Origin of the sequence: Burkholderia sp. WSM2232 (assembly GCF_000472545.1) — a bacterium.
Taxonomy (GTDB): domain Bacteria; phylum Pseudomonadota; class Gammaproteobacteria; order Burkholderiales; family Burkholderiaceae; genus Paraburkholderia.
In genome coordinates this window covers 1-230,686 of sequence record NZ_AWZV01000005.1, presented here as the reverse complement: position 1 = coordinate 230,686, position 230,686 = coordinate 1, and the positions used below count along the sequence as shown (strand labels likewise).

At 62.0% G+C, this 230,686-nt stretch carries 194 protein-coding genes, 1 rRNA gene and 2 pseudogenes (1 of these 197 cut by a window edge); 112 read left to right on the top strand and 85 right to left on the bottom strand.

Annotated elements, in window-relative coordinates; genetic code table 11:
- The 5 genes from F757_RS0105155 to F757_RS0105135 all read right to left on the bottom strand — a co-directional run.
- Positions 1-71, bottom strand: the beginning of a protein-coding gene (locus F757_RS0105155; protein WP_027210485.1) for a substrate-binding protein. Its footprint begins 1,099 nt before the window's first position; the window shows 71 of its 1,170 coding nt (coding positions 1-71); it begins with the start codon at positions 69-71; the stop codon falls past the left edge of the window.
- A gap of 55 nt (positions 72-126) precedes the next feature.
- Entirely contained in the window at positions 127-1,017 is an 891-nt protein-coding gene (locus F757_RS0105150) for a nitrilase family protein (RefSeq protein ID WP_027210484.1), read from the bottom strand.
- A 218-nt stretch (positions 1,018-1,235) separates the two neighbouring features.
- Complete coding sequence (locus tag F757_RS0105145; RefSeq protein ID WP_027210483.1) at positions 1,236-3,665, bottom strand: flavin monoamine oxidase family protein; 2,430 nt, start codon at positions 3,663-3,665, stop codon at positions 1,236-1,238.
- A gap of 380 nt (positions 3,666-4,045) precedes the next feature.
- Complete coding sequence (locus F757_RS0105140) at positions 4,046-4,450, bottom strand: hypothetical protein (protein ID WP_232221357.1); 405 nt, start codon at positions 4,448-4,450, stop codon at positions 4,046-4,048.
- Positions 4,451-4,639: 189 nt separating this feature from the next.
- Positions 4,640-5,632 (bottom strand): GlxA family transcriptional regulator, encoded by a 993-nt coding sequence (locus tag F757_RS0105135; protein WP_027210481.1) that lies wholly within the window; start codon positions 5,630-5,632, stop codon positions 4,640-4,642.
- 552 nt (positions 5,633-6,184) lie between these two features.
- Between F757_RS0105135 and F757_RS0105125 the strand changes: the two genes are divergently transcribed.
- Entirely contained in the window at positions 6,185-6,403 is a 219-nt protein-coding gene (locus F757_RS0105125; protein ID WP_027210480.1) for a hypothetical protein, read from the top strand.
- Between the two features lie 225 nt (positions 6,404-6,628).
- On the opposite strand, the gene F757_RS0105120 is transcribed toward F757_RS0105125, so the two are convergent.
- Positions 6,629-7,624, bottom strand: coding sequence for a helix-turn-helix domain-containing protein (locus F757_RS0105120; RefSeq protein ID WP_027210479.1), 996 nt, complete (start codon positions 7,622-7,624; stop codon positions 6,629-6,631).
- A gap of 311 nt (positions 7,625-7,935) precedes the next feature.
- Between F757_RS0105120 and F757_RS0105115 the strand changes: the two genes are divergently transcribed.
- The 12 genes from F757_RS0105115 to F757_RS0105060 all read left to right on the top strand — a co-directional run bounded on the left by F757_RS0105115 (position 7,936) and on the right by F757_RS0105060 (position 22,765).
- Positions 7,936-9,003 (top strand): acyltransferase family protein, encoded by a 1,068-nt coding sequence (locus tag F757_RS0105115; RefSeq protein ID WP_027210478.1) that lies wholly within the window; start codon positions 7,936-7,938, stop codon positions 9,001-9,003.
- The gene (locus F757_RS0105110; RefSeq protein ID WP_027210477.1) at positions 9,000-10,484 is read left to right on the top strand and encodes a hypothetical protein; all 1,485 of its coding nucleotides are present in this window, start codon (positions 9,000-9,002) and stop codon (positions 10,482-10,484) included. Before F757_RS0105115 ends, F757_RS0105110 begins: the two co-directional genes overlap by 4 nt.
- Positions 10,485-11,047: 563 nt before the next feature.
- Entirely contained in the window at positions 11,048-12,430 is a 1,383-nt protein-coding gene (locus F757_RS0105105; RefSeq protein WP_027210476.1) for an undecaprenyl-phosphate glucose phosphotransferase, read from the top strand.
- A 62-nt stretch (positions 12,431-12,492) separates the two neighbouring features.
- Complete coding sequence (locus F757_RS0105100; protein WP_027210475.1) at positions 12,493-13,665, top strand: polysaccharide biosynthesis/export family protein; 1,173 nt, start codon at positions 12,493-12,495, stop codon at positions 13,663-13,665.
- Complete coding sequence (locus F757_RS0105095) at positions 13,662-14,099, top strand: low molecular weight protein-tyrosine-phosphatase (protein WP_027210474.1); 438 nt, start codon at positions 13,662-13,664, stop codon at positions 14,097-14,099. The genes F757_RS0105100 and F757_RS0105095 overlap by 4 nt, the downstream gene beginning before the upstream one ends.
- 15 nt (positions 14,100-14,114) lie before the next feature.
- Positions 14,115-16,343, top strand: coding sequence for a polysaccharide biosynthesis tyrosine autokinase (locus F757_RS0105090; protein WP_027210473.1), 2,229 nt, complete (start codon positions 14,115-14,117; stop codon positions 16,341-16,343).
- A gap of 144 nt (positions 16,344-16,487) precedes the next feature.
- The gene (locus F757_RS0105085) at positions 16,488-17,564 is read left to right on the top strand and encodes a glycosyltransferase (protein ID WP_027210472.1); all 1,077 of its coding nucleotides are present in this window, start codon (positions 16,488-16,490) and stop codon (positions 17,562-17,564) included.
- The gene (locus F757_RS0105080) at positions 17,551-18,666 is read left to right on the top strand and encodes a polysaccharide pyruvyl transferase family protein (RefSeq protein ID WP_027210471.1); all 1,116 of its coding nucleotides are present in this window, start codon (positions 17,551-17,553) and stop codon (positions 18,664-18,666) included. Before F757_RS0105085 ends, F757_RS0105080 begins: the two co-directional genes overlap by 14 nt.
- On the top strand, positions 18,605-19,783 hold the full coding sequence (locus F757_RS0105075) for a glycosyltransferase (RefSeq protein WP_027210470.1): 1,179 nt from the start codon (positions 18,605-18,607) through the stop codon (positions 19,781-19,783). The genes F757_RS0105080 and F757_RS0105075 overlap by 62 nt, the downstream gene beginning before the upstream one ends.
- Positions 19,780-21,033, top strand: a complete 1,254-nt coding sequence (locus F757_RS0105070; RefSeq protein WP_027210469.1) for a hypothetical protein — start codon at positions 19,780-19,782, stop codon at positions 21,031-21,033. Before F757_RS0105075 ends, F757_RS0105070 begins: the two co-directional genes overlap by 4 nt.
- A 29-nt stretch (positions 21,034-21,062) precedes the next feature.
- Entirely contained in the window at positions 21,063-22,397 is a 1,335-nt protein-coding gene (locus tag F757_RS0105065; protein ID WP_027210468.1) for a glycoside hydrolase family 71 protein, read from the top strand.
- A gap of 44 nt (positions 22,398-22,441) precedes the next feature.
- Complete coding sequence (locus F757_RS0105060; protein ID WP_027210467.1) at positions 22,442-22,765, top strand: H-NS histone family protein; 324 nt, start codon at positions 22,442-22,444, stop codon at positions 22,763-22,765.
- A 51-nt stretch (positions 22,766-22,816) separates the two neighbouring features.
- On the opposite strand, the pseudogene F757_RS34880 reads toward F757_RS0105060, so the two are convergent.
- Positions 22,817-22,903, bottom strand: a pseudogene (locus F757_RS34880) (AsnC family transcriptional regulator); the annotation flags it as partial.
- Positions 22,904-22,951: 48 nt separating this feature from the next.
- Complete coding sequence (locus F757_RS0105055) at positions 22,952-24,127, bottom strand: MFS transporter (protein ID WP_198021346.1); 1,176 nt, start codon at positions 24,125-24,127, stop codon at positions 22,952-22,954.
- Between the two features lie 156 nt (positions 24,128-24,283).
- Here F757_RS0105055 and F757_RS0105050 point away from each other — a divergent pair, with 156 nt between their 5' ends.
- On the top strand, positions 24,284-24,748 hold the full coding sequence (locus tag F757_RS0105050) for a winged helix-turn-helix transcriptional regulator (RefSeq protein ID WP_027210465.1): 465 nt from the start codon (positions 24,284-24,286) through the stop codon (positions 24,746-24,748).
- Between the two features lie 83 nt (positions 24,749-24,831).
- Here F757_RS0105050 and F757_RS0105045 read toward each other — a convergent pair whose 3' ends face one another.
- The 6 genes from F757_RS0105045 to F757_RS0105020 form a co-directional block, all read right to left on the bottom strand.
- Positions 24,832-25,992: a D-mannonate oxidoreductase gene (locus F757_RS0105045; protein WP_027210464.1), complete on the bottom strand. Its 1,161-nt coding sequence runs from the start codon at positions 25,990-25,992 to the stop codon at positions 24,832-24,834.
- A gap of 25 nt (positions 25,993-26,017) precedes the next feature.
- Complete coding sequence (locus F757_RS0105040; RefSeq protein ID WP_027210463.1) at positions 26,018-27,025, bottom strand: zinc-binding alcohol dehydrogenase family protein; 1,008 nt, start codon at positions 27,023-27,025, stop codon at positions 26,018-26,020.
- A gap of 186 nt (positions 27,026-27,211) precedes the next feature.
- Positions 27,212-28,228, bottom strand: a complete 1,017-nt coding sequence (locus F757_RS0105035) for an aldo/keto reductase (protein WP_027210462.1) — start codon at positions 28,226-28,228, stop codon at positions 27,212-27,214.
- A 77-nt stretch (positions 28,229-28,305) separates the two neighbouring features.
- Complete coding sequence (locus tag F757_RS0105030; RefSeq protein WP_027210461.1) at positions 28,306-29,253, bottom strand: ABC transporter substrate-binding protein; 948 nt, start codon at positions 29,251-29,253, stop codon at positions 28,306-28,308.
- 94 nt (positions 29,254-29,347) lie between these two features.
- Positions 29,348-30,379 (bottom strand): ABC transporter permease, encoded by a 1,032-nt coding sequence (locus F757_RS0105025; RefSeq protein WP_027210460.1) that lies wholly within the window; start codon positions 30,377-30,379, stop codon positions 29,348-29,350.
- Positions 30,372-31,892, bottom strand: coding sequence for a sugar ABC transporter ATP-binding protein (locus F757_RS0105020; protein WP_027210459.1), 1,521 nt, complete (start codon positions 31,890-31,892; stop codon positions 30,372-30,374). Before F757_RS0105020 ends, F757_RS0105025 begins: the two co-directional genes overlap by 8 nt.
- 269 nt (positions 31,893-32,161) lie before the next feature.
- Here F757_RS0105020 and F757_RS0105015 point away from each other — a divergent pair, with 269 nt between their 5' ends.
- The 10 genes from F757_RS0105015 (at position 32,162) to F757_RS0104970 (ending at position 42,208) form a co-directional block, all read left to right on the top strand.
- On the top strand, positions 32,162-32,863 hold the full coding sequence (locus tag F757_RS0105015; protein WP_027210458.1) for a FadR/GntR family transcriptional regulator: 702 nt from the start codon (positions 32,162-32,164) through the stop codon (positions 32,861-32,863).
- Between the two features lie 338 nt (positions 32,864-33,201).
- Entirely contained in the window at positions 33,202-34,584 is a 1,383-nt protein-coding gene (locus tag F757_RS0105010; RefSeq protein ID WP_232221354.1) for an amidase family protein, read from the top strand.
- A gap of 23 nt (positions 34,585-34,607) precedes the next feature.
- Positions 34,608-35,489 (top strand): polysaccharide deacetylase family protein, encoded by an 882-nt coding sequence (locus F757_RS0105005; protein ID WP_027210456.1) that lies wholly within the window; start codon positions 34,608-34,610, stop codon positions 35,487-35,489.
- 66 nt (positions 35,490-35,555) lie between these two features.
- Positions 35,556-36,893 carry an MFS transporter gene (locus F757_RS0105000; protein ID WP_027210455.1) on the top strand — a complete coding sequence of 446 codons (1,338 nt, stop codon included), beginning with the start codon at positions 35,556-35,558 and terminating at the stop codon, positions 36,891-36,893.
- Between the two features lie 19 nt (positions 36,894-36,912).
- Positions 36,913-37,668, top strand: coding sequence for an SDR family NAD(P)-dependent oxidoreductase (locus tag F757_RS0104995; RefSeq protein ID WP_035466318.1), 756 nt, complete (start codon positions 36,913-36,915; stop codon positions 37,666-37,668).
- A gap of 34 nt (positions 37,669-37,702) precedes the next feature.
- Positions 37,703-38,461, top strand: coding sequence for an SDR family NAD(P)-dependent oxidoreductase (locus F757_RS0104990; RefSeq protein ID WP_035466291.1), 759 nt, complete (start codon positions 37,703-37,705; stop codon positions 38,459-38,461).
- 17 nt (positions 38,462-38,478) lie between these two features.
- The gene (locus F757_RS0104985; protein WP_027210452.1) at positions 38,479-38,778 is read left to right on the top strand and encodes a hypothetical protein; all 300 of its coding nucleotides are present in this window, start codon (positions 38,479-38,481) and stop codon (positions 38,776-38,778) included.
- Positions 38,775-39,845, top strand: coding sequence for a CobW family GTP-binding protein (locus F757_RS0104980; RefSeq protein ID WP_027210451.1), 1,071 nt, complete (start codon positions 38,775-38,777; stop codon positions 39,843-39,845). Before F757_RS0104985 ends, F757_RS0104980 begins: the two co-directional genes overlap by 4 nt.
- A gap of 32 nt (positions 39,846-39,877) precedes the next feature.
- Positions 39,878-41,077 carry an ABC transporter substrate-binding protein gene (locus tag F757_RS0104975; RefSeq protein WP_027210450.1) on the top strand — a complete coding sequence of 400 codons (1,200 nt, stop codon included), beginning with the start codon at positions 39,878-39,880 and terminating at the stop codon, positions 41,075-41,077.
- Positions 41,078-41,173: 96 nt separating this feature from the next.
- A complete protein-coding gene (locus F757_RS0104970; RefSeq protein WP_232221353.1) occupies positions 41,174-42,208 on the top strand; it encodes a GntR family transcriptional regulator in 1,035 nt (344 codons plus the stop codon).
- Positions 42,209-42,358: 150 nt separating this feature from the next.
- On the opposite strand, the gene F757_RS0104965 is transcribed toward F757_RS0104970, so the two are convergent.
- Entirely contained in the window at positions 42,359-43,258 is a 900-nt protein-coding gene (locus F757_RS0104965; protein ID WP_027210448.1) for an NAD-dependent epimerase/dehydratase family protein, read from the bottom strand.
- 244 nt (positions 43,259-43,502) lie between these two features.
- On the opposite strand from F757_RS0104965, the gene F757_RS0104960 reads away from it, so the two are divergent.
- From F757_RS0104960 to F757_RS0104945, 4 genes are read left to right on the top strand one after another with little or no spacing between them, the layout of a single operon-like run.
- The gene (locus F757_RS0104960; protein WP_027210447.1) at positions 43,503-44,498 is read left to right on the top strand and encodes an ABC transporter permease; all 996 of its coding nucleotides are present in this window, start codon (positions 43,503-43,505) and stop codon (positions 44,496-44,498) included.
- A gap of 39 nt (positions 44,499-44,537) precedes the next feature.
- Positions 44,538-45,479 carry a sugar-binding protein gene (locus tag F757_RS0104955; protein ID WP_027210446.1) on the top strand — a complete coding sequence of 314 codons (942 nt, stop codon included), beginning with the start codon at positions 44,538-44,540 and terminating at the stop codon, positions 45,477-45,479.
- Complete coding sequence (locus F757_RS0104950) at positions 45,479-46,996, top strand: sugar ABC transporter ATP-binding protein (RefSeq protein WP_027210445.1); 1,518 nt, start codon at positions 45,479-45,481, stop codon at positions 46,994-46,996. The genes F757_RS0104955 and F757_RS0104950 overlap by 1 nt, the downstream gene beginning before the upstream one ends.
- Before the next feature lie 31 nt (positions 46,997-47,027).
- Positions 47,028-47,684, top strand: coding sequence for an aspartate/glutamate racemase family protein (locus tag F757_RS0104945; RefSeq protein WP_027210444.1), 657 nt, complete (start codon positions 47,028-47,030; stop codon positions 47,682-47,684).
- Here the strand turns inward: F757_RS0104945 and F757_RS0104940 are convergent.
- Positions 47,659-48,417 (bottom strand): Crp/Fnr family transcriptional regulator, encoded by a 759-nt coding sequence (locus F757_RS0104940; protein ID WP_027210443.1) that lies wholly within the window; start codon positions 48,415-48,417, stop codon positions 47,659-47,661. The two genes, F757_RS0104945 and F757_RS0104940, sit on opposite strands and share 26 nt — an antisense overlap.
- A gap of 363 nt (positions 48,418-48,780) precedes the next feature.
- Between F757_RS0104940 and F757_RS0104935 the strand changes: the two genes are divergently transcribed.
- The 13 genes from F757_RS0104935 (at position 48,781) to F757_RS33000 (ending at position 61,831) form a co-directional block, all read left to right on the top strand.
- Positions 48,781-49,476: a GntR family transcriptional regulator gene (locus tag F757_RS0104935; protein WP_227471287.1), complete on the top strand. Its 696-nt coding sequence runs from the start codon at positions 48,781-48,783 to the stop codon at positions 49,474-49,476.
- A gap of 50 nt (positions 49,477-49,526) precedes the next feature.
- Positions 49,527-50,795 (top strand): S-methyl-5-thioribose kinase, encoded by a 1,269-nt coding sequence (mtnK, locus tag F757_RS0104930; RefSeq protein WP_027210441.1) that lies wholly within the window; start codon positions 49,527-49,529, stop codon positions 50,793-50,795.
- 16 nt (positions 50,796-50,811) lie between these two features.
- Positions 50,812-51,891: an S-methyl-5-thioribose-1-phosphate isomerase gene (mtnA, locus tag F757_RS0104925; protein WP_027210440.1), complete on the top strand. Its 1,080-nt coding sequence runs from the start codon at positions 50,812-50,814 to the stop codon at positions 51,889-51,891.
- Positions 51,888-52,559, top strand: a complete 672-nt coding sequence (locus F757_RS0104920; protein WP_027210439.1) for a class II aldolase/adducin family protein — start codon at positions 51,888-51,890, stop codon at positions 52,557-52,559. Before mtnA ends, F757_RS0104920 begins: the two co-directional genes overlap by 4 nt.
- Before the next feature lie 64 nt (positions 52,560-52,623).
- Entirely contained in the window at positions 52,624-53,721 is a 1,098-nt protein-coding gene (locus F757_RS0104915) for a substrate-binding domain-containing protein (protein WP_027210438.1), read from the top strand.
- Between the two features lie 60 nt (positions 53,722-53,781).
- The gene (locus tag F757_RS0104910; RefSeq protein WP_027210437.1) at positions 53,782-55,317 is read left to right on the top strand and encodes a sugar ABC transporter ATP-binding protein; all 1,536 of its coding nucleotides are present in this window, start codon (positions 53,782-53,784) and stop codon (positions 55,315-55,317) included.
- Positions 55,314-56,315, top strand: coding sequence for an ABC transporter permease (locus F757_RS0104905; protein ID WP_027210436.1), 1,002 nt, complete (start codon positions 55,314-55,316; stop codon positions 56,313-56,315). The genes F757_RS0104910 and F757_RS0104905 overlap by 4 nt, the downstream gene beginning before the upstream one ends.
- Before the next feature lie 48 nt (positions 56,316-56,363).
- The gene (locus F757_RS0104900) at positions 56,364-57,374 is read left to right on the top strand and encodes a dihydroxyacetone kinase subunit DhaK (protein ID WP_027210435.1); all 1,011 of its coding nucleotides are present in this window, start codon (positions 56,364-56,366) and stop codon (positions 57,372-57,374) included.
- A 10-nt stretch (positions 57,375-57,384) separates the two neighbouring features.
- Positions 57,385-58,011, top strand: coding sequence for a DAK2 domain-containing protein (locus F757_RS0104895; protein WP_027210434.1), 627 nt, complete (start codon positions 57,385-57,387; stop codon positions 58,009-58,011).
- Positions 58,012-58,406: 395 nt separating this feature from the next.
- Positions 58,407-59,189, top strand: coding sequence for a hypothetical protein (locus F757_RS0104890; protein WP_027210433.1), 783 nt, complete (start codon positions 58,407-58,409; stop codon positions 59,187-59,189).
- Positions 59,186-60,481 (top strand): peptidase, encoded by a 1,296-nt coding sequence (locus F757_RS0104885; RefSeq protein WP_027210432.1) that lies wholly within the window; start codon positions 59,186-59,188, stop codon positions 60,479-60,481. Before F757_RS0104890 ends, F757_RS0104885 begins: the two co-directional genes overlap by 4 nt.
- Before the next feature lie 7 nt (positions 60,482-60,488).
- Entirely contained in the window at positions 60,489-61,058 is a 570-nt protein-coding gene (locus F757_RS0104880; RefSeq protein WP_027210431.1) for a hypothetical protein, read from the top strand.
- Positions 61,055-61,831, top strand: a complete 777-nt coding sequence (locus tag F757_RS33000; protein WP_035466286.1) for an Lnb N-terminal periplasmic domain-containing protein — start codon at positions 61,055-61,057, stop codon at positions 61,829-61,831. Before F757_RS0104880 ends, F757_RS33000 begins: the two co-directional genes overlap by 4 nt.
- Positions 61,832-61,974: 143 nt before the next feature.
- Here the strand turns inward: F757_RS33000 and F757_RS34540 are convergent, their stop codons facing one another.
- Positions 61,975-63,756, bottom strand: coding sequence for an alpha/beta hydrolase (locus F757_RS34540; protein ID WP_084530725.1), 1,782 nt, complete (start codon positions 63,754-63,756; stop codon positions 61,975-61,977).
- Positions 63,757-63,821: 65 nt separating this feature from the next.
- Positions 63,822-65,642 carry a clostripain-related cysteine peptidase gene (locus tag F757_RS34535; RefSeq protein WP_027210429.1) on the bottom strand — a complete coding sequence of 607 codons (1,821 nt, stop codon included), beginning with the start codon at positions 65,640-65,642 and terminating at the stop codon, positions 63,822-63,824.
- 676 nt (positions 65,643-66,318) lie between these two features.
- Here F757_RS34535 and F757_RS32985 point away from each other — a divergent pair.
- The 13 genes and pseudogenes from F757_RS32985 to F757_RS0104780 form a co-directional block, all read left to right on the top strand.
- A pseudogene (locus tag F757_RS32985) lies at positions 66,319-67,092 on the top strand (PDDEXK nuclease domain-containing protein); the annotation flags it as partial.
- Between the two features lie 331 nt (positions 67,093-67,423).
- Complete coding sequence (locus F757_RS36060; RefSeq protein WP_027210424.1) at positions 67,424-67,795, top strand: hypothetical protein; 372 nt, start codon at positions 67,424-67,426, stop codon at positions 67,793-67,795.
- 355 nt (positions 67,796-68,150) lie between these two features.
- A complete protein-coding gene (locus F757_RS0104830) occupies positions 68,151-68,492 on the top strand; it encodes a hypothetical protein (protein WP_232221351.1) in 342 nt (113 codons plus the stop codon).
- Positions 68,493-68,776: 284 nt separating this feature from the next.
- Positions 68,777-69,757 carry a TauD/TfdA family dioxygenase gene (locus F757_RS0104825; RefSeq protein ID WP_027210422.1) on the top strand — a complete coding sequence of 327 codons (981 nt, stop codon included), beginning with the start codon at positions 68,777-68,779 and terminating at the stop codon, positions 69,755-69,757.
- Positions 69,758-69,770: 13 nt separating this feature from the next.
- On the top strand, positions 69,771-70,112 hold the full coding sequence (locus F757_RS0104820) for a cupin domain-containing protein (protein ID WP_051376671.1): 342 nt from the start codon (positions 69,771-69,773) through the stop codon (positions 70,110-70,112).
- A 95-nt stretch (positions 70,113-70,207) separates the two neighbouring features.
- A complete protein-coding gene (locus F757_RS32975; RefSeq protein ID WP_084530719.1) occupies positions 70,208-71,788 on the top strand; it encodes a class I tRNA ligase family protein in 1,581 nt (526 codons plus the stop codon).
- A 21-nt stretch (positions 71,789-71,809) separates the two neighbouring features.
- The gene (locus F757_RS0104810; protein WP_027210420.1) at positions 71,810-73,123 is read left to right on the top strand and encodes a lysine N(6)-hydroxylase/L-ornithine N(5)-oxygenase family protein; all 1,314 of its coding nucleotides are present in this window, start codon (positions 71,810-71,812) and stop codon (positions 73,121-73,123) included.
- Positions 73,113-74,438, top strand: a complete 1,326-nt coding sequence (locus F757_RS0104805; RefSeq protein ID WP_084530717.1) for an NAD(P)/FAD-dependent oxidoreductase — start codon at positions 73,113-73,115, stop codon at positions 74,436-74,438. The genes F757_RS0104810 and F757_RS0104805 overlap by 11 nt, the downstream gene beginning before the upstream one ends.
- 18 nt (positions 74,439-74,456) lie before the next feature.
- Positions 74,457-75,773, top strand: coding sequence for a diaminobutyrate--2-oxoglutarate transaminase (ectB, locus tag F757_RS0104800; protein WP_232221350.1), 1,317 nt, complete (start codon positions 74,457-74,459; stop codon positions 75,771-75,773).
- Between the two features lie 81 nt (positions 75,774-75,854).
- The gene (locus F757_RS0104795) at positions 75,855-77,087 is read left to right on the top strand and encodes an MDR family MFS transporter (protein ID WP_027210417.1); all 1,233 of its coding nucleotides are present in this window, start codon (positions 75,855-75,857) and stop codon (positions 77,085-77,087) included.
- Between the two features lie 61 nt (positions 77,088-77,148).
- On the top strand, positions 77,149-78,093 hold the full coding sequence (locus F757_RS0104790; RefSeq protein ID WP_198021345.1) for a succinylglutamate desuccinylase/aspartoacylase family protein: 945 nt from the start codon (positions 77,149-77,151) through the stop codon (positions 78,091-78,093).
- 6 nt (positions 78,094-78,099) lie between these two features.
- Entirely contained in the window at positions 78,100-78,792 is a 693-nt protein-coding gene (locus F757_RS0104785; RefSeq protein WP_027210415.1) for a glutathione S-transferase family protein, read from the top strand.
- Between the two features lie 12 nt (positions 78,793-78,804).
- Positions 78,805-80,046 carry an ATP-grasp domain-containing protein gene (locus F757_RS0104780; protein ID WP_198021344.1) on the top strand — a complete coding sequence of 414 codons (1,242 nt, stop codon included), beginning with the start codon at positions 78,805-78,807 and terminating at the stop codon, positions 80,044-80,046.
- A 254-nt stretch (positions 80,047-80,300) separates the two neighbouring features.
- Here the strand turns inward: F757_RS0104780 and F757_RS32970 are convergent, their stop codons facing one another.
- Positions 80,301-80,594 carry a hypothetical protein gene (locus F757_RS32970; RefSeq protein ID WP_035466283.1) on the bottom strand — a complete coding sequence of 98 codons (294 nt, stop codon included), beginning with the start codon at positions 80,592-80,594 and terminating at the stop codon, positions 80,301-80,303.
- A 133-nt stretch (positions 80,595-80,727) separates the two neighbouring features.
- Between F757_RS32970 and F757_RS0104765 the strand changes: the two genes are divergently transcribed.
- Complete coding sequence (locus F757_RS0104765) at positions 80,728-81,024, top strand: helix-turn-helix domain-containing protein (RefSeq protein ID WP_332258128.1); 297 nt, start codon at positions 80,728-80,730, stop codon at positions 81,022-81,024.
- An 18-nt stretch (positions 81,025-81,042) separates the two neighbouring features.
- Here F757_RS0104765 and F757_RS0104760 read toward each other — a convergent pair whose 3' ends face one another.
- Positions 81,043-82,437: a dihydrolipoyl dehydrogenase gene (locus F757_RS0104760; protein ID WP_027210412.1), complete on the bottom strand. Its 1,395-nt coding sequence runs from the start codon at positions 82,435-82,437 to the stop codon at positions 81,043-81,045.
- 41 nt (positions 82,438-82,478) lie between these two features.
- Positions 82,479-83,015: a carboxymuconolactone decarboxylase family protein gene (locus F757_RS0104755; RefSeq protein WP_027210411.1), complete on the bottom strand. Its 537-nt coding sequence runs from the start codon at positions 83,013-83,015 to the stop codon at positions 82,479-82,481.
- A 131-nt stretch (positions 83,016-83,146) separates the two neighbouring features.
- Between F757_RS0104755 and F757_RS0104750 the strand changes: the two genes are divergently transcribed.
- Positions 83,147-84,130, top strand: coding sequence for a cupin domain-containing protein (locus tag F757_RS0104750; protein WP_035466278.1), 984 nt, complete (start codon positions 83,147-83,149; stop codon positions 84,128-84,130).
- A 209-nt stretch (positions 84,131-84,339) separates the two neighbouring features.
- Here the strand turns inward: F757_RS0104750 and F757_RS0104745 are convergent, their stop codons facing one another.
- Positions 84,340-84,768: a DUF1810 domain-containing protein gene (locus F757_RS0104745; protein ID WP_027210409.1), complete on the bottom strand. Its 429-nt coding sequence runs from the start codon at positions 84,766-84,768 to the stop codon at positions 84,340-84,342.
- 868 nt (positions 84,769-85,636) lie between these two features.
- On the opposite strand from F757_RS0104745, the gene F757_RS0104740 reads away from it, so the two are divergent.
- The 5 genes from F757_RS0104740 to F757_RS0104720 all read left to right on the top strand — a co-directional run bounded on the left by F757_RS0104740 (position 85,637) and on the right by F757_RS0104720 (position 93,163).
- Positions 85,637-86,419 (top strand): DUF3050 domain-containing protein, encoded by a 783-nt coding sequence (locus F757_RS0104740; protein ID WP_027210408.1) that lies wholly within the window; start codon positions 85,637-85,639, stop codon positions 86,417-86,419.
- A gap of 94 nt (positions 86,420-86,513) precedes the next feature.
- On the top strand, positions 86,514-87,440 hold the full coding sequence (locus tag F757_RS0104735) for a diiron oxygenase (RefSeq protein ID WP_084530729.1): 927 nt from the start codon (positions 86,514-86,516) through the stop codon (positions 87,438-87,440).
- 9 nt (positions 87,441-87,449) lie between these two features.
- Positions 87,450-91,163 (top strand): amino acid adenylation domain-containing protein, encoded by a 3,714-nt coding sequence (locus F757_RS0104730; protein WP_027210406.1) that lies wholly within the window; start codon positions 87,450-87,452, stop codon positions 91,161-91,163.
- A 79-nt stretch (positions 91,164-91,242) separates the two neighbouring features.
- Complete coding sequence (locus F757_RS0104725) at positions 91,243-91,743, top strand: SRPBCC family protein (protein ID WP_027210405.1); 501 nt, start codon at positions 91,243-91,245, stop codon at positions 91,741-91,743.
- A gap of 163 nt (positions 91,744-91,906) precedes the next feature.
- Complete coding sequence (locus F757_RS0104720) at positions 91,907-93,163, top strand: aminotransferase-like domain-containing protein (protein ID WP_027210404.1); 1,257 nt, start codon at positions 91,907-91,909, stop codon at positions 93,161-93,163.
- Between the two features lie 20 nt (positions 93,164-93,183).
- Here the strand turns inward: F757_RS0104720 and F757_RS36055 are convergent, their stop codons facing one another.
- From F757_RS36055 to F757_RS0104705, 4 genes are all read right to left on the bottom strand, one after another.
- Positions 93,184-93,351, bottom strand: coding sequence for a hypothetical protein (locus F757_RS36055; RefSeq protein ID WP_198021343.1), 168 nt, complete (start codon positions 93,349-93,351; stop codon positions 93,184-93,186).
- Between the two features lie 35 nt (positions 93,352-93,386).
- A complete protein-coding gene (locus F757_RS0104715) occupies positions 93,387-93,833 on the bottom strand; it encodes a PPC domain-containing DNA-binding protein (protein WP_332258127.1) in 447 nt (148 codons plus the stop codon).
- Between the two features lie 32 nt (positions 93,834-93,865).
- A complete protein-coding gene (locus tag F757_RS32965) occupies positions 93,866-94,399 on the bottom strand; it encodes a PCC domain-containing protein (RefSeq protein ID WP_051376668.1) in 534 nt (177 codons plus the stop codon).
- Between the two features lie 147 nt (positions 94,400-94,546).
- Positions 94,547-95,452 (bottom strand): LysR family transcriptional regulator, encoded by a 906-nt coding sequence (locus F757_RS0104705; RefSeq protein WP_027210402.1) that lies wholly within the window; start codon positions 95,450-95,452, stop codon positions 94,547-94,549.
- A gap of 253 nt (positions 95,453-95,705) precedes the next feature.
- On the opposite strand from F757_RS0104705, the gene F757_RS0104700 reads away from it, so the two are divergent.
- Positions 95,706-96,878 (top strand): sigma-54-dependent Fis family transcriptional regulator, encoded by a 1,173-nt coding sequence (locus tag F757_RS0104700; protein ID WP_027210401.1) that lies wholly within the window; start codon positions 95,706-95,708, stop codon positions 96,876-96,878.
- 190 nt (positions 96,879-97,068) lie between these two features.
- On the opposite strand, the gene F757_RS32960 is transcribed toward F757_RS0104700, so the two are convergent.
- Positions 97,069-98,040 carry an ATP-binding protein gene (locus F757_RS32960; RefSeq protein ID WP_051376681.1) on the bottom strand — a complete coding sequence of 324 codons (972 nt, stop codon included), beginning with the start codon at positions 98,038-98,040 and terminating at the stop codon, positions 97,069-97,071.
- 26 nt (positions 98,041-98,066) lie between these two features.
- Positions 98,067-98,972, bottom strand: coding sequence for a DMT family transporter (locus F757_RS32955; protein ID WP_035466273.1), 906 nt, complete (start codon positions 98,970-98,972; stop codon positions 98,067-98,069).
- Between the two features lie 158 nt (positions 98,973-99,130).
- Between F757_RS32955 and F757_RS0104685 the strand changes: the two genes are divergently transcribed.
- Entirely contained in the window at positions 99,131-99,943 is an 813-nt protein-coding gene (locus tag F757_RS0104685) for an AraC family transcriptional regulator (RefSeq protein WP_198021342.1), read from the top strand.
- Between the two features lie 75 nt (positions 99,944-100,018).
- On the opposite strand, the gene F757_RS0104680 is transcribed toward F757_RS0104685, so the two are convergent.
- The 3 genes from F757_RS0104680 to F757_RS0104670 all read right to left on the bottom strand — a co-directional run bounded on the left by F757_RS0104680 (position 100,019) and on the right by F757_RS0104670 (position 103,960).
- Positions 100,019-101,008 (bottom strand): aldo/keto reductase, encoded by a 990-nt coding sequence (locus F757_RS0104680; protein ID WP_027210399.1) that lies wholly within the window; start codon positions 101,006-101,008, stop codon positions 100,019-100,021.
- A gap of 141 nt (positions 101,009-101,149) precedes the next feature.
- Positions 101,150-102,727 (bottom strand): acyl-CoA synthetase, encoded by a 1,578-nt coding sequence (locus F757_RS0104675; RefSeq protein WP_027210398.1) that lies wholly within the window; start codon positions 102,725-102,727, stop codon positions 101,150-101,152.
- 66 nt (positions 102,728-102,793) lie between these two features.
- Positions 102,794-103,960: an acetyl-CoA acetyltransferase gene (locus F757_RS0104670; protein ID WP_027210397.1), complete on the bottom strand. Its 1,167-nt coding sequence runs from the start codon at positions 103,958-103,960 to the stop codon at positions 102,794-102,796.
- Positions 103,961-104,363: 403 nt separating this feature from the next.
- Between F757_RS0104670 and F757_RS0104665 the strand changes: the two genes are divergently transcribed.
- The 6 genes from F757_RS0104665 (at position 104,364) to dld (ending at position 112,634) form a co-directional block, all read left to right on the top strand.
- A complete protein-coding gene (locus F757_RS0104665) occupies positions 104,364-105,383 on the top strand; it encodes a TRAP transporter substrate-binding protein (RefSeq protein WP_027210396.1) in 1,020 nt (339 codons plus the stop codon).
- A 5-nt stretch (positions 105,384-105,388) separates the two neighbouring features.
- On the top strand, positions 105,389-107,269 hold the full coding sequence (locus F757_RS0104660; RefSeq protein WP_027210395.1) for a TRAP transporter large permease: 1,881 nt from the start codon (positions 105,389-105,391) through the stop codon (positions 107,267-107,269).
- A 123-nt stretch (positions 107,270-107,392) separates the two neighbouring features.
- On the top strand, positions 107,393-108,193 hold the full coding sequence (locus F757_RS0104655; protein ID WP_027210394.1) for an SDR family NAD(P)-dependent oxidoreductase: 801 nt from the start codon (positions 107,393-107,395) through the stop codon (positions 108,191-108,193).
- A 329-nt stretch (positions 108,194-108,522) separates the two neighbouring features.
- Positions 108,523-109,293, top strand: coding sequence for a transcriptional regulator GlcC (gene glcC, locus F757_RS0104650; protein WP_027210393.1), 771 nt, complete (start codon positions 108,523-108,525; stop codon positions 109,291-109,293).
- Positions 109,294-109,442: 149 nt separating this feature from the next.
- Positions 109,443-110,771, top strand: coding sequence for an MFS transporter (locus tag F757_RS0104645; RefSeq protein WP_027210392.1), 1,329 nt, complete (start codon positions 109,443-109,445; stop codon positions 110,769-110,771).
- A gap of 111 nt (positions 110,772-110,882) precedes the next feature.
- Complete coding sequence (gene dld / locus F757_RS0104640) at positions 110,883-112,634, top strand: D-lactate dehydrogenase (protein WP_027210391.1); 1,752 nt, start codon at positions 110,883-110,885, stop codon at positions 112,632-112,634.
- Positions 112,635-112,827: 193 nt separating this feature from the next.
- On the opposite strand, the gene F757_RS0104635 is transcribed toward dld, so the two are convergent.
- From F757_RS0104635 to F757_RS0104595, 9 genes are all read right to left on the bottom strand, one after another.
- Entirely contained in the window at positions 112,828-113,847 is a 1,020-nt protein-coding gene (locus F757_RS0104635; protein ID WP_027210390.1) for an ABC transporter substrate-binding protein, read from the bottom strand.
- A gap of 40 nt (positions 113,848-113,887) precedes the next feature.
- A complete protein-coding gene (locus F757_RS0104630) occupies positions 113,888-114,796 on the bottom strand; it encodes an SMP-30/gluconolactonase/LRE family protein (protein ID WP_027210389.1) in 909 nt (302 codons plus the stop codon).
- A 47-nt stretch (positions 114,797-114,843) separates the two neighbouring features.
- Complete coding sequence (locus F757_RS0104625) at positions 114,844-115,830, bottom strand: ABC transporter permease (RefSeq protein WP_027210388.1); 987 nt, start codon at positions 115,828-115,830, stop codon at positions 114,844-114,846.
- Complete coding sequence (locus F757_RS0104620) at positions 115,827-116,777, bottom strand: ABC transporter permease (protein ID WP_027210387.1); 951 nt, start codon at positions 116,775-116,777, stop codon at positions 115,827-115,829. Before F757_RS0104620 ends, F757_RS0104625 begins: the two co-directional genes overlap by 4 nt.
- Entirely contained in the window at positions 116,774-118,255 is a 1,482-nt protein-coding gene (locus F757_RS0104615; RefSeq protein WP_027210386.1) for a sugar ABC transporter ATP-binding protein, read from the bottom strand. Before F757_RS0104615 ends, F757_RS0104620 begins: the two co-directional genes overlap by 4 nt.
- 84 nt (positions 118,256-118,339) lie before the next feature.
- The gene (locus tag F757_RS0104610; protein ID WP_027210385.1) at positions 118,340-119,374 is read right to left on the bottom strand and encodes an ABC transporter substrate-binding protein; all 1,035 of its coding nucleotides are present in this window, start codon (positions 119,372-119,374) and stop codon (positions 118,340-118,342) included.
- Positions 119,375-119,623: 249 nt separating this feature from the next.
- Entirely contained in the window at positions 119,624-120,859 is a 1,236-nt protein-coding gene (locus tag F757_RS0104605; protein ID WP_027210384.1) for an alpha-hydroxy acid oxidase, read from the bottom strand.
- 58 nt (positions 120,860-120,917) lie between these two features.
- Entirely contained in the window at positions 120,918-122,465 is a 1,548-nt protein-coding gene (locus F757_RS0104600; RefSeq protein WP_027210383.1) for a UxaA family hydrolase, read from the bottom strand.
- A gap of 44 nt (positions 122,466-122,509) precedes the next feature.
- Positions 122,510-123,796 (bottom strand): MFS transporter, encoded by a 1,287-nt coding sequence (locus tag F757_RS0104595; protein WP_027210382.1) that lies wholly within the window; start codon positions 123,794-123,796, stop codon positions 122,510-122,512.
- A gap of 447 nt (positions 123,797-124,243) precedes the next feature.
- Here F757_RS0104595 and F757_RS0104590 point away from each other — a divergent pair, with 447 nt between their 5' ends.
- Entirely contained in the window at positions 124,244-124,960 is a 717-nt protein-coding gene (locus F757_RS0104590; RefSeq protein ID WP_027210381.1) for a FadR/GntR family transcriptional regulator, read from the top strand.
- Positions 124,961-125,055: 95 nt separating this feature from the next.
- Here F757_RS0104590 and F757_RS0104585 read toward each other — a convergent pair whose 3' ends face one another.
- From F757_RS0104585 to F757_RS0104575, 3 genes are all read right to left on the bottom strand, one after another.
- The gene (locus tag F757_RS0104585) at positions 125,056-126,246 is read right to left on the bottom strand and encodes a fumarylacetoacetate hydrolase family protein (protein WP_027210380.1); all 1,191 of its coding nucleotides are present in this window, start codon (positions 126,244-126,246) and stop codon (positions 125,056-125,058) included.
- 22 nt (positions 126,247-126,268) lie between these two features.
- Positions 126,269-128,053, bottom strand: coding sequence for an IlvD/Edd family dehydratase (locus F757_RS0104580; protein ID WP_027210379.1), 1,785 nt, complete (start codon positions 128,051-128,053; stop codon positions 126,269-126,271).
- Positions 128,054-128,258: 205 nt separating this feature from the next.
- The gene (locus F757_RS0104575; RefSeq protein ID WP_027210378.1) at positions 128,259-129,251 is read right to left on the bottom strand and encodes a LacI family DNA-binding transcriptional regulator; all 993 of its coding nucleotides are present in this window, start codon (positions 129,249-129,251) and stop codon (positions 128,259-128,261) included.
- A gap of 437 nt (positions 129,252-129,688) precedes the next feature.
- Between F757_RS0104575 and F757_RS0104570 the strand changes: the two genes are divergently transcribed.
- From F757_RS0104570 to F757_RS0104550, 5 genes are all read left to right on the top strand, one after another.
- Positions 129,689-131,032 carry an MFS transporter gene (locus tag F757_RS0104570; RefSeq protein ID WP_027210377.1) on the top strand — a complete coding sequence of 448 codons (1,344 nt, stop codon included), beginning with the start codon at positions 129,689-129,691 and terminating at the stop codon, positions 131,030-131,032.
- 773 nt (positions 131,033-131,805) lie between these two features.
- A complete protein-coding gene (locus tag F757_RS0104565; RefSeq protein WP_027210376.1) occupies positions 131,806-132,393 on the top strand; it encodes an RNA polymerase sigma factor in 588 nt (195 codons plus the stop codon).
- A 12-nt stretch (positions 132,394-132,405) separates the two neighbouring features.
- Entirely contained in the window at positions 132,406-132,714 is a 309-nt protein-coding gene (locus tag F757_RS0104560) for a hypothetical protein (RefSeq protein WP_027210375.1), read from the top strand.
- Positions 132,715-132,716: 2 nt separating this feature from the next.
- Positions 132,717-133,013, top strand: a complete 297-nt coding sequence (locus tag F757_RS0104555) for a 4Fe-4S dicluster domain-containing protein (protein ID WP_027210374.1) — start codon at positions 132,717-132,719, stop codon at positions 133,011-133,013.
- A gap of 104 nt (positions 133,014-133,117) precedes the next feature.
- Positions 133,118-133,834 carry an O-methyltransferase gene (locus F757_RS0104550; RefSeq protein ID WP_027210373.1) on the top strand — a complete coding sequence of 239 codons (717 nt, stop codon included), beginning with the start codon at positions 133,118-133,120 and terminating at the stop codon, positions 133,832-133,834.
- A 161-nt stretch (positions 133,835-133,995) separates the two neighbouring features.
- On the opposite strand, the gene F757_RS0104545 is transcribed toward F757_RS0104550, so the two are convergent.
- The 4 genes from F757_RS0104545 to F757_RS0104530 all read right to left on the bottom strand — a co-directional run bounded on the left by F757_RS0104545 (position 133,996) and on the right by F757_RS0104530 (position 139,959).
- The gene (locus F757_RS0104545) at positions 133,996-135,342 is read right to left on the bottom strand and encodes an MFS transporter (protein ID WP_035466266.1); all 1,347 of its coding nucleotides are present in this window, start codon (positions 135,340-135,342) and stop codon (positions 133,996-133,998) included.
- A gap of 109 nt (positions 135,343-135,451) precedes the next feature.
- A complete protein-coding gene (locus F757_RS0104540; protein ID WP_027210371.1) occupies positions 135,452-137,080 on the bottom strand; it encodes a methyl-accepting chemotaxis protein in 1,629 nt (542 codons plus the stop codon).
- Positions 137,081-137,238: 158 nt separating this feature from the next.
- On the bottom strand, positions 137,239-138,636 hold the full coding sequence (locus F757_RS0104535) for an MFS transporter (protein ID WP_027210370.1): 1,398 nt from the start codon (positions 138,634-138,636) through the stop codon (positions 137,239-137,241).
- Positions 138,637-138,867: 231 nt separating this feature from the next.
- Entirely contained in the window at positions 138,868-139,959 is a 1,092-nt protein-coding gene (locus F757_RS0104530) for a porin (protein WP_156923516.1), read from the bottom strand.
- A 294-nt stretch (positions 139,960-140,253) separates the two neighbouring features.
- On the opposite strand from F757_RS0104530, the gene F757_RS0104525 reads away from it, so the two are divergent.
- The 12 genes from F757_RS0104525 (at position 140,254) to F757_RS0104470 (ending at position 152,589) form a co-directional block, all read left to right on the top strand.
- Entirely contained in the window at positions 140,254-140,832 is a 579-nt protein-coding gene (locus F757_RS0104525; RefSeq protein WP_027210368.1) for a UbiX family flavin prenyltransferase, read from the top strand.
- A 183-nt stretch (positions 140,833-141,015) separates the two neighbouring features.
- Positions 141,016-142,203: an FAD-dependent monooxygenase gene (locus F757_RS0104520; protein ID WP_027210367.1), complete on the top strand. Its 1,188-nt coding sequence runs from the start codon at positions 141,016-141,018 to the stop codon at positions 142,201-142,203.
- Positions 142,204-142,244: 41 nt separating this feature from the next.
- A complete protein-coding gene (locus tag F757_RS0104515; RefSeq protein WP_027210366.1) occupies positions 142,245-142,778 on the top strand; it encodes a VOC family protein in 534 nt (177 codons plus the stop codon).
- Positions 142,775-144,133: a fumarylacetoacetase gene (fahA, locus tag F757_RS0104510; RefSeq protein WP_027210365.1), complete on the top strand. Its 1,359-nt coding sequence runs from the start codon at positions 142,775-142,777 to the stop codon at positions 144,131-144,133. Before F757_RS0104515 ends, fahA begins: the two co-directional genes overlap by 4 nt.
- Positions 144,130-144,897, top strand: coding sequence for an alpha/beta fold hydrolase (locus F757_RS0104505; protein ID WP_027210364.1), 768 nt, complete (start codon positions 144,130-144,132; stop codon positions 144,895-144,897). Before fahA ends, F757_RS0104505 begins: the two co-directional genes overlap by 4 nt.
- Positions 144,898-144,910: 13 nt before the next feature.
- On the top strand, positions 144,911-145,729 hold the full coding sequence (locus tag F757_RS0104500; protein ID WP_027210363.1) for an FAD binding domain-containing protein: 819 nt from the start codon (positions 144,911-144,913) through the stop codon (positions 145,727-145,729).
- 29 nt (positions 145,730-145,758) lie between these two features.
- Positions 145,759-146,226: an SRPBCC family protein gene (locus F757_RS0104495; protein WP_027210362.1), complete on the top strand. Its 468-nt coding sequence runs from the start codon at positions 145,759-145,761 to the stop codon at positions 146,224-146,226.
- 49 nt (positions 146,227-146,275) lie between these two features.
- A complete protein-coding gene (locus F757_RS0104490; protein WP_027210361.1) occupies positions 146,276-146,797 on the top strand; it encodes a (2Fe-2S)-binding protein in 522 nt (173 codons plus the stop codon).
- A complete protein-coding gene (locus F757_RS0104485) occupies positions 146,794-149,130 on the top strand; it encodes a xanthine dehydrogenase family protein molybdopterin-binding subunit (RefSeq protein WP_027210360.1) in 2,337 nt (778 codons plus the stop codon). Before F757_RS0104490 ends, F757_RS0104485 begins: the two co-directional genes overlap by 4 nt.
- A 40-nt stretch (positions 149,131-149,170) precedes the next feature.
- Positions 149,171-149,896 carry an enoyl-CoA hydratase/isomerase family protein gene (locus tag F757_RS0104480; protein WP_027210359.1) on the top strand — a complete coding sequence of 242 codons (726 nt, stop codon included), beginning with the start codon at positions 149,171-149,173 and terminating at the stop codon, positions 149,894-149,896.
- Positions 149,897-149,963: 67 nt separating this feature from the next.
- Positions 149,964-151,529 (top strand): UbiD family decarboxylase, encoded by a 1,566-nt coding sequence (locus F757_RS0104475; RefSeq protein WP_027210358.1) that lies wholly within the window; start codon positions 149,964-149,966, stop codon positions 151,527-151,529.
- A 136-nt stretch (positions 151,530-151,665) separates the two neighbouring features.
- Complete coding sequence (locus F757_RS0104470) at positions 151,666-152,589, top strand: LysR family transcriptional regulator (protein ID WP_027210357.1); 924 nt, start codon at positions 151,666-151,668, stop codon at positions 152,587-152,589.
- Positions 152,590-152,705: 116 nt separating this feature from the next.
- Here the strand turns inward: F757_RS0104470 and F757_RS0104465 are convergent, their stop codons facing one another.
- The 4 genes from F757_RS0104465 to F757_RS0104450 all read right to left on the bottom strand — a co-directional run bounded on the left by F757_RS0104465 (position 152,706) and on the right by F757_RS0104450 (position 158,252).
- Positions 152,706-153,806: an HAD family hydrolase gene (locus F757_RS0104465; RefSeq protein WP_051376667.1), complete on the bottom strand. Its 1,101-nt coding sequence runs from the start codon at positions 153,804-153,806 to the stop codon at positions 152,706-152,708.
- Positions 153,807-153,913: 107 nt separating this feature from the next.
- Positions 153,914-155,521 (bottom strand): arylsulfatase, encoded by a 1,608-nt coding sequence (locus F757_RS0104460; protein WP_232221349.1) that lies wholly within the window; start codon positions 155,519-155,521, stop codon positions 153,914-153,916.
- A 219-nt stretch (positions 155,522-155,740) separates the two neighbouring features.
- Positions 155,741-156,289 (bottom strand): hypothetical protein, encoded by a 549-nt coding sequence (locus F757_RS0104455; protein WP_027210354.1) that lies wholly within the window; start codon positions 156,287-156,289, stop codon positions 155,741-155,743.
- A gap of 7 nt (positions 156,290-156,296) precedes the next feature.
- Positions 156,297-158,252, bottom strand: coding sequence for an alkyl/aryl-sulfatase (locus F757_RS0104450; protein ID WP_051376678.1), 1,956 nt, complete (start codon positions 158,250-158,252; stop codon positions 156,297-156,299).
- A 363-nt stretch (positions 158,253-158,615) separates the two neighbouring features.
- Between F757_RS0104450 and F757_RS0104445 the strand changes: the two genes are divergently transcribed.
- The 5 genes from F757_RS0104445 (at position 158,616) to F757_RS0104425 (ending at position 165,420) form a co-directional block, all read left to right on the top strand.
- Positions 158,616-159,128, top strand: a complete 513-nt coding sequence (locus F757_RS0104445; RefSeq protein ID WP_027210352.1) for a hypothetical protein — start codon at positions 158,616-158,618, stop codon at positions 159,126-159,128.
- Positions 159,129-159,845: 717 nt separating this feature from the next.
- A complete protein-coding gene (locus F757_RS32950; RefSeq protein ID WP_198021341.1) occupies positions 159,846-161,510 on the top strand; it encodes a sensor histidine kinase in 1,665 nt (554 codons plus the stop codon).
- A complete protein-coding gene (locus tag F757_RS0104435) occupies positions 161,510-162,133 on the top strand; it encodes a response regulator transcription factor (RefSeq protein ID WP_027210351.1) in 624 nt (207 codons plus the stop codon). Before F757_RS32950 ends, F757_RS0104435 begins: the two co-directional genes overlap by 1 nt.
- A 98-nt stretch (positions 162,134-162,231) precedes the next feature.
- Entirely contained in the window at positions 162,232-162,606 is a 375-nt protein-coding gene (locus tag F757_RS32945; RefSeq protein WP_035466262.1) for a response regulator transcription factor, read from the top strand.
- Between the two features lie 303 nt (positions 162,607-162,909).
- Positions 162,910-165,420 (top strand): cation-translocating P-type ATPase, encoded by a 2,511-nt coding sequence (locus F757_RS0104425; RefSeq protein WP_027210350.1) that lies wholly within the window; start codon positions 162,910-162,912, stop codon positions 165,418-165,420.
- Between the two features lie 148 nt (positions 165,421-165,568).
- On the opposite strand, the gene F757_RS0104420 is transcribed toward F757_RS0104425, so the two are convergent.
- Entirely contained in the window at positions 165,569-166,000 is a 432-nt protein-coding gene (locus tag F757_RS0104420; RefSeq protein WP_232221348.1) for a hypothetical protein, read from the bottom strand.
- A 301-nt stretch (positions 166,001-166,301) separates the two neighbouring features.
- Between F757_RS0104420 and F757_RS0104415 the strand changes: the two genes are divergently transcribed.
- Together F757_RS0104415 and F757_RS32940 are read left to right on the top strand one after the other, a co-directional pair.
- On the top strand, positions 166,302-166,529 hold the full coding sequence (locus F757_RS0104415) for a hypothetical protein (RefSeq protein WP_027210348.1): 228 nt from the start codon (positions 166,302-166,304) through the stop codon (positions 166,527-166,529).
- 49 nt (positions 166,530-166,578) lie between these two features.
- Entirely contained in the window at positions 166,579-167,967 is a 1,389-nt protein-coding gene (locus tag F757_RS32940) for an MBL fold/beta-CASP domain-containing RNA metallo-hydrolase (protein WP_051376664.1), read from the top strand.
- An 88-nt stretch (positions 167,968-168,055) separates the two neighbouring features.
- On the opposite strand, the gene F757_RS0104405 is transcribed toward F757_RS32940, so the two are convergent.
- Complete coding sequence (locus F757_RS0104405) at positions 168,056-169,117, bottom strand: DMT family transporter (RefSeq protein WP_027210347.1); 1,062 nt, start codon at positions 169,115-169,117, stop codon at positions 168,056-168,058.
- Positions 169,118-169,226: 109 nt separating this feature from the next.
- Here F757_RS0104405 and F757_RS0104400 point away from each other — a divergent pair, with 109 nt between their 5' ends.
- From F757_RS0104400 to F757_RS0104390, 3 genes are all read left to right on the top strand, one after another.
- Positions 169,227-169,505, top strand: coding sequence for a metal/formaldehyde-sensitive transcriptional repressor (locus F757_RS0104400; RefSeq protein WP_027210346.1), 279 nt, complete (start codon positions 169,227-169,229; stop codon positions 169,503-169,505).
- A gap of 27 nt (positions 169,506-169,532) precedes the next feature.
- Positions 169,533-170,453 carry a LysR family transcriptional regulator gene (locus F757_RS0104395; protein ID WP_027210345.1) on the top strand — a complete coding sequence of 307 codons (921 nt, stop codon included), beginning with the start codon at positions 169,533-169,535 and terminating at the stop codon, positions 170,451-170,453.
- Between the two features lie 144 nt (positions 170,454-170,597).
- The gene (locus F757_RS0104390; protein ID WP_027210344.1) at positions 170,598-171,728 is read left to right on the top strand and encodes a DSD1 family PLP-dependent enzyme; all 1,131 of its coding nucleotides are present in this window, start codon (positions 170,598-170,600) and stop codon (positions 171,726-171,728) included.
- A 103-nt stretch (positions 171,729-171,831) separates the two neighbouring features.
- Here the strand turns inward: F757_RS0104390 and F757_RS0104385 are convergent, their stop codons facing one another.
- From F757_RS0104385 to betC, 5 genes are all read right to left on the bottom strand, one after another.
- Positions 171,832-172,686: a PA4780 family RIO1-like protein kinase gene (locus F757_RS0104385; RefSeq protein ID WP_027210343.1), complete on the bottom strand. Its 855-nt coding sequence runs from the start codon at positions 172,684-172,686 to the stop codon at positions 171,832-171,834.
- A gap of 273 nt (positions 172,687-172,959) precedes the next feature.
- Positions 172,960-173,904: a LysR family transcriptional regulator gene (locus F757_RS0104380; protein ID WP_027210342.1), complete on the bottom strand. Its 945-nt coding sequence runs from the start codon at positions 173,902-173,904 to the stop codon at positions 172,960-172,962.
- A 256-nt stretch (positions 173,905-174,160) separates the two neighbouring features.
- Positions 174,161-175,309: a porin gene (locus tag F757_RS0104375; RefSeq protein WP_027210341.1), complete on the bottom strand. Its 1,149-nt coding sequence runs from the start codon at positions 175,307-175,309 to the stop codon at positions 174,161-174,163.
- A gap of 268 nt (positions 175,310-175,577) precedes the next feature.
- The gene (locus F757_RS0104370; protein ID WP_084530711.1) at positions 175,578-176,531 is read right to left on the bottom strand and encodes a choline ABC transporter substrate-binding protein; all 954 of its coding nucleotides are present in this window, start codon (positions 176,529-176,531) and stop codon (positions 175,578-175,580) included.
- Between the two features lie 62 nt (positions 176,532-176,593).
- Positions 176,594-178,132: a choline-sulfatase gene (gene betC / locus F757_RS0104365; RefSeq protein ID WP_027210339.1), complete on the bottom strand. Its 1,539-nt coding sequence runs from the start codon at positions 178,130-178,132 to the stop codon at positions 176,594-176,596.
- 189 nt (positions 178,133-178,321) lie between these two features.
- On the opposite strand from betC, the gene F757_RS0104355 reads away from it, so the two are divergent.
- Both F757_RS0104355 and purU read left to right on the top strand, forming a co-directional pair.
- Positions 178,322-179,236 carry a choline sulfate utilization transcriptional regulator gene (locus tag F757_RS0104355; protein WP_027210338.1) on the top strand — a complete coding sequence of 305 codons (915 nt, stop codon included), beginning with the start codon at positions 178,322-178,324 and terminating at the stop codon, positions 179,234-179,236.
- A gap of 126 nt (positions 179,237-179,362) precedes the next feature.
- A complete protein-coding gene (gene purU, locus F757_RS0104350) occupies positions 179,363-180,238 on the top strand; it encodes a formyltetrahydrofolate deformylase (protein WP_027210337.1) in 876 nt (291 codons plus the stop codon).
- 110 nt (positions 180,239-180,348) lie between these two features.
- On the opposite strand, the gene F757_RS0104345 is transcribed toward purU, so the two are convergent.
- The 10 genes from F757_RS0104345 to F757_RS0104300 form a co-directional block, all read right to left on the bottom strand.
- A complete protein-coding gene (locus F757_RS0104345; RefSeq protein WP_027210336.1) occupies positions 180,349-181,206 on the bottom strand; it encodes a glycine betaine ABC transporter substrate-binding protein in 858 nt (285 codons plus the stop codon).
- Between the two features lie 165 nt (positions 181,207-181,371).
- A complete protein-coding gene (locus F757_RS0104340) occupies positions 181,372-182,619 on the bottom strand; it encodes a hybrid-cluster NAD(P)-dependent oxidoreductase (RefSeq protein WP_027210335.1) in 1,248 nt (415 codons plus the stop codon).
- Between the two features lie 33 nt (positions 182,620-182,652).
- Complete coding sequence (locus F757_RS0104335) at positions 182,653-183,957, bottom strand: aromatic ring-hydroxylating oxygenase subunit alpha (protein WP_027210334.1); 1,305 nt, start codon at positions 183,955-183,957, stop codon at positions 182,653-182,655.
- 73 nt (positions 183,958-184,030) lie between these two features.
- Positions 184,031-184,816, bottom strand: a complete 786-nt coding sequence (locus tag F757_RS0104330) for a drug:proton antiporter (RefSeq protein WP_027210333.1) — start codon at positions 184,814-184,816, stop codon at positions 184,031-184,033.
- Entirely contained in the window at positions 184,813-185,982 is a 1,170-nt protein-coding gene (locus tag F757_RS0104325) for an electron transfer flavoprotein subunit alpha/FixB family protein (RefSeq protein WP_027210332.1), read from the bottom strand. Before F757_RS0104325 ends, F757_RS0104330 begins: the two co-directional genes overlap by 4 nt.
- A 4-nt stretch (positions 185,983-185,986) precedes the next feature.
- Positions 185,987-187,900, bottom strand: a complete 1,914-nt coding sequence (locus tag F757_RS0104320) for a (Fe-S)-binding protein (RefSeq protein ID WP_027210331.1) — start codon at positions 187,898-187,900, stop codon at positions 185,987-185,989.
- A 2-nt stretch (positions 187,901-187,902) separates the two neighbouring features.
- The gene (locus F757_RS0104315; protein ID WP_027210330.1) at positions 187,903-189,966 is read right to left on the bottom strand and encodes an NADH:flavin oxidoreductase; all 2,064 of its coding nucleotides are present in this window, start codon (positions 189,964-189,966) and stop codon (positions 187,903-187,905) included.
- 71 nt (positions 189,967-190,037) lie between these two features.
- Entirely contained in the window at positions 190,038-190,574 is a 537-nt protein-coding gene (locus F757_RS0104310) for a DUF5943 domain-containing protein (protein ID WP_027210329.1), read from the bottom strand.
- Positions 190,575-190,627: 53 nt separating this feature from the next.
- A complete protein-coding gene (locus tag F757_RS0104305) occupies positions 190,628-191,599 on the bottom strand; it encodes a dipeptidase (protein WP_013343311.1) in 972 nt (323 codons plus the stop codon).
- Positions 191,600-191,617: 18 nt separating this feature from the next.
- A complete protein-coding gene (locus F757_RS0104300) occupies positions 191,618-192,892 on the bottom strand; it encodes a serine hydroxymethyltransferase (RefSeq protein WP_027210328.1) in 1,275 nt (424 codons plus the stop codon).
- A gap of 536 nt (positions 192,893-193,428) precedes the next feature.
- On the opposite strand from F757_RS0104300, the gene F757_RS0104295 reads away from it, so the two are divergent.
- The gene (locus tag F757_RS0104295; RefSeq protein ID WP_027210327.1) at positions 193,429-194,424 is read left to right on the top strand and encodes a GlxA family transcriptional regulator; all 996 of its coding nucleotides are present in this window, start codon (positions 193,429-193,431) and stop codon (positions 194,422-194,424) included.
- 112 nt (positions 194,425-194,536) lie between these two features.
- On the opposite strand, the gene fdhA is transcribed toward F757_RS0104295, so the two are convergent.
- The gene (fdhA, locus tag F757_RS0104290) at positions 194,537-195,736 is read right to left on the bottom strand and encodes a formaldehyde dehydrogenase, glutathione-independent (protein WP_027210326.1); all 1,200 of its coding nucleotides are present in this window, start codon (positions 195,734-195,736) and stop codon (positions 194,537-194,539) included.
- A gap of 254 nt (positions 195,737-195,990) precedes the next feature.
- Between fdhA and betI the strand changes: the two genes are divergently transcribed.
- The 4 genes from betI to ampC all read left to right on the top strand — a co-directional run bounded on the left by betI (position 195,991) and on the right by ampC (position 201,154).
- Positions 195,991-196,578 (top strand): transcriptional regulator BetI, encoded by a 588-nt coding sequence (gene betI / locus F757_RS0104285; protein WP_013343307.1) that lies wholly within the window; start codon positions 195,991-195,993, stop codon positions 196,576-196,578.
- A gap of 63 nt (positions 196,579-196,641) precedes the next feature.
- Entirely contained in the window at positions 196,642-198,111 is a 1,470-nt protein-coding gene (gene betB, locus F757_RS0104280; protein ID WP_027210325.1) for a betaine-aldehyde dehydrogenase, read from the top strand.
- Positions 198,112-198,121: 10 nt separating this feature from the next.
- A complete protein-coding gene (betA, locus tag F757_RS0104275) occupies positions 198,122-199,807 on the top strand; it encodes a choline dehydrogenase (RefSeq protein ID WP_027210324.1) in 1,686 nt (561 codons plus the stop codon).
- 174 nt (positions 199,808-199,981) lie between these two features.
- Positions 199,982-201,154, top strand: a complete 1,173-nt coding sequence (gene ampC, locus F757_RS0104270; RefSeq protein ID WP_027210323.1) for a class C beta-lactamase — start codon at positions 199,982-199,984, stop codon at positions 201,152-201,154.
- Between the two features lie 64 nt (positions 201,155-201,218).
- On the opposite strand, the gene F757_RS0104265 is transcribed toward ampC, so the two are convergent.
- From F757_RS0104265 to F757_RS0104235, 7 genes are all read right to left on the bottom strand, one after another.
- A complete protein-coding gene (locus F757_RS0104265; RefSeq protein ID WP_027210322.1) occupies positions 201,219-202,637 on the bottom strand; it encodes an MFS transporter in 1,419 nt (472 codons plus the stop codon).
- A 164-nt stretch (positions 202,638-202,801) separates the two neighbouring features.
- Complete coding sequence (locus tag F757_RS0104260) at positions 202,802-203,065, bottom strand: hypothetical protein (RefSeq protein ID WP_027210321.1); 264 nt, start codon at positions 203,063-203,065, stop codon at positions 202,802-202,804.
- Positions 203,066-203,120: 55 nt separating this feature from the next.
- Positions 203,121-203,777, bottom strand: coding sequence for a sarcosine oxidase subunit gamma (locus F757_RS0104255; RefSeq protein ID WP_027210320.1), 657 nt, complete (start codon positions 203,775-203,777; stop codon positions 203,121-203,123).
- Positions 203,767-206,769: a sarcosine oxidase subunit alpha family protein gene (locus tag F757_RS0104250; protein WP_027210319.1), complete on the bottom strand. Its 3,003-nt coding sequence runs from the start codon at positions 206,767-206,769 to the stop codon at positions 203,767-203,769. The genes F757_RS0104255 and F757_RS0104250 overlap by 11 nt, the downstream gene beginning before the upstream one ends.
- Positions 206,766-207,080, bottom strand: a complete 315-nt coding sequence (locus F757_RS0104245) for a sarcosine oxidase subunit delta (RefSeq protein WP_027210318.1) — start codon at positions 207,078-207,080, stop codon at positions 206,766-206,768. Before F757_RS0104245 ends, F757_RS0104250 begins: the two co-directional genes overlap by 4 nt.
- Before the next feature lie 28 nt (positions 207,081-207,108).
- A complete protein-coding gene (locus F757_RS0104240; protein WP_025602158.1) occupies positions 207,109-208,353 on the bottom strand; it encodes a sarcosine oxidase subunit beta family protein in 1,245 nt (414 codons plus the stop codon).
- A gap of 66 nt (positions 208,354-208,419) precedes the next feature.
- A complete protein-coding gene (locus F757_RS0104235) occupies positions 208,420-209,814 on the bottom strand; it encodes an L-serine ammonia-lyase (RefSeq protein ID WP_027210317.1) in 1,395 nt (464 codons plus the stop codon).
- 371 nt (positions 209,815-210,185) lie between these two features.
- Here F757_RS0104235 and F757_RS0104225 point away from each other — a divergent pair, with 371 nt between their 5' ends.
- Positions 210,186-211,268: a GlxA family transcriptional regulator gene (locus tag F757_RS0104225; RefSeq protein ID WP_027210315.1), complete on the top strand. Its 1,083-nt coding sequence runs from the start codon at positions 210,186-210,188 to the stop codon at positions 211,266-211,268.
- Positions 211,269-211,390: 122 nt separating this feature from the next.
- On the opposite strand, the gene F757_RS0104220 is transcribed toward F757_RS0104225, so the two are convergent.
- From F757_RS0104220 to F757_RS0104200, 5 genes are all read right to left on the bottom strand, one after another.
- On the bottom strand, positions 211,391-212,353 hold the full coding sequence (locus tag F757_RS0104220; protein WP_027210314.1) for a choline ABC transporter substrate-binding protein: 963 nt from the start codon (positions 212,351-212,353) through the stop codon (positions 211,391-211,393).
- Positions 212,354-212,400: 47 nt separating this feature from the next.
- Complete coding sequence (locus F757_RS0104215) at positions 212,401-213,399, bottom strand: GlxA family transcriptional regulator (protein WP_027210313.1); 999 nt, start codon at positions 213,397-213,399, stop codon at positions 212,401-212,403.
- A gap of 7 nt (positions 213,400-213,406) precedes the next feature.
- Entirely contained in the window at positions 213,407-214,309 is a 903-nt protein-coding gene (gene choW / locus F757_RS0104210; protein ID WP_027210312.1) for a choline ABC transporter permease subunit, read from the bottom strand.
- Positions 214,302-215,483 carry a quaternary amine ABC transporter ATP-binding protein gene (locus tag F757_RS0104205; protein ID WP_027210311.1) on the bottom strand — a complete coding sequence of 394 codons (1,182 nt, stop codon included), beginning with the start codon at positions 215,481-215,483 and terminating at the stop codon, positions 214,302-214,304. The genes choW and F757_RS0104205 overlap by 8 nt, the downstream gene beginning before the upstream one ends.
- Before the next feature lie 546 nt (positions 215,484-216,029).
- The gene (locus F757_RS0104200; protein WP_027210310.1) at positions 216,030-216,347 is read right to left on the bottom strand and encodes a DUF4148 domain-containing protein; all 318 of its coding nucleotides are present in this window, start codon (positions 216,345-216,347) and stop codon (positions 216,030-216,032) included.
- 411 nt (positions 216,348-216,758) lie between these two features.
- On the opposite strand from F757_RS0104200, the gene F757_RS0104195 reads away from it, so the two are divergent.
- Entirely contained in the window at positions 216,759-217,127 is a 369-nt protein-coding gene (locus tag F757_RS0104195; protein WP_027210309.1) for a BON domain-containing protein, read from the top strand.
- Positions 217,128-217,311: 184 nt separating this feature from the next.
- Here the strand turns inward: F757_RS0104195 and F757_RS0104190 are convergent, their stop codons facing one another.
- On the bottom strand, positions 217,312-218,328 hold the full coding sequence (locus F757_RS0104190; protein WP_027210308.1) for an SDR family oxidoreductase: 1,017 nt from the start codon (positions 218,326-218,328) through the stop codon (positions 217,312-217,314).
- Between the two features lie 373 nt (positions 218,329-218,701).
- Between F757_RS0104190 and F757_RS0104185 the strand changes: the two genes are divergently transcribed.
- The 3 genes from F757_RS0104185 (at position 218,702) to F757_RS0104175 (ending at position 222,972) form a co-directional block, all read left to right on the top strand.
- Positions 218,702-220,495 carry a phospholipase C gene (locus tag F757_RS0104185; RefSeq protein ID WP_027210307.1) on the top strand — a complete coding sequence of 598 codons (1,794 nt, stop codon included), beginning with the start codon at positions 218,702-218,704 and terminating at the stop codon, positions 220,493-220,495.
- 220 nt (positions 220,496-220,715) lie between these two features.
- The gene (locus tag F757_RS0104180) at positions 220,716-222,167 is read left to right on the top strand and encodes a cytochrome-c peroxidase (protein WP_027210306.1); all 1,452 of its coding nucleotides are present in this window, start codon (positions 220,716-220,718) and stop codon (positions 222,165-222,167) included.
- Positions 222,168-222,282: 115 nt separating this feature from the next.
- On the top strand, positions 222,283-222,972 hold the full coding sequence (locus tag F757_RS0104175; RefSeq protein ID WP_027210305.1) for an HAD family hydrolase: 690 nt from the start codon (positions 222,283-222,285) through the stop codon (positions 222,970-222,972).
- Between the two features lie 6 nt (positions 222,973-222,978).
- On the opposite strand, the gene F757_RS0104170 is transcribed toward F757_RS0104175, so the two are convergent.
- Both F757_RS0104170 and F757_RS0104165 read right to left on the bottom strand, forming a co-directional pair.
- Positions 222,979-223,371: a carboxymuconolactone decarboxylase family protein gene (locus F757_RS0104170; RefSeq protein WP_027210304.1), complete on the bottom strand. Its 393-nt coding sequence runs from the start codon at positions 223,369-223,371 to the stop codon at positions 222,979-222,981.
- A gap of 228 nt (positions 223,372-223,599) precedes the next feature.
- Positions 223,600-225,150 (bottom strand): complex I subunit 4 family protein, encoded by a 1,551-nt coding sequence (locus F757_RS0104165; RefSeq protein ID WP_027210303.1) that lies wholly within the window; start codon positions 225,148-225,150, stop codon positions 223,600-223,602.
- Between the two features lie 652 nt (positions 225,151-225,802).
- Here F757_RS0104165 and F757_RS0104160 point away from each other — a divergent pair.
- From F757_RS0104160 to F757_RS0104150, 3 genes are all read left to right on the top strand, one after another.
- Positions 225,803-226,558, top strand: coding sequence for an ABC transporter ATP-binding protein (locus F757_RS0104160; RefSeq protein ID WP_027210302.1), 756 nt, complete (start codon positions 225,803-225,805; stop codon positions 226,556-226,558).
- Positions 226,545-229,118 (top strand): FtsX-like permease family protein, encoded by a 2,574-nt coding sequence (locus F757_RS0104155; protein ID WP_027210301.1) that lies wholly within the window; start codon positions 226,545-226,547, stop codon positions 229,116-229,118. The genes F757_RS0104160 and F757_RS0104155 overlap by 14 nt, the downstream gene beginning before the upstream one ends.
- A gap of 137 nt (positions 229,119-229,255) precedes the next feature.
- Entirely contained in the window at positions 229,256-230,326 is a 1,071-nt protein-coding gene (locus tag F757_RS0104150) for a lipocalin-like domain-containing protein (protein WP_232221347.1), read from the top strand.
- Between the two features lie 121 nt (positions 230,327-230,447).
- Here the strand turns inward: F757_RS0104150 and rrf are convergent.
- Positions 230,448-230,561, bottom strand: a 5S ribosomal RNA gene (gene rrf, locus F757_RS0104145).
- Positions 230,562-230,686: the final 125 nt, after the last annotated feature.

Here is a 230,686-nt window from a genome sequence, read left to right as displayed (position 1 = left end):
CCTGCACAGGTCCCGGCGCCGGCGATTGCCGCGACGGCGGCAGCCAGAAAGAGTTTGATGACTGGTCTCATGATGTCCTTCGCAATGGTTGTGAGTAAGGTGAAGTTGCCACGAACACGGTAGCGCTCAGGTCTGGAAAGCAGGCCAGCGCGCGCCAAGCATGGGGTCGTACACATCCGCGCGGCGATCGCGCAGCACGTGATTGAAAGCGTTGAGCGTGCGTGCGGCGCGAGTACGCTTGACGTCGATGCTTGCGTACAGCACTTCTTCGCGGTCGATGCTCGCGGGACCGGCGAGCGGCCAGCCGTCCCCGCCCACGATCAGGCTTTGACCGATGAACAGTTGCCCGCGCTCGGTGCCGATGCGGTTCGCGCAGGCGATCGCCATGCCGTTGCTGTGCGCGGCCGCCATCGTGAGAGTGGCGGCCATTGCAGAGCGGTCTTCGGGCTGCGAGGGCATCGGCACCCAGTTGGTCGGCACGCACACGATGTCCGCGCCCTGCATGGCCGCGAGCCGGTAGGTCTCGGGAAACCAGCCGTCGTAGCAGATTGCAATTGCAATGCGGCCGAGCGGGGTGCCGAACACCGGCACGCCGCGATCACCCGGTTCGAAAAAACGGTTTTCGTTATTCCACAGATGCAGCTTGCGATAGATGCCAATGTGACCGGAAGGGCCGGTGAAGAGTGCCGAGTTATACAGGCGTTTGCCCGCACGTTCGGCAATGCCCGTGACGATATGAACACCGAGGCGCTGCGCGGTATCGGCGAAGAGCCCGGCGGTTTCGCCATCGGGCAGGCCTTCGGCCAGCGAGAATGCCTCGTCGCGGTCCGAGAACACGTAGCCGGTCGTCGCCAGCTCGGGCAGCACGACAAGCGACGCGCCGTGGCTCGCAGCGGTTTCCACATGCCGGATGAGGCGCGCCACGTTGGCGCGTTTGGCGCCGATGTGCGGCTCCATCTGCACGCACGCGATGACGAGTTCCTCCAGGCCGGGCTTTGCCAGGTCGTAGTGCGACATTGCTGTTTTCGTCTCCCAAAACAAAAAGCCCCCTGACCAGCGTTGAAAACGCAAGTTAGGGGGCTGCATAGCCTTCCATGTAGCACGGCAACGTTGCCGTGTGCCGCCACGACATACATGACGACAGACTGGGAACGAATTTATGAAATCAAATTTCCCATGTCAAGCAATAAGGCCGCTTATAGGGAAAGCACTTGTTTGCGGCACGCCGTGCTTCTTTACAGCAACTCCTGATAGTACGGCGAATTCGGCGGCAACTTGCCGCCCTGGCGGCGCACGAACTGCTGCACGCCGTGCGTTGCCGACGCCAGCGCACCGCTCGCGAAGCCGCCCTCGAAGGTGAGCTCCTCGCCAATGGCGATTGCGCCGTCGCTCATTCTCAGCAGCGCCGCATACAACGTGCGCGTGTTGTCGAGCTGGTCCGGTCCGTCCATCTTGAACGCGCCCCACTGATGACGCTCGAGTCCCCAGTGCGTATATGCAATGCCGTCACGGCTTTGCTCGACGACGTCGGCGAGATTGGCGAGCTTCTGGTGAGCCGGATTGTCCGGATCGCGCGAGGCCACGTCGCGAAGCGTCCGGACGTACAGGTCCATCTGTTCGCGGCCCGTCATGCCGGCGACCTTCGTCGAGTTGTCGCCGAGGGTGTAGCTCGGATAGACCACCGCGCCGCCGTCGCTCGCCGGCACCACGTACGACTGCTGGAATAGTTCGTCTGCCTGAACGTTGCCGGGCAGATCGCGATCCTCCATCAGGTCCGCGGCGATCTTGACAGCCATCTTGGTGGCGCCCACCACGCGAGCGTCCTTGATGGCAGCGGCGAAATCTTCCGGCAACAGTGGCTCCGAGCCCGCCTGCGGACCGGTGAGGCCCAGACGTACCGCCTCGCGCGGACCACCGGCGAAGAATAGTTCGTCGTACTGTTCGGTTTTCGTTTCGTTACTGGTCTTGTCGAGCCAGGTCACGTGATACTTGCCGTCGACTTTCTTGATGCTCGTGACTTCGGCGTTCAGCTGAATGGCGTTTTGTTCGGCAAGCGATACCGTGCCTTCCGGCAGACCTTCGCTGTCCTCGATCATCTTGTGCAGCGGCGCGTCCGCACCGTCGACGAGCGCGACGTGATCTTCCAGACGCTCGTCGACGAGGAAGCGGAATTCCTCCAGAAAGCCCGTGCTGAAATAGCCCGAATAGCCGCCCACGCCAATGCCCGTCGCGCCGAACGTGCGCCATTCGTCCCTGTTCCAGGTAATGCCTTTTTCCTGCAGCAGCGCCTTCAGGCCGGACTGGAACGTGTGGCTGTCGAACTTCTGCTTGGCATCGTCGCAGAGCTCGCGAAAACGTGCGGTGTCGCCCGCGTCGCGCGCCTCGCGGATCGGCGCGAGAAGCGGTTCGGTCATCGAGCGCATGACGTCTTCGGCAACCTTGCGCATCGTCGCGTTTTCCGGCGGCTCGCCGGGCTGTGCTTCGTAAACCTTGCCGCCGATAATGTACGAAGTCGGCACCGAGCTCGAATTCGGAAACGGCACGTGTTCGAGCCCATAGTGCTCGGCAATGCTCCAGTAGAAGTTGCCGCGCGTCGTGTGAAAGCGCATGCCGCCTGGGTGGTAGGGCGTCGGGTCGCCTTCCCAGCGGCCAGAGGCAATCCGTCCGCCGATGTGGTCCGCCTGTTCCAGCACGTTCGGCTTCACGCCGATGCGGTTCAGCGCATCCGCCGCCATGATGCCGGCCGGGCCCGCGCCGACCACGCAGACCTTGAGATTCTCGGCCACACCCTCCGGCAAGGTGCCGACCTGACGATTGTTGTCCCACCAGAAACCGGTGTAGTCGTACATATGATCGAGCGGCATGGTCATGCGCAGATCGGTGAAGCGGTCCTTCAGGAGCGCTTTCAGGTCTGCGTCGTCGCCCGCGGCCTTCATCGGCATCGCGAGCTTCTCGCGGGCCTCCGGCGTACACGAATTGAGCAGTTTTGCAGCGAGCTCGGGCTTCATGAAAACCGCGGTGTGTTCGAGCCAGTCGCGCACCGGCGTGCGGGGCACATCGGGCGCGGCCTGGCGTGCCGTGTCGCCGAGAAGGTCGGACTGCTGTGCACCGAGCGTGTTGAGCACATCGCCCTGTTCGGCTTCGCAGAGCGCATGCCATTGCAGCGTCGTTTCAAGGTGCAATTGCTCGCGCTGCGGCCCCGCTTCCATGCCGGCGAGCCGCGTCAGATTCTTGTTCACCGCGGGGCCGAGCTTGTTGCGATCGCGCGGCCAGTCGCCCACCGGCTCCCTGAAATAGCGGCCAACCGATTGCGGAGTGAGCGGCGGCAATGCGCGGCCAACCGTCGACAGCGTGTTGTCGCGAGCGAGCGCGCCCGAACCGTTTGTCCGAAGATACTCGCCCATGAACGCCTTGCCGGATGGCCATTGGTTGCGCGAAGCCGGCGTCGTTGTCTCGGTCTTCGGTGCCGGCAGCGCCTGACGCGAGCGCGCCGTGGGCGCGGGCTCGCCCGATCCTTGCGCGCCGCGTGCCCGGGCGGCCGGCAGCCCCGGCACGTGCGGCTGCGGTGTCGCCGCCGGTTTGGCGGGTTCAGAGGGAATGCCGCCAGGCGGCGGCAGATGCGGGTTGCTACCTGATGCGGAGGAGCCTGGTTCGATAGTAGGCATGTTGTGTTCCCTGTTGAGTTGTCTCGGCGTCACGACGGCGTGAATCGACTGGCTCCACAGCATGTGTGAGCGCAGGCCGCCGGAGGCGCATAACGGATGAAAAGCGCGCGGCAAGCAAAGCATGAAGTGCCCGGGGCGAACATCGCCGGCCAGCCGGATGCGGCGGCCGATAAGCGGCCAACTCACTCGAATGGTGAGTCCGACCGCATGCGGCGGCGACGGCAGCGTTGCTGCGCGAACGTTGATACCGCTAGGAACGTTACTATCGTGGGCGCGGTCCGCGAGCAGGGAAGCGAATCGCGTGACGGAGAAACGAACAGGGAGGGCTGAGTTGTCAGGGTTTGGCCATCTGCACGGACGAACGCATCACCGTGCACGCATCACCGTGCGTTCGCCAAACGCGGAACCACGAGCGTGCGGACGACTTCGTGGACGATATCTTCTTGCGGGCGTTGCCCCGCCATTACCCATAGTCCGTTGAGCTGCGCCGGCAAGCGGCGCGCATCGCCCGAAAAAATCGCCACGTTGAGAACGCGGCCATGTCGAGCGTCGTGCATGGCTCGGTTCGCACCCACGCAGTTCCAGCAAAACGAACCGAGTGCCGTTGCGGACGACCGTACAAGATGGATCACGACATCTACTGCATCGTCATCGGGATCGTGCATGATTTCCCACGCGAGGCGGCCGCCGAGCGTGGGCAGATTCTCGCCCCAGCGTCGCACCTTGGGTCTGTCGAAACCCCATAGACGCAGGCCGACAAGGAGCGGCGACGCGTTGGTGTACATCCGATTGCGACGATCGGGAACCTCGGCGTCCGAGACATCAAAAGAAGAGCGGCGCGTCGTTGCGTAAATCATGGTCGGAATGGCCAAATCGATGACAGCCGGTGCTGCCGCTCAACATGCAAAAGCATGATGCAGAAGCGGCGCATCCGGTAATGGGCGAAAAGAGGGAAGCGGAGGTGCGGCGCACGCTCAGGAAAGATTGCTCAGCGGGGCGGCTTTACTTGTCCGATAGTCCGATGGCGTGGTCGCCAGATACTTTCTGAACAGTTTGGCTAACTGGCCGCCGCTGCCGATCCCACAGCGCCGGGCAATCTTGTCGACGGGTAAGCGCGATTCCACCAGCATTCTGCAGCTCATGTTCAGGCGCGCGCGCAGCAGATAGTCCGAAGGCGTCATGCCCATTTCGCTTTTGAAGCGCCGCAGAAAGTTGCGCTCACTCATTGCGGCGACCTGCGCGGCCGCGTCGATCGAAATAGGGCGATCGACGTTCGCTTCGAGCCAGCGCACCGACGCCATGATCTTCTCGCTGACCTGGTGCGATGCACGCGTCATGTCGTTGCTGAACGGCGTTCTGCGTTCGGGGGCAATAGACTGCGCGATCTGCCTTGCGAGGTCGGGGCCAAGATGTTCTTCCACCAGACGCAGTGCCGTGCTTACGGCTGTCGGCGCTTCAGTCAGCGGGGGCCTCGCATAGGGCTCATGTGCGTCCTGCTCGCCGTACACGAGCGGGCAGTAGCGGCTGGGCAGCCCGGTTGCCTCGAGAAGCTGCCGTCCCTCCGCAATGGGGTGAACGATTTCGCTGAAAGGATGGCGGCGCCGCAGCCAACTGCTCAGACGTTCGTCGCGGCACGCCTGCTGCACGCCCGCACCGCCTGCAATGAACAGCAGATGGCGATCGTTCGTGCCTCTATGCGTTTCGACACTGTCCGTCCAGACGAATACCGACGACGAACTGGCAATCCGGCCGCCCGCGGCCGATAGCAATGAGATGTCGTAATACACGCGGCCGTCACGCTGCGACGCGGTTAGCGCATTGGCTTTGTGAAAGACTTCGATGATGGCTGCTACTTTCGGCAACGCAAAACCATTGAACAGTGCGATGTCGACATGTGCAACCTCTGTCTTGTGCGCTGACTCAGAATTTTGCGGCGTGCAGCGCGGTAGAGTTTCTATCAGCTCCATCTTTTTCCCCGGAATATATCGGCCTGCAAAGCCTTCTGGCTCTGTCTTTAGTTGTTGTGAGTCAATCCTATACGATTGGCTTCCAGTTAATTATTACATGGCTGAATCAGCCAACAAATTGGCCGTTGGCGACATCAGACTGATATGAAGCATGCATGCTGACGGTGCATTTATCCAATTCACATTCGTTACGGGACCAAATGAGAAGGTCGATTGATTTTTTTCAAGATTTTTGCGAAAGCGCGGCCTGTCTATATAGCACTGTTTGCGTCGATGCGCAGAAAATTCAGATATGCCGTGAGAAAACTGCGAGAAATTACAACGTATTCAGGTCCGGTTGTATGAGTCTTCAGTCTCACGAGAAAGACCTGGAGCCGTTTTTGTGCGCGCTCGAGGGGCTTTGCACCTGAATAATGCGCGTGGCGGTCAGTCTGGACGCCACGCGCCGTCCGGCGGCGGCCGGCACAAGCCGTCGCCACGAGGCGCGCATTTTTTTCGCAAACGATTGCGGGACAGGCTAAATAAGTTGAAACGGCGGTCGTTAACGCAGCTATGCACAAACAATACATTCAGGCGATCGTCGATGCTGCCTGCGAGACCGCCGACGCCATCGTCGGCGCACGTGAGTGGAATACAATTGAAGACGCCACCGCTATGCACGAACTTATTTTCTGGGATATGATCGCCCGGAAGTTGCCGGATTTGAGCGCGCCGGATCTGTTGGCAGCGCTCGAAATAAGCAACGGCATGCGCGTTTCGCGCACGGGTTAGGGCCTTATTCCGATTGGATGGATTGCCAACACGTGAGAATTTGGCCTGATTGAAACAATGGAGTCAAGCCGCTGCTCTGTTATTCGCCAATTCCATGCGATTGCAGAGGCTTGTTTCCATTTCTATATATATTCTTATATTCCTCGCAGGCGTGACTGACAGCCACTGAGACTGGCGCCAATCACATAGCCAATTGGCATTGACGCGAAAAATGCCAACTCGCCGTCACGACGGTTTTCGCAACCCTTGCCGCATCATCCGGTATTCGGTCGGCGTAGTGGAAAGATGCTTGCGGAACAATTTGGCAAGCCGTCCGCCGCTGCCGATTCCGCAGCGGCGCGCGATCTTGTCGACGGGCAGACTCGTGCTCTCAAGCAGCTTGCAGCTCATTTCCAGTCGTACGTGAAGAAGATAGTCTGAAGGCGTGACGCCCATCTCGTTCTTGAAGCGCCGCAGAAAATTTCTCTCGCTCATGGCGGCGATCTGCGCTGCGGCTTCAATGGAAACGGGACGCGTGCCGTTGGCTTCCATCCATCTCGCCGAAGCCTGAATCTGTTCGCTGACATGCGGCGCCGGCGTTGCACGAATGTTCGCATCCGTCTTCAGCCTCTGCCGCGGCGCGGCCCACTCGGCCACCTGGCGTGCGATATCAGCGCCGATGTCCTCTTCTACGATGCGTAAAGCGATTTGCAGCGGACTCATCGAATGATCTATCGCGCGCGAGGGACCTTTCACCTTCGCTCCATGTTGTACGTCGGTACGACCGCTTCCGCTAGGCGTGAGGCCTGCCGCGTGGAGCAGCAAGCGTCCTTCAGCGATAGCGTGAACGAGCGCGCTGGCCGGAAACACGCGTCGCAACCACACAATCAGACGATCGTCGCGAAACGCTGTTGTCGCACCAATACCGCCAGCAATAAAGAGCGCATGGAAGTTGTCGGTACGCCGTAGGGAGTCGACGCCGTCGGTCCAGATAAAGACGGACGACGAACTGGCTATGCGTCCACCCGATGCCGACAGAAGAGAGACTTCGTAATGCACGCGCCCGGATTGATCCGGGTCGCTCAATGCATTGGCCGATTGAAATACTTCGATGATGGACGCAACGTCCGGAAGCGCGAACCCGTTGAAAAGTGCAACGCCAATGTGCCTCGCGCTGCCTTTGTGTGTTGAGGACTGTGTTTCAAGTGCGTTCTCGTGAGCTTCACCGCTGCGAGGCCCCATCGTCGTACGTTCCCGGAGATATATGACTTTGTTGTTCTTTCGAAGTTGTCTTCAATCGCTCGAACGCATGCTACCGAGTCTTTTTATTACCAATTGACCCGTGGCGGATTTCGCCAACATGTTGGCATCCGATGGTAAGCGAAAGCCTGCCAATCTGATTGCAGCCCGAACAGCAGAAATGTGGCGGATTTCACCAAACGTTATGACGGAATTGATTCGAGGCCGGTGCTAACATCGACCGCTTGAATCGCTGACCGTGCCGCGAGAAGCAGCGGTAATCGATCAACGTCATCTGACAGTCGGGAGCTCACATGTTGTATTCGGTGCAGGTATTGCGCGCCTTGGCGGCTGTCCTTGTCGTTGTCTGCCACGCTATTCACAAGCAGGGGCAGATCTCGGGCACGGGTGCAACGTGGGAGTTCGGCGGATCGGGAGTGGATCTTTTCTTCATTATTTCCGGTTTCATCATGTGCTACGTAACGATGAACCGGCAGGTTACCGCTCGCGGTTTTGTCAAGGCACGAGTACTTAGAATCGTCCCGCTGTACTGGACGTTGTCGCTTGTTGCGCTGGCTGTCTATCTTGTGAATCCCGCAGTCGTGAACAGCAGCGGCGGTACGACGACCATCGTCAATTCGTTCACCCTGATTCCGACCGGCGACAAGTTCCTGATCCAGACTGGCTGGACGTTGAGCTATGAGTTTCTGTTCTATCTTGTCTTCGCCGCGTCGTTGAGCCTTCCAATGGGCCGGCGTCTCGCGTTCACGTGTGCGGCGTTGCTTGCTCTGGTTGCAGGCGGCGTGCTGCTGAGTCCCGCGAATCCCACATTGAAATTCGTGACTTCGCCTTTGCTGCTCGAGTTTGTCATGGGGATTGCCGCGTATCTTTACGTGCGCGAAGAATCCCGACCACTGCCATTGAGCGTCGCGCTGGTGGCGGGCGGGATACTCGCGCTTTGTGTCATGCCGCCTGCCAACACGGCCGATGCGCGAGTGATCAGTTACGGCTTGCCCTTCATGATGATCTTTGCCGGCCTGGTGAGGATGGAACTGCTGGTTCGCCGAGCGTGCGAGACGATTCCCGGCAGACTTGCTACGGCCATTGGCGCAGCATCTTATTCGCTCTATCTCGCCCATCCTTTCGCACTCGCCGCTGCCGCCATGATTGTGAAAAGGAGCGGCATCCAGAACTATCCGGTGCTTAGCGTCGTCGTTCTCGTTGCGAGTGCATTGGTAGCCGGCTACGCCTGCTTCTCGCTCGTGGAAGTCAATCTGAACCGATGGATCAAAAGCGCTTCGCGCAAACGTACTGCACGACTGTCCGAAACGGTACATGAAGCGGTAAAGCAGACCAAGACAACCCGGACGTGGCCACAATGATCACGATTAAATCCAGCGGGCGCATGCCCGCGCCGCCGAGCAGTCTGAAAGCACTATGGCTTGCTCTAGTTGCCGGAACCGTGAGTGCCATAGCATTGGTGGTGCTTTATACGGCACGCGCGCACACGCTGACTATCATTCTGAGCGGCGTCCTGATCGCCCTCATTATGTCGATCAAACCGCGCAATCCGACAGTCCGCTGGTTCCGCGTCTTTCTCCTGTTCTTTTTTGGCGTCTTTCCGCTTTGGCAATTGCTGGTTGGGGACGAAATCTATCTGAAGCTGTTTCCTCAGGACAGCGCACCTGTGGTCGCGTGGTACCTGTTGAGTATCGCGGGAATTGCCCTGACAAAGATTGCTCTGGACATCAACGGGAGAGCATTGACCCAATGGACAGCACCCACCGATACAACGGCGAGGGCAGGCGGGCTTGCCTATCTGTTCGCAGCACTTTCGCTGTGTGCGCTCGCATTCATGTACGTGAAGCTCGGTGGCTATTCGCATGTGGTCCAGCTCTACAACACGCGCGTGGAGAGCAACGGCACCGACTACGATCCGTTTCGCGGGCTGGGTGTGATCCAGGCTTTCGCCAATACCTCGCCGCTTTGGGTGTTCGTTTGTCTCACCATGCGCAGGCGCCGAAATGTTCTCTTTACGACGATTGCATTCGCGCAACTGGGCGCCTTGGGGTGGCTCTCTGCAGGCGTTGCAGGCAGCCGTCAGGGAATTGTATTCGTACTCGTGTTTGCGCTCTTCATCTACCACGGCTTCGTCAAACCTATCAGTGCGAGAAAGGCGCGCACCTTCGGCATGGGCGTGGCGCTGACAGGCATTCTGCTCATTCCGTTGAAGCTCGGTCTCGGCTATTCGGATCTCGCCAGGTTGCCACAACGTTTTGCAGAACAGCGCGACCTGGAAGTGAGTATGGGACCGCTGAGTGCGTTTCTGTTTCGCGATCTGTCGCGCTTCGACGTGCAGGCCGTTGCGATTAACGAAGTAGAAAAACCAGCCTACGAACTCGCAATGGGCCGCAGTTTTGTGGGCGCGCTCGCGTCGATTGTTCCGAGCGCACTGTGGCACGACAAGCCCGACACGTTCGCACAGGAAAAGAGCGAGATCGTGCGGGCTCTTGAGCGCGGCACGATGGACAAGACCACCTTGCTCTTCGGCATGCCGGGCGAGTTCCTGATCAACTTCGGCTTGCCGGGATTCGTGCTCTCGTTTGCGATACCCGTCTGGCTTCTCGTCACGCTCAACCGCGTGGGACGGCATTCGTCGAGATGGACTGCACTTCGAACAGTACTATGGCCTTTGCCGTTCCTGTTCTTTCTGTTCGATTCTAATGTGCTTGTCTACTACGTGGTTCGCTGGGTGGTACTGTTTGGTGTGCCAATGGGTTTTGCATTGAACTGGCCTCGTGGCAAACGGCCGCCTTCTATTTCGCGCGGAATGCATGGTATTGCTATTAGCGCAAAGCCGTGACTAACGCCCATTCGTCACATCGAAACAGGCTGACGACAGCAAAACAATTCATAAAAATGGCGCGATGTGGCGGGCAATGAAGCAGTAATAAGCCTATCACGCTGATTTCTCATCTGCGATCGTCGCCAAACTGTCATCGTCGCGCTGTGCGTGTGCACGTGGTCAGGCGCTGTACTGCTACGCTCTTCTCATGCGGGTGCCGCTCTCGCGTCGATCAGTGCACGCGGAGCGCTATGTAGCACGATGACGCGGCATTCTTCGAGTTGCTCGTTTCCGCCAACACTGTGTTCGTATCGGACGCGGATTAATTGGCGTTCATTGCTGCGAATATGATCCGTTTCATCAAACGCAATTGCATTTCATTTGGCGATCCGGCATTAACGAAGTGCAAATGAATTCCAGCGGTAATTCATGCACGCGCAACGATAAAGCGAGTTGCGCATGATTGCCGCGATCTGGAGAAGATCACTTCACGCCTTGCCTTCTCGTTGCACTCACGGACGACAAGCAGTGCTGCATCAATTTAGTCGCCGACATGGTTACAGCCCACCTGGAGAGGCCCGATGAAGATCGTTCTTGCTCGACTCTGCGATATCGCGATGACACTGCTGGGAGCTGCAATTGCAGCGCGAATCTGCTTCGGCGAGGCCGTGCCGCATCCTCTGCTGCATTGCTTCAGCGCTGTGATGGTGGCGGCACTCGTTGCAATGGCATTTCCGGGCTATTCCATTTATCTGTCGTGGCGCGGGCGGCCGCTTCGGCCGCTGTTTGTGCGCGTCGTGGCTGCGTGGTTTTCGGTTCAGGCGCTGGCGTTTGCACTCGTGTTTCTGCTCGGCGGTATCCACACCTTGTCCGGCCGCTGGCTGCTCGTGTGGACACTGGTTACCGCAGCACTGCTGGTAGTCACCCGAGTGGCCGTGTATTCGATGTTGCGCCGATACCGTCACGCCGGTCATGACTTGCGGCACGTTTCGATTATTGGCTATGGACGCTATTTCGACCGCGTATCGCGCGACACAGAAGCAAATGCTGCAGCAGGCTTCAAGGTTGTCGGCGTCGTGGAGCTGGCTGCGGTCAGTGCAGATGCAGACCAGGCGGCCGTCGACCATGATATCGACGCGTTGAGGCGGGTTCACGATTCTATCGAGGCGAACGCAATTCGGGAAGTCTGGCTGGCATTGCCCATGACAGCTGAAGCATCGCTGCAGCGCTGCGTGGACGGGCTGCGCGGCACGCTGGCCGACCTGCGCCTGCTGCCGGACGTGGACGCGCTCGGTGTCCAGGAACATGGAGGCGCACTCGCGTTCATCGGCCGGCCCGCAATCAGCCTGTCACCCGTGGCGCTGCCGCGCGAGGCGATCACCAGCAAGGAAGTATTCGATCGCGTGTTCGCAGCGCTCGCGCTGCTCGCGCTCTCGCCATTGATGCTGGGCATTGCGCTATGCGTGAAATGTTCGTCGCCGGGTCCGGTCTTTTTCCGGCAACGCCGCAAAGGGCTGAACGGCAGGACGTTCTCTATCTACAAGTTCAGGTCGATGCGAGTTCACGCGCCCGAACATGGCGTGGTCAAGCAGGCTACGCGGGACGATCCACGCATCACGCGGGTTGGACGCTTCCTGCGTCGTACCAGTCTCGACGAATTGCCGCAGTTCATCAATGTGCTGCGCGGCGAAATGTCGGTGGTTGGGCCGCGTCCTCATGCGATCGAACATGACGAACTCTACCGAACGCTGATTAGCGGTTACATGGACCGCTACCGCATCAAGCCGGGAATTACCGGATGGGCGCAAGTAAACGGCCACCGCGGTGAGACCGAACGCGTCGAGAAAATGGCCGCCCGGGTCGAACACGATCTGTATTACCTGCGTCATTGGTCGTTCGCATTGGACCTGCGAATTGTCGTTGCCACTATTCTGCGCGGTTTCGCCGGGCATCAGGCGTACTAAAGAGCGGCGTGAAGCGCGAGCGGCTGCGTGAATTGCTATCAAACGTGTTGCAAAGGGGATGTATGCCGAAGCGGGATAAACAGATTGCGGGTGCAGTGGGCAATCGTCAGTCGAGAGGCGCGCTGTTCAACGCCGTAGCGGTAGCGCTTCCGATTGCGTTGGCTGGATGCGCGGCCGCGCCCGGAATGAAGATGGCCAAGCCCGCCACCATCGCGGTCTCTCATGATGCACAGGCCCGCGCTGAAGCGGCACCCGTGCCGATCGTCAACATCGACGCCACGCTGATTCATCAGTTGCGGGTGACTCGCAGCAAGGTTATCGATCAGGCAGTGCGCGAACTGTCCAGCAAACCGTCGCCCTATGTAGTTGGAGCGGGGGATGTACTGCAGATCACGGTTTGGGATCATCCGGAAATCGCCGTTGCCCAAGGTGCACCTGGACAGGCCGCGACGCGCACGTCCGACCCGGTTCCAGGATTTGTGGTGGACCAGCGCGGCAATCTGCAATTTCCTTATGCCGGAACGCTGCACGCAGCGGGAATGACGACGGACCAGATTCAGCAGGAACTCGCGCTGCGTTTGACGAAGGCATTTCTCAATCCGCAAGTGACGGTGCGCATGGCTTCGTTTCGGGCGAGACAGGTATTTGTCGACGGTGAAGTGCATGCGCCCGGTGCGCAGCCGCTGAACGACATCCCCATGACGCTTTATGACGCAGTGAGCCGCGCGGGGGGCTTCTCGTCGACAGCGGATCAAAGCCGGCTCGTTCTCGTTCGCGACGGCCGCTCCTATCCGCTCGACATGACCTCCATGTTCGAGGGCGGCTTCAATCCGGCGAAGATCATTTTGCGCGACGGCGATCTGCTACGCGTGCGTGCGCGCGACGACAGCGGCGTGTACGTGATGGGCGAAGTGTCGAAGCCTTCGACGGCGCTTCCCATGCGTGACGGAACGCTATCGCTTAGCGAGGCCATTTCGCAGGCCGGCAGCATCAACAGCAATTCCGCCGATCCATCGGAAGTCTATGTAATACGCGACTCATTGAGTGCAAGCCCACAGGTCTATCACCTCGACGCGAAGTCGCCAGTGTCGATGGTGCTCGCCAATCAGTTCGCGCTGCAACCGCACGACATCGTCTACGTGGACGGTAACGGTTTGGTGCGCTTTAGCCGCGTGCTGAATCTCTTGCTGCCAGCGGTCAATGCGGCACTGTACGGAGCGATCGCCGGGAAATGATCAGAAGCATGCTGGTGGTTTGCGTCGGCAATATTTGTCGAAGCCCGATGGCCGAGTACCTGCTGCGCCGTGAACTCGAGGGAATCGCGGTTGCATCGGCAGGACTGGACGCATTGGCCGGATATGCCGCGGACCCTGCTGCTGTTCAGGTCTGCGCTGAAAACGGACTGGACATCACGCAGCATCGTGCGCGCCAGTTGAATGCTGCACTGGTCAGCGGGAGCGACCTGATACTGACGATGGAGGAAGCACACAGGCAGGAAATCATGCGCAGGCATCCGTCGGCCCGAGGGAAGGTATTCCGGCTCGGTGACGCGCAAGACTTCGATGTTCCCGATCCTTACCGAAAACCGCTCTCGCATTTCTACGGGGTCTACGAGTTGATCGCTCGTGGTGCCGCATCCTGGACATCGCGAATTAAGGCACTCGCTTAAAGAGACGTTGAGACGATGAATAATAGAATTGACATGACCGTGGGCGATCCAGTTGATGAGGATGCCGATCTGATCCGTTACGTGGATGTGCTGGTCGGCAGCCGGTGGTTGATTGCCGGTATTTGCGCAGTGATTCTCGCGATCGGAGTCGCGTACGCGTTTCTGGCTCGCCCGAATTACGAAGCCAACATCATGATTCAGGTGGAGGAAGACAATCCGACCAGCGCTACGTCGCTCCTTGGCGATGTGTCCTCGCTCTTCGACACCAAGACGCAGGCAGAGGGAGAAGTCGAGATTCTGCAGTCGCGCGCAGTGGTCGATCAGGCCGTGAACGGTCTTCGTCTTTATATCGACGCGGCGCCGCGCCGTTTTCCGCTGATCGGCTGGCTGATCGCCGATCACGATAAATCACTTTCCAATCCGGGCCTGTTTGGGATGGGCGGTTTCTGTTGGGGAGGCGAATCGATCTCAGTAGAACAGTTCGAGGTGCCGTCCGATCTGGTGGGAAAACGCTTCAAGCTCACACTGCTGGACAACAACCGGTTCCGCGTGACGCAGTCGGATCTCGACTCGCCGATAGAAGGCGTGGTAGGGGAGCCGGTCGTTTCCAACCAGAGCGTTGGCCAATTCCGCCTGCTGGTCTCGCACATCAGCGGCAAGCCCGGCGCCGCATTTTCGCTCACCCGATACTCGAAGCTGCTGACACTGGAAGCCCTGCAAAAAAAGCTGACCGTGGAGCAGAAGGGTAAGCAGAGCGACATCATTACCGCATCGCTGCGTGGCAGGGACCCGCAACAGATTGCAGCGATCCTCAATTCGCTAGGCAGCGCGTATGTCGCGCAGAACATCAAGCGTAAAGCAGCCGAGGCCGACAAGTCGGCGGCGTTTCTGGAGGGTCTGCTGCCTGGCTTGAAACACGACGTCGAGCAGGCCGAGCAACGCTACAACGCTTTTCGCAACTCGAAGGGCACGTACGATCTCGGGCTTGAAGCGCAAACGCTTCTGCAGGAAACGGTCGCGTGGCAGACCAATCTGTTGACGTTGCAGCAAAAGCGCGCTGAACTGTCCGGCGGCTACTCGCCGGATCATCCTTCGGTGCGCGCGCTCGAACAGCAGATTGCTGCAATGAAAGCGCGACTTCAGGCGGTGGACGGGCGTATGAAGTCACTGCCTAATCTGGAGCAGGGCACGGTGGCGTTGATGCGTGACGTCCAGGTGAACACCGACGTTTACCTGGGCGCGCTGAACAATCTGCAGCAATTGAAACTGGTGTCCGCCGGCAAGGTGGGCAATGTTCGCCAGGTCGATTCCGCACGCGTTCCGGAAGAACCCATACAACCAAAAAAGCCTCTGGTAATCGGGCTGGCGTTGATCGCAGGCCTGATGATCGGTGTCGCAACGGCCTTTGGACGTGAGCATTTTTACGGCGGCATCACGGACGTACAGGATATCGAGCGCTATGCGGGCCTCAATGTCTACGGTGCGATTCCTTACTCGGCCGAGCAACGCACGCTGGACGAAGCGATCCGTACTCGCCGTTCGGGCCTCGCGTTGCTCGCTGCCGCCCGACCCGATGAACCCTCCATTGAAAGTTTGCGCAGTCTGCGTACCGCATTGCGTTTCGCCATGCTTGACGCGCCCAATAATCGCCTCCTGCTCACAGGTCCGGGTCCCGGGGTCGGCAAATCGTTCGTCGCGTCGAATCTGGCCGCCATCATGGCCAGCAGCGACAAGCGTGTGATTCTCGTTGACGCCGACATGAGGCGCGGCTACCTCAACCAGTACTTCGGCGTTTCGCGGGGGAAGGGGCTGTCGAACGTACTGTCGGCAGAGGCGACGCTCGACGAGGTGATCCGGCGCGATGTGGCGGAAGGACTCGATCTGATCACCACCGGCAGCATCCCGCCGAACGCGGCAGAACTGTTGATGAGCGAAAACATGAGCCGGCTGATGGAGCGCCTGAGCGAGCGCTACGACCTGGTGGTGATCGACGCGCCACCGGTACTCGCCGTTGCCGACGCCGGCATTGTCGCCAGCAATGCCGGCACCACGTTCCTTATCGCACGTTTTCAGCGCACGGTGATCGGCGAGCTTACCGAAAGCGCACGGCATTTGCAGCGCGCGAACGCAACGCTGAAAGGCGTGATCTTCAATGCGGTCGACGCACGCGCGTTCGGTTATCGCTCGAAGTACGGCTCGTATCGCTATGTCGCGTATCGCTATGACCGCAAATTGACGAAATGACCCCGACGCAGCCTCATTTTCTCGCGCTTGAGCGAGGGCTGCACTGCATTCCGGTCAGTTGGCTTTTACCCGTTTCTGTTGGCTGCGGTCGCCCCGAAAAGGCGAAAGCGTTCGTACTATCCCTTCTGCTTCGGTGAGTTCGACATGAAGATCGTACATGTGGTTGAGACATGGATCGGCGGTGTGGCGAATTACGTTCGTGCGCTGATGATCGAGCAGCGAAACATGGGGCACGAGATCGTGCTGTTGTGCGATCCAAGAAACCTGAAGCTAGCCGATATTGGGGTCGACGGAATAATGGTGGTTCACTATCGGTCGAGCCGTAACCCGATTCTGATTCCCGCTATTGCCTACAAGCTGAAGAACGTGCTCGCCGACATGAATGCGGACGTCATTCATTGTCACAGCACTTTTCCTGGCTTGTACGTGCGATTGAATCGCTTCCGTAATGAAAGAGTTCTCTACACGCCCCACGCGTGGTCGTTCATGAAGCGGGACATTCCTCCGGCCATGCGTCACGCGTTTGCGTTTGTGGAACGCGCGTTGTCGAATCGCTGCACGCGCATTCTTTGTATGTCGTTTGACGAGGTTCGAGCTGCAAAGCGCCATCGCATCGGCCTGGATAACATCGATCTCGTCTATACGGGCATCGCGTCGGACGCGTTGAGCGAGCGTTCCATCGAAGCCGCTGCAGTGGCGGTGAGCCCGGCGACGACCATCCATATCGGCTATTTCGGCAGACTGGATTATCAGAAGGGCTTCGACATTCTGCTCAATGCAATCCCGCTACTGAGAGAAGGGCTGCACGTCCACGTGTTCGGCACGGCGGTTCGAGGCGGCGTGAATGTCCGCTCCAACGACCCGCGCGTGACCTATCACGGCTGGGTGGGCCCCGACGAGACGCGCCGTGCCATGCTGGATATGGATGTGATCGTCGTGCCCTCGCGGTGGGAAGGTCTTGCGCTGGTTCCTATCGAGGCCATGCGGGCCGGAAAGGTGCTGGTTGTATCCAGCGAGGGTTCGTTGCCGGAGCAGGTCATTCACGGCTACAACGGGCTGATGTTGCGGGAGTTGAGCGGAGCGTGTCTCGCCGATCAACTCAACGCGTTGTCTCTCGACGAATGTCGCCGCATGGGCGCCAACGCACGGCATGTGTTTGACCACGCTTTCCGAGCCGACCGTTTCTTCAAATCACTAATGAGCTGCTATGAGAACGCCTGAGGTCTTCCTGTTGCATGCGTACAGTCCGCGCAATAGCGGAGATGGCTTGCTGGTGAAGCTGAGTCTGCGCGCGATTCGCGCTGCTGGCATACGGGCTCCCATTACCGTCGTCTGTCTGGACAAGGCAGCGTTCGCAGGCTATCTCGACGACAACAACGTGGAGCTCGTCTCACTTCCCCAATTCGTGTCGCGAATCGTGCGACGTATCGGCTCAGTGCGCCCAGCGATATTCTTTGGCGTGGGCGGCGGCTATCTCAGGTCTGGCACGTTGAGCGAAGGGTGGAAGGCGCTGATCGCACACGGTACGCAAATTGCCGGTACCGCATTCGGCGGCCGCAGCAGCACAACGGTCTATTTGCCGCAAAGCGTCGGTCCATTCCGGGGGCTCTCCGGTTTCGTGCTCAGGGCGCTGATTCGCCGGCACGTCGACACTATTTTTCTTCGCGATGACAAGAGCGGCGAGGAACTGCAACACCGCAAAGGTGTGCGAACCGGCGATCTCGTCGTGCTGGAAATCGGCAAGAATCTGCAGATTCCCGTCACTGCGCTGACCGCGCAGGCGCGCCGCAAGGTGTTCTTCGTGTTTCGCGACCTGAGTGGCAAGCCGTATTCCGATGTCTATCTAAAGAACATCAAACGCCTTGTCGAACTGATTCCAGACGCTGAATTTGCACTGCAAAGTTCCGGCCGCGGCAATAGCGACGACGTATTTTATCGGCGCACCTTCGGAGTGGAATGCAGCACCTTGCTGCGCGATATTGTGCGCCGGCGCGACGCCATCATCGTATCGGTACGGCTGCACGGCAGTCTGGAAAGCGTGCTGGCGGGCGTGCCGAGCGTGCATCTCTCGTATGAGCGCAAGGGGCACGCTGCCTATAGCGATCTCGGGATAGACGATTACGTGTTTCATGCGGGAGACTTCGACCCGCAAAAGGTGGCGGACGTGGTGGATAGTCTGCGAAACGATCCGTCGCCCTTCTGGAACAGCCTCGACAAGGCCTCGGCAAACCGTTACGACGAACTGGTGGAGTACATCAAACATGAAGTGCAACGCTTCGATCACTTTGCTGATGGACGGAAACTTCTCGCGCGTCGGAACTGAGATCTATAGCCCGCATATGGGCTACGAGCAATTTGCCGTGAGGTTCACGCAGAGCTTTGACGAAGTCAACATTGCCGCGCGTTCTTTCCCCACTTCGAAAGCGCTGGGAAAAAGGGTGACCGGCGCGCAGGCCGCGTTCGTCGATCTGGGTGCCAATCGCGGTGCGGGCGCGCTCGTTCTCGGCATTCCACGCTTGCTGCAACGCCTCTATCGCGTCGTCAGACACGCGGATGTGTTGCTGATCCGTTTTCCAGGGAATATCGCCATGCTTGCCATGATGATTTGCAAGCTGACGGGAAAGCCTTTTTCCGCGGAAGTGGTCGCGGATCCGGCGGACTATTTCAGCGACGCGGCGTCGCGCCATCCATTAAGACGTATCGCTCGCAGCGTACATTGCTGGGCCACCCAACACGCGGTTCGCCGGGCGCAAACCGTGCGGTATGTAACGGCGCGCTCATTGCAGCAGCACTATCCACCGCTGAGGCTGGACCGCACGTTCGGGTTCAGCGATGTGTATCTGCCGGATGCGATGTTCGAGCGGGCGCCCTCAGCCACAGTCGGCGAGCAGACTGGCTTTCGCATCGTCAATGTCGCGATGATGCACAACGAAAGCAAAGGGCATGACCCGTTGATACGCGCCATTGCCCGGTTGCGAGCAGGCAAGCTCGACGTGCGTCTCACCCTGATCGGCGACGGCGCGCTGCGCGAGCGCTTCGAGCGCCTCGCGCAGGAAGAAGGCGTGGCGGACGCGGTCCATTTCGCCGGTGCAATGGACGGGGATGAAGTGCGCGAACGCGTAGCGCAACACGCGCTCTTCGTGTTGCCCTCATTTCAGGAGGGCATGCCGCGCGCGATGCTTGAGTCAATGGCACTCGGTGTTCCTGTCATTGCAACGCGAGTAGGCGGAATCGGCGAGGTTCTGGACGAGCAGAGCCTTATCGAACCGGGCGATGTCCGCACATTGTGTGAACGAATTGAACGCCTGGCTACAGATTCGGCATTGAGGCGAAGCGAGGCGGACAGACAGCGGGCAATCGCGCGAAAGTTTCAGTTCTCGACACTGCAGGAGCAATATCAGATCTATTGCGATGAACTCAAGGCGGTCTCGCAGCGATGAAAAAGGACTTTCTCTATGTGGTGCTTGCGTCCGCGTTGCCCGCGCTCGGCAACTTCATTGCGGTTGCGGTGGCGTTGCGTCATCTGGATCCCGACTGGCTCGGCAAATCGTACGCGCTACTCGCATTCTTTTATGTGACTATCGACTTGTTCAATTTCGGGTCGCCGCGCATCTTCACGGTGGACCGGATTCGCTCGCGCGTGTCGACGCTGATCTTCCTCGATTTCGCGAGCGCAACCGGTTCTACTATCGTTTTCGCTTCGCTTGCCGGATGGCTCGCGCGAACCGGCCTGTTCGCAGAGCCGCATTATGTCTGGACGCTGATTGCCGCGCCCGCATGCTATGGTCTTTCGCACTTTTCGCTCGGCGTGCTCCGGCTCTATGGACGCAGCGGATTGGTATGCGCGATCTCGACAATCTCCGCATTGAGCCGCGTCGGCGTCGTGCTGTTGGTGATCGCTATGCAGGATCTCAGGCCTATGCTGCCCGACTTCCTGCTGCTTGTCGAAGCCGCGTATGGCGCGATGCTGCTGCTGGCCTATCTGGCGACGGCGCGCGGCGGCAATGCGCGCCCTGCGGACTTCGCCTCCTATCCGAACGCCGAGCGCTTTAATCCATGGACCTTTCGCTATCGCGAGTTCCTCAGCGAGAATCGCAAGGAAATTCTGGGCAGTTGGTATTCGAATGCAATCTTCTCAGGCGCGAAACACGCGGACATCATGATTGTCACGTTCATTCTGGGGCCGTCTGCCGCTGCGCTCTACCGCGGCGTCAAGAGTGTGCACAATCTCGCGTTCAACAGCGGTCAGGCATTTGCGCTCGTCGTGAGCGGCAAGCTGGCCCGCGCGATTGCGCCGTTGCTTCGCATGCGCGCTGCTGCTGCGCTCGCGGGATCGGCCATCGCCATAGCGTTGTTGACGTTGAGCAGTTGGGTTGCGCTGCGCATCCATCTCTTTCCAACTGGTTTGCTCGGCGGATCCGCCTCGCAGTTTGGCTTCCTGTTTGCGGCATTTCTTGGAGCCGGAGTCATTTTCGTTTGCAGGATTTTCTCCTTACATGTGTTCGCGATCGACAGGCGCTCGTTTGTGAGAATTTCGTCGTTGGAAGTGGGAGCGTCGCTTCTTTTCGTGTCGGCACTGTCGTATGTGTTTGGGCTCATTGGCGCGACGTCGGGCATTGCACTCGCCGGCGCCATCGTGCTTGCGTTGTCGAGCAGAATTCGCGCCAAACCCGCGGCGGCTTGCGCATAAATGAAAACGTCTGCATAACGGTGAAGCGCATGAATCGTCGAAACTTGCTCAAGGGGTTGGCGCTCACGGCGATGCTGCCGGGCCGGATGGCGTCCGTGCACGCCCAGCCCTCAGCGATGCGCTATGTGTTCGCGCACTACATGGTGGCGTGGCCCAAGGGCGGCCCGAACGCGAGTGTAGAGGACTATGCCGCGGAATTCCGTGAGGCGATGGCTCGCGGCATTGACGGCTTCGCGCTGAATTGCGGGGGCTGGAGCGTCAGTGAGCCGCTGTACAAAGCGCGCGTGCTGCAAATGTACCGGGCGGCCGAGCGTTTTGGCGGCGCGTTCAAACTATTCGTGTCAGCGGATGGCAAAGCGCAGGACGAGTTTGCCGATATCGTCCGCACGACCAGCGCACAGAAAGCCCAGTTGAAACAGGACGGCAAAACCGTTGTGTCGGCTTACGGACTGGGCGGCAGGGACTCCGGGCGTTGCGAGACGTTGATGCGCCAGGTGAACGGCCTCGGCGCGTGGTTTATCCCGCACTTCTCGCCAAGTAGCGGAGAAGCAACGATAGGCGAAGAACAGGCCGCCGAGATTGCCGCCAGGTCCACTTCCGCGGACGGCTATTTCTACTTCGGCGCGGCTGCACCGCCCGACGCTGTGGCGCGCTCCACCACGCTTCTCTCGTCGACGTTCAAGCGTATCGGCAAGACGTTCATGACGAGCGTGACTCCGTACTACCGGGGCCTTTCCAGCGGCACCAACTATCGTGCGTTCGAGACGGGCGGTTTCAGCGGCATGGCAAAGGAGTGGCGAGCGGCCATCGACTCCGGTGCTAACTGGGTGCAGATCGTGACATGGAACGATTGGGCCGAGTCGACCTATGTTGCGCCGATTGGGTCGGCAGTGAAAGCGCACGTGTATGACCCGAGATTCGGAGAACTTCTGAATCACACTGCGTATCTCGATGCGAGCCGGTATTACATCCAGTGGTTCAAGACAGGGACGCGTCCGGCGATTGAAAACGACGCGCTTTATTACTTCTATCGTTTGCATCCGGTCGATCTGGCGACAGACCTGGCGAGAGCAATGACGGATCCGTCTGCGGTGCCGCCCCGAGCGGCCACTGCGTTGACCGCGCAAATCCATGTCACCGCATTCATGACACGACGCGCGACGCTGACGGTGACATGTGGTGCAAGTAGGTCTGTTTTCGACCTTGTCGAGGGAGTGAACGAGGTCAGCTTGCCGTCGGCGCCGGGGCGGCCCGTTTTCGAGCTCGTCAGAAACAATGCGGTCGTGCTGCAAAAGACCGGCGAAGCCGCGATCACGAAAACGGACTTTAGCAGTGCGTTCAACTATTTCAGTGGAAGTCTGTGACGGCCGGGCAGGCAGTGAACAACAAATCAGAAGGGGCACCCACCATGCAAGACCTCGAAACGCTCAAAACGCAGCGGGAAATTCTGCAGGCGCAACTCGCGGATATCGAGAACACCATCCGCGTTCATAAGGTGGCCGAGAAAGTGCAGGTAATTGCAGCAATCAAATCGAAGATGGCGGCTTATAACATCACGCTCGAGGAACTGCGGGGCGGACTGAGGAAGCCTCGCCGGGCTGCGCCGAAAGCGAATCGGCCTATACGGTACAGGAATCCGGAAACAGGCGATACATGGAGCGGCCGCGGCCGACGTCCGAAATGGATTTCGGGCAACAAGGACATCGACAGGTTCCGGGTCCGCTCCTCGTGAGGAGGAGCGCGGCCGGGTGGCGTTGGGAAGAGGGCGGGCTTCGCGGGCGACTTCGGCGTTCGTTATGCGAGCGTTCTGCTGCAGTTCATTGAGAACGGCGATGTCGATCCGGTCCAGCTTCCGAGTCACGGCGTTCATGCTCCAAGTGTTCCCGGAATGGGAGATTGACAGTAAAAGGGGGGAGTTTCAACCTTGCTGCGGCACCAAATGTAGTGTCGCCACCCAGAATAGACAGGCGGCGAAGCTCACCCCCGCTCCGAGCAGACACACGCCTTGCCATCCTGCATGGGCGTAGACGAATGTCGTGCTCATCGCTCCGAGCCCGCTGCCGATTGCATAGAAAAGCATATACAACCCGATCAGGCGGCTACTTGCGGATTTTCCGCGCAGGATCAAACTCTGATTTGTCACGTGCAGCGCCTGGCCGCCAAGATCCAGCAGCACGATCCCGGCGATCAATGCCGCGAGACCGTAGCCGGTAGGATGAAGTTGCGCCGCGGGCAGCCAGGCCAGAAGTAATAGCCCCAGCGCGCCAGCACTGGTGCGTTTTTCATAACCCTTGTCGGCCCAACGACCGGCGCGTGCTGCGGCGAATGCACCGCACGCGCCAACCACGCCGAACGCACCGATTTGCGTATGAGAAAAATTGAACGGAGGGGCGCTCAAAGGCAACACCAGCGCGCTCCAGAAAATGTTCAGCGCCGCGAACATCAGAAGCGCCAGCACTCCGCGAATGTGCAGCACCCGTTCGGAGCGCAACAGACCCAGCATTGACACGAGAAGGCTTACATAGCTGCGCTCGTCGCGTGTTGCCGGTAACCGGGGCAGCCGCGCCCATAACGCGATTCCGAGGACAAGCATCATCGCTGCGGACGCTCCATAGACTCCACGCCAACCGGTTACGTCGCTTACCGCACCGGCGAATACGCGGGCGAGCAAGAGGCCCACGAAGACACCGCTGCCTGCTGCGCCGACCACCCGACCCCGCTCGTGACTGGGCGCAGCGCTCGCTGCGTACGCGATCAAGCCTTGCGTCATGGCGGTTCCCAGCATCCCGACGCAGAGCATCGCCGCGAGCAGGGCCGCGGGCGTGCGGGCGACTGCCACCGCGAGGAGCGCACCCACGAGCACCAGGAGTTGTGCAAGCATAAGCCGCCTGCGTTCGAGGCTGTCGCCGAGTGGCACGATCAACAACAGCGCAAGCGCACACCCAGCCTGTGTGGCAGTGACCACACCGCCGATTGCAGCGCGAGCAATGCCGAAGTCATGCGACATGGCGTCGAGCAGGGGTTGCGCGTAATAGACGTTGGCGACACTGAGCCCGCTCGCTGTAGCAAAGAGCCCGAGAAGTGAACGAGGCATACACCGAGACGGGCTGTCTGAGTTGGTGTTGCCGGCCGTGCAGGCAGAAGGCACTGCGTGAGAGCAGGTATCCATAACGTAGTTTCAAATTAAAACTAGTTGAATGCTAGAACACGTAGTTTTAAAATGCAACCAGTTGATTGAAGTGAGCAAGCCATGCCCCATGACAAACCGATGCTCCCACGAACCTGCCCTGTGGCAAGGTCTGTTGACGTGATCGGCGACAAATGGTCGTTGATGATTCTTCGTGATGTATTTGACGGCGTGCATCGCTTCGGGGACTTTCAGCGCAATCTGGGCGTGGCGCGCAATATCCTCTCAGGTCGGCTCGCTCGACTGGTCGAGGAGGAGATCCTAGCGACGCGTCCTGCATCGGACGGCTCCAACTACCAGGAATATGTGCTGACCCCCAAGGGCGAGAGTCTGTTCGCGGTAATCGTCGCGCTTCAGCAGTGGGGCGAGCGATACTTGTTTTCTCGGGGCGAGCGGCGTTCCAGGCGGGTGGACATCGTCACAAACAGGCGACTGCCGCTCATGTCTCCGCGGTCAAGCGACGGAAGAGTGGTTTCACGCATCGATACGGTGGTGAAGGCGGACAGCCAGCAGGAAAGGGTGAAGTAACCAGCTCGAACTGTCTTGACTGCTTGCGCGCCGGCTCCGAATGCGATGCCGGCGCTGCAGCTGGACGATCTGTAGCACTGATCTCACCGCGCATTCACTGTCCGTTGCGGCATTGCCACTCCGTGCCGCGCAACCAGGTCGCGCAAAAGATTGGGTGTGGACGCAACGGCCATCGAATCGGCCAACTCGATAAGCGGGACGATGCGCCGCCGAACCTTCTCCACATGATTGCCGGCAATGTCCGACAGGCGGTGATCGAGATACGGATTGAGGAACCGCTCACGCACGCTCGCGACGTAAGCCTCGGCGCGCTCGCGCAAACCCATTGCGTCGAACACAGGCAACACTTCTTGCGTCCAGACGGCCTCCAGGCTCTCTCGCAGCGCCGCATCGTTCATCGCATCGGCGACCGTTTCGGTGGCGCTTCGGCCTTGAGCGAGCCATTGATCGGCAAGCCACGTATGCCCCAGATTGAGGAAGAACAGCTTCTGCTGCTCGTAGCTGCGCAAGTCGTCGGTAACCACAATGTCTTCGTGCAGGCAGGGCAACTCCATGCCCTTGCGTCGCTCGATGGCCCACAACGCGTACGGTTCGGCCACGGCGCCCACAGGCTGCAACGGTTCGGATACGATCCGGTCGACGAGCGAGTTCACCCATATACATTGCTGTGACAGATAGTCGAGCAACGGCGCGGGCTGCTGCCAGTCCTTCGCGAGGCCGATCACCAGATCGCGCAGCGTGTCGGCGTTGCGCGTGACGAGTTCACACGGGAGCAGAGTGACGCCGCTGTCCGGACGTGCGCTCCATCGCGCGTGCAGCAAGGCCAGCAGCTTGGCGGGAAAGCTGCGCGGCACCTGTTCCGGCTGAGCGAGCAGGGTGGCCGAGTCGCGCTCGTCGAGCCGGTAGCCTGCATCGCCGGTATTCGACACGATCACCCGTACGTCGTGTATCGCGGCATCGCGGATTGTCGCCCAGTCGCGCTCGGCAATCCATGCTGCTTGTACGGCGCGACATTGAATGACCTTGTCGACGATCTCGCCGTCCTGTCTGCCACGAATCATGACCGGATAACTGCCCTGGCGGTTCAGCGCCGCAATGCGCGCTTCGCTCGCGGGGTTGCTGGTCGTCTGCACGACGCTGATGCCGCCGAGCGCGTCGCCGCGCTCCAAGGCTTGCGAGACAAACAGCGCGACATGGGCCTGAAGGAAGCGGCTGGTGCCGAATTGAAGGATCGGTTGAGTCATCTCGAACTGCTCCGGCGGTTGCGTCTTAGCATTCGACCAGCGCTTTGACGACGGTCTGTCCCGGCTCCATCAGCTTTGGAAATTCGGTAGGCACGTCGGCAAGACTCATCCGGTGAGTGTTCAACGCCTTGTCGGGAATGCGGCCCGCGCGCATCGCCTCCAGCACGGTTTCGAAGTCTTGCGCGGTGGCGTTGCGACTGCCGAGCAGCGTCGCTTCGCGCTTATGGAACTCGGGATCGGAGAACGTGACTTCGCCCGGCACAATGGAGATCAGTACGTACTTGCCGCCGTGCGCAATGAACTCGAAGCCGCGATTCATCGCCTTGATGTTGCCGGTCGCGTCGAAGACCACGTCGAAGAACTCGCCGTCCGTCAGCGCCGACAGCTCGGCGGAGTCGGCCGGTCCGATTGTCACCGTCGACACGCCGATGTGCTCCGCGCAGAACGCGAGACGGTCGGCGCGCGTATCGAGGCAGGTGACGACCGCGCCGCGCAGCTTGGCGAACAACATCGCCGCCATACCGATGGGGCCCGCACCTACGACGAGAACGCGCTGGCCGGCCGACACATCGGCGCGTCGAACGGCGTGTGCGCCGATCGCGAGGAATTCGAGCATCGCCGCCTGGTCCAGCGTCACGCCTTCGGCCTTGTGCACGAACTGCGCGGGCACGGATAGATACTCGGTCAACGCTCCGTCGCGATGCACGCCGAGCACCTTGATGTTGACGCAACAGTTCGTCTTGCCCTGCCTGCACGCTATGCACGTTCCGCACGACAGATACGGCATCACGTAGACAGCGTCGCCGGGTGTGACGTGTGCGCCGGGTTCGGCTTCGGCGACGATGGCGGACAACTCGTGCCCCATCACGCGCGGATACTGCAGGTACGGCTGATTCCCAGTGTAAATATGCATGTCGGTTCCGCAGATTCCCACGCGGCTGACGCGCAGCAGCACTTCGCCGGGTGCGCGGCGAGGCGGTGTGCTGTCCTGGTGGCGCAATACGCCGGGCGATTCGCAGATAACGCTGAGCATGGTGACGTCCTCAAGATAGGGCTGGTCGATCGCCGGACGGCCGATCGATGGAGTAGAAACTGCGAGTAGGGCTCGACGGCAGCCACGTCATGCACGGCACCGGCTTGCGTGCACAAACGCGGCAGCAAGCGACCTTCGGCAAAGCGGCGAACTCGCGTGTCGCGGCATGCCGCGTTTCCCTCGACGTCACGCGTAGCCCTCCGGCACAGGTGACGCTTCGTCGAGCAGGCCGTCGCGTTGCAACGCGTGCCAAAGCTGCCGCGGAATAGGCGCTTCGAGCCACGTCATGTTTCTCTGCAACTGGTCGATGCTGCGCGCGCCCACCACGCACGAAACAACGGCGGGATGCGCGAGCGGAAACTGAAGCGCCGCTGCGGGGAGCTGGACATCGAAGCGCGCGCAGGCATCGGCGAGGCGGGCGACTTTGCGCGCCACGTCGGGAGGCGCGTCGCCATAGTTGAATTTGCCGTTGCCCGCCAGCACGCCGGAATTGAAGACGCCCGCGGCGACGATGCGCGTGCGCGTGCCAATGCATCGATCAAGCAACGGCGCGAGGGCTTGCTGTTCGAGCAACGTATAGCGGCCTGCCAGCATCACGAGGTCAAGATCCGCTTCCTGCATCGAGTCCGCGGCGACTTGCCATTCGTTGACGCCCAGTCCGATCGCCGAGACGGCTCCCGCATCGCGCAGTTGCGCAAGCGCGCGAAATCCGCCGCCGCGCGTCAATTGTTCCCAGTAACGTGCGTGCGCATCGCCATGCGTGGCAGTGCCGATGTCGTGCACGTACAGCACGTCGATCGTGTGCATGCCAAGACGCTGCTGGCTGTCCTCGTACGAGCGCATGATGCCGTCGAAGCTATAGTCGTAATGAGGTCGGAAGGGCAGGGGCTGCGCCCATCCGTCGTCGCCTGGCCGAACCGTGTCGTCGGTCCGCATCAAACGCCCGACCTTGGTGCTGAGAACATAAGCATGGCGCTCGCGTGCCTGGAGCGACTGCCCGAGGCGTCGCTCCGACAGCGTATAGCCGTAGAACGGCGCCGTGTCGAAGTAACGGATGCCGGCGTCCCACGCCCCGTCGACCAGCGCATTGGCATCCGCCGTCGCCATCGGCCGGTAGAGCCCGCCCAGTTGCGAACAGCCGAGCCCTAGCGTGGTGAGCGTCAGTCCGCTGCCTGGCAGTGCGTGCGTTTCAGTTGCTTTCATCGAAGATCCGGTGCTGAGAAAAGATTGGGGCAAACGGCCGTTGCTGTGCTGACTGGCGGCCGTCGCGCGCCCGTTCTTCAATAGAGGACGTTCTTTGCTTCGGACGAATCGAGGTTCTGCTTCTCGACCAGCAACACACCGGTGTCCACCTGTTTGGCTACGGGCTTACGCTCGATGACGTTGACCAGCGTCTGAATACCCTTGTAGCCCATCTGATACGAGCTTTGCACCGCGATTGCCTGGATCGTGCCGTCGCGCACGAAGCCTTGCAGGTCCTGGTTGCCGTCGAAGCCGATTGCGATCACCTTGCCGCCCTTGCCAGACTGTTGCAAAGCGCGCCCCATGCCGACGGCAGTCGGTTCGTTCGCGCCGAAAATGCCTTTGAGGTCAGGGTTCGCGGAGAGCACGTCGGTGGTCTGGTTCAACGCGTTCGCCATCTGCGACTGCGAATAGAACGGGCCTACGATCTGAAGCTTCGAATGCGCGGCGATGTATTTGCGAAACCCGCCGACGCGGCCGATCTCGGAGCCCGCGCCCGGCACGTACGACATGACGGCAATCTTTCCCGTCTGTCCCACGCGGTCGATCATCGCCTTTGCGCAGAGTTCGCCCGCTTTTGCGTTGTCGGTCGACAGGAACGACTGGTAGTACTGCTTGCCCGCGTCGGAGACGGTCGAATCGATCAGCACCACGGGAATGTGCGCCTCCCATGCTTTCTTCATTGCCGGGACGAGGGCGTCCGGATCGGACGGCGCGAGCACAATGCCAGCAACGTGCCGGTTCACTGCGTTCTCGACCATGTTGACTTCATCGGCGATGGCGGATTCGGCCGCCGGACCCTGGAACGTCATCGTGTAGCCCTTGGCATCGGCCATCGCGGCGGTGGCGCCTTTCTGCACGTTCTGCCAGTAGTTGGAGTTCGCCGTCTTGACGATCACGGCAATTTCGCCGCCGGCAGCCTCTGCATACGCGCTGAACATCGCGCACATCGCGACGGCTGCGCTCAGGATGGTTAGCTTTTTCATGTCTCACTCCTTTGATTGTGGTTTGCGGTTTTTTGCCACGCAGTTCCACGCGTGGCGTGTGCGCGTTTTGCGCGCCTTCTGCGCGCGTTTCTGGTTACGACTTGCGGTTGCGAAGCTGATCGATCCACACGGTGCCGAGAATCACGACTCCAATGATGATCTGCTGGATGAAGCTGGATACGCCGTTCATATTCAGGCCGTTGCGCAGCACACCGATCACGAACGCGCCAATGGCCGTGCCGGAAATGGTGCCGACGCCGCCCATCAGCGAAGTGCCGCCGATCACCGCGCTGGCGATGGCGTCGAGCTCGTACATCACGCCTTCGTTGGGCTGCGCGGTCACGAGTCGCGACATCAGCACGCAGCCTGTGGCGCCCGCGAGCAGTCCCGACAGCACGTAGGTGAAGAGCTTGACGCCCTGCACGTTGACGCCGGACAGCCGTGCGGCTTCCGCGTTCGATCCGACCGCGTAGATGTGCCGGCCGAGCGACGTGCGCGACAGCAGCACGGAAACCGCGACGAACAGCACCACCATGATCACGACGGGATACGGAATGCCCGGAAAAACGGTATCAGGAAAGCCGTCCGGCCCGATATGCGAGATCTTGAAGAGCGCGCCGTTGCCGAGTTCGCCGAAGGCGTCGCCGAGTCCGGAGACGGGGCGTGCGCCGGTGATCTGCAACGCGACGCCGCGAGCGACCAGCATCATCCCGAGTGTCGCGATGAAGGGCGGCAGTCCCATTCGCGTGACGCAAATGCCGTTGACCCAGCCGCAAGCAGCGCCCACCAGCATGCCGCCCAGCATTGCCACCGGCACAGGCACGCCGGCCTTGACGAGCAGCGCCGCCGCGACGCCGGAGAGCGCGAGCACCGAGCCCACGGAGAGATCGATGCCGCCGGTGATGATCACGCAAGTGGCCGCGACGCCGAGGTACGCGATCGACGTTACCTGCAGCGCGACCGTCATCAGATTGCCGACGGAAAAGAATGCGTTGCTCGCCAGTGAGAACGCGACGATCAGCACCACGAGGCTGCCGAGTGCGGCGAACTTCTGGATCAGGTCACGACGACGCTGCCGCGCCTGCCGCTCGATGGCCTGCGTCTGGTCGGAGGTCATTTCAAGCATGGCTTCTCCCTGATGCATAGTGCAAGATCTCCTGCTGACTGGTCTGTTTCGTGTCGAGGACGGCGGTGATGCGGCCTTCATGGAATACGGCGATGCGATCGGTCATGCCGAGCAGCTCCGGCAACTCGGAGCTAATGAGCACGACGCCGACGCCATCCGCGGCGAGCCGGTCCATCAGTCCGTAGATGGCGTATTTCGCGCCGACGTCGATGCCTCGCGTCGGTTCGTCGAAAAAGAGAATGCGCGAGCCGCGATACAGCCATTTGCCGATCACGATCTTTTGCTGATTGCCGCCGGACAGATTCCTCGCGATCTGTCTGACTGTCGGCGTACGGATGCCGAGATCGCGCACGTAGCGCTCGGCGACCGACGCCTCGTCTGCAAAGCGCAGAAAGCCGCGCGAAGAAACACCGCCGACGTTGGCGAGCGTGATGTTGGCGGAAACGGTCATGGACAGCGCGAGGCCGTCTTTCTTGCGATCTTCCGACAGATACGCAACGCCGTGGCGGATCGCCTCGCGGGGCGATCCGATCGATACCGGCGTATCGCCGAGCATGATGGACCCCGAGTCGGGCCGCTCCGCCCCGAAGATCGCGCGAGCCACTTCGGTGCGGCCCGCGCCCATCAGGCCCGCGAAGCCGAGAATCTCGCCCTTGCGCAGATCGAACGAAAGAGGGCCGAACGTGCCGGTGCGCTGAAGGTCCTGCACGCGCAGCAGGATGTCGTTGGTGGGCACGGATTCGCGCGGCGGATACGCGTCGTCGAGCGCGCGCCCGACCATGCGCGCCACGATTTCGTTGATGGTGGTCGCGGCAAAATCGCTCGTTGCAATGTGACGGCCGTCGCGCAACACGGTCACGCGATCCACGATACCGGCCATCTCGTCGAGGCGGTGCGAGATATACACGATCGCGACGCCACCGGCACGCAGCTCCTTGATGATGCGAAAGAGCTGGGCCGTCTCGGTCTCGGTCAGGGACGACGTGGGCTCGTCCATGATGAGCACGCGCGCGTTCAGCGACAGCGCTTTCGCGATCTCCACCATCTGCTGCTGCGCAATCGAGAGCGCGCCCACCAGCGTCGTGGGCGACACGTTGAGCCCGATGCGTTGCAGGCATTGCCGTGCGTCGGCGTTCAGCTTGCGGTAGTCGACGAACGGTCCGCGCCTGGGCTCGCGCGCCAGGTAGATGTTCTCGGCAACCGACAGGTGAGGCACCAGGTTCAGTTCCTGGTGAATGATCGCGATGCCTGCCGCCTGTGCCTCGAGAGCGGACGCGAATTGCACCGGCTTGCCCTGGTAGGTCACGACGCCGTCGTCCGCGCGGTACTGACCGCTGATGATTTTCATGAGCGTCGATTTGCCGGCGCCATTCTCTCCGCAGACCGCGTGAACCTCGCCCGAGCGTAAATCCAGATTGATCCCGTCGAGAGCGACGACGCCGGGAAAGCGCTTGCAAACACCCTTGAGTTGCAGGATGTCCTCGCATTCCGGGGGCTCGGGCTCGCGCTGCATGTTGTGCTGTGCCAATTGCGTCTCCAGTCTTTCGCGGCTCTGACGTTCAGGTTGCCGGGGGCGCTCACCGGCTGGTCTGTCCAATCTGGAAAGCATTAGAGCGGATGCGCGTGTTATTGGTCAAGCCAATTTGTCGAATTGACAGGTGGTCAACCGATAAGGAAAACCCTGGTTGGTCTGGAAGACCCGCAGCCAAAGGCTTTGAAGCGCTGTGCTAGTATTCGTGACCGGTCCGCTTTCGCGGGCCATCGATCAGATCCGTTCGTCCGATGAAGCAAACCGAGCCAAAGCGGCTTTACCAATCTGTCGCTGCCCAGATTCTTTCGCTGATCCGTCAGCGCGAACTGACGGCGGGCACGCGCCTGCCGCCCGAGCGGGAGCTGGCCAACACGCTGGGCGTGTCGCGCCCGTCGCTGCGCGAAGCGTTGATCGCGCTGGAAATCGGCGGGCAGATCGAAATACGTATGGGGTCGGGCGTCTACGTGCGGGATCCCGAAGAGGGTGGCGACAGCGCCGTACCCGCGTTGGGGGAAAGTCCGACGGAGCTGATGCAGGCAAGGATGGCGGTGGAAGGTTCGGTGATTGTTCTGGCCGCGGGCAAGGTGTCGGCAGCCACGCTCGACAAGCTACGCCGCACCGTCGAGCGGATGAAGCGTCTCGCGGCCGCCGGCAAGTCGCCCGTGGATGCGGACCGGCAGTTTCATATGCTGATCGCGGAGGCGGCAGGCAACTCGGTGTTGAGCCGTTTCGTCGCCGAAATGTTCGACAGCCGGCATGACCCGATCGCCGCTGCGATTCGTGACCACTCGGAGAGCCCGCAAACCTGGTCGGCCGCAGTCCATGAGCATGAGGAGATTCTCAAAGCCCTGCAGGCGGGCGATCCCATTGCCGCTCAAACGGCGATGCGCAGTCACCTGAAAGCGTCAGGTGAGCGGTGGATTACGGGTGAACTGCTCCAGCAGGTTGGCTGAGCGAGCCGTGTGGCGGCAGCAGGTTTGGTGTTTGGACTCCTTTCCGCATGTGCTGCCCGGATAGGCCGGCTCAGAAGATCTCATCGCGGCATGATTCGCACGCACATTTAACGCCTCGATCACCGCAATGCCATAGTGCGCGTCTTCTGCTTCGGAGCGCTTCCGCGTCCAGCTTTCACGCCACAAGACGCCGCATCGCCAGTACCTGACCTGGCCGCGCGGTCGCAACTGCGCGCTTCACCTGAATGACAGCGACCAGGGGTTTTCCCTGTGTTGCTGTTTTTTTTTGTCCTGCCCAATGTAAACGTATGTTGTCAACGATATACATTTAATTGGGTGTGAAAGTGACTTTTCATCCGTCGGGCAAACCCAGCGCAAGCGACCTCGTTGCCGCGTTCAAGGACGGCTCAGCCGATGCCGAAACCGTCGCGCGCCAGTCGGTGGCGCAGGCCCGCACGTGTAATGCGGCCTTCATCTCGATCGACGAACAACGAGCGATCAAGGAGGCGCGCGCTGCCGCGGCCCGCTGGCGCGAAGGGCGCCCGGCCAGTGCGCTCGACGGCGTACCGATCGCGTGGAAGGACCTGTTCGACGTCGCAGGCAGCATCACCACGGCCGGCTCGGCGTTGTATCGCGAGCGCCCGCCAGCCACCGCCGACGCAATGCTCGTCGCCACAGCGGCGCGCGCCGGGCTCGTCTGCATCGGCAAGACCAACCTGAGTGAATTTGCGTATTCGGGGCTCGGGCTTAATCCGCATTTCGGCACGCCGTTCAATCCGGCATTCGATGCAAGCGTCGCTGACGGCGGTCATCGCGTGCCGGGCGGCTCGTCGTCCGGCGCGGCCGTTGCCGTCGCAACGGGGGTCGTGCCGATCGCCGTCGGCACCGATACGGCGGGCTCGATCCGCGTGCCGGCCGCGTTCAACGGCCTCGTCGGCTATCGCGCGAGCAGGGCACGCTATGCGCAGCAAGGCATGCTCGGGCTGTCTCAATCGGCCGATACCTGTGGCCCGCTTGCCCGCAGCGTTGCCGATTGCGCGGCGTTCGACGCGGTTGTAGGCGGGCGTGACCTGCACCGTGCACTCGACGATCTGCGCGGGCAGCGCTTCGTGGTGCCGACGGAATGGCAAGCGCGTTTTGCGGTGACTGAGGAGGTCGGCGCCGACTTCATGCGATTCGTGGCGCGTCTGTCGAATGCCGGCGCGCGCGTCGACGAAGTCAGAGTGGGCGCTTTCGACGCTGCCTGCGATCTCATAGCCACGCGAGGATGGTTCGGCTCGCTGGAGGCGTTCGAACTGTATCGCCGCGTACTCGACTCAGACGCCGCCGCGTGCATTGACCCGCGGGTTCGCACGCGCCTCGAAATGAGTCGCGCCGTGCCGGCGTCGCGCCTTGCCGAGCTGCTCGAGGAACGCGCGCGTCTCATCGGCCAGTTCGGCGCCGAGCTGGGCGATGCCACTCTGCTTCTGCCAACTGTCCCGCATGTCGCGCCCGAATGCGCGCCTCTGGAAGCCGACGCCGAACGTTTCGCCCGCGTCAATCTCGCCACGCTTTCCATGACGATGCCCGGCAGCTTTCTCGATACCCCCGCGTTCGCGATGCCCGCAGGTGTCGACGCGGCGGGCTTGCCCACCAGCGTGCAACTGATGCGCGCTCAGCACGACGACGATGCGCTGATCGCGCTTGCCCTGACCGTGGAACGGACGGTCGCCCCGAACTGATTCCCTCAAAGGAGAAACTCAAGATGGCAAAGGAAATTCTGATCGCATTCGGTATCGACGTGGATGCCGTTGCGGGATGGCTTGGTTCATACGGCGGCGAAGATTCGCCCGACGACATTTCACGCGGCCTTTTCGCCGGCGAAGTCGGGTCGATGCGCCTGCTCAAACTGTTCGAGCGGGAGAAGCTCAAGACGACCTGGTTCATTCCCGGTCACTCGATCGAGACGTTTCCGGAGCAGATGAAGGCGGTGGCCGACGCAGGACACGAGATCGGCATTCACGGTTACAGCCACGAAAATCCGATCGCGATGACGTCCGAGCAGGAAGAAGCCGTGCTCGACCGCAGCATCGAACTGGTGACGAAGCTGAGCGGCAAGCGGCCGACCGGTTACGTCGCGCCATGGTGGGAGTTCAGCAACGTGACCAACGAGTTGCTCGTCAAAAAGGGCATCAAGTATGACCACAGCCTGATGCACAACGACTACCACCCGTACTACGTACGAGTGGGGGATTCGTGGACGAAGATCGACTACAGCAAGCATCCCGACACCTGGATGAAGCCGCTGCAGCGCGGTCATGAAACCGATCTCGTCGAAATTCCGGCGAACTGGTACCTCGACGACCTGCCGCCGATGATGTTCATCAAGAAGGCGCCCAACAGTCACGGCTTCGTCAATCCGCGCGACATCGAGCAGATGTGGCGCGACCAGTTCGACTGGGTGTATCGCGAGCACGACTATGCGGTGTTCCCCATCACGATCCATCCGGATGTGTCCGGCCGGCCGCAAGTCCTGCTGATGCTGGAGCGCCTCATTGCGCATTTCCGCAAGCATGAAGGCGTGCGCTTTTGCACCTGTGACGAGATCGCCGACGACTTCCTGCGGCGTCAGCCCCGTCAACCCTGAGCTCAACGCAGCCAACCGACAAGAGTTCCGACCATGTCCACTCCGCAGCTCCAAAGGAGCGCTACGATGAAAGAGAATCCGCTGTCTGCCTCCGGTTTCAAGCTGGAGCAGATCCTGCCGTCCGATGTGAAGCGGGCGACGGTCGTCGCCTTCTTCGCGTGGGTGTTCGCTGTGTATGACTTCATCCTGTTCGGCACGCTGCTCCCTGAGATCGGCAAGCACTACAACTGGGACGCGGCAGCACAGGCGGAAATCGCCACGCTGGTCGCCATCGGCACGGCGGTCATCGCCTTCGCGATAGGGCCTTTACTCGACAGACTCGGACGCAAGGCGGGCCTGCTGTGGACGGTCGCGGGCGCGGCATTGTGTTCGGGGCTTACCGTGGTGGGCGGCGCAATGGGACAGGTGCCGCTGGTTCTGATCCGCTCGCTGTCGGGCCTCGGTTATGCCGAGGAGACCGTGAACGCGACCTACCTCAACGAACTGTATTCGGCCGCCAACGATGCGAAACTCAATCGCAACAAGGGCTTCATCTACAGCCTCGTGCAGGGCGGCTGGCCGATCGGCGCCCTGATCGCTTCAGGACTGACTGCTTTGCTGCTGCCGCGCATCGGCTGGCAGGGTTGCTTCATCTTCGCGACGTTTCCCGCCATCGTCATCTTCTTCATGACGCGGCGGCTGAAGGAAAGCCCCCAATTCCTGCTGCATCAGCGTATCAAGCACTTGCGTGAGGGAGGGCAGGACAGCGAAGCGCGCACCTTGGCGAGCGCTCATTCCGTCGATTACGAGGAGCACAGCCGCGCGGGTCTTGCCGAAGCATTTCGTGGCAGTGCACTGCGCGCGACGCTCGTGCTGGGCGGCGGCATCCTGCTCAACTGGTCGGCGATTCAGGTGTTCAGCGTGCTCGGAACGACGGTGCTGACGCGCGTGCATAACGTGTCGTTCGAGAACTCGCTGCTCATTCTCGTGTTGTCCAATGTGATCGGCTATTGCGGCTACCTGTGCCACGGTTTTATCGGCGACAAGATCGGCCGGCGCAATACGCTTGCGATCGGCTGGATGCTCGGCGGTCTCTCGTTCGCGGCAATGCTGTTCGGTCCGAGCAGCGCGGGCGTCGTGGTCGCGCTGTATAGCCTGGGTCTCTTTTTCCTGATCGGACCGTATTCGGCGGCGCTGTTCTTTATCGGCGAAAGCTATCCGACGGCCATTCGCGGCACCGGCAGTTCGATCGTCCACGCGATGGGTCCGATCGGCGCGATTCTGGCCGGCGTGGGCGTCACGTGGATGCTGAACCACGGCGGCGACTGGCTGCACGCGGCGCTCTGGTTCGGCGCGGTGCCGTGCTTCCTGTCTGGCGTTCTGATCTTCTTCGCGCGGCATGTCGATCCCGCCCGAACCAAATAACCTGACTGGAGACTTTTTCGTGAAAGTAGCTTTGGTAACGGGCGCGGCGAGCGGCATTGGGCAGGCGCTCGCAGTGGCCTACGCGCAAGCGGGCGTGGCGGTGGTGGGCGGGTACTTCTCTGGCGACGCGCACGATCCGCGCAGCACCGTGCAGGCCGTCGAGCATGCGGGCGGCCAGTGTCTGATGCAGGCAGTCGACGTCACGTCGGCCGAGCAGGTGGAGGCCTTCGCTTTGGCGGCGGTGGAACGCTTCGGCCGTATCGATTACGCGGTCGCCAACGCGGGCCTCTTGCGCGCAGCGCCGCTCACGGAGATGAGCGACGAGCAGTGGCACCAGATGCTGGACGTCGATCTCTCCGGCGTGATGCGAACCTTTCGGGCGGCGGCGCGCCACATGCAAAACGGCGGTGCGATGGTCGCCGTCTCGTCCATCGCGGGCGGCGTGTACGGATGGGAAAACCACACACACTACTCGGCCGCCAAGTCGGGCGTGCCCGGCTTGTGCCGCGCGGTGGCGATGGAACTCGCGCCGCGCGGTATCCGCTGCAATGCCGTGATTCCGGGCCTGATTGAAACACCCCAATCGCTCGATGCGGTCAATTCGCTCGGTCCGGATGGCCTGCGCGAGGCGGCAAAGGGCATTCCGCTTGGACGCGTCGGCAGGCCGCAGGAAATCGCTTCGCTGATCCGCTACCTGACGAGCGACGACGCTTCTTACATCACCGGGCAGTCGATCATCGCGGACGGCGGCCTGACCGTGCGGTGGCCAGGCTGAATTTCGCCCACACCTACACAGGGAAATTTTCGAAATGGCATCAATGTTCTCACTCGACGGCCGCCGCGCGGTCGTCACGGGTGCTGCGAGCGGAATCGGCGCCGCCATCGCGCTGGCCTACGCGCAAGCCGGCGCACGCCTCGTGCTGGCTGATCTCGACGAGAAACGCCTCGCCGCTCACGCCGACGCTTGCCGCGCAAGCGGCGTACAGGTCGAGACGATCGTCGCGGATGTCGGTGACGAGTCGGGCGCACACGGTATTGTCGATCGCTGCATCGCGGCTTACGGCGGCATCGACATCCTCGTCAATAACGCGGGCATGCTGACCCAGGCGCGCTGTACCGACCTGACCACGCAGATGTGGGATGACATGCTGCGCGTCGATCTGCGCAGCGTGTTCTTGTGTTCGCAGCGCGCGCTGCCGTTCATGACCGCGCAGCGCTTTGGCCGCATCATCAACGTGGCGTCGCAACTCGGCATCAAGGGCGGTGCCGAACTCGCGCACTATGCCGCGGCGAAAGCCGGTGTCATCGGCTTCACCAAGTCTCTTGCGCTCGAAGCCGCGCCGGATAACGTGCTCGTCAACGCCATCGCGCCGGGTCCCATCGAGACACCCCTCGTGGACGGAATCAGCGCATCATGGAAGGAAACCAAGGCGAAGGAGTTGCCGTTGCGGCGCTTCGGCCGCGCCGACGAGGTCGCGCCGACGGCCGTGCTGCTTGCCTCCGATCCAGGCGGCAATCTGTTCGTCGGGCAGACGCTAGGCCCGAACTCCGGCGACGTCATGCCCTGAGCGGCAAGGAGCGGACAATGTGCGGCATGTGCGGATTGCTCGGCGGCGGACGTCACTGGTCCAATTCAGTCGCGCCCGGTGAAAATGCCGGTGCGCGACGGCAGCGCTATGTGCAGGTGGCGCATGCGAATCGGGTTCTCGCAGCTTTCCGGCTCAAACTGACGGACTTCCACGGGCAGTCCTTTGTGCTGTCTTCGCCGACGGGCGCGCAGATCATTGTCGAGGACTTCATGCAGATCTGGAAAGCGGCCGAAACGATGCTTGGCCGTCCTCTCGATCCGCTGACGCTGTTCGCTGACGAAGGGGAACAGACATGAGCCTCGCTTATGACGTGATTCCGGTGACGATCGTCACGGGCTTTCTCGGCAGCGGAAAATCCACTTTGCTCGCCGATGTCCTCAAGGGCGATGCCGCGCGCGACACCGCCGTGCTCGTCAACGAGTTCGGCGAGGTCGGGCTGGACCACCTGCTGATCGGCGAGCTTGACGCGCAGACCGTGCTGCTCGATAACGGCTGCGTGTGTTGCGCAATACGCGGTGAACTGAAAGATGCGCTTACCGCACTGTTTTCACGGCGCGCACGGGGCGAACTGCCCGCGTTTTCGCGCGTCGTGCTGGAGACGACGGGCCTCGCAACGCCGGCGCCGATCGTAGCGACCCTTCTCGGCGATCCCGTGGTGTCGAGCCATTATTCGGTCGGTGCGATCGTCACGGTCGTTGACGCCGTCAACGCGGGACAGCAGCGCGCACGGCATGAACAATGGCTCGCGCAGGTGACGGCTGCCGATCGCATCGTCGTCAGCAAGGTGGACCTCGTTAGTCATGCCGCGCTCGCCGGGCTGGAACGATCGCTCGCTGAACTGAACCCGGCCGCGAGCATCGCACGCCGCACATGCACGGACGACGCCGCCCTTGTACTTGATTCCGCGTCGAACTCGCACGATTTCGCAGAATTCGTGCGGCGCACGGGTAGTGCGCGCACAGATGCGACGCACGCGGCCAATCCCCTCGCGCGGCTGAACGCAACGTCTGCGCACCGCGCTGAACTTGCTGCGCTGAAAGCCTTCTGCATCGAGTTCGACGAGCCTCTGGACTGGCCGGTCTTCACACTGTGGCTGACTATGCTGCTCAACCGGCACGGTGATAACATCCTGCGCGTCAAGGGCATTCTGGCGCTCGCCGGTGCGACGCAACCAGTCGTGATACATGCTGTGCATCATCTCGTGTATCCCATCCTGCATCTCGATGCCTGGCCCGGCAACGGCAAGCATGAAGCGCATCGTTCGCGTCTGGTCTTCATCGCGCAAGGTTTCGAGGGCGACGCGCTTGCCGATTCTTACCGGCGTTTATGCCGGCATCTTCAAACAGCGGAAGCGATAGCTTGAAATCTGCCAGTTCCAGTCGGTCTGCGCCTGCCGTGCAATCCTCCAAGGTCGAATTGCGTGTGCTCGGCACGACCGTCACGCTCCAGGAGCACATTCGCAAGCGCGCGGAGCAGGACCTGGGTATCCGCCTGCGCTTCATCGTTCAGGACGGCGGTGCCGTGCAGCGCGACGGCGCGATGCACCCGGACCGCTACGAGCTCTATGACCAGTGGTTCCACAGCCTCGACTGCCTGTGGCCGACGCATGCGCTGCAGCCCATCGAACTGGCGAGCATTCGCCGTTGGGACGAAGTGAATGCGTTGCCGCGCACGGGACGCATCGGCCACGCACCCGAGCGGGGTACGGCAGGTAGAACCGGCGCGGCGGGTTGCACGCCCGCCGACCGGCTCTACGTGCAGGAGGATGGTTCGCTCGGCCACAAGCCGGGCGGGCGCATCAGCATGCTGCCGCTCACGCACAATGCGGACAGCTTCGTCTATCTGGAAGATGCGTTGCCTGCTTCGCTTGCGCAAGGAGAGGAGAGCTGGGCCTGGCTGCTCGCGCCCGAACTGGCGGGACGCGTCGCATTGCAGGCGGATGCCGCTATTGGCGCAATCGACGCGGCGCTCGCGGTTCAGGCGAGCGGGCTCATGTGCTTTGACGACATTGGTAATCTCAGCATCGAAGAAATCGACGGACTGATTGCAATCCTGATCGACTTCAAGCGGCGCGGGCACTTTGCGGGGTTCTGGTCGAGCTTTGCCGAGGCCGCGCAATTGATGATCGCGAATAAGGTAGCGATACAGAGCATCTGGTCGCCTGCCACCGTGGAGCTGGAGCGTGCGGGCCTCAAATTCAGGCTGGCGCGGCCGCGTGAGGGCTACCGCGCGTGGTTCGGCGGAATCGGCATTTCCCGGCTCGCGCATGGCCGCGTGCTGGATGCCGCGTACGAGTATCTGAACTGGTGGCTGGAGGGCTGGGCCGGCGCGACGGTTGCCCGGCAAGGTTTCTACATTTCCAATCCCGAGCGCTCCCGCGAGCATATGAAGCCCGACGAGTGGGCTTACTGGTACGATGGAGCTCGCGCTTCGACGGATCTTCCGGGTCCTACCAGCAAGCATCTCGTGCCTGCGGGCCAGGTGCGGGACGGAGGCAGTTACGTTGCGCGCATGAGCCGGATTGCGGTGTGGGATTCGGTTATGGATGAGCATAACTACCTAGTGCGCCGCTGGACCGAGTTCATGAGGTCCTGAAGGCGATTTCGTACAACGATGACAAGACGTGCTGGCGTTCTCCAACCTTCCCATTCAGCAAAGGCCGAACATCGGCCGGCCGCACCGCGCGACGCCGTGCCGACCGATGCAACCGGTCCCGACAATCGACTCGATGCATCGACCGAGGCCGATAGCCGGTTGCGCTATCGTGTGATTCACGATCAGCTGAAATCGGCCATTGCGCTCGGCAAAATTCCGCCGGGGCTCGTGCTGCTCGAAGGGCCGGTCGCGCGCATCTTCGGCACGAGCCGCGTGCCGGTGAGAAAGGCGTTCGAGATGCTGCACGCAGGCGGCCTTCTGGTCACCTTCGAAGGGCGCGGCTTTCTCGCTGCGAACGCCGACGGCAGCGTGCCCGAGCCGCTGCGCACGCCGATTTCCGAAGACATGCTGGGCTTTGACCGCCCGCCCGAGCCGCTCGATATCCCCTCGAACAGTGAACGCATTTACGACTCGCTGGAGTCTGCGATTTCGCTCGGCATCGTGTTCGGACATTTTCGTATCGACGAAAGCATTGCGGCCGAATCATTTGGTGTCAGTCGCGGAACGGTGCGCGAAGTGCTCAGCAGACTGCGTGATCGCGGTCTGGTCGAGAAGTCTGCCTACTCCCACTGGCTTTGCGGACCGCTTACAGCCCGCGCCGTGCGTGAAGATTATGAACTGCGCAGATTGCTCGAGCCGGCTGCCCTGGCAGCAAGTGCGCCCTCGTTGTCCCGGGCACAACTGGAGGCGGCGCTCGAGGAAGTGCAGGGCGCTATCGCACGCCCCGAGTCTGTCGATGCGAGCGCGCTATACCGTCTGGAAGCGACATTGCATCAAACGCTGCTGGCCGGTGCTCCGAATCGAAAGTTACTTGCAGCCATCAGCCATGCGCACATTCCGCTGATCGTGAACCACGCGTTCTACGATGCGTTCGGGCTTCATCCGGAGACCAGCATGCTGCTAGAGCATCGCATGGTGATCGAGCTTCTTTTGCGCGGAGAGTTTGATGCCGCGGCGAGGGCGCTTGGGCAACACCTCGAGCATGGAGAGGCGCGCACCCGTCAGCGGCTTAAAGTGCTCGCCGTGCTGCCTGAGCCAGATTTGCCCGGATATATGCAGCGGATCGCGTGAGCGTCCGGGCGCCGCCCGACCGCTCGCGCTGCTTCGCGCGTTCCGCTCGCGCTGAAACGGAACAGAACGAAATACAAGGAAACATCAGGCGCAAAGTGCGCCTGATGTCGCTAGCGGGCGCCATTCGCGCCTGCTGGCAATGCAAGTCGCCTACAACTGTCCGGACACCTGCTCGCGCCAACGGTAAGCCTGTTGCCAACCAAGCAAACGCTTGAGCTTTTCATTACTCAGCAAGGTCTCGAATTCACCGAGCGGTTTCCTGACCGGCACATTCGGGTAGTAGGTTTTCAGCAGTTCGGCAACCGGGCGGTCAGAGGAGACGTCGTCTGCTGCCACGTTCATTACCGTGAAGCCGAGACCATCTTTTTCGATGCCCAGACGGCAGGCCGTTGCCAGGTCGCGGCCGTCGATGTAACTCCAGGCAATGCGCTTTCTCAAGGCGGGATCCTGGAGCCAGGTCGGGAATTTTTGATAGTCCACGGGATCGAGGACATTGCCGATGCGCAAGCAGTAAATGTCCGCGCCCGTGCGCGCATGAAACGCCTTTGCTGTCACTTCGTTAATGACTTTCGACGTGGCGTAGCTGTCCATCGGGTCCACGGGATAATCCTCATCAAGCGGAAAGTACGCCGGGTCGCGATGGCGGTGCGCGAAGACCACGCCGTAAGTTGTCTCGCTCGAAGCGACGATGACCTTCCTGATGCCGAGCTTCGCAGCCGCGTCGAGCACGTTGTAGGTGCCCATTACGTTGATGCGGAATACCTCGTTATCAGTGGTGACGAGAATGCGTGGAATCGCGGCGAAATGCACGACTGCGTCAATCGGCTTGGGCTCGATGTCGTCATCGAATTCTCTCGCCGTGGTAGTGGACGAGAGCGCATTGAACACCTGTCCCGCATCGGTGATGTCGGTGATCAGGGTCCGCGCGGTGCCTTTGGCCATCGGCACGCGGTCCAGATTGAGTACTTCGTAGCCGTGCGCCACCAGGTCTTCGACGACCCATTTGCCGGCAAGTCCGCTGCCACCCGTCACAATCACTCGTTTGGTCATGCCTTGTCTCCTTTGCAGTTCATAAAGCCACCCGGCGGCGCCGCGCCGCTGGTGACACCACGCGCATCGTAACGCCGCGCCCTGCGCAATGCTGTGACGCCCGTCATAGGCAGGTGGGCATTCATCGCGCTATCCGCAGACAATCTACGGGTCAACCCCGATACGGATCTATGACGGGCGTCACAGATTTCCGCAAGCCCGGGCTCATATGATCTGTTCCGAGCCTGCAAAGGAGGAGCGATCGGTGACTGCCATTTCGTCGAAGAAAGAACCCCAGTCTGGGCGTGCCGCTGACTGGATCAAGGCGTGCTTGCGCATGCGGGAGCTGAACGTGCTCTCCGTGTTGCTGCTGGTTGGACTGCTGATCAGTGTTTTCTCACCGTACTTCCTCACGACCAACAACCTGATGGGCGTGTTCCGCTCGTTTTCGCTGATCGCGCTGATGTCGATCGGCATGATGCTCGTGATCATTACGGGCGGCATCGACCTCTCGGTGGGCTCGGTCATGGGCCTGTCGTCGCTCATTACCGCGCTCGTTTTCCAACATGGTTACAACGCGTCGGTAGCCATCGGCGCGGGGCTCGGTGTCGGAATCGCCGTGGGCGCATTCAATGGCTTCATGATCACATGGATACAGTTGCCGCCTTTTATCGCGACGCTCGGCACGCTTTCGATCGGGCGCGGCCTCATGTACATCATTACCAAAGGCGTGCCCGTCACGCCCGACGTACCCGACAGCTTTACATTCATCGGCCAGGGCTACATTGGATTCGTGCCCTTTCCGGTCGTCATTCTTCTGGCCATGACGGCCGTCTTCTCCGTCGTGATGCGACAGACGCGCTTTGGCCGTTACGTGTACGCGACGGGCGGCAATGAAATAGCCGCGCGCCTGTCCGGCGTGCGCACCGCGCGCGTGAAATTCGCGGTCTATGTGCTATCCGGCCTGATCGCTTCGATGGCAGGGGTGATTGCGTTCTCGCGCTTCGTGTCGGCGGAGCCGGCTTCTGGCTTCGGTGCGGAACTCGATGTCATCGCGGCGGCGGCCATCGGCGGCGCGAGTCTGTCCGGCGGGGCTGGCAGCGTGGAGGGCGCGATCATCGGCGCGGCGCTCGCGGGAATCATTACGAATGGCGTCGTGCTGCTCAATATCGATACCTATGCGCAGCAGGCCATTACCGGCTGCGTGATTCTCATTGCCGTCAGTATCGACATCTGGCGCGTGCGTCGCAAGGAACGTTAGGAACACTGAACGCCGCAACCATAACATCAGGAGACATGTATGAAACTCACCCAACGCGTCACCGCGAGCGCCCTCGTCGCGCTTGCTGCATCGGTCGGAGCAACGGCTCACGCGAAAGACGCAAAGGATATTTCCGTTGCCGTCATTCCCAAGGTCGCGGTGCCGTTTTTCGACGACTGCAACAAAGGGGCAAAGACGGCGGCCGACAAAGCCGGTGTGAAATATCAATGGGTGGTTCCGCAAAACACCCAAGGTGCCACGCAGGTACAGATTATCGAGGACCTGATCTCGAGGCATGTGGATGGCATCGCGATATCGGTGAACGAACCGAAGTCGGTCGAAAGCGTGATGAAGCGCGCTGAGCAAAGCGGCATCAAGGTGCTGACGTATGACTCGGATTCGCCCAGAAGCGGACGCTCCATGTATATCGGCACCAACAACGAACAGGCGGGCGCGACCATGGCGGAGACGATGGGCAAGGCGCTCAATGGTCAGGGTGAAGTGGCGATCATTACGGGTCAACTGGGCGCGGTCAATCTCAACGAACGCATTGCCGGCATCAAGAAAGGGCTGGCGAAATATCCGGGCATCAAGATTGTCGAGACGCAAGGCACCGACGACGACCTGGCGCGCGGCGTCTCCGTGGTGGAAACCACGCTGCGCGCGCATCCTCAGCTCAAAGGCATTTTCGGGGTGAGCCAGGTGGGCGGGCCGGCCGTCGCGAAGGTGCTCAACACGAAGGAATTCGGCACGATGAAGGGCAAGCTCGAAGTGCTTGCCTTCGACGATCTTCCCGACACGCTGAAGGGGCTTAAGGATGGCTATATCCAGGGCATCATGGTTCAGCGTCCAGTGACAATGGGCTCCCTCGCTGTCGAGCACCTCGTCGCACAGATCCAGGGCCAGGAAGCGCAGCCCAAGGACATCGACACCGGCGTGACCGTCGTCACGAAAGACAACATGACCAGCTACACGAAGTGATGAACGACGTGACACCCGTGCCCTTTCTGGAGATGCGCAACATCTCCAGAACCTTTCCTGGTGTAAAGGCACTAGACCGCGTGAATCTGGAGATACGCGCGGGCGAAGTGCTTGCGCTTGCCGGAGAGAACGGAGCGGGCAAAAGTACGCTGATGAAGATACTCACCGGTATCTACGCGCCCGATCCCGGCGGCACTATCCTTGTCGAAGGCGAGGAAGTGGCGCTCGTCGACAGCCGTCACGCTAGCGCACTTGGCGTGAACATCATTTATCAGGAACTTGCGGTGGTCGGCAATCTCACTGTCGGCGAAAACATTTTTCTGGCGAGAGAACCGCGTACACGGCTCGGACTGATCGATCGTCGGCGTATGTATCGCGAGGCGCGCGAGGTGCTGGCCACCATCGACATGGATATCGATCCCGCTACTCGCGTAAGCGAATTGAGCGTGGGCCAGCAGCAAATGATCGAGATTGCCAAGGCCCTCTGCGCGCGGTCAAAAGCCATCATTATGGACGAGCCCACAGCATCGCTTAGTCATCACGAAACGCGTGTGTTGCTAGGTATCGTCAAGCGCCTGCGCGAACGAAACATTGCAGTGGTCTATATCTCGCATCGGCTTGAAGAGATTTTTGAACTGGCAGATCGCGTGACGGTACTGCGCGACGGACGCACGGTCGGCACCGCGCCAATTGCCGAGATGACACGCGAGACGCTCGTGCGCATGATGGTGGCCCGCGAGCTGAGCGAACTCTACGGCGAGCCGCAGTCTCATGCGAGCCGCGATCCCGTGCTCGAAGTGCAAGCGCTCTCGCTTAAACCGGTCGGGAAGGCGGAGCCTCGCATCCGCGATATAAGCTTTACGCTGCATCGTGGCGAAGTGCTTGGGATAGCCGGGCTTGTCGGTTCGGGGCGCACCGAAATCATGGAAATGATTTTCGGAATGCGTGCGTGCACGGGATCGCTCAAGGTCGAAGGCAAGCCGCTTACGATCCGCACTCCGCACGATGCCATCAGGGCGGGCATAGGTTTCGTGACCGAAGACCGCAAGGCTCAGGGGCTCATACTCGGCATGAGCGTGCGCGAGAATTTCAGCCTTACTCACCTGGAGCGCTATTCGCCGTTCCAGTTCGTGCAGCATGCGCAGGAACGCGAGAGCTGTCAGCGGTTTGTCCGTATGCTGGGCATCAAGACGCCAGGCGTCGAGCAGAAGGTCGTCAACCTGAGCGGCGGCAATCAGCAGAAGATCGTGATTGCGAAATGGGTCGCGCGCAGCCCGAAAGTTCTCATCGTCGATGAACCGACCCGCGGCATCGACGTAGGCGCGAAAGCGGAGGTACATGCGCTGATTGCGAGGCTCGCAGCAGAAGGTATTGGGGTGATCGTCATCTCTTCCGATCTTCTCGAAGTACTTGCGGTGAGCGATCGCATCCTGACGGTGCGGGAAGGGCGCATCAGCGGGGAGTTGAGCAGGGCGCAAGCTTCGCAGGAAAAAGTGATGGCGCTCGCCACCGCTTGAACAACCATCGAATAAAGTAACGGATACGAATATGACCACGATCGTCGTTATACATACCGGCCCAGTCACGGTCGAACCGCTCAAGGCCCAATTTGCCGAGCAGTTCGCCGACGCGCGCGTCGTCAATATCGTCGACGACAGCCTGCTCGCCGATGTGCGCGCAGCCGGCCGCCTGACGCCCGAAGTGACGCGCCGTCTCTATAGCTATATGGCGAACGCTGAAGCTCTCGGCGCCGACCTCATTCTCAATGCGTGTTCGTCGGTGGGCGAGGCGACCGACCTCCTGCGCGGCATGATCCGCACGCCAATCGTCAAGGTCGACGAAGCGATGGCCGAAGAGGCCTGCGCGCTTGGTCCACGCATCGGCGTTGTCGCGACTGTGTCCACGACGCTCGAGCCAACGGTGCGTCTTATCCGCCGGAAAGCCGCCGAGCGCGGCATTGAGATTTGCGTGACAGAATGCGTCGCGCCAGGTGCATTCGAAGCGCTGCTTGCGGGCGACGCCGCGAAGCACGACGAGGTCCTCAAGCGCACGATTACCGAACTCGCTGAGCAGGTGGATGTGATAGTGCTCGCGCAAGTCTCGATGGCGCGCCTCGTGCCGTCACTTGGCTCGCTTTCAGTGCCGGTGCTGTCGAGTCCTCAAAGCGGCGTAGCTTCGGTCAAGCGCGCATTAGCGGCGCTGTGAGCACGCGTGGAGCCGACTTCGCGGGCAGCGCCGCGAAAGCCGGCGCTTTGGTGATGTACCGGGCGACGAAGGTTGGTGTCAGCACGATTTTGCGCTCGTGCATGTCGACGAAGCCTTCCGACTTGAGGTCGCTGAAGTGCCGGTTCACGGATTCGCGCGACGTGCCGATGAATTCCGCGAGCTTGTCCTGTGCAATAGGCAAGTCGATGAGAATGGTATCGCCGTGCTCGGGATGATCGAAGGGCATGCCCACCTGGCCGGAGAACATGACGAGTATGTTGACGAGCCGCTTTCTCACGTCGTGTAGCGAGAGATTCTCAATTAATTGTTGTGCTTCCTGCCAGCGCCGATAGTGGTCACGCAGCACGAACTGATTGATGACGTCGTAGCGCGCAAGCAGTTCCTTGAAATCCGCTTTACGGATATAACAGACCATGCTCGGTGTGAGCGCCTGTGCATGATGGGAGTAGTTCTCCTCATTGAGAACATCGCCATCGCCGAAGATCGTGCCCGCCTTGACGAAGGCAAGTGTGATTTCCTGACCGTCCTCAGTGAGGCGGTAAAGCCTTACGCTGCCGCTCTTGAGCAGGTACACATGCTCGCTCGGTTCATCCGGCCGATAGATGACGGTGTTCTTGCGTAACGTGCGATGGTCGCTGAAGGCAGGCATGACCTCGTCGAGGCAATGACACTGGATCAACGAGAGCAATTCGCTCTTGCCGACAAACCACATTGTCGTCTCCTTAAAGTTGCCTTGCGAACTTTGACGCCTTATCAGGCGTTTGTAATAACGCTGCTTGGGTCCGATTCATTCTACACACAGAGCCTCGAAATGCGCTGAACACCACCAGTCTGAACGTTTCGCGAGGGCCGGCTGCGGCACGCCGTATTGGCGCAACGCAGCGTGTCGCAAAGCCAACGTAGACAGGCTTGCAGACACTGGCGTGTTGCGGGAGCGATGCGCCTGGAGATCCCGGACCGCGCTCAGCACGACATGGAACCAAGGGAAATTCCCTAGAAAAACATCAGATGTCTGATGTATATTTGGTGGCGTGACGAATGAGAGAGCGATATGCGCCTGAGCGTAGAACGATCGATGAGCGACAAGATCCAGGAGTCGCTGTTGACCATGATTCGTGAGCGCAAGCTCAAGCCGGGCGATCAGATTCCCACGGAACTGGAGCTCTGCGAGTTGCTTGGCGTTGGTCGTTCGAGTTTGCGCGAGGCCGTGGCGCAGATGATCTCGCATGGACTCCTCTCACGCGTGCAGGGACGAGGCACCTTCATCAGACAAATCTCGCTGAAGCTGCAAGGCGGTCTGGATGATCTGATGTCTGTGACCGACATGATCAGGAGCGTTGGTGCGGTGCCTTCCACAAGCCGTATTCAGATGGACAGCATTGCGGCGTCGGAGAGTCTTGCCGAAAAGCTTGGGATCGCGCCCGGCGAAACTTGCATCCGCATTGAACGCGTGAGGCGTGCTGACGATGCGATTGCCGCTTACTGCATAGACACGATCCCGAAAACGCTTTTCGATGAAGCTCAAGGTGAATTGGGCGAATCGCTCTTCGGCATGTTCGCGCGCACGGGCCGTCGCTTGTCGCATACGCACACGTCGATACAGCCGACCATCCTCACGCCGCGCGATCTGCCGGAACTGGGCGACGGCTTCGGCATGTTTCTGCTGCTGGACGAAGTGGACTTCGATCAGAGCGGTGAGCCGCTTTGTTATAGCAACGACTACTACAACACGAGCATCTTCAAGTTCGATCTGGTGCGCAAGCGTCGCTGAAGACGTATTCAGGTCGATGGGCGCCGGAAGCAACATCGGAGGAGGCACCGATGGAGTTTGAAGCCTTTACCGCAGGTGAGCTCGCAGCGTATCTCGGCGCCATTCCGAAGGTGCGCGCGCTGCTTGGTGAGCCAGACGATCTGGACGTCGCCGAAGTCGGCGACGGCAATCTGAATTACGTGTACTTCGTAACGAATGCGAAGGCGCCCCAGCGCAGCGTCGTGGTCAAACAGGCGCCGCCTTTTCTGCGGCTGGTCGGCAAGACATGGCCTCTGTCCTGCCAGCGCATGGAGCACGAGGTCGCAGCCTTGCGCCGCTTCGGCGCGCTTTGCCCGCAGCACGTGCCGAAGGTGTACCACGCGGACAGCAAGCGTTTCCTGATGGTCATGCAAAGGCTTGCGTCGCATTGCATCCTGCGGCAAGGGCTTATTGACGGCATTACCTATCCGAAGCTCGCCGCGCATCTGTCCACTTATCTTGCGCACACGCTTTTTTACGGCTCAGATCTCTTTCTTGCGCCCGACATCAAGAAGAAGGCTGCGAGCGCAGCCGTCAATGTCGAGTTGTGCAGGATTACCGAGGACCTCGTATTCACTTTTCCCTTCGAAGACCATCCGTCCAATGTGTATAGCCCGGCGCTGCCGCCGTCCGTGCTGGAGCGCCTGAGAACCAACGAAGCATTGCGTATTGCCGCGGGCGACATGAAGTGGGCCTTCATGAATCGCGCGGAGACCTTGCTGCACGGCGACTTGCATACCGGCTCCATCATGGTCAATGAGGAAGAGACGTTTGTCATCGATCCCGAGTTCGCGTTTTACGGGCCAATGAGCTTCGACATCGGCGCCTTGCTGGCCAATCTGCTGCTTGCCTATTTTTCCCGAGACTGGCATGGCCGTGCTGATGGCCAGGACCCGGCGCCTTACGAAGAATGGCTGCTCGCACAGGCGATCGGTATATGGAATGGCTTTAGCGAGCAGTTCGTCGCGCTCTGGCGCGATCACGAGAGGCGCAGTGAACGCCGCTTCATCGGCGGACAGACCGACTCGCGCGCGGTCGAACGCTATCGCGCGCATTTCATGCGGCGCCTGCTTGCCGATACCCTCGGCTTTGCGGGCTGCAAGATGATTCGACGCATCGTGGGCATGGCGAAAGTCGCGGATATCACACGCATACCGGATGCGCAGGCGCGGGCGCGGATCGAGGTACGGTGCCTGCGTTGCGCCGAAACCTTGCTGGTGGAACGCGACGCGTTGACCGACATCGAGCAGGTTGCCATGCTGGCGCGCGATATACGGCGCGAGACCCACACACACGCTTAACGCACACGGAGCTTTCATGGTTGCGCAGTCCCTGTTCCCCGCGCTGGCCCCGACGATCGAATGGCGCGACGACGCTCTTTTGCTGCTCGATCAGACCCGCCTGCCGCATGAGGTCGTGGTGGAGCACGTCGCCGATGCCGCCGCCGTATGGCGGGCCATTCACGAACTGCGCGTGCGTGGTGCGCCCGCCATCGGGGTGGCAGCGGCGTATGGCCTATGTGTGGCCGTGCAGGATGCGCGCGCATTGCCGCTCGCCCAGTTCCGGGCGGAACTCGAACGACGGGCGCGCTGGCTCGATACGGCGCGTCCCACTGCTGTGAATCTGAGCTGGGGCCTCGGACGCATGCTGCAACGTGCGCATACCTCCAGCGCGAGCGATTCGACGGCGCTTTACGAGGCGCTCGTCGAAGAGGCCCGGCAAATTCATGCGGAAGACCAGATGCTGTGCGAAGGCATAGGCCGGCATGGCATGCCGCTCATCAAGCAGGGCAGTGGCGTGCTGACACATTGCAACGCCGGCGCGCTTGCGACCACTGGGCTTGGCACCGCCACAGCGCCGATTTATGCAGCGCATCGTGAAGGCATAGCTTTCAAGGTGTTTGCGGATGAAACGCGGCCGCTGCTGCAAGGCGCGCGACTCACTGCATTCGAATTGCAGCACGCAGGCGTCGACGTGACGCTGATCATCGACAGCGCAGCCGCGTCGATCATGTCCCAGGGGCTCGTCGATGTCGTGATCGTCGGCACGGATCGCGTGGCGGCCAATGGGGACTTCGCCAACAAGATCGGCACGCTTGGGGTGGCCATTGCAGCGAAGCATTACGGCATACCGTTCTACGTGGCATGCCCCTCGTCGACACTCGACTTTCGCACGCCGAGCGGTGCGCAGATCGAGATAGAAGAGCGGTGCGACGAAGAGGTCACGCATTTCGCGGGGCAGCGCACGGCGCCGCAGGGCATTAAGGCCCGTAATCCGGCATTCGATGTAACACCGCATGAACTTGTCACGGGTTTCATCACCGAACGCGGCATCGCGAAGGCTCCGTTCGAACGATCGCTCGGCCACTTCTTTCCGGCCGCGGGGAACGCGGCATGAAGGCGGCGCGGGAAAGCGCACTGCGGCGGGGCATCGTCGAGACCGCGCTCGAGATGGAGCGGCTCGGCATCAATCAGGGCACCTCCGGGAACGTGAGCGCACGCCTCGGCGATGGTTTCCTGATCACGCCGAGCGGCGTGCCGGCGCGCGATCTTCGCGAAGAAGCCATCGTGTGGCTACCGCTCGACGTGGACGACGACGCCGAGGTGCTGCGCGTGAAGCGCCCGTCGTCTGAATGGCGCATTCATCGCGACATTCTTCGTGCGCGGCACGAGATGCATGCGGTCGTGCATACGCATTCAACCGCGGCCACTGCCATGGCAATACATGGACGCGATATTCCGGCGCTGCATTACATGGTGGCAGCAGCGGGCGGCAACTCGATTCGCTGCGCGCCCTATGCGCTCTTTGGCACACAGTTGCTCTCCGATCATGCGCTGGAGGCGTTGCGGGACCGGCGTGCGTGCCTGCTTGCGCATCATGGCGTGGTTGCGCTGGGTGACGATCTCGCGCGCGCCGTGTGGCTTGCGCACGAAGTGGAAGTGCTGGCGAGGCAATACCTGCTCGCCTGCCAGCTGGGGCCACCGCCGCTTTTGTCGGACGTGGAAATGGAAGAGGTTCTTGAGAGGTTCAAGACCTATGGCAGACCGAGGCATGCCGAACGTTAGTGCGCTTGCTTCAAGGGAAATTATCGTTAGCAACGCAGTGAATAAATCTACAACGGAGACGACTATGGCCTGGAGTTCAGCAAGATTCGACGGATGGGACGTATTGGGTAAACCGACCTGTGCGGTGCTGCTGTGTGCGGCAGCCGCGCTTGCCGGTTGCTCCAGAAGCGACAACAGCTCGACCAGCAGCACTTCCGGCCAGGCCGCGAGCGCGCCGGCCAGCGCGCCCGTGGCCAACGCGTCGGGCGGCAAGACAAAAGTTGGATTCTCGGTTTCGACGCTCAACAACGCATTCTTTGTCGGCCTGAAGGCGGGCGTGGAGAAGGGCGCTAAAGACCAGGGCTTCGATCTCGTGCAGACCAATGCGAATGGCGACGCGCAACAGCAGGTGAACGACGCGATCAATCTTTTGAGCCAGGGCGTGACAGCGCTCGTGCTCAATCCGATCGATTCCAAGGCCATTATTCCCGCCGTCGAAAAAGCCAATTCGATGAACATTCCGGTGTTCATGCTGGATCGCGGTTCGGACGGCGGCAAGGTCACGTCTTTTGTTGCATCGGATAACGTGGCGCTGGGGCAGACGGCGGCCAAATGGATTGCCGACCAGTTGACGAAGCGCTACGGCTCCGCCAAGGGCAACGTGGTCGATCTGATCGGGCTAGTCGGTACGACCGCCGCCACCGACCGCGAGAAAGGTTTCAGCGACGAGATCGCCAAATATCCTGACATCAAGGTGGTCGCTCGTCAGGAAGGGGCGTTCGATCAGGAAAAGTCGCTCAATGCAATGACAAATATCCTGCAGAAGTACCCTCAGATCGACGCGGTCTTCGGCGCAAACGACGACAACACAGTCGGCGCGGAAAAAGCCATCGACAATGCGGGCCGCTACAAGCCGCTCGGCGACAAGCAGCACATTCTCGTCATCGGCGCGGACGGTACCGCGCAGGCGCTGTCGGCGATTCGTGCCGGCAAGCAGGACGCGACCATCTCGCAGAACCCGATTCAGATGGCAGCCAGGTCGCTGCAATTCGTCACCGACTACGGCGCGAAGAAAGACGTGCCGGCAAACTACGCGTGGCCGACGCTGCTGATCGACAAGTCGAATATCGATTCGGACGCGACGAAGAAATACGGGCTGTGGTCTGAGGAAGTCAAACAGTAAGACTGGCCGCGGGCTGCGATGCATCGGACACTGCGCAGCCTGCAAACGGAAAGAGGCGACATGACAGTACAAGCCGAAGAACCGGAGCGCGCGCCAATGAATACGCCCGTGCCGCTGCTGCGCATGCAGGGCATCGTCAAAAGTTTTCCTGGCGTGAAGGCCTTGCGCGGCGTGAGCCTCGAATTGCAGGCAGGGCATGTCATGGCGATTGTCGGCGAGAACGGCGCTGGCAAGTCGTCACTCGTCAAGACGCTGTCCGGCGCCTACGAGCCGGACGAAGGCACGATCGAAATCGACGGAGTGCCGCTTGCACGCGGCACTAATGCAGCCATCGACGCCGGCGTGGCCGTCATCTACCAGGAACTCTCGCTGATCAACGACATGACAGTGGCGGAGAACCTGTTTCTCGGCCGCATGCCTGCGCGCAAGGGTTTCATCATGCAGCGCGAGGCCAATCAACTGGCACGGGAGGCGCTTGCGCGCGTGGGGCTCGACTCCGTGCCGCCGTGGATGCGCCTCGGCGATCTGCCGCTCAACAAGCGCCAACTGGTCGAAGTGGCGAAGGCGATTGCGCGCGATGCGCGCATCCTCGTCATGGATGAACCGACTGCGGCGCTGCAAAGCCAGGACATTGTCAATCTGTACGCCGTCGTGCGCAGGCTCCGGGCGGCTGGCATGGGCATCATCTTTATTTCGCATCATCTTGAAGAAGTGTTCGAACTGGCCGATTCGGCGGTCGTAATGCGCGACGGCGCCACGGTCGGTGCGCGTCCCATGTCGCAATGGACGGAAGCAGCGCTCGTGCAGGCCATGGTCGCCCGCAACCTGGAATCGTTCTACCCGTGGGAGCCGCGCGAATATGGCGATGTCGTGCTCGAAGTCCGTAATCTCGCCAGCGCGCCGCTGCTGCGCAATGCAAGCTTCAAGGTGCGGGCAGGAGAGATTCTCGGTATCGCGGGAATCGCGGGCGCGGGGCGCACTGAACTGCTGAAGACGATTTTCGGTGCGTTGCCGGCGACGAGTGGCGAGATACTCGTCAAAGGCAGGAAGATCGCAAATCATTCGCCGACCGAAGGCGTGCGTCACGGGCTCGTGTACACGTCGGAGGATCGCAAGCTCGAGGGGCTCGTTCTTGATGCCAATATCGAGGAAAACATTGCACTGTCCAGTCTCAAAGCGCTGGCGAATGGCGGGTTCGTGAGCCGTGCCAGGAAACGCAAGCTTGCGCAGGAGGCCAGCAGGAGATTCGGCGTGCGGGCGTCTTCGGTGCTGCAGGTTACGCGCACATTGTCGGGCGGCAACCAGCAAAAAGTGATTCTCGGGCGGGCCACTGCGACCCGACCCGTCGTCGTCATGCTCGACGAGCCGACGCGCGGCATTGACGTAGGGGCAAAAACGGAAATCTACGCGCATATGGTGGCGATGGCGAGAACGGGCGGGGCGGTCGTCATGGTGAGTTCCGAATTGCCGGAACTGCTCGGCATGTCGGATCGCGTGCTCGTAATGTATCGCGGCAGCATCGTGACGGAGATCCCGCGCGAGAAAGCGCATTCCGAAGCTGTCATTCAATGGGCTACAACAGGAGCAGGCGCATGACCTCCACGGCAGCCAACCGCGCGGATACGGAGGCGCTGTCGCGCCGCGTGATCCGCCAATTGAGAAGCGGGATCGGACCACTGTTCGCCGCGCTCGTCCTGATCTGCATTGCTTTGTCGATTGCATCGCCCGAGTTTCTGACGACCAGCACGCTAACCAACATCATGGTGCAGGTGTCGGTGGTCGGCATCGCGGCGGTAGGCGGGACCTTCGTCATCATTACGTCGGGCATCGATCTTTCGGTCGGTTCGCTCGTCGCGTTGACGGGCATGGTCGCCGCGACCGTCATGGCAGGGTCGAGTCCCGGGGCAATTGGCCTTGGCATTGCGGGGCTTTGCGCGGCGCTCGCGGTGGGGGCTGCTGCAGGCGCACTAAACGGTCTCGCGGTTGCGTGGCTGCGGCTCGTGCCCTTCATCGTCACACTGGCGATGATGGCCATGGCCCGCGGCTTGACCCTCGCCATTTCGGATGGCCGCACCAAGTTCGATTTCCCGAATGCCTTCACTGCGTTCGGCGCGAAAACAGTCGCCGGTTTGCCGATGCCAATGATAGTCATGCTCGCGATCTTCGCCATGGGGCATGTGCTGCTGCGCAAGACCACGTTCGGCCATCAGGTGTTCGCGGTGGGCGGCAATCAGGAAGCCGCGCGTCTCGCGGGTATACCGGTGCATCGCGTCGTGTTCCTCACTTACATGCTGGCCGGTGTGACGGCCGCCATTGCCGGGATCGTTCTTGCTGGCCGCCTCAATTCCGCGTTGCCTTCGGCGGCCAACGGGCTGGAGTTGCAGGTGATCGCCGCTGTCGTGATTGGCGGGACCTCGCTTGCCGGAGGACGCGGGTCCATTGTTGGAACGTTTATCGGCGTCGTGCTAATCGGCGTGATCAATGTGGGATTGTCGCTGCTCGGCGTCAATCCGTTCTGGACGCAGTTCATACAGGGCGGGGTGATCTTCGCGGCTGTCCTGCTGGATGCGCTTAGTCAGCGACGCAAGCAGTGAGCGTCTTTTTGCATTTTGTGAAAGCACCCCGAACCGGAGGAGCACAACATGAAAAAAATCATCAACGAGCCCGACGCCTTTGTCGATGAGATCATCGAAGGCCTGCTGATCGCCCATCCGGCATGGCTCAAAAGCGCAACTGCGGACAAGCGGGCGCTGGTGCGCAAGGACGCGCCGAAAGCGGGACGTGTCGGCATCGTGACCGGTGGCGGCTCGGGTCATCTGCCGGGCTTTCTCGGCTATGTGGGCGAGGGTTTGTGCAGCGGCGTAGCGGTGGGCAACGTTTTTTCATCGCCGTCCGCCGAGCAGATACTGGAAGCGACGAAGGCTGTAAATGGCGGTGCCGGTGTGCTCTACGTGTATGGGAACTACGGCGGCGACGTGCTCAATTTCGACCTCGCGGCCGACCTGGCCGAGCCGGACGGCATCCAGATCCAGACGGTCGTGCTGACCGACGACGTGGCCTCGGCGCCCAAGGAGCGCGCCGCGGACCGGCGCGGCGTGGCGGGCATGTTGTTCGCATTCAAATGTGCGGGCGCGGCCGCGGAGCGCGGCGATTCGCTGGAGGAAGTGGCGCGCATCTGCGGCAAGGCGAATGCCCATTGCCGTACCATGGGTGTCGGCCTGTCGCCGACGATCCTGCCCGCCGCCGGCAAGCCCACCTTCAGCCTACCCGAGGGCGAGATGGAAATCGGCATCGGTATTCATGGCGAGCCTGGCACTCACCGCGGCAAACTCGAACCCGCAGATGCAATTGCTGAACGCATCACGCGTGAGATCCTCGACGATCTGGATGCGGAGAAAGGCTCGCGCGTCGCCTTGCTCGTCAACGGGCTCGGCGCGACGCCGCTGGAAGAGCTCTACGTGCTTTATCGGCGTTCGGCTCAACTTGTCGCGGACCGTGGCCTGAAGGTGGCGCGCTCGTATGTCGGCGAATATGTGACGAGTCTCGAGATGGCGGGCGCATCCATCACTGTGATGCTGCTCGACGACGAGCTGCAGGCGTTGCTCGAAGCACCGGCATCTTCGCCGTTCTTCCGCGACGGCACGGCATCCTGAGAGGCGCGCGATGAGTGTATCCAACAACGAACTGCGCGATCTTCTGACGCGCGCACTGAATGCGCTGCCGGCTCACGCCGACGAACTGCGTGAGCTCGATGCCGCCTTGGGCGATGGCGATCTCGGCATCACGGTTCGGGCGGGATCGGCAGCGGTCGTGAAGGCGCTTGCCGCATTGGCCGACGACGCATCGCTCAGCGATGTGCTGTTGGCCGCAGGCAAGGCGTTCTCTACCGCCAATCCGTCGACGTTCGCAGCGCTCGTGGGCGGCGGTCTGCTTGCTGCTGCCAGGGCGGTCTCCGGAGCACAAAGGATGGGGCAGGCCGAGGCCCTGGCGATTGGCCGCGCGGTGGCGGGCCGCATAGTCGAACGCGGCAAGAGTCAACTCGGCGACAAGACGGTGCTCGATGCGCTGATGCCGAGCCTGGATACGTTGGAGGCCTCGCAAGGCAGCGCCGTCGCGCTGCTGGACGCGATGATCGCGACGGCGCAGGAAGGCGTCGCCGCCACGGCCTCCATTCAATCGCGAAAAGGTCGTGCCGCATGGGTGCAGGAACGAAGCATCGGGCATGCCGACCCCGGTGCGACCGCATACGTGCGCTTTTTACAGGCACTTCGCGGGGCGTTTGCTGCATAGGGAGGTTCGACCTGCCGCCTCTATGTTTGTCGATGTTTTTACGTCGTTCTCGCGGTTGCGAATATCGCTGTAGCCCAACCCGATTTTCGTTCTGCCGTTGCGGCGTGCCACGCGCAATGCAGCGCGCATTGCGCTTCGAGCCCGAGGCGCAATCATTGCACAGCGGTTACTTCCCAGCGATAAGGCCATCAATTGCATGGCCGATCACTTCGCCATGCTCCCCGCAGCAGCCGGAAGGCGGCCTAAAGTTTTCTGAAATTCTTCCGTAAGACCGGGAGGCCCCTTTTCCTGTGGACGCTGCCGCTCCACGCTGCGTCGTTTCCGGCAGGTAGGGCTTGATTCGTGCCAGCTTCTGGCTCGGTAGCGTCGCACCCACCTCCCAGGATTCGAACTCAATGAAGAATGCAGTACTCGCGGACGCGGTCGGTGGTGTGATCCTGACCGTGTTTGTCACCGCCGTCCTGACCGGGCTGCATGCGCAGGTGGGCGGCAATCACGGCATCGTCAACTTTCTGGGCAGCGCGGAATTACCCATCGTGGCATCCGTGTTGATGCTCGACTCGCTACGCGAAGCGATCGGTTCGATCTACGAAGGCGAGCATCGTCAGAACATTTTCGTCGCAGGGATCGTGCTCTTCGTGGTGGCGTTGCTGCTTGCGTCCAAAGGGGTGGACATCGAAGTGGCGCGCCATCGTGCGCTCGAAGACGCGGTGCTAGGCGCAACTGCCGTGACGCAGATGCCGGCCGCGCAGCAGCACGCCTGGTTGCACAGCGCCGAGCAGGCGTTGCCGTTGCCCGTATGGGTGGTTCCCGCCAACGTGCTGGTCTGGGTGGCCGCAATAGCCGTGTCGATCTGGAATCGCGTACTTGCGATCGGCGAGAAAGAGCGCTCCATTTCGCGCGAAAACGTCGAGGCCTTCGTGCGTCTGCTCGACGAAAGCCGTCGCGGAGACGCAGTCGTTACCGCGCTGCTCGACGACGAACGGCGTGCGCGCGCAGAACTGGAGCGTGACCCAGGTGCGCCAGGTGCAGAGGAACGCGAAAGCGTACGGCGCCGCCGCGATGCAAAGCGCCGGCACGAACGCGCGCTCGATGCCCTGCAGCTCTGTCTGCGACGTGATCTGTCGCAGCGCGAAACCGAAAATCACGTTCAACCCGCCGTCTGCGAGCAAAAATGATCCAGCTCCTTCTACTTTTACTAGGCCCCCGATTCGCAGTAAGGCATTTGCCGAAACTGCTGGCGTTCGGTGCGATGTGGCTCGCGATCGGCGCGTTCGTCGTGGTGGATGCGCTCGATGGCGCACTCTGGTTCCCGCTGCAAAGCTTCGGCGTGCTGTTACTCGCCGAGGGCATTGCTGCGCTCGCGCTCGCACGCAGCGGAATTTCGTTGCAAACCGGTTTCCGTTATGTGAAGGGCGCCATCGGCGTATTGATCGGCGTGCTCGTGATCGTGCGCCACAGCTACAGCGATTTCCTGCTGGCGATGCTGTTTGGTGCGGGCTTTGCACTGGAGGGATGTCTGCTGATCGCAGCAGCATGGATAGTGCGCTATCGCCATTGGCGCTCGACGATTGCGATCGGCGTGTTCAGCCTCGTGCTCGCCGTCATCTTCTTTCAGCCGTATCCCACGCATTATCGCGGCACGGTCCCGTACTGCATCGGCATGTGGCTGGCTGTCAGCGGCGTACGCATGATCTGGCTTTACCGGCGCTTGCGAAAGAGCGGCTATGGCAGGGATGGCGCGACTGCGCCGGCCTGTGCCGACACTGGCGCGGTGGAAGCGATCAAGGAGTCGCCGATGGTCGTGCACGTCTGGACGCCAATCGGGTCGTCAAAAAACGCGGCGGTTCGCCGGCCCGTGATTGATCGCTATATCGCGGCGGTCGACATTAACGGCGTGATTTCCACCGGACATGCGGCGCTCGAGGCTGGCAATCTTTATCTGAGCCTTTATCCGGCAGTCGAGATCGACCGCTCACCCGACGAATTCGCGAGGCTTCTGCGCGCCGATTCGTCGAACGACGTACGCGGCCGCTATTTGCCGAGCTACCCGGAAGAGGCCGCGGCATGGTGCGATTCGACGATGAAGATCGCATTTCGCCGCTACGACGCCGCACGGCTCGTGGCATTCGCGACAGAGTATAAGAGGATCGAGGTCTACAACCTGACGAATCGCAACTGTTCCAGTACGGTCGCCGAAGCAATCGACGCAGCGCTGGAAGGCAGCGAATACCGCCACGGCGGTTGGCGCGACGTACTCCGTCTTATCCTGTTGCCCGAACTCTGGATCGCTGCGCAACTGCGGCATCGTGCGCAAACCATGGCATGGACGCCCGGCCTGGTGCTCGACTACGCACGCGCCTTGCGCGTCGTTTCACAGCCACCCGCAATCGGCTGGATCGCGCTCGCGGCGCTCGCGTGGCGGCAGTCGCGCCGGGCGCGCGTCACGCAGAATGCCGAACAGCGCTGAGCGGACAATGGAGAAGTTTACGCACGTCCGCATTGTGATGGGCATGATCGTCAGTCTGGGACTCACGCACATGCTAAAGGGCCTGTCTTCGACCATCCAGCATCCAGGCACGATCCGGATCTATCCCGTGCACATGGCGTGGGTCGCGTCGATGGTGCTGTACATCCTGCACTTCTGGTGGTGGGAGTTTTCGTTGCGGGAGATTGCGCAATGGACTTTCGGCATCTATCTGTACCTGCTGTTTTACGCGTTCATCATCTATCTGCTGTGCTCGATGCTGTTTCCCGACTCGCTAAAGGGATACGACGGCTACGAGGACTACTTCATGTCCCGGCGCGTGTGGTTTTTCGGGCTTCTCTTCGCCGTGAGCCTCGTCGATGTCGGCGATTCGGTCATCAAAGGCGAAGTGCACCTCTCGCGCCTGGGCGATCTGTACTGGCTCCGGACCGCCGTGGTGGCGATTTCCTGTCTGGTCGCCATTCGCACACGGAACCGCCTTTTCCACACGGGCTTCGTTGCACTCAATCTGGCTGCACAGGTGCTTCTCATCGTTAAGTCTTACTGGAGCGACGCATGATACGCCGCTTGCTGGCGCAGCCGCTTGACGCTCACCCCGCACCGCTCTGGGCGACGGAATACGAGCGCACCGCTTCGGTTCAGTGGCAAGACGGCGTTGCGCGAATTTGCAATGTTCGCCATTTCGTCTATCGCACGCGCGACGATTTTACGCCCGCGTGGTATGACGCGAGCTATGACCTCGACGCACTGTGTTCAGTCGATCTGGTCATGTCGCGGTGGGCCGGCGACTCTGTTGCTCATGTCTTCGTGAGTTTTGGTTTTGCCGATGGCCGCTATCTGGCCGTGTCGATCGAAACGCGCCGGCGCAGCGATCAGCGCTATTCCGCGCTCGGTGGCTTCTGGCGCAACTACGGGCTGATTTACGTCGTGGCCGACGAACGCGATCTTCTCGGCGTGCGAACTGACGTGCGGCGCGAGCGCGTGTGTCTGTATCGCGTGCAGATGCCGGACGAGGCCATGCGCGCGCTGTTTGCCGGCTATATGCAGCGGGTCGAAGCGCTCAACCGGCGGCCAGAGTTCTACAATACGCTGTTTAACAACTGCACCACCAACATCCTTGGCCATGCGCGCGCCATTGCGCCGCATTTGCGCTACGACTGGCGCATCCTTTTGAGCGGCCACGCCGACGACTACGCGTTCAGAATGGGACTGCTCGACCGCAGTACCCCATTCGACTGTCTGAAGGCACGCAGTCTCATCCGCCGTGCCGCCGACGCGCAAATCGACGAAGCATATTCGCGAGAGATTCGCATGAGCATTAGCGCGCCCTGAGCAAAAGGCCTGGAAAAAGCTGGTTTGGTCTGCCGATCCTCGTGCATGGATGATGAGCGGCGCCGCGCTATTGGTCCGGCAACCGGCGTGTAGGACATCGGCACGAACCTGGTTCCTGCTGATCATGCGGTCCGAAACATCGGTCAGAAAACGGCAGGCTGCGCCTGGCCGACTGTGTCGTGGATGCGGTCGAGCAGTCGTTTCGCGGCGACGGGATCGGTGAAGAGCGGCGCGTCGTCCGTCGCGCTGTGCGCCACGGTGGCGGCCGCACTGGCCGTGGCCCGAGGCACACCCTCAATCGCGATGCCCGCGCAACTGGTGTTGCGTGCCGGCGTCGTGCCGCTCAGGAAATAGTTGGCGACGCTCGCATCGACGCACGAAGTGCCATACGGAAACAGCCCGTGAGTGTATTCGCCTTGCACCTGAATCATGCTGGCGTTCGGCATCTCGTTGAACGTCGCCAACGCGCCTGGCAGTGGCGTGAGCACGTCGTACTCGCTCTGGAGCAGCAGAAGCGGCGACGCAGTGCGAGCCGCATTGGCGAGTGCGGGCTTTTGTACCGTCACCGGACCCCAGAATATGCAGGGATTATTGATGTCGCTACTATCGTGGATCGGCGCAGCCTTGACGATCGCTACGGCGCGCGCGATCCAGTAAGCCGGGCTGGACGGCACCGGCGCATCCGAACAGCGCACGGTAACGTTCACCCAATGCAAATTGGACGCGTTGTCGAGGTAATTGTTCGTGAGGTATGCCTGGTAAGCGTCGACGGTCCCGAGCGCGGCTTCCCGGGCCGCCCCGTCGATGGTCGTGTCCATCGGCGAGTACAGGTATTGGGTTAGCGCGTCGCGATACTGTTCGACGCTCGGATGGCTCGCCGCAACCTGGATCACGGCGGTCTCGGCAGCCATCAGCGGCACGACCACCCCGATCTTCCGACGATGCGGAGCGACCTGATACATCAGGCTGGCGAAGTAAGATTTGGCCCAGTCTGGCGTGGTGGTGACAAGGCCACGGATTCCTTCGATGGTGTTCGGAATCGCCACCCGATCGGCCATTGTCAGCGCGTACAGCGAGAGAATGTCGTCGTAGGCGGTTTGTTCCGCCACAGCTTGCGACTGCAGCGGCATCGGCACATCGTAGTCGACCACGCTGTCGAGCAGCATGTGTCCTGCCCTCTGCGGAAAGAGCGACGCGTACCACGCGCCGAGCAGCGTGCCGTACGAGTAGCCAATGAAATTGAGCTTTGCTTCACCGAGCGCCGCGCGCAGCACGTCCATGTCGCGCGCCGTGGCGTCCGTGTTGACGAAGCGCGCAAACGGCACGTCGCGGCATGCGTCGGCGACAACCTTCATATTCGCCAGCGCATTGTTGATGTTCTCGTTGCTCATGTCCACCGGCAGGTAGTTCGTGTGAACGAGCGGCTTGCCAAGCGTGCATTCGAGGCGAGTGCTGAAGCCGACGCCGCGCGGCGAGAAGCCGACGAAGTCGTACTTTCTCGCCATGTCGTAAACGGCACGATAGCCGCCGCTGGACGGGTTGGCGAGACGCGCCACGCTTGCGATCTGCGCGCCGAGGCTGTAGCCGTCGCCGCCGGGTCCCCCCGGATTGAAGACGATCGCACCGAGCCGTTGCGAAGGCGCGAGCGCGCTCACGCGCATCAGGCCGATCCGAATGTCGCCTGCGGACAGATGATCGTAGTCCTCGGGCACGGCAAGCTCGCCACACGCGAGGTCGGCGCCGAGCGCTGCGACGTCGAGCCTGTCCAGGCCGGCGGTTTGCGTGGGGCTGCATGCCTGCCAGGCGATGTGCTGGCTCTTGTACGAGGCGAGCGGGTCGTTCTCTTGCACGTCGCCGCCGCAGCCGGACAGCGCGAGCGCGGCGAGCACCATTAGCAGAACGGCGATGGTAAATAGGCGTTTCATCGGATTGATTCAGCTTCGTTGCCGGGCGCGGTCCGGCGGTGGGCTGCGCCGGACCGGCCGAAAGCTCATGGACGCGCCACTAGTGACGACATTTGCGCCTGCTGGACGAGGTTGGTGACGAGCACGCCCTCTCTGTAGGTTCCTGCGGGAAGCGCAGTCATTGCGAGCGTCAGCGCACCACCTGAGAGTTCGGGCGAGGCGGCGGTCAGATCGCCGAATGACTGCGTCGTGATGTTGTAGCTCGCCGCGAGCGTGCGGATCCGTGCATCGGGCCCCGGCAGGGGTTCAAGACGCGGCGAGAAAGGGTTGACCGAGGTATCTTCGGTCATGCCGAGCAACGTCCAGTTGCCGGCCGCGTCACGGCTTGCGACGAGATACTCGGCCGTGCCGTCGACTTCGAGCGGAATGCCGTACAGCGTATCGCTGCTGTTGGTGATGCCGGTGCGCGCGAGTTCGCCGATGATCACCGGGTAGCCGTTCAGCGTGAGCCAATTGCCCGACAGCGGGACGCGCTGCGTCATGCGCGGCAGCATGTCGTGCATTGTCTCCGGAATGATGACCGGCATGGTGCCCGCCACCGTCAGCGTGCCATCCGCGGCGACGGCGGAAACGAGCGTGGCGTCCACCGAGGCAACGGCGTCGTCCGCCGCGATCTGCGCCACGAGGTAACCCGGAACGGACGCGCTCGTGTCGATCGAGATCGCATGCGGCAGCGCGTTCACGGCCGCGACGTATGAACCGGTGAACGCGATGTAGGCGGGATCGAAATGTGTTTGCGCGTAAGCGGTCTGCAAATAACTGCTTAGCGGCGACGCGGTCGGGAAGTAAACGCTCAGGCCGGCCGCGTCGGGAAACGCCTCGCCGTTCTTCGCGTACACGACGGCCGCGCGCGCGGCGCTGGCGAGTGCTTTTGACGCATCCACGGCAATACCGGCGCGCGCGGTCAGGTCGGCGAAGCCCGCAATGTCGACTTCGTCATGCTGGCGCGCGCCGTTCATGCCGAATGAGGGAGCAAGCCGCCGCGCCGCGCCGAGCGCTGGCCACGACTGCGGATCACTCGCGATCGGCGCGATGGCGTTGGTGAACGTAGTGAGCGCGGTCCTCACCGCGCCGACCTTCGACAGATCGACCAGAGAAAGCGTCGCCGTCGGGGTATCTGAATGCCGCTCGACGTATGAATCGATGATGCCCTTGCCGTAGCTGACTGCGTCCGTTGCGAGCGTACGCACCACTTGCGTATAGTCCCAGCCCGAACCCGGCTCCAGTTCTTCGGAGGCGAGCAGATAATCCGCATACGGTGAAATTGCATCGCTCGCCTCTACTGCGGCCATCAGGCAGGCGTCGAAGCCGATCAGATCGAAATGCACGCCGCTGCGCGCATTGGCGACCGCAAGCGCGGTTGTGAGCGTAGGAAGCGTGAAGTGGTCGTTGCTGAAATTTTCGTCGTAGCCGTAGCCGGACCAGCCGCTGCCGTGATTCCACAGAACCAGCCTGTAGTGCGCCGCCGGATAGGTGTCGTGAGCCCAGCCGATGAAATCCGACAGTGCGGTCGAATCCGCCATGTCGATCTCACCGAGATGTGCCACCGTTTCGAGCTTTCCGCTCTGGCCGATTACGTGACGCTGCACGTCTTTCCAGTCTTTCACGTGGCTGTCGTCGGCGCCGGCGGCGGACGCACCGCCAGTCTCTATCACGACATGGCTGCCGGCGGGAAGCTGCGCTTTGAGCATATCGGCGATATTGCCACTTGCCTCGCCGCCGTCCGATTCGAGATCCGAGCCGACGATGTACACCATCAGCGTGGTGTTATTCGCAGCAGGTCCGGAGGACGAAGAATGGATGTCGCCGCCGCACGATGCCAGGGCCGCGCTGAGGGCAAGCGCCATAACGGCGCGCCAGAGAAAACGAAACCGCATCAAAAACCTTTCCGTTAGCTGGCAGATGCAGCGCATAGGCGCGTCCGCCTGATGTCGGGTCGAAACGGCGAGAGGCGGGCCGGATCGGAAGAGAGCAACACCTTGCTAACGGATTCATTACATGGAACTTGAGTTTCTGAAGCCGATTCTTACAAATTAAGCCAGCGTAAAAATCTACATAGGCGTGGATCGCGCGGTCGAACGAAGTCCAGATAGAAGCAGATGCAGCGGGCGGGTCACGCGGCCTCGCGCCGATTCGCTCCAGCATCGGTGAACGGCGCTTCCAGCGCACGAGCGCTTTTTTGCAGCAATCGCAGACCGAAGGGCAATGGCAGAAGCATTCTGCTCGGCTTCGCACACGAATGCCGCGGGTTGACGAGCAACAAGTAATGAACCGGAGGTCATCGCATCGCCCGGCGCAAGATGCAACGACACTTGCCGGAGCGAAAGCAGCCCAGTCACCAGGCTCGCGGCGATGATCCGCGAAAGTGCGCGCCGCGCTCGCCAATGCGCAGATTGAACAGGAAGCCCATGCCGATCAAGATGAAGCCCGCCCGTTGCAACATGCAAAGCGGGAAGGGTGAGCCGCCCGCCGCGCCCTCCGATGGATGCACCGCGCGAATGTTGACGCCCTTCAAGACTGCGTATGAGCCGAAATTTCGAGAAACCCCCTTGGGCCGATGAGTATCGTCACTGGTTCGCTGAACTCAAGCGGCGCGTGGAGCGTGCGCGACAACGCGCGCTCGCAAGTGCGAATCGTGAACTTGGTGGGTCTTTACTGGCAGATCGGGCGCGATATTCCTGAGCGGCAGCAGCAACAAGGCTGGGGAGCCGGCGTCGTCGACCGGCTTGCACGTGATCTCAAATCAGCGTTCCCGGACATGCGGGATTCCCTCCGCGTAACTTGAAGTACATGCGCGCGCTCGCCCTGACGTTTCCGGAACCGGAATTTGTGCAACAGCCCATTGCACAATTACCGTGGTCTCACGTTGTCACTCTCCTTGACAAGCTTGATGATAGCGGTCAGCGGCTCTGGTACGCCGAAAAGTCCCTGGAGCATGGGTGGTCGCGCAGCGTGTTGACCATGCAGATCGAGACAGCGGCGCACGTGCGTGCCGGGAATGCCGTCACCAATTTCGCCGAGCGGCTACCGCCTCAGCAGTCGGATCTCGCGCGCGACGTTCTGAAGGATCCATACATTTTCGACTTCCTCGGACTCACCGAAAACGCGCAGCAGCGCGATGTCGAGCGGGCTGTGACGCAACACATTACGCAGTTCCTGCTTGAACTCGGTGCCGGTTTCGCGTTCGTCGGACGCCAGTTTCGCCTGGAAGTCGGTGGGGATGAGTGTTTCATCGATCTGCTTTTCTATCACCTCAAGCTGCGTTGCTACGTTGTCGTCGAGCTGAAGACGAGCCCACCGTTTTTCGCTACAACGACGCCTTCACGAAGAAAGAGCATCCGCATATTGCCTATCTCGTCGATGAACTCGAACCGGCCTGCGACGCGTTTGCGGCAAACCGGTTCGGAGTGGTGTTTCAGGCGCTCAGCGGGACGGCGCCACTTCTTCGCACCCGTGAGGACAAAGCGGCCTGGCACAATGCAATGACTCGCGTCCTGGAACTCCGCGCGACGGGCACGGTTGGAGACGTGATCGATCATCTTCTTGATCAACCAAGCCCCGCCTTCCTGACGCGATCGAAAAGCGCGAGCGCGGACTACGCGACTTCGATCGGACTGCCGGCGAAGAGATGCGGGAAGTTGAACGACTGCGCGCTGTTTCCTACGCGGAGATATCAGCATTGCGGGCGTACCTTGACGGTCATTCACCCTTTGAGACCAAGTACGGAGTAAAGGGTGCCGAATTCGACAACGTCCTGGTTGTTATCGGTCGAGGGTGGAACCAGTATAACTTTGGCGACATGCTCGGGTTCGCGGCTGGTCAAGCGATTCCGGCCGTGCGGGAAGAGTTTTTCGAGCGAAACCGCAATCTGTTCTATGTCGCGTGTTCTCGCCCCAAACGACGCCTTGCATTGCTATTCACTCAGTTTCTGTCGCCGGTGGCGATGGGCACGCTAGAACAATGGTTTTCGCCCGAAAGCGTTCACGCCATCATGCTCTGACAGGAGACCCATCGATGACGCTCCGGCGCCTCACGATAGACATTGACTGCGCCCCCCTGCTACGGGGTTCCGTTAAGCTACCCATGCGGTCCTCTGCCAACATCGCCACCGTCCGCACTGCGCGCCTTCGCAGGCCTTGGCCCTAACCCGCGGCAATGTAAGGTGACGGAGGGCGTCTTTAGCAATATAGGCGGCTCGGCGAGACAAGGCAGCAGAACTGGCCGACAGTGAAGGGGCGGATAGTTGTGGCTATCCGCCCCTTCGGTTCTGGGCACAGTCCTCCGACACGACTCGCGCTTCAGGCTCTGCGAGCGCGTTCTACGGGATCGGCAACGCGGAGGATGTCGCAACCTGCTTGAACGGTTATGACCAGACTGCTTATCCGGCGGGCAGCGCGTGGTGCTTCACGCGCTTCTGCATCCCGCAGGCCTTCGACGTCGGGTACCGGCTGGTTGACGACGCCGACACGCTCTGGCGCGCGTTTGAGGTCGCGCACCACAAGGCCACACTGCCCGGACGCCTGGAGCTGCCGATGGAATCATTCGCGCGCGCCGTCGAGACCGTGCTGAAGGATAGCGAAGCCAGGGATGCCCCCGGTTACTGTCCAGCAGAAGCACTATGGGTCCACGCGGTCCGGCACTGTGGTTACATCCAGTCCCGTCATGCGACCGGTCGCGTCCTCGTCGCCGCAGCATAGTGCGTCGCCGCTCAAGGCACCCCGCATTCCGATCCTCACGGTCCATGAGCGCAAGCTCACGCCTGCGCTGGGTTACCTCTTCAACAGGAAGTGGCTCGATCCATGGGAGTCCCTCGTCTCGCCCCTGCATCACTGCACCTATAGGTGCTATTCACGGTCATCGTTTTGTCAACCTCTCAAAACCGATAGGTTTTTGCGATAAAAATGGATGTTTCAATCTGTCCCCGATATCGGTAACACAAAGGACTATCGGTGTCGCTTACTTTATTATTTCCGAGGACCGTATGAGAGAAGGGATCGACATGAGCCGGGTGGGGATTTGTCAGCCCCCTAGCGAGCGCGAATTTTCTCTGGATGATGCGAGCCGAGACGAATTGCGGAAGGCAATCAGCCAAAAGATTCGCTGCGGATTTGACAGAAAAAGTAACGAATTCGCTAAGGCGATCCGCGGCGCCGGTATTCCCGTAGATTGCATCAAACGCCAACTGTTCGAAACCGACGAGCCGTTTTTTATCCTGCGGAATCTCCCGGTCGACCAACCGTCCGAGAAGTGGGTAACGAGCGACGCGCCGTATGCTTCGGCCATTCTCGCGGGACTGACTGGAAGCGTCGGTCTAAGTAACTTCGGCTATCGGGAAGAGAAGGGAGGGGCCATCCTGCACGACATTTATCCGATTCCCGGATCGGAAAGTGCGCAATCGAACGCGGGCCGGATCGAATTCGGATTTCACGTCGACAATCCATTCCTGCCCCGAGTCGGCCGCCCGGAAGTGCTCACCCTTGTGAGCATCAACAACGATTCAAACGCTGCGACGCATTTGCTAACGATCGGTGAAATCAAGCGGAGCTTATCTCCAGAGACGCTGAGTGTGCTCCGGCAACCCCTCTTCGATTTTCGGCATGCGGATTCCTTTAACCTCAATAAATACAAGATATTTGCCACGAACTCCCCGGTAGTCAAGACTGTCGACGGCTTCGACGAGATTCGCTGGGCTGTTTTCACACTGTCGACTGACGAGCGAGCGCGAGCGGCGATTACCGAACTGAAGGCACTTGCGCACGCAACCTGCCGCCGGATCGTCCTACAGCCCGGCGAGTTGCTTATCTTTAACAATAATCGTTGCATTCATGGCCGGGGCGAAGTTGCCGGATGGCGGTGGCTGAAGCGCATCTACGGCACTCGTCATGAGTCGGTGATCGGTGCCGACGACCTGATGAGCGCCTGGGACCTGCTGTCGACGGACTCTGTCGACCATACTTTCTGACGAGAACACGCAAATGAAAATACGGAAAGCTAGCACTGACGTGAGCAAGCAGGAATACGGCGGCGATTTTCGCCGGCTCTATCCGTGGGAAGGCGTTGCCAATCCGCCGTGGGGTGGTGCGTGGATGACGATCGCCCCTGGGCAGACATCGACCCCACACAATCACGATGAAGAGGAAACGTTTCTGATTCTGTCGGGAAACGGTGAGATGGAAGTCGACGGTGAACGGCGTGTCATTGAGAAGGGGGACGTGATATATCTGCCGCGGTTCAGTACGCACAAACTCAGGAACATTTCGTCGGCGATGCCGCTCGAGTTGCTCTGCATATGGTGGGGAGCACCGATCGTCGACTGAGTTAAATCGGATGGAACCCGACCTAGCATCCAAAGTATTTTGGACTACTGATGGTAGTGTAGAGACAAAAAAGAAGAAAAATCTAAGAATCCAAGATGGCTAAAACAACGATTGTTACCGCGACCCCACCCACACCGAACGGTGATTTGCACGTCGGCCACATCTGCGGCCCTTACCTTGGCGCCGATATCTATACGCGGTATCTCCGGATGAAAGCCGAGACGGCAGCGTACGTCTCGTACTCGGATCACAACCAGACGTACGTCGTTTCCACGGCGGCGAAGTTGAATGCGGAACCGATGGCACTCGCCGACGACTATGCGAACAAGATTCGCGAGACGTTGGAGATGGCAGGCATCGAAGCAGATACGTTTCATAACCCGGATGCCGCCCACGTCGCGTTTGTCCAGAAATTCTTCCGCCGGCTTTACGAGAGCGGCAAGCTTACGTCGAAAACCAAACATGTCTGGACGGATCCAGTGGAAGGCCAGATGGTCTTCGAATCCTACCTGCGAGGCCATTGCGCCGTGTGCTTTGCCGAGACGGCCGGCGCGATCTGCGAAAGCTGCGGGCATCCGAACGATGCCACGACCCTCAAGTTGCCGCGCAACGCTATTGTGCCGGAGAACGGTCTAGTCCGGTCCGAAGTGAAGCTGATTGTGCTTGAGCTTGAGCGCTATCGAAATGAGATCACGCGGTTCTTCTTAGACAAGGCGAAGCACTGGCGGCCGCATCTGCTGCAGTTGGTTGATGAACTGCTTGCGCGTCCACTGCCTGATTATCCCATCACGTACGTGTCGGATTGGGGCATTCCGGCACAAATTCCGGGGCACGAAGGGCAGGTATTCAACGTATGGGCCGAAATGATGCCTGGTCTGATGCATGCGGCCGAGATCGCGACCAACAAGCGGCCTGACGGCGCACTGCATTGGGCTGGCACGGCTGACACCCGGATCGTGCAGTTCCTCGGGTACGACAACTCGTTCTTCTTCGCGTTGGTGCACGTTGCTCTGGCGTTTGCCGACGGTGGACTGCGCCAGCCGGACTTCATCGTCACGAACGAGTTCTACGAGTTCGAAAATTTCAAGTTTTCGACGAGCAAGCGGAACCTCATCTGGGGCCGCGATCTGTTGGCGCAAGTGCCGAAAGATCGCGTCCGCTACTACTTGGCGCTCAGTAATCCCGAGTATCAAAAGGTGAACTTTACGCGCGCGGCTATGGACCAGTTGCTGGAAGCACGTCTTCTCGCGCCGTGGAGAAAGCTCAACGAACAGTTGATCAAGGAGGCTGGCCGCGCTGGCGTGCAACCGGGCGACCGTCTTGAGCTGACACCCGAGCAGCGTGCGGAACTGCAGTCGATTCTCGATCGCTTCGAACAGTTCTATGTGGTGGAGAAGTTCAGCCCGCAACGAGTCGCTGAACAATTGAGTGCCTTGCTGATTTATGCGTCGAACTGCCTGGAAGACCATGTGTCTCGGGTAGGTCGTCACCAGGTCGCGCTCGTCTACGGCTTGGTCGCGGCCGTGTTGCCGGTGATTCTCGGGCCGCTCATGCCGGAGACGGCGGCACGTATTCGGGATAGGCTGGAAATGCCACGTGCAGACCGCTGGGAGGTTCAGCCGGAGATAGCCAACTTAACCTGGTCGCTCGCGAAGTCGATGGCCAACTTGATCTAATCCCGCAAACGGGCACAAATCATGACTGACATGAACATACTGGATTTCGTTGGCATCGGATTTGGACCAGCCAATATCGCGTTTGCCGTCGCACTCGAGGAGCAGGGTTTCGACGGAAGCTATGTGTTTCTCGAGCGTCACACCTCGCCGGGATGGCAGCGGGAAATGCTGTTGGCGGACTCTGATATCCAGAATCATCCGCTGCGCGACCTGGTTACACCGGCCAATCCGAGGAGCCACTATTCCTTTACTAACTACCTTCACGTCCACGACCGGCTCTTCGATTTCCTCAATCTAGGAATTACATTCCCGCTGCGACGTGAGTACGCCGACTACGTGGCTTGGGTCGCTCGACACTTCGCGCGCGACGTACGGTATGGCATAGAAGTGCATACGATCGGCCTGACGACGATTGACGGCCAGCGGCTTTATCGGATCGAGGCCGGCGGTGCGACTTTGTACGCACGCAGCGTCGTACTGGCGCCGGGGCGCACGCCGAACATACCGCAAGTGTTCCAAGCGACGATCGGCCCGGGGGTCTTCCATCTGACCGGCTACGAGACAGCAATTGCTCGAGTGACACCCAGACTCGAAGCGGGGGGCGCCATCGCGGTGGTTGGAGGCAGCCAGAGCGCGGTCGAGCTACTACTCGATCTAGCCGCTCGTTTCCCGGCTTCGACGGTGCACGCCGTGCATCGCGCCTATTCGTTCCGTCTCAAGGACACGAGTCCGTTCAGCGAAGAGGTCTATTTTCCGGAGTTCGTCGACTACTACTACAACGCGAACGCGGAAGGCAAGCGCCTGCTCAATGCCGAGCTGAAGGCCACGAACTACTCGTCGGCAGACGGGGACGTGATCCACAAGCTCTACCTCAAGCTGTACGCGCAGAGGATTGAGGGCAAGGAGACGATCCGGATTCATCGTAGTCACGACGTCGAAGCATGCGAGCGTGACGGTGAACGCTATCGCATTGATGTGCACGAGCGGCTGACCGGCGTCAGGAAGTCGCTGGCGGTAGATGCTGTGGTCTTGGCTACCGGCTTTAAGAACTTCGGTCGTGGCTTGGCCGAAGAGCCGATCCACCCGTTGATGCGTGATATTCGTGGCGCGTTTGTCGCCGATCAAAATGGCGGTCTGCACATCAACCGCAACTATTCGCTTCAGCCTGAAGACGCTGACGTAACGCCACCATTTTTTGTGAACGGACTGTGCGAGTCTTCGCACGGGTTCGGCGACGCAGGATCGTTCAGTATCCTATCGCTGCGTGCGGGGGAGATTGCGTCAGCTCTGCGGGCGTCTTTGCGGACGGCGACGGGAGCGACCGTTGAGCGCTAACGAGGGCGGGTTGTCGAGAGGACCGGCGGTGCACTTCGGCGTGCCTGTCTGGCAAGGGCCGGCGCATATCGGGACGATGGCAGGAGCGGTACCGTCGGTCACGGATACGGTGGTTGTTGGCGGTGGCTTTACTGGCTTGGCGACAGCCTACGCGCTGGCAAAGAGCGGGCGTGACGTCGTGCTGCTCGAGGCACGCGAGATCGGGTACGGCGCGAGTTCGCGAAACGCTGGTTTCTGCACTACTGGCCCGTCGGCGTCGGCGTCGGCTGTGCTGGACGTGTACGGTCCCAACGAAGGGGCCAGGTATTACCAATGGTTCCAACACGCGGTAGGCGCTGTGCAAAAGCTCATCGACGATGAAAAGTTGGATGTCGAATGGCGGGTGAGCGGAAGGCTGTCGCTTGCACGTTCAGCAAGTCAGACGGACCGTCTGCGGCGCAACTACGAGATCCAGCGTGACGTGTTCGGTTTGCCAGTCGAATTTCTGGAGGGCGACGCGCTGCGAGAGCATATCGGCGGTTCGGCGTTCGTTTCGGCGATCACAGACAGGTCGAGTGCCTGTCTCAACCCGCGCAAGCTGGTCGGGGAACTCCTGCGAATCGCGTCGAAGTACGGCGCGAGCATTCACGAGAACGTCCCGGTTGTTCGACTTCGTGAATCTTCGTCCGATATCGAAGTGCGCCATCGACACGGTATCGTGCGGGCGCAGCGCGTGGTTGTGGCAACCAACGGGTACAGCGAATCCTTGGGTATCGGGGCGCATCACTTCACTGTTCCGATCGGAAGCTTCATCGTAGCAACGGAGCCGTTGTCGCCTGATGCTCAAAGACGCTTGCTGCCGACGGGAAAGGTGGCATCCACGATCAGTAACTACTCGAACTACTTCCGGTTGCTAGAAGATGGGACGCTTCTGTTCGGCGGCCGGAAGTCTCTGGCGTCGTACGGTGATTTCGAGGTGGTCGGGCAGGAACTGATCGCGGCAGCGGGCCAGTTGTTCGGTGGCGTCGTCGAACTGCCGCCAGTCGCTGCCTGCTGGGGCGGCCGTCTCGCGTTCACACGCGATCGAACTCCACGCCTAGGTCATGTCAGCCGACGCGTCTTGTTCGCTGGGGGGTATTGCGGACACGGCGTGCCGACCTCAGTGTCTGCTGGCTTCGCGCTAGCTCACTATATCAGCGACGGCGATCGGAATCATTGCCCGTTCTTTTCAGACGCAATTGGCCCATCGATCAGCTACCGGATTGGGCGCTCCTTTATGCCTCTGATCGGTGCTTACTATCGCGCACAAGATCGGAAGGATCTGAAACAAAACTAGCGTATTGCTGGGGTGATTATGTATATCGAAGACAAGCTTCAAGGTGACGTCGCACAACACAATACGTATTGCGCGGAAGACAACGCTCCCGGAATGATGATTATCGAACGGGGCGAGTCGAACGTGCGGTCGTATTCCCGAGGTTTCCCAGCCGTATTTTCGACGGCAAAGGGTTCGTTGCTGTACGACGAGACCGGCAACGCCTATATCGATCTCTTGGCCGGAGCCGGATCTGTCAACTATGGGCACAACGATGCGCGTATCAAGAATGCGGTAATCGAATACCTGCAAAGCGATGGCGTTGTTCAAGGTCTCGATCTCGCCACCACCGCCAAGGTCGCATTCCTGCGCGATTTTCAACGCATTGTTCTCCTGCCGCGCGGTATGGAGTACAGAATTCAGTTCACCGGACCGACAGGAACCAATGCCGTCGAAGCCGCGTTGAAACTGGCGCGTAAGGCAACGGGGCGCACGATCGTCGCTTCGTTTACTAACGGGTTCCATGGGGTTTCGCTCGGCGCACTCGCTGCCACGGGGAACGACTTGAAGCGTGCGGCCGCTGGTGTTTCGCTAAACGATGTCGTTCGTCTGCCGTTCGACGGTTACGTCGACGGCGACTTCGATTCGATCGCTTATGCACGCAAGTTGTTTGCCGACCCGAGTTCGGGGTACGCGAAGCCTGCGGCTTTCATCGTCGAGACAGTCCAGGGGGAGGGTGGGTTGAATGTCGCGTCTGCCGAATGGCTGCGCGGCATGCAGGAGCTGGCCACCGAACTCGGCGCGTTGTTTATCGTCGACGATATCCAGGCCGGATGTGGCCGGACCGGAACGTTCTTCAGTTTCGAGAAGTTCGGCCTTCATCCGGATCTGATTTGCCTCTCGAAGTCGATCAGCGGGAACGGGTTGCCGATGGCGATCTTACTGATCAAGCCGAAGTACGACGTTTGGGCGCCGGGAGAGCATAACGGGACGTTTCGCGGTAACAACCTTGCCTTCGTCGCCGCGCGGACGGCACTGTCGTATTGGAAGGACAAGCACTTCCTGACGCAGCTCGACGAGAACATCCGAATCATGGATGCGGGATTGGAGACGATTCTGAAGAAGCATCAAAATTTATTGGTGCGGAGAAAGGGCCGCGGCCTGTTTCAGGGAATCGAGTTTGCGAGGCCTGAAGACGCGATGCGTGTGCGCGCCGCGATGTTCGACCGGGCGGTGGTGATGGAGATGTCGGGGCCACGCGGTGAAGTGCTGAAGCTCATGCCGCCGCTCACGATTCCCACGACCTTGCTCGAACGATCGATCAAACTGATCGACGAGTGCGTGGCGTCGTTGTGATCGAGCCGGACCGCCGTTTCGGTCGATCATTCGAAGCGACCGTCGGGCGGCGGCAGGCGTGTTGGGAGTGGAAACTAGCTGATGAAAAACAGAATCTTTCAGGTGTCACGCTATCGACGGCTCCCGCCGGAAATCCACGTGATGCTGCTGGGGACGTTGCTGACACGCGGTGGCTATTACATGGCGTGGCCGTTCCTCTCGATTACGTTGTTCGAGAAATTCGGCTTGTCAGCGTTCGCAGTGGGTGGCTTTCTTGCGGCAGCGACAGCTTGTGGCGCATTCAGCGGCATTTATGCAGGCTACCTATCCGACAAATACGGGCGCAGGGCCGTGATCAGTATCAGCACCCTGATTGCCGCGTTAGGTTACGTGCTGATGAGCGCAGGTGACTCGCTCATCGGCTACTCCGCGTCGATCCTAGCGATAAGCATGGGGGGCTCGCACCTTGAGGCCTGCTGTAAAGCCTTAATCGGGGATCGGGTGACGGACGGGGGGGACCGCGAGTTCGCGCTCTATTTCCGCTACTTCACGCTGAACGTGGGTGTGGCAGTGGGCGCGTTGATCGGGGTGACCGCCGGTATTGCCTCCCAGTTTGCGACGTTCATGGCGGTAAGCGTCGTTCATCTCGTCTATGGCGTGGTGCTCTGGCTGCTGCTTCGCAAGATTGGGCGCGGCACGAAGGTAGTTCACTGTGACGAGCAGATCAGTTTTGCCGACGCGTACTCGCAGATCCTCGGTCATCGGGCCTTCGTGACGCTCCTGCTCTGCAACATGCTCGTCGCACTGGTCTATGCAAATTTCGACTCGACGCTCGTCCAGTATATCGCTCGGTTCAATCCGGACGGAGGTCGTCATCTCGTCGCTTGGTTGATCGCCGTGAATGCTGCGACCGTGACGATCGCGCAGTTTCCAGTCCTGCGGCTGCTTGAAGCGCGTTCGATCGAACTGAGGCTGACCGCAGGCCTGTCATTGATATTCGTCGCGCAGGTCGGCTTTGCGTTTGCCGGCGTCACGCATATCGCGTTGCTCGTGCTGGCAACGATCGTACTGAGTCTGGGGGAATTGATCGTGTTTCCTACGTTCAGCGTGAAGATCGATCGCCTGACACCTGACGACATGCGAGGTAGCTACTTCGGTGCCGGTAACCTGTATTCACTTGGTAGCGCGATCGCGCCGCTGCTCGGCGGTGCGCTTCTTCAGTACGTGGGTGGTCCCGGATTGTTCGCCATACTTTCGATGATTTGCCTGTGGGTCTTGGCGTTGCACGTGCTGGCCAGTAGGCGAGAGGCGCGCGTGGCCTCCGGCGCGTATTGAGTCAAATTAATCAGCATGGCGTTAAGAAATTGAAGCGATGTTCAATTATTTTGAGAGAAGCATGACGATTACCAACCTTAATGAATTCGACCTGAGTCGGTTCCCGCTGGGGCGTACGAGCAGGGGCTATTTCGTGGTCGACGACGATATGCGGCATGCGATTCCATATCTCGTAATACGTGCCGAAGTACCCGGCCCGGTACTGACTGTAACGGGCGGTGTGCATGCCAGCGAATACACCGGTATCGAGGCGGTGGTTCGATTGTCTAGGGAGGCGGAGTTGCGAAGCGGGACGCTGATCGTGATCCCGGTTCTCAACATGGCCGGATACAAGAAGCGCAGTGTGTCTGAGAACCCCGTCGACGGCAAGAATCTCAACCGGCTGTTTCCGGGTTCGCCCGACGGCAGCGCGAGCGACCGCCTAGCGCACGCTTTGTTTTCGAAAATTATATCGATTTCCACCGCGTACATCGATGTGCATTCCGGCGACATCAGTGAAGCGCTGACGCCCTTCACTTTCTTCGACGCGAGAAATGAGACGAGCCGCGTGCTTGCGGCCATGTTCGGTCTGCCGTATATGGTCGACGCGCCACGCGAGGGGTTCAGTTGCCGTGCGAGTTCCAGTGTTGGCGTGCCAGGCATCCTGGTCGAGGCGGGACATTCAGGCCGTGTTGATGACGCATGTGCGAAACAACTCGTGGATGGGATTCACCGGGTCATGGCTTATTTGGGGATGCGGGGGGACGCCGAGCCGGCACCGCAGGTTCCGAAGGAACTGTCGCTCAAGACGCTGACTTCCGAACTCGACGGATTATGGTACCCGCAGATTCGGCCGGGAATGAAGATATCTCGCGGCGCGGTGGTCGGTCGCCTCGACTCACTGCTAGGCGACGGAGGCTATTTTCCGTTCGCAAAAGACGAGGGGATTGTTCTGTTTTTCGTCAATACGCTGGCGATCAACAAAGGGGATGTCGTGTGCGCGGTTGGCGTAGATGCGGGTAGGTAACCGGTGATGCTGAAACTCTATTGCGGTACCAGAAAATATTCGTCGTGGTCATTGCGACCGTGGTCGCTGCTGCGCGAAGCTGCGGTCCCGTTCGATGACATCGTGATCCCGTTCGAAGCGATTCCGGGATCTAGGGAGTTCACCGACGACTTCAAGGAACAGGCATCTCGCGTCCACCCGTCGTCGCGAGTTCCCGTTCTTCACGACGGGCCGATTGTCGTATGGGAAACGCTCGCGATTTGCGAATATGTGTCGCAGGAGTATTGCGACGGTCGCCTCTGGCCACAAGACCGGTTGATGAGATCGCTTGCGCGTTCGCTCGCTACCGAGCTACAGAGCGAATTTGCATTGATACGATCGACGTTGCCGTTCTGGTGCACGAAGCAAATGGAGCGACGTGTATCGCTCTCTGGGCCGGTACGCGTCGAATGGGAGCGTCTGACGCGCAGCATGAGCCGAGCACTGGAAGCGTCTGGTGGCCCGTTCCTGTTCGGTGCCTACTCGGTCGCCGATGCAATGGTGTTACCGATGATGTCACGCGCGTCGACGTATCTCGATACGACGGACTCATCGATCGGTGCTTACTTAGATTTCGTTCTGTCCCGCGCGTCTTACCGCGACTGGGTCGATGCTGCACATCGCGAAACGGTCGTTCTACCAGAACTCGAGCGGCACGCAAACAATCTGCCACTTATTTGAATGGAGCTGAGAGTGGAATACGCTGTATTGATCCTTGAGTCGAACTTGTCGGGGTACGGCTATTCGGCGATTCGGTATTTGAAGGAATTGGGTTATCGCACGGTATTCATGAGCCGTGACGTTGGCGAGTATCGAAATTCGGTCACCAATCCAACCGATGTTGCCGATGAGGTTGCATTGGTGGATACCTACGATATTGGAAAGATCCTCGATTTCGTTCATGGATACGGGCGCAAGATCGTCGCGTGCTTGGCGTTCGACGATTTCCGAGTGCTGCAGTCTTCGATCGTCAATCAGTATCTCGGAAATGGTGTTCACCCATCAGTGCCGGCGTTGCTGGCATGCCGATTCAAGAGCGTATTGCGGCAAAAACTCGCAGGCACACGTGACGGGCTGCGCCACATCGTCTTCAATGAAGCAACCGCGCAAGCAGCGATTGACGAGCCGCCCTTCGGCTTTCCCTGCGTGGTCAAGCCCGTAGACGAGAACGGTAGCGTGGCGGTGTGCATATGCGAATGTCGTGAGGACATGCGTGAAGCGGTCAGCGATATCCTGACCCTGCCGGCGGTCAACAGTCGAGGCTACTCGTCATCGAGAAAGTTCATCGTCGAAGAATATATCGGTGGCGACGAGTTTAGCGCCGAAATGGTCTGGGATGCGCAAACCGATGCGTGGCGGATCCTTGGAATTACGAAGAAGTTCATCACGCCGCCGCCACGCTGCGTCGAACTCGCCCATATCTTTCCGCATCAGTTTGAGGCTGACGTTGAAGAAGAGGTTTCGCGCGGCCTGTTCGCGGTCATGTCGGCGATCGACTTACGCAATACGTTTGCACATGTCGAATTCAAGGTCAAAAACGGGCGCTTTCACGTGATCGAAGTGAATCCGCGGCCAGGTGGCGACATGATTGCAGAACTCATGACGCTGGCCCGCGGCTATGATCCGATTCGCATGATGGTGCGTGCGAACCTGAATCTGCCGCTGGGTGACGAAGGAGTCCCGACTAGGAACGGGTACGCGGGTATCGGCTTCGTGGCCGACGACCAGCCAGGCCATGTAAGCCGGATCACGCTCCATGACGATGAGTTTGTCTGGCAAAAGTCCTTCGGCTTGCCGCGAGAAATCCAAGGACTTCGCAATTCTGACGATCGTCTTGGGTATGCGGTCTACGCGAATCAGGACGGCACGTACATCCGTCGCAAAGTCGATGGCTTTATCAACCGGGAACTGTTTTCGATCGATCGAAGCGTTTGATTGCCCGTGGCGGCGTCTGTGAAACCGCGGACGATCGGGCGCTGCATTGTGGAAAATGAAGGGTGGTTCGCTGCTTTGCATCCGGCGTAGTTGCGGTCGGTTTTTTTGAAATGGATTCCAGTCGGTGGCAGGTACATCCCCAGTCTCAGCTTCAGCTTCGCCGTGACGATCTATATGATCTTGCTCTCTGAACTCATTCATGTCGAAGACCTCTAGGCCTCCTAATGCTGGCGGGATCCCTGCTTAACCCTCTCTCAAAAGTTGGAGCCTCCGCAAAGTCCGGGGCGATTCACCGGGTGCACTGCGCGTTGTGACAGATTGATTGTCGCAACGGTGACAGTTTGATTTTGTTCTACGACAAGTATGCCGGTAGACCAAAGAAGACTCCTCGCCCGCAGTTCATCCTCCACGCGGTCCCATAGCGGGTCCACGTCGACGTTCTTACGCGTTCCGTTCTGGCTGAAGACCGGGAAGTACTGCATAAAGATATAGGGTTCGCCGGTGGTCTTATCGAAGGCTGCGGCGCTGGACAACTTCAGGAATCCCATGGAACTTTACATAATATAAATTATCAACAAAAACGATGTTAGTCCAAAGTTCAGATGTCGTGTTTGCGCCAGATTGAAATGTCGTGTTTGCGGGTTCAGGCTGGTGGCCAGCATGCCTCAAGGAGCGCTGGCCATGAACGTATCCGGGACGATCACCCTGTCGATGACCGAGCTGGACCGGTTGAAGGTTGTACAGGCCGTTTGCGAACGGCGTCTGAAGCCAGGTCAGGCAGCGGACCGCCTTGCGTTGAGCGTGCGGCAGGTCGAGCGCCTGGTGCAACGCTACCAGGCCGCGGGCGTTGCCGGACTGGTGTCAGGCAAACGCGGGCGACCGGGCAACCATCAGTTGTCCGATGCGCCGTCCAGTAAGGCACGAGCCGAATGTTCCCTGGACAAATTGCGCGCTTCACCTCCCGCAAACAATCCCTAACCCCGCTCGTCCTGCCCCCTACCCCCCAGCTTGCAGCTTCGCTACCGCATCGCGCAACGCCGTTCTCAAACCTTCTTCCACTACCGGGTGGTAGAACGGCATCCCGAGCATATCGTCGACCGTGACCCGCATCTGCAAGCTCCACGCGAGCAGATGACCAATGTGCTCCGCGGCCGGGCCAAACCATTCCGCTCCCACGAAGCGCCGTGTAGCCCGCTCGACGTACACTCTTGCCAATCCGCGGTTCTTCAGCATCACGCGGCTGCGCCCCTGGTCTTCGAAGCTCACTTCGCCTGCAACAAAACTACCCGGCGCGAGGTCCCGGTACCGGACCCCGACCATGGCAATCTGAGGGGCCGAGAAAACGATCGCAAGCGGCGCGCGCCTCACCAGCGGCACGACATCCGGATACAGCGCGGCATTTCGGCCGGCGGCCCGGCCTTCGTCGGCGGCCTCGTGCAAGAGCGGCAGAATGCCGTTCGCGTCGCCGGCAATGAAGACCGGGTGCGCGCCCGCTTGCAGCGTGTCGCGGTCGAAGTGCGGCACGCCCTGACTATCCAGTGCGAGCGATGTGTTTTCGAGGCCGAGATCCGCAACGTTCGGCCGTCGTCCGGCCGCCGCCAGAACATACTCATAGGTGCGCTCAACGTAGCTGCCGTCCGCGCGCGCATAGCGAATCTGCACGCCCCCCTCCACTGCGGTCGCCGCCTCGAGCGTACCTCGTGGCTCGAAGTGAAACTCTTGCGCAAAGGTCGAGCGCGCCTGCTCCACAATCACGGGGTCTGTCAGCGGTCCCACTCTGCCGCGGGCGCCAAACACGCTCACCTCAACGCCAAGGCGGGCGAGCGCCTGACCAAGCTCCAATCCGATCACGCCCGGGCCCACCACTGCTACGCTGCGCGGCAGCGTCTGCCAGGCAAATACGTCGTCGTTCACGATCACGCGCTCGCCCACGCCACGAAGCACATCGGGAATGACCGGCGCGGAGCCGGTCGCAATCACCACGCTCGCCGCCCGCACAAGCGTATCGCTGCCCACCTGCAGCAGCCGGTCGTCGATGAAGCGCACATGGCCAACCAGCCGGTCCGCTTCGGGCAACGCGTGGACGCCCTCCACGACGAACCCGACGAAGCGGTCGCGCTCGCTGCGCACCCGATCCATGACGGCCTGGCCGTCCACGCGCACCCCCTCGACACGAACGCCGAACGCGCCGGCGCGGCTCGCGTCATGTGCGGCTTCGGCCGCCGCGATCAGCAGCTTCGACGGCATGCACCCCACTCGCGCACACGTCGTGCCGTATTCACCGCCTTCGATGATCACAGCCGTGCGGCCTTCGGCTTTCGCGCTGCGGTAAGCCGACAGCCCCGCCGTCCCTGCGCCGATAACGGCGACGTCTGTACGAATGGTGCGCATGACAATCTCTCCTGTCGAGGACTGGGTGCTGGAGCTGTGGGTTACTTGACTGCCGGAAAGTCGAGCGTCGTGTCGTTCACGCGATTCACGAGATTGGTGAACGTGATCGACGCGATGGCAAGGTTGATTTCGATGATCTGGCGTTCCGTGTAACCAGCCGCCCGCACCGCATCGACAGCCGCCTCGGGCACCGTGCCACGCGTGCCGACCAGCGTAAGCACATACGTCACCAGCGCGTCGCGCCTCGCGTCGCCAGTCGCAACGCCAGCACGCACCTGCTTCATGTCATCGCTCGACAGTCCGGCCAGCTTGCCCATCAACGTATGAGCGGCGACACAATAGTCACAGCCGACGTGTTCGCTGACAGCCAGTTTGATGGCTTCGATATCTGCCTTGCTGAGCGTACTGGCGGACACTGCTGCGTCGAACGCGAGCGCAGCGCTAAGCGCTTCGGGGCTGTGCGTGCCGACGGTAGCGTACGCATTGGGAACCTTGCCGACAGCCTTCTTTATCTTCGCGAACACTTCAGCTGCCGCGCCAGTTGCTTCTTCAGGGCGAATGGTGGTCAGACGGGACATGATTGACTCCTTCCTTCAGGTTGTGGTGGTTGAACCGCTTAGCCATGTCGTATGGCATGGGAGTCAGTGTAGGGATACGCGACGAGTTATTTAATGCCATACTTCCGCAACTTCATGCTCAAACGTCTCATATGGAACTGCTGGACCGACTGCTCTCGCTGATGCCGGTTACTGGACGGCTGGATGTGCGGTGCAACTTCGGCTCGCCGTGGCGCATCGACCATCCTGAGTCGAATGAGTGGGAATTTCCCTATCACGTGCTGTTGCGCGGCGAAGCCGTGGTGGAAAGCGACGCGGGAGGGAAAGCCGAACCGGCGCTTCGCATGAAGGCCGGCGATATCGTGCTGTTTCCTTCCGGCAGCGCGCACAGCTTGCATGACGGCAGCGGCACTGCACCCCGCCCCGCGCGCGAGCGGCACGAGAACGGCTTGACCGTTGTCACGAACGGCAGTGCACGTGGTGGCGCCGATGTGCTGTGCGGCCGCTTCGTGCTGCCGGCGGTGCCGCAGCAGTTGATGCGCGACCATCTGCCGGGACGTTTGCTGGTGAGCAGCGTGAGCGAGGGCGACGCAGAAGCGCGCGACGCCGCGTTTGCAGCAACCAGGCTTGCGCGGGTCATTGAATTGATGCGCGAGGAAGCGTTCGAGCAACGCCCGGGCAGCGCGACGGTGGTGAACCAGTTGTCGGGCGCCCTGTTTGCGTTGACCCTGCGTTGCGCCTCCGATACCGACCAGGCGCCGCGCGGCCTGCTGGCGCTTGCACAGCGTCAGAGGCTACAGCCGGCTCTCGCGGCTATGTTCGACGAACCCGCGAAGCCATGGACGCTTCCTCAACTGGCCGAGCTCTGTCATATGTCGCGTGCCACGTTTGCACGCCACTTCGAAGAAGCAATCAGCCGCTCGGCGAGCGACGTGCTCACCGAAATTCGCATGGCGCTCGCTGGGCGCAAACTGGCGCAAACAACCATGTCTGTCGCCGAGATCGGCGAAGCGGTGGGATACCAGTCGGAAGCCGCGTTTCAGCGCGTGTTCAAACGGCAGGTAGGGATGACGCCAGCGAAGTGGCGCGCCCGTTCCGGTTCAGGGAGCGCAGCCCCTTCGCAATCTGCGGCCTGAGATGCCCTCAACTGCCGAAATACGGATTGCAGAAACCAGCCGGTCCGACGCATTCACTGTCGGAATCGGCCTTATTCACTGGCGCCTCTTGCCTTTTACCCGCCTCGCTCGTGGTTGACGACGCGGGTCCTTTACCGCCATGCAGCATCTTTATCTGCTCAGCGGCGCCCGGCATCCAACCTGCCGGCACCGCCCGCTTACATCGCAGATCAGTCGCGTGGCAGCCTCGCTACGGTCAGCGGATCCGGTTCGTCGTCGCAGTACTTGCGAAGTGCCGTCTGGAACAGCTCATTGTCTTGCGCCGCGCGCGCAAACAGCGTCATCGATGAACAGAACTTCAGGTTGTCCGGATAGCCGAATATCTCGTCGAGCGTCTTGCTCTCGATGCCGTTGACGAGCGCCGTGCACTCGCGCAGACGTGCTCCGAGCAGCGGATGTGCGAGGTAGTCGCGCGCCTCATCGAGCCCGGTGATCGCGTAGAGTTGTGCGGTCGGGGTGCGCCCTATCCCCTCTATCTGCGGAAAAATGAACCACATCCAGTGGCTGCGCTTCTCGCCTGCGCGCAGTTCATCGACCACGCGCGCATAGACCGGCTCCTGCGCGTCCACGAAACGTTGAAGGTTGTATGGATCAGCCACAACGATGCCCTCCGTTTGTCAGTGTCATCGAGCGCGATGACATCGCTTACTCCGAGCCACCGTCATAGTGACGGCCGGGAGTCGGGAATGGAATCTCCTGTTTAACTGTACATGCTCGAAGACACAGCTGCGCGGCGCGGGCGACAAAAACGGCAACTGCCGGATTAGCCGATCTGCCGTGGATGCTTGCGGGGCGAGTTGCGAGCCTGGTTTGTATCCGCAAAATCGGAACGCCGGTTTCTGGTTTAGCCGTCACCTTTTTATGCCGCTTGCGCTCAGTGCAGATAATGGCGCCACCGGCAGATAATCGGACCACGCATGACCTTCCGGTCGGTTTATTTATTTGCGCTGCGCAAACAACCGGCGACGATGCAGCCTGCATAATCAAAACGCCATCGATTATATTTCGGCCTCTTCATAAGTCACCTGAAAGACAATCTCCCCCCCGCTCACTGTATGTCGCAAATCAATGCTGGTTGCTCGATAAATGATGCACTATGAATAAGAAACTGACTGCATAGATGGCGCACCGCGCCCCAGGCCTGACTGGCAAAGCTCAGCACCCGCAGCCCGCGATGCGCCCTCGCCGCCGGGATTATCCTCATTTTCAAGTTCAGCCGATCGCGTTAAATGCCGTGCTCCATTTTAAACGCAATATTCATACGATTAGGCGACACGTGTTTAACAGTATCTACACCTGGAATAACAACTGTCGATTTAAATACCCAGCCATTTAAAGGAAAGCCTTGTTCAACCGTGCCTGATTAACTGGCACCGAATTTGCCTTAATAGGTTCGCGACAACGGTTGGCCTCCGCGGTCGTATTTCCCTTTATCCGATACCTGAGAGACATACGAGGATGACTATCGTGAACAGCATTGAAACCCTCGAAGCGCAACTCGAAAAACAACATGCGGCGCTCGCCCACCATCCCATCTTCCATTCAATTGAAACCCGCCAGGGGCTGCGCACGTTCATGGAATGGCACGTGTTCGCTGTGTGGGATTTCATGTCGCTCGTCAAGCGGTTGCAAGCCGATCTCACCACCATCACGTTGCCCTGGCTCGCGCCCCGCAACGCGAACGCCGCACGGCTCATCAACGAGATCGTGCTTGGCGAGGAATGCGACGAGACGCCGAAGGGCCACATGAGTCACTTCGATCTGTATCTGCACGCAATGCGCGATGTCGGCGCGTCCACCGAACGCATTGACCGTATGGTGGCGCTGCTGCGCAAAGGCGCCAGTGTGCAGGCCGCATTGAGCGCGGTGCAGGCGCCCGCGCCGGTGATCCGTTTCGTCACTTCGACCTTCGCGACGTGCTACGAAGGAGCGACACATCAGGTGCTCGGCAACTTCTTCTACGGTCGCGAGAACGCGATACCCGACATGTTCCGCACGCTGCTGGCCGACTGGAAGATCGATCGCACCAGTGTGCCGTTGCTCACCTATTACCTGGACCGTCACATCGAAGTGGACTCCGGCGAACATGGTCCGGCTGCGCGCGCGATGATCGCCGAGGCAGCCGACGGGGACGAGCGCAAGCTGCGCGAAGCGCTCGAGGCCGGCATAGCCGCGATCGACGAGCGGCTTCGCCTGTGGGACGGCCTGCACGCGCATCTGATCGCGCAGAAAGACGCCGTCGCGGCCTGACTTCTCTGCGGGTCAGGCGCAGGCGCCCAAGGCAGCGGCACGACTGCCGGCGCCCGCGTCCTTCCGGTTCCAATACTCTCCTGAGGCAATGGCCATGATGTCACTCCAGAGTTATGTCAGTCACGCGGATCAATGGGAGCAGCGCGCGACCATCCGCTCGCGCCCCCGGCGCATCGTCGAAGACGACGCACTCAGTTACTACCCGGTGGAGCGCCAGCCGCTCTACGCGCACCCCACGATCGTCGATGCCGGTTCGCAGGTACAGGATTTCATCCTGCTGCAGAGCTTCTACAAGTACATCAATGACGTGATCATCTTCGAGACCGAGATCGTCAACCGCACGGCGCTCGCGATCGCGAAGGCGCGCTTTCCCTTCGAGTTTCCGTTTGCCTGCAGGAGCGACGCGATGTCGGTGGTGATCGACGAGCACTACCATGCCTACGTCGCGATGGATTATCTCGACCAGGTGGAGCGCAACACCGGCATCGCACCGATCCAGCAGAACAAGGAGATCGAACTGTCGCGGGCCATACCCCGCGCGATTGCGTATGTGCCGGCCGAATACGCCGCGGGCATGGAACTGCTCGCGGTCGCTATTTCGGAGAACACAGTAACCGCCGAAGTCGCCGCGTTTTCGCGCGACGCCACCCTGAAGCGCTCCGTGAAGGGTGTGATGGCCGACCATCTCGCCGACGAAGGCCGTCACTCGGTCTTCTGGATCAACCTGGTAAAACTTTACTGGTCGCAGATCGACGAGAACGCGCGGGTCGCGCTCGGCATCGGTCTGCCGTACTTCCTCAAGGAGTACCTGACCAACGAACTGCAACTCGAATTCGACCGCCGTCTGATCGACTCGCTGGATCTGCCTGCCGCGAGCCGGGCGCAGATCGCGAGCGACATGGTAGGGGCTTATCCGATTACGGCCAGGCATCCAATGATCGTCAACATCCGCAAGTTCCTGAAGATGGCGGGCTTGCTGGAACACGAACCCACGCGCGCGGCGATTGCCGCGTACCTGTGAGGAGCGGGCATGAGAACCCTTACTTTTGCCGTCAGCGGCAATCATCGGCTCGGCGCGAGCCTGCTCGAAGCGCTGCATGAAATCGGCCACACCGTCGTGATTGCCGATACGCAGCCAGGACCGTTGCACGAAAGCGCCGCGGCGCTGGGCGTCGCGGTGCCGGCGGCAGACCACGCAGGCCGCCCACAGGCGCTGCTCGCGCCCGACTGGCTGGTGCGCAGCGGCGGCACCGATCCGGCCGGCGAGGCGCTATTCAACACCGCTCGCGTGCTCGAACTGCGGGTCAGCGCCGCAAGCTTTCCGCCGGCGACCGTGTCGGTCGAATGGCGTTCGCCGGATGGCGCGGGCGCGGCGCGGCAAGTCGCGAGGCGTACCATCGAACTGGCGCCCTCCCCATGCGGGGCCGACATGGTCGCTGAAATCGAAGTCGCCGCGCGAGAGCTTTTCGATGAGATCGTGAGCATGCTCGGCCGCGGCATACTCGACGAAAGCGCATGTCCGCCCGCAACGGATCGTCCCGGCGAGCGCCCGCTCGATCTCGAGGCAATGGCGGGCTGGCACGCCAGCAACCGTACAGAGCAATACTTCGAACTGGAGCAGTCGCTGCCGGAGATGGTGTCGCGCACGGCGCGCGCCACACCCGATGCAATCGCACTGCACGACGAGCACGGTGTGGTCGATTACGGCACCTTCGTGGGCGCCGCAATGAAGCTCGCCCAACGGCTTTCGGCGGCCGGGCCTCGCACCGTCGGCGCGGCGACGGCGACGGCGACGGCGACGGCAGACGTTGCCGGGGACGAGCCTGCACCGCGTGTCATTGCGGTGCGGCTGCGCAAGTCGTCGTTGCTGTATGTCGCCATGCTCGGTGCGATCGGTTCGGGCGCTGCCTATTTGCCGCTCGATCCATCGTTTCCGCTCGAGCGGGTGCGCCTCATTCTCGAACAGTCGCGCGCCGACTGCCTGATCACCGACGATGCTTTCGACGACGACGTGCTAGCCGGTCTGCCGATCGACGTGGTGCGCCTCACGCAGCTCGACGCGGCCGGCATCGACATACACGCGACCGCATGGCCGGTAGAAGCCGATCAGGAGCGGGCGCGGCGCTGCGCGATCACCATCTTCACGTCTGGCTCGACGGGCGTGCCGAAGGGCGTGATGCTCACGCATCGCAACCTCGTACACTTCTGCCATTGGTACCGCGACTACATCGAACTGAACGCAGCGTCGCGCGTGCTGCAGTTCTGCACGGTCGCCTTCGACGTGTCGCTGCTGGACATTTTTCCGACCTTTCTCGCGGGCGCGACGCTCGTGATTCCCACCGAAGAACAGCGGCACGCGCTGGACGATCTGAGCCATCTGATCGCGCAGCAGCGCCTCACGCATGCGTTCCTGCCACCCGCGTTGCTGGCGGTCATGCCTTCTGCCGACTGGCCCGAGCTCAAGCATCTGCTGACCGGCGGCGACGTCTGCTTTCCCGAGACCATCGCGCGCTTCAGCGCGAAACACCAGTTCCACAACATCTTCGGTCCCGCGGAATGCACGGTGCTTGTCACGATCGCGCGACTGGGGGCAAGCGACAACAACCGCATGATCGGCCGCCCGATTGCCAACGTGCGCTGCCATGTGCTCGACGAAAGCGGACGGCCGGTGCGCACCGGCGAAGCGGGCGAACTCTGCGTGGCCGGTGCGGGCGTGGCGAACGGCTATCTACGCCGCCCGGATCTGACTCGCGAGCGGTTCGTGCCGAATCCGTATGCGGGCTTGGAGATGGACCCTGCCGCGAATGCAGCCAATGCAGCCAATGCCTGGCCGCACGCGCACGACGAAAAGCTGTACCGCACCGGCGACATCGTGCAGTGGGACAACCAGGGTGCGTTGCATTTCATTGGCCGACGCGATGCCCAGGTCAAGATTCGCGGCTTCCGGGTGGAACTGGGCGAGGTCGAAAACGCCGCGCTCGCAACGCAGTTGTACAGCCAGTGCGCATGCGTCGTCGACGATCGCAAGCGCATTCGCATCTTCGTGAGCAAGCCGCGCGACCAGCACAGCAGCGCCGATGCCCTGCGCGCCGCGCTTGCCGAAAAGCTGCCCGATTACATGCTGCCGCACGAAGCGATCGTACTCGACGCACTGCCGTCCACCGGCAACGGCAAGATCGACCGGGGCGCGCTCGCGCGGATTCCGTCGCAACGTGCTGCAGCGGCCGCTCGCGACGGCGAACCGGCGAATGCGACCGAGCGTCAGTTGCGCCAGTTGTGGGCCGCGTTACTCGATCTCGACGAAGCCGAAATCAGCCGCCATGATTCGTTCTTCGACCTGGGCGGCCATTCGCTGCTGGTGTCGAAGCTCATGCTCGCGGTGAAACGGCAAATGGCCGGGAACGCGCCGCTTGCGCGTTTCATGGAGAAGCCGACCATCGAAGCGCTCGCGTCGCTGCTGACCGATCGCGACCGCAAGAAAGGGGATCGGGTTCCGTCGCGCGTATTCGCCGACATGCGTCTGCCTGACGAGATTCGTCCACTCGAAGGCTTGCGGCCCGACCCCCTCCGCGTCCAGAACGTGCTGCTGACGGGCGCCAACGGGTTCCTCGGCAGCTTCATCGCCAATGAACTGATCGCGCACACCGACGCTACCGTGTGGTGCCTCGTCCGCGCGAACGGCGCCGACGAGGGCCGCGCCCGGCTGGATGCCGCATTCAGCGCGAACGGGCTGTCCGCTCTTGCAGGGCATCCGCGGGTAAAGGTCGTGACCGGCGATCTGGCCGAAGACCGTCTCGGATTGTCGAAAGCGGTGTGGGAGCAGTTGGCCGGACAGATCGACGCGATCTATCACAACGGCGCACACGTGAACCACGTGTATGACTACCCGTTCCTGTACCGCGCCAACGTCGCGTCGACGCTCGAACTGCTGCGCCTTGCCTGTGAGCGGCGCAACAAGTCGCTGCATTTCGTATCGACGCTCTCCGCGGCGAGCGCTGTCGACAGTCATGGCAAGGTGATAGAGGAAGGCCCGTCGCTGGACGCACCCGCGTTCGTCAATAACGGCTACAACGTGACCAAGTGGGTGTCCGAGCACCTGGTGTGGGAAGCAGCGCAACGCGGAGTCGACGCGACGATTCTGCGCCCGGGGAACATCACCGGGGTCGCTCACAGCGGCTTTTGCCTGCCTGATCGCAACCGCGTGCTGCTGCTCGTCAAGGGTTCGCTGCAACTCGGTTTCGCGCCTGCGGGCGACACCGCGTTCGACTTCACGCCGGTGGACTTCCTCGCCCGCGCAATCGTTTTGTGCAGCCTGGATCCGCAGCGCGAACAGCGCGTCTTCCACTTTCAGAATCCGCAACCGCTGACGTGGGAAGGCTACCTCGGCGCGTTGTCGCGCCTGGGCTATCCCCTGACGCTCGAAGACCCGGCGGTGTGGCGCGAGCGGCTCATGTCGATCGACGAATCCAACGCGCTCTTCGACGTGGTGGCGTTCTACCTCGACGACTCGCAGGAAGACATCGGCGATATGGCGCGAATCGAGCACAGCATGACCGCGGCGACGCTCGACCGTCTCGGCCTGCCTTATCCCGAGAAAAACGCGGCCTTGCTCAATGCGCATTTCGGCTACCTCGTGACGAGCGGCTTTTTGCATGCGCCGCCTTCTACCGCGCGGCCGGCAGCGACCGTGCGCACAGTGCGCGATGCGCGAAACGCTTCGAACGATGCTCCCCAATCGGCCTGAAGCGCTCTTTTCAACTCTTAATCCGGGTCATTGTTTGACTCTTCATCAGGCGTCACCCCAACCGTTCAAGGAGAACATCATGTTGCAAAAAGTACGCAATGAACTGCGCCCCGACACGCTGATCCGCAACCTCGACACCACCGTGCATGCGGGCGTCGCCGAGCTGAACGCGCCGGCGCGCAAGGTGTGGGAAACCGTCGGGCGCTTCGACGGCTATAACCGCTTCGTCACGGGCCTCGAACGCATTGAAATGACCGGCACCGCGACCGGCCTGCGCTCCCTGCGCAACAAGTTTTTCACCGGCGGCGATCTCGTGGTCGAGCAGCTCAACTCGCGTGACGACGAAGCCATGCAGATGACGTGGACGCTGATCTACACGACCTTCGATATCGGCAACATGTGGGCGTCGATGGAAGTCGTGCCGCGCGGCGACAACGCGTGCACCGCCACGTACCGTATCGCAGGCGAAGCGCGTTCGGGCGACCCTAAGGATCAGCCCGCGTTTGACAAGTTCGCGGTCGACTTCCTGAAGATGGCAATGGACAACCTGCGCTCGATGTTCAACCACGCAAAAGCGTGAGATAGACCCGCGGACGGCGGCGCTCAATCCGTTTGCGGAGCGGAGTTGCCTTCGTCCGCCAAGCCTGCGGCCGCGGCGAAGGCGCCTTCGCCACGGTCATCAGAACGCTTGCCGAAACCTTTCTTGCCCGCCCTACCTTACCTCCGATCTCGAGCCCGAAGCCATGGATAAACACACCCCACGAGCCGGCCGCTGGAAACTGGCCAGACGTGCGCAGCAAATGAAACATTCCGCGCTCAGGGAACTCCTCAAGGTGACTGAGCGCCCCGAGATGATCTCGTTCGCGGGCGGCCTGCCGTCGCCCGATGCGTTGCCGCTTGCGCGCGTCGCCGAAGTCGCGCAGCGCATTCTCACCGACGATGCGATCGGCACACTGCAATATGGACCCTCGGAGGGCTATACGCCATTGCGCGAGGCAATCGCCGAGCGCTTTACGCAGGGCGGCTCGCCGGTACGCGCGTCGCAAGTGCTGATCACCACAGGCTCGCAGCAGGCGCTCGACCTGGTCGCGCGCGTGCTGATCGACCCAGGTAGCCGCGTGCTCGTCGAAACGCCGACGTATCTGGGCGCCGTGCAGGCTTTCTCCCAGTACGAGCCGTGTTTTGAACAGGCGGCGAGCGACACCGGCGGCCTGGTCCCCGAGCTTCTGGTTCCGGGGCAATTGCGCGGCGCAACCCTGTTGTACACGCAACCAAATTTCCAGAATCCTACCGGACGGCGTCTGTCACTCGCGCGACGCCGGACGCTCGCGCAACTGGCCATCGAAACCGGCTTGCTGGTGGTCGAAGACGATCCCTACGGCGAGCTGGTCTACGAAGGCAGCGCCTTGCCGTCGATCCGCTCGATGGCGCCCGACGCCGTCGTCTATCTCGGGTCGTTTTCGAAGATTCTTGCGCCTGGCCTGCGTGTAGGCTACGTGATCGCGCCGGATGACCTGATGGTCAAGCTGGTACAGGCGAAGCAGGCAAGCGACCTGCACACCGCCGGACTGACGCAGCGCATCGCGCATCAGGTGTTCACGCAGGGCTTCCTGGAACCGCATCTGCAGCAGTTGCGGCTGCGCTATCGGGAGCAGTGCGCGGTCATGCTGCGCAGCCTCGCGATGCATATGCCGAGCGGCGTCACGTGGAGCCGGCCGGAAGGCGGCATGTTCCTGTGGGTCACGCTGCCCGTGCAACTCGACGCGCAGGAACTGTTCGACGACGCAATGCAGGCCGGCGTGGCCTTCGTGCCCGGCGCGGCGTTTTTTGCAACGAGACCGCAGCAGAACACGCTGCGGCTGTCTTTCACTACGGCGACACCTTCGCAGATCCAGCGCGGCATTGAAACGCTGGGGCGGATCGTGGCCGCGCGTCTGGGCGATAGCATCGGCGGCAAGCCGTTAAGCGACGAACGGCTCAGCGAAGCAACCTGGACCTGAAAACGAAAGCTGACCATGCATCACATCGCGGCTTTACGCGCAAAGAACCGCGCGGCGGCCGGCAATAGGAAGGGACGATAAGAAAGCGACAATAAAAAAGCGGCATAAAAAGCCGCCAGGAAGAAGGGCAGCCTCTCGAGCTGCCTCTCTTTCGCTCTGCAAAGGCGCTTGCGTAGCAACGCAATCACGCCTTCACCTCTACAACCACCCCTCACGTGCTCCGTCAAACATCATCCACAAGGCCCGCCGCATCCGGAATCCACTCCTGCAGCGTCACCTCGACGGTAATGAACGAGAGGTTCATTCCTCGCACAACTCTTCCAGCGAATACCTGGCTGTCGGTGCCGGAAAGAATCGCGGTGAGTTCGGAGGCCCCTGAGGGGGCGCCGTCAACCGGCACGCCTGAAACCTCGCCGAACAGCCCGACGATCTCGACGCCCGGCCCCTTCACCACTTGCGCCGACGACGCGACACCCGAGCCGCTCGCAAGATGGCCGTCGATCAGACTGCCGACCGCGCTGCGCACCACGGCCCGGCCGATTCCATACTGGCCGCACAAGCGCTCGAGCGATTCGACGATGTCCTCGTTTGGCTTCAAACGTGCAATCACGGTGCGGCCGTAGTGCCCCGCCTCGAGTCTGACCTCGGCCAACGGTGACGAAGAAGACAATGAAGACGCCGGAGACGAACTGGATAGCGGTGTCATACGGTGTCCTCCCCGCTCGGACCGAACAGCGTGTACAGCGTCTCTTCGTCCACATACTGCGTGAAGCCGCCGCGCGCGAACGCGCATAGCCGCAGCACCAGCGCTTCGCCGCCCACTTCCAGACGATCGAGAATGACGTGCCCGCCATGCAGCCGGCCGTCCCCGCCAACGAACGCGCCGTGACAATGTAGCGCCACGCTGCCGCCGCGGCTCTTGCCAATCGTCACTGCGCCGTGCAGCAACGACACTTCGCCGCTTTCGATCGTGGGACTGCCGTACACATAAGGACGCTCGCCTTCCGCGGCCCTCACGACGACGTGATATTGCAGCGCACGCGCACTGCCGCTGCAGATGCGGCCGCTCGCGCCATGAAAACCGTGGCGCTGCATCAACTCGCGCAGCACTGTGCCGGCGTTGCGTCCGCTGGGTATTTCAACGCGCAGTTCGCGCGGCTTCCGCACTACCGAAGCGAGCACCCGCGGATAAGCGGCTGCGCCCGGATGGCGGAAAGCTTCTGTCTTTGACGTCATGGGGGAGGTCAGGTGGTTTGGAAGATTCTAAATAGCAACTTCGATGCCATTTACAGGGCCGCGTCCCACAGCCAGCGCAGCAGGGCTGACAGCGTACGCGCAGTTTTCCGCCCACATGACACCTGTCGCGCGATGAGCGACAGGTGACTACACCGTCGCGTCGCGCCGCGTGCCCGCGAGTCCCATTTGCGCGGCAATATCGACGAAGCGCGCCACGCACGGATTGAGTGTATCGGGACTCCACACCAAGGCGACGTCGACATACGGCGCATGCATGAGCGGCATGAACTTGACGTTGTCCGCGTGAGTGCTGCGCATCGAGCTATGCACGAGCGCGACACCCAGCCCTTGGGCGACAAGGTTCACAATGGTCTGCTGAAAATTCGTTTCGAGCCGGATACGCGGCGTAAACCCCGAGCGACGGCAGTGCTCGACAATGGTGTTGTAGATGAAAGGCGACGCCGCATGCGGCGAGATGATGAACCATTCGTCGCGCAACTCGGAAACCGAAATTGCCGCCCGCGTGGTGAGCCGATGTCCTTCGGGCAGCACCGCGACCAGTTGCTCGCTGAAGATGGTGCGGGTCTCCAGCTCCACCGCCGAGTCCGACGGATACATGATGCCGACGTCGGCCTTGCCGCTGCGGATGTCCGCCACGAGCGTGGTGGGAATGCTCTCGCTCAGTTTCAGTTCGACACGCGGAAACGCCGATGCATAGGCGCGCGTGAGTACCGGCACGATGCTATAGGCGGCAGCGAACATGAAGCCCGCCATCAGCGTGCCTTCTTCGCCAAGGTCGGCGGCGCGCGCATGACCTCGGGCCTGATCTACAGTGGCCATCACCGTCTTTGCATCGCGATAGAAACGCTGCCCCGCCGCCGACAGCCGCACGCTGCGGCGCGTGCGATCGAACAGCACCACGCCCAGTTCGGCTTCGAGCAATGCGATCTGCCGCGACAGCGGCGGCTGCGAAATATGCAGCAAAGCGGCCGCGCGACCGAAGTGCAAGGTCTCCGCGAGTACGACGAAATAGCGTAATTGCCTGAGCTCCATGTGTAGCTGCCCCGAGTACGCGACGTATGCCAGCAGTGAATGGAAGACAGCGGAAATGCAGTGGCGGATACGGGCTGAAGATTTTCCGTGGACTTATACCGCAGCCGTATCAGTCGTCGCATCATAATGTATTGGAGACTATTAATGAATCGCACTATGCTTGGGTTCGGAGACAAACCACTGGCAGCTTTTGCGATTCGCCGGGCCACAAGCCGGGCCGATCCTGCCACCTAAATCGATAAAGAGAGATGCTATGACCGCCCACGACCCGTTGGACCGCGCCCGTGCAGACTCACCTCATTCAGCAGCGCTTCCCCTTGGCCGGCTATGCGGCAACGACGCCACGATGCTCGCGGTGCTGTCGCGCGCCCGCCTTCTCATCGACCGGCAGTTACCCATTCTGATTCTCGGCGAAACCGGCACGGGCAAGGAATATCTCGCCCGTGCGCTGCATGACTACAGCAGCCGGCGGCATGCGTCGATGGTCTCGGTAAATTGCGGCTCGATTCCCGAGAACCTGATCGAAAGCGAACTCTTCGGTTATACCCGCGGCGCTTTCTCCGGTGCACTGTCGAGCGGGATGAAGGGCAAGGTCGTGCTCGCGCATCGCGGCACGTTGTTTCTCGACGAGATCGGCGATATGCCCGCCGCGCAGCAGACCCGTCTGCTGCGCGCACTGTCTGAACGCGAAGTCACGCCGATCGGCTCCGCCGAGCCGATTGCCGTCGACCTGCAACTGATTTGCGCGACGCACCAGAACATCGAGTCGCGCGTGGAAGCCGGCACGTTTCGCGAGGACCTGTATTACCGGATCGCGGTCGGCATCATTCACCTGCCCCCAGTGCGCGAACGTCACGACCGCGCGTGGCTGCTGCAATCGATCCTCGAACGCGAAGCGCCTGGTCTCACGCTCGAGGCCAATGTCGACAGCGAAGCGCGCGAGATGCTGCTGCACTGCAACTGGCCGGGCAACCTTCGCCAGATGCGCGCTGCGATCCAGTATGCGTGCGCGGTGAAAAGCGGCGAGCTGATCCGCGCATGCGATCTTCCCGCGAACGTGCAACCGGGCAAAGGCCTCGGCATTCGTCGCGAGCCGCGTGTTTCGCTTCACGGGACCTTGCAGGCAGCGCCGCCTTCGTACGCGACACCCGATGACGTGCCCCACGCAGTCGCGGCAAACGATATGCCGTACGCGACGCGCGGTGCTCACGGGGCGCCGCACGCCGACATCGCGCGCCTGCCGGTCACTGCGCCGAGCGAGCGCGACAACATTCTGCGAGCGCTATCGGCGAGCCGCTGGAACATCTCGGCCGCATCCCGCGAGCTGGGCATTTGCCGTGCATCGCTCTATCGCAAGCTGCGGCAGTTTCGCATTCCGCATGTGCGCGACCTGGGCTGCGATATGTTGATGGCAGACCACGGTTGATGGCAGACCACGGATAGCGCGAGCGGGACATGGGGACGTCTGCGTATTGTCGTTGGTCGCAGACGTCCCGCTCTCACGCCCCCTCTCACCGCGCCTTACAGCGCCCTCACAGCCCCCACGAAAACCCATCCGGTCCCTCGCCCGTCGCCGGCGACACGCTCAGACGCGTCGCGCGCGCCTATCAGACGCATTAGACGCGTCGGCCCTTTTTCAGGGCGCCAGGAGCCCCACTCGCCGCGGACACCGCTTCCCGTTCGGTACACGCGAGACGTCCCGCGTAGTCCTGCGCGAATTGCATCGCGATGCGGCCCGAGCGCGCGCCACGCGCAAGCGCCCATTGCAACGCCGGCTGCTGCGCGGCATCGATTTGCGCCGCCGTGAAGCCGAGTGTGGTTAGCCGTTGCGCGACCACGTCGAGATATTCGTCCTGTGTGAACGCGTAGAACGTCAGCCAGATTCCGAAACGCTCGGACAGCGAAATCTTTTCTTCGACCGCATCGCCGGGATGCAGCTCACCGTTTTCCGCCACCGTGTAGCCATTGTTGTCGCTCGCATTTTCAGCCAGCAGGTGACGGCGATTCGACGTTGCGTAGATCAGCACGTTGCTCGAATGCCCGGCCACCGAACCGTCGAGCACAGTCTTGAGTCCCTTGTAGCCGGTCTCGCCGGATTCGAACGACAGGTCGTCGCAAAACACGATGAAACGCTCTGGCCGATGCCGCACGCGATCGATGATGGCGGGCAGATCGTTGAGCGATTCCTTGCCGGCTTCGATAAGCCGCAGTCCCTCCGGCGCAAAGGCATGCAGGCACGCTTTGACCAGCGACGACTTGCCGGTGCCGCGTGCGCCCGTCAGCAACACGTTGTTGGCCGGATAGCCCATCACGAACTGCCGCGTGTTCTGCCGGACTACTTCTGCCTGACGCTCGACATTGCACAGTTCGCTGAATGCGATCAAGGCGGGATCGGTGACCGCTTGCAATTGCGCGGCGCCAAACGGACCAGGGCTGCGTTGCCAGCGGAACGCGATGGCGCGGCGCCAGTCGGGTTCGTCGTTCGACGCAGTGCCGAGCGCCGCTTCCACCAGCACGGCAAGCCGGTCGAGCCGTTTGAACAGAGCGAGCGCGTGACGCTCCAGTGAATCGTCAGTATCGATATGCATGGTGAGTGCCGGTTGTTCGTGCGCGGTCATTCGCTTACCGCACCGATGGCTGGGGCCGGCCGCTTGAAGCGTTGTGCGACAAACACGCCGAGCAACGCCGTGCCGCCGCCGAGCACGTGATATGCGTGCAAGGTCTCCCCGAGCATGACGATGGCTATCAGCGCGGTGGCGATCGGCAATACGTTCATGAACAGTGAACAGCGGTTGGGACCCAGATGCTTGACGCCTTGCATCCACAAATACGGAAGCACCACGGAAGCGAGCACGCCGGCATACAGGATCAGCGGCACGCTGGCGCGGGTCGGCACCGCCTCGGCGGCCGGCAGGCGCAGCAGCAGCGGCAGCATGAACAGCAGCGCGAACAGAGCCTGCAGATAAGTGGATTGCCACGACGGCAGACCGACGTGCCAGCGTTTGAGCAGTACGCCGTAGAGCGCATAGGCGAGCGACGCGAAGATCATCAGCAGATCGCCGAGATGCACGCCGTTGGCGAGCAGCATCGAAGGACGGCCCTGCGTGATCAGATACACGACGCCGAGCAGCGACAGAATCCCGCCGCCCACCATGCCGGCGCTCGGCGCTTCGCCGAGCAGCAAGGTGCTCGCGACCATCGTCATCAGCGGCACGAGTGCGGTGATGATCGACATGTTGGTTGCCGTGGTCGTCTTTGCCGCTTCGTACGAAAGGCTTTGGAACAAGGCCATGGCGAGAAAACCGAGCAGTGCGAGCTTCGGCAATTGCGGCACGATTGCCGCGCGGTTGCGCCAGGCCGGCCTGAGCGTGAACAGGCTCATGAGCGCAACGGCCAACAGCAGCCGATAAAAGGTGATCGCAGACGGATCGATCGTGTGCGCGGACAGCTTCGACACGATCACGTTGCCGGCCCACAGCAGGATTGCCAAAAAAGGAAACAGGAAATACGATCTCTTCATAACGAGCTCTGAGTCACGATGATTGAAATTCAGTTGAAACCGGCTGCATCGGTTGAACTGAATCGTGCGCTCGCACAGAGGGTCTGTCTAACGCCAAAGAGCCTTCACCTGTCGCGAAACGGTCAAATGCGCGACTTCATGCAGGCACGCCACCACGAATGAACGCACGCACTACCCCGCCGGCCAGACGTCACCCGGACACACCTGCCGAGCCCGGCGCACATGTGCCGTTCGAAAGCACGCCCATGCCGGTCTCGGCAATGGCCGCCTGGTATCCGCATGGCACGGTGATCGCCGCGCATCGTCACCGGCGCGCCCAGTTGCTGTATGCAATCGAAGGAGTCATGCAGGTCGAATCGGCCACCGGCTCGTGGGTGGTGCCGCCCACGCGAGGCGTGTGGCTCGAACCGGAAATCGATCATTCGGTGCAGATGAGCGGGGACGTGAAAATGCGCACCGTGTTCGTCGAACCGGGCGCGGCCGCGCACTTGCCCACTCGCAGTTGCGTGGTCGAAGTGCATCCGTTGCTGCGCGAGTTGATCCTCGCGGCGATCGACGTGCCACAGGATTACCGCACGGGTTCGCGCGACGATCATCTGATGCAGTTGTTGCTGGCGGAACTCAACGCGGTGCCGTTGCTGCCGTTGTATCTGCCGTGGCCGACCGATCGTCGGCTGCGCGCGGTGTGCGACAGCCTGCTCGCCGCTCCCGACGACAATCGCACCATTTCCGCGTGGGCGGCCACACTCGATGTGTCGGAGAAAACCTTCCACCGCTGGTTCCAGCGCGAAACCGGCATCACGTTCGGCCGTTGGCGCCAGCAGGCGCGGTTGCTGCTCGCGCTAAAGCGCCTCGCCCACGGCGAGAAGATCATCGCGGTCGCCATGGATCATGGCTACACGAGCCAGAGCGCGTTCGCCGCGATGTTCAAGCGGCATTTCGGCGTGGTGCCGTCCGCTTTTTATGCCTGAGCAAGCCGCGCTGATTGCGGCGAGCCTTGCATGGACCGTCAATCCGGCACGCCGCGCTGACGGGGCCTCGGTCTTTCAGCGATCCACCATCCGCTCCATTGCCGCGGTGTAACGCGGGCCGACAGTGGCCCCGCGCGGCAACGCGTCATTCAGTTGCGCGAGCAACGAAGGCTCGACCTTTAGCGAAGCCGCTGCCAGGTTCTGCTCCAGATTTTCCACGCGTCGCGTGCCGGGGATCGGCACGATGTCGGTGCCCCGCGAGAGCGACCACACGAGCGCCAGTTGCGCGGGCGTGCAGCCTGCTTCGGCAGCAAGATCTTTCAGCACACCGGCAAGGCGCATGTTCGCGTCGAAGTTCGCCCCCTGCAGACGCGGATCGGAGGTCCGCCGGGTATCGCCTTCCGGAAAGTCTTCCGCGCGCCGCGCCGAGCCCGTCAAGAAACCGCGGCCGAGCGGCGCGAACGGCACCAGCCCGATACCCAGTTCGCGCAGACACGGCAGGATCTCTGCTTCTATGTCGCGCTCCCACAGCGAATATTCGCTTTGCAGCGCACTGACGGGGTGTACCGCATGCGCGCGCCGCAACGTGCGCGGCCCCGCTTCCGACAAACCGAAATACAGCACCTTGCCTTCCTTCACCAGATCGCCGACCGTGCCGGCCACGTCCTCGATCGGCACTTCTGGATCGACCCGATGTTGATAGAGCAGATCGATATAGTCGGTGTTCAACCGGAGCAAGCTGGCGTCGACCACCTCGCGGATATGCGCGGGCCGGCTATCGGTGCCGACGATCTTGCCGTTGTCGATGCGAAAGCCGAACTTGGTCGCAAGCTTGATGCGACGGCGCCGCCCTTCGAACGCGCGCGCGAGCAGCTTCTCGTTTTCGAAAGGACCATACACCTCGGCGGTATCGTAAAAGTCGCAGCCAAGTTCGAGTGCGCGATCCAGCGTGCGCAGCGATTGCCCCTCGTCCGCGGGACCATAGGCGAAGCTCATTCCCATGCATCCGAGACCCAGCTCGGACACTTCCAGACCCTGCGTTCCCAGCTTGCGGCGTTTCAACATATCGACTCCTCGTCAGTAAATGCGGCGTGCCTGCTTTGGCGAACCGGGGCAGCCGCTGGCGGCAACGGGCGCGCGGGCAGCACGTGCGCGTTGTTTTGCGTTGTATCGCGTGATATCGCGCTGTGTCCGTGCGATGTCGTTTCAGGCGGCCGTTTCCTGCGGCGCTGCGAGCATCAGCTTGATATCCTTCTTGACGATTTTTCCGTACGCGGACTTGGGCAACGCTTCCCAGAACACGCAGCGCCTCGGCCACTTGTAGCGTGCAAGATGCGGTTCGAGATGCGCGAGCAGTGCTTCTTCCTCGAGCGCCCAGCCTTCGCGCAGCACGACCACCGCCACGCCAATTTCGCCCCACTTCGCATCGGGCATGCCGACCACCGCCACTTCCTGCACGGCCTTGTGAGTCAGGATGGCCTCTTCGACCTCGCGTGGATAGACGTTCGAGCCGCCGGAGATGTACATGTCCGACGAACGTCCGGTGATGTACAGGAAGCCTTCTTCGTCGAGATGGCCCAGATCTCCGGTGTGGAACCAGCCATATCTGAAAGCTTTCGCGTTCGCCTCCGGATTGTTGTAGTAGCCGATGAACACCGCCGGTCCGCGCACGCAGATTTCCCCGCTTGCGCCAGCCGACAGCCGATGCCCCTCGTCGTCGAGAATGCCTATCTCCATGCCGGTGCGCGCATAGCCGCAGGTGCCCACGCGAGCGTCGGCGCTGTCGTCGTCCGCGCGATGCAGCGACGCCGGCAGCACAGTGATATTTCCCGTTACCTCGCCAAGTCCGTAGTACTGAACCAGCACGTTGCCAAGCGTACGCAGCGCGTGTTTCTGGTCCTCGCGATACATTGGCGCGCCCGCATAGATCACGTACTTCAACGAACTGTGGTCGTAGCGGCTCACCGATTCATGCTCCGTCAGCATCTTGACGATGGTGGGGACCGTGAACATGTTGTCGACCTGGTACTTCTCGACAAGTGCCCATGCTTCTTCTGGATCCAGCTTCTCGGATGCCGGCAACACGCTGGCCGCCGCGCGCGCGACGTTGACCATCGCGTGAATCCCAGCGCCGTGCGACAGCGGCGCGACCACCAGCGAGCGCGACTCGTGCGTGAGCCCCGGCATCAGATCGGCAATATGGCTGGTCAGCACAAAGGCCATCTGCCCATGCGTGAGCACACCCGCTTTGGGCCGCCCGGTCGTGCCGGATGTATAGAAAAACCATAGCGGATCGTCGCGATCCACATCCACAGCGGCGAACGGCGGCGCGTTCATCTGCCGCGCGAGCATCTCGTAGTCGAGTTCGCCCACGCGGGGTTTGCCGATCGCGACGACGTGCTTGAGCTCCGTTGAAGCCGCATGCACTGCATCGACATGTGCGTCGAAACCGGCTTCGTAGATCATGACCTTCGCGCCGCTCGATTCGCCGAGATAGGCCGCCTCCGTAGCGGTGATCCGGCAATTGGTCGGCACCCACACCGCGCCGAGCTTGAACGCGACCCACGCACTCTCGAACAACGCGATGTTGTTGCGCGAATGAACGAGGATCCGGTCGCCCTTGCCCACACCAAGACGGCTCAGACCATGCGCGACCGAATCGACGCGCGTATTGATTTCGTGCCAACTCATGCTGCGCCCGGCGTGGATAAAGCCGGGCTGATCGGCGTGGCGTCGGGCTGCATCAGTGAGCAGATTCCCGAGATTCATGACGGTGGTTAGCATACGCAAGTGCTTTGAAGAAAAAGAAGGGACGCGGCGCGCATTGCATCGTTCGCGCGGGGCCTGGCTTTAGCGGCGTGCTTCGAGAATGCTCAGGTAATTCGTCACCGCCGCGCCGCCCATGTTGAACACCCCGGCCGTGCGCGCATCCGCAATCTGCATGTCGCCGGCCTGGCCGGTCACCTGCATGGCCGCCATCACGTGCATGGATACACCGGTGGCGCCGACCGGGTGGCCCTTCGCCTTCAACCCGCCCGACGGATTGACCGGCAAGCGTCCTTCCTTCGTTGTCACGCCGTCGAGAATCACGCTCGCGCCCTGGCCCGGCTCGGCGAGGCCCATCGCTTCGTATTCGATCAACTCGGCAATCGTGAAGCAGTCGTGCGTTTCCACCAGCGACAGATCGCGAAGGGTCATGCCCGCCTGCGCGAGGCCGCGCTTCCACGCGAGGCGCGCGCCATCGAACGCGATTGGATCGCGGCGCGACAACGGCAAATAGTCGCTCACCTGCACCGTCGCGCGAAATTCGACAGCATGCCGCGCGCTTCGCGCAAGTTCCGGCGAAGCAATGATCATTGCGGCCGCGCCGTCGGAAATCATCGAGCAGTCGGTGCGCTTTAACGGTCCGGCCACGAACGGGTTTTTCTCCGACGCAGTACGGCAGAAGTCGTAGCCGAAATCGCGCCGCATATGCGCATACGGGTTCGCTACGCCGTTGCGATGGTTTTTCGCGGCGATCGCCGCCAGTGCGTCCGATTGATCGCCGTAGCGGTCGAAATAGGTCTGCGCGAGGCGGCCGAAGATGCCCGCGAAACCGCCTGGCACATCTGCCTCTTCCGACGCATACGAGCACTTTTGCAGCACCTTGCCGACTTCGGCGGTCGGCAGACCCGTCATCTTCTCGTAGCCGATCACGAGCGCGCATGCCGAGCGGCCCGCGCGGATCGCGTCGAGGGCGGAATACACTGCCGCCGATCCGGTCGAGCACGCGTTTTCGCAGCGCACAGTCGACGTGTAACGCAATTCGGGAATCGAATTGAAGACCAGAGCCGACGGAAAGTCCTGATAGACGAAGCCCCCGTTGAATGTGCCCACGTGAATCGAATCTATCTGGCCGGCTCCTATGCCTGCATGTTCGATCGCCCCTCGCGCGCTGTCGGCGATCATGCGTTCTATGTCGATCGCATCCAGCTTGCCGAACGGCAGATGACTCCATCCGATGATGGTCGGTTGCATTAGATACCACTCCTTCGCTTGAGAATGGCGCCACTCAATGCAAGAGCCAGGCCAATGCGGTTATATCGCCTGCCGGTCATTGCCCTCGGCAGCCACAACAGCGTCGGTCGGGGTCCATCGACCCTTGCCTGGCAAGACCGGGCCGCTCGTATGACCGTTCATGCGCGCTTCATGCGCCCCCGGCAATGCGCCTGCTAACCGCAACGCCGACCGACCAAAGCATGCGACAGGTGTCGCATGCGCTAAACACATGAATGCGTGGACGCGCCATCCGACGCCTGGCAAAAACCCCAATGCGCGCATTCGATGTCAGTGCTGGCGCGGGTTGCAAAAAATGGCACCGCTCTTGCTTTTAGCTGAGCGCCGCCTCGATGCGGCGAACATAAAACTCAGGAGACAGACGATGAGCGTTACTTCCCGGCGCGACTTTCTCAAGTGCGCCTCTCTTGCCGCCGCTGCCTCGTTTGCCGGCCTGCATGGCCGCAGCGCGCACGCGGCCGAGTTCACCTTGAAGTATGCGAACAACCTGCCCGCCACTCATCCCATGAATGTGCGCGCGAAGCAGGCAGCAGCGCGCATTGCTTCGGAGAGCAAAGGGCGCGTCGACTTCCAGGTGTATTCGAATAACCAGTTGGGCAGCGACACCGACATGCTCTCGCAGGTGCGCTCCGGCGCAATCGACTACTTCACGCTGTCGCCGCTGATTCTCGGTACGCTCGTGCCGGCGGCGCAGATTACCGGCGTGGGCTTTGCGTTCAAGGACTACGACCAGGTATGGGGCGCGCTCGACGGTGCGCTCGGCGCGCGCGTGCGCCAGGAGATCGCAAAGACGTCCGTGTTCGCGTTCGAAAAGATCTGGGACAACGGTTACCGGCAAACGACCACGAGCAACCGGTCGATCCATGTGCCGGACGACCTGAAGGGCATCAAGCTGCGTGTGCCGATGAGCCCAATCTGGACGTCGATGTTCCAGTCGCTCGGCGCATCGCCGGCCAGCATCAACTTTTCAGAGGTGTATTCGTCGCTGCAAACGCGGGTGGTCGAGGGCCAGGAGAATCCGCTTGCGACCATTACCGCCGCCAAGCTCTATGAAGTGCAGAAGTACTGTTCGCTCACCAATCACATGTGGGACGGCTTCTGGTTCCTCGCCAACAAGCAGTCATTCGAGCGGCTGCCCAAGGACCTGCAGGCCATCGTTCGCAATGCGATCAACGACGCCGCGGTGCAGGAACGCGCGGACGTCGCAAAGCTGAACGCGTCGTTGATGCCGGAGCTCAAGTCCAGGGGTCTGCAATTCAACGACGTCGACATGAACGCGTTTCGCAAACAGTTGACCGCTACCGGCTTCTACGCCGACTGGCACAAAAAGTTTGGCGACGACGCATGGACCGCCCTCGAAAAATACACCGGCAAGCTCGCCTGACGCTCATGCATCTGACCTTAACGAAGAAACTGGAAAACGACGGCTGGCTTCCGCGCGGCGTCGCGCTGGCAGTCGATTGGGTAATGCACGGGGTCGGCGCGGTGGCGGCCTGCCTCGTGGTTGCGGAGACCGTGATCCTGCTGTGCGGCGTGATCTTTCGCTACGGGCTGAACCGGCCTCTCATCTGGTCCGACGAACTCGCTTCTATCCTGTTCAGTTGGCTCGCAATGCTCGGCGCCGTACTCGCGTTGCACCGCGGCGAACATATGCGGCTCACGGCAATCGTTTCGCGCTTGCCGGACAAATGGCGTGGCTGGCTGGAAGCGGTCAGCGCGCTGACCGTGTGCGCGTTCGTCGGTCTCATCATCGCGCCGGCGGTCGAACACATGAACCTGCAAATGCCCGTCAGCACGCCCGCGCTGCAGTTGCCCGACGGCTGGCGCTGCGCCGCGCTGCCCGTGGGCGCGGTCCTGATGCTGATCGCCGCAATCGCGCGTATCGCCCGCAATGTGACGCCCGCGCAGTTCGGCGGCGCGCTCCTCACCGCGGGAACGATCGCCGCCGTGCTGTGGTTCGCGCAGCCGGCTCTGCTCGGGCTCGGCAATCTCAACCTGATCGTGTTCTTCGTCGTGCTGGTGGGTCTGTGCGTGGCGGGCGGCGTGCCGATTGCGTTCAGCTTCGGCACCGCGACACTTGCATATCTGGTTCTGATGACGCATGCGCCGCTCGGTATCGTGGTGAGCCGGATGGACGAAGGCATGGCGAATCTCGTGCTGCTGTCCGTGCCGCTCTTCGTGCTGCTCGGCGCGCTGCTGGAGTTGAGCGGACTCGCGCGCTGCCTGATCGATTTCATGGCCGCACTGCTCGGTCACGTGCGCGGCGGCCTGCAATACGTGTTGCTCGGCGCGATGTTTCTGGTGTCGGGCATATCGGGCGCCAAAGCGGCGGACATGGCCGCCATCGCGCCCGCGCTCTTTCCCGAGATGCAGCGGCGCGGGGCCAAGCCGGAAGAACTGGTCGCGCTCCTCTCTTCGACAGGAGCGATGACCGAGACGATTCCGCCAAGCCTCGTGCTGATCACGATCGGCGCGGTATGCGGCGTATCGATCACCGCGCTGTTTGTCGGCGGCATCATGCCCGCGGTGGTTGCCACTATCGCGATCGGCTTCGTCTGCTGGCGCCGCGCGCGGCACGAGCCGGCCGGCAACACGACACGCGCGCCTCTGCGCACAATCCTGAGGACCTTCGTGATTGCGCTTCCCGCACTCGCGCTGCCAATGCTGATCCGCGCAGTGGTGATCGAAGGCGCCGCGACGGCGACCGAAGTGTCCACCATCGGCATTGCATACACGCTGATTGCAGGGGTGCTGCTGCATCTGTTCGGACGACGGATCAAATGGCAGCGCCTCTACTCGCTGCTGCTCGATACCGCAAGTCTTTCCGGCGCCATCCTGCTGATCATCGGCCTTGCCACCGCGATGGCGTGGGCGCTCACGCAATCGGGCTTCTCGGCGTCGCTTGTGACCGCGATGGAACACATGCCGGGCGGGCCCCACGCGTTCCTGGCGGTGTCGATCGTGGTGTTCGTCGTGCTTGGCAGCGTGCTCGAAGGAATACCCGCGATCGTGCTGTTCGGCCCGCTGCTCTTTCCCGTTGCGCGGGCGCTCGGCATACACGACGTGCACTACGCGATGGTCGTGATTCTTTCGATGGGGCTCGGCCTCTTCGCACCGCCGATGGGCGTCGGCTTCTATGCCGCCTGCGCAATCGGCAAGGTGTCTCCGGACCGTGTGGTAAGCCGCGTGTGGGGCTATCTCGGCGCGCTGCTTATCGCGCTCGTAGTGGTCGCGTTCGTGCCCTGGCTGTCGATCGGGTTCCTGAAGTGAAGCGATAGAGCGCCGATACGAACGCAACCGGGCCAACAGCTTTACACATTGTCGTGTTCGCCGTTCCGATCATCTATCTACAGTCTTTCGTTTCGTCTCCAATCATTCATTCGAGAGTGCGCAGTGAATCAGAATATCGAAACCTTCCGCCGTGACCGCTCCCTTCCCGCCCATCCGCGCGTCGCCCTCGTGACCGGCGGGGGCGCCGGCATCGGCGCGGCGATCTCGCAACAACTCGCCGAGGCTGGGCACATTGTCTTCGTCGGCGATATCAATACTCATTCGGCGAACGATCTGGCCGGCTCGCTGTGCGCGGCCGGTCGCGAGGCGTACGCGGTGCGGCTCGACGTCTCGGATGCCTCGTCGATCGACGAGGCGTTCGCAGCGATTGACGGGCAGTTTGGCCGCTGCGACATTCTCGTGAACAACGCAGGCATTGCGAAGACCTTTCCGTTTATCGATTATCCGGTCGAGCATTGGCGCAAGGTATTCGACGTCAATGTAACCGGGCCGATGTTGTGCGGCCAGCGTGCCGCCCGGCTCATGCGCCAGGCCGGCTGGGGGCGCATCGTGAATATTGCGTCGGTCAGCGGACTGCGCGCGAGCATGGGGCGTACCGCGTATGGCACGTCGAAGGCAGCGGTGATCGGTCTCACGCGGCAGATGGCCATTGAACTCGCCGAGTATGGCATTACGACCAACGGCATTGCCCCCGGCCCGGTGGACACGCCGATGACGCTCGATCTTCATTCGCAGGTGGCGCGCGAGAACTACACGCGCGCGGTGCCCGCCGGACGCTATGGCGTGCCGGACGAGATCGCCTCGGTCGTCGCCTTCCTGTGCTCGGAACGCGCTTCTTACGTGAACGGACAGACGCTGCCGGTAGACGGCGGGTTTATGGCGGCGGGAGTGCTGGAGATTTAAGGCATGCGGGCAGCCGGTACTGCACAGTTCGCCAAGCGCGGCTCTGCGCAGGCGGGCTGACAACGCGTGGCTGTTGGCAATGCCCGTGCCGTACACCTTCTCTGCCGAACCCACGTAGGCGTCGCGCCAAGCGTCCCATTGCAGTCGGTCGGCACCGTTGCAGGACGCGGCCGAGGCGGCCGTTACATCGCTCGCGGGACGACGAGCGCCGCGCTCCACGCGGAGCGGCTTGCCGAAAACATCCTCTGGCCCCTGCCCGTCCTGCCTTGCCATCATCCTTCCTCGCGCGCTAGTATGATCCGACAGTGGTCCGACCAGTAGAGGGGCGCATGGAAAGGGACGATACGGAATCCGGCTCGCAGGTGGCCGACGTGGTGGCCGCGCGCATCGAAAGCCTGATCGTCGACGGCGTGCTCAAGCCGGGTCAAGCGCTGCCATCCGAGCGCCGCCTGACAGTCAAGCTCGGCGTATCGCGCTCCGCGCTGCGCGAGGGACTGAAGGTGCTGCGCGCGCGCAAGATTATCGAAACGTCGCACGGGCGCGGCTCGTTCGTCGCGGCGCTGACCTCGCAACCCGCGCTTTCGCCGATGATGCATCTGCTCGGATCGCAGCCGCGCACGCTCTACGACATCTTCGAAGTGCGCGAGATGCTGGAGGCCGAATCCGCACGGCTTGCCGCGCTGCGTGGCACCCAGGCCGACTACGCGCTGATCACCCGGCGCTATGAAGAGATGCTCGCGGCGAACAACAACCCTGACATCGGCGAAACCAGGCGCGCGCGACTCGACTACGCGTTCCATCTCGCGATCTGCGAGGCCTCGCACAATCCGGTGCTGGTGCATACCCTGACATCCCTCACGGACCTGCTGCTGAGTTCGGTCTTCGCATCGGTCAACAACCTCTATCACCGCACGGCGGAAAAGCGCGTCATCGACCGCCAGCATGCGCGGCTCTACAAGGCCGTCACCGGCAAACAGCCCGAGCAGGCGCGGCGCGCGGCGAGCTCGCATATCGCCACGACCACCGCCTGTCTGCGCGAAATAGACGGAGAAGAGCAGCGTCTCGTGCGAGCCACGCTGCGCCTGAACGGCTGGCAATAGTAGTTTCCTCAGCTGTATGGCAGGCTGGCACGGCAAAACAAACTGGTCGGACCAGTACTTTGGCATATCGACAGTTTCCCGCTGACGCGGAACAATGCGCGACATTCAGTCAGTAGCGGCAACAGGCCGCACGCATCAGGAGACAGTCGATGAACCCGCCCCTCAGCCCGGCATCCTCCGCCGGTTTCGAGAACGCCACGTACGCAAAAGTGACCTGGCGTCTGCTTCCGTTTCTTTTCATCTGCTATGTCGCGGCGTATCTGGACCGCGTGAACGTGGGTTTCGCGAAGCTGCAGATGCTGAGCGACCTCAAGTTCAGCGAGTCCGTGTACGGCCTTGGCGCGGGCATTTTTTTCATCGGCTATTTCCTGTTCGAGGTGCCGAGCAACGTGCTTTTGCATCGCGTGGGCGCCCGGGTGTGGATCAGCCGCATCATGATGACGTGGGCGGTAGTATCGGCGGCATCGCTGTTCGTCAAAACGCCCGCCATGTTCTATCTCGTGCGCTTTTTGCTGGGCGTGGCGGAAGCGGGTTTCTTTCCCGGCATCGTGCTGTATCTGACCTACTGGTATCCGTCAAGCCGGCGCGGCCGCATGAACGCGCTGTTCATGATCGGCATTCCGGTGGCAGGCGTCGTGGGCGGTCCGCTGTCGGGCTGGATCATGCAGGTGTTCAACGGCGTGCATGGCATGTCGAACTGGCAATGGCTCTATCTGATCGAAGCGGCACCATCGCTCGTGCTCGGCGTTCTCGTGCTGTTTTTGCTGCCTAACGGCATTCGCGCTGCATCGTGGCTGGACGAATCGCAGAAGAAGCTTCTCGAAGCCAATCTCGCCCGCGATGGCAATGTGAACGCCGATCATTCGCTGAAGGCTGTGGTCTCGAATGGTCGCGTGTGGCATCTGGCGGCGATCTACTTCTGCTGCATGATGGGCCTCTACGGCGTGAGCTTCTATCTGCCGACGCTCGTCAAGGCCGCGGGCGTCAAGGACGCATTCGCTGTCGGGCTGCTGAGCGCCGTGCCTTACGCGGTCGCCATCGTGTCGATGGTGCGGGTCGCGAAAAGCTCGGACGAACGTCGCGAGCGGCGCTGGCATCTGGCGACGGCTGCCATTGCTGCTGCAATCGGCTTCTATGCGAGCACCCTGTACACGGACAACCTCGTGCTGGTGCTGATTACGCTGTCGGCCGCAACCGCCGGCGTCCTCTCGATGATGCCCGTCTTCTGGACCTATCCGAGCAGCGTGCTGTCGGGGACGGCCGCGGCCGCGGGCATCGCAATGATCAACTCCGTCGGCAACCTTGCTGGCTTCGTGAGCCCGTCGATCATCGGCTGGATGAAGGATGTCACGCACAGCACGAACGCGGGTCTCCTGTTCGTCGCGTTCGCGCTGTTCGTGGGCGCCGTTCTCACGCTGATGCAACGCGGCGTCGCGCGCTCCGCGCCGCCGACGCCGACTCGGCAGAGCCGCGTTTAACTGGCATATGAGTCGCCCATAAGCCGCACATAAGCCGCACATAAGCCACACATAAGCCGCACAAAAGTCCCATTTAGATCGGGTACGACTCACCCAAGGTTCGAGGGCATCATGTCCGACACTGCTTTGCTAACCTCACTGCGCGAGATCGTCGGTGCGAGCCACTTGCTGACCGGCGATGCGCAAACGCGCCGCTATCGCACGGGTTACCGCTTCGGCACGGGGCGCGTGCTAGCCGTGGTTCGTCCGGGCACCCTGTACGAGCAATGGCAGGCGCTCTGCGCATGCGTCGCGGCGCGTGTCATCGTCATTACGCAGGCATCGAACACGGGACTGACCGGCGGTTCGACACCCGCCGGAGATGACTACGATCGCGATATCGTCATCGTCAGCACGACTCGCATCAAGCGCATTCATCTGCTCGACGGCGGCAGGCAGGTCGTGTGCATCGGCGGCACGACGCTCGATCAGCTGGAACGCACGTTAAAGCCGCTCGGGCGCGAGCCGCATTCGGTGATCGGCTCATCGTGCATTGGCGCATCGGTGCTGGGTGGCATCAGCAACAATTCGGGCGGCTCGCTCGTGCATCGCGGGCCGGCTTATACGGAGATGGCGCTGTTCGCGGCCGTCGATGCGACCGGCACCTTGCGGCTTGTGAATCATCTCGGCATAGAACTGGGCGAGTCGCCTAAGGACGTGCTGACACGCATCGAGAACGGCACGTTCGACCCCGGCGACGTAAGCGCGGGCGCAGCCGCGTCCGACCGCGAATACGCGACCCATGTGCGCGATGTGGATGCTTCGACACCCGCGCGCTTTAACGCCGATCCGCGCCGTCTGTTCGAGGCGTCCGGTTCCGCGGGCAAGGTCATGACCTTCGCCGTGCGTCTCGACACGTTCGCTGCCGAGAGCGGCGCAAAGGTCTTCTACATCGGCACAAACGACACGGGCGTGCTCACCGATATTCGCCGCCATGCGCTCGCGAACTTCGAGTATCTGCCCATTGCAGGCGAGTACATGCATCGCGATGCATTCGATGTGGCGAAGAAGTACGGCAAGGATCTGTTTGTCATCATTGACCGGTTCGGCACCGAACGACTGCCGATGTTCTTCAGCCTGAAGACGCGTTGCGACACGTGGTTCGAACGCCTGAGTTTCATGCCGAAGCATTTCACCGACCGCATGCTGCAATGGCTAGGCAAGTTGCTGCCAGATCATCTGCCTGCGCGGCTCAAGGAGTATCGGGACCGCTACGAGCATCATCTGATGCTTAAGGTGCCGGCGGCGGGCATTCACGAGGCGCGGGCTTTTCTCGCGGAACGTTTCGCCGATGCAAACGGCGCGTATTTTGAATGCACGGACGAAGAAGGCCGCAAAGCGTTCCTGCATCGCTTCGCGGCGGCGAGCGCGGCCGTTCGGTATCGCGCGGTGCATCACCGGGAAGTCGAAGATATCGTTGCGCTCGACATTGCGCTAAGAAGAAACGATCGCGACTGGTTCGAGCATTTGCCGCAAAAGATCGAGCGGGCCATTACGCTGAAGCTGTATTACGGACACTTTCTGTGTCACGTGTTCCATCAGGACTACATTGTCATGAAGGGGCACGACTGCATGGCGCTCGAACACGAAATGCTCGAATTGCTCGACGCTCGCGGCGCCGAATATCCGGCGGAGCATAACGTGGGGCACCTGTACGAGGCGAAGCCCGAGCTTGCCGCGTTCTATCAGAAGCTCGATCCGTGCAATTGCTTCAATCCGGGCATTGGCAAGACCTCGAAGTTTGCGGCTTATCGCGAGCCCGAAGGCGAGTCGCACGGCAACTCCCAAGGTAACTCACAAGCTGTAAGCGAACCGGTCGCTTAAGCGTCGTGTGACCCCGGGCGGTCGAGGCCCGCTGTTCTTGTCCAAAGATTGGGGCATGGAGGCTGCCATCGTTTCGAAAGCATGCGGCAGATCGCGGCGCCACGAGCGGCGACGACTCGCGATCTGCTGGCTCATGCGACTCACCTTGCGCTCACCCGCTTGCGCTCACCCGCTTGCGCTCACCCGCTTGCGCTCACTTCTTCCCATCGACTACCGCGACCACTTCATCGCGCGAGTACTCCTTGTTCGCGAGCGCACCAGCCGGTGTCCTCGCGAGCACCGCATCGAGTTCATCAGGTTTGACTTCAAGCACCGGCATGCGGATATCGTGCGGCACTTTCTTGCCGGCGAGGATCTGCTGCGTGACCCAGAACGCGAACGTCGACGCACCCGGCGGAATCGTCACCGACATCGTCTCGTAGCCGCTCTTCTTCTGATCGGCCCACCATGCAAGCTCTTCCTGACGGTTGCCGAGAATGATGATCGGTGTCGGCCGTCCGGCAGCCTTGATCGCCTGCGCGGCGCCGAAGCCGTCGCCGCCCTGGGTGAGAACGCCGTCGATCTTCGGCAACGTCGGCAAAATGCCCGCCACCTGTTTTTGCGCGACGGTCTGCGTCCAGTCGCCATGTACCGAGCCGACGATCTTCAGCCCCGGATATTTCTTCAGCTGGTCCACGATGCCCTGATGAATCTCGTCGTCCACCGAGACACCTGCGAGCCCGCGGATCTCCAGCAGGTTGCCCTTGCCGTTCAAACGCTTCGCCAGATAATCGACCTGCATGCGGCCCATGCCCTGAAAATCGACCGCGATGCGGTATGCGCAGGGTTCGGTCGCGATCCCGTCGAACGACACGACTGTCACGCCCGCACCGCACGCCTGCTTGATGACACCGTTGAGCGCGGTGGGCGAGACCGCATCGACTGCAATCGCCTTGTAGCCTTGCAGCACCAGATTCTGGATCTGCTGGACCTGTTCGGTGGCCTGGCTTTCAGCCGTCGTGAAGCTGGGTGCGGCCGCAACGATCTTCTGTTTCACCGCCGGATCCGCGACGTTCGACCAGCTCTTGAGCATCTGCTGGCGCCAGCTGTTGCCCGCATAATTGTTCGACAGCGCGATCTTCATCGACGACGTATCGCCGGTTGCGACCTGCGCCGATGCGCCCGCCGATGCCGTGGCGAGGCACAGCGCCACCGCGATTGCTGTCATCTTCATATTTCGTCTCCGGATTTTGATGTTGTAATGTTGGGATGTTTCAGCGCCCCGCGCCGCGCACACCGACGTGAAGCGAATAGACCGACGAGGTCGCCGCGATAAACAGCCGATTGCGGTTGATACCGCCGAACGTGAGATTCGCGACCACCTCCGGAATCAGGATCTTGCCGAGCAGAGTTCCGTCCGGCGCATAGCAATGCACGCCGTCTTCGGCGCTCGTCCACACGTTGCCGTGCTCGTCGACGCGCATGCCGTCCGGCACGCCGCTTTGCATCTCGATGAAAACGCGCCCGTTGCGCAAACGGCCCTCGCCCGCAACGTCGAACACGCGGATATGGCGCGGCGCCGTGTCGTCGTGCGACGCGCCGGAATCCGCGATATAAAGGCGCGATTCGTCCGGCGACAATGCAAGACCGTTTGGCTTCACGAAGTCGTCGCTGACCAGTTCCACCCGCGTGCTGTCCGGCGCAATGCGGTACACGTTGCAGCGGCCGATCTCGCTCTCTGCGCGATATCCTTCGTAGTCGCTCAAGATGCCGTAGTCGGGGTCCGTGAACCAGATGCCGCCGTTCGAATCAACGATCACATCGTTCGGCGAATTCAGCCGCTTGCCCTCGAAGTGCGACGCGAGCACGGTTACGCTGCCATCGTGTTCAGTGCGCGTCACGCGCCGCCCGCCGTGCTCGCAAGTGATGAGCCGGCCCTCGCGGTCGCGCGTGTTGCCGTTGCTGTAGTTCGACGGCGCGCGGAATACGCCCACGCCCATTCCCGGCGCCCAGCGCAGCATGCGGTTGTTGGGTATGTCGCTCCAGATGAGCAGGTCTGTCGCCGGGAAATAAACCGGCCCTTCGGCCCACAGGCATTCGTCTGTCAGGCGGCTCAGGAATGCATTGGGCTGAAGCAGCAGCCTGAAACGCGCATCATGCACTTCGTAGTCGCTGGATTTCATGTCCCCTCTCGTTCTTGATGTGAATCCGAACTGCGGCCCGCACCTCTTCACCGCATGGTCTTGCCGCCGGCCGCAACCGTCACCGCGATAATCAGCACGCCATAGACAATGGAGCGTACGCCCGCATCGGCGCCGAGCGCGTTGAGCGCGGCGTTCGTGAGAAACAGAAACATCGACGCGCCCCACACGCCGACGATCGTCGCCTTGCCGCCCGCGACCAGCGTGCCGCCGATCACGACCACGGCGATCGAGATCAGCATGTACTCGACGCCCATGTCGAGCGAGGCTCCGCCCGAGGTCGCCGCGAGCAGAAGTGCCGTGAGCGCGGCGATCATCGAGCACAGCAGGTACGCGAGGCAGCGCGTGCGATGCACGTCGACGCCCGCGAGCCACGCAGCCCGCGCGTTCTGTCCGATCGCCGACAGCTTGCGGCCATATACCGCGCGATGCAGCAACACAGCCAGCGCGGCCGACAACGCAAACGCAAGAAGCGCGATATACGGCACGTTCAGAAAACGGCTGGTCGCGAACGCGCCGAGCGCGGGCGGCGGTGGCGGAAGCTGCCGCCCTTGGGTGATCGCGATCGACTGGATGATGAAACTGGAGGACAGCGTCGCGATGATCGGCGGAATGCGCAGCAGTCTGATCAGCATGTAGTTCGCGAGGCCCACCGCGGCACCGACACCTAGCGCGGCCGCGACACCCAGCACGATCCGCCCGTTCGCTCCGCCCATTACGTGCATGCCGATCACGCCTGCGAGCGCGATGGTCGACGGCACCGACAGGTCGATGTTGCCGACGCCCGACGTAATAACGAGCATCTGCCCGAGACCGACGAGCACCATGAACACGCCATAGGTGAGCGCCGTCTGCGCGACGTTGCTGGCAATGCCGAAGCCGAACACGCCGACGATGCCGAACCACACCAGCACCGCGCCCACGAACGACCACGCCCACGGCGCCTGAACGCTGCGCAAGCGCGACCACGCGGTTGGGTCTGCACCGATTGCCCTGCCGGAAGTTTGCGATTTCATTGGCGCTCCCCGCGTTGCAGCAGCACGCGCAGCGACAGCACGACGACCAGGATCGCGCCCTGCATGCCGACCTGCCAGTCCGCCGGTATATTGAGGAAGGCGAGGAACGACGCCGCGAGCGTCAGCGTAATGGCACCGAGCACCGCGCCGATCACCGACACGCGCCCGCCGATGAATTCGCCGCCGCCAAGTATCACCGCCGCGATGGACAGCAACGTGTAGCGCAGCGCGAGATTCGCGTCGGCAGAAGTCGTGAGGCCGAGCAGCGACAGACCCGACAGCACGCCGAAAATGCCCGCGATGCCATACAGTGTCGCCTTGCTGCGCACCAGCGACCAGCCGAAGCGGCGCATCGCGCGCGGATTGCCGCCCGCGCCGCGTATCCGCACGCCGGCCGAGGTGCGCATCAGCAGCACGTGCCCGACGATCGCGACCAGCACCGACCACACGATCGGCGCCGCGACGAACGGCGTCTGATAGTTCATCGCCGCGCCGAGCCAGTTGGGACTCGTGCCGCCCGGCGAAGGCAGCAGCACGATCGCAAGGCCGCTCCATACGAACGACAGACCGAGCGTGACCACGATCGACGGGATCTGCCGCAGTTCGATCAGTGCGCCGACTGCCGCATACGCGAGCACGCAGCCGATCAGCGCGAGCACGCCGAGCCAAGGCTCCTTCACGAGCAGCGTCGCGCCGATGCACGCCACCAGACTAACGAAAGAACCGATCGACAGGTCTAGGTCGTTCACGGTGATGATCGCGAGCTGCGCGAGCGTCGCGAGCACGATCGGCACCGCCAGATTGAGCAGCAGACTCGAACCGAAATAACTCATCACCGCGGGCTGCATGATGAGAATCGGCACAAGCACCGCGATCAGCGAGATCGCGGGAAGCAACGCGCGCAGGCGGGCCTGCGTGCTCTGGATGGACGAGCGCGCGGGCGTCATGCGGCCTGCTCCTCGAAGCTTGCTGCAAGCAGTGCTTCTTCCGTGCATTCGTCGGCCTTGAGCACCCGCGTGACGGCGGCCGAGCGGAATACATAGGTGCGGTCGCAATGCGACAGTTCTTCGTTTTCTGTCGTGTACCAGATGAAGGTGCGGCCCTTTTGCGCTTCGTCATGAACGAGCTGGTAGATGTCGCGCTTGGTGCCGACATCCACGCCGCGCGTGGGATCGTCCATCAGGATCAGCACTGCGTCCGACGCGAGCGCGCGTGCGAACAGCACTTTCTGCTGATTGCCGCCGGAGAGCGACAGAATGCCCGCGCTCATCGGCGCGCCGCGTATGCCGATCTTCGCGCGCCATGCTTCGACGAGCGCGCGCGCGGCCGACCGATCGACGAGGCCGCGCCTCGACTTCGGGCCGCCGAAAAGCCAGCGCACGTCGAGGTTCTGCGCGATCGACCAGACCGGAAACACGCCGTCGCGACCGCGGTCGCCAGCGACGAAAGCGACCTTCGTGCGCCCCGCTCCGTGACGCGTGGCGGCCTCGTAGATCGACAGCAGCGCTTGCGTTTGCCCCTGGCCGGCGAGCCCTGCAAAGCCGACGATCTCGCCGCGCGATGCTTCGATCAAGGTCCGCTTATGCGGGCTGACATTCCAGCGAAAAGCGCGCCCGTCGCCGCTTGCCTCGCGCACACGCGCGGCAGAAGGCGTCTTGTCAGCTTCGAGCTGCTGGCCCATCGCCTGGATGATCGCCGCGCGACTCACCGCCTCGCGCGGCAGCACGCCGACAATTGCGCCGTCGCGCATCACGACCACACGATCCGCGACGCGCTCGATTTCGCCCAGCATGTGCGTGATCAGCACGCATGTGATTCCGGATTGCGCCGCGCGCCGCACAAATGCGAGCAGTTGCTCGGCCGTATGCGCGTCGAGCGACGACGTCGGCTCGTCGAGAATCACGAGGCGCACTGGCGCATCGGTCACGGTAAAGCCGCGCGCGATTTCCACCATCTGCTGTTGCGTGAGCGTCAGATCGGAAACCAGTTCGTTGCCCTTGAGCCCATTGCCGGGAAAAATTTCTTCGAGCTTCTCGCGCATCAGCGCGGTTGCCTTGCGGCGCCAGCCGCGCCCGCGCAATTGCGGATGCACGATCGCCATGTTTTCGGCGACCGTCAGGTTCGCGCACAGCGACAACTCCTGGAACACGCACCGCACGCCCGCATCGCGCGCGGCGTTCGCGTCGTAATGCGGCGCCGCTTGTCCGTCCACGGCAATGCGTCCCTGCGTCGGCGCATACACGCCCGCCAGCACCGCCATTAGCGTGGATTTGCCGGCGCCGTTATGTCCGGCAATGCCGACGCATTCTCCGCGCATGAACGCGAAGTCGATGTCGGCCAGCGCACGTACCCGGCCGAAGGTCTTGCCGATGCCTTCGAAACGAATCAATGCGTCCGGCTGACCGCTGCTTGATGTTGCGCCCATTCACATGCCTCCATGCGTGGCGTCGTACACGCGCCCGATTGCGCGCGATTGCGCCCGATCGCACAGGACCGGGCCTGCGCGTGCTTACTTTTTGTCGAGCAAGGCCACGGTTTGCGGCAACGTGTAGGTGACGTCGGCAAGACCGCCCTTAGGCGTCGCGGCGAGCTTTGCCGGCAACTCCTGCTGCGAGATCGCAAGCAGCGGTACGTTGATGGTCACGTCCTTCGGGATATGCTTGCCCGCGAGCACCTGCTGCGCGACCCAGAATGCGAACGAGACCGCGCCCGGCGGATTCGACAGCGAGCGCGACTGGTAACCGGTTTTGGTCTGCTCGCTCCACCATTCGAGTTCCGGATACGTGCTGCCGATGATCATGGGCGGCGTCGGCCGGTTGGCCGCCTTGAACGCCTGCGCGATGCCGAACGACATCTCGCCTTCGGTCGCGACGCCGTCGACTTGCGGCAGTGTCGGAAGAATGCCGGCGACGGCCTTTTGCGCGACAGACTGCGTCCAGTCGCCGTTCACCGAGCCGACGAGCTTGAGGCCCGGATGTTTCTTGAGCCCCTCGAGCACGCCTTCATGCATCAGGTTGTCGACAGAAATACCGGCCACGCCGCGCACTTCGAGAATGTTGCCTTTGCCGTTCAGCCGGGTCGCCAGATAATCGACGCCCTGCTCGGCCCAGCCCTTGAAGTCGAAATTCACGCGATACGCGCACGGTTCGTCGACGACACCGTCGAACGACACGACGACGATGCCCGCCGCGCACGCCTTTTTGATCGTACCGTTGAGCGCGGTGGGCGATACGGCGTCGATTACGATTGCGTTATAGCCTTGCAGTATCAGGTTCTGCACCTGCTGCGCCTGTTCGGTAACCTGATTTTCCGCAGTTGTGAACGCGGGCGCGGCGGCGATCTTCTTGTCGCTCACCGCTTGTTGCGCCACCGCGTTCCAACTCTTGAGCATGGACTGCCGCCAGGCATTGCCGGCGAAGCTGTTCGACAACGCGATCTTCTTTTGCGACGTGTCGCCAGTTGCGACCTGCGCGTGCGCCGCGCCGCCGACCATGCATGCGGCAAGCGCGAGCGTGGCCCTGACCTTCATTCCTTTACGGAACATCCTGTCATCTCCTTTCGTTTTTATTCGCGCGCCGTGACTTGATCGACAACGCGCCGTCTGCCAGTCTGCGTTGATTTCGTGCTGCGGTCAGGCCAATCGGTTTTGGTCAGGCCACCGATCGCGGAGCCAGTATAGCGACTGGTGCTAGCCTGTGCAATTCGGATTCGTTACCGGTAACGAAGGGTCGCGCGGCGCGTATTCCGGCAAGCAGGCATCGTCTTTCCGTCGCCAGCTTGCCGTGTGCTCGTCTTACGCGGCGGTCACCGCATCGTGCGCGCTGGCAGTGGGCACGCGCGATGGCGCTGCGCTCAGCGCGTGCCAGCGCAGATAGCTGCGATCCAGCGCGGCGATATCGCTGCAACCGAGCAGACCCAGCCCGCGATCCACTTCCGTCTGCAATATCTGGATCGCGCGCGCGGCGCCTTGCTGGCCGCCCGCGCTCAGGCCATAGGTCGTCGCCCGGCCGAGCAACACCGCATCGGCGCCCAACGCCACCGCTTTCAGAATGTCGGAGCCGCGGCGGAATCCGCCGTCGAGCATCACGGCGAGCCGGCCGCGCACCTGATCGACGACTTCCGGCAGCACGTCCATTGCGGACACCGCGCCGTCGAGCTGCCGGCCGCCGTGATTCGACAGCACGATCCCGTCGACGCCGGCCTCGACCGCCCGCAGCGCATCCGGCGCGCCCAGCACACCCTTCACGACGAGGCGCTTCGGCCACAGATCACGCAGCCAGCGAATGTCGTCCCAGGAGAGCGACGGATCGAGCTGCTGGCCCAGCGTGATGGTCGCGCCCTTCACGCTGGTCTGCCCCGGCGGCAACAGGTCGCCGAGATTGGCGAAGCGCGGCATGCCGCTTGGCCAGAGCACGTTGCTCATCCAGCGCGGATGGCCCAGCACGTCGAATTTGTTGCGCCAGTCCAGCATCAACGGCTTGATGTAGTTGCGCAGATCCCATTCGCGTTTGCCGAACACCGCGCTGTCCGTCGTCACGACCAGCGCTTCGATTCCGGCTGCGAGCGAGCGTTGCGCCAGCTTCGCGACGAACTCGCGCGTGCGATACATGTAGACCTGCATCCACACCCGGCCGCCCGCGCGTTGCACGACATCTTCAAGCGAGATCGTCGATGCATTGCTCAGCACGAACGGAATGCCGGCCGCCGCCGCGGCGCTCGCAAGTTGCACGTCGCCCTCGCGATACATGAGTCCGCTGTAGCCGGTCGGGCCGATCATGAATGGCGACGCCATGCGCTGACCGAACAGCGTCCTGCTCTGGTTGCGGTGTTCGACATTGACGAGCGTGCGCGGCAAGAACGCGATTTCATCGAACACGTTCCGGTTGCGGCGCAGCGTCGCCTCGTTCTCGGCGCCGCCTTCGATATATTCGAAACAGAAGTTCGGCAGCCGCCTGCGTGCCATCTCGCGCAGATCGTCGATGCTGTGCGCGCGGGTCACGTTGCGGCCTGAATAAAGACGGCGTTTCAATTCGGTTCTCCTGTTCCTTTCCTCTTTGCAGCGCGCATGCGATTCGCAGTCGACCTGCTCAGGTCACCACGCCCACCTGCCAGGGCACGAACTCGCTTTGCCCGTAGCCATGCAGCTCGCTCTTCGAGCGCGTGCCGGACGCGCAGTCGAGCATCATCTGGAAGATCGCTTCGCCCAGCTCGTCGATGCTCGCGCTTCCGTCGACAACGCCGCCGCAGTTGATGTCGATGTCGTCCTCCTGGCGCTCCCACAGCGCGGTGTTGGTCGCGAGCTTTAACGAAGGCGACGGCGCGCATCCGTAGGCGGAGCCTCGCCCCGTCGTGAAGCAGATCAGGTTAGCCCCCGAGGCGACCTGACCCGTCGCCGACACGGGGTCGTAGCCGGGCGAGTCCATGAAAACGAAGCCCTTTGCGTCGATAGGCTGTGCATACTCGTAGACCTGGACGAGGTTGGTCGTGCCGCCCTTCGCGACCGCGCCGAGCGATTTCTCGAGGATCGTCGTCAAGCCGCCTGCCTTGTTGCCGGCCGACGGGTTGTTGTCCAGAGCGCCGCCGTTGCGCGCGCAGTAATCCTGCCACCACGCAATGCGCGCGAGCAGCCTCTCGCCCACCGCCTGGCTCACGGCGCGGCGGGTCAGCAGGTGCTCGGCGCCGTAGACCTCGGGGGTCTCCGAAAGGATCGCAGTACCGCCGTGCTGCACCAGCCGGTCGACCGCGGCGCCGAGCGCGGGATTCGCGGAAATGCCCGAATAGCCGTCCGAACCGCCGCACTGCAGACCGACGCACAAATGCGATGCGGGCACCGGCACGCGTTCGACGCGATTCGCGTCGGCGAGCATTTCGTTCACCATCGCGATGCCGCGCTCGATCGTCTTGCGGGTTCCGCCGCTGTCCTGGATCGTGAAGCTGCGCAGCTTCGCCGCTTTGCCCGCCGGGCCGGCCGCCTCGAGCACGCCGTCGATCTGGTTGGTCTCGCAGCCGAGCCCGACAAACAGCACCGACGCGAAGTTCGGATGCACCGCGTAGCCGGCCAACGTGCGGCGCAATACGGCGATGCCTTCTCCCTGCATGTCGATTCCGCAGCCGAGTCCGTGCGTCAACGCGACGACGCCGTCCACGTTCGGAAACGCGGCGAGCGCTTCCGGGCGCACGTCGCGCCTGAAATGATCGGCAATCGCGCGCGCGACCGTGGCCGAACAGTTCACACTCGTCAGGATGCCGATGTAATTGCGGGTCGCGACGCGGCCGTCGTCGCGGCGAATGCCCATGAAATGCGCGGGCTCGGCTACGTACTCGGTCGGATGTGTGTCGACGCCGAACGCATGATCGCGCGCGAACTCGGACATGCCGAGGTTGTGCACGTGAACATGCTGGCCGCGCGCGATCGCTTCGCGCGCAACCCCGATGATCTGGTTATAGCGCTTGACCGGCGCGCCTTTCGCAATGTCGCGCGTGGCGATCTTGTGGCCGGGCGGCACGAGCCCTGTCACGACCAGTTGTTCGGTGTCGATGCGCGTGCCGGGCAGAAGCTGCCGGGTCGCGATGATCACGTCGTCGTTCGGATGCAGACGGATCACCTGGGGCGCGCTGCTAGCTTGAGTCAACATAAGAGGCCTCGAATGGAATGGATTGCGGGCGGCTGCCGGCTATGTCAGATTGCCGAGCTCACACGCGTGGGCGCTTCTTCGGTATCGGGAGCAATGGACAGCGGTTCGATGCGGCCCACGATCACCAGATAGCTGAACGCGCCGAGAAAGCAGAAGCCGCCGGCCACGACGAGCGGAATCGTGAACGAGCCCTTGGTCATCGCGACCATCACGCCGGTGAAAGTCGTGATCACGATGCCGGCCAGGTTCGACGCAAAGTTCTGAATCCCGCCGATCGACGCGACATGGTCCGGCGTCGGCGCAACGTCCCCCGGCAGAGACCAGATGCTGGCCGCCGCGAACGCGAGGCTGCCGTAGGCGATGCCGAAGAACGCGAGCATCAGATAGACGTTCGCCGTGAATGCCGACAGCGTGATCACCGACGACAACAGCATGCCGCCGACCATGCAGGTCTTGCGCGCAGCGGTCAGGCTCCAGCCGCGCCGGAACAGCGCATCCGACACGTAGCCGCCGAGCCAGCCGCCCGGAATCGAGATCAGCGCCGGAATCATGCCGAGCGTGCCGAGCGATTTCAGCGAGAAGCCGCGCGTTTGCACGAGGTAACTCGGGAACCACGTAATGAAGAAATAGATGACGAAATTCAGGCAAAAGAAGCCGAGCATCATTCCCCACAGCGTGCGGTGGCGAAACAGCGAGCCCCACGTGACGCGCTGGCGCTGTTTGGCGACGCCGGGCGCGCTGGCGGCTGCATTCGCGCTGCCCGCGTCGAGCGGCTCAGGGTTCCGGTAGATCACGAGCCAGCCGAGAATCCACACAGCGCCAAGCGCACCGGTGATGACGAACGCCGCTTTCCAGCCGACCGAGCTGATGATCAGCGCGACGACCGGAATGGACAGCGCTGAGCCGACCCGTGAGCCGCTATCGAAGATGCTGGTCGCGAGCGCACGCTCTTTCACGGGGAACCACTGGCTCACGAGTTTCGCGCAAGACGGATACGCGCCCGCCTCGCCGACGCCGAGCAGCAGCCGGCAGCCGAACATGCCCGCAACGCTGCTGGTCGCCGCGGTCAGCGCGGTGAACACGGACCACCAGCCGACGGCGAGCGGCAACGCGATACGTGCGCCGACGCGGTCGACGAACCAGCCGAACGGCATTTGCATCAACGCGTAGGTCCAGAAAAAGCCGCTCAGGATGAAACCCATCTGCGCCGGTCCGATGCCCAGCGCCTTTTCGATTTCCGGCGCCGCGACCGCGAGGTTAGCGCGATCGATGTAGTTCACCGCGATCGCCAGAAAACTCAGAAAAATCACCACCCAACGCATTTTGCGCATGACACGTCTCCTCCTTTATCGAATATGGGACCGGTTCCGTAATCTCACGCAACGCGCTCAAAGCGCACGAAGCGCGCCGTTCAGGCGATGCGGACAGTCGGGCGACCGGGGCGCAGCGCATCGCCAGTGCTGGCTAACCGGTCGCACGGCAGCCGCGTCGATCGGCGTGGGCGCCTTACCGCCCGCACTGCGGTGCGACGAGCCTCGCGGCGAAGCCATGCACCAGCCGCACCGAACACCAGAATTTATCTGGCCTTACCAGAAGCGACAAATTAAAATGCGACCGGACCATTGGTCAAGCCAATTTCGTGGAAAATCCGGGTAATCCCCGGGTCGGGCCGAACGCCGGGGCCGCGCCGTGTTGCCGGTTTTGCCGGTAGCACGCTTCGATCTACAATCGGCGCTCGCCTAACGGTGCGTACCCGCGCCACCTCGCCAGGAAAGCTTGTGACAGACAAACCCGCCGACCCTCGCCGCCTTTATCTGCAGATCGCGGAGAAGCTGCGCGCTCTGATCGCGCAGCCGGAGTTCGCGCCGAACGGCCGCCTGCCTTCGGAGCGTGCACTCGCGGCAACGCTTGCGGTGTCGCGCCCGTCGGTGCGCGAGGCGCTGGTTGCACTGGAGCTGGAGGGGCTGGTCGAGATCCGCATGGGTTCGGGCGTGTACGTGTGTGCAACGCCGCAGACGCACAGCAAGGAGCCGTTGTCGCGCGCCGAACTCGGCGACAGCCTGCTCGACATCATGGGGGCGCGCTGCGTGATCGAAGGCTCCATCGCGGCGAGCGTCGCGCCGTTTTGCAAAGCAAAGGAGCTGAAGCACCTGCGCGAGCTGTACGACGAAATGCAGCGCGAAGTCTCGGCGGGACGGATTCCGGTTGCCGCCGACCGCGCATTTCACCTCGCCATCGCGCAGATGAGCGGCAACGAGGTGCTCGTGCGCACCGTCAGTTCTCTGTTCGATGCGCGGCACAGTCCGCTGTCCGAAAAGCTGCGCGGCCATTTCGAAAACGAGAGCACATGGGGCGCGGTGCCTGACGAGCATCGCGTGATTCTCGAGGCGCTCGAAGCGCATGATCCGATCCAGGCCCAGGCGAGCATGCAGCGTCACCTGAAGATGTCGCTGGAACGGGTGATCGCCGGGCAACCGCATGGGCAGCGGCGCTGAAAGCAACGGTCGCTGCGCATCGACAGGCGGGTGCTACCGGGAGCGCGACGCGGCAACAGCGAACATCGCGCCACGCCTCGCAGCCTTTGGCAGACTCAGATCAGTTCGCGTTGCGCGAGATTGCGGTAAAGCGCGCGCACGCCAAAGGTCCACGGCGCCACTTCCGTGCTCAGCCGCACCGTGTTGACGAGCGCACCCAGTTCCGGCGTGGAGATGGTCACCACGTCGCCCAGGTGATGTGTGAATCCGCCGCCGGGGGCGTCGCGATCCTTGATGGGCGAGAACATGGTGCCGAGAAACAGCATGAAGCCATCCGGATACTGATGATGCCGCCCCCACGTCTGGGCAACGAGATCCTGCGGGTCGCGGCTTATTTCGCTCATGTGGCTCACGCCTTCGAGCACGAAACCGTCGTCTGTCCCTTCCACGCGCAGGCCCACGCTGGTGCGGCGCACCGTGTCGAGATCGAACGCTTCGTCGAATAGGCGCACGAACGGGCCAATGGCACACGACGCATTGTTGTCCTTGCACTTGCCAAGCAGCAGCGCCGAGCGCCCTTCTATATCGCGCAGATTCACGTCGTTGCCGAGCGTTGCGCCGACGATTTCTCCGCGGCTGTTCACGGCCAGCACGATCTCAGGCTCAGGGTTGTTCCAGTGCGATGCCGCGAGCAGGCCAACGTCGGCGCCGGGACCGACCGCCGACATCGGCTGCGATTTCGAGAACACTTCCGCATCGGGACCGATGCCGACCTCCATGTACTGCGACCACGCCCCCCGCCGCTCGAGTTCGGCCTTCAGCTTCATTGCCGCCTCGGAGCCCGGCTTGATCTTCGACAGATCGGTGCCGATGGTGGCCGCAATGGTGGCGCGCACTTCCTGAGCCTTCGCTGGATCGCCGCCCGCCTGTTCCTCGATCACTCGCTCGATGAGGCTCACCGCAAAAGTGACACCGCACGCCTTGATGGCCTGCAGATCGTTTGGCGCGAGCAGTCGCAATTCATCCGTCGGCCCGGCATGCAGCGTGGCTTCTATCAGCTTGTCCACGGGACCGAGCGACTCGCCCGACACCGTGCGCGCGAACGCGACCAGGTCTTGCCGATCGAAAAGGTCTGAAGTGGTCGGCACGCTTGCCGTGATGTCCAGCACCTCGCCGTTGCGCACGAGCACGACGCAGGGCCCTGCCAGATCGCCGGCGGAAGAGCCCACTTTGCGCCACAGCCGGCCGACGAGCAGCGCCTGCCCGACATCGTGTGGAAGAATGGATGCTGCGGAAATGGCCTTCATTCGTGTGTCTCCTGGTGGTCTATCAGTGCGAGTGACGCGGGTTGCCGCGCTTTTCGATGACGTTCAGATACAGCGTAGCGGGTTCGAGGCAGCCGCCCGTCGACAGTTGCCCCACCGTCTTGCGATACAGCTCCTGCCAGGGCGTTTGTGCCGCGGGAATCGCGAAGCTCGCAGTTTCGCGCCGGCGCGCCAGTTCCGTCTCGTCGACCAGTACATCGACCTTGCGGGCGTTCAGATCGACGCGAATCCGGTCACCGGTTTTCAGCAATGCGAGCCCGCCTCCCACGGCGGCCTCCGGCGACATGTTGAGAATCGAGGGGCTTGCGGACGTGCCGCTCTGGCGTCCGTCGCCGAGCGTGGGCAACGATGTGATGCCCTGCCGGATCAGTCCGGCGGGCGGCGCCATGTTCACGACTTCCGCGCTGCCCGGATAACCCACCGTGCCTGCCCCGCGAATCACGAGAATGCAGTGCTGGTCGATTTCGAGCGCCGGGTCGTTGATGCGGGCGTGATAATCCTCCGGACCATCGAACACGATAGCGCGCGCCTCGAAGGTGTTTTCCGCGCCGGGCTCGCTCAGGTAGGTTTGCCGGAACGCCTCGCCGACCACCGACATCTTCATGATGGCACTGTCGAAGAAATTGCCCGACAAGACCATGAACCCCGCCCCGTGCTTGAGCGGCTCGGCGGCTGTCTTGATGACCTCGCGGTCAGGTTCGGCGGTGCTGTCCGCGATTGCACCAATGGTCCGGCCGGAAACGGTCAGGCAGTCGCGATGCAACAGCGCCGCCTTGTCCAGTTCGCGCAGCACGCCCGGCACGCCGCCTGCCCGGTGGAAGCTCTCCCCCAGATATTCGCCCGCAGGCATGCAGTTCACGATGAGCGGCACCTGCTCGCCCACGCGCTGCCAGTCGGCCAGACTGATGTCCACGCCGACGTGCCGGGCAATCGCGATCAGGTGCGGCGGACAGTTGGTCGATGCGCCAAGCGCGGAGGCAACCACGATGGCGTTCTCGAACGCTTCCCTCGTCATGATGTGCGAAGGCCGCACGTCGTCGCGCACGAGCTCGACGATGCGCTTGCCCGACGCGTAAGCCATCTGGCCGCGCTCGCGATACGCCGCGGGAATGCTGGCGCAGCCGGGCAGCGACATGCCCAGGGCTTCCGCGAGACTGTTCATCGAGAGCGCCGTTCCCATCGTATTGCAGTGGCCGATGGACGGCGACGAAGCCGTCGTCAGTTCCATGAACCCTTCGTAATCGATCTCGCCTGCCGCGAGCAGATTGCGCGCATGCCAGATGACCGTGCCCGAGCCGACGCGCTTTCCCTGATGCCAGCCGTCGAGCATCGGCCCGCCGGACAGCACGATGGCCGGCATGTCGACCGTTGCCGCGGCCATCAGGCAGGCGGGCGTGGTCTTGTCGCAGCCGGTGGTGAGCACCACGCCGTCGAGCGGAAAGCCATGCAGAATTTCCACGAGTCCGAGGTAGGCCAGATTGCGGTCGAGCGCGGCCGTCGGCCTGCGGCTCTGCTCCGCGAGCGGATGGACAGGAAACTCCATCGGAATCCCGCCGGCGTCGCGAATTCCCGCCTTGGTGCGCTCGGCTAGCTCGATATGGTGACGATTGCACGGCGCGAGATCGCTGCCGGTTTGTGCAATGCCGATGATCGGACGGCCCGACTGCAATTCTTCGCGTGTGAGCCCGTAGTTCATGAAGCGCTCGACGTAAAGCGCGGTCATGTCGGCGTGGGAGGGATCGTCGAACCATTCCTGACTGCGCAGGCGGCGCGTATTGGATGAAGTCATGCCGTACTCCTTGATGGTGGCCCGCGAGGCTAACGTCAGGCGCGAAGCGTCTCTTGTGTGCTCTGCCGGACCGGCTACCGGCCCCCGCCGCGCCCGGCAGGAGCGCCGGACAGGCTGTTCGCACTATCTCGATGTTATCGGTAACATATTAATCTTAGCACGCGTGAACCCGCAGCGCATCTTGCATCTTCCTGGCGGAGAACGACTAGGCGCTCTCGCGCGGCACTACAGCATAATTGATGACGACCTTGCGCTGTGCGCGCGCGGAATGAAGCTGGCCGGCCTGCGCAGCGAGCAGCAATTCCCCCGTGCGCTGGCCGATGCCGTAGGCATCGACCGATACCGTGGTGATGGTCGGATTGCTGCAAACCGCCACCTCGAAATTACCGAAGCCCGCCACCGCGATGTCGCGCGGCACGCTCAACCCGCGACGTTGACATTGCATGATGGCGCCGAACGCGGACATATCGCTCACGCACATGACCGCATCCGTATCGGGCCACCGGTCGAGCAGCGCATCGAGCGCCGGCGCGCCGTGCGTCATCGTGATGGGCGATTCGCCAAGACGCACGACGCGAGGCTCGGCGAGGCCCTGCGCCTTCATCTCCTGAAGGTAGCCCTTGAGACGTTCGAGGCCGCGGCGGTCGAGGTCACTCGCGCCGCACAGGAACCCGATCTTGCGGTAGCCCCTGTCTTTCAGATAGCGCACCATCTCGCGTGCGGCCCGCACGTTCGAAAACCCGACCGCCATGTCGATGGGCTTCGCCGGCAGATCCCACATCTCGACGACGGGTATTTGAGCGCGCTCGAGGAGCCGCCGCGTACCGTCCGTGTGCTGCGAGCCCGTCAGGGCGACACATCGTGGCTGATATCGCAACATAGAGCGCACGATACGCTCCTCCCGCTCGAGGCCGTAGTCGGTATCACCCAGCAGCAGTTGCAGACCTTCGGGTTCGAGGACGGACGTGAGTCCACGCACCGTATCCGAGAAATTCGAACTCGCGAGCGAAGGCACGAGCACCGCCACAAAATCGGACCGGCCAGACGACAGTGCGCCCGCCGCCGCATCGGCCACATAGCCCAACTGCGCAATGGCCTGCTCCACGCGCTCGCGGGTTGCCGGCGCAACGCTGTGCCTCGCCAGCACACGCGACACGGTCATCTTGCTGACTTTGGCGATACGCGCAACATCCGCCATGCGCGGCGGGCTGGCGGACTCCGCCTGGCTGCCGCGCTCAGTCCCGCCCTGTGTTGCGCGCGCCGGCCGCGCGGTTTTCGGCATACGGTTGGTGGTGGTCATCGGGCTCCGGTGTGCTTGTTGCGAGTGTCGAGACTTCAGGCAGAGCCTGCCGACTCACGACGATCCGCCATGATAGACGCGGCAGCCGCGCCCTAGGTGGATACCCCTAGCCTGCGTTTTCGGCTTTGCGTTTCTGGCCAGGCGCATGCTACCTTTGTTACCGATAACATACCAATCGACAGAAAAAGTGCAAGCCGGATTGTTATCGGTAACATAGCCGGGCTCCCTTCGGCAAAGCCGATTGGCGTGAAGGCTTGCACGCAGGCGAACGCTGTGTCGATGTGCGCGACCCGCGCCGCCCTACCGCTCAAGATATGCACAAAGGAGACAAACCCATGCCAGGCATCGCTCAGACGGCGGATTCGTCCGTCGCGGTCGACCAGACCGAAGAACTGCTGTACCGCAAGGTCCTGAAGCGAATCTTGCCGCTACTGCTGCTGTGTTACGTCGTGGCGTATCTCGATCGCGTCAATGTCGGCTTCGCCAAGCTGCAGATGCTCGATTCGCTGGGCCTGAGCGACGCCGTCTATGCGTTCGGCGCAAGCATCTTCTTCTGGGGATACTTCTTCTTCGAGCTGCCTAGCAACCTGCTCCTGCACCGGTACGGCGCGCGGTTCTGGATTGCACGCATCATGGTGTCATGGGGCGTCGTCTCTTCCTCGCTCGCTTTTATTGCGCCGCTTGCGAGCTTCTTCCACGTCCAGACATCCACGATGTTTTACGCCCTGCGCTTTCTGCTGGGCGTCTGTGAGGCCGGCTTCTTTCCCGGCATCATTCTCTACATGAACTACTGGTTCCCTGCACGGCGCCAAAGTATCGCGATGTCGGGGTTCCTCATTGCGATTCCTGTGAGCCTGACGCTCGGCGGCGTGCTGTCCGGGTGGCTCATGGAGAATACGCACGGCGCGTTCGGTCTGGACGGCTGGCAGTGGATGCTGCTGGTGGAAGGCATCCCGTCGATTCTCGTTGCATTCCTCGTGCTCTTTCGCATGGGTGACGGTATTCAGTCGGCGAAATGGCTGACTGCCGCCGAGAAAGCATTGCTGCAAAAGAATCTCGCGCAGGAGAGTTCGAAAAAGACGCACAGCATGGGCGCGGCGCTGAGGAGCCCCCGCGTGTGGCTGCTCACGTTCATCCTGCTGACGTTCAACACGGGGTTCTACGGTCTGGCGTTCTGGCTGCCGTCCATCATCAAGGCATCCGGCGTCAAAAGCGCGCTCAATATCGGTTTGCTGACGGCCATCCCGTACCTGAGCGCTGTCGTCGCGATGATCTGGAATGCCCGGCACTCGCGCAAGACAGGCGAGCGCCGCCTGCATGCCGCGATTCCCGCGTTTATCGGCGGCGTTGGGCTGATTCTCAGCGCCAGCTTCGCGAACAACGTGCCGCTCTCCATTGTCTTCCTGACAATCGCGACTTGCGCGATCCTCGGCCTGATGCCGATTTTCTGGACCTTCCCGGGCCAGATCCTTTCAGGAACGGCAGCGGCGGCAGGCATCGCCCTGATCAATTCGGTAGGCAATCTCAGCGGCTTTACCGGTTCGATGATTACGAGCGTGGCGAAGGACCTGACGGGCAACATCAACAACGGCACTTACGCACTGGGAGCGTGTCTGCTGATTAGTTGCGCCCTCATCCTTTTTATACCGAAGAGCATGTTGAACAACGACCGGAGCTGAGGAGCAAAGCTCGCGTGCATCGGCCGTGCGAAACTGCGGCGGGAAACGGACCTGAGGTCGTCCCCCTCGCGCAGAGGTGCGCGACGGGCTTGTCGCCCCGCTCGTTCGATTTCCTGAGAACGCCCCCTATCTTGCAACGGACGCCAGAAGACAGCGTCAGTGCCAGTTGAGTGTCTGGCATCACCTTCATAGCCGACTCCGAGGTTCTCCAAACCCGAAACTCCTTGCTGTCGCGTCGCCGGCGGCGGCGTTCGGAAGGCGTTCGTTGTTCGACGATAATGTTCACGTGTCCGCTTATTCGTAAAGTGGACACAATACTCCCATGAGCCATTCAAGCTATTCTGCATGCGCTCGCCGCCTACTCTATGAGCGCTTCGACCCTTTCTTGGTCTCTGACCGGGCATCCTCACCTGAGCGAGATGCTCTATAGGCAAGACGGCGCGGTTCAGGTTGATCCGGTTCGCTGATCTTCAATGCAGGAGCGGTTCCATGCGATTCTATACCGTGGGCCGCCCAGCAGCTTGACCGGAGGGAGGTGCCCGCTCGACGCCGGTGCACATATCGGCCTTGCGACATGACTTGCGCGCTTGCCGTTCTTGCTCATTGCTTGCCCTCTGGAGACGTATATCCGCCGCTGCGGACCAGCGCCCCTCACTTCTTCGGTACATATCCGTCACAATCCCCTACCGACCGCTGCAGCCGATCCGGCAATCGCTCCAGAAAATTTTTTGCGCCCGCCACAATATTCGCGTTGCTGAAACGTCTTCAGGCACATGGAACCGCCACCCACCTCACGCCCGATGACCGACCGCGATAGCCACATCACAGCGACCGTGGCGCGCGAGCGCACGAGGCTCGTCAATTTCATCCGGCGTCGAATCCGCGACCCGGAAGATGCGGAGGACATCCTGCAGGACGTGTTCCACGAATTCGTGCGGGCCTACAGGCTCCCCGCGCCGATTGAACAGGCGAGTGCGTGGCTTTTCCGCGCCGCTCGTAACCGCATCGTCGACCGCTTTCGCAAGAAAAAAGAGCTGCAACTGACGGATCCCTTAGAGGTGGAGTCCGACGACGACGCCGGCAGTGAATATCGTCTCGATCTCGCCATGCCTGCCCACGATGCGGGCCCCGAGGCCCTTTACGCCCGCGCTTTGTTGCTCGCGGCCCTGCAGGATGCGCTCGACGAATTGCCACCGAATCAGCGCGAGATTTTCATCGCTCACGAACTGGAGGGGCGGTCCTTCAAGGACATGGCGGCCCAAAGCGGTGTGCCGCTTAACACGCTGCTCGCGCGCAAACGCTATGCGGTCCAGCATCTGCGCGCGAGGCTGCTGCCCATTTATGACGAACTGGATTTTTAGAGGAGTCGACGGATGAATTTTCGAATTAGATGTGTCGGTAAGGCGCTGCTTGCGCTGTTCGCCGTAGCCGTGCTTGGCTGGGTGGTCATGGCGCTATGGAATTGGGTAATGCCGGCGCTCTTCGTTGGGGCCAAGGCGATCGACTTTGCGCATGCGTTGGGCTTGCTGGTGTTGAGCCGCATTCTGTTGGGCGGATTCCGCGGACACGGCGGCTGGCGCGAGCGGCGTCACTGGCGCAAGTGGGAAGCGATGACGCCCGAGGAACGGGAGCATTTTCAGACGGCGTGGCGTTCGCGCCATGCCCGGCGCGCGGAGGATTGAACATGCGCGAAAACTCGATTCGCGACTGCAAGCAGGAGCCAGGCGTAATTGCGCCGGTCGTCGACCTGAAACGTTGTGAAGGTAAGGGCGATTGCCTGCAGGTCTGCCCGGAGAACGTGTTTGAAATACGGCGTGTCGATGACGACGACTATCTCCGCCTCGACTGGATGCATCGCCTCAAGCTGCGCGTGCATGGAATGAAAGTCGCCTACACGCCGAACGCGCACGCCTGCCGGTCGTGCGGCCTTTGTGTAACCGCATGCCCGGAACGCGCGATCAAGCTCGTCAGGACGACATAGCACTTTGTCCTTTCGCGGGTGGCAAAGGGCTGGCGTAGGCTGCCTGGTCCGGCGTCATTCGCTGTCAATGCCACCGGCATTTTAGATCTTGTCAAGGAGCGCACATGACACCATCAACGGCGTTGCTACTGCGGCAGCTCCACGAACAGAGCCAGTCCGAGATAACGGCGCGCGCACGCGGGCAGTTTCAGGGGTCGAGCGAGGAGTTTCTGACTCTCGCGGACGAATACGACACGCTCGCGCCCAGACTGCGTGGCCGCTTTCTTGAAACGCTCGGTCTATCTAGCGAGGATTTCCAGTCGTCTCAAGGCACGCCTTTATCGTTAGCCGTGTCAGCAGAGACTGGAAGGTTCCTGCGCAACATGGTGTTGTCGCACAAACCGTCCCGAGTCCTCGAACTTGGCAGCTCGTGCGGTGTGTCCACGTTGTACATTGCCGAGGCTCTCCGCAGTTCAGGCAATGGCATCGTCGTCGCGACCGAACTCGACCCGCTCAAGTGCGCACGTCTTCGTGCCAACATCGCAACGGCGGGCCTGGACGCCTACGTCGAGCTGCGGGAAGGCGATGTATTGCAGACCGTCACGGAACTGGACGGCACGTTCGACATGGTGTTCATGGACGTATGGGCCAACATCTACCTGGAGGTATTCAAACGGATCGAACACCTGCTGCGCCGTGGCTCGATCGTTCTCGCCGACAACATGTACACGGCCGAACACGCCGTGCGGCCATACAAGCAATACCTCGACGGCGACCCGCGCTTTGCGACCACGACGCTGAACTTCGAATCAGGGCTCGAGTTCACAGTCGTGGTTTCGTGAGTGCTTCGAGGGCGCCTCGATTTGCGTACTCGAACGCGCCTTCGCAGCAGGCAGTTGGTCAAGGCGGGCAGGACCATCTCCCGCTGCAATGTGAGAGCGTCATGACCTACACCTCATGCCATTGCTGACCGCCCGCCCCGCCATTCCCACCACATCACCCCTCATTCCACTGCACCCTGAACCCGGGCTCCGCTCGCCGCGCGGCGCCTGCCACGCTGGACGACACCAAACCACGCGGCGAGCAGCGCAATCGCCACAAGCACCGTAGCCACGAACGAGAAAAGCGCCCCAATCGAGAGCTGCATCGAAAGCAGCACACCGCCCAGCACAGTCCCTGCCACCGAGCCGAGCTTGCCGATGCCGATCGCCGAGCCCACGCCGGTAGAGCGAAGGCGCGTCGGATAGATCATGCCTGAGACCGCATACAACGCGAACTGACTGCCGATCACGCACACGCCGCTGGCAAACACGGCAGCAAAAAGAGCAACGGTCGACATCGGCATGCCGAGCGAGGCGGCGATCGGGCAGCCGCTCACCGCAAGAAACAGCAGCACGCGAACGCCGTAACGATCCACGAAACGACTCAATACCAGCGCGCCGACCGTTCCGCCCACGGGAAACATCATCGCCGCCTGCGCGGCACGCGCGGGTTCGAGCGTGCCCATGCTGAACAGAATCGGCAGCCAGTTCTGCAGAAAGTGCAGCGCGAGCGAGTTCAGAACGAAAAGCGCCCACAGCAGCGGCGTAACCTGAGCAAGACCCTGCTGGAATAGCGCGCTCGGCCGCGCGCGCACGCTGGGCTCGTCGTCGATGACATAGCGCGCGGTCTCGGTTGCGTCGCTCGCGCCGAGGCGTGCCGCGATCCGGCGTATTTCGTGCGCGTCACGTCCGTTCATGATCAGAAAGCGTACTGATTCCGGCAGCAACGCAAACGAAGCAAGCGCGATTGCCACGGCAGCCGCCCCGCCCACCGTGAACAGCACGGGCCAGCCGTAACGCGGCAACAACCATGACGCGACCGCCCCACCGCCGCCCGCGCCAATCGAAAAACCGGAAAACATCAGCGTGATCCATGTGGCGCGCCGTGCGGCCGGCGCATATTCGGAAACGAGTGCGACGGTGTTGGGCACCACCCCGCCCATGCCGATGCCGGCCAGGAAACGCAGTAGCGTAAGCTGCTCGAGCGAGCTTGCATAGCTGCACAGCCACGTCAGAACACCGAACCAGAGCGAGCCGTAGATGATGGTTCTGCGTCTGCCGAAGCGGTCTCCGGCGAAACCGAGCAGGAGCGAGCCCACGAGCACACCCGCAAGTCCTACGCCGAACACGCGCCCGAAGCCGGCCGCGTTCGTATGCCATGCACGCATTAGCGCGGGCGCGGCAAACGCGGCCGCGACCTGGTCGTAGCCGTCGATCAGCACGATCAGGAAACACCAGACGATCAGCCAGAGCGCAAAACCACGAAGCCGCTGCCGCTCGATCAGCGCGGAGACGTCGATGGTATTCATCGGCGGCCTCCGCATGCCTTGCATGGTCGGTTGAGTGTGCGCGCGTGTTGTTGCATGTCGTGTCTCCGTTCGTGTTCTTGTAGTGATGCGTTTCAACGACTGCCAGCAGCTACTCCGAAGGCGCGACGCGGAAGCTGGCCACCTGCTGTTCCAGTTCACGCGATTGCTGATCGAGTGCCTGCGCAGCGGCGCTCGCCTCCTCCACCAGCGCGGCGTTCTGCTGGGTGATCGAATCCATCAGCGTGACTGCGGCGTCGATCTGTTCGATACCCGCGCGCTGTTCTTCGGCGGACGATACGATGCTGCCCATCATGTCCGCGAAACGCCGCGCAGCCTCGAGAATGTTGCCAATCGACTGTTCCGCCTGGTCGACCATCGCGGTGCCATCCGAAGCCGCGGCCACCGCATCGCTCACCAGCTCGCCAATTTCCTTTGCTGCCGTCGACGCATGCTGCGCGAGCGAGCGCACCTCGGCGGCCACCACGGCAAAGCCGCGGCCGTGCGTGCCGGCACGCGCCGCTTCGACCGCTGCGTTGAGCGCGAGAATATTGGTTTGAAAGGCGATTCCTTCGATAATGCCGGTGATGTCTGCAATCTTGCGCGCGCTCGATTCGATGCGCGCCATCGTGTCGCTCACGCGCCCGATGGCGCTGTTGCTGTCGTTCGCCGCAGAGGACGCCTCGCCGGCAATGGTGTGCGCCTGCTGCGCGCGGGTGGCGTTCTGTCGTACCGTGCCGGTCAGTTCCGTCATGCTTGCAGCGGTTTGTTCCAGCGAGGCCGCCTGCTCCTCCGTGCGCGACGACAGATCGAGTGTGCCCGCAGCGATCTCTGCAGTCGCAGCGCTAATCGACTGGCTGCTCGCCCGCACCGCGCTGACGGTATGCGCGAGGCGCGACTGCATATTGCGCAGGCCGTCGAGCAGTTGCCCCATCTCGTCGTTGCGCACCTGCGCGATGTTACGTTGCAGGTCGCCCGCCGCGATGGCCTCGAAATGCGTCAGCGCCTCGTTCAGCGGCGTCATGATCGCGCGTCGCAGCGAGATCCAGCTCCATCCCGCCGCCGCGACGCCGAACGCGATCATCGCGGCCGATGCCGCGAAGAACCGGTAGAAGTAACGTTCGGCGTCTTCGTAGCTGCGCTTTGCGTTTGCATAAAGCGTGCGCTTTAACTCGTCGTTCGCGCTGCTCATTGCGTTGAAGAGCGGGCTCAGTTGCACCGTCCCGATGTGTTGCGCGGCCTCGCGGTCCTGCGCCTTGAGTGCGTCGATAAAGGCGCGCATCGCCTCGCGCATCGCGGCGCGCCGCTGGCTCGCCGCTTCGATCAGCGGCGCTTCGCCAGCCTCATGCGGCTGGTTGACGAAAGCGCGCCACTCCTCGTCTGAGCGCTGAAAAAAGTCGCTTGCATGCGCGATCTGCTCCTGGGCGCGCGGGCCTTCGGGCTGCGCCATTGCGCCACCTAGCACGAGCCGTGTGCGCCCAATCAGCAGTTCAGCGTTGCCGATATGCACAGCCGCGGTCAGCTTGTTCTCATAGGTGTCCCGGTTCGCGCGATTGGCGCGCCACGCCCCCGCAAGACCCAGCGCACCGATGCCGCACATCAGCGCCGCGAGTAGCGCGATTGTCAGCGCAAGTCGCGCCTGAAGAGACATCGTTTTAGCACGCGCGACGCGCGCGACGGCCTGCCGCGCGAAAGCAGTGTTACGGGAATCGGGCATGGTCGAAGCAAAATGAGGCGTCATGGCGTGGGCCTGAAAGCATGGTCGGGAGCAAGGGCAAAAGCGCGCGCTGCGTCAACGGTAAGGTATCCGAACTAAATGGCAAACCTAGATTGCAGTTCGGCACGAGTGCCGCGCCGCGTTACATGCATCGCGGCGGCGGCAAGAAGCAGGAGAAGCTGTTACGAGTCGTGAAGCATGGAGCGCCGCAGCGCGTCAGCGGACGGTTCCGGCGCCGTGACCTGCGCATTGGCGTCGCCGAAGCGGGCTCGATAAAGCAGCGCGAGCACCGTCGAGAACACGGCGGCTATCACGAACAGCAGCGAAGCCGCGTAAAAAAGCTGCGTGATCGGCAGATGCATGGACAGCAGCAGCCCGCCGATCACTGGCCCCGACACGGAGCCGATCTTGCCGACCGATATGGCGCTGCCCACGCCCGCCGAGCGGAACGAGGTCGGATAGATCATGCCGGCCACCGCATACAGTCCGTATTGCGCGCCAACCACGCAAAAACCCGCGGCGAATACGGCGAGCATGAGCCAGGTTTGCGATGAACCATGACCGAGCAGCGCGACAACGGGAAAGCCGATAACCGGCAGGGAAATGATGGCGAGCACACCATGCCGGTCGACGAAGCGGCACAGGATCAGACCGCCGAGCACTCCGCCCACCGAGAACATCATCGTGATAAGCCCTGCGCCGCGCGGATCGACGCCCATGCCTTCCATCAGAATGGGCAACCAGTTTTGCAGGAAATAAAGCGCCATGGAATTCGCAATGAACACGATCCAGAGCAACGGCGTGATGGCCGCGAGGCCGTCGGAGAAGATCAGTTTCAGCACGAAGCGCTGCTTGTCGCGCACCTCGCCCGCGACGAACTGCGCGTCGGCGGGAAGGTTCAGATCGGGGCGCAGACGCATCATGAGACGGCGCAGCATGTGCGGATCGCGCTGATGTATTACGAGCAGCTTGGCGGACTCCGGCAACGTGAAGATCAGCAGCACTGCGACGAGCAGCGAACCGCAGCCGCCCACCACGAACATCACAGGCCAGCCGAAGCGGTGAATGAGCGCCGATGAAACCAGCCCGCCCGAGCCTGCGCCAATCGAAAATCCGGAAAACATCAGAGTGACCCACGTCGCGCGCAGTCGCCTGGGTGCGTATTCGGCAACCAGTGCAACCGAGTTCGGCACCACGCCGCCCATGCCGATGCCGGCCAGAAAACGCAGTAGCATCAGTTGCTGTAGCGAGGTCGCCCACACCGAAGCGTAGGTCAGCAGGCCAAAAAACAGACTGCCGATGACGATGGCCTTCTTGCGCCCGAGCCGGTCGCCCAGATAGCCGAAAATGAACGAGCCGACCAGCGTGCCGAACAGGCCCGCGCCGAACACCGGCCCGAAGCCGCCGCGCGCGACATGCCAGTCCTTGATGATGGCGGGCGCCGCGAACGAAACGGCGGTTTGATCGTAGCCGTCCATCAGCATGATCAGGAAACACCAGAACAGCAGGCCGACGGCAAAGCGTCCCGTCTTCTGCTCTTCTACTAGTGTCGCGATGTTGAAAGTCCGGTCTGCTTGCATGTGTATCCTATTGACCCCGCGTGCACGAGCCCGCCACCGTGGCGTGCCCGCTCGCGCTGTTGCTCCTCGATATCATTCACGGCGGCGCCACGGCCGGAGCCACAATATAAGAGGCGGCCCCGCGCGGCTCAATCAAAAAATTGCGATGAAGAGATCGAAATAGCTGAACAATCCGTTTGCTTTCGCTGCTTTACATTCTCATTGCATCGCGCGCATGGCACCTCCGCTTCCTCAGAACATATGATTGACACCGACCCGCGCGATCGTCTGGCTGCCGCTCGAAGAAGGCTGATAGCCGAACTGCGCGGCGCGCGCACCGTTTCCGGCGGCGCGCTGCAGGCCGACACCCGCGTAGACCTGCGTGCTCTTCGAGAGGTAATCGGTTAGAAACACGTTGTACTGGTTGATCGTCAGGCCCTGAAACAGCGAGTGATCCCACGAAAGGCCGAGCACGTAGAAAACCTTGCCGCCCAGATTGATGTTCACGCCCGCCTGATAATTGTTCAGCGTCGCCGAGCCTCTGCTGTTCTCCAACTTCACGCCCGAATACGTGGCGTGCGGCGAGAAGTCTCCAATCTGGACCGAACCACCCGCGGCGAGTGTGCTGTAGCGGTCCGCGTTGAACATCGTGCCCTGTTTCAGCGGCTGGCCGAGTAGCGAGCGCAGGCTGAAGGTGCCGAAGATGTCCGCCGTGCGATTGTGGGACATGGTGTACGCAATGCCGAGCCTCACCGGTCCGCCCGTGTACTGCGCGCCCAGGCTGTACTGGCGGCCCGCGCTGAAGTTTCCGGGCTGATTGCCGAATGAGTCCATCACGCCTGCCTGGATACCGTGAAAGCTGGCCGTCTCGTACTTCACCGAGCTGTTGAGCGCGTGGTTGTTCGCGAGGCCGTCGAGATTGCCTGGCGTATAGAACGACGAGATGCCAGGAATCGAATTGTTCAGGCGGCCTACGTACTGGTAGATATAGTCGTTGATGTTGCCGAAGCTAAGCGAGCCCCAGCGGTCGTTCGCGAGGCCCACGTACGACTCCCGGTTGAAGAAGCTGGTCGGGTTGATCTGCGCGCCCGTGTTGGTCACGAAGCCGGATTCGAGCCGCGCGAACGCCGTGTTGCCGCCGCCCAGGTTCTCCTTGATCAACAGGCCCCAGCGATCGGGCTGGCGCTTGCCCGACGATTCCTGGATCAGATGCTTGCCCTGCGTGTTCGAAACGAAGTCGACGCCCACATCGATACTGCCGTATAGCGTCACAGAAGACTGCGCCAACGCCGGGCCAGCCAGAATCGCGGCGCAACCGCCGACGAGCAAACGAGTTTTCAACACATGTCTCCAGGTTTTTATGTCGTTGGCCGGTCGCTCGCGGCGCCGGCTTCGTGCATCGCGCTGCCTGTGCGGCCCGTTCTTCGACGTTCCACGAGTGCGATGCCGACAGAGTTTAACCACTTCATTTCGCGCTTTGAATCGCGATTTTTTTATCAATCAATCGAACATTCCGAATACTCCATCAGGGTATTTACCCATTAATTTCGGAAATGCCGATAACTTATTCGAAAGCCGGAATTCGCGTGCTAACATCCGCCACGTCAAAAACCAGTTACGTTTAAACGGAGACCACGAATGCATTTCAGCGCAGTCCGGCCCCGGCGCATGATCGTGGGCATCAGCGGCGCTTCGGGCGTCGTCTATGGCGTGCGGCTGCTGCAGTTGCTCAGACAGCTCGACATCGAGTCGCATCTGGTGATGAGCCGCTCCGCGCAGGTTACGCTCGCGCACGAGTCGCAGCATAGCGTGGCCGAGGTGCGCGCGCTCGCCACTGTGACCTACCCGAACACGGACATTGGCGCAGCCATTTCAAGCGGATCGTTCCCCGTAATGGGCATGATCGTCGCGCCCTGCTCGATCCGCACGCTCTCCGAAATCGCCACCGGCGTGACGGGCGGGCTGCTCTCGCGCGCGGCCGACGTGACGCTCAAGGAGCGCCGCCGCCTCGTGCTGATGGTGCGCGAAACGCCCCTGCATCTCGGCCACCTGCGCAGCATGACGAGCGTCACGGAAGCCGGTGCAATCGTCTATCCGCCGGTGCCCGCATTCTACGCGAACCCCGAATCGCTCGATGACATGGTCGATCACACGCTCGGGCGCGTGCTCGATCTGTTCGATATCGACTCTCCGGTGGTGCACCGCTGGGGCATGTGAGATTAATCCGCGCATTAATAAAATAGCCTGATAAACCATTCGGATTCTTTTGCTTCTATAGAAACTGACGTTGCTTTAAAGTGGTTCTGTTCCAACGCAGAACCCTATTTAAAAGATTTATCGATCAATTGATAAATCTTCTCGATAAGAGAAACGTCATTACGAAAGAGGTCGAAAGATCGAATGAAAATCGTCATTGCAGGGGCCGGAATCGGCGGCCTGACGGCGGGCGCCGCGTTGCTCAGACAAGGCTTCGACGTCACCATTCTTGAACAGGCAAAAGCGCTCGGGGAGATCGGCGCCGGCGTGCAGTTGAGCCCGAACGCCACGCGCGTGCTGTACCGCATCGGCGTCGGCAAGCGCCTGGAAGGCCTTGCGTGCGAGCCGCCCGGCAAGCGCGTGCGACTCTGGAACAGCGGTCAAACGTGGCCGCTCTTCGATCTCGGCGCGGCATCGCGTGAAGTATTCGGGTTTCCCTATCTGACCGTGCATCGCGCCGACCTCCACCAGGCGCTCGTCGACGCAGTGCGCGCTTTTCGCGCTGACGCGATCAGGCTCGATCACAAGGTCGAGTCGATTGTGCAGAACGACGGCAAGGTCGAAGTGCAAACCACTTCGGGCGCCACGTTCGAAGCGGACCTGCTGATCGGTGCAGACGGCGTGCACTCGCGCGTGCGGCGCGCTCTGTTCGGCGCGGACGAGCCTGTTTATTCCGGCGTGATGGCCTGGCGCGGCGTGATCGACGCCACGAAACTGCCCGAGCATATGCGCACGGCGTACGGCACCAACTGGGTCGGCCCCGGCGCGCATGTGATTCATTATCCGCTGCGCGGCCACCAGCTGATCAACTTCGTCGGTGCAGTCGAGCGCGACGGCTGGCAGGTCGAATCATGGTCCGAACGCGGCACCATCGAAGAATGCCTCGCCGATTTCGAGGGCTGGCACGAAGACGTACGCACGATGATCTCCGCGATCGACGTGCCGTACAAATGGGCGCTCATGATCCGCGAGCCGATGGCGCGCTGGAGCTCCGGCAACGCCACGCTGCTCGGCGACGCATGCCACCCCACGTTGCCGTTCCTGGCGCAAGGCGCCGGCATGGCGCTCGAAGACGGCTATCTGATCGCACGCTGCCTTGCGCGTTACGAGAACGACATGCCGCGCGCCCTCGAACGTTACGAGGCGTTGCGCCTCGAGCGCACCTCGCGCATCGTGCGCGGCTCGGCGGCCAACACCAAACGCTTTCACAATCCCGCGCTCGCGCACGCCGAAGGCGCAGCTGAATACGTCGATCGGGAGTGGAACGAAGAGCGGGTCAAAGAGCGCTACAACTGGCTGTTCGAATACGACGTCGACGCAGTCGAAATCTGAGCGCGCCTGCCCGATCCGCTCGCGCATCAAGGAGACACAGCATGCCCCAAACCCTGCCGCAGGTGCTCGGCCTGCACCACTTCGCGTGGCGCTGCCGCAATGCCGAAGAAACGCGCCATTTCTACGAAGACATTCTCGGTTTGCCGCTCGTCCATGTGATCCGCCTCGACCGCGTGCCGAGCACGGGCGAATACTGCCCGTACGTGCACCTGTTCTTCGAAATGGCCGACGGCTCCTACATTGCCTTCTTCGATCTCGGCGACGACACGGCCGCAGAGCCCTCGCCGAACACGCCGCCGTGGGTCAACCATATCGCGTTGCGCGTCGCCAGCGTGGACGCGCTCGAAACGATGAAACAGCGTCTGGCCGATCACGGCATCGAGGTGCTGGGCGTCACCGATCATCATTTTGTGCGCTCCATCTACTTCTTCGACCCCAACGGTTTCCGCCTCGAATTGACGGTTCCCGTCGCACCGGCGCAAACGCTCGCCACGTATAGAAAAGAGGCGCGTCCGCTGCTCGATGCGTGGACCGAAACACGCCGCCACGCGGGCAAGGAGACGCCTGTCGTATGAGCACGCTCAACCCCACTCACGACCCCGCGCGTCGTAGCTGGATCGAATCGGCGAACCAGCCGGATACGGACTTCCCGATCCAGAATCTGCCGTTTGGCGTATTCGAGCGCGACGGCGTTGCGCGCGGCGCCGTCGCAATCGGCGAACATGCCGTCGACCTGCGCATGCTGCACGAGAGCGGCCTGATCGCCGCGGGCAGCGACGCCGCGCTTGCCTGCGAAGCAGCCGCGGCGGGCACGCTGGAGCGGCTGATGGCGATGCCGGCGCGCTATGCGAGCGCCCTGCGAGCCGCGCTGTCCGATTTGCTGAAAAGCGACGCGCCGCAGCGTACCCGCGTGCAGCAGATGGCCGATGCACTCCTGCCGCGCATCGACACCCTTGAGCTGCGCATGCCTTGCGACGTCGGCGACTACACCGACTTTCTGACCTCGCTTCATCACACCGAGCGCCACGGCCGCTACAAGGGGCTCGCCGATCCCCTGCCGCCCGCGTTCAAGTCGCTGCCTATCGCGTATCACGGCCGCGCGTCGTCGCTGTGCGTGAGCGGCGGCGAAGTACGCCGTCCGCACGGCCAGTATCGCGACGCGAACGGGCAGATCGTGTTCGGCCCCGCACCCGCGCTCGACTTCGAACTGGAACTCGCGGCATGGATCGGCCTGGGCAATCGGCTCACGCAACCTATCGCCGTGGACGACGCTCACGCGCACATCTTCGGTTACTCGCTGCTCAACGACTGGTCCGCAAAAAGCATTCAGTGGTTCGAGCAGGTGCTGGGACCGTTTCTCGGCAAGAGCTTTCATTCGAGCCTGTCGCCGTGGATCGTAACCGCCGAAGCGCTCGCGCCCTTCCGCAAAGCGCCCGTTGCGCGCGGCGCAGACGATCCACCGTTGATGCCGCATTTGCACGGGTTGCGCGATCAGCGGGAAGGCGGCCTGCATCTGGAGCTGTATGCGCATCTGTCGACTCAGGCGCTGCGCGAGGGCGGCGCCCGCGCAATACGCATCACGCACACGCATCTGGACAACCTGTACTGGACGTTCGCGCAGATGGTCGCGCATCACACGAGCAATGGCTGCAACCTGCGCACCGGCGATCTGCTGGGCAGCGGCACCATCTCCGGCGCCGACGATGCGGCGCGCGCGTGTATCACCGAGCTGACGAACGCCGGCCGCGATCCGCTTTGCCTGCCCAACGGCGAGACCCGCACGGCACTTGAAGACGGCGACGAGATCACCCTGAGCGCGCGTGCAACAAAAGCGGGGGCGGTGCCGATCGGCTTCGGCGAATGCCGTGCGCGCATTGCGCCGGCGCTTGAGTTGACGTTCGGACCACGCGAGGCGGAGGCGGCCGCATGACCCAGGCGCTCAACGGTTACGTGCAGGTCGGCGCAGGCCCGCGCAAGGTGCTCGCGATGAACGGCTGGTTCGGCAGCGCCGACGACTGGCACGCGCTCGTTCCCATGCTGGACACCGACAGCTTCACCTACGTGTTCTTCGACTATCGCGGCTACGGCCGCTCGCGAGAGCGCGACGGCGCGTTCACGTTCGAAGAAGCCGCTCACGACGTGCTCGCGCTTGCCGATCATCTCGGCTGGGAGCGCTTCAGCCTGATCGGTCATTCAATGGGCGGCGTGGCGATCCAGCGCGTGCTGCTCGCCGCGCCCGCACGCATCGAACGCATGGCCGGCGTATGCGCCGTGCCCGCGTGCGGCTCGCGGATGGACGACGCGCGGCTTGCCGGATTCCGCGCGGCCGTGGAGGACGTCGAGCGGCGCGCCGCGATCATCGCCTTTTCGACCGGCAATCGTCTCGTGCCTCGCTTCAGCGCGCATCTCGCGCGCGAGTCGCAAAGGCTCTCGCGCGCCGATGCTTTTGCAAGCTTCCTGCCGCAATGGGCCGCGAACGATTTTTCGGCACAGGTCGAGGGCAACACGACGCCGGTCAGGCTTTTCGTCGGCGAACACGATCCGACCATCACCGCGGACCTGATGAAACGCACGTGGCTTGCGTGGTATCCGAATGCGACGCTCGAGATGCTCGCGAACGCGGGCCATTACCCGATGCACGAAACGCCGGCCGCGCTCGCGACGTCGCTGGAAAACTGGCTGAAAGAAGCCTGACTCACGAGACATCATGTACGAGACCCTCTACCTTCGGGCGTCCTCACTCGACGAGGCGCTCGCGTGGCTGCGCGAACACGGCGACGCGCGCCCGCTGTCCGGCGGCATGACGCTGATCCCCACGCTCAAGCAGCGGCTTGCCGCGCCTTCGCACCTGATCGACATCACGCGTATCGAGGCGATGCGCGGCATCAGCGTGCAAGGCGACGTGCTGCGCGTGGGCGCGCTGACGAGACATGCGGAAGTGGCCGCCTCGCCGGTGGTCGAAGCGGCGATCCCGGCGCTCGCACGGCTTGCCAATGTGATCGCCGATCCGCAGGTGCGCAACCGCGGCACGATGGGCGGCTCGGTCGCGAACAACGACCCCGCCGCCGATTACCCGAGCGCCGTGCTCGCGCTCGGCGCGCAGGTCGTCACATCACAACGCCGCATTGCCGCCGACGACTATTTCGTCGATACCTTTCAGACCGCGCTCGAGCCGGACGAACTCGTGATCGGCTTCGAGTATCCGATTCCTCTGCGCGCGGCGTACGCGAAGTTGCGCCAGCCGGCCTCCGGCTATGCGGTCGTCGGCGTGTTCGTCGCGCAGTTTGCCGATTCGATTCGCGTGGCCGTGACCGGCGCGGGCGCCTCGGTGTTTCGCTGGTTCGACGCCGAAGCCGCACTGCACGCCGATCTCTCTGAGGTCGCGCTTGCCGGCCTGAAGATGGACAGCGGCTCGCTGCCCGACGACGACAACGGCTCGGCCGCCTATCGCGGGCATCTGATCGAAACCTACACACGTCGCGCCGTAGAGGCGCTGCTCGGGCAGCCGCTGCGCCGGCCCGCTTAATCCGCTTCACGTTTTCAGGAGACACAAGAATGGAGTTCACCGGATCGCAGACCATCGCCGCCACGCGCGAACAGGTGTGGAAAGGCTTGAACGATGCCGCCGTGTTGCAGGCATGCGTGCCGGGCTGCGAGGAGTTCGTCGCGCACAACGACGACGAGTACAAGGCCGTCGTGGTGGCCTCGGTCGGCCCCGTGAAGGCCCGCTTCAAGGGCACGTTGCAGCTCTCGGACCGCGACGGTCCCAACGGTTACCGCATCGTCGGCTCGGGCGAAGGCGGCGTGGCGGGCTTCGGCAAGATGGCTGCGACCGTCACGCTCGCCGACGCTGAAGAAGGCGGCACCCTCCTCACTTACGTCGCCGACGCGCAGGTGGGCGGCAAGCTGGCGCAGATCGGCTCGCGGCTCGTCACGTCGGTCGCCAACAAGCTCGCGGCGGAGTTCTTCAAGCGCTTTAACGCGACGATGAGCGCGCAGGCGAGCGCCGGCATGGCCGACTGAGCGCGGCGAGGCGCTCGATCCAGCAGGTCCAGCAACAACAGGGTGAATCATGGTTGAAGTTCAATTGCGGGTGAACGGCGCCGACGTGCGGCGCGAGGTTCCCGACCAGATGCTGCTCGTCGAATTTCTGCGCGAGACGCTGCGCCTCACGGGCACGCACGTCGGTTGCGACACGAGCCAGTGCGGCGCGTGCACGGTGCATCTCGACGGCGTTTCGGTGAAGTCGTGCACGGTGCTCGCCGCGCAGGCAAGCGGCGGCACGGTCACGACCGTCGAAGGTCTGTGCGGCAAACCCAGCGAAGCTGCGGACGCACCGCTGCATCCGGTGCAGAACGCGTTCGTGCAGTGCCACGGCTTGCAGTGCGGCTTCTGCACGCCGGGCATGATCATGTCGGTCGGCTTCTATCTGCGCGAAACGCCGCAGCTCGACGAAGCGAGCATCTGTCACGCGCTCGAAGGCAACATTTGCCGTTGCACCGGCTATGTGAACATCATCGAGGCGGTGCGCCATGCGGCGCGCGAAATGTACCCGGCGCTGGCCGCCTCCGCGACGGAGGGCGTCAAGCCATGATCGGTCAACCGCTTGCGCGCCTCGAAGACCGCCGCTTCGTCACCGGCAATGGCCGCTACACCGACGACTTCCAACTCGACGGCCAGGTGCACGCAGCCTTTCTGCGCTCGCCGCACGCACATGCCGCGCTGCGCTCGGTAGACGTGAGCGCCGCGCGCGAGGCGCCCGGCGTGATCGCGGTGCTCGTCGGCCAGGATTATCTGGACGACGGCTATCAGGGCGTGGACCACGTGCCCAACCCGGTCGACGCTGTCGACGCCACGAAGAAGGCATTCCTCACCTCGCTCACCGGCGAGATCTTCAACCAGTTGCACATTCCGCTGCCGACCGATCGTGTGCGCTACGTGGGCGAGCCGATCGCGATGGTGATCGCCAAGACGCCGCTCGCCGCGCGCAACGCTAGCGAAATGATCGAGGTCGACTACGAGGTGCTCGACGCGGTGGTCAACGCCGCCGACGCCATGCAGGACAGCGCGCCTCAGTTGTGGGAAGGCGCGCCGCGCAATCTGTGCTTTCAGACGCAGCTCGGCGATCGTGAAGAAGCGCGCCGCCTGATCGCCAATGCAGCGCTCGTGCTCACGCGCGAGTTTCATCACAGCCGCGTCGTCAATTGTCAGATGGAGCCGCGCAGTGCGATTGGCGTGTTCGACCACGAAAGCGGCCTGTACACGCTGATCTCCGGCAGTCAGGGCGCGGTGCGGCAAAAGCTTTGCCTCGCGGCAGCGCTCAAGGTGCCGCCGGCCCAGGTGCGCGTGGTGTGCCCCGATACTGGCGGCGGCTTCGGCCCGCGCTCGTTCATCTACGTCGAGCAACTGGCCGTGGTGTGGGCCGCGCGCCGCATCGGCCGGCCCGTCAAGTGGACGAGCGATCGCAGCGAGGCGTTTCTCTCCGACTATCAGGGCCGCGACCAGATCTTGCGTGCGACCTTCGGCTTCGCGAGCGACGGCCGCATTCTCGCCATCGACAACGAATGGATCGGCAATGTCGGCGCGCATACGGTTTCGTACGTGCCGATGTCGAACGGCTCGCGCATCATGACGACCGTCTACGACGTGCCGGTCGCCGCCGTGCATATCAGCGCGGTGCTGACCAACACCGTGCCGACCGCGCCCTACCGCGGCGCGGGCCGCCCGGAGGCGACGCACGTAATCGAGCGCATGCTCGATCTGGCGGCCGCGCAGTTGAAGCTGGACCGTGCCGAGATCCGTCAACGCAATCTGATCGCGCACGACAAGCTGCCGTATCGCAGCCCGATGGGTCTCACCTACGACAGTGGTGAATTCGCGCGCAACATGGCGCGTGCGCTGGAACTCGCGCAATGGGACAGCTTTGAAGCACGCCGCGCGGCCTCGCTCGAAAAGGGCCTGCTGCGTGGCATCGGCCTCGCGAACTATATCGAGTCGCCGGTGGGCGCGCCGCGCGAGCGCATTGAAGTGACAGTGCTGCCCGAAGGCCGCATCGACATCGTGGCGGGCACGCAATCCACCGGCCAGGGCCACGAAACCACGTTCGCACAAGTGATCGCGCAACACCTGGGCGTGCCGATCCGTTCCATCACGCTTCGCACCGGCGACACGGCATTTGTGAGCGTGGGTGGCGGCAGTCATTCGGACCGCTCGATGCGTCTTGGCGGGATGTTGCTGGTCGACGCGGCCGCGCAGATCGTAGCGCTTGGAAAACGCGTGGCCGCCGCGCAGTTCGGTGTCTCGCCCGAACAGGTGACGTTCGAAAACGGCGTGTTCCGCGATACCGCTGCGTCGCGCGAGCTCGGCCTTTTTGAAGTGGCCGTCCAGGTCGCACGCGACGGCCTGCCGGGCGAGCCCGCCACCCGCAAGCTCTACGCGCAAGCCGAGGTGAACACGCGGGTGCCTGCGCATCCCACAGGCGCGGCGGTCTGCGAGCTCGAGGTCGACCCGGACACCGGTGTGGTGACGCTTGTCAACTACACATCTGTGGACGACGTGGGTCAGCCCATCAATCCGCTCATCGTGGAAGGCCAGGTGCACGGCGGCCTCGCGCAAGGTATCGGCCAGGCGCTCTCGGAGACCTGTTACGTGGACCGCGAGACCGGCCAGGTACTGACCGGTTCGTACATGGACTACGGCATGCCGCGCGCGGGCGTAATTCCCACGCTGAACCTCGAACTCACCGAGGACCCCACCAAGGGCAATCCGCTGCGCGTGAAAGGCGGCGGAGAAAGCGGCATCACGCCGGCCACGGCGACCATCTTCAACGCGCTTGCCGACGCGCTCAAGACTTTCGGCACCGACGAACTCGCCATGCCGGCCACGCCGAAAGTCGTGTGGGAATACATTCACCGCGATCTGGCGTAAGCGGTTACACGAACACATCACAATCAACCAGGAGATCCGCATGTCCAGCCCCTCTGTTGCGATAGAACGCAACGGCCCGCTCGTGGACGTCGTGCTCGACCGTGCCGCAAACGGCAACCTGATCGACGCGGGCATGAGCGAGGCCATCATCGACACTGTCGCCACGCTCGATGACGACGTGAAGCTCGTGCGCATCCGTTCGCGCGGCGCAGACTTTTGCAAAGGCCGCCAGTCGCCTATGCCGCCGAAGGACGCGAAGCCGTCCGCCGAAACCTTGCGCCGCGTGGTCGCCGCGCCGCCGCTCGCGCTCTACGACGCGCTGAAGGCCGTGCGCGTACCGCTCATCTCCGTCGTGCGCGGCGAGGCGCTCGGCGTAGGCTGCGCGCTCGCCGCTGTATGCGACATCGCGCTGGCCGCCGACGACGCCGTGTTCCAGATCCCCGAGATGGAGCGCGACATTCCGCCGACGCTCGTCATGTCCGCGCTGATCGGACGCGTGCCGCTGAAAACCGTCGCGCACATGGTGCTGAGCCGCGCGAGGCTGTCCGCCGGCGAAGCGTTGCACGCGGGGCTCGTGAGCCGCGTGGTGGCCGCCGCGGACCTGGACGCCGAAGCCGATGCGCTTGCCAACACGCTGCTCGGCTGCAGCGCCGTAACGCTGCGCGCGGTCAAGCAGTTCCTGCACCTCGCCCCCGAAATGCCGGCGAGCGGCGCGAGCGGTTTCGCCGCGCACCTTGCGGCCACTGCGCTGTCCGCCCGCTTCTGACAAAGGCGCGAGGCGTGCCCCTTGGAACTTGAAGAACATTGCGTACTACGATGCGCGAGGAACCCAATTGAGACCTAAGACCGCTATTCCCCGCACCGCGGACGGCAGCGCCGTGCCCGACCTCGAACGCTTTCGCCTGCGCCGCTTCCTCGAATCGCTCGACGACACGGAGCTCGAACGCCATGAAGAAAGCGTCGATCTCGCCGACATCGCCGCGATCATGGAAGGCAATCCGCGCGCGGTATGGTTCGCGCGGCCTTCCGGCGGCGCGATCCCGCTCGCGGGCAGCGTGACGGCAAGTCGCACACGCCTCGCGCGCGCGTTCGACACTACCCCGTTGCGCCTGCTCGAGACCGTGCGCGAACGCCTGCGCGTGAAGGGCCAACTCGTCGAAGTGAGCCGCAAAGAAGCGCCTGTGCAGCAGGTCGTGCTCACCGGCGACCAATGCGATTTCACCGCCCTGCCCGTTCATTTGCAGCACGACCAGGACGGCGCACCGTACATTTCGGCATCAATCGACTTTGCTGTCGATCCGGAGACGGGCTGGACCAATGTCGGCATCCGCCGGCTGATGCTGCGCGGCCGGCGCACCGCTGGCGTCGACCTCGTCGCGCCTTCGGACTTGCGCGCGATTGCAATCGGTCACGCCAAACGCGGCGAGCGCACACCAATAGCGTTCGCGGTCGGCACGCATCCGGTCGACCATGTCGGCGCGACCATGCGCATTCCGGCCGACGAGCTCGAACTGGTGGCCGCGCTGCGCGGGCAGACAATGGGCGTGGTCAAGTGCGTGACGAACGACCTGCTCGTTCCCGCCGACGCCGAGTTCATTCTCGAAGGCTATCTCGACGAGCGCGGCCACGCCGAGCCGGAAGGCCCGTACGGAGAGTTCCTCGGCTACTACGGCGGCGTCAAGACGAACCCGGTGTTTCACCTGACGGCGATCACGCACCGGCACGACGCCGTCTTTCAGACCTGCACGATTGGCGGCAGCTCGATGGCGCGCACCGATACCGCACAACTCGCCGCGCTGCGCACCGAGGTCACGGTGTGGCGCGCGCTCGAGACCGCCGTGCGCGATGTCAAAGCCGTCTACGCGAATCCCGCGACGGGCGGCATGTTCAACGTGCGCGTCGCGATGCAGCAACGCGTGCCGGGCGAAGCGCGCAACGCAATCGCGGCTGTGTTCGCGTCGCTCGCGAACGTCAAGCATGTGTTCGTGGTGGACCCGGACATCGACGTGTTCTCGGACGAGCAGATGGACTGGGCGCTCGCCACGCGCTTCCAGGCCGACCGCGATCTGCTGTGCGCGGACGGTTTGCGCGCGATGCCGCTCGATCCATCGCTTCTTGGCGCGCGAACCACCGCGAAAGCCGGCTTCGATCTCACGCTGCCGCTGCTCGCGCCTGGCGCTCAACGTGACCTCGAACATCGGGTGCCGACGCCGCCCGCCTATCGCGGCGCGCGTTTCGACTCGCTCGAAGCGGCGCTCGAACACGGACCGAAGCGCTTCGCCGAGCTGATGGCCGCGACCGGCACACGCGACGGCCGCGAGGTGGTGCGCTGGCTGGAAGACGTGCAACAGCGCCGGAGCATTGCGCGCGACGAAGAAGGCCGCTACGCGTTTGCCTGATGCTGCATGCCGCCGCATGCCGCACGAGCTGACGCACAGGCGGCTGCCGCGCGTGGAACGGCGGCGCAGCAGCCGCCGCGGCAGACGGGATAGAATCGGGCTTGCCTCAAGCCCGATCCACGAAAAGCTGTCGTCGATGAACCTGTCCCTCAAACAACTCAAAGTCTTTCTCGGCGTCGCGAACGCATCGAGCTTCACGAAGACGGCGCAGAGCATGCATCTGAGCCAGGCGGCGCTCTCGGCGATCATCCGCGAACTCGAAACGCAGTTGAATTGCCGGCTGCTCGAACGCACCACGCGCACTGTGTCGCTTACCGATGCCGGGCGCGTGTTTTATCCCACGGCTATGGCGATCGTCGAAACGCTCGAAAAGTCGGTGATAGAACTGAACGAACTGGGCCGGCAGAAGCAGTCGTCGCTGCTGCTCGGTTGCACGCCGATGATCGCGGCGAGCCTCATGCCGCCCGTACTCGCGCGTTTCGCGCAGGTCTATCCGGCCTCGCATATCGAGCTCGTCGACCGCAATCCGACCGAACTCCTGCAAATGGTCGAGGAAGGTCATCTCGATGCGGCCTTCGGCGTGTTCTTCTCGCAGCTTTCCGGCATTGACCGTGTGCCGCTCTTTCCGACGCGCCTCGTGGCTGTGTCCAGTACGGACGAAGGCTCGCCGCGACGGGGCTCGGGCATTCGCTGGACCGCGCTCGAAGATCGGCCGCTCATCACGTTGCCGAAGGACAATCCGCTGCAACGCCTGATCGAGGCGACGCTTTCAAAAGAAGAAGTGACTGTGAGCCGGCGCATTGTGGTCGGACATTTACAGACGGCCATCGCAATGGCGCAGGAAGGACTCGGCACCGCGGTCATGCCGCAGTTCTGCGAGCACATTTGCTACCGGTATCGTGTGCGCATCGACGCGGTTCGCCCGGAAGTGCCGCTCTCGTTTTACCGCATCACACGCACGGGGCGCGACACGATGAACACGCTCGACCAGTTCACCGCGTTGTTCACCGAAGCCGCCACCGAAAATCCCGCCGGCATCATCGATATAGACGAAGACTGATGGGACGAGCTCCAGCCGCGATGGCCGCGTCGCAAACCAGGTCAGCGGGCGCTCGACCACGGTGTTGCGGATGTCGCTCGCGTTCTGTCTCCGGGTAAGCGCCCGGTCATGCGGCTCTACTGCGCAGCGCCGGCCTTCGGCGCGGCATACACAGTCTTCCAGTCCTGCTTCATGCTGACGACAACCCAGCCGCGGGCAAGTGCCTGGTCCCACGCTCTGTCAAGCCGCGCTAACGAAGACTTGCGGTCGTACGCGAACTCCCGCTCTGCATCGTCGTGATGTAGCAGCAGTGCGAGCGTTTTGCCGGGGCCGCCCGCGGTGTATTCAAGCATTTCCCGATCACCGTCGGAATTGCCGAACGCGAGGATCGGGCGAGCGCCTATCGCGCGAAATATACCGACGGGTTTTCCGGGGCCGTCGTCCACGAAATCAAAGCCGGCCCCGCGCACGAGTACTGGCTTGCCGTCGCGCACTTCGTACTTCAGCTTCTCCTGCGTACCCACCACCCTGTCAGGCGGAATGCCATACGCGTCGGTCACCCACACGCGCATGAATTCAGCCGTCCCGCCCGACACGATCCATATTCTGAATCCGCTTGCCCTGAGCAGACCGAGCAACTCCAGTTGCGGGCGATAGACGAGTTCGGTGTAACGCCGCTGCAGGGTTGGGTGTTTCGCGCTCGCGAGCCAGTTGCGAATGGACTGGTCATATTCGTCCGTCGTCATGCCGCTGTTGGCCACCGCGATCATCTGCAGAAGCGCTTTCTGGTTTTTGGCGAGCACTTCTGTGTCGTGCGCGAGTAGCGCCTTGAAGACGGGATCTTTTTGCCACTCCGGGTGCCTGGGCGCAGCGGCCTTCAATGTTTCGACCATGAACGACAACTGGAACGGCATGGGCTGTTCGCTCCACAGCGTGCCGTCGTTGTCGAATACCGCGATGCGCGCCTCGGGCGGCACATAGTTCGCGGACCCGGGTCGCGTTACATCGCCAATGAACGCGAGAATCGCGGCACGTGCTGCGCCTTCCTGCCACGACGGCAGGGCCGCGGCCGACGGCTCGCCCACGAGCACCTGTTGTGGACTCGCGGCCGGCGTGCCGGCCCCTGGCTGCGGCTGGTCGCTCGCACAGGCGCTCAAAACCAGGCACGCGCCGACGATCCACGCTCGAAGACGACGCAGCACTGGCCATGCACGCATGTGATGTTCGCTCACGTACATTGTTATTGCCCCACGTTCAATCAGTTGATGCAACCGGGTTATAGACCCGGTGTGCGCATCGAGCGCTGGACAGCCGCGCCAAAGCCGGCCGTGCAGCGCGGCAACGGTCAGTTCCCGCTCGGCAGCGGAATGCTGAAGCCCCCCTTGTCGAGTTCGTCCCGAATGTACTTGAACCGCTGATACTGAGTAAGTGTGATCGGCCCTGAATATCCCTCGCTCTGCAGCTTGCGGGGCGGATACTTCACATACGTCTGCATCTGCTCCTTCACTGCGGCATTGAATGCCACCAGCGTCCACGTATGTTCGGTGTAATTGTTCATGAAGATATCGTACCGTTCCTGTGGATCCTGATACAGGTCGAACACCTGCGGCACGGTTGCAACGTACTTCTCGGGCCCCTTCCAGCCCAGATTCGAGTCGACGGCCAGGGCGCCGGTGTCGGTGCCCCCGTCGCCGCGCAGGTTGAACACAGCCTTGAACTGTCCGACGCGCACCGCCCCCGGAGTCAACTCGTTCTCCGTGAAGTAGAACCATGCGGTGCGCCTGCTTTTGCCGGTGCCGAACAGAACAGGCGACATGTCATAGCTGTCGAAAATAATGGGCTTGCCTTCGCGGTCGTTCTTGGGCAGTTCCACACCAGCCACCGCAGCGAACGTCGCCATCAGATCGAGGCCGCCCACGATGTCGTAGTTTCTCGAATGTTCCTTGATCTTGCCTGGCCACCAGGCGATGGCAGGAACGCGTGAGCCGCCCTCCCGGTCGGTTCCCTTCGTGCCGCGCAACGGTGTGTAACCAGCGTCCGGATAGACGTCCTGCCACGCGCCGTTGTCCGTGGTAAAGACGACGAGCGTGTTCTTGTCGAGCCCTTTCTCGCGCAGCTTGTCCATGATGTGACCGACCCGCGCGTCGAGTTCCACGAGCGAATCCGCGTACTTCGATTTCGACAGCGATTTGCCGACGTAGTCCGGATCAGGAAGATTCGGCTGATGGACTTTCATGAAGTTGACGTTGATAAAGAACGGCTGTCCCTTTTGCGCGGCTTCGTCGATATAGTCGAGTGCCGCCTTTTCGATGTAACGATCGACAAACGGAATACCGACCACGCCTTTCTCGGGTGTGTTCTCGTATTGACCATTTACTTTGAAGTCTTCGCGCGCCTGTGCGCCTGCCTTGCCGGAAAGCATACCCTTCGTCACCTTCACGAACAGGTCGCGAGTCTTCTGGTCCATATCGGGAAACCATTTTGGATCAGAGTATGTGTAGGCGTTCAAATGGTACAGCCCGACGTATCTCATGTCGTCGTAGCCTTGTGCATTGGGTAGCGCATAGTCCGACTCGCCGAGGTGCCATTTGCCCGTGAAATACGTGTTGTAGTGCGCGAGCTTCAATACCGACGCCAGTGTCCATTCAGCACGCGGCAGACCGCCACCCTGCCCTTGAAATGCCACTGTCGTCATGCCGCTGCGGTTGGGGTTACGCCCGGTCTGCATGGCCGCACGCCCCGGTGTGCAACTCGGCTGGCCATAGAAGTCGAAAAACGTCATGCCTTCGTCGGCCATCCTGTCGAGGTTCGGCGTTGGGATGCCGCGGCCTTCGCCACCACCGTATACGCCCAGGTCGCCCCAGCCCACATCGTCTCCCACGATCAGTACGATATTGGGCTTGCTGGACTGTTGAGTGTCCGTTTGCGCGTGCCCGTTTATCGCAACGCTCAAGAGGGCTGTCGTCACCAAAGCAAAAGGCGCACGTTTGACAGGCTTGTCACGCACTGCAAAGCATGTTTCAGGTTTCATCATGTTTGCCCTCGGTTTCGATCGATACGATACTTCATATGACTCTGGTACTTTTAAACCGCATTGCGTCGACAAAGATCGGCGGAAGATGCCCCTCGCGGCCACGACGCGCACGCTGAGCAAGCATGCCCGCACTTCGATCTATTCCATCAAGGGCACCGTGACCGGCTCCGCAACCGTGATCGCGGCGCTCGTGGCCAGCATCGACAGCAGAGCACTGCGCCGTGCAAGCGGTCCGTCCATGAACAGCAGCGATTCCGACTGCAACTGCGCTGTGTCTATTTCCGTATCGAGCCACGCCTGCATCGCCACTTGAGACGTCACTATCACCAGGCTCCTGGCTTCGACGTCTTCGGAGAGAACGTCAGGAGGCTCCGGCATGATGTCAGGGTCGAAGCCATCTTCAGTCGCGTGAAAAAAACCCCACGTTTCGTTCTCGATCAGCAAAATGTAAAAGTCCGGCAGGCTTTGGAGTTCTTCGGCTGTCAACGCCTGCTGCACACGGCTTTGCAAATCCTTGAGCGTGTCGACTGCCGTCATTCGCATGCGAGCCTGCGCGAGTGCCCCTTCCTCGATCTCGAGTTGCCGTAGCAAGCCAGCCTCGATCGCTCTCCTCGTCGCAACGGCCACGGCCAGCGCCTGCGGATGTCCGACACCGAATTCGATCTTGAAGTCGCAAATCGCACACATAGCCACCTCAGGGCGTCACGATGTTGAAATAGAACTCAAAGTTGTCGAGCCAGGAGATGAACTCTCCGAGCTTCTGGCTATCACCATCGATTTTCGCGTCGCCCGACATCACCAGTTTCTGGATGGTGGTAGAGCCAAGCATCACGTTGTTCAGATTGGCGCGCGTCATGGTGATCGACGCGTTCGCGGAGTTGGACGATCTTCCCTTCGAGTAGTGAATCGCGCTGTTCTCGACGCCCACCACGTAATTCTCTTTGGTGTCGGTCAACGTGAGGTTGAGCAATACCGATTTGCCCGCCGCACGCTCGCCGTTTAGCCGGATGCCGAGGAAGTCGAGAAACATGTCGAGCGGCATTGCGCGAATCGTATCCGGACTTTGGGGCGCCGGCGCGGGCACCTTCCTGATGCCACCGCGCAGTTCCTGTGCGCCGGTGAGATAGAAATTTCGCCACGGAGCGGACTCCGACTGATAGCCGAGCTGCTCGTATGCATCCGCGAGCATCTGCTTTGCCGCCGTATTTCCCGGATCGCTGAACACCACATGATTGACGACCTCCGCCACCCAGCGATACTCGCCTTTGTCGTAGTACGCCTGTGCCTTGCTGAGAACAGCAGCGGCGCCTCCCATGAACTCGACATAGCGCTTGCCGTTTTCCACCGGCGGCAGCCGGTGCAGGTTTGCGGGCACGCCGTCGAAAAAGCCGAGACGCAGGTTGTATTGCGCGACCACGTCGTGATACACCGTGCCATAGTAGCTGCGGCAATACCAGCGTTTCGCGAGACTATCGGGCAAGCGGATCTGCTCGCCGATTTCGAGCGGCGTCAGCCCCGAGTTCGCAAGACGCATGGTCTGGTCGTGCAGATAGCGGTACATGTCGCGCTGCGCACTCAGAAAAGAAACAATGCGATCGTTGCCCCAGGTCGGCCAGTAGTGCGACGCGAACAGCACTTGTGCGTCGCCACCGAACATGTCGATGGAAGCCTGCAGGTACTTGGACCACAGCAGTGCATCGCGAACTTTGGCGCCGCGCAACGTATAGAGATTGTGCAGCGTATGCGTCGCATCTTCCGCAGCGCAAAACGCCTTGTATCTGGGGAGATAGAACATGAATTCCGAGGGCGCCTCCGACTCCGGTGCCATCAATATCGTCATGTCCACACCGTCCAGCGTCATGCTCTGCCCCGTCTTCTCCGCGAAGAGGGTCGGCGTGATCAGCGTGATCGTGCCGACCGATGTCGTCTTGCCGAGGCCCCCATCCACACCTCCAGTCGGGTTGCGCGACAGGAGCGAGCCATACATGTAACTCGCGCGTCGGCCCATCGCATTGCCGGCTATGATGTTTTCGCCCACCGCCGCCTCCGTGAAGCCGGCTGGCGCCACGATCTTCACCTTGCCGGCGCTCACGTCCTCTTCGCTGACGAGGCCCCGTACGCCGCCGTAATGGTCCACATGGCTGTGCGTATAGATGACATGCGTGATCGGTTTGTCGCCCAGATGAGGAATGACCAGTTGCTTCCAGACAGCCGTGGCGACGTCCGCCGTGACGAACGGGTCGACGACAATCCAGCCCTGATTGCCGCGGATAATGCTCATGACCGAGAGGTCATATCCGCGAACCTGCCAGATGCCGTCGACGACCTGGAAGAGACCATGATGCATGTTGAGCTTGGCGTTACGCCAGAGGCTCGGGTTCACTGTCGGCGGAGCGTTGTTTTCGGGGCCTCCACTGACAAACGCAAATTGCTTCAGATCCCATGCCGGAAAATCTCCTTTTCCCGCGATAATCACAGGCTCGGGCAGCGTTGCGACCAGTCCGCGGCTCGCATCCTCGAAGTCCTGCGCGTCGGCGAATGAAAGGAATTCGGCGTATTGCCTGTTGATTTCCAGTGTGGCGCGCGTTGCCGGTTTGTTGGCCGCGCTCCCCGACCGTACCGAGGTCGTCTGCGCCAGTGCCTCCCCCATGACGCCTGACAATCCAGTTGCAGCACCGGCGACCGCGACGTTCTTCAGAAACGCTCTGCGCGCACCCGGTTCAGACGGTTGTTTCGGTTCAGACATCATGGCCTCCGTTATGGATGAACGACAGCGACTGCTGATCGACGTCAACGCTATTTTTCCCACAGCCCGCCGTGCTGACGCCATAGGTACTTGGGGCAACACAATTGCCCCTTGGGGCAATATCCCAACTGAGCCTTCCCTTTCACTGCGAGGACCGCTACATTAGATTGCGCAGGTGTCCTGCTCTAAAGAAATCGGCCTGTGCGTCGCTATGACGGCTGCCACGTCCGGTGGCTTTCAGCAATAGTGAAATGCGAGGTTCGTGTCATGAGTACGTTGCCCGGCAAGCTCAAGCATGAATTTATGAAGGTCCTTCCGCCCACACTGTTCTTTTTTGTCATTCTTCACGTCGTCACGTTGATTCGAGCGCTGATGATCAAAGGTACGGGCATACCGCTTCCCACCACGGCATCGGTGCTGATCGCCTCGCTTATTCTCGGCAAATCCGTCCTCGTAGCGGACATGCTGCCGTTCATCAACCGGTTTCCGGAAAAACCGCTAGTGTGGAACGTCGCGTGGAAGACCCTGATCTACGCGCTTGTCGCGCTGCTCGTGCACTATCTGGAACGGCTGTACGACTACTGGAAAGAGGCGCCAACGATCGTCGCGGCCCACCACGATCTCATGAGCGGGATCAACTGGCCACGCTTCTGGGCTATCCAGATACTGCTCGTCACGTTGATCCTCATGTACGCGGTCATTGCGGAACTCGCCAGAGTAATCGGCCGCCGGAGGCTCAAAGCGATGTTCTTCGGACCGCTCCCGATCCCGCCAGATTGATACGCCGACACAAGGTGTCATGCTCAGGACGACTGCATAATACGTGCTTGTGAACAGCACTTCAGGATAGCGAAGCATGCATTGTGCCTGCGTCTCAATCATGTGCTGCTGACCTTGGGGCAAGGCTGATTGAAGGCCCGTTTCGGAAAGCCGGCAATGGGCCAGGCAAGACATAATGCAGCGCCATTAACCCGCCAATTTCCATTTATATCGCATGGGTCGATACGCGCTTTGCGAATAGAGCCGGCTCATTCGACCTTTTGCACATGGGCCAGTGTTATTTTGCAATGCCAATTCATTCAGGTGAGCCAATCGTATAGTGTTTGCCAGACATCTTTCATACGAAACTCTTTTCGAATGATCGATTTCCAGGCATAGTGTGGGCGTCGTCTATCTGCGCCGACACTCATGAAAGACGAATGCGCTTCGAGGTTGGTTGGGAGCACTCTCGCGCTACCTGCGTTCGAGCCCGCTCTCGCCGTGCGCTGGCTAGTTGTTTTAATACTGGCATTTTCCTCGTGTGCTTATGCCGGACACACGTGGCGCGTCGTCATTTTGCCCGGCGCGGACCCCACGCAGCCAGCGGCTCAGGAACAGATTCTTGCAATTCGCAGTTCGATTGCCTCTGCTGCGCCGGACGGCGTCGAGTTTTACACCGACTCGCTGGATGACCTCCGCTTTGGAACCTCCGATCTGATGCCGAGCTTTCTCGCACTCATGAAGAGAAAGTATGAACACCGGCAAGTCGACATTGTGATTGGCCTCGCCGATTTTGCACTGGATTTTACGAGGCGCTATCACGACGAAATCTGGCCGGGCGCACCAGTGGTTATATCCAGCGTCGCTGATACACGGCGACCGGACATCCCACCGGAGTTCGCCCACTTGCCGGTCAATCTTGACGTGGGCGGCACGCTTGCAATCGCCGAGAGGTTGCAGCCGCGTGCGCGGCGTCTCGTCGTCGTATCGGGCGCGACCAAGCTGGATCTCCGCTTCGCCCAACGCGCTGTTGAGACGGCACGCGCGCGCCAATCCCGCGCCTGGAGTGTCGACGTCTGGAGCGGCTTGACCGTGCCCGATCTACAGCAACGTCTTGCCGCGCTCGATCGCGATACCGCTGTCCTCTACACGACCATGTATCGCGACAATAACGGTCGAACCTATTTCCCCTACGAGGTTGTCGCCCCCTTGGCGCAAGCGTCGAACGCTCCGATCTACGGCTGGTATCCGACCTACATGGGTCACGGGGTCGCGGCGGGATCCGTGGTCGACTTCGAGGCCAATGGGCGTCTCACGGGCTCGCTCGCAGCGTCGATCCTGCTTGGCAAGGCACCGCTGCAAGGCGCCACTATCCCTGCCAGCGCGCCGCGCTGTATCGCAGACGTGAGGATGTTCGAGAAGCTCGGGTTGGCGACAGCGGCATTGCCTGAACGCTGCGAGCTGGTCAACGTGCCACCTTCGCTGTGGCGCGAGTACAAGGGAGTCGTGCTGAGCGCCGTCGCCGTCGTCATGCTGCAGGCACTGACTATCGCCGCGCTGCTCTGGCAGCGGCGACAGCGTCGGCTCGCCGAAGAAGAAGCGACGCTGCGCCTCGACGAATTGGCCCGCGCGGCGCGCTTCGCTTCGGCTGGCGAACTGAGTGCCTCGATTGCACACGAAGTCGGGCAACCGCTTGGCGCCATACTCAGCAACGCAGACGCCGCAGGCATCATGCTCAAGGGCGAGCCTGAAACCGGTGAGCTGCATCTGATACTCGCTGACATTCGCCGCGACGCATTGCGCGCGGATCAGGTCGTGCAACGACTGCGGGCATTGCTACAAAAGCATACGACGAAGCTCGACGCGCTCAATCTGAATTCGACATTCGATGAGGCGCTTGCCCTGCTCGATCTCGAAGCCCGTCGGCGCCAGATTGTCATAGAAGCGGTCATGTCAGCCGAAAACGCCGTGGTGCAGGGCGACCGCGTGCAGTTGCAACAGGTATTGATCAATCTCGCCATCAATGCAATGGACGCGATGGAGGGCACGCCCGCGCCCGACAGGATATTGCGCGTCTCAACCCGACTGTCGGGATCAGGATTCGAACTGACCGTGGCTGACCGGGGACACGGCATCCCTGCCGACGCGACAAAGCGTCTGTTCGACTCGCTTTACACCACCAAGCCGCATGGCATGGGTCTCGGGCTCTCGATCGTCCGGACGATCGTCACGACTCACGGAGGTCGTGTCTCGGCCGCCGCGCGCGAGGCAGGCGGGAGCATATTCACAGTCTGGCTTCCGGCCGCGCCTGCGCCGGGCAAGCTGCAAGATTCCCGCCGAGCCTGTGTGACGCACGGTGAGCGCGCGTTGCAAGCCCGGTCTACAGCACAAGGAGGACACTGATGAGCGATCACGCTGATGTCGTCATCCACGTCGTCGACGACGATTGTTCGGCCCGCACCGCGCTGACTCGACTGCTGACGTGCGCCGGATACACCGTGAAGGGCTATCCGAGCGCGGGGGACTTTCTCGTGACGACGCCCGACACATCGCCAGCATGCCTGATACTGGACCTGGAAATGCCCGGACCCGACGGTCTGGACCTGCAGCGTGCGCTGCGTCGATTGGGCAATGACATGCCAATCGTCTTTATCAGCGCGTACCGCGATATTCCCAAAACGGTCATGGCCATGAAAGCCGGTGCGAGCGATTTTCTGATCAAGCCGATCGATTCGCAGACGCTGTTCGCCGCTATCGAAACCGCGCTTGCCGCGCCAGCGGTCGTGTCGTCCACGGGCGGATCGGGTGACGCGTCTCAGGCAACTGCGCTGAGCGCGCGGGAGCTAGTGGTACTGCGCGGCATTGTCGCCGGCCGGCTGAACAAGCAGATTGCCGCTGACCTGGCTCTGAGCGAGCGAACCGTCAAATCCTGCCGCGCTGAGCTCATGCGCAAGCTTCATGCGCATTCGCTAGCCGAACTCGTTATATTGGCCGAGCCGCTTGTGCGCGCGCAAGCTCCGGTGTGAAGCGCGGTTTGCCCCAAAGGGCAATTTGATTGCCCCTCGCCCCGATGGCGTCGAAATCCGGCTCGCACCACAATTGGTGCGACGAACGTTGACGCACTATGGACGACACAAGGAAGCTGATCGTGGTTCTCGAAGACGACGCCGGCATGCGCCGCGCTTTGCAACGTCTGTTGAGTGCGTCGGGTTTCGAAGCCTTGTCGTTCGAAAGCGCACACGCATACCTCGTCGCAAACGACACACGCGTGCCGCATTGTCTCGTTCTGGACGTGCAACTGCCCGGCGTGTCCGGCCCGGAGTTCTATGAGCAGCTTCACAGCCGCCCTCCGGCCGTGTTCATTACAGCGCACGATAGCGGGGCTACGCGTAGCGCGGTTGTGCATGCCGGCGGCCGCGAACTGCTGACCAAGCCGTTCGTTGCTAGCGATCTGCTGAATGCCATTGCACGAGCCGTGCTACACGGGTCCGCGCCGTAACGAAGAATCGCGCGCTGGATACCGCGCCAACTGCTGTTGTCTCACGTTAGCTGAGGCAGGCTCCTGCCACGGTGGATTGGCCGCTTGATTCAGGTCAACGCCCTTCTGCCCGCCCGGCGTCATTCTGGCACTGGCGACGTTATACAAAGCGTCAACATTCCGGCGCCCTCATGCAGCACGCTGAATGGCACTTTGACTGGAACAAGGCCGGATACTCGCTCCGCTTTGCCGGTGCGGGTGCCGTTCCGCCCGTCATGCGCCGCGCTGAGCGTCGCAGTACACGCCATAGCAAACGACCCCAGCATGGAAACCGATCACCTGGACCCGCACACGAACCCTCGGCGCAGTTGCCCGGAAGCAGTATCGTCGGGAATGCAGAGTTGGCGCGCGTGCGGGCTCACGAGCGCGGAGGTCCAGACGCAGCGAGCCCGCTTTGGCCGCAATGTCGTCGACTCGGCGCAACGGCGCGGCTGGTGGCGCACGCTGGCCGAAGTGCTTCGCGAACCCATGTTTCTCCTGCTGCTTGCAGCAGCTTCTATCTACCTGCTGGTAGGAGACGCTTCGGAAGCGCTGATGCTGCTCGCGTTCGTGATGGCGGTTGTCTTTCTCACCGTCTTCCAGAGTCATCGAACCGGGCGCGTGCTCGATTCTCTTCGTGCGCTTTCGGCCCCCGCGGCTCAGGTGTTGCGGGACGGGCAGCGGCAACAGGTCGGTGCGGCCGAACTCGTTCCGGGCGACCTGGTTTTCGTGGACGAAGGCGCACGCGTGCCTGCCGACGGCATCCTGACGGAGGCCCATGAACTGAGCGTCGACGAGTCGCTACTGACCGGCGAGTCCGTCGCGGTAGCCAAGGCCGCTGCGCCGCCCGGCCTCGTGGACAAGGCCGACCCCGACACCATGCTCTTCTTCGGCTCGATGGTAGTTCAGGGTCAGGGGCGCATGGTAGTGACGGCCACGGCGCACAATACGACGCTCGGGCGCATTGGCAAGTCGCTCACCGGCATCGCCGAAGCGCCGTCGCCGTTGCAGGTGGAAGCGCGAGCATTTGTGCGCCGTTTCGCGTTGATCGCGGTTGCACTCTGTCTGCTGCTGATCGTGGCCTACCGTTGGCGATACGGTGAATGGATCTCCGGCGTGCTCGGGGCAATCACGCTCGCAATGGGCATTCTTCCCGAAGAGATTCCAGTGATCCTCACCGTGTTCATGGCATTGGGCGCACGCCGCATTGCGAACGAAGGTGTGCTGGCCCGGCGTATGAACGCCATCGAGACGCTCGGCCAGACCTCGGTGCTCTGTGTCGACAAGACCGGCACGCTGACGCAGAACCGGATGTCGGTGCGGGTCCTTTTCGCGCATGGAAAACGGCAGACCGTCGATGAGTCGACGCAGCGGATCGACGAGGCGTATCACGAACTCATCGAATATCTGGTGCTCGCCAGCGAGATCGAACCGGTCGATCCAATGGAACTCGCGTTTCACGAGACAGGGCGCGCGGGACTGGCGGGCACGGGACGCATCCACAAAGACTGGTCGCTGGTCCATGAATACGCGTTGACGCCTGAGCTGCCTGCCATGTCGCACGCGTGGCATACACCTTTACTCGACCATCATCGGGTCGCGTGCAAAGGCGCGCCCGAAGCGGTCTGCCAGTTGTGCCGCCTCGGCGAGCGGCAGACGCGCAGCATCCTCGACGAGGCGGCGCGCATGGCGTCGGCGGGATTGCGCGTGCTTGGCGTCGCGAAAGCGCGCCACTCGCACGCCGTCTGGCCGGACAATCAGCACGGCTTCGAGTTTTCGTTCGTGGGGCTCGTCGGTCTGCTGGACCCGGTCCGCCCCGAGGTGGCAGGCGCTATCGCACAGTGCCAGGCTGCGGGCATCCGCGTGGTGATGATCACCGGCGATTATCCCTCCACGGCGCAGGCCATTGCGGCCGAAGTCGGCATCCGCAGCGGGCGTGTGGTGACGGGCAAAGAGATCGCCGAGCTGGACGACACGCAACTTCGCGAGATCACCAGGACTGTCGACACATTCGCCCGCGTGAAGCCCGAGCAGAAGTTACGGCTTGTCAACGCGTTTCGCGAAAGCGGTCATGTCGTCGCGATGACCGGCGACGGCGTGAACGACGCGCCGGCGCTGAAGGCCGCGCATATCGGCATTGCAATGGGCTTGCGCGGCGCCGAAGTGGCCCGCGAAGTTGCTTCTCTCGTACTGCTTCGCGAAGACTTCACGCCGATCGTGTCGGCAATCCGCCTTGGCAGACATATCTATGCCAATCTCGTGCAGGCAATCAGCTATACGGTTGCCGTACATGTGCCGATGATTGCGGCAAGCCTGATTCCCGTTCTCGCAGGCTGGCCGCCGATGCTCGCGCCTGCCCATGTCGTCTTTCTGGAGCTGATCATCAATCCGGTTTGCTCGGTGGTGTTCGAGAACGAACCGGAACGCGAGGATCTGATGCACCAGCCGCCGCGCCGTACCGGCACGCGGCTTCTGTCGACCGGAGCTCTTGCTCGCAACGCCGCCGTAGGCGCTCTCGTTGCCGCTCTGGTAATCGGCCTCTATATGGTTTTGCTCAGTCATGCGTATCAACCTTCAGTCGCCCGGACACTTGCTTTCATGTCACTCGTCGCGGGCAACGTTGGGCTGATCTTTGCAATTCGCGTCTTGCCGCTGTCTGGAAACCGGGCTCAGTTCAGCATGCGCAATCGCTACCTGTGGATTGTGTTGACCGCGACGGGCATCGCCTTGTTGCTTCTGTTGACGATTCCCGCCCTCGCCCGCCTTTTTGGCCAGGCCGCATTGCTCGATTTCTGACGAGGCCTTTAGGCATGAAGTCGACCGTCGATGTCGCCGCACGGGCATTGCGGTCGGTCGCTGCGCTGGAAATGGGTCGTTGGAGGCCGTTGACGGCCGTTGACGTCAGCCGCGCCGGAGCGCATCTTTCTTTCTCATACCGCCGTGTTCACGACGCCGCCGCCATGAACGGCCGGAAATCCGTTTCAACCGCGCGAATCTGTTCAGCACAGCTCTGGTACAGCAAACCCGGCGTGCCGTTCGCCCGATACATCCCGCGGCACATGCCCTTGATCTGAATGGTCGAAATGCCGTTGGCATCGGTCGTTCGTGTCGCCCATACATAAAGCGTACCGAACGTGTGCGGCTCCGCGGTTTCGATTGCGGTGTCATCCGACCGACGGATTGGCGTTGCAGAGCGTTGTGCCACATACAAGCGGGTGCGGCACCATAAACGCTCGCAATCCGCTGCGGCCGAGCAATCCACGTGAGCCAGTTCACGCGCGTTGGCGAGCGCGATTTCGGTGTCCTGGCATGCTGCGCTGCGCCCTTGCGTACTGCACGCTGCCATCAAGACGATCAACAGTCCAGAAACTGACATCCGCACGTTTTTCATATCCACTCCGTCCGTCGTCGGTGTGCGGTCGATGCACCGCACAAACCACTCCCTCAAAAGTATGAGGAGGACGGCACTATGGATTTGACCTGGATCATCGACTGTCTTAAGAGCGAACGCGAGAACTCAGAACTTTCCCTGACATCCCTTGCGCGCAGACTTGTAGGGAAGCGCTGACACCAGCGCAGAAACACTGACTACAGGCTCAGCGGCACCTGCTTTATCCGTGCACGTCAATGGCCTTTACTGAACTTACCGGGAACAGCATTCCGATGAGGAGACCATCATGTCGAACGCCGCGTTCCATGCCGGTAAGACACCGGCCGACAGCCCTCTGCCGCTTGCAGCCGATACCTGCGACGACTTCAGCCGGATTCTCACGCTTGCCCGTGACGCCGGCATGCTCGTCACGCTCGACGGCCAGATTGGCCGCGAGAAGTACCAGAGCATTGCGGGCTCGCTCCAGGCGTTTCGACGTTTCGCGCAAGCGCTGTGCGAAACCGCCGCGCGCTGAAACCACCAGTCGCCATGCGCAGCCCTCGCCCGATCGGGAGATATGAAAAATGAAACTGACGTTTCTCGGTGCGGCGGAAACCGTAACCGGTTCCAGATACCTGCTCGAAGGCGCGGGCCTGCGAATACTGATCGACTGCGGTCTGTTCCAGGGGACCAAAAATCTGCGCCTGCGCAACTGGAATCCGTTTCCAGTGGATATCGGCACTCTGGACGCCGTGATACTCACCCACGCGCATCTGGATCACAGCGGCTATCTGCCGGTGCTCGCCCGCATGGGCTACCGCGGACCTGTCTACTGCACGCGCGGCACGCGCGACCTGTGCGAGATCATGTTGCGCGACAGCGCGCGGCTGCAGGAAGAACAGGCGGCGTACGCTAACCGGCATGGTCTGTCGAAACATCATCCGGCCTTGCCGCTTTACACCATTGAAGACGCCGAGCAAGCGCTCGAACAACTCGATGCACGCGAGTTCGACGTGCCGAAGCAGCTGAACGAGCATGCATGCTTCCGTCTGCTTCCCGCCGGACACATCCTCGGCGCAGCGAGCGTCGTCTTGTGCGTCGAAGGCAAGGTGATCGCTTTTTCGGGCGACATCGGCCGGCCCGATGACCCCATCATGCGCCCGCCGATGCCGCTTGCGCACGCAGACTATCTGATTGTCGAATCGACCTACGGAGACCGGCTTCACACGAAAACCGATCCGGCTACCGAACTCGCGGAAATCTTCGCGACGACTTTCCGGCGAGGCGGCATTGTGGTCATTCCATGCTTCGCGGTGGGACGGGCGCAAACCATTCTTCACTACATCGCGCAACTGAAAGCGACTGGCCGCATGGCGAATGTCCCCGTGTTTCTCGACAGTCCGATGGCAACCAGCGTTACGCAGCTTTACCGGCACCATGTCGGCGAACATCGCGTGAGTTCCACTGAGGCGAACGCGATCAGCCACGCCGCGCAGATGGTGCGCACCGTCGATGAATCGAAGGCCATTCTCGGGCGGCGCGGCCCGATGGTCATCATTGCCGGTAGCGGCATGGCGACGGGCGGGCGGGTACTGCATCATCTGAAGGCGTTCGCTCCCGATCATCGCAACACGATTGCACTGGTCGGCTTTCAGGCTGCGGGCACGCGCGGCGCCACCCTCGCTTCAGGTGCGCCCGAAATCAGGATCCACGGTGAGGATGTGCGGGTGCGGGCGTCGGTGGTATGTCTCTCGTCGCTCTCGGCCCATGCAGACTATGGCGAGCTGCTCTCGTGGCTGCGTTCGATAGCGAAGCCGCCGCAACGCACTTTTGTCACGCACGGCGAGCCGGCTGCCGCCGACGCAATGCGACGTCATATCGAAGAAACGTATCACTGGCCCTGCGAAGTGCCGGTCTACCAGCAAACCGTCGTCTTAACCGCAGCCGCGGACGAGTGTGCTGCGAACGCATGAGCGCGCGTCGCCGGCTGCGCTCCGCCAACTCGCACGGAACTCAGCCTGACGCCGCCGCGCGCCGCGATGCCTTGCGCCGGATCACGCATCAGTGGGAATGACGGTGGTGAATGTCCGGAAAGTGTGCGTGCGTATGCGTAATCGGCATATGAAGGTGCGGATGGGTGTGCGGCTCCGTTCCGTCCCACTCGAAATCGTGCTCATGCTGATGGTGCTCGTCGTGACGATGCCGGTGCGTGTGCGCCAACCGTTCATGCGTATGACGATGTTCGTGGCGTTCGCGCAAATGCAGCCAGACGCCAATGCCCATGAGGAAAGCGGCACACCAGAACAGCACGGAGGGCATTTGCGGCCACAAGGCTAGCGACAGCGCGACCCCAAAAAGCGGCGCGACGGAAAAATACGCGCCGGTTCGTGCGGTGCCCAGATTGCGCAGCGCGATTACGAAAAGCACCAGGCTGACGCCGTACCCGGCAAATCCCGTGACCATTGCGGACATCGTGCGCAACGCGTCCGGAAACCGGTCGCCCATGAGGTAAGCGATAGTCAGATTGACGACGCCTGCTACCAGCCCTTTCAGACATGCAATGACAGTCGCATCGTTGGCCGAGACCTTGCGCGTGAGGTTGTTGTCGATCGCCCAGCACAGGCAGGCGCCGGCAACCAGCATGGCGCCAGCGGGAATACCGGCCGCACCCGGGTGCCAGGAAAGCAGCACGGCACCTGCCACGATCGCGACCATGCCCAGGAACACCTGGTAGTCGACGTTTTCGCGGAAAACCACCCACGCAATGACCGCGGTGAACACGCCCTCCAGGTTCAGCAACAGCGAACTCGTTGCCGCGGGCGTACTCGCCAGACCCAACATGAGCAAAGCGGGGCCCGCCACGCCACCCGCGACGATCGCGCCGGCCAGCCACGGCACTTCCGCCATCTGAATGCGGGTCTGGTCTTTGCGCGCCTGTGCGCTGCGGCGAACGCGCTGCACCAGCAGGGTCAGCGCGAGCCCGATCCCACTGCCCAGATAGAACAGCCCCGCCACCGTGAAAGGCGGCAGCGTTCCCAGAAGAACCTTGGCAAGTGGCGTGGTGGCGCCGAACAGAGCGGCGGCAGCGAGCGCGGTAAAAGCTGCATTCAAACGAGCGGTCATGAGGAATTCCGGCAAGAAACGGCTCAACTTCAACAATAGGCGACACCCGAAAAACCGGCTGCACTTTTATGTTAGCATACCCCCCTACCCTATATTGCCGGAGACATGCGTGAGCCATACCATCCGCGAAAAGCAGAAGCTGCTCAATCGTGTGCGGCGCATCAAGGGCCAGGTGGAAGCGATCGAGCGCGCGCTCGAAGAGGAAAACGGCTGCAACGACGTGCTGCAGTTGATCACGAGCTGCCGCGGAGCGATGAACGGTCTGCTGGCCGTGGTACTGGAAGATCACATCCGCACCCATCTCGTCGACGCCGACAATGTGCGTACCCGTGACGAAGCAAGCGCAACGGAGCAGCTCATCCAGGTCGTGCACAGCTACTTCAAGTGATCATCCACCGCCATTAAAGAGCCCTTAATGCTGCAACTCGAAGACATGCAACTGCTTCGTGCGCTCGGAGGATCGCGCTCGCTTGCAGCCACTGCAAGACTACTGGATTTGACGCCGCCAGCTGTCACAGTACGGCTTCAGCGCATAGAACAACGCATGGGAATGCAGCTCGCCACGCGCGCAGCGAGAGGCATCTCTCTCACCGACGAAGGTCATCGCATCGTTCAGGAAGCAATCGAAATACTCGAGCGGATCGAGTCCATTGCGTCCCGCGTCTCGGGCGAGTCGAGCGGTGTCAGTGGTCATTTGCGCGTCGTGGCACCGTTCGGCTTCGGGCGCGAGTATGTCGCGCCGCTTGTTCGCGACCTGCGTCGTTCACATCCCAATCTCGCGATTTCTCTCGTGCTGGTCGAGAGCCCGCTGGCTGCGGCCTCAGGCGGCGACGCGGTTATTTCTATCGGCCGGGTCAAAGGCTCCTCGTGGGTCGGCCATTTTCTCGCGCCCAACGAGCGCTTTCTTTGCGCCAGCCCCGCCCTCGCGCGTAGCATGTCCAGACTTAAGCACCCCTCTGAACTCAGCCGGTACGAGTACCTGGCATTGCGCGAGAACGACGAAGACGTGACGCGCCTGCGCTTCACCCAGCGCGACATCGCCGGTAAGCGAGCAACCAGAGCAGTCACCATGCGCCTGAATAGCACACTATCTTCGAACGACGGGACCGTGGCGAGGGACTGGGCGGTCGACGGACTCGGAATCGTGGCGCGCTCCGAATGGGATTGCGCACGGCTCATCGCCGAGGGAAAACTGCGCCGCGTGTTGCCTGCATGGCGTCTCGAACCGGCACCCATCATGGCTCTCACGCCCACGCGTCAAAATCTCACTATCCGTCAACGCGTGTTTCTGGAAGCCGCGAAGCAAGCGTTTGATCCAGTGCCCTGGCGCATGTAACCGGGCCGTTAAGCGCTGCTTAATGCTGTGTTTGCCGGCCGTTAAGCACAACCCCGTCGCCAGCGCCTATAGTGGCTGCTTCCCGCGCAATGTCCGAGGTGGAACCGTACGCCGGTTTGCGCGAAACACAGGCAGGAGGCAGCCATGAATCTGCAGTCGTTGAACACCCCGGCAGCATTGATCGATGTGGCGCGCATGAACCGCAACATCCAGCGAATGCAGCAACGCATGAACACGCTCGGCGTGAGCTTTCGCCCGCACGTAAAAACGACGAAATGCGAGCAGGTGGTCGGAGCGCAACTTGCCGCCGGCGCACGCGGCATCACTGTGTCCACGCTGAAGGAAGCCGAGCAGTTCTTTGCCAGTGGCATTCGTGACATTGTCTACGCTGTGGGCATGGCACCGACGAAACTCCCGCAGGCGCTCGCATTGCGGCGACGAGGTTGCGATCTGAAAATCGTCGCCGATAGCGTTGCGTGCGCCGAGGCCATCGTCGCCTTTGGCAGGCAACACGGGGAAGCCTTCGAAGTGTGGATCGAGATCGACGTGGACGGTCACCGTTCGGGCATCGCGCCGGACGACGACCTGCTCATTACTGTCGCCTCCACGCTATCGAACGGCGGCATGCAGCTCGGCGGGGTACTCGCCCACGCCGGCTCCAGCTACGACTACGACACGCATGAGGACCTGGCCCGCATCGCCGAACAGGAGCGCTCGGGCTGCGTGCGCGCGGCCGGGCGCATCCGGGCTGCGGGCCTGCAGTGCGACGTCGTCAGCATCGGATCGACGCCGACAGCGCTCGCTGCCGGGTATCTGCAGGGTGTAACGGAAGTTCGTGCGGGCGTGTACGTCATGTTCGATCTCGTCATGCATAACGTTGGCGTCAACGAACTCTCCGACATTGCATTAAGCGTATTGACGACCGTGATCGGTCATCAAAACGAAAAAGGCTGGGCCATCGTGGATGCGGGCTGGATGGCCATGAGCCGCGACCGCGGGACTCAGCGGCAGAAACACGACTTTGGTTATGGATTGGTTTGCCTGGAAAGCGGCGAGGTGCTGCGCGAATATGTGATGAGCGCCGCGAACCAGGAGCACGGCATTATTTCCCGCGCCGGCACTCCGGACCACGAGATCGAGAAGCGCTTGCCGATCGGGACGCGTCTGCGCATCCTGCCCAACCATGCGTGCGCCACAGGCGCACAGCATCCCGACTATCAGGCCGTGCGTGCTGACGGCAGTGTGGAAACCTGGCCGCGCTTTTATGGCTGGTGAGGCGAACGCACGAGTGCCTGCTCAAGCGTTGGCACTGAAGCGGGGTGAACTGCGACGAAGTTCTCCGCTTCAGTACCATGTCCTGCGACACTGAACACGGCTTCTAGTCCGGACTCAGTTCCTGCTGCCGCCGCAATCGCTCGTTCTCTTCAAGGCGTGTCGCTTCGATCTCCTGCAGCACACCATCCAGATCGACGGGCCGCGTGTCGGCCTCTATGTGGCCTGTCAATTCGACATCGACATGTAGCCGCCCTGCTTCGAACAGCGTCCAGATTTCGGCGCCATAACTCGCGCTGAGCAGTTGCGGCGCGAACCGTCCGAAGTATGCGGCGAGGTTCTCGACGTCACGTTTAAGCATGGCGGCCGCCTCGTTGTTGCCGGCTGCGTCGACGGCCTGTGGCAAGTCGATAATCACCGGCCCGTCGGCTGCCAGCAGGATGTTGTATTCCGACAGGTCGCCGTGAATCACTCCGGCGCAGAGCATCCGGACCACCTGGTTGAGCAGCAGCGCGTGCAGATCCAGCGCGCGTTCTTCAGTCAGATCGACGTCGTTCAGGCGCGGCGCGACATCGCCCATTGCATCGACGACGAGTTCCATCAGCAACACGCCGTCGGTACAGATATAGGGCTGCGGCACGCGCACGCCTGCATTGGCCAGCCGGAACAGCGCGTCCACTTCGGCGTTCTGCCATGACGCTTCCTGCATCTGACGGCCGTAGCGCGTGCCCTTTTCCATCGCACGCGCCTGCCGGCTGTTCTTGACCTTGCGACCGTCGCGATACGACGCAGCCTGGCGAAAGCTGCGCTGCTTAGCGTCCTTATAGACCTTTGCGCAACGCGTGGAATCGCCGCTGCGCACGACGTAGACCGTGGCTTCCTTGCCGCTCATCAACTGACCGATAACTTCGTCGATGAGGCCCTCTTCGAGCAGCGGCGCGAGCCGTTTGGGTATTTTCATGCAACCGCCAGATGCGGCTCGTGGCGCGTAGATTCCACGTGTGTGGACAGCGCATGGCCCGCTGACACAGGGGCGAACGACGAACCGATGATAAAAGCGCCCGGTGGCGCGGCGAGTGGTCTTGCGAAGGCAACGAATGGAGTCATGCCGGATTATAAGGGAAGCGACGACAAGCAGCGGAGTAGCTATGTCGTGTCAGCGCAGGTGTCGCCCACGTAGGAGCCCAAAGCCGGCTCACTGAGCGACGAACCGGCGCTTTGCCGCGCCGCTTGCTTACTGGCTGCCGACGACGCCCCGTCCGCGGTCCGCGCAATCGAACAACCGCTTGATCAGGTCGCCTTTATCCAGTTGCTCGACCCACCAATCCAGCGCGTGCCCGCATTTATCTTCGCGCCACGCGAGATAGCACTGCGTATGCTCACGCACCCCGGTGACGCGTTTCGCGACGAGCCTGCCTTCGCCTATGGCTCGTTCGGCCACGCGCTCAGGCAGCATGCCCACCGCTATCCCCTCGCACAACGCACCCAGCTTGGCGGCCAGCGTGGGCACGACGATCACCGGCTGTCCGTCGTGCGTGGCCACCGATTGAGGCCGCAATTCGCGCGATGTATCGCTGATCACGACGCCGCGATATCGGGCAATCGTGGCGCTATCCAACGGCTCGGGCATTGCCGCGAGCGGATGACCGGCTGCCACCACGAAGACATGCCTCATGGTTCCGATAGGCTGTACCGCGATATTCGCCGCGTGCGGCGGCTCGCCGACTGCGCCCACGGCCAGATCGGCGCGCCGCGTGATCAGTGCGTCCCATACGCCACCAAGCACCTCGGTCGAGAAGCGCAGCCGCGTGATAGTCTCCAGCTCATAGAACTTTCGAACAAAAGGCCATAACGAACCGAACGGCAATATTTCGTCGAGGCAAATACGCAGTTCGGACTCCCAGCCCTGGTGAATGCCCTGCGCTTTCTCCTCCAGTTGCCGCGCCGCTTTCAGCAACTGACGCCCCTCCTCAACGACGACACGGCCAGCGGGCGTGAGTTTCGCGCGTCTTCCACTGCGATCAAAGAGCTCGACTCTCAGATCGCTTTCTATCTTCTGCACGAGGTAAGTCAGCGTGGACGGTACTTTGTGCAGCAAATCCGCCGCTTCGGCGAACGTGCCTGTTCTGTCGATTGCATCCAGTACTTCTAGTGCTTCAAGAGAAAGCTTTATCGCCATTCGGCGTCCCCGGTCCTGCCATGATATTGAAACTGTGCGCCGGAACGACGCGCCGCGTGCGGTCGCATCGCACATTGCGAAGACATGGAGTGCGACACGCGAAGCTGCAGCGCATCTACAGCGCAAGCTGGCGCAACTCATGCGTGGAAGGGGATTGTAAAGCGGACGTAAAGAAGCGACAAATACAAATAGCGCGGACGAGCCGCGCGCACAAGCAACGCAGACGGATTCCGACGTGCAGAATCCGCGTGAACGCTTAGAACGAATGACGCATGCCGATACGCACGTCGGCCTGCGTGCTGGTGGACGATGGAGTGAAGCTGTAGCCAATGACCGCATTCACGCCGTCCGATGCACGCAGGTAATCGCCGGAGATGTACACGTCCGTGCGCTTGGACAGCAGGTAGTGCAGCCCGAGCGATCCCTGGTTCCAGTGGTTTCCTTCAAACCGCGTGTGTTGATAACCGCCGTAGAGCATCAACGCGGGCGTGAACGTGTACGAAGCGCCGCCTTCGTACACCTGCATATGCGACGTTTGGCCAAGCCCCTTGATGGTCGTATAAGTGAAGTTGCCGCTCAGCATCACATTGCCGATCGTGTAGGCAGCGCCCACTGCAAACGCACCTTGCTTGTCGACCGGAAACGAAGTCGAGCTGTATAGATCTGTGACCGCCCCGGTTGCAGGATCGACCGAAACGGTAGGCCTGCCAAGGAAGGTACGCGTGCCGATCATCGCGTATGGATCGAACGCGTAAATGCCAAAGGGGTTGTTCAGCTGCGTATAAGCGGCGCCCATGTTGAAGGGACCGTGCTCGTAGCGCGCCCCCACGCTCCATGCGCTCTTCTGGTGGAAGTCGCCCGCCGTGTTGCCGAACGAGTACATGCCCCCGAAAGAAAAGCCCGATATATCGTTGGAGAGGAACTTGATGGAATTAGGCAGCCGGTCACCGTTCATCCGGTCGAAGTCGCCCTGGTGAATCGCATAACCGCTCGCCCACGCAGATATGTTGTACAGGTAGGCAAATTCTTCGGTCATGTCGAGCTGATTACCAAACGACAAAGTGCCCCAGCTGTTCTTCAGTCCGACATACGCCTGGCGGCCAAACTCGGCACCACCGAATCCCAATTGCCCGTTGCCCAGGTGGAAACCCGACTCCAGCACGAACACCGCCTGCAAGCCGCCGCCCAGATCCTCGGTGCCCTTGAAACCGATACGGTTGCCGTACGAAATGCCGTCGTCGAACTTGACCTGGTGCGAGCCACCGGCATTATTCACGTAGGTAATGCCGGCATCCACAATGCCGTACAGCGTGACGCTGCTTTGTGCGTGGACAGCCGTGGGGGCAAATGCGGCGCTTGCCGCAATGGCGAGTCCCGAAAGACCGACAGCATTTCTCTTCTTCATCTGATTCTCCCCTGCTCTATGACTGCGCAATTCGTTGGATGAAGCGATCCCTGCCGCGCTTTCGTGACGCGCGCGGCACTTCTCGCGTGACGGGCAGTTCGAAACCGGTTGGGACCGGTCAATGAGGCCTGGCTACTATTTGTTGCGCATTAATTTCCGCGAGGCCTGGCATCGACGGGTCAAGAATACGGGTCCAGATTTATAGCGAATCGATCGGATGCGACATGAATCTGTCGCGTCGCGACCTTTGCGATTGCAACGAAACCTGTTATTTGACGCCAAGCGCCGTCTGAACAGCTTGCAAGCCATTGCCGCCGCTCGCGGTGTTCACGCCGTCAAGCCACGATTTGAGGAGATCGGGATGACGCTTGAGTGCTTCGGTCGCGGCAACGTCGACACTCGTCTTCTTTTCGAGTACTTCGGTAATCACACCATTTTCAAGGTCGACGTTAAACGTAAGCTGCCTGAAAAGACGTCCCATGTTCGGGCACTGCTCCGCATAGCCGGCGCGCGCCACGGTATTCACGGTGGCGCCGCCGTAGTTCGGTCCGAAGTACTTCTCGCCTCCGTCCAGATACGTCAGTTTGAATTTCGTGTTCATTACATGCGGTTCCCACGCGAGAAACACGATCCACTTTTTCTCCCGAACCGCGCGCTCCACCTGGGTGAGCATGCCGGTCTCGCTCGATTCCACCACCTTCCAGTTGTCGAGCCCGAACGCCTTGTCGTCCACCACCTTCTTGATGTTCTGATTTGCCGGCGCGCCCGGTTCGATGCCGTAGATCTTGCTGTCGAACTTGTCGGCGTTCTTCGCGAGATCGGCGAACGAGTGCACGCCCGCGGCCGCCACGTAGTCGGGAACCGCCAGCGTGAACTTGGCGTTGCTCAGGTTCGGATGCACGACCACAATCGACTTTTCCTCCTCGAACGGTTTGACGACCGGCGCCTGTGCGGGCATCCAGTTACCAAGAAACACGTCGATTTGGCCTTTTTTCAGGCCCTGATAGGTGATGGGCACCGACAGGTTCGCCACCTTCTGCTTGTAGCCGAGTGCCTTCAGCACGACGCCCGTCATTGCATTCGTTGCATCTATATCGGTCCATCCCGGCCCCGCCATATTGACCTGCATGCACGATTGCGGCTCGGCGGCCGATGCAAAACTCGCCGCCGCGCATAGCAGCGCAACGCCGGATATGGCCTGTTTGAATAGCTTTTTCATCATCGCGGCTTCCTGTGGTGAGTGAATCATGAGCGTGCAGGGACGCAGTTGCCTTGCGTTATCGATCAGTGCGTGACAGCGGGAAAGCGCGCCATGGCTTCGAGCGTATCGAGGTCGATGTGATTGCGCATGTAACGCTGACTGGCATCGACCAATGGCTGCCAGTCCCACGATGCAACTGCCCCTTGCGTGGTCGCAGCGAAATGAAAGCGCCGGCGGCGCTGGCTTTCGAGCACCTGTTTGTGCAGTGCGGCGAGGTCCCAGCGAGCGGCAATTTCCTTGCGCAGCGCCTCCACCTCGGCGGCATACTCCGCGTTGGACGCGAGATTCACGCGTTCCAGCGGATCGGCCTGCACGTCGTAGAGCTGGTCTGGATCAGCGGGCGTATGAATCAACTTCAAGCGCCCACGCCGTAGCATCACGATCGGTGCAATCGCACCTTCGGCAAGGTATTCGCCAACAGCCTCGTCATGACCACCCTGAGTGCTTTGGAGATGCGGCACGAGGCTATGTCCGTCGAGCGAATCGGGCCATACCGAAGGCGCTTCGCCGCGCGCCAGTTCGACGAGCGTAGGCAGCAGGTCAAGATGCGAGACAGAAGCCTGCACCCGATGCGCGTCGAATTGCTGCGGTGCATGCACGATCAGCGGTACGCGGCAACCGCCTTCGAAGAACGTCATCTTGTACCAGAGTCCTCGTTCGCCGAGCATTTCGCCATGATCGGAAGTGACGACGATAATCGTATCTTTGGCAAGCCCCGCCTGCTCCAGCGCTTCGAGAATCGCGCCGAACTGGTCGTCCACATAGGAGATCGCACCGTAATACGCGCGCCGTGCGTTACGGACCTGCTGGGCGGTGGGAGGCGTGCGATCGGTTTCGCAAACGTGGCGCAAGCGCTGCGAATGCGGATCGGCCTTGTCGAATGAATCGTAATGCCGGGGCATGTCGATATCTTCGTCCTGGTACATGTCCCAGTACTTTTGCGGAATGGCGTACGGGTCGTGCGGATGCGTCAACGAGGCGACCATGCAGAAGGGCCGCGCGTCCTTGCCGGCATGACGTTCGCGCGCGATGTCGAACAGCTTCTGGCGCGCCGTGAACGTCACTTCATCGTCGAAATCGAGCTGGTTCGTGCGCACGCAGGGGCCCGCGTCAATCACGGAGCTCATGTTGTGATACCACGTGGGCCGTGTTTCGAAGTCTTCCCAGTTGGGCGTCCAGCCGAAGTCGGCGGGATAAATGTCGGTAGTGAGGCGCTCTTCGAAACCATGCAATTGATCGGCACCGCAGAAATGCATCTTGCCCGAGAGAATCGTGCGGTACCCTTCGGCACGCAGGTAATGGGCGAACGTCAGCGTTTGCGACGGAAATTCCGCTGCGTTGTCATAAGCGCCGATTGCAGACGGCAGCTTGCCGGAAAGAAACGAAAAGCGCGACGGCGCGCATAGAGGGCTCGCGCAGTACGCGGAATCGAAAACCACGCCCTGCCTCGCCAGGCGGTCCAGGTTCGGCGTTCTGGTCAACGGGTGTCCGTAAGCGGCGAGCGCGAACGGGGTCATCTGGTCGGCCATAAGAATGAGAATATTCTTTTTGCTGTCAAGCATTGGAGCGTGCCTCGAATAAAATCATGAATGTCAGTGCAAGTACTCGTGCCGGCGCGGCTGCAAGCGCAACAGCAACCGCTCATGTTGTCCAAACGGGGCCTGCGGCTCGTGCACGGTATGAACACACTATTGCCGGTCAATTCTGCGCTGTGAAGACGGCAATTCGTTATGTGGCTATAAGGGGGCGTTATGTCGAGGCTGGACCGCTTGCCGCCAATGCAGGCATTGACGATGTTCGAATCCGCCGCGCGTCTTGCGAGCTTCACCGCGGCTGCGCGCGAACTCGGCTCCACGCAGCCGGCCGTGAGCCAGCGCATCGTGCAACTGGAAGAAACCCTCGGCGCGCCGCTTTTCGAGCGAGGTCATCGTGGCGTGCGCCTGACGCACGACGGCGAGCGGCTTTTCGAGGCGGTACGTCATGCGCTTGATACGATCCGCGGCGCCACCGCCGAAATTCGCGCGCGCCGCACACCGCAAACACTCACACTCTCCACAGACTTCGGCTTCGCCACCTATTGGCTGATGCCTCGGCTTTCGCAATTCAAGGCGCTCATGCCTGATGTCGACGTCAAGATCATCACGTCGCAAAGCGTATTCGAGCCATCGCACGAACAGGCCGACGTGGCGATTGCATTCGGCGACGAACATGCGGACTGGAACGCCCGCAGCGTCATCAAGCTGTTTCCGGAGCGCGTGACGCCGGTGTGCAGTCCCGCGTTTTTTGCCGCGCATCCCCCTCTCGCATCGCCGTCCGAACTGCTCGTGCTGCCGCTACTTCATCTCGAGCCCACGCAACCGGCGCGCTGGCTGTCGTGGGCCGACTGGTTCGCGGCGCATGACCTCACCGCGCCCGCTGCACATCGGGGCATCACGTTCAACAGCTTCACACTGGTCGCGCATGCGGCCATCATGGGTCAAGGCGTTGCGCTCGGCTGGGCGCCGCTCGTCGACGAACTGCTCGCCACAGGGCAACTGGTCGAACTGTTCGATGCGCCGGTAGTCACCGAGCGCGGCTACATGCTGGTCACACAACGCGCGGCCACGCCGGCAGTGGACGCTTTCCGCCAATGGCTGCTGGGAGAATGCGGGCTCGACGCCGAGTGACAGTCTGACGCTCCCGTTCCATTGCTGCGGCGATTCGCTTCTATCCGCGCCCAGTGCCGATTTGGTCTACTGCGACGATACATGCCGCGCTTTGTGGCATGAATCTATTGTCTCTGTGGAGAGCGCATGTCCGCCGATTCCCGTCCTGACCAACTGGTTCTCACCGTTGCGTGCCCGAGCGCCGCGGGCCAGGTTGCCGCCGTTGTCGGCTTTCTCGACCGGCATCATTGCTATATCGACGAACTCACCGTTTTCGACGACGAACTCAGCGAACGCTTTTTCGTACGCTGCGTTTTTCACGGTGTAGACAGCAAGGAGACGCTGAATAGTGCAGCGCTCAAACACGAGTTCAGACCCATTGCCGAGCGCTTTCATATGACGTGGGCAATGCATGACGTCGGCACGCGACCCAAAGTTCTGATCATGGTCTCGAAGCTCGAGCACTGTCTCGCGGACCTTCTGTTCCGGTGGCGAATGGGCGAGCTGAAAATGGACATTGTCGGCATAGGCTCGAATCATCGCGACCTGGAACCAATGGCCGCGCAGCATGGCTTGCCGTTTCATCATCTGCCGGTCTCGGCCGAAACGAAGCCGCAGCAGGAAGCGCGTCTGCTAGATCTGTTCGAGACTTCCGGTGCCGAACTGATGATTCTCGCGCGCTACATGCAGATTCTTTCCGGCGAGACGAGCCGTGCCCTCGCCGGGCGCGCAATCAACATTCATCATTCGTTTCTGCCTGGCTTCAAGGGGGCGAAGCCGTATCACCAGGCTCATACGCGCGGGGTCAAACTGATCGGCGCAACCGCACACTTTGTGACGGACGATCTCGACGAAGGTCCGATCATCGAGCAGGAGGTCGAGCGTGTCGATCATTCGTACAGCCCTGAGCGGCTGCTTGCTACCGGGCGCGACGTTGAATGCATCACGCTTGCACGCGCGGTGAAGGCATTTATCGAGCGGCGCGTGTTTATCAACGGCGACAGGACTGTCGTGCTGCAATAGTGTTGCGATAGTTGTTGCCGTAAGCCCACGAATTTCAAAGCACAAAAAAACACGCCGCTTTTGATAAGCGGCGTGTTTCTGTATCACATGCTGCGGCGAAACAGGCTGAATTATTTCACCCAGCTATCTACCCGGTCGCCATGCGCACCGATCCACGCATCCGCGGCGGCGGTCGGCTTTTCGCCGTTTTGCGTGGCGAGCATCACGCTGTCGATCTCGCCCGGCTTCCACTGGAATTTCTTCAGGAACGACACGACCTGAGGCGCCTTTTTCTCCAGCTCCGGATTGACAACGGTGTCGACGTGCTCCGCTTCGCCGAACACCTTCTTCGGATCGTCGAGGAATTTCAGCTTGTATTTCGCAAACATCCAGTGCGGCTTCCAGCCAGTCACGATAATGGGCTTGCTGGCCGCTTCAGAACGCGCGAGTTCCGCAGTCATCGCACTACCGGAGCTCGGCATGAGCTTGTAGTCGAGGCCGTAGGCCTTGATTGCTTCGCTGGTCTTCTGCATCACGCCGGCACCTGCGTCGATGCCGACAATGCGCGAGCCGAATTCGGCCTTCTTCGCTTCCAGATCGCCCACCGTCTTCACGTCCAGATTTTCTGGCACGATCAGTCCGATTTTCGCGTCATTGAAGTTTGCGCCGAGGTCGACCACCTTGTCCTTGAAATTGTTCCAGTACGCGCCATGCGTGACCGGCAGCCAGGCGGACAAGGTTGCGTCCAGGTCGCCGCGCGCCACGCCCTGCCACATCACGCCGGCCGCGACCGGCACGAGTTGCACCTGATAGCCAAGACGCTTTTCGATCACGCGCGCGGCCACGTTCGACGTCGCGACGCTGTCATCCCAGCCCTCCACGTAGCCGATCTTGATGGTCGGCTTCGTGTCCGCCGAAACGCTCACGCTGCTTGCGGCGAGCGCCGCGCTCAGGGTGCTCAACACCAATATCTTTCTGATCAGTCTCATCGCCATTCTCCCGTTCACTTCCACAAACAACCCAATGAGCATTTAGAATCGCCAGCCAGAATTGCCAGGTAACGTTGTTTTGCGACATGCAGTTGTCCGCACGCGACCTGGCTCGTGGTCTTCCTGCACGCCTTGCAGCAAGCCTTTTTCTGGCGCTCGCGCCGGTTATTTCTCCACCACGAGATCGCTGAGCGGCTTACTGCAGCACAGCAGCACCATGCCCTGGTCGATTTCCCGCTGACGAATGCCGCCCGCGTGTTTCATCGCCACTTCGCCGGACACCAGTTTGACTTTGCAGGTGCCACACATACCCTGCGTGCACGATGCCGGCAGACGCACGCCCGCTTTTTTCGCCGCGTCCAATACGTGCTGGCCGCTGCCGCATTCGATCTCGCGATTGCTTTTCGTGAAGCTCACCTTGTAGCGCGTTTCAGTTTCGGGCGCGGCGGGAGCGGGCTCGAAAGCCGGCGCCCGTTCTCGCGCCTCCACGAAGCTATCCGCAGCGACGGGTTCCGGCACGGCTTGCAGTACGTCGCCGACGTGAGCGGTCGTCAACTGCGCGGCGACTTCGCTGACCGTCTCGAACGAAAAGCTTTCCTCGTGATAATGGCTGCGGTCGAACCCGCCCTCGGCGAGAAGATTACGCACCGCCTGCATATAAGGCGCGGGACCGCAGGTAAAGATCTCGCGCTCGAGAAAGTCCGGCGCGATCAGCTTGAGCAGCGGCAACGTGAGAAAGCCTGTGACGCCAGGCCAATTCGTGCGCGCACCGACACGTTCGCACACAAACGCCGTGCGGAAATGCGCGTGATTCGACGCAATCAGATCGAGCTCGCGTGCGAAGATGATGTCGTCAGGAGTGCGGGCGCTGTGTACGAAAACGATGTCGCTGTCCTGACCGAGCTCATGATGCGCGCGGCTCATCGACATCAAGGGCGTGATGCCCGAACCCGCCGACAGAAACAGAAACTTGCGCGCCGGGTGGCGGGCACAGGTGAATTCCCCAGCCGGTCCAAGTACGCGAACCTGGCCGCCCACCTGCAGATTGTCGTGTAGCCAGTTCGACACCTTGCCGCCCGGCACGCGCTTCACCGTAATCGAAATGGTGTGCGGTCGCGTGGGCGGTGACGAGATGGTATAGCAGCGGTTGATCGTCTCGCCGTCTATGTCGAGCTCGAGCGTGATGAACTGCCCCGGCTCGAACACGAACGCCCGTTCAGTGGGCGCACGAAAGAAAAAGCTCTTCACGTCATGCGTTTCCTGCCGGACGTGACAGCACACCAGCGTGTCGTCGAGATCGCTGTTCCACCGCGCAGGCAGCGCGTCCCAGAAGCGCGGCTGCGTAACACGGCTTGTTGCAGGGCTCGAACCCGGCTTGGCGCCTGGCTGGAACGTCGCCTGATCGCGCATCATTGTTTTCTCCCGCTCCTGGTTGCGCTCGTGTGCTCAGCGCACGAAGGACACGACGTTCTCGCCGCGATTGGCCGGCGTGGCATCATGCGTTTGCGGTGCATTGCTGTAATCCGCGATGCGGCCGATATACCATTCGCAGAACTTCTCCACGAGACCTTCCGTGAACGGCGAATACGGACCCGGTTCATAGGCGCTGCTCGATGCGCCGCGTTGCGAGTATTCGACGAGCGCGCGGTCCTGATCGTTGGTCGCACGCCATACCGCCGTGAGATTGTTCACGTCGTAGTCGATGCCTTCGCGTGCGTCCTTGTGAACGAGCCACTTCGTGCGCACGAGTGTCTTGCCGGCCGAGAGCGGAATCACCGAGAAGCTCACGATGTGATCGCTCATGAAGTGATGCCACGAATTCGGCTGCGTCCAGAAAGACAGTCCGCCGAGATCGGCCTGCTCGAAGCCGCCGAGCAGTTTCTTCGACGCGACTTTGGCGTCCATCGTCTGCGATTCCCCGTCGCGATCGAGCGGCAGACGTTGCGTGCGAAAACCGGTGACGAGATCTGCGAGCCGTTCGATTTCCGCCGACGGCAGCTTCATCGCTTCCCATTGCGCGGTGCGCCGCGCAACCGTCTCTTCAAAAGCCGCCATACCCTCTTCATTGGCCGGCGTGCGTTGATAACCAAAGCCGTATTCGTAAAGCGAAATGGTCAACTCGGGATGGTTCGCGACGCAGTGATAGCACTCGCGATTGTTCTCCATCGTGAGCTTCCAGTTGCCTTCTTCGATAATGTCGATCGAAGCCGCGATCTTGCAGCCGGCCAGATCGTGAGGCAGCAGGTACGGCTCCATCGCAGCGCGCATCACGGAGAAGTCCGCAGGCGGGTTGTCCGCGAGACAGATGAAGATGAGACCCGCAAGGTTCTCCACGTGCACTTTCTTCAAACTGTGCTTGCAGCGGTCGAACTGATCGCCCATATGCTCCGCGAACATCAGGTCGCCGGTCAGGCTATACGTCCAGCTGTGGTACGGACACACGATGTTGCCAAGCGAGCCCTTGTCGGTATTGCACAGGCGCGCGCCGCGGTGACGGCACACGTTGTGGAACGCCCTCACCTGCATGTCGTCGTCGCGGACAATCAGAATGGAATCCTGACCGAGCTCGACCGTGATGTAATCGCCCGGTTCGGGCACGTCCGGCTCGACCGCGACCTGGATCCAGTGCTGCCGGAAAATTGCGTCCATGTCGAGCGCGAAGATGTCTTCGCTCGTATAGAACGGCGCTTCCAGCGTGTAATTCTTCTTGCGGCGTTCGATCATTGCGCGAACGTCTGCGGAAACTTTCATTGTGTGCTCCGTTGCGTGTCACGTCTGGCGCCGCGCCAGGCCCTCCTGGGCGCATGCTCGCCTGAACCGGGAATCAGTAATCCACGAGTTGATGCTCGCGCAAATACGCGAGAATCACTTGTGCTTTTTCGACGGAACTCCCTTCAATTACGACGCTGCCGCCGCGGCTTTCCGTCGTGGTCGCCGAAAGCATGCGGGCATGGCCGGAGCGCTTTTCGGCGGCGGCAAGACGCACGGGTTTGGCGGTGGCTGGGCGAATCGTCCACGCCGGCTCGGCTGCGTTCGCGCGCGGGCTTTTTGCACCGCTGGAAACCGGGCGAATCGTGCCTTCGCGCATTCGTGCGTAAGCATAGGTCGGCGTGGCGTTTGCCATTGGATGCACGGCGATCAGCGCGGGCAGTTCAACCTCGACGCGTCTGCGCAAACCCTTCGGCATGAATTGGCGCACTTGCGCGCAACCGTCCTTCAACGTCACGTCGACTGCTGCGCCGACAAGCGGCGTACCAAGCGCATTAGCCACGCGATACGGGAACATGCCGCTGTCGAATCCGCCTTCCGCACGCGTGCCGGTCAGCACGAGGTCGTAGCCGGCAAGACGCGCGGCGAGCAGCGCCGACGCATCCGCTTCAGGGGCGCCTGCGTCGCCAGCCGCGAGCACTTCCACCGAGCGTGCGCCTAGCGCGAGGTATTCCTGCAACGCGGGATTGGTCGGGTCGCCCGCATGCAGCACGTCGAGCGTCGCGTTCTGCTGCTTCGCGAGCGACAACGCCAGTGTCAGCGCGGCGGCGTCGTTGCGGCTGTAACGCGCAACCCCGCTCACGGGATGCCGCCCCACGGAAACGAGTACGGCGATTTTCATGCGAGCGCTCCTTCCGCGACGGCCTTCGAATTGAGTAATGCGGCGCCCGTGCCGCGCGCGGAGCGCGCCGCGGCGGCCGCATCGTTCAGCGCCGCGATGGTTTCCTGCGCGTCCGCAATGACGGTGAGATTCGCTCGCTTCGCAATCGGCGCGCTTGCGTCGAGGTTCACGGCAATGACGTGACGGCAATCCTTGATGCCCTGCAAATGCTGCACTGCGCCGGAAATGCCGAACGCGATGTACACGCTCGCCTCAACTGTCTTGCCGGTCGCGCCGATCTGCTTGTCGCGGGTGAACTTGCCGTCGTCCACGGCCACGCGGCTCGCGCCGATCGCCGCGCCCAACGTGGCCGCAAGACGCTCGAATGCGGGCACGTCGCTCACGCCGTTACCGGCGGAAACGATGAAATCCGCCTCCTCGAGCGCGAGTTGCGCCGCATCCATTTCCTCGATGCCGAGATCCCGCAGCTTGCCTTGCGCGGCTGCAGACTCGCCCTCGAAATGCCACGCCACGCGTTCTCCCGCGCCGACGAACGGCAGTTTGGGATCCACCGCATTGGGCGCGAGCAAGATCACTTCAGGCAGCGTGCGCGAAGCGAAAGCGGTATTTGCATGCACGTAAGCCGCCACGTGCGACGCGTCTATTTCCACGACATGCGTCGCAACACTCGCATTCGCGGCGGCGGCATAACGGCGGCCGAGGTCGCCGTCACCGCTCGCGTTGTCGGGCAGAAATACGTGTATGGGTGCATAGGCCGCGACGCACGCGGCAAGCGCGTTCAGTTCATCCGCCGGTGCGAACTTGCGTCGATCGAACGTGGGCAGTTCGATCAGCTTGTCCGCGCCGAGCGCGGCCGCGTCGCCCGTGAATTCGCCGAACACCAGCAGCACGATTTCGGTCGATGCGTGCGCAACCAAAGCGGCGGCTGCGAGCGTCTGACGCGCGTGCTCGTCGAGCGCGCCGCGGTCCGCATGCGCCGCGACCAGCATCACGTGCTGCGCGGCGGCCGTCGTGCGGCGCGGCTTCGGCTGGTCGCGATGCGCCGCGCCGGCGGCCGCAAACTCCATTGCGCCCGCCACGCCGGTCATGCCCAACGTGATGCGCCTCAGGCCGTCTGCCGTCACCGTGAACGGCCGACGCGGATTGATTCGTTTGAGTGTGTTCATCGCGTTACTCCAGCGCCGCTGCAACCAGTTCGGCGACGTCCAGCACTTCGGGACGCGGTCCCACCACGCCTTCGAGCATCGCCGTACAATTCGGGCAACCTACGGCGACGATTTCCGCGCCAATGCCGCGAGCGTCGTCAATACGGATGTCGGGAATGCGCCGCTTGCCGGGAATGTCGGTCAACGGCGCGCCGCCGCCACCGCCGCAGCAACGCCCGCGCATGCCGTTACGTTCCATTTCGACCACCTTGATGCCGATGCTCTTCAACACGCGGCGCGGCGCCTCGGTCTCCCCGTTGTAACGGCCGAGGTAGCATGGATCGTGATAAGTGATCTTGCGATCCGCGTATGCGGCAGTCGCGCGCGGCGACAGCTTGCCACTGGCAACGAGTTCGTCGATCAACGCGGTGTGATGCTGGACCTCGTAAAAGCCGCCCAATGCGCGGTATTCGTTGCGCAGGCTGTGCAGCACATGCGGGTCGGCAGTCACGATCTTGCCGAACGAATACTGCGAAAGCGTGCCGATCAGCTTGCCGGCGAGTTGCTGGAAGGTGGCTTCGTCGCCAAGACGCCGGGCCGTGTCGCCGGTATCGGTTTCCACGCCGCCCAGCACCGCATAGTCGACACCCGCACGATTAAGTACCTTGACGAGGGCGCGCAGCGTGCGTTGATAACGCATGTCGAATGCGCCTTCTCCGGCGATCAGCAGCACGTCCACGCGACGCCCCGGCTGAGCGACCTGCACCTGCAAATCGACGGCCCAGTCGTAACGCGCGCCGATGTCATAACCGTTCGAACTGCCTGTTTCGCGCAGATTCGCCAGCGTGATCGGGCCCTTGCCGGGCACCGTGCCTTCCACGAGCGTCTGATTGCGGCGCATATCGACAATTGCATCGACATGCTCGATCAGCATCGGACACTCCTGCACGCAAGCGCGGCAGGTGGTGCACGACCACAGCGTCTCCGCTTCGATCAGGCTGGAAATCAAGGGCTTTTGCGGCGCGCCCGCATGCTTGCCTACGGGAATGCCCGGCGTGGGGCTGCCCGCGTACTGGGCGTCCGTGCCGCCCACCATGCCCGTCACCAGATCCTGAATCAGCTTCTTCGGGTTGAGCGGCTGGCCGGCCGCGAACGCGGGACATGCCGCTTCGCATTTGCCGCATTGCACGCAGGCATCGAAACTGAGCAACTGGTTCCAGCGGAATTCCACCGGCTTGCCGACGCCATATTCTTTCGCGTCGAGAAGCGGCGCCTTTAACGCGGTAGGCGGCACCACGTCCTTGTCGTTTCGCTCGGCAAAACGCTCCTGACGCGGATGAAACGCGAGGTGCAACAGACCCGCGAGCGCATGTTTCATCGGACCGCCGCGCGCCGCGCCGAAAGTCATCGTGAACGCGCCCACTGCAATCAGCAGCGCGACGATGATGGCGAGCGCACCCGACATCGCGGCAGCGGGCAGCGCCACGAACAGCACGAGGCCAAGCGCAAACGAGCCGAGCAGCAAAGGCAGGTGATCCCACGGCCCCCGCGAGAGCCGCGCGGGCACAGCCTTCGCGCCATGCCGGCGGCGCCAGACGAACACGGCGCCCACCAGCATCACGAGCGCGGCAAGAAAGATGAGCTTGTCGAGCCACGGCGAGTAGATCGCGAGACCGTAGTTGACGAACACGAGCGCGATCGCGAGGATCGCGCCGCCCGCCGTCGCGACGTGGGTTTTCGCAATGTACGGATCGCGCGCAACCACATGATGCAGGTCGACGAAATAGCGCTTCGGAATGGACAGCAGATTGGCCCAGCCGTACGCACCCGCCGCGGTTGCGCGACCCTCGCGCCAGTAGGCGGCGCGCTTTGCGAGCGCAAACGCCAGACCCGCCATCGACAACCACAACAGCACGGTGATGACAGATACGGGGCTCATCGTCAGAAGTCCTTGCAAAGGCGCAGCGCGTCGTAGATCGCGCCGTGAATGTTGTGCATGGAAATGCAGTCGCCCACACGGAACAGCAGGAAGCGTCCATTGCCGAGCTGCTCCGAGAGCGAAGGCTGCGGCTCGGACGCAAAGAGCTTGTGCACGTCCACCTGGCCGCGATTCACCGACTCGGGCTTGAGCTTCCAGTAGAGCGCGTCGTTCGGCGTGCTGCCGTTTTCGATCACCACCTGATCCACGGCGCGCTCTTCCTGCTCCTCGGTGTACTCGTTGCGAATCACGGCGATCTTCTTGCCGTCTTCTTCGTACACCTTGTCGAGCCAGTAATTCGGCGTGTGTATGACGCCTTGCGCATAGAGGCGCCGGTAGAAGATCGGGAACGTTGTGCCGCCCACATCGTCGGCGACCTTCACGTCGGGCGTGACGATCTCCACGTTCGAGCCGCGGCTCGACATGAAGTCCGCGACGCCCGCACCCGCGTGCGTGCTGACGCCGTCATAAACGAGCACGTTCTTGCCGGGTTCAACCTTGCCGGATAGCACGTCCCACGAGCTGACCGCGAGACCTTCTTCGACGCCCCACGCCGCGACCTGCGAGGTGAACGACGAGCCGCCCGTTGCCAGCACGATGATGTCCGGCTTCTCGTTCATGATGGTCTTTTCGTCGGCAGCGACACCGAGGCGCCGGTCTACGCCGAGGCGCTTCGTCTCCATGTCGAACCAGCGGACAATGCCTGCCATCTGCTCGCGCTGCGGCGCCTTTGCCGCGAGCATGATCTGACCGCCCACGTAATCGTTCTTCTCGAACAGCACGACGTCATGACCACGCGACCTGGCGACGCGAGCCGCCTCGAGTCCCGCCGGGCCCGCGCCGACCACGACCACTTTGCGCTTCGGCCCGCTCGTGCGCGCGATCACATGCGGCATGGTCGCTTCGCGCGAGGTCGCCGCGTTCTGCACGCACAGCACGTCCAAGCCGTTGTACTGGCGGTCGATGCAATAGTTCGCGCCGACGCATTGCTTGATTTCGTCTTCGCGGCCGTCGCGGATCTTGATCACCATGTGCGGGTCCGCAATCTGCGCACGCGTCATGCCGACGAGATCAACCATGCCGCTTGCGAGCAGCCGCTCGGCCTGGCCCGCGTCGCGAATGCTCTGAGCATGCATGACCGGAATCTTCACGACCGACTTGATGCCCGCTGCCAGATGCACGAACGGCTCGGGCGGCAACGCCATCGGCGGCATGCAGTTGGCGAGCGTATTGTGCGTGTCCGCACCTGAACCGATCACGCCGAGATAATCGATCAGGCCGCTTTCGCTCATTGCCTGGGCGATTTCTTTGAGTTGCTCGTGATCGAGCCCGTCTTCATGGAACTCATCGCCGCACATGCGCAAGCCAACGCAAAAATCAGGGCCTACTGCTTCGCGCACGGCTTTCAGTACTTCCACGCCGAAGCGCAGACGGTTTTCAAGCGAGCCGCCCCACTCGTCGGTGCGGAAGTTGGTACGCGGGCTCCAGAACTGATCGATCAGATGCTGGTGCGCCGCGGAGATTTCGACGCCGTCCATGCCGGCGTCTTTCACGCGTTTTGCGGCCGCGGCAAAGTCGGTGATGATGCGGCGGATCTCTTCCACCTCGATGATCTTCGCATTGCCGCGGTGCACCGGTTCGCGCACGCCCGACGGCGACATCAGATGCGGCCAGTGCTCGCCATGAAACGCCGAGCGGCGGCCCATGTGCGTGGCCTGAATCATGATCTTCGCGCCATGCGTATGCATCGATTCGGCGAGGCGCGCGAGCGGGTCGATAATCTTGTCGGTCGACAGATTCACCGACTTCCACCAGCCTTGCGGACTGTCGATCGACACCGGGCTCGATCCGCCGCACACCGCGAGGCCCACGCCACCCTTGGCCTTTTCTTCGTAGTAGCGGATATAACGGTCGCCAGGCAAGCCGCCCGGCTCCGCATACACCTCAGCATGCGCGGTGCTGACGATGCGGTTGCGCAAGGTCAGCTTGTTCAGCGTGAGAGGCTTGAAAAGGTTCGGGTAACGCATTGCGATCGACCTCGGAATGATATGACTGGTAGTGCTATGCCGTGAGCAGTGAAGGCCTGGTACTCAGTGCGTCACGCGGCGAGCGGCGACACTTCGAACACGCAATGATCGTGGCCTTCCGCTGCGCAACTCGCTTCGCGAGATTCCGAGCGCGGGCCCTTGCGCGACGAATCGGGCGCCGTGTCGTTGACCCAATCCATGGCGCCCGCGAACCAGCCGGCGAACATGTAGCACAGCTTGCCCACCTTGCCAGGCTGTGCGAGCACGAACGACGAATGGTGCAGTTCGATACGCGCGTGCGAAGTGGACGGGTCCGCTTCCGCGATCGTAAAGATGCCCCAGCCGCGCTGCGACAACCGCTTCAGGTAGTGTTCGAACACCGCCATGCCGGCAATGCCGTGCTGCTTCGCTTCCTTGTCGCACCAGAAGTACGCCGACTTGTAGCCGGCCTTGTACAGAATCTCTGCATACGTCTCGGCGCCGAGCGCTTCTTCAACGGCCGTATGGTTGTTGGTGAAGAAATGACGCGGCACGTATAGCATCGGCAACGCGTCGGTGGTCCAGACGCCGGTGTTCGGATCGACGTCGATAGGCAGTTGGGGTTGCATGTGGGGACTCCGCTTTTTATAGGGTGATTTGTTTGGCTAAACGAGGTGCGGGCTCAGACCTTCCACACTTCGCCGAAAACCCGCACCCAGTTCTCGCCCATGATCTTCTTGATGCGTGTCTCGCTCCAGCCCGCGCGCTCCATGGCGGCGGTCAGATTCGGAAACTCGCCTATGGTGCGAATCCCTTCCGGGTTCACGACCTTGCCGAAGTTCGTCAACTGGCGATAGCGGCCCTTGTCGTGCGTGATCCAGTCGAAGAATTCGGTGCTGTAGCCTTGCGTGAAGTCGGTGCCGATGCCGACCTGGTCTTCGCCGATCAGATCGACCACGTATTCGATTGCCTCGAGGTAGTCGTCGACAGTCGCGTCCGCGCCGCGCTTGAGAAACGGCGCAAACATCGTGACGCCGACAAAACCGCCCGCGTCTGCAATCTCTTTCAACTGCTCGTCGCTCTTGTTGCGCGGATGCTCTTTGAGGCCCGACGGGCAGCAGTGCGAATAGCACACCGGCTTTTTCGAAGCCGCAATTGCTTCCGACGAAGTCTTGCCGCCCACATGCGAGAGATCGACCATGATGCCAACGCGGTTCATCTCCTGAATCACTTCCCGGCCATAGCCCGACAGGCCGCCGTCGCGCTCATAGCAACCGGTGCCGACCAGGTTCTGCGTGTTGTAGCAAAGCTGCACCACGTTCACGCCGAGATCCTTGAATGCCTCGATATAGCCAAGGTTGTCTTCGAACGCGTGTGCATTCTGGAAGCCGAAAATAATGCCCGTCTTGTTCTCTTTCTTCGCGCGGAAAATGTCGTCGGTCGTACGCACGAGCGTGAGAATCTCGCCATATTCGCGGATCTGCTGCTTCATCTCGGCAATGTTGTCGACCGTCTTCTGGAAGCTCTCCCACACCGACACGGTGCAGTTCACCGCCGTCACGCCGCCCTTGCGCATGTCCTCGAACACCGAGCGCTCGAACTTCGAAATGTTCAGACCGTCGATGATGATGCTGTTTTCGTGCAGATTGCTCATCGTTTGCTCCAGGCGTTCTCAGTAGATGGGGAAGCGCTCGCACAGCGCAAAGATCTCGCGGCGCACGCGTTGTTCAGTGGCTGCATGGCCTTCGGGGTGCTCGCGCAGCGCGTCCAGCACTTCCACGATCAGGCGGCCCACGTCGCGGAACTCGTTCACGCCGAAGCCGCGCGTCGTGCCGGCCGGCGTGCCCAGGCGCACGCCCGAGGTGACGGTCGGCTTTTCCGTATCGAACGGAATGCCGTTCTTGTTGCACGTAATGCCCGCCCGCTCCAGCGCCTGCTCGACCTGATTGCCCTTCAGACCCTTGGGACGCAAATCGACCAGCAGCAGATGGTTGTCCGTGCCGCCCGTGACCAGATCCACGCCGCCGTTTTTCAGCACTTCGCCGAGCGCCTGCGCGTTGGCGAGCACACTGTCGATGTAGGTCTTGAAGTCCGGTTGCAGCGCTTCGCCGAATGCGACCGCCTTGCCGGCGATCACATGCATCAGCGGGCCGCCTTGCAAGCCTGGGAACACCGCCGAGTTGATCTTCTTCGCAATCTCTTCGTCATTCGTCAGCACAAAGCCGCCGCGCGGGCCGCGCAAGGTCTTGTGCGTGGTCGACGTGACCACGTGAGCATGTTCGACCGGATTCGCATGACGTCCCGCCGCAATCACGCCCGCGATGTGGGCCATGTCCACCATCAGCTTCGCGCCGACGCCGTCGGCAATCGCGCGCAACCGCTTGAAATCCAGCGCGCGCGGATAAGCGGAAAAGCCGGCAATCAGCAACGCGGGCTTGTGCTGCTGCGCGAGTTCTTCGATCTGCTCGTAGTCGATCAGCAGCGTGTCGCGATTCACGCCATACTGCACCGCGTTGAACCACTTGCCGGAAAGCGCCGGCTTCGCGCCGTGCGTGAGGTGACCGCCCGCGTCGAGCGACATGCCAAGCACCGTGTCGCCCGGCTTCACCAGCGCGAGCATGACCGCGCCGTTGGCCTGCGCACCCGAATGCGGCTGTACGTTCGCGAACTTTGCGTTAAAGAGCTGCTTGATGCGATCCAGCGCGAGCGTCTCGATCTCGTCGACATATTCGCAACCGCCGTAGTAACGCTTGCCCGGATAACCTTCGGCATACTTGTTGGTCAGAACCGAGCCTTGCGCTTCGAGCACCGCGCGCGACACGATGTTTTCCGACGCGATCAGTTCGACTTGCGACTGCTGGCGTTCGAGTTCTTTCAGAATTGCGCCGCGCACCGCTGCATCGCGCGCGGAGAGCGAATCTTCAAAGAAAGGATTCGGGTTCGACATGGAAGGTCCGTAGAGTCGTTGACGTTAGGCGCGGCAAGCATTGACAGGCCGTCGTTTCTGCCCTGCCGCCGCCGGATTGCGTACGTCTATTCTTGACGCTTGCTTGGCGCGTCAATTTATGAATTCAGACGCGTTCTTTACCTTTTCCGCCATAGGCGACCATTTTCGACAAGTCGCGCGGGAAACCGCCTTTGCGCAATAGGCGCAGGCGGTTTAGTCACTGGTGAAAAGCGCTGGTTAACCATTAATGCATGCGCCGAACGTACGACCGCGAAGGTGCATCGCACGATCGTTCGCGGAAAAGGCAATGCTGCACCGCGGCTGAACGCAATGCGCACTCGCGGTGCGACGCGTGATAGCCGCAGCGCTGTTGTGGTGCCGGTTGTGCCGCTATTCGCGGCGCCGCCGACGCGCAAGCAACGACAACCAAGGGTTTAGCCTGATGGCATGGTAGTTGCGCTAGTACTCAAAATTACATAGGTCGCTGCTCCCCCCAGCGACGCGACACTATAGATTCGAAGGAATCACTCCTCACCATGTCCACCGATCGCACGGCGTCACTGTCGCATTTCGCCTTCATGCCCGTCCCGAACTTCACGATGATCGCGTTCACCAATGCGATCGAAGTGCTGCGCATGGCGAACTACCTGACGGGACAGACGCTTTATCGCTGGTCGATCGTCAGTCCCGAGGGCGGACCGGTGACCGCGAGCAATGGGCTGTCCGTCGACACCGGTCCGGTCGAATGCGTCGGCCAGCCCGACATCGTGTTCGTGATCGGCGGCATTGACGTGCAACGCGCAACCACGCCTGCTCATCTGTCGGCATTGCGCCGTTTTGCACGCATGGGTTGCGTGCTCGGCAGTCTGTGTACCGGCACTTATGCGCTCGCGCGTGCCGGCCTGCTCGCCGGCTATGCATGTGCAATTCACTGGGAGAACATGTCGGCGCTGAAGGAAGAGTTTCCCGACACGCGCTTTCTGAAAGAACTGTTCGTGGTGGACCGCGATCGCGTGACCTGCACGGGCGGCGTCGCGCCGCTCGACATGATGCTCAACCTGATCGCGCCGCGCGTGGGCACCGCACGCGTTACGCAGATCGCCGAGCAGTTCATCGTCGAGCATGTGCGCGACACGAGCGCGCAACAAAAAATGCCGCTTGTTGCACGACTCGGTTCGGCCAACAAGTCGCTGTTCGAAGTGATCTCGCTGATGGAGAACAACATCGAAGAACCGCTGTCGCGCGAGGAACTGGCACGCCTCGCCGGCATGTCGCAACGTCAGTTGCAGCGACTTTTCCGCGAGCATCTCGGCATGACGCCGACGCACTACTATCTGACACTGCGTTTGCGGCGCGCACGCGAGCTGCTGCTGCAAACCGATATGTCGATCATGAACATCACGATGGCCTGCGGCTTCCAGTCGGCCTGCCACTTTTCGAAGAGCTATCGCGATGCATTCGGCACCGCGCCCACGCGGGAGCGTCGCAAGCAGGCGCCTTCGCTTTCTTCCGCGCCGGTGCTGGCGGCCTGAAAAGCGCCCCGTGCTGCGCCTTTTTCGACTCTATCGTCCCTATCAGCAAAAAACGCGTTGAACAGGCTTACGTTCAACGCGTTTTCTATTGCGCACTTCTACTCTGACGCGTTCACGCCGCCTTCAGCAGCCCGTGCGGATCGATGACGAATTTGCGCGGCGCGCCGCCGTCGAACTGGCGATAGCCGTCCGGCGCCTGATCGAGCGACACCACCGTCACGTTCACGATGTCCGCAATCGGCAGACGGTCCCACAAGATCGCCTGCATCAGATTGTGGTTGTACTTCATTACCGGCGTCTGGCCCGTGTGGAACGAATGCGACTTCGCCCAACCGAGACCGAAGCGGATGCTCAGGCTGCCCTTGCGCGCGGCGGCGTCCACGGCACCCGGATCGTCGGTCACGTAGAGGCCCGGAATGCCGATCGCGCCTGCGGCCCGGGTGATTTCCATCAGCGAGTTGAGCACCGTGGCTGGCGCCTCTTCATGCGAGCCGCTGCTGCCGTGGCCGTGCGCCTCGAAGCCCACGCAATCCACCGCGCAATCCACTTCCGGCTTGCCGAGAATCTGCTCGATCTGTTCGCCGAGCGTCGCGTCTTTCGACAAGTCCACCGTTTCGAAACCCATCTTGCGAGCGTGCGCGAGGCGCGCCTCGTTCATGTCCCCAACAATCGTGCACGCCGCGCCTAACAGGCGCGCCGACGCGGCCGCCGCCATGCCGACCGGCCCTGCACCCGCGATATACACCGTCGCGCCGGGCTTCACACCTGCCATTACCGCGCCGTGATAACCGGTGGGCAGAATGTCGGACAGGCACGTCAGGTCGCGAATCTTCGCCATGGCCTGCGCGGGGTCGGGAAACTTCAGCAGATTGAAATCGGCGTACGGCACCATCACGTACTCGGCCTGGCCGCCGATCCAGCCGCCCATGTCCACGTATCCATACGCGCCGCCCGCGCGCGAAGGATTCACGTTCAGGCACACGCCCGTATGCTGCGACTTGCAGGTCGGACACCGGCCGCAAGCCACATTGAACGGCACCGAGACCAGGTCGCCGATGGCGAGCGTTTCCACGTCGCGGCCCACTTCGATCACTTCGCCGGTAATTTCGTGGCCGAGCACGAGGCCGACCTCGGCGGTGGTGCGACCGCGCACCATGTGCTGGTCCGAGCCGCAAATATTCGTGCTGACTACCTTCAGAATCACACCGTGACCGATTGCACGGCCACGAGGGTCGACCATCTTCGGATAGTCGATGGATTGCACTTCAACCTTGCCCTGCCCCAGATAGACGACGCCGCGATTGCTGCTCATTGATTGTCTCCATGTCCTGTAAGCGGTGCGCGGCCTGTGCGCCGCACGCCGTTCAACGAGCGTAGCGCCCGCGGCGCATCGCCACCTACACCGAACGCGACACGGGTTTGGCTGCAACCGACATGGCGGCCGCGGCCGCTTTTTATTGATTGACCGTTCAATATAAAAAAACTACCATGCGTCGAGCGAATGGGCCCGGCGGCGCATGCGAACTGCCTGCCGGCCGCGAGTCACTCAATCTGCACATCAACACCATGCCCAAGCTTGGAATGCGCGAAATCCGCCGCGCTCAGCTGATCGACGCGACGCTGCTCACCATCGACCAGACCGGCCTCGCCGGGGCCACGCTGGCCTCGGTTGCGCAGCGCGCGAGCATTTCCACCGGCATCGTCAGCCACTACTTCGGCGACAAGGACGGTCTGCTCGAAGCCACCATGCGTCACGTGCTGCGAGATTTGTGGCAGGCCACCGCGCGGCGGCGGCGCGCGGCGAAGGCCGACCCGCGCTCGAAGCTGCGCGCGGTGGTGGCGGCCAACTTCGACGCCGAACAGACCAGTGCGCCCGTCATGAAGACGTGGCTCGCGTTCTGGTCCGAGAGCATGCACAAGCCGCACTTGCGGCGCTTGCAGTACGTGAATACGCGCCGTCTGAACTCCAATCTGTGCGCGGACTTTTCGAAAGCGCTGCCGCGCGCCGCAGCGCGGCGCGCGGCCAGCGGTCTTGCCGCCTTGATCGACGGATTGTGGCTGCGTGGCGCATTGTCGGGCGAACCGTTCGACACGAAAGCGGCGCTGCGCGTGGCAAACGAATACATCGACCTGGTTCTGGCGGCACGCGAGTAGCCTCATACAGGCCTGCGCGGCGGCACGCAAAAACCCGGCGAGATCTTTACCAAGGAGCAAGTCATGGCGGTATTCGAAACGCAACGTCTCTATATCGGCGGCGCCTATGTCGAGGCGACCAGCGGTGAAACCTTCGACACCGTCGACCCCGCCACCGGCGAAACGCTGGCTGTCGTGCAACAGGCAAGCGCCGCGGACGTCGACCGCGCGGTGCACTCTTCGCGTGAAGGTCAGCGCGCGTGGGCCGCGCTCACGGCCATGCAACGCTCGCGAATCCTGCGCCGCGCAGTCGAGATTCTGCGCGAGCGCAACGACGAACTTGCCGCGCTTGAAACGCGCGATACCGGCAAGCCGATTGCGGAAACGCAGGCGGTGGACATCGTCACCGGCGCGGACGTAATCGAGTATTACGCGGGACTGGCGACTGCCATAGAAGGTCAGCAGATTCCGCTGCGACCGTCGTCGTTCGTGTACACGCGGCGCGAACCGCTCGGGGTGTGCGCGGGCATTGGCGCATGGAACTATCCGATTCAGATAGCGTGCTGGAAGTCGGCGCCGGCGCTTGCCGCGGGCAATGCAATGATCTTCAAGCCGAGCGAAGTGACGCCGCTCACGGCGCTGAAACTCGCGGAAATCTACAGCGAAGCGGGGGTGCCGCCGGGCGTCTTCAACGTCGTGCAAGGCGACGGCCGGGTCGGCGCACTGCTCGCCGGGCATCCGGAGATCGACAAGATCTCGTTCACCGGGGGCGTGGAAACCGGCAAGAAAGTCATGTCGATGGCGGGCGCGTCGTCGCTCAAGGAAGTGACAATGGAACTGGGCGGCAAGTCCCCGCTGCTGGTTTTCGACGACGCCAATCTCGAACGTGCCGCCGACATCGCCATGAGCGCGAACTTCTTCAGCTCGGGCCAGGTCTGCACGAACGGCACGCGCGTGTTCGTGCAGCGCAATGTGCTGGAGCGCTTCGAGGCTCTGGTACTCGAACGCGTGAAGCGCATTCGCGTGGGTGCGCCGACAGAGGCGACGACCAACTTCGGTCCGCTCGTGAGCGCCGCGCAACTGCAGAAGGTGCTCGGCTACATTCAAAGCGGCATACAGGAAGGCGCACGCCTGATCGCCGGCGGCAAGCGTCTGCATGAAGGTCATTTCGGCCGCGGCCAGTATGTCGAGCCTACCGTGTTCACGTCCTGCCGCGACGACATGCGCATCGTGCGCGAGGAAATCTTCGGCCCGGTCATGAGCATCCTCGCATTCGACGATGAAGACGAAGTCATCGCGCGCGCAAATCGCACTGCCTATGGTCTCGCTGCAGGTGTCGTCACCGAGAATCTCTCGCGCGCGCATCGCGTGATTCATCGGCTGGAAGCAGGCATTTGCTGGATCAACACGTGGGGCGAGTCACCCGCGGAGATGCCGGTAGGCGGCTATAAGCAATCAGGCGTGGGCCGCGAAAACGGCATCACCACGCTCGAGCACTACACGCGCATCAAGTCCGTGCAGGTCGAGCTCGGTGCCTATCAACCGGTGTTCTGAGGGCGCTGCCATGAGTTCGAACGAATACGATTACATCGTTGTCGGCGCGGGTTCCGCCGGCAATGTGCTGGCGTCGCGTCTCACCGAAGACGCCGACGTGAGCGTGCTGCTGCTCGAAGCAGGCGGCCCCGATTACCGCTTCGATTTCCGCACGCAGATGCCGGCCGCCCTCGCCTATCCGCTGCAAGGGCGCCGCTACAACTGGGCCTACGAAACGGACCCCGAGCCGCATATGAACGACCGTCGCATGGAATGCGGCCGCGGCAAGGGACTGGGCGGCTCCTCGCTGATCAACGGGATGTGCTATATCCGCGGCAATGCGCTCGATTACGACGGCTGGGCCGAGCATCGCGGCCTCGAAAACTGGACTTATCTGGACTGCCTGCCGTATTTCCGCAAGGCCGAAACGCGCGACATAGGCCCCAATGCTTACCACGGCGGCGACGGTCCGGTGCACGTGACCACCAGCAAGCCCGGCAATAATCCGCTGTTTGCCGCCATGGTGGAAGCAGGCGTGCAGGCGGGCTTTGCGCGCACCGACGATCTGAACGGCTATCAACAGGAAGGCTTTGGCCCGATGGATCGCACGGTCACTTCGAACGGCCGGCGTGCGAGCACCGCGCGCGGTTATCTGGACCGTGCGAAGACGCGGCCGAATCTGACCATCGTCACACACGCGCTGACCGACCGCGTGCTGTTCTCCGGCAAACGCGCGGTGGGCGTCGCGTATCTGCATGGCGGCGCTTGCGTCAATGCGCACGCGCGCCGCGAAGTACTGGTGTGCAGCGGCGCGATCGCGTCGCCGCAATTGCTGCAACGTTCCGGCGTAGGCCGCTCCACATGGCTGCGGGAACTGGACATTCCGCTCGTGCACGATCTGCCCGGCGTCGGCGAAAACCTGCAGGATCATCTGGAGATGTATATCCAGTACGAATGCAAGGAGCCTGTGTCCCTCTACCCCGCGTTGCAGTGGTGGAACCAACCGGCCATCGGACTCGAATGGATGCTGAACGGCACCGGCATCGGCGCGAGCAATCAGTTCGAAGCGGGCGGTTTCATCCGTACACGCGACGACGATTTGTGGCCCAACATCCAGTATCACTTTCTGCCCGTGGCCATCAACTACAACGGCTCCAATGCGATCAAAATGCATGGTTTCCAGGCGCACGTCGGCTCGATGCGCTCGCCGAGCCGTGGCCGCGTGAAGCTGACCTCGCGCGACCCGGCGGCCCATCCCAGCATTCTTTTCAACTATATGGCCGATCCGCTCGACTGGCGCGAGTTCCGCGACGGCATTCGCATCACGCGGGAGATCATGCGGCAGCCGGCGCTGGACCGTTATCGTGGACGCGAACTCAATCCAGGCGCAGAACTCACTACCGACGCACAACTCGACGCATTTGTACGGGAGCGCGCCGAGACGGCATTTCATCCTTCATGCTCGTGCAAGATGGGCTACGACGACATGGCCGTGGTGGACAACGAAGGACGCGTGCATGGCATGCAGGGACTGCGTGTGGTCGACGCATCCATCATGCCGCGCATCACCACCGGCAACCTCAACGCGCCAACCATCATGCTGGCCGAAAAAATCGCAGACCGGATTCGCGGACGCGAGCCACTGGCGCGGGTAGACACGCCCTACTTCGTCGCTAACGGCGCACCGTCCAGAAAGCGCGAGCGCGCCACGGTCTGATCTGCGCAGCGGGGCTCGAGCGTATTTCTGTGGCGGAAAGTAGCGCGGCGTTCTTTCCACCCATCATTTTTTCTTGGCCTTCCCGCAAGTTTTCCTCGATTGTCAGTGCGGCTGGAAGCGCGGATAGTGCTGCGTCAGCCCACCGGTCAACAACAATTCAAGGAAAACGCAGCAATGAAGCCAGGAGTCATTAGCGTGATGGCGTGCGCCGTCTTTGCGCTCAGCACGACTAGCACGACAAGCCTCGCAGCAAACGATGCACCAGGCGCGATCAAAGCTGTGGTCGACTCGACGGTCACGCCGCTCATGCAGAAACACCATGTGCCCGGCATGGCGATCGGCGTGATCGCCAACGGCAAGACGTACGTTTTCGACTATGGCGTGGCGTCGACCGAAACGGGCAAGCCGGTCACGCAGCGCACGCTGTTCGAAGTCGGCTCGGTGAGCAAGACGTTTACCGCGACGCTTGCCGCGTATGCGCAACTGAACGGCAAGATGAATCTCTCCGATGACACGCAGCGGTACTTGCCGTCACTGCGCGGTACTGCATTCGGCAAGGTGAGTCTGTTGAACCTGGGCACGCACACGCCTGGCGGTCTGCCGCTTCAGGTGCCGGACGGCATACATGACAACGCTCAGTTGCTGCAGTACTTCAGCGCCTGGAAACCGGCCTACGCGCCGGGCACTTACCGCACTTATGCCAACCCCGGCATTGGTACATTGGGGCTGATTACCGCGAAAAGCATGGGCGGCAGTTATGCGTCGCTGCTTGAACAGCGCATCTTTCCCGCGCTCGGTATGACGGACAGTTACATCCACGTGCCGGCGGCGAGAATGTCCGACTATGCCCAAGGCTATACGAATGCCGGTGCGCCGATCCGCATGAAAGGCGGCGTTCTCGCGGACGAAGCCTATGGCGTGCGAACCACCGCTGCCGACATGGTCCGCTTCGTTCAGGCGAACATGAACCTGATACGGGTTGACGACACCCTTCAGCGCGCGATTACCGCCACGCACACGGGCTATTTCAAGGCCGGTCCACTGACTCAGGACCTGATATGGGAGCAATATCCGTATCCGGTCACGTTGGACACCTTGCACGAAGGCAATGCGCCCTCTATGGCCGTGACGCCGACGCCGGCCACGGCAATCGAGCCGCCGCTCGCGCCGCAGCAGGACGTGTGGATCAACAAGACCGGTTCCACGAATGGCTTTGGCGCTTACGTTGCATTTGTGCCAGCAAAGCGCGTGGGCGTCGTGCTGCTCGCCAACAGAAACTTCCCCATCGAGGACCGCGTGAGCGCAGCGTATCGGATCATGTCGGCACTGACCGCGAGTCAACAGTAAAACTTGGGGGCGAAATTCTCTACGCGTTAAAGGGTGCAGCCGGGCACGGCCGCACCCACGCCCCTCATTCGCGCGCCGGACTGAGCACGCCCTGCGCATCGGTCTCCACGGCTTCGGTGACGAGCGTCTCGAGTGCCAACCCGCGGGTTTCGATGCCGAGTATCCACACCGCTGCCGCCGCAATCACGAAGCACATTGCGCCGAGCGAAAATACGCCGCCCTGTCCGAACATCGGCAACACCACGCCCACCACATACGGTCCGATCAGCGAGCCCACGCGTCCGATCGCCGACGCGAAACCCGAACCCGTTGCGCGAGCCCCGGTGCCGTATAGTTCCGGCGTGTACGTGTAAAGCACCGCCCACATCGCAAACAGGAAGAACTGCATTGCGAGCCCCGCGCAGATCAGCAGCGTAGGCGTTTGCGCGTGCAGCGCGGTTTGCCCATACACGTAGGCCATCACCGCGCTGCCCGTCAGCGACGCAATGCAGGTCGGCTTGCGTCCCCACCGTTCCACCAGCCACGCGGCGCAGATAAAACCCGGTATGCCGCCGAGCGAAATCAGCACGGTGTACAGCACCGATTTCGTCACCGCAAAGCCCGCCTGTTGCATCAACGCACCGAGCCACGAGGTGAGACCGTAGAAGCCGAGCAGCGCAAAGAACCACAAAGTCCACACCATGATCGTGCGACGCCGGTAGGCCGCGCTCCATATCTCGCGAAACGCGCCAGTTCCTTTTGCCGCCACCGGCTCGGCGAGCATGACAGGCGCGCTCAGGTGCGTGAGACGCGCGGCCTTCATCACCTTCGCCTCGACCTGCGCGAGAACCTTGTCGGCCTCGCCGTGACGTCCGCGATGTTCGAGCCAGCGCGGCGACTCAGGCACGATGCGCCGCACGACCAGCACGAACACGGCAGGAATTGCGAGCAATGCAAATTCCGTGCGCCAGCCGAAGGACGGCAACACGAAGTACGACACCACGCCAGCCGTAATGAAGCCGAGAGGCCAGAAACCGTCCATTAGCGCGATCAGACGCCCGCGCGACGATGCTGGTACGAATTCGGACAGCAGCGTCTGCGCAATCGGAAACTCCATGCCCATGCCGAAGCCAAGCAGCACGCGATAAAAGATCAGCGCCTCCACGCTCTGCGCGGTCGAGCACAGGTACGATGCCACGCCCCACAGCACCATGCTCCACTGAAACACCGGGCGGCGCCCGAAGCGATCCGCAAGCAGGCCCGCCACTGCGGCGCCGCCCACCATGCCGAAGAAGCTCGCGCTCGCCACGAGTCCAGCGGTTGCAGTGGAAAGTCCGAATTCCGTTTTGATAGAGCCCAGCACGAAAGTCATCGTGCCGAGATCGACGGAGTCGAAAAAGAACGCAATGGCAATGATGATGAAGATGGTGCGGTGATAGCCGGAGAACGGCAGACGTTCGAGTCGCGCCGCTGCACTGGCGCGCGGCTGAGAAGCGGTAGGCATGGCATCCCCTGAATGATGCGGCGACAGCCGCGAGTGGTGTTCCGATCAGCGCTTTCAGTAGACGCCGACATAAAACAGCCACATAGAAGAATTGCGCCATACGGATGGAACGCAGGCGCCGTTCAGGCTCATGCGAACGACAAGTCTCGCGAACGCCACCGAGGCTAGCGGTGCAGGCGTGCCCGCGCCGCGCTCGCAATGCGCGCAAGCGCCTCCGCGCTCAGCCGCGCGGCAATCTTCTGCACATATTGATGGTGCCGCTCCTGCAGCGGCGCGCCGAGTTGCTGCGCGAGCAGATAGCGGATCAACGCAATCCGCCGGTGCCGCAGCAGCATGCTCTGATCGAGCAGCGCGAGCGCGGCATCGGCATCGCGTTGGTGACACGCGCGCTCGGTGAGGCGCGCGGTGACGACACGGGTCGACGTCATGTGAGTCCCGCAGCGCGAAAGCCGCGAGCGGTGTGAGAGAACACCGCTCGCCGCGTCACGACATCAGCGGCTCGGCTGCATCGAGCATGATCTTCACGAAGTAGTCGGCAAAGCTGCGGCGCACCACGATGTCGAAGCTGTCCGCGCCGGTGGGCACGAGTGTCATCGACGCCTTGAAATAATGGCTTTGCGCGCACTGCCCTTCACCGAACAGCTTGGGATGAAGATCGAGTGGACAGCCGCGCGACAGCACTTCACGCGTGCGCGTGCCGCTGATTTCGAGCACGGTATAGCCGCTGCCGATATCCACCGCCGACGCAAAGACCCCTGCAAATGCAGTGCCGAGCGCCGCTTGCAAGGGCGCCGTGCGCGACGCGTCATGCGCGGTTGCCGAGCGCACCAGCCATTCGTCGGGACCGAGCCACAGCATGTCGTAGCCATTGCCGCGCGCCACCGTGTTCGGCTTTTCCGGCGGCTTGCAGCCAAGAACCTGCTGCACGGCCGCTACGAACGCGGCGTCGCGCGTATCGCCACGCACGTTGACGAGTTCGAGAAACGGCCGCTCGGCGAGCCTGAATGCAGTGCCTGCCGTTGCCTGATGCTTTTTCAGCAGCGCATCTGCCCCGACGAGCGGCGACTCCTGCCACACGCCCGTTTGACTGCCCACGGCGCGATCTACGACCGAGGCCGCCACTTTGGTTTCATTCCACATGTTGACGCGCTCCTTCGCTGTCGTAGAACACCGAGCTGGTGATCTTCGCTGCAATCTGTTTGCCGCTGGAAAGCGGAATCGTGACCGATTCGCCGATCTTGTCGAGGCCGCCCTTCACGACTGCCATCGCGATAGAGCGCTTCAGAATCGGGCTGAAATAGCTCGACGTGACATGCCCGAGCATGGGCGCGGTATCGCCCTGGAAAGGACCCGCGACAATCTGCGAACCCTCCGGTATGACGAACGACGGATCGTCCGCCAGCAGCCCGACCAGCTGCTTGCGCCCCGCCTTTGCCGTGTCCGAACGCGTGAGCGAACGCTTGCCGAGAAAGTCCTTCGACTTCGCGACGAGGCCGCCCATGCCAAGGTCATGAGGCGTCATCGAACCGTCCGTATCCTGGCCGACGATGATGTAACCCTTCTCCGCACGCAACACGTGCATCGTTTCGGTGCCGTACGGCGTGATGTCGTACTCTGCGCCCGCAGCCATCAACGCTTCCCACACCGCGCGACCCACGTTTGCCGGCACGTTCACTTCATATGCGAGTTCGCCCGAGAAGCTGATGCGCATGACCCGCGAGGCTGCGCCGGCAACCGTGCCTTCGCGATAACTCATGAACGGGAATGCCGCGTTCGCGAAGTCGATGTCGTGACACACCTTCTGCAACACCTTGCGGCTGTTCGGCCCGACGACGGCGAACGTGGCCCAATGGTCCGTTACCGACGCGAGACGTACACGCATGTCCGGCCATTCGGTTTGCAGCCAGCGCTCAAGCCACGTCAGCACGCGCGCGGCGCCGCCGGTGGTCGTGGTCATCATGTAATGCTGTTCGCCGAGGCGCACGGTCACGCCGTCGTCGAAGATCATGCCGTTTTCGTCGAGCATCAGACCATAGCGGCACTTGCCGACTTCCAGCTTGCTCCACGGATTCGTATAGACCCAGTTCAGCAGTTTGGCGGCATCGGGGCCCTGAATGTCGATCTTGCCGAGTGTGGACGCATCCAGAATGCCAACGCTCGTGCGCACCGCGAGCGATTCACGCGCCACCGCCGCATGCAGGTCCTCGCCCTTCTTCGGGAAATACCAGGGGCGCTTCCAGTTGCCCACGTCCTCGAATTCCGCGCCGTTTTCGACGTGCCATTCGTGCACCGCCGTCTTGCGCACCGGATCGAGGAACTCGCCCAACTCGCGTCCCGCGAACGTGCCGAACGTGACCGGCGTGTAGTTCGGGCGGAACGTCGTCGTGCCGGTTTCGGGAATCGTCTTGCCGAGCGCCTGCGCGAGAATCGCCATGCCGTTGATGTTGCCGAGCTTGCCCTGATCGGTGCCGAAGCCCATCGCGGTATAGCGCTTCACGTGTTCGACCGACTCGAAGCCTTCGCGCGCGGCGAGGAAGATATCCGCCGCGGACACATCGTTCTGGAAGTCCACGAACTGCTTTGGCCCACGCGTGGCAAGCTCGCGTCCGCCGACGAGCCACAGCGGCAGCATCTTCGCTTCGCTGATTTCGGCCACCTGCACCGCGTTCGGCCGCTTGACGATGTAGCCCGCGGCGCGCGCGGCTTCCACGCCCGCATCGACTGCAAAACGAATGCCTTGGCCCAGCGTGAAATCGCCGTTGCAGGCGCCCACGCTCGTCTCCGGCTGCATCGCCTTGCCCGGCACGAAGCAGGCCTTCTGGTCATGCCAATGCGCCTTGCCGCCCGATTGCGCGAACAGGTGCAATACGGGGCTCCACCCGCCGGACATGGCGAGCAGATCGCAGGACAGTTCGGTTTGCTTCGCGCCCACCTGGCCGTTCGAGTACGACGCAACATCCACGGATGCCACGCGCAGCTTGCCGTGGGCCGCCGTGATCACCGCACCGCTGATCACCTTCACGCCGTAGCGGCGCGCGAGCGCGGGCAGCGTGCCTTTCGATTCGCCCGCGCGCGGATCGATCACCGTCACCTGCGCGCCGGCTGCCTTGAGATCGAGCGCGCACTGATAACCGTCGTCGTTGTTGGTGAAGACCACTGCGTCGCGGCCCGGCAGCACTGCATAACGATGCAGATAAGTCGACACGGCCGACGCCAGCATCACGCCAGGCAGATCGTTGTTGCCGAACACGATGGGACGCTCGTGCGCGCCGGTCGCGAGAATCACGCGTTTGGCGCGGATCTTCCACATCAGCTCGCGCGTGCCCTTGCGTTGCGACACAGGCAGGTGATCGGTCAGGCGCTGCGTGACCGTGACGAGATTGTGGTCCTGATAGCCGAAGGCCGTGCTGCGCGAAAGAATCTTCACGTCAGGCATTTGCCGCAGTTCGTCCTCGATCTTGTGCACCCATTGCAATGCCGGCTTGCCGTCTATCTCCGCGCGGCACGACAGCAGCGAGCCGCCGAGTTCCGGCTGATCGTCGACCAGCGTCACGCGCGCGCCCGACAACGCGGCTGCATGCGCGGCCGCGAGGCCCGTCGGGCCGCCGCCCACCACCAGCACGTCGCAATGCGCGAAGCACTTGTCGTAGCGATCCGCGTCGAGTTGCTCGGGCGCCTTGCCGAGACCCGCGGCGTCGCGGATCACCTCTTCATACTTGGGCCAGAATTTGCGCGGCCACATGAAGGTCTTGTAGTAGAAGCCCGCGGGAATGAAACGCGCAATCTTCTGATTGACCGCCATGCGGTCTTTCTCGATGTTCGGCTTGGCGTTCACGCTGCTCGCTACCAGCCCCTGGTACAGCTCCACTTCGGTCGCGCGCGCGTTCGGCACGGTGTACGCGCCGGTTTCCAGTTGCACTACCGCATTCGGTTCTTCCACACCCGCGGTGACAATGCCGCGCGGCCGGTGATACTTCCAGCTGCGCGCGACGAAATGCAGGCCGTTGGCGAGCAGTGCAGAGGCAAGCGTGTCGCCCTGGTAGCCCTGGTATTGACGGCCGTTGAATGTGAACGTGAGCGGCAATGCGCGGTTGATGCGCCCGCCATTCGGGAGTCGGTCTTTCTGGCTCATTGCTTCTTGCCCTCATGTGCGTTGCCGTCGTTGCTATCCATCTTCAGCAGCGGACGATCAAACGTCTCGTAACCCTGGATCTCGTAGCTCACCGTGTCGCGTTGCGCCTTGAACCAGCGGCGGCAACCTTGCGTGTGCATCCATTGCTCGCGATGCACGCCGCGCGGATTCTTGCGCATGAACAGGTAGTCGCCCCATTCCTTGTCCGTGAGCTTCTCGGTGTCGAGAGGACGCATGATGTCCGCCTCCCCGCCGCAGGAAAATTCGGTTTCGGCGCGCGGCCCGCACCAGGGGCATTCGATCAGCAGCATGATTAAGTCTCTCTGTGGCTCTAGTGCGTTAGTGGGCGACGGCGGCAGCGCCGTGTTCGTCGATGAGGTGGCCGGTGTAGAAGCGCTCCAGCGAAAACGGCGCATTCAGTTCATGCGGCTCGTCTTTCGCGATGGTGTACGCATAGGCCCAACCCGAGCCCGGCGTCGCCTTGAAACCGCCGGTGCCCCAGCCGCAATTGAAGTAGAGGCCCTTTACGTCGGTCTTGCTGATGATCGGGCATGCGTCCGGCGATACGTCCACAATGCCGCCCCACTGGCGGTTCATTCGCACGCGCGAGAACACCGGGAACATTTCGACAATCGCTTCGAGCGTGCCTTCGATAATCTGGAAACTGCCGCGCTGACCGAAGCCCGTGTACTGGTCGACGCCCGCGCCGATCACCAGATCGCCCTTGTCGGACTGGCTGATGTACGCATGCACCGCGTTGGACATGACCACGGTGTTGACCACCGGCTTGATCGGCTCCGACACGAGCGCCTGCAACGGATGGCTTTCGAGCGGCAGACGCACGCCGGCCATATCGGCAAGCGTGGAGGTGTTGCCCGCGGCCACGATCGCCACTTTCTTCGCCTTGATAAAGCCCTTGGTGGTGTCCACGCCCGTCACCTGGCTGCCGTTGCGGCGAATGCCCGTTACCTGGCAGTTCTGCACGATGTCGACGCCTGCCTGATCCGCGCCGCGCGCGAAGCCCCAGGCCACCGCGTCGTGCCGCGCGACGCCGCCGCGCCGCTGGATCGAGGCGCCCAACACCGGATAGCGGCTGTTCAGATTGATGGTCGGTTCCAGTTCCTTGATCTGCGCGGGCGTGAGGAATTCGGCGTCCACGCCGTTCAGCCGGTTCGCATTCACGCGGCGCTCGGTGTCGCGCACGTCCTGCAGCGTGTGCGCGAGATTCATCACGCCGCGCTGGCTGAACATCACGTTGTAGTTCAGGTCTTGCGATAGACCTTCCCACAGCTTCATCGCCTTTTCATAGAGCGCGGCCGACTCGTCCCACAGATAATTCGAGCGCACGATGGTCGTATTACGCGCCGTATTGCCGCCGCCAATCCAGCCTTTCTCGAGCACGGCGACATTGCGCACGCCATGTTCCTTCGCGAGGTAATAGGCAGTGGCAAGACCGTGCCCGCCGCCGCCGACGATCACCACGTCGTACTCGCGTTTGGGCTCGGGACTCTTCCACTGTCGCTCCCAGTTCTCGTGATACGACATCCCGTTGCGCAATAGGCTGAATATCGAATAGCGGCTCATCATTGATCCTTGTGGGTACTGTCGGTGCTTGCTGCCTGGTGCTTCATGAAATATGCAAAACCTGCTTCAACATTCGATGACGTTCACGGCCAAGCCGCCGCGGGACGTTTCCTTGTATTTCGTCTTCATATCCGCGCCTGTTTCGCGCATGGTCTTGATGACGTTATCCAGCGATACGTAGTGCTGTCCGTCGCCTTTCATGGCCATGCGCGCGGCGTTGATCGCCTTGATCGCGCCCATCGCATTGCGCTCGATGCATGGAATCTGCACGAGTCCGCCAACGGGGTCGCACGTCATGCCGAGGTTGTGCTCCATGCCGATTTCCGCGGCGTTTTCCACCTGCGTGGGCGTGCCGCCCATCACGGCGGCGAGCGCTGCTGCCGCCATCGAACAGGCCACTCCGACTTCGCCCTGGCACCCCACTTCGGCGCCGGAAATAGAAGCGGTTTCCTTGTAGATGATGCCGATGGCCGCGGCGGTCAGCAGAAAGTTGACGATGCCCTCGTCATTCGACGCGTGCATGAACTTCACGTAGTAGTGCAGCACTGCGGGAATCACGCCGGCCGCGCCATTGGTGGGCGCCGTGACGACACGCCCGCCCGCGGCGTTTTCTTCGTTGACGGCCATTGCGTAGAGATTCACCCAGTCGAGCATGGAAAGCGGATCGCGCAGCGACTCTTCCGAGCGCGAGCGCAACTGCCCACACAGATCGGCGGCGCGGCGCTTCACGTGCATCGGGCCGGGCAACTCGCCGCGCACCTTGCAACCGCGTTCGACGCACGCGGCCATGGTGCGCCAGATCGCCAGCAGCCCTTCGCGCACTTCGCTTTCCGGGCGCGCCGCGCATTCGTTCTTCAGCGTAATCTGCGCGATGGAAAGACCGGTCTCGCGGCATACGTGCATCAGGTCGTCGCCGGTGCGAAACGGGTATGGCACCTCGGTGCCTGTGCGCACCCCGTTCACGCGGTCGCCCTCGCGGTTCACCACGAAGCCACCGCCAATCGAGTAATACTCTTTTTCGACGAGCAGTTGCCCGTTTTCGTCGAAAGCCTGAAAGCGCATGCCGTTCGGATGCACGATGCCCGAACCGGGTGCGCCCGGCATCAGTTTGCGGAAAAAGCCGAGGTGCTCGCGCTCGTCGAACTTGACCGGCTGTTTGCCCAGCAGTGAGAGCTGCTTCGTCTCGCGAATCGCAGCGAGGCGCGGCTCGATCAGGTCCGGGTCGATCAGTTCGGGCAGGTTGCCTTCGAGCCCGAGCAGCACCGCCTTGTCGGTGCCGTGGCCTTTGCCCGTCGCGCCGAGCGAGCCGAACAGCTCGACCTTCACACGGCGCACGAACGCAAGCAGGTTTGCATCTTCGATGTGCGACGCGAAACGGCAAGCAGCGATCATCGGCCCGACCGTGTGCGAGCTTGAAGGACCGATACCGATCTTGAAGAGATCGAAAACGCTGACGTTCATGGCGTGCCTTATGCGTTGCAATACCTGGGTGGCGGGATTTACCTCTAACAGGCCCTATTGCACCGCACGTCAAATTGAACCGATAGAATAAAAACGGCATGACAGTGGGATAGTGGCGTCAACTGCCCGGCGCGCCAAGCGCTGCGGCGGATTTACGAAGCCTTCTGACGCATTTGCGACAGGCGCTGCGCAGGCGGTGAAGAATTGGAGCCGCGCTTGGGACTGCGCAGGCGCCTGCGGTTGCGGTTGCGGTCGCGGTTGCGGTTGCGGTTTGAGTTGCGGTTGCCAGTCCGGCGCCTTACGATGCATGCCGCGCCGCGACCCGGTGCTATGCTTGGCTCAACTCTCTTTTCTTGTTCCGGCTGCATTGCATGAACTCCGCTGAACCGATTCCCCTGCAATCCATAGACGGTGCGCCGAAAGAGCGCATCCGCTTCGGCATTATTCTTCTGCCGAACTTCACGCTGACGGCGTTCTCGGGTTTCGTCGACCTGCTGCGTCTGTCCGCGGACGAAGGCGACTTCAGCAAACCCGTGCGCTGCTCATGGACTGTCATAGGGGAAACCCTTGCACCGGTGCGCGCGAGCTGCGGCATTCAGATCACGCCGTGGGATACATTCGACAGCGCAGAGGCCTTCGATTACGTCGTCGTGGTGGGCGGCCTGCTGCATTCCGGACCGGCTGCGAGCGACGCGACGCTCGCTTTCATCCGGCGCGCGGCCGCAACGGATGCCACGCTCGTCGGCATGTGCACGGGCGTGTTCTCGCTGATGCGTGCGGGGGTGCTCGACGGCTATCGCATCTGCGTGAGCTGGTTTCACTACTGGGACTTCATCGAACGGTTTCCGGCGGTCAACGAAGAGGCGCTGGTGGCCGACCGGCTCTTCGTGATCGACCGGCGGCGCATTACGTGTTCCGGCGGGCGGGCGTCGATCGACGTCGCAGCGGCCATTCTGCTGCGCCACTTCGAAACCGCGACCGTCCAGAAGGCGCTGCGGATTCTGCTCGTCGACGACATGCAAAAAGGCAACGCGCCGCAGCCGCATCCGCCGGGTCTCGCGCCCGCCACCCATCCGAAGGTCAAGCGCGCGATTCTGCTGATGGAACAGCATGTGGGTCGCTCTCTCTCGCTCGAGGAACTGGCGCGCAAACTCGACCTGTCACCGCGTCAACTGGAGCGGCTTTTCAAGGCCGAAACCGGCAAGGCGCCGCAGGCGTACGCCAAGCAGGTGCGCCTGCGCACCGCTGCCTGGTTGTTGACCAGTTCGGACAAGACAGTGGCGGACATTGCGTCGAGCTGCGGCTTTTCCGATGCGTCGCATCTGGGTCGCGAATTCCGCAAACAATTCGGCCTGCCGCCGATGATGTATCGCGAGCAGCGCGGCACGCCGGCAGAAGCGGAATACGGTGCGGATTACGACGAGACGTTCCCTGGGCGGGCTCAGGCAATTTGAGGTCCTGATTCAGGGGCTTTTCCTGGCTTTTGCCGGGCTTATTGCTGTTGTTTTGGGTTCTTGTTGTCGGCAACCGTCGCACACATTTTCGCGCCGCACCACGCGGCGCGAACATCCATCCATCACTTCCCTGCTACATATGCCTTCACCGCCGGCAAACCGTCCTTGCCGTCGAATGTCGTGACGCCTGCGAGCCACTGGTCGAGTACCGCCGGGTTCGCCTTCAGCCACTCGCGCGCGGCCTTGTTGGGGTCGGTTTTGTTCATGATCGGCAGCATCACGTGGTTCTCGATGTCGGTCGTGAAATGCAGGTTCGACACCAGCTTTGCGACATTCGGGCAGCGCGCCGAATAATCGGTCGGCGTGACCGTCATGACTTTCGCTTCGCCATAGTTCGGGCCGAAGACGTCGTCGCCGCCGGACAGGTAGTCGATTTTCATCTGCACGTTCATTGGATGCGGTTCCCACCCGAGGAACACAATCGGCTTCTTGTCGCGGATCGCGCGGTTCACCTCGACCAGCATGCCCGCCTCGCTCGACTCCACCAGTTTGAACTTGCCGAGCCCGTACTGATTGCTGTCGATCATCTTCTTGATGAGCGCATTGCCGTCGTTACCCGGCTCGATGCCATAGATCTTGCCGCCCAGCTTGTCGTAGTTCTTCGCGATGTCGGCAAACGACTTGATGCCCGCCTGGTACGCGTAGTCCGGCACCGCCAGCGTGTATTTCGCGCCCGTCAGATTCGGCGTGGGCAGCACGTTCACCTGGCCGGCCTTCCTGAACGGATCGATCATCGGGTCCATGGTCGGCGACCAGTAACCGAGGAACACGTCTATCTGCTTACTCTTCACGCCGGCAAAAGTGATGGGTACGGAAGCGATCGTCTTGGTCGGCTTATAGCCGAGTCCCTCCAATACTGTCGACGCAAGCCCGGTCGTGGCCGCAATGTCGGACCAGCCGACGTCGGCAAAACGGACCGCGCGGCACGCGGAAGGTTCCGCGGCAACGGCGGAAGTCACCGACAACGCGGACAATGCAGACGACACGGACAACGCGCACAACGACGCAGCCCACAAACGTTTCATGGCGGTTCCTCAGGGTCTCAGGGTAAGTTGTTGCTTGCTGCGTTCGCTCACGCGGACAACCGCCGCTCCACGCTCGGCGCATGACCGAACTGCGCGCGATACGCCTTACTGAAATGACACGGCGAATGAAATCCGCAGACGGCGGTCACGCGAGCGATCGAAGCGTCGGTGTTGCGCAGCAGTTCACGCGCGCGGCGCAGGCGCAGCGTCAGGTAATAATGGGTTGGCGACACGCTCAGAAACATCTTGAACATGCGCTGCAAATGTCGTTGCGACAGATGCACGAGCCGCGCGAGTTCGTCGAGCGACAGCGGCTCTTCGATGTTCGCCTCCATCAATCGCACTACTTCGATCAGCTCGGCGCGCGTGAAGCCGACACGCGCATCGACGGGAATGTGCTGGTAATCCGTCGAGCCGCGAATCCTTTCCACGATGAACTGTTCGGACACCTGCGCCGCGACCGCATGACCGAGGCGCATGCCGACCAGATTCAGCATCAGATCGAGCGGCGCGGTGCCGCCCGTGCACGTCAGCCGATCGCGATCGATCACGAAGAGCTCGTCGGCAAAACGCACATGAGGGTAGCTCTTGTGCAGCGGCGACATGTCTTCCCAATGCACGGTGCAGCGATAACCGTCGAGCAGGCCCGCGGCGAGCAGTGCATACGGCCCCGTGCAGATGCCGCCGAGCGGTATGCCTTGAGCCGCTACGTCGCGCAGCAACGCGACTACCGTATCGTCCACGTAATCGCGCACATGCCAGCCGGCGCAGACGATTAGCACGTCCGGCATGCCCGCCTGCGCAAGCGTGGTGGTCGGCCTTACCGTAATGCCGTTGCTGGCCCGCGCAGGTTCGCCGTCGGGCGTGATGACCGACCACCTGTAGTGCTCCGCGCGGCCCACGTAGTTGGCCATGCGCAGCACCTCGACCGCGCTCGTGAACGCGATCATCGAAAAGTTCGGCAGGGTCAGGAAGCCTACGTGTGCGAGCCGGGAGAGCGGCGACTCGCACGGGGCCTCGACGTGGGTGATCGCGTCGCGCTTCATAGGCGGCTCAGCTGTGCTGCGCCGTCGGCGCGCGGCGCACCTTCATCAGATTGCGCAAGCCGGAGAGGAGCGGCGCGCGTGCCATGCCGGGCGAGCGGCCAAAGCTCTCCGTAATGCGGTCCAGAATGATCGCGAGCATCACGACCGAAAGTCCGCTCTCGAAGCCAAGCCCGATGTCGAGCCGCTGAATACTGGCGAGCACGTCGTTACCGAGACCGCCCGCGCCCACCATCGACGCGATAATCACCATCGACAACGCCATCATGATGGTCTGGTTTACACCCGTCATGATGGACGGCAGCGCGTTGGGAAACTGGACCTTGTAGAGCAGTTGCCATGGCGTGCAGCCGAACGCCTGCCCTGCTTCGACGATTTCGCGGTTCACGTGCTTGATGCCGAGCGACGTGAGACGTACCGCGGGCGGCATTGCGAAGATCACGGTGGACAGAATTCCGGGCACGCGGCCAAGACCGAACAGCATCGCAGCCGGAATCAGATAGACGAATGCGGGCATGGTCTGCATCAGATCGAGCACGGGACGCACCATCATTTCCACGGTGCGGCTCTTCGCGGTCCAGATGCCGAGCGGCACGCCGAGCACGAGACTGATAAAGGTGGACGACAGCGTGAGGCCCAGCGTAATGACCATCTGGTCCCAGAAGCCAGTGCCGTAGATCAGCAGCATCGCGAGCAGCGTGAACAGCGCAAAACGCCAGCCCACGCGCCATAAACCGATACCGACGAAGAACGCCATGAGCGCCCACATCGGCACTGCTTGCAGGCCGTGTTCGACAATGGCCGCGAAGCTCTCGATGACCTTGCCGATCGAATCAAAGGTCTTTGCGTCGTGATCGAGCAGATAGTGAACGCCGTGATCGACCCAGGCGCCAAGTGGAATGACTTCAGACATGAGAACCTCGATGGCGCGTGAGAACGTGCAGCACGTTCGTCTTGTTGACCGAACCACAGTAGGAGCCGTCTGCTTCGACGACCGGCAAGGGCGCGCGGCTCGCCACCACGCGTTGGACCACATCGTCTAGCGGCGTGCTGCGCCGGATGCATTCCACGTAATTGAGTTTCGCCGACGCGTTGCCCGTTTCGTCGCGGCACACGAAGCCGCGAATCTTGCGCTCGCTGTCGAGCACGAACGCGTATTCCGCGCTGCCGTTCAGCGTTGCCGACACGCTGGACACGTCGATCTGCGCGGAGTGCGAATGCATGAGCGGCACGGCGTCGGTCTGCATCAGATCGCCGGCGGTCAGATAGCGGCTCGTGTCGATGCCTTCGAAGAATGCGCGCACATAGTCGTCGGCGGGATTGGTGATGATCTCCTGCGGCGTGCCGATCTGCACCACCTTGCCGCCTTCCATGATCGCGATCCGCGTGCCAATGCGCATGGCTTCTTCGAGATCGTGCGACACGAATAGAATCGTGCGCTGCTGCTCGCGTTGCAGTTCGAGCAGCACGTTCTGCATTTCCTTGCGCTTGAGCGGATCGAGGGCGGAGAACGCTTCGTCCATGATCATCAGCGACGGGTTCACGGCCAGTGCACGCGCGAGACCCACGCGCTGCTGCATGCCGCCCGACAACTGCGCCGGCAGCTTTTGCGCGAACGGCGCGAGGCCCACCTGCTCCAGCACCGTCATGGCGCGCGCTTCGCGCTCCTTGCGTCCCACCCCCGCGACCTCGAGTCCGAAGGCCGCATTGGAGAGCACCGTGCGTTGCGGCATCAGCGCGAACGACTGGAACACCATGCTCATGTCCTTGCGGCGCAGCGCCGTCAACTCGCTGCGCGGCACGCTGGCCACATCGCGGCCGTCGATCAGCACCTTGCCCGCCGACGGTTCCACCAACCGGTTGATCAGGCGTATCAGCGTCGACTTGCCCGAGCCAGACAGGCCCATGAGCACGAAGATCTCGCCTTCCTTCACTTCGAATGATACGTTGTGAACGCCGACAATCTGGCCGGTGCGCGCGAAAACTTCTTCTTTCGTCGCGCCTCCTGCCAGCATGCCGAGCGCCTGTTTCGGGTTGGTGCCGAACACCTTGCACAGCCCTTCAACCACGACCTTCGGGGAATTCATTGAATGCTCTCCTATGTCGGCCAGAGTCGGTGCGAAGCCCATGCCCTGGTCCCATGCAAAGCTGCGTCGCGGACGTCCGTCCGCGCTGTGCATACATAGTTGCCAGAAAAAAGTACGCCTAGCCGACTATTTGCGACAAGCACATGTGGAAATACGACACCCGTGTCGCATACGCTTCGTCACGCGGACGCGAAACCCTTGCTGGTCAAGGGTTTGAAGGATATCGGCCCTGGCCGCGCGCGATGTCGCTCCAAGGCAAATGAAGGGATTTTTGCGGCGCATGTGAGATGCGCTCGCGAGGTGCAGTAATGCCGCGGCGCAACACAGGATAGGCGCCTAGTGTCACGCTTGCCCGACGCTTCGATCAGCGCAAACGCGACGACGCGAAGCGCCCGCCAGGCGGGCGCGCAAAGCAACATCGGACGAATAGAACGGGCCATGCGACGAGGCGAACAGCGCTACCCGACGCACGCTGCTGCGTCATGAGTCCAAGCCGTGCGGCATGCACCATCGCACCGCACGGCAGCCTCGACTACGGGTTAATGCTTACTGGCTTGCGCCTGTGCCGATACCCGCCTTTTTCTGCGCTTTCTGCAGGTCGCTCGGGTAGTTAGGGTCGTCGCGCGACGGCTGATAACCCGCATCTTCGAGCTTCTTCAACTCAGCATTCTTCTTCGCGCGCGCCTGCTTGCGGGCCGCTTTGCGCTCGGCCTTGGTCGGCTTCGCCGTGCCGGTTGCACCCGGTTGCGCAGTTTGCGCGTCGGTGCCGGGGTTGGTCTGCGCGGCGGCAAGCGGCATGCCTCCCGCTACCAGCGCGGATACTGCAAGGCCGAGCATGATCTGTTTGACGGTATTGCGCTTCATGGGCTGACTCCTCTTAAGTTGGCAAGCGTATTCATGATGTTCACGACGTATGGTTCACTGCCGCGGATGCCGCACGATGCCATGCACGGCTCGCGCTCAGAGCTTAATGCGAAACCGTCTGGCGCGTACTGCTGCGTGCCCCGATTGGTCCAGCCCGCTCGCGTGCATATGATTCACACGCGATTCACACGCGTGGACGCATCTTGCTGCCAGAAGCACACCAGTTCGCGCCATAGTCAGCTTTTTCGAGCATGAGCGCGTGCGCTGGACTATTGTTTAAACGCGCCGGGAGCGCCACCGTAACGGTGGTGGCACAAAACAGGATGCTCCCCGTGAGCACGAAACCGCTCACAGGCGCGGTTTTTCTTGCATGCAACGAAGCGACATTAACCTTTTAAGGATGGAGAAAACGTGAAAACAGTCAACCTTCTGAAGGCGCTCGGCATTGCGTTGTGCGTTGCGACGGCGTCGAGCGCTTATGCGCAAGCGAGCGGCACGACGGACTCCGGCATGGCGGCATCGAGCACTTCGCGCACGAAAACAGTGAAAAAGGCGGACCGCAAGCTCGGGCTGGACGTGCGCAAGGCGTTGTCCAAAGCCCAAGGCTTCGACGTATCGAACGTGTATGTTCGTGCTCGCGGCGGTGCGGTCACGTTGACCGGATCGGTGCCCGACGGCGCACAGATTCCGCAGGCCGAAGAGGTGGCGAAAAACGTCGCCGGCGTGAAATCGGTGTCGAACAAACTGAGTGTGGCCACTCCGAACGGCGGCGGAGGTTAAGTCTCGAGCAGTTGAACAAGCTGGTTCAAAAGCGCGCTGCCGGATTGCATCGGAGGACGAAGGATCGCGCCGGCACCGCACGGGCACTGCTTTGGTGCGACTGCGGCGCTATCCTTTGTCCCGCTATGTGGAGCGTGGGCGCAGCTAAAGCCTGAAGGCAGCAGGCCGCTCACGCCCGGCTTGTTCACACCCGGCTCGTATGCGAGGACCTAGCATAACGCGCCAGCATCCATACCGCAGCGGCGCCCGCGGCAAGCAATGCGGTTTGCCGCGGATGCATCGAAGCCTGCGTATACAAGCTGGATTCGAGCACCCTGCGCTTTTGCCCCGAACGCTCCCGCAATGCCCCATCGGCCCCCTGATTTCCGTCAGGAGTACGCGGCGGTTCGTCTGTGCGTTGCGATGCAATGCCGAAGCGGCTCATTACACGGTCATACAGATTGGGCGCCCGGCGCGCGAACGTCACCATGGCTGCCGATGCCCCACCCACGTAGAGATCGCGAACCGGCGTGCAAGCGGCATGCAGGATCGCCTTCGCGACGATGTCCGGAGCGTAGACCGGCGGCGGTAATTTGGGCTGCACGTCGAGATGGTTGCGCGCGTGCTCGACGAACTGCGTATGAATGCCGGACGGTTTGATCAGCGTTACAGAAACCGGCGCGCGCTCTTCGATCAGCTCCATGCGCAACGCGTCAGTGTAGCCCTTCACTGCGTGTTTCGACGCAACATATGCCGCCTGTAACGGCAAGGCGATATCGGACAGTTCGCTGCCGAGGTTCACGAGCGCACCACCGCGCTGTTTCAGGTGCGCAAGCGCAATCATCGAACCCTGCACCACACCCCAGAAGTTCGTCTCGAACAACGCCTTCTGCTCGTCGATGGGTACATCGGCGCAACGTCCGAAAATCGACGCGCCCGCGTTGTTGACCCATGTGTCGAACCCGCCGAAACGGGCAATGGCCTTGTCCGCCGCTGCCTGCAATTGGTCCGCATTGCCGACGTCGGCGATGGCGTATTCGACGAGCGCGCCCTGGTCGGCGAGTTGGGTGGCGAGCGTGCGCAGCGCCTCCTCGTCGCGTGCGATCAGCATGAGGCGCGCGCCTCTGCTGGCGGCAAGACGCGCAGTGGCAAGACCAATGCCGCTCGTCGCACCTGTAATGACGATCGCCTGCTGCGCTACCGGTTTGAGCTTCACTGTCATGGCAAAGTCCTCGGAAAGATAACGGGTCGCAGCACGCCGGTCTCAGCCGGTGTGCCGCGCGAAGTACGTTTGCCTGCAGCAGCATTCCGCATGCCTCGCGGCCCGCGTATGACCACTGCGTGTGCTGCCTCGCGCCCAACTTTGTTAGCTCCACGTCAGCAACGTTATGCAATTGAAGGTGGATCGAGAGCCGACGTAATATGCGCGCCCTTAAATCTTAATCATCGAGTGTTTCAATGCGCGCAGCCTGTCGGGCTGAAAGATCTCGCATCGGCAGGTTCCGCACCATTTCCAATAAACAGCATCCCCGGCGAATTCCACGCCTGCATCGTTGGAAACGCTGAACGGCGAAGTCGAATCTGGAGCCTGCCACATGTTTCGCAGAACCCTGTTACCCATTCCGTTTGCCGCGCTGCTGACGCTCGCGGCCTGCGGCGATCACAACGTCAATTCGACTGCTTCGTCGACGCCGGCTTCGTCCCCGGCGCCCACCGTGACCGCGCAGGATGCCCTTGCCACCGCCACGCCGATCAAGCATGTGGTCGTGATTTTCGGCGAGAACGTCTCGTTCGATCACTACTTCGCTACCTATCCGCAAGCATCGAACCCCGTCGGCGAACCGCAATTCACGGCAGCAGCGGGCACGCCGACGGTCAACAACCTCGCGAGCAACAACCTGATCGCGACGAACCCGAACGCGCTTCCCACGTCGCCGAATACGGCGGGTCGCACAGTCGGCGCCGTGACGATTGCAGGTTTGGGGCTGCCCGCGGCGGATCTGCTGCCGTTCCGCCTCGATCGTTCGCAGGCGAACACGTCGAGCCAGAATCACGCCTATGCCGCCGAACAGCTCGCGTACAACAACGGCGCAATGGACTCGTTCCCGCTCTTCACGGCCGCTGGTTCGACAATCGCGGGCAGCACTGGCGCATTCGCGACCAAGGGCCAGGTGCTCGGCTATTTCGACGGCAACACTGTCACGGCGCTGTGGAACTACGCGCAGCACTTCGCGATGAACCAGAACGCCTACACCGACACGTACGGTCCGTCGACACCGGGCGCACTCGCTGTGGTCTCGGGGCAGAACAACGGCGTGATCGTGGCGGGCGGCCCGTCGGCCAACGCGATTCCTGATTCAGCCGGCGGCTTTACGATGGTCGGCGACCTCGACCCCACGGGCGACGTCTGTACGATTGCGGCGGGCAGCAAGGTGACCGGCACCATGTCGGCGGCCAACAAGAACATTGGCGACCTGCTCAACGCGAAGAACATCACGTGGGGCGGCTTCATGGGCGGCTTCAATCCGCAGACGGTGAACGCCAACGGCACGACCGGCTGTGCGCGTTCCACGTTCTCGCAGGTGCTCAACGCGACGAAGACCGACTATGTGCAACACCATGCGTGGTTCCAGTACTACGCGAGCACAGCGAACCTCGCGCATACGCGTCCTTCGTCGACCGCGGTGATCGGTGCCACCGATCCGCTGGACAACACCGCAACGCCGGTTCATCACCAGTACGACACCGACGACTTTTTTGCAGCGGTGAAAGCAGGCAACTATCCGTCGGTCAGCTTCCTGAAGGCGCCGGCCGTTGGGGACGGCCATCCGGGCAACTCGGACCCGATCGACGAACAGGCATTCGTCACGAACGTGCTCAACTTCCTGCAGCAGCAGCCTGACTGGAAGAACACGGCCGTGATCATTGCCTATGACGACTCCGACGGCTGGTACGACCACCGCTTCAAGGCGCCGACGAGTTCCTCGTTCGATTCGACCACCGCGCAATCGGCGGGCAGCAAGACGGTGGCGGGCAGCGACAACCTGAGCGCGGCAGGCCAATGCACGGCAGCGGGCGCGGTGCAGCCGCAAGGCGTGAACGGCGGCGCGGTGAATGGCCGCTGCGGTCCGGGCACACGTACGCCGTTTATCGTGGTGTCGCCGTGGGCGAAGGCCAATTTTGTCGACGACACGCCGATCACGCAGGCGTCGGTAGTTCGCTTCATCGAGGACAACTGGCTCGGCGGTCAACGTCTCGGCGGCGGTTCGTTCGACGCCACCGCGGGCAGCATGATGAACATGTTCGACTTCGCGGGCTCGGGCAACAATCCGCCGTTGTATCTGGACCCGAACCTCGGCACGAAGCTGGCGGCGGCTCCAGCCATCTGAGCGCGACGCGGGCGCAAGCCGTGCGTTCATGGTTGGCCGTCGTCAGGCGTAGTTGTCGATGCGATGCGTGTGAGCCGGTTGCCTGCATCGCGGACGAACGCGCTTGCATGACGCAGCGCGTGGCTCGCCTTTCAGCATGGCCGGCCGTCGAGCCAGTGCGCAGGTGCTGGCTCGATTCGCTTTTCCCTCGCATTCGTAGAACTCATTCGTCACCATCGTCATGAACCAGACTTCAGACGCTGCCCTGCCGCCGACATTTCCCGCCGGCGGCGAACCGGGCCCTGTCCGCGTGCAACGCTCGTTACGCGGCGTCATTGCGTGGGCCGCTGCGTGCATCGTCAGCGCGACCGTTGCATTCGGTGCGTATGCACTGATCTACCCAGAGCGCATGCCGGTTGCGCTCGGCGCGGTTGTCGAAGAGATTACTGGCGCGAATCCGCAGCCGGTGCATCTGCTGCGTCCCGCGCGCGCACCGTTGAGTGCGGTTGCACTGCTTGGCAAGGAGATATTCTTCGACCAGTCGTTATCCGCTTCGGGCACGCAGTCGTGCGCGTCCTGCCACTCGCCGAACAGCTCTTATTCGCCGGATAATGCGTTTCCGGTTCAACTCGGCGGCGCGCATATGAACGAAGCCGGTTATCGTCCGCCGCCGTCGCTCACTTATCTGTATCGTCAGGCGCCGTTCAGTATTGGTCCGGACCAGGGCGACACGGACGCGCCGGTGGACCTGACGCAACTAGCTTCACAAGCCGCTGGCGCGCAACGCGCGCAAAAGACGGCACTCGCCGCGCCTGCTGCTGCGGCGATGGTGCCGCAAGGCGGTCTCTTCTGGGACGGACGCGCCGATACTTTGCAGGACCAGGCAATCGGGCCGCTAACCAATCCGGTGGAAATGGCTAACAGGACGCCGCAAGACGTTGCGCAGAAGCTTTTGCACACCCGCTACATCGGCCAGTTCAAGCAGATTTTTGGACCGGCCATCGAGGCGAACCCCAGTCTGCTGGTGTCCGAGGCGATGTTCGCCGTGGGGCGTTATCAGATTGAAGACCCGTCGTTCCACGCCTTTACCAGCAAGTATGACTATTGGCTGGAAGGCAAGGCCCGCTTGACGCGTGCCGAACTGCACGGCCTGCAACTGTTCAACGACAAGGACGAGGCCAACTGTGCGGGATGCCACCTGAGTCAGCCTGGCAAGGACGGCTTGCCGCCGGTGTTCACCGATACCCAATTCGAGGCGCTTGGCGTGCCGCGCAATCCGGCTATTCCTGCTAACAGCGACCCGAGCTTCTTCGATATGGGGGTATGTGGGCCGTTTCGTCATGACCTCGCAAAAGAGACGCAGTACTGCGGCATGTTTCTCACGCCGACGCTGCGCAATGTCGCGAACCGCAAGGTGTTCTTTCACAATGGCGTGTATCACGACCTGAAACAGGTGATGGACTTCTACAACCTGCGCAATACGTCGCCGGAAAAAATCTATCCGCGCGACGCGTCGGGCAAGGTGCAGAAGTACAACGATCTGCCCGCGCAGTATCACGCGAACGTGGATGCTTCTGACGCGCCTTTCGACCGGAAATTGGGCGATAAGCCCGCGATGAGCGACGCGGATATCGAGGACATCATCGCGTTCATGAAGACGTTGAGTGACGGGTATCGCGTCGGGGGATCGTGATTCGCGAGGACTGCGAGCAGGATGGAAGAACTGTTGCATGCGGGCCTGTTCGCTGACGGGCAGCGCCCCGCTTGTTGAGGTATCCTAGCCCGTTCTGCGATCCACGCCCTGTCCGATGACTCATTTCCCCTTCGACGCCGTTCTTTTCGATTGCGACGGCGTGCTCGTCGACTCCGAACCGATTACCAACCGCGTGCTCACTGAGATGCTCGGCGAACTGGGCTGGCAATTGAGCGTCGAGGAGACCATGCGCATTTTCGTCGGCAAGGCGGTGAAAGACGAAGCGTCGTTGATCGAAGCGCGCACTGGTGTGGCGATTACAACTGACTGGCTGATGCAATTCCGCGCACGCCGAAACGCGGCGCTCGACCGGGAACTCAAGGCCATTCCCGGCGCGGCAGCGGCCGTGCGCTCGCTTCATACCACGCTGAACGGACGCATCGCAGTGGCATCCGGCGCGGACCGTATCAAGGTTGAGTTGCAGTTGAATAAGGCAGGTATCCTGGACTGCTTCACAGGACGCATCTTCAGCGGACATGAAACGCCGCGCAGCAAGCCGTTTCCCGATGTCTATCTCGCGGCGGCGGCAGCGCTCAATGTCGACCCGTCCCGCTGCGCGATTATCGAAGACACGGTAACGGGTGCGACTGCAGGGGTGGCAGCCGGCGCGACGGTGTTCGGCTATTGCCCGGACGAACTCGGCCACAGCAGCGCGCAGGCGTTGCAGGCGGCGGGCGTCGTGCAGGTGTTCCGGGACATGGAGGCCTTGCCGCGCCTGCTCGCCGCGTGGCACCGCGCTGCGTGATTCCGGCTATTCGAAGGCAGGATCGATGGGCACACGGTAGCCGACCGCGAGCCGGTTGGTTTCGTTAGCCATCCCAACCACTGCGAGCAGCTCGCCGAACATTTCATCGGTCATGCCCGCGCGGCGGGCTGCAGCGGTGTGGCTTGCCACGCAATAGCCGCAGTTGTTCGTCACGCTCACGGCCACGTAGAGCAGTTCCTTTATCAAAGGATCGAGAGCGCCCGGCGCCATCACGTCCTTCAAACTCTCCCACGTGCGTGCCAGAGTCGGCGGATGCTGCGCGATGTACTTCCAGAAGTTGTTGACGTCCTCGACCTGGCGGGTCTCCTTGATATCGTCGTAGACGGCTTTGACGGCGGGCGACGCTGCGCCATACTCAACAGGCTTTTGCTGGCTCATGGATTCTCCTTGGCGTGACTGCGTGAAAAGCGCGATTCGCGCCGGGCGCGACATGCACGTCATGTGTAGCATGCGCGCCCGGCCCGGCATGCGCGTCGAATATGCACGCGCACGGCCGAACCGCGATCCAGCTCACGTTAGCATCAATCCATTAACCAGGTATTAGCCAGGCACCAACCAGGCACTCACCAGGCATTAACCAGGCACCAACCACGCACCAACCAGGCATTAACCAGGCGTGCGCGCAGCCACTGTTGCGGGCGCCGCCGCCTGCAGATGCTCGTTGTTCTCGCCCGGAGTCGGCTCCGCGGGCCGCGTCGAGCGCTCCGATTGCGCGAGCAACGTACCGACCGAAGGATCGATTGCATCGGTAAAAGGCTTCGGATCGAGCCCGATCGCGAGTACCAGCAACGCCATTGCACCCAGCAGCACGAATTCGCGCTTGCCGAGATCTTTGAGGGTCGCGACTCGCGCATTTGCTATCGCGCCGAAAATCACGCGCTTGTACATCCACAACGTGTAAGCGGCACTCAGAACAAGCGTGGAAGCCGCGATTGCACCAATCCAGAAGTTGAAGCGAATCGTGCCCATCAGCACCATGAATTCGCCGACAAAGCCGGACGTACCGGGCAGACCGATATTGGCCATCGAGAACAACATCACAAACGCCGCGAAACGCGGCATGGTGTTCGCGACGCCGCCATATTCGTCGATTGCGGCGGTCTTCGTGCGATCGTAGAGCATGCCCGTGCACAACAGCATGGCCCCCGAGACGACGCCGTACGAGAGCATCTGCACGATTGCACCGGCCTGCCCGATACGGTTGAACACGAAAAGACCCAGCGTAACGAGTCCCATGTGGGCCACGGTCGAATACGCGAGCAGCCGACGCATGTCGGTCTGTACTAGCGCGAGAAGGCTCGCGTAAATCACGGCGACGAGCGAGAGCGTGATCATCATCGGCGCGAAAAAGTGGCTTGCCTGCGGAGCGATGGGCAACGCGAAGCGCAGCAGCCCGTAGCCGCCGAGCTTGAGCATGCCGATCATCACGGCGGCGCCGGTGGGCCCGTCCAGGTGCACGTCGGGTAGCCATGTATGCAGCGGCCACATCGGCACTTTCACGCCGAATGCGGCGAGAAAGCCGAGGAAGATCAGCACCTGGGGCATCGTGCCCAGCCGCGTTTCGCGCCACATCGCGAGGTCGAAACTGTGCGTCTGGCTGTACAGATACAGCATCGACATCAGCATCATCAGCGAGCCGAGAAACGATACGAAGAAGAACTTTACCGCGGCGTACGAGCGGTTCGCGTGGCCCCACGTACCGATCAACAGGTATAACGGAATCAGCGTTGCTTCGAACGCGACGAAGAACATCATGCCGTCGAGCGACGTAAAAACGCCCTGCATGAAGCCCGACAACATGAGAAAGGCGCCAAAGTACTGCGCGGTGCGCCGGGTGATCGACTCCCACGAAGCAATCACGATGATGATCGTGGTCAACGCGGTGAGAGCAACGAGCCACAGCGAAATGCCGTCGACGCCCACGTGCCAGGCAATGTCGAAGGTCGGCGACCATCTGATGTTCTCGATGAACTGCATCGACGTGACGTCGTTGCGAAAGCCCGCCACCAGCGGAATCACCGGCACGAAGCCGGCAACCGCGCCGGCCAATGCAAGCCAGCGTGTACGGGCGAGTGCCGTGTCGGACCCGGCCCGCATCACCACCAGCCCGGCGACGATAGGGATCCAGATGAGTAGACTGAGAAGAGGCAATGGCATGTGCGCTATCGGAGACTTGAAGGACAAAACGCCGCCCCATGCTTTCCATTTAGAAAGCATTGAAGCGAATATGTAGGCTTTGTGTTTGGCGGAAGATCGCGAACGCGCTGCTACGGAGGTTCACGTTTACCCGCAGTCGAACGACAAGGGTGGGAGATTACCAAGATAAGAATAATTTTGCATCGCAACAATGCACCCAGGTCATGGACAATGCAGTATTGCGACGAGAACCCCTTGCGAAACGGATAAAAATGTGCAATCGCACAATGCTCGCGGGGTGCTGGCACGGCCCGCACTTTTTGCCCGCCGAAGCGCGCTTTTGGGCAGTATTTGGGAGGAAATAGAGAGGCGAATTATCCAGACCGAGCGAACGCCTGTTCACCTGTCGGGAGCACCCAGTTCAGCGCTCCATTTTTTCGCCTGCTTTTCCGGCACTGCGGGTATCCGTCGGAAATATTTTTATTTGCGCAGACGAGCCCCGGCGCACCCCGCTGCGGCAGCAAACGTTCGCGAGAAACTTCCCACGAAAGCAGACAAGCGGCTCTTTCGACGCGCCTTACAGAAGCCGAATATACTCAGCGCTCAACAGGCCGAAAGCTGCGCACTTCACCGAACGAAACGCCGCCGCCCGGCCACATTTCGCGGACCCTGCATGCAGTTTCATGACAAAGGCGAAAGCGCGCCTGCCGCACTCGAGTGCCGCGCACTGAGCAAGCGCTACGGCAGCGGCCGCGTCGTGCTCGATCATCTCGACTTCACGCTCGCGCCCGGCGAGTTCGTTGCGATCATGGGCGACTCGGGCGTCGGCAAATCGACGCTCCTCAATCTGATTGCCGGTCTCGATCAGGCGGATGGCGGGGAAGTGACCATCGGCGGCACTGCCGTTTCGCGTCTGGACGACAACGCGGCGACACGTTTGCGCCGGCAGAAACTCGGATTCGTGTTTCAGGCCTTCCATGTGCTGCCGCATCTCACGCTCGCGCAAAACGTCGCGTTGCCGCTGCTGTTGAATGAATTGCCGGTTGCCGGGGCGCTGCAGATGCTCGCGGCAGTCGGGCTCGAAGGCCGCGGCGACGATTTTCCGCGCCAACTGTCTGGGGGCGAGCTGCAACGCGTTGCCATCGCGCGAGCACTCGTGCATCGCCCTACTCTGATTCTCGCCGACGAGCCGACGGGCAATCTCGATCCCGACACTGCGCACGGGGTGCTCGAGCTGTTTAGCGCTCAATGCAAGGCGACTGGGGCGGCCACGATCATGGTCACGCATTCCGAAGCCGCGGCCGCCGTTGCGGACCGCATCCTGATTCTCAGCGAGGGCGGCCTGCACGGCGCGCCGCAAGCGCGGGCGCCTTCACGAGAACATCACGGCTTGCAACCGGCAGCCCGTTCAACCAATGACGCCCGCTGATCCGCTAGCCGCCGCGCAAACCCGCGGGCATCGCACTCTCGCGCGCTGGCTGCTTGGCGCGGAGTGGCGCAGTCATCGGGGACGCGCACTGGTTGCAATTGCAACGATCGCGCTCGGCGTGGCGCTCGGCTACGCGGTGCAGCTCATCAATAGCGCGGCCTTCAACGAATTTTCCGCCGCGGCGCGCAGCCTCTCCGGCGAAGCCGATTTGCAGGTGCGCGGCGCGCAAGCTCTGTCCGACGAGTCGATCTACCCGCGCCTTGCCAACAAGCCAGGTGTTGCGCTCGCGAGCCCGGTTCTTGCGCTGGACGTCGGCGTGCACGAGCACAACGCCACGTTGCAAGTGCTCGGCATCGACGTATTCAGGGCGAGCCGCATTGCGCCCGATCTGATCGGCGTAGCGTCGGCCGCTCGGCCTTTCGACACGCTCGCCGCGGACGCCGTGTTCCTTTCCACGGCCGCGCAAGAATGGTTGCGCGTCAAAGCGGGCGACCGGATCGCGCTGCAGAACGGCACGTCCCTCGTGCCTCTGCGCGTGGCCGGCGGCATCACGAGGACACGGCCAGGTCAACGCCTTGCCGTCATGGATATTGCCGCCGTTCAATGGAAATTCGGCCTGTTGGGCAAGCTCTCGCGGGTCGACGTACAACTCGAACGCGGCGTCGACCGCGAGCGCTTCAAGCGCGCATTGCAGAACGAGCTGGGCAGTCAATGGATCGTCTCCGAGAGCCGCGACGTCGAGAGCCGCACGGACAGGCTCTCGCGTGCCTATCGGATCAATATGAACGTGCTCGCGCTGGTCGCGCTTTTCACCGGCGCGTTCCTCGTATTTTCGACGCAGGCGCTGAGCGTGGTGCGTCGCCGCGCGCAGTTCGCGATGCTGCGCGTGCTCGGACTCACGCGCGGCCAGCTATTGCGTCAGATTCTGCTGGAAGGCGCGCTGCTCGGCCTACTTGGATCGCTGGGCGGTCTCGCGCTGGGTTTCGCGCTCGCGGCCGGGGCGTTGCACTTTTTCGGCAGCGATCTCGGCGGCGGCTATTTTCCCGGCGTGCAGCCGCAAGTCGGATTCGAGCCGCTCGCAAGCGCGGTGTTCCTGACGCTCGGCGTCGCGGTGGCTGTGCTTGGCAGTCTTGCGCCGGCGCTGGAGGCGGCGCGCGCCCGGCCAGCGGCAGCGCTCAAGGCGGGCGCCGAAGAAGGCGCACTCGCTCGGCTCGCTACACCGTGGCCTGCGTTGCTGTGTCTGCTGGCCGGCGCCCTGCTAAGCCAGGCGCCGCCGTTCTCCGACGCGCCCATTGGCGGTTACGCGGCGGTCGCCCTGCTGCTGGTCGGCGGAATCGCGTTGATGCCGCGCGTCACGGCCTCTGTTTTCCGCACCGCAGACCGGGCGTTCGCCGCGCGCCCGCGGCGCGGCGCGGCGAGCACGCTCGCGCTTGCGCGGCTGGCGAATGCGCCGGGTCATGCGTCGATTGCAATGGGCGGCGTGCTGTCGAGCTTCGCGCTGATTGTCGCGATGGCGATCATGGTCGCGAGCTTCCGTGTATCTGTGGAAGACTGGCTCGTTCATCTGCTGTCGGCCGATCTGTATGTGCGCACCGCACAACACAGCGAGTTGGGTGGCCTGAGCCTGGACGAACAGCGTCGGCTGGCGGCTGTGCCCGGTATTGCAAAGGCGGCCTTCGCGCGGACTTCCCCTATCACGCTCGATCCGTCGCGCCCCGACATCGCGGTAGTCGCCCGGGAGATAGACGGGAACGACCCAGGGGCCAATCTGCAAATGACAGGACCCGTACTGCCTGCGCGCGAACTGAAGCGCGATGAAACACCTGTTTGGGTGTCCGAAGCAATGGTCGATCTGTACGGCTACAGACTCGGGCAACATGTGCGCCTGCCGCTCGGCGGGCGCGGAGGTGAGTTCGTCGTCGCGGGCGTATGGCGTGATTACGTGCGACAAAGCGGTGCGATCCAGATACGGCTCGCCGATTATCGCCGCCTCACGACAGACATGACCGCTACCGATGTCGCTGTCAGCGTCGAACGAGGCGTGAGCGTTGAGCGCGTCATAGCGGGGCTGCGTGCACTGCCGTTCGGCGCGACGCTGGACATCTCACAGCCCGGCGAAATTCGCGCGCGCACGCTTGTGATTTTCGACCGCAGCTTTGCCGTAACGTATCTTCTCGAGGCCGTTGCAATCGTGATCGGCCTGTTCGGCGTAGCCGCGACATTTTCCGCGCAGACGCTCGCGCGCGCCCGCGAATTTGGCATGCTGCGGCACGTCGGCGTAACTCGCACGCAGATCCTTGCGATCCTCGCGCTCGAGGGCGGCATGCTCACGGCGTGCGGCATTGCAGTGGGCTTCGTTCTCGGATTCGCGATCAGCCTGATTCTGGTATTCGTCGTCAATCCCCAGTCGTTTCATTGGAGCATGTCGCTGCATGTGCCGTGGACCATTCTTGGTACCGTTGCCGTCGTGATGCTGGCGTCATCGGTGTCCGCCGCCGTGGTCGCGGGACGCGGCGCGGTGTCGGTCAATGCGGTACGCGCAGTCAAGGAGGACTGGTGATGCGTGCGTGGCTGCGGTTAGCGACTCGCAACGCGGCGAGTCACGCGCGGGTGGACGTTTTGGAGCCCGTTGCCGCTACGCGGTTCAGCCCTATCCGTTGGGTCCTGCACTGCATTTCTGCCTTGCCGGTTATCGGCATGCTTGCAGTCGCACCGTGCTTCGCCGCACCGCCGGAGTTTGCCGTAGTCACCCAGGAGCATCCGGTCAAGCTGCCGACGGACACCGGCGCTCACGCCAGCTTTCGCACCGAGTGGTGGTACGCGACAGGCTGGCTGACCACGCCGGAGAACAAGCCGCTCGGTTTTCAGATCACGTTCTTCCGCTCCGCAACGGGCCATGATGCGGCCGATCCAAGTGCTTTTGCGCCGACTCAATTGATCATTGCGCACGCTGCGTTGAGTGACCCCGCGCTCGGTCACCTCGTGCACGATCAGCGGATTGCCCGCCAGGGGTTCGGGCTCGCTTATGCGAAAGCCAATAACACAGACGTCAAGCTCGATACATGGAAAATCGTGCGGGCCGCCGACGGCCACTACGATGTCACTGCGGACGCGGGCGAGTTCGCGCTGCATCTCGCGCTGACGCCGACGCAGCCACCCCTGATTCAGGGTGAGCGCGGTTATTCGCGCAAAGGTCCGCGTCCCGAACAGGCCAGCTATTACTACAGCGAGCCGCAATTGCGGGTATCCGGCAGCGTGATGCGACCGAGCGCCAGCGGCGGTTCATCGCAACCGCCGACTGTGGTGACTGGCGTGGCATGGCTCGATCACGAATGGTCGAGCACTCTGCTCGACGCCAATGCTGCGGGATGGGACTGGCTGGGCGCCAACCTGTCCGACGGTTCCGCTTTGATGGCCTTCAAGGTTCGCAGCCGCGACGGACACGCCGTCTGGGCGCACGCCGCATTGCGCGATCGCGCCGGACGCGTCACGTCCTTTGGCCCGAGCGAGGTCGACTTCGCGCCACGCCGCATGTGGCGCTCGCCGCACACGAACACGCTGTATCCGGTGGCGATGACAGTCAGAACCGGCGCGCTGAACTGGCAGCTCGATCCGCTGATGGACGACCAGGAACTGGACTCGCGGCAATCTACGGGCGCGGTGTACTGGGAAGGCGCAACGCGGGTGAGCCGCGATGGCGTAGAAGTCGGGCGCGCCTATCTGGAACTGACGGGTTATGCGGACGCGTTGCGCATCGGAGGGAAGTGAGTGCCCGACGCGGGTGACGGTGTGCGCCTTTCTGCGGGCGTTTTTTCTACCGCGTAATTTTTCTCCGCGTAAACGCCGCAACCCCACCTTTGTGGGGTGGGGTTGCGGACACTGCTGGGGAGCCTGACGATTACCTACTTTCACACGGGTAATCCGCACTATCATCGGCGTGGAGTCGTTTCACGGTCCTGTTCGGGATGGGAAGGGGTGGGACCGACTCGCTATGGTCATCAGGCTTTGACGGGTTGCCGTGTCGCGTTTGGGCGGCACAGCCAATCTGGGAAGAAGTAGTTTCTGGTGATGCTTACCAGGGTGAAGCGGGTTGTGGTGTTTCTGGCACAACAACGATCTCTCAACTGT

What these genes read in the sequence shown, in the direction of transcription:
- F757_RS0105150 (WP_027210484.1), bottom strand. Translation starts at nt 1,017, where the DNA reads ATGTCGCACTACGACCTGGCAAAGCCCGGCCTGGAGGAACTCGTCATC.
- F757_RS0105145 (WP_027210483.1), bottom strand. Translation starts at nt 3,665, where the DNA reads ATGCCTACTATCGAACCAGGCTCCTCCGCATCAGGTAGCAACCCGCAT.
- F757_RS0105140 (WP_232221357.1), bottom strand. Translation starts at nt 4,450, where the DNA reads ATGTACACCAACGCGTCGCCGCTCCTTGTCGGCCTGCGTCTATGGGGT.
- F757_RS0105135 (WP_027210481.1), bottom strand. Translation starts at nt 5,632, where the DNA reads ATGGAGCTGATAGAAACTCTACCGCGCTGCACGCCGCAAAATTCTGAG.
- F757_RS0105125 (WP_027210480.1), top strand. Translation starts at nt 6,185, where the DNA reads ATGCACAAACAATACATTCAGGCGATCGTCGATGCTGCCTGCGAGACC.
- F757_RS0105120 (WP_027210479.1), bottom strand. Translation starts at nt 7,624, where the DNA reads ATGGGGCCTCGCAGCGGTGAAGCTCACGAGAACGCACTTGAAACACAG.
- F757_RS0105115 (WP_027210478.1), top strand. Translation starts at nt 7,936, where the DNA reads ATGTTGTATTCGGTGCAGGTATTGCGCGCCTTGGCGGCTGTCCTTGTC.
- F757_RS0105110 (WP_027210477.1), top strand. Translation starts at nt 9,000, where the DNA reads ATGATCACGATTAAATCCAGCGGGCGCATGCCCGCGCCGCCGAGCAGT.
- F757_RS0105105 (WP_027210476.1), top strand. Translation starts at nt 11,048, where the DNA reads ATGAAGATCGTTCTTGCTCGACTCTGCGATATCGCGATGACACTGCTG.
- F757_RS0105100 (WP_027210475.1), top strand. Translation starts at nt 12,493, where the DNA reads ATGCCGAAGCGGGATAAACAGATTGCGGGTGCAGTGGGCAATCGTCAG.
- F757_RS0105095 (WP_027210474.1), top strand. Translation starts at nt 13,662, where the DNA reads ATGATCAGAAGCATGCTGGTGGTTTGCGTCGGCAATATTTGTCGAAGC.
- F757_RS0105090 (WP_027210473.1), top strand. Translation starts at nt 14,115, where the DNA reads ATGAATAATAGAATTGACATGACCGTGGGCGATCCAGTTGATGAGGAT.
- F757_RS0105085 (WP_027210472.1), top strand. Translation starts at nt 16,488, where the DNA reads ATGAAGATCGTACATGTGGTTGAGACATGGATCGGCGGTGTGGCGAAT.
- F757_RS0105080 (WP_027210471.1), top strand. Translation starts at nt 17,551, where the DNA reads ATGAGAACGCCTGAGGTCTTCCTGTTGCATGCGTACAGTCCGCGCAAT.
- F757_RS0105075 (WP_027210470.1), top strand. Translation starts at nt 18,605, where the DNA reads ATGAAGTGCAACGCTTCGATCACTTTGCTGATGGACGGAAACTTCTCG.
- F757_RS0105070 (WP_027210469.1), top strand. Translation starts at nt 19,780, where the DNA reads ATGAAAAAGGACTTTCTCTATGTGGTGCTTGCGTCCGCGTTGCCCGCG.
- F757_RS0105065 (WP_027210468.1), top strand. Translation starts at nt 21,063, where the DNA reads ATGAATCGTCGAAACTTGCTCAAGGGGTTGGCGCTCACGGCGATGCTG.
- F757_RS0105060 (WP_027210467.1), top strand. Translation starts at nt 22,442, where the DNA reads ATGCAAGACCTCGAAACGCTCAAAACGCAGCGGGAAATTCTGCAGGCG.
- F757_RS0105055 (WP_198021346.1), bottom strand. Translation starts at nt 24,127, where the DNA reads ATGCCTCGTTCACTTCTCGGGCTCTTTGCTACAGCGAGCGGGCTCAGT.
- F757_RS0105050 (WP_027210465.1), top strand. Translation starts at nt 24,284, where the DNA reads ATGCCCCATGACAAACCGATGCTCCCACGAACCTGCCCTGTGGCAAGG.
- F757_RS0105045 (WP_027210464.1), bottom strand. Translation starts at nt 25,992, where the DNA reads ATGACTCAACCGATCCTTCAATTCGGCACCAGCCGCTTCCTTCAGGCC.
- F757_RS0105040 (WP_027210463.1), bottom strand. Translation starts at nt 27,025, where the DNA reads ATGCTCAGCGTTATCTGCGAATCGCCCGGCGTATTGCGCCACCAGGAC.
- F757_RS0105035 (WP_027210462.1), bottom strand. Translation starts at nt 28,228, where the DNA reads ATGAAAGCAACTGAAACGCACGCACTGCCAGGCAGCGGACTGACGCTC.
- F757_RS0105030 (WP_027210461.1), bottom strand. Translation starts at nt 29,253, where the DNA reads ATGAAAAAGCTAACCATCCTGAGCGCAGCCGTCGCGATGTGCGCGATG.
- F757_RS0105025 (WP_027210460.1), bottom strand. Translation starts at nt 30,379, where the DNA reads ATGCTTGAAATGACCTCCGACCAGACGCAGGCCATCGAGCGGCAGGCG.
- F757_RS0105020 (WP_027210459.1), bottom strand. Translation starts at nt 31,892, where the DNA reads ATGCAGCGCGAGCCCGAGCCCCCGGAATGCGAGGACATCCTGCAACTC.
- F757_RS0105015 (WP_027210458.1), top strand. Translation starts at nt 32,162, where the DNA reads ATGAAGCAAACCGAGCCAAAGCGGCTTTACCAATCTGTCGCTGCCCAG.
- F757_RS0105005 (WP_027210456.1), top strand. Translation starts at nt 34,608, where the DNA reads ATGGCAAAGGAAATTCTGATCGCATTCGGTATCGACGTGGATGCCGTT.
- F757_RS0105000 (WP_027210455.1), top strand. Translation starts at nt 35,556, where the DNA reads ATGAAAGAGAATCCGCTGTCTGCCTCCGGTTTCAAGCTGGAGCAGATC.
- F757_RS0104990 (WP_035466291.1), top strand. Translation starts at nt 37,703, where the DNA reads ATGGCATCAATGTTCTCACTCGACGGCCGCCGCGCGGTCGTCACGGGT.
- F757_RS0104985 (WP_027210452.1), top strand. Translation starts at nt 38,479, where the DNA reads ATGTGCGGCATGTGCGGATTGCTCGGCGGCGGACGTCACTGGTCCAAT.
- F757_RS0104980 (WP_027210451.1), top strand. Translation starts at nt 38,775, where the DNA reads ATGAGCCTCGCTTATGACGTGATTCCGGTGACGATCGTCACGGGCTTT.
- F757_RS0104965 (WP_027210448.1), bottom strand. Translation starts at nt 43,258, where the DNA reads ATGACCAAACGAGTGATTGTGACGGGTGGCAGCGGACTTGCCGGCAAA.
- F757_RS0104955 (WP_027210446.1), top strand. Translation starts at nt 44,538, where the DNA reads ATGAAACTCACCCAACGCGTCACCGCGAGCGCCCTCGTCGCGCTTGCT.
- F757_RS0104950 (WP_027210445.1), top strand. Translation starts at nt 45,479, where the DNA reads ATGAACGACGTGACACCCGTGCCCTTTCTGGAGATGCGCAACATCTCC.
- F757_RS0104945 (WP_027210444.1), top strand. Translation starts at nt 47,028, where the DNA reads ATGACCACGATCGTCGTTATACATACCGGCCCAGTCACGGTCGAACCG.
- F757_RS0104940 (WP_027210443.1), bottom strand. Translation starts at nt 48,417, where the DNA reads ATGTGGTTTGTCGGCAAGAGCGAATTGCTCTCGTTGATCCAGTGTCAT.
- F757_RS0104935 (WP_227471287.1), top strand. Translation starts at nt 48,781, where the DNA reads ATGAGCGACAAGATCCAGGAGTCGCTGTTGACCATGATTCGTGAGCGC.
- mtnK (WP_027210441.1), top strand. Translation starts at nt 49,527, where the DNA reads ATGGAGTTTGAAGCCTTTACCGCAGGTGAGCTCGCAGCGTATCTCGGC.
- mtnA (WP_027210440.1), top strand. Translation starts at nt 50,812, where the DNA reads ATGGTTGCGCAGTCCCTGTTCCCCGCGCTGGCCCCGACGATCGAATGG.
- F757_RS0104920 (WP_027210439.1), top strand. Translation starts at nt 51,888, where the DNA reads ATGAAGGCGGCGCGGGAAAGCGCACTGCGGCGGGGCATCGTCGAGACC.
- F757_RS0104915 (WP_027210438.1), top strand. Translation starts at nt 52,624, where the DNA reads ATGGCCTGGAGTTCAGCAAGATTCGACGGATGGGACGTATTGGGTAAA.
- F757_RS0104910 (WP_027210437.1), top strand. Translation starts at nt 53,782, where the DNA reads ATGACAGTACAAGCCGAAGAACCGGAGCGCGCGCCAATGAATACGCCC.
- F757_RS0104905 (WP_027210436.1), top strand. Translation starts at nt 55,314, where the DNA reads ATGACCTCCACGGCAGCCAACCGCGCGGATACGGAGGCGCTGTCGCGC.
- F757_RS0104900 (WP_027210435.1), top strand. Translation starts at nt 56,364, where the DNA reads ATGAAAAAAATCATCAACGAGCCCGACGCCTTTGTCGATGAGATCATC.
- F757_RS0104895 (WP_027210434.1), top strand. Translation starts at nt 57,385, where the DNA reads ATGAGTGTATCCAACAACGAACTGCGCGATCTTCTGACGCGCGCACTG.
- F757_RS0104890 (WP_027210433.1), top strand. Translation starts at nt 58,407, where the DNA reads ATGAAGAATGCAGTACTCGCGGACGCGGTCGGTGGTGTGATCCTGACC.
- F757_RS0104885 (WP_027210432.1), top strand. Translation starts at nt 59,186, where the DNA reads ATGATCCAGCTCCTTCTACTTTTACTAGGCCCCCGATTCGCAGTAAGG.
- F757_RS0104880 (WP_027210431.1), top strand. Translation starts at nt 60,489, where the DNA reads ATGGAGAAGTTTACGCACGTCCGCATTGTGATGGGCATGATCGTCAGT.
- F757_RS33000 (WP_035466286.1), top strand. Translation starts at nt 61,055, where the DNA reads ATGATACGCCGCTTGCTGGCGCAGCCGCTTGACGCTCACCCCGCACCG.
- F757_RS34540 (WP_084530725.1), bottom strand. Translation starts at nt 63,756, where the DNA reads ATGAAACGCCTATTTACCATCGCCGTTCTGCTAATGGTGCTCGCCGCG.
- F757_RS34535 (WP_027210429.1), bottom strand. Translation starts at nt 65,642, where the DNA reads ATGGCGCTTGCCCTCAGCGCGGCCCTGGCATCGTGCGGCGGCGACATC.
- F757_RS36060 (WP_027210424.1), top strand. Translation starts at nt 67,424, where the DNA reads ATGCGGGAAGTTGAACGACTGCGCGCTGTTTCCTACGCGGAGATATCA.
- F757_RS0104825 (WP_027210422.1), top strand. Translation starts at nt 68,777, where the DNA reads ATGAGAGAAGGGATCGACATGAGCCGGGTGGGGATTTGTCAGCCCCCT.
- F757_RS0104820 (WP_051376671.1), top strand. Translation starts at nt 69,771, where the DNA reads ATGAAAATACGGAAAGCTAGCACTGACGTGAGCAAGCAGGAATACGGC.
- F757_RS32975 (WP_084530719.1), top strand. Translation starts at nt 70,208, where the DNA reads ATGGCTAAAACAACGATTGTTACCGCGACCCCACCCACACCGAACGGT.
- F757_RS0104810 (WP_027210420.1), top strand. Translation starts at nt 71,810, where the DNA reads ATGACTGACATGAACATACTGGATTTCGTTGGCATCGGATTTGGACCA.
- ectB (WP_232221350.1), top strand. Translation starts at nt 74,457, where the DNA reads ATGTATATCGAAGACAAGCTTCAAGGTGACGTCGCACAACACAATACG.
- F757_RS0104795 (WP_027210417.1), top strand. Translation starts at nt 75,855, where the DNA reads ATGAAAAACAGAATCTTTCAGGTGTCACGCTATCGACGGCTCCCGCCG.
- F757_RS0104790 (WP_198021345.1), top strand. Translation starts at nt 77,149, where the DNA reads ATGACGATTACCAACCTTAATGAATTCGACCTGAGTCGGTTCCCGCTG.
- F757_RS0104785 (WP_027210415.1), top strand. Translation starts at nt 78,100, where the DNA reads ATGCTGAAACTCTATTGCGGTACCAGAAAATATTCGTCGTGGTCATTG.
- F757_RS32970 (WP_035466283.1), bottom strand. Translation starts at nt 80,594, where the DNA reads ATGGGATTCCTGAAGTTGTCCAGCGCCGCAGCCTTCGATAAGACCACC.
- F757_RS0104765 (WP_332258128.1), top strand. Translation starts at nt 80,728, where the DNA reads ATGAACGTATCCGGGACGATCACCCTGTCGATGACCGAGCTGGACCGG.
- F757_RS0104760 (WP_027210412.1), bottom strand. Translation starts at nt 82,437, where the DNA reads ATGCGCACCATTCGTACAGACGTCGCCGTTATCGGCGCAGGGACGGCG.
- F757_RS0104755 (WP_027210411.1), bottom strand. Translation starts at nt 83,015, where the DNA reads ATGTCCCGTCTGACCACCATTCGCCCTGAAGAAGCAACTGGCGCGGCA.
- F757_RS0104750 (WP_035466278.1), top strand. Translation starts at nt 83,147, where the DNA reads ATGGAACTGCTGGACCGACTGCTCTCGCTGATGCCGGTTACTGGACGG.
- F757_RS0104735 (WP_084530729.1), top strand. Translation starts at nt 86,514, where the DNA reads ATGATGTCACTCCAGAGTTATGTCAGTCACGCGGATCAATGGGAGCAG.
- F757_RS0104730 (WP_027210406.1), top strand. Translation starts at nt 87,450, where the DNA reads ATGAGAACCCTTACTTTTGCCGTCAGCGGCAATCATCGGCTCGGCGCG.
- F757_RS0104725 (WP_027210405.1), top strand. Translation starts at nt 91,243, where the DNA reads ATGTTGCAAAAAGTACGCAATGAACTGCGCCCCGACACGCTGATCCGC.
- F757_RS0104720 (WP_027210404.1), top strand. Translation starts at nt 91,907, where the DNA reads ATGGATAAACACACCCCACGAGCCGGCCGCTGGAAACTGGCCAGACGT.
- F757_RS32965 (WP_051376668.1), bottom strand. Translation starts at nt 94,399, where the DNA reads ATGACGTCAAAGACAGAAGCTTTCCGCCATCCGGGCGCAGCCGCTTAT.
- F757_RS0104705 (WP_027210402.1), bottom strand. Translation starts at nt 95,452, where the DNA reads ATGGAGCTCAGGCAATTACGCTATTTCGTCGTACTCGCGGAGACCTTG.
- F757_RS0104700 (WP_027210401.1), top strand. Translation starts at nt 95,706, where the DNA reads ATGACCGCCCACGACCCGTTGGACCGCGCCCGTGCAGACTCACCTCAT.
- F757_RS32960 (WP_051376681.1), bottom strand. Translation starts at nt 98,040, where the DNA reads ATGCATATCGATACTGACGATTCACTGGAGCGTCACGCGCTCGCTCTG.
- F757_RS32955 (WP_035466273.1), bottom strand. Translation starts at nt 98,972, where the DNA reads ATGAAGAGATCGTATTTCCTGTTTCCTTTTTTGGCAATCCTGCTGTGG.
- F757_RS0104685 (WP_198021342.1), top strand. Translation starts at nt 99,131, where the DNA reads ATGAACGCACGCACTACCCCGCCGGCCAGACGTCACCCGGACACACCT.
- F757_RS0104680 (WP_027210399.1), bottom strand. Translation starts at nt 101,008, where the DNA reads ATGTTGAAACGCCGCAAGCTGGGAACGCAGGGTCTGGAAGTGTCCGAG.
- F757_RS0104675 (WP_027210398.1), bottom strand. Translation starts at nt 102,727, where the DNA reads ATGCTAACCACCGTCATGAATCTCGGGAATCTGCTCACTGATGCAGCC.
- F757_RS0104670 (WP_027210397.1), bottom strand. Translation starts at nt 103,960, where the DNA reads ATGCAACCGACCATCATCGGATGGAGTCATCTGCCGTTCGGCAAGCTG.
- F757_RS0104665 (WP_027210396.1), top strand. Translation starts at nt 104,364, where the DNA reads ATGAGCGTTACTTCCCGGCGCGACTTTCTCAAGTGCGCCTCTCTTGCC.
- F757_RS0104660 (WP_027210395.1), top strand. Translation starts at nt 105,389, where the DNA reads ATGCATCTGACCTTAACGAAGAAACTGGAAAACGACGGCTGGCTTCCG.
- glcC (WP_027210393.1), top strand. Translation starts at nt 108,523, where the DNA reads ATGGAAAGGGACGATACGGAATCCGGCTCGCAGGTGGCCGACGTGGTG.
- F757_RS0104645 (WP_027210392.1), top strand. Translation starts at nt 109,443, where the DNA reads ATGAACCCGCCCCTCAGCCCGGCATCCTCCGCCGGTTTCGAGAACGCC.
- dld (WP_027210391.1), top strand. Translation starts at nt 110,883, where the DNA reads ATGTCCGACACTGCTTTGCTAACCTCACTGCGCGAGATCGTCGGTGCG.
- F757_RS0104635 (WP_027210390.1), bottom strand. Translation starts at nt 113,847, where the DNA reads ATGAAGATGACAGCAATCGCGGTGGCGCTGTGCCTCGCCACGGCATCG.
- F757_RS0104630 (WP_027210389.1), bottom strand. Translation starts at nt 114,796, where the DNA reads ATGAAATCCAGCGACTACGAAGTGCATGATGCGCGTTTCAGGCTGCTG.
- F757_RS0104625 (WP_027210388.1), bottom strand. Translation starts at nt 115,830, where the DNA reads ATGAAATCGCAAACTTCCGGCAGGGCAATCGGTGCAGACCCAACCGCG.
- F757_RS0104620 (WP_027210387.1), bottom strand. Translation starts at nt 116,777, where the DNA reads ATGACGCCCGCGCGCTCGTCCATCCAGAGCACGCAGGCCCGCCTGCGC.
- F757_RS0104615 (WP_027210386.1), bottom strand. Translation starts at nt 118,255, where the DNA reads ATGGGCGCAACATCAAGCAGCGGTCAGCCGGACGCATTGATTCGTTTC.
- F757_RS0104610 (WP_027210385.1), bottom strand. Translation starts at nt 119,374, where the DNA reads ATGTTCCGTAAAGGAATGAAGGTCAGGGCCACGCTCGCGCTTGCCGCA.
- F757_RS0104600 (WP_027210383.1), bottom strand. Translation starts at nt 122,465, where the DNA reads ATGTTGACTCAAGCTAGCAGCGCGCCCCAGGTGATCCGTCTGCATCCG.
- F757_RS0104595 (WP_027210382.1), bottom strand. Translation starts at nt 123,796, where the DNA reads ATGCGCAAAATGCGTTGGGTGGTGATTTTTCTGAGTTTTCTGGCGATC.
- F757_RS0104585 (WP_027210380.1), bottom strand. Translation starts at nt 126,246, where the DNA reads ATGAAGGCCATTTCCGCAGCATCCATTCTTCCACACGATGTCGGGCAG.
- F757_RS0104580 (WP_027210379.1), bottom strand. Translation starts at nt 128,053, where the DNA reads ATGACTTCATCCAATACGCGCCGCCTGCGCAGTCAGGAATGGTTCGAC.
- F757_RS0104575 (WP_027210378.1), bottom strand. Translation starts at nt 129,251, where the DNA reads ATGGCGGATGTTGCGCGTATCGCCAAAGTCAGCAAGATGACCGTGTCG.
- F757_RS0104570 (WP_027210377.1), top strand. Translation starts at nt 129,689, where the DNA reads ATGCCAGGCATCGCTCAGACGGCGGATTCGTCCGTCGCGGTCGACCAG.
- F757_RS0104565 (WP_027210376.1), top strand. Translation starts at nt 131,806, where the DNA reads ATGGAACCGCCACCCACCTCACGCCCGATGACCGACCGCGATAGCCAC.
- F757_RS0104560 (WP_027210375.1), top strand. Translation starts at nt 132,406, where the DNA reads ATGAATTTTCGAATTAGATGTGTCGGTAAGGCGCTGCTTGCGCTGTTC.
- F757_RS0104555 (WP_027210374.1), top strand. Translation starts at nt 132,717, where the DNA reads ATGCGCGAAAACTCGATTCGCGACTGCAAGCAGGAGCCAGGCGTAATT.
- F757_RS0104550 (WP_027210373.1), top strand. Translation starts at nt 133,118, where the DNA reads ATGACACCATCAACGGCGTTGCTACTGCGGCAGCTCCACGAACAGAGC.
- F757_RS0104545 (WP_035466266.1), bottom strand. Translation starts at nt 135,342, where the DNA reads ATGAATACCATCGACGTCTCCGCGCTGATCGAGCGGCAGCGGCTTCGT.
- F757_RS0104540 (WP_027210371.1), bottom strand. Translation starts at nt 137,080, where the DNA reads ATGACGCCTCATTTTGCTTCGACCATGCCCGATTCCCGTAACACTGCT.
- F757_RS0104535 (WP_027210370.1), bottom strand. Translation starts at nt 138,636, where the DNA reads ATGCAAGCAGACCGGACTTTCAACATCGCGACACTAGTAGAAGAGCAG.
- F757_RS0104525 (WP_027210368.1), top strand. Translation starts at nt 140,254, where the DNA reads ATGCATTTCAGCGCAGTCCGGCCCCGGCGCATGATCGTGGGCATCAGC.
- F757_RS0104520 (WP_027210367.1), top strand. Translation starts at nt 141,016, where the DNA reads ATGAAAATCGTCATTGCAGGGGCCGGAATCGGCGGCCTGACGGCGGGC.
- F757_RS0104515 (WP_027210366.1), top strand. Translation starts at nt 142,245, where the DNA reads ATGCCCCAAACCCTGCCGCAGGTGCTCGGCCTGCACCACTTCGCGTGG.
- fahA (WP_027210365.1), top strand. Translation starts at nt 142,775, where the DNA reads ATGAGCACGCTCAACCCCACTCACGACCCCGCGCGTCGTAGCTGGATC.
- F757_RS0104505 (WP_027210364.1), top strand. Translation starts at nt 144,130, where the DNA reads ATGACCCAGGCGCTCAACGGTTACGTGCAGGTCGGCGCAGGCCCGCGC.
- F757_RS0104500 (WP_027210363.1), top strand. Translation starts at nt 144,911, where the DNA reads ATGTACGAGACCCTCTACCTTCGGGCGTCCTCACTCGACGAGGCGCTC.
- F757_RS0104495 (WP_027210362.1), top strand. Translation starts at nt 145,759, where the DNA reads ATGGAGTTCACCGGATCGCAGACCATCGCCGCCACGCGCGAACAGGTG.
- F757_RS0104490 (WP_027210361.1), top strand. Translation starts at nt 146,276, where the DNA reads ATGGTTGAAGTTCAATTGCGGGTGAACGGCGCCGACGTGCGGCGCGAG.
- F757_RS0104485 (WP_027210360.1), top strand. Translation starts at nt 146,794, where the DNA reads ATGATCGGTCAACCGCTTGCGCGCCTCGAAGACCGCCGCTTCGTCACC.
- F757_RS0104480 (WP_027210359.1), top strand. Translation starts at nt 149,171, where the DNA reads ATGTCCAGCCCCTCTGTTGCGATAGAACGCAACGGCCCGCTCGTGGAC.
- F757_RS0104470 (WP_027210357.1), top strand. Translation starts at nt 151,666, where the DNA reads ATGAACCTGTCCCTCAAACAACTCAAAGTCTTTCTCGGCGTCGCGAAC.
- F757_RS0104465 (WP_051376667.1), bottom strand. Translation starts at nt 153,806, where the DNA reads ATGTACGTGAGCGAACATCACATGCGTGCATGGCCAGTGCTGCGTCGT.
- F757_RS0104455 (WP_027210354.1), bottom strand. Translation starts at nt 156,289, where the DNA reads ATGTGTGCGATTTGCGACTTCAAGATCGAATTCGGTGTCGGACATCCG.
- F757_RS0104450 (WP_051376678.1), bottom strand. Translation starts at nt 158,252, where the DNA reads ATGGGGGAGGCACTGGCGCAGACGACCTCGGTACGGTCGGGGAGCGCG.
- F757_RS0104445 (WP_027210352.1), top strand. Translation starts at nt 158,616, where the DNA reads ATGAGTACGTTGCCCGGCAAGCTCAAGCATGAATTTATGAAGGTCCTT.
- F757_RS32950 (WP_198021341.1), top strand. Translation starts at nt 159,846, where the DNA reads ATGAAGAGAAAGTATGAACACCGGCAAGTCGACATTGTGATTGGCCTC.
- F757_RS0104435 (WP_027210351.1), top strand. Translation starts at nt 161,510, where the DNA reads ATGAGCGATCACGCTGATGTCGTCATCCACGTCGTCGACGACGATTGT.
- F757_RS32945 (WP_035466262.1), top strand. Translation starts at nt 162,232, where the DNA reads ATGGACGACACAAGGAAGCTGATCGTGGTTCTCGAAGACGACGCCGGC.
- F757_RS0104425 (WP_027210350.1), top strand. Translation starts at nt 162,910, where the DNA reads ATGGAAACCGATCACCTGGACCCGCACACGAACCCTCGGCGCAGTTGC.
- F757_RS0104420 (WP_232221348.1), bottom strand. Translation starts at nt 166,000, where the DNA reads ATGTCAGTTTCTGGACTGTTGATCGTCTTGATGGCAGCGTGCAGTACG.
- F757_RS0104415 (WP_027210348.1), top strand. Translation starts at nt 166,302, where the DNA reads ATGTCGAACGCCGCGTTCCATGCCGGTAAGACACCGGCCGACAGCCCT.
- F757_RS32940 (WP_051376664.1), top strand. Translation starts at nt 166,579, where the DNA reads ATGAAACTGACGTTTCTCGGTGCGGCGGAAACCGTAACCGGTTCCAGA.
- F757_RS0104405 (WP_027210347.1), bottom strand. Translation starts at nt 169,117, where the DNA reads ATGACCGCTCGTTTGAATGCAGCTTTTACCGCGCTCGCTGCCGCCGCT.
- F757_RS0104395 (WP_027210345.1), top strand. Translation starts at nt 169,533, where the DNA reads ATGCTGCAACTCGAAGACATGCAACTGCTTCGTGCGCTCGGAGGATCG.
- F757_RS0104390 (WP_027210344.1), top strand. Translation starts at nt 170,598, where the DNA reads ATGAATCTGCAGTCGTTGAACACCCCGGCAGCATTGATCGATGTGGCG.
- F757_RS0104385 (WP_027210343.1), bottom strand. Translation starts at nt 172,686, where the DNA reads ATGAAAATACCCAAACGGCTCGCGCCGCTGCTCGAAGAGGGCCTCATC.
- F757_RS0104380 (WP_027210342.1), bottom strand. Translation starts at nt 173,904, where the DNA reads ATGGCGATAAAGCTTTCTCTTGAAGCACTAGAAGTACTGGATGCAATC.
- F757_RS0104375 (WP_027210341.1), bottom strand. Translation starts at nt 175,309, where the DNA reads ATGAAGAAGAGAAATGCTGTCGGTCTTTCGGGACTCGCCATTGCGGCA.
- F757_RS0104370 (WP_084530711.1), bottom strand. Translation starts at nt 176,531, where the DNA reads ATGATGAAAAAGCTATTCAAACAGGCCATATCCGGCGTTGCGCTGCTA.
- betC (WP_027210339.1), bottom strand. Translation starts at nt 178,132, where the DNA reads ATGCTTGACAGCAAAAAGAATATTCTCATTCTTATGGCCGACCAGATG.
- F757_RS0104355 (WP_027210338.1), top strand. Translation starts at nt 178,322, where the DNA reads ATGTCGAGGCTGGACCGCTTGCCGCCAATGCAGGCATTGACGATGTTC.
- purU (WP_027210337.1), top strand. Translation starts at nt 179,363, where the DNA reads ATGTCCGCCGATTCCCGTCCTGACCAACTGGTTCTCACCGTTGCGTGC.
- F757_RS0104345 (WP_027210336.1), bottom strand. Translation starts at nt 181,206, where the DNA reads ATGAGACTGATCAGAAAGATATTGGTGTTGAGCACCCTGAGCGCGGCG.
- F757_RS0104340 (WP_027210335.1), bottom strand. Translation starts at nt 182,619, where the DNA reads ATGATGCGCGATCAGGCGACGTTCCAGCCAGGCGCCAAGCCGGGTTCG.
- F757_RS0104335 (WP_027210334.1), bottom strand. Translation starts at nt 183,957, where the DNA reads ATGAAAGTTTCCGCAGACGTTCGCGCAATGATCGAACGCCGCAAGAAG.
- F757_RS0104330 (WP_027210333.1), bottom strand. Translation starts at nt 184,816, where the DNA reads ATGAAAATCGCCGTACTCGTTTCCGTGGGGCGGCATCCCGTGAGCGGG.
- F757_RS0104325 (WP_027210332.1), bottom strand. Translation starts at nt 185,982, where the DNA reads ATGAACACACTCAAACGAATCAATCCGCGTCGGCCGTTCACGGTGACG.
- F757_RS0104320 (WP_027210331.1), bottom strand. Translation starts at nt 187,900, where the DNA reads ATGAGCCCCGTATCTGTCATCACCGTGCTGTTGTGGTTGTCGATGGCG.
- F757_RS0104315 (WP_027210330.1), bottom strand. Translation starts at nt 189,966, where the DNA reads ATGCGTTACCCGAACCTTTTCAAGCCTCTCACGCTGAACAAGCTGACC.
- F757_RS0104310 (WP_027210329.1), bottom strand. Translation starts at nt 190,574, where the DNA reads ATGCAACCCCAACTGCCTATCGACGTCGATCCGAACACCGGCGTCTGG.
- F757_RS0104305 (WP_013343311.1), bottom strand. Translation starts at nt 191,599, where the DNA reads ATGAGCAATCTGCACGAAAACAGCATCATCATCGACGGTCTGAACATT.
- F757_RS0104300 (WP_027210328.1), bottom strand. Translation starts at nt 192,892, where the DNA reads ATGTCGAACCCGAATCCTTTCTTTGAAGATTCGCTCTCCGCGCGCGAT.
- F757_RS0104295 (WP_027210327.1), top strand. Translation starts at nt 193,429, where the DNA reads ATGTCCACCGATCGCACGGCGTCACTGTCGCATTTCGCCTTCATGCCC.
- fdhA (WP_027210326.1), bottom strand. Translation starts at nt 195,736, where the DNA reads ATGAGCAGCAATCGCGGCGTCGTCTATCTGGGGCAGGGCAAGGTTGAA.
- betI (WP_013343307.1), top strand. Translation starts at nt 195,991, where the DNA reads ATGCCCAAGCTTGGAATGCGCGAAATCCGCCGCGCTCAGCTGATCGAC.
- betB (WP_027210325.1), top strand. Translation starts at nt 196,642, where the DNA reads ATGGCGGTATTCGAAACGCAACGTCTCTATATCGGCGGCGCCTATGTC.
- betA (WP_027210324.1), top strand. Translation starts at nt 198,122, where the DNA reads ATGAGTTCGAACGAATACGATTACATCGTTGTCGGCGCGGGTTCCGCC.
- ampC (WP_027210323.1), top strand. Translation starts at nt 199,982, where the DNA reads ATGAAGCCAGGAGTCATTAGCGTGATGGCGTGCGCCGTCTTTGCGCTC.
- F757_RS0104265 (WP_027210322.1), bottom strand. Translation starts at nt 202,637, where the DNA reads ATGCCTACCGCTTCTCAGCCGCGCGCCAGTGCAGCGGCGCGACTCGAA.
- F757_RS0104260 (WP_027210321.1), bottom strand. Translation starts at nt 203,065, where the DNA reads ATGACGTCGACCCGTGTCGTCACCGCGCGCCTCACCGAGCGCGCGTGT.
- F757_RS0104255 (WP_027210320.1), bottom strand. Translation starts at nt 203,777, where the DNA reads ATGTGGAATGAAACCAAAGTGGCGGCCTCGGTCGTAGATCGCGCCGTG.
- F757_RS0104250 (WP_027210319.1), bottom strand. Translation starts at nt 206,769, where the DNA reads ATGAGCCAGAAAGACCGACTCCCGAATGGCGGGCGCATCAACCGCGCA.
- F757_RS0104245 (WP_027210318.1), bottom strand. Translation starts at nt 207,080, where the DNA reads ATGCTGCTGATCGAATGCCCCTGGTGCGGGCCGCGCGCCGAAACCGAA.
- F757_RS0104240 (WP_025602158.1), bottom strand. Translation starts at nt 208,353, where the DNA reads ATGAGCCGCTATTCGATATTCAGCCTATTGCGCAACGGGATGTCGTAT.
- F757_RS0104235 (WP_027210317.1), bottom strand. Translation starts at nt 209,814, where the DNA reads ATGAACGTCAGCGTTTTCGATCTCTTCAAGATCGGTATCGGTCCTTCA.
- F757_RS0104225 (WP_027210315.1), top strand. Translation starts at nt 210,186, where the DNA reads ATGAACTCCGCTGAACCGATTCCCCTGCAATCCATAGACGGTGCGCCG.
- F757_RS0104220 (WP_027210314.1), bottom strand. Translation starts at nt 212,353, where the DNA reads ATGAAACGTTTGTGGGCTGCGTCGTTGTGCGCGTTGTCCGTGTCGTCT.
- F757_RS0104215 (WP_027210313.1), bottom strand. Translation starts at nt 213,399, where the DNA reads ATGAAGCGCGACGCGATCACCCACGTCGAGGCCCCGTGCGAGTCGCCG.
- choW (WP_027210312.1), bottom strand. Translation starts at nt 214,309, where the DNA reads ATGTCTGAAGTCATTCCACTTGGCGCCTGGGTCGATCACGGCGTTCAC.
- F757_RS0104205 (WP_027210311.1), bottom strand. Translation starts at nt 215,483, where the DNA reads ATGAATTCCCCGAAGGTCGTGGTTGAAGGGCTGTGCAAGGTGTTCGGC.
- F757_RS0104200 (WP_027210310.1), bottom strand. Translation starts at nt 216,347, where the DNA reads ATGAAGCGCAATACCGTCAAACAGATCATGCTCGGCCTTGCAGTATCC.
- F757_RS0104190 (WP_027210308.1), bottom strand. Translation starts at nt 218,328, where the DNA reads ATGACAGTGAAGCTCAAACCGGTAGCGCAGCAGGCGATCGTCATTACA.
- F757_RS0104185 (WP_027210307.1), top strand. Translation starts at nt 218,702, where the DNA reads ATGTTTCGCAGAACCCTGTTACCCATTCCGTTTGCCGCGCTGCTGACG.
- F757_RS0104180 (WP_027210306.1), top strand. Translation starts at nt 220,716, where the DNA reads ATGAACCAGACTTCAGACGCTGCCCTGCCGCCGACATTTCCCGCCGGC.
- F757_RS0104175 (WP_027210305.1), top strand. Translation starts at nt 222,283, where the DNA reads ATGACTCATTTCCCCTTCGACGCCGTTCTTTTCGATTGCGACGGCGTG.
- F757_RS0104170 (WP_027210304.1), bottom strand. Translation starts at nt 223,371, where the DNA reads ATGAGCCAGCAAAAGCCTGTTGAGTATGGCGCAGCGTCGCCCGCCGTC.
- F757_RS0104165 (WP_027210303.1), bottom strand. Translation starts at nt 225,150, where the DNA reads ATGCCATTGCCTCTTCTCAGTCTACTCATCTGGATCCCTATCGTCGCC.
- F757_RS0104160 (WP_027210302.1), top strand. Translation starts at nt 225,803, where the DNA reads ATGCAGTTTCATGACAAAGGCGAAAGCGCGCCTGCCGCACTCGAGTGC.
- F757_RS0104155 (WP_027210301.1), top strand. Translation starts at nt 226,545, where the DNA reads ATGACGCCCGCTGATCCGCTAGCCGCCGCGCAAACCCGCGGGCATCGC.
- F757_RS0104150 (WP_232221347.1), top strand. Translation starts at nt 229,256, where the DNA reads ATGCTTGCAGTCGCACCGTGCTTCGCCGCACCGCCGGAGTTTGCCGTA.